Consider the following 230686-nt stretch of genomic DNA (forward strand, 5'->3'; position numbering starts at 1 on the left):
GCTGGAAGTTTAGAAGGTATCACTGCTTTGCAAATGGATATTAAGTTAGGTGGTATAGAGCAAAAGGTATTACAAGAAGCTTTATATCAAGCAAAAGAAGCAAGAGCTTATATTTTAAATTTAATGCAAGAAGCAAATTCTAAAATAATCATAAATGAAGCTATACTTCCAAAAATAGAAATTTTCAATATAGATTCAAATAAAATTCCAGACATTATAGGTCAAGGTGGAAAAACCATAAAAGAAATTATTGAAAAATTTGAAGTCAGCATTGATTTAGATAGGGATAAAGGTGAAGTAAAAATTTCTGGATCAAATAAAGAAATGATCGAGCAAAGCAAAGAATATATTTTAAATTTAATTCACTCAAAAAATACCAATAAAAAAAGGGATAAAAAAGAAATGCCTAAATTTGAAATCGGTGAAGAGTTTATAGGTGTGGTGCAAAAAGTAGTTGATTTTGGTGTTTTTGTAGGATTAAAAGATGGTGTAGATGGTTTATTGCACAATTCTAAGATCAAAGAAAAATTAGAGCTTGGTAATGAAGTAAAAGTGAAAGTTTTAGAGATTAAAAATGGCAAGGTCTCTTTAGATTTAGCTTAGTAAATTTAAGTTATAAAAGCTTTGTTTTTTGTCTATTTTCTTGACAAAAAACTTTTCTTTTGGCATAATTTCATTTTTTTTGCTGTCTCGTTAGCTCAGCCGGTAGAGCATCTCCCTTTTAAGGAGGGGGCCGTTGGTTCGAATCCAACACGGGACACCACTAATGTCTTTTTTGGTCGCTTAGCTCAGTTGGTAGAGCGCCACCCTTACAAGGTGGATGTCATAAGTTCGAGTCTTATAGTGACCACCATCCTTTTTTTTGGTTGCGGCGGTAGTTCAGCTGGTTAGAATATCGGCCTGTCACGCCGGAGGTCGCGGGTTCGAGCCCCGTCCGCCGCGCCATTGTCTCGTTAGCTCAGCCGGTAGAGCATCTCCCTTTTAAGGAGGGGGCCGTTGGTTCGAATCCAACACGGGACACCACTAATGTCTTTTTTGGTCGCTTAGCTCAGTTGGTAGAGCGCCACCCTTACAAGGTGGATGTCATAAGTTCGAGTCTTATAGTGACCACCATCCTTTTTTTGGTTGCGGCGGTAGTTCAGCTGGTTAGAATATCGGCCTGTCACGCCGGAGGTCGCGGGTTCGAGCCCCGTCCGCCGCGCCATTGTCTCGTTAGCTCAGCCGGTAGAGCATCTCCCTTTTAAGGAGGGGGCCGTTGGTTCGAATCCAACACGGGACACCACTGCTAAATGACCCTTTCGTCTAGCGGCTAAGGACATCACTCTCTCTGTGTGATAACAGAGGTTCAAATCCTCTAGGGGTCGCCATATAACTAGGAAACAATATTATTTAACTTTATACTCGGGTTTTATTTGGTATGTTTATACTACTATATCTGGGTTTATTTATTTTTTATAATATGTATTATATTAATAAATATTATTATATTATCAATTATAAATATAGAGTATAAAATACACAAGAGAATTTATATTTTACTCTATGGTATTAATCTGTGTGGCAATTTTGTTGATATATAGTTTAAAAATAAAAATTTTACAAGTAAAGTTGTATGTTTGAAAATGTATTTTATTTATTTTATTGCGAATCTATAAATGTTATAAAATAAACTTATTTAAAACACTAGATATAAAAATAAATATTTTAAAATTATCCAAATTAACAATAAAATTTTTGATATTGAAATAAAATTTAATGCAAAAGATATTGTCGATTGTTCATTTGATTTTTTGTATATTCTAAGATTATAAATTTATATAATAAAAAGTTTTAAAAGCCTTAATATGCTATATTAAATCCAAAAAATATAATTATATCTTTATTTAATTTAAAAAATGCTCTAAATTCATAGGCAGACTAGCCACGACTATAATCATGGAAGATGGTTTGTATATAGGACGAAAGGATAAATAATGAGCGGTAATAAAGATATTTACGAGATTTATACTTCTAATGGACTTATATTAGAAGTTGATAAAAATACAAATCAAATTATATTTGATAAAAGAAAAGATGGGCGTGAAGTAGGCAAATACACCCAAGAATATTCTAAAGCCCTTTTTTGAAGCACACAATATCAAACAAAACTCTCCCTACAAAGATTATCAACCTAGATATTTAGATCCTAATCTTTACACAGGGCAAAGTTCTACTTTACTTGAATTTAAAGATTGGCAAAGTATTTATTTAAAAGATCCTATTAAAGGAGCTATAGCTCCTTGGACTAAAGCAGAAAAAGCTTATTATAACTCACTAAAAACTAAAAAAGAAAGATATAAGTATTTAGTTATAAGAAGTGGTATAAGAAGTGTTGTTATAGATATACCTTATGAAGCTATAGGAGCTGTAGATGAAAAAGGAAATGTAGATCCTAAATATGAAAAATTATATAAAATAGTAGATGATAATAAACATAATCTAAGATCAAGTTTATTTCATAATGAATGGGGTATGGCAGCAGGAATATTAGGTGATTATAAATATCTAGCTAATGATATGTTTCAAAATGGTTTTAATGCAAGATTTATCCAAGCTACTATACTTTATATACAATTAAGTGGAGGAAGTAGTATATTAGATAAACCTAATTTATTAGGTGCTATTTATGGTTATGCAGATATTGCTGTAGGAAGTGGTTTAGTAGGAGTGCATAAAAATCCTTTAAGAGAACAAGAGATTAAAACCTTAGCTAAGACTTTAAAACCTGATGAATTTGGTATGCTTCCTTTTATAGATGAGATTATGGGAGTAGATTGGATTATTGATTTAACAGAATATGAATTTGCAGATGATGCTGATGGTAAAGCTATTAGATCTTTAGATAACGATGTTTTAAAAGGTAAATTAAAAGATTCAAGAGATATAGATTCTACTCCAGAGAGTAGGAAAGAGTTTAATCGCGAAATGTGGGCATATCGTAGAGGTTCTGTTGCATTTTACAATACAGATATTCCCAATGATTGGACTAAAGAAGAAGCAAAACTATATATGGATTCTCTTAGCTAGCAGCTCTCACTCCTCCTCAAGGTTATCCTAATACACCTTATTATTTTACTCCTGAAAATCTAGAATGGTATTATAAAAGACATAAGCTTGATAAACTCCTTGATCCAAGAATTCCTGCCATATATAGATATAATTTTCCGCAAGAACTTCGAGCTAAAATACTAGCTTATGCTAAAGAGCATAATATAAAAGAGTAAAAATAATGAATTTCATTAGCCACTACTATAATAATGGAAGATGGTTTATATGTAGGTTAATTAAAGAAAAAGGAAAAACAATGCAAAAAATACTTCAAATTGATTTAGAAAAAAGAAAAGCTTTAGAGAATTTAAAAAATTTAAGCTTATTGGGTTTTGGTGGAGTTATGTTATTTAATCTAAATAAAGATGATTTGATTAAAGATAATGATATTTTTTCTATGCATAATATTAATCATTTTTTACAACTTAGTTTAGATCAATTTTACATACCTAATGCTTTTTTAAATATTTTAGAATTTTTACATATTAAAAAACATATTGATATAAAAGAATCTTTTCATATCAATATCTTAATCAATAGTGATACACTTTATAAAAATCCTTTATTACAATATAATATTAATAGAAAAATTTCTAAAGATGATAATATCATTTATGCTTTAAAAAATACTTCTAGTATAAATCAAGCTTTTAAAAACTTAAAACAATTACAAGAAGTATTATTAAAAGAAAATATATTTTTAAATTTTATTGACTTAAATAGTAAAGAAAGCCTTTTAAGTTTTTATAATCAAATATTAAGTAATCATCATCTTAAAGATTATTTTTATATAAAAAATAATCAATTTTTTATTAAAGAAGATATAAAAAATAAAATTGTATTTAATAGTATAAATTCTTCTTCTATTGTAAGTAATTATCTTAGCTTATTAAATGATTTTAATACTTTAAGTAAAATAGAGCTTATAAATATATTAGAAAGTTTAAGTTTATACAATCTTTCAACTTTAATGCAAGATATACAAAAAAGATACTTAAAACTAGAATATAGCTTAAAAAGCTTTGATAAAGATAGTATCTTTTTATCTAATATGATTATGAATGTGAGATTGAAGTAAGTAAATGGTGGATTTAGCAGGACTCGAACCTGCGACCAACCGGTTATGAGCCGGTTGCTCTAACCAACTGAGCTATAAATCCGCCAGAAAGTTAAAAATGAAATCGTATTATATCTTTTTTTTCTTAATTTAAATTTAGAATTTTATTTTTACTGCTTTTTCAATGGCTAGATATCTAAAGGTAATTAAATTTTGCAAGATCCCAAAAAATATCATAAAGGTGGTAAAAGAACTTCCCCCGTGACTAAAAAATGGCATAGGAATCCCAACAACAGGCGCAAATCCAATAGTCATAGATATATTAACAGCAACATATAAAAATACAAATAATGCAATACAATTAGTAATCACTCTTGTAAAATAATCATCTTTAAGCTTGTAGTTTAAGCTAAGTAGGTGAAATATAAGCAAAATATAAAGAAGTATAATTACCACTGCACCTATAAAACCAAACCTTTCAACCGTATAAGCAAAGATAAAATCACTAGTTGAAATAGGCAAAAATTTAAAATGAGTTTGTGTAGCCTCATCAGCTTGTTTTCCGGTTAATCCGCCACTTCCTATGGCAATGATGGATTGTTTAACATGATAGCTTGGTTCTTCGGCTAAAAAATCATGAATTCTTTGTTTTTGATAAGGTTTTAAAAAGTCACTATAAATAATAGGGGAAGCCACAGCTATAGCTATAAAAATAGTAAGCCAAATTTTATAATTTACTCCTATGATAAAAAGCATTCCATAGCCTACTATCAGCAGTATCAAAGCAGTTCCAAGATCGGGTTCTCCTGCTATGAGTAAAAACGGAAGCAAGATATAAAAACTCAATTTTAAAAATTGTTTTAAACCATAACCATTTTGCGGTGGTGGATTTTGATAGATTATATAAGCTAGCATTAATATAAAAGAGGATTTAAAAATTTCAGAAGGTTGTATGGTAAAATCAGTAAAAGGCACATTAAGCCATCTTCTAGCCCCTAATTTTTCAACACCAAATATATCAACACTTAAAAGCAAAACTATATTAATCCAATAAATAACAGGTATAAGCCATGCTAATTTTCTAAGCGGGATAAAAAAGAAAAAAGCAAATCCAGCAAATCCGACTAAAGTATATACAAGTTGTTTTTCAGCTAAACGCACATCTGCTTCATATATCAAAAGAAAAGATATAGCAATAATAGGAAGAATAAGTATAGGCTGAACAAAATCAAAGTGAGTTAAAATTCTTCTATCAAGCTTTATCAAAATAATCCTTTGTGAAATGTTTTGTAATTATATGCTAAAATTGCAAATTTTATTCTAAGGAAATATCAAAGATGCTTAAATTTTCATCACTTTTTGAAGAAAGACTTGACATTTTATTATCCAAAGTGCTAAATCAAAGTCGCTCACAAATTTCAAAAATGATTAAAGATAATTTAGTAAGTATAAATAACAAAAAAATTGATAAAAACTCTTATAAAGTTAAATGTAAAGATGAAATTTATATCAATTTTCCTCAAATTAAAACAATACACCAACAATACATTCCTAAATTTGATATAGAAATTTTATATGAAGATGATGATGTGTTGATATTAAATAAAGGACCAAATATCGTAGTTCATGGCGCAAGTAGTGTGAAAGAAGCTACTTTGGTTGATTGGCTTTTATTAAGAGGATATGCGTTATCAAATTTAAATGGAGAGCATAGAGCAGGGCTTGTGCATAGATTAGATAAAGGCACAAGTGGTGCAATCATAATAGCTAAAAATAATCAAGCCCATCAATTTTTAGCTCAGCAGCTTTTAGACAAAAGCATGGGAAGAATTTATCTTGCTTTGTGTGATTTACCATTAAAAGAAGATAAAATGTGCAATGAAAAAGCTATCATTAGATGTCCTAATAATAGATTAAAAAAAATTACAACAAAAGATATTTTAAATTCTCACGCAAAAAGTGCAAAGACTGAATTTTTAAATTTATTAAATTCTAGCAAATGTGCTTTAATTGGAGCGAAGTTATATACAGGTAGAACCCATCAAATTAGAGTGCATTTGGCTGATTTTAATCGTTATATTTTAGGAGATGATTTATATGGATATAAAGGAAAAATAAAGTATAATAGAGTAATGCTTCATGCATATTTGATATATTTTATACATCCAAGAACAAAAGAGCTTTTGTTTGTAAATGCTCCGATGTTTGATGATTTTAAGCAGATATTGAAAGAAAATTTTACTCAAGGAGAGATTGATGAAAAAATTTCACTTAGTTATCTTAAGCGTAGCTTTGGCTTTTAGCGCTTGTAGCACCGTTAGTTCACCAAAAATAGCTCAAATTAACGAAGGTTTGCCAAAGATATCTAATATCAAAAGTATTTCAGATATTACCAGTATAGCCTTTGAATGGGAGCCTTTATATGATCAAAATATAGCAGGTTTTTATCTATATAGAGCAAGTTCAGTTGGTGCTCCAATGGAGCTTATAGCAAAAATAGATAATAAATTTCAAACCCATTATACAGATACTAATTTAGAGCCAAATACAAAATATTATTATTCCATGAAAACTTATAATGAACTTGGTCAAGTTTCACCAGATGGAATGAGTATAGAAGCTTATACAACTAGAGTAATTGATCCAGTTCCTTTTGCTCAAGCTATAGTGGGTTTGCCAAATCGTGTAAAGATAGTATGGAGACCACATCCTGATCTTAGGGTAAATTCATATATTGTTGAACGAGCCAATATGAAAGATATGAAATTTAAAGAACTTGCTAAGGTTAAAAATCGTCTAAGTGCCGAGTATATCGATGATTCTTTAAAATCAGATGAAAGCTTTCAATATAGAATCATAGCACTAACTTATGATGGTATAAAAAGTCCGCCAAGTAAAATAGTAGAATCTACCACAAAAGCTTTGCCTCCTATGGTTGCAAATTTAAAAGCTAGTAAAGATGCACCTAAAAAAATCATTTTAACTTGGGATAAAATTGATTATGCAGATTTTGCTTATTATAAAATTTATTCAGGTTCTAATACTTTATTGCCTTTAAGTGTTGTGGCAAAAACTGCTGAAAATACCTATGAAGATGTAATCAATGGTGTAAGCGAAAAAAGATATTATAAGGTAAGCATGGTAGATAAAGATGGTTTAGAAAGTCCATTGATGAGTGAACCTATTGAGGGCATTACTTTAGGTGCACCTTTAGCTCCAAATATAGTTTTGTGTGCTGTTGAGGATGATGGCATTAAAGTAGAATGGATAGATAATGATGATAGAGCGCGAGAATATATAGTAAAAAGAACAGGTGGTGGAAGTAGTGCAGTATTTAAGGAGATTAAATCTAAGCAATTAAAAGATATCACAGCTTTACCAGGAAAAGTTTATAGCTATGAGGTTATAGCAATTGATGCTAATGGTATAGAGTCAAAACCATCAAATAAATTTACAGCAGCTAAATAATGCCAAATTTTAAATGTAAAAGATTAAATGATATTCAACTCCCTTTTGAAAAAGATGGAGTTGAATTTTTATGGTCTGCTTATGGTGAAAATGTGCAATTAATCTTTACACGCATTGAGCAAGAAAAATTTTTTCTACAAATTAAACAAGATAAACAAAAAAAAGAGTGGCTAATTAAAGGTGAAAAACATACTAAGCCTTCTCAGATTGGGTATTTGCAAAAAGCTTTGATGGTATTTAAACAAAGTTTTACCCAAGATATTTTAAATGAAGCAATTGCCTTAAAACATACAAGGTTAGTGAAAAAAACTTCTTTAATTGCTAATTCTTTAAAAGAATTGCTTGAGCAAATTTACAATAAAGAAAAAATTTATATAGAAATAGGCTTTGGAAGTGGTAGGCATTTGCTTTATCAAGCTAAAAATAATCCTGATATTTTGGTAATTGGGGTTGAAATTTATACTCCAGCGCTTGAGCAAGTTGCAAAATTAGCTTTAAGTCAAAATATCACAAATATATTATTGATTCAAACTGATGCTAGATTATTATTAAGTGTTTTAAAGTCTAATTTAATAGATAAAATTTTTCTTCATTTTCCAGTTCCTTGGGATAAAAAGCCACACAGAAGAGTTGTAGGAGAAAATTTTGTCAATGAATGTGCTAGGGTTTTGAAAAAAGATGGAAAATTCGAGCTTAGAACAGATAGTTTTTTGTATTTTGATTTTACTTTAAATTCGTTTTTGCAATTGCCTTGTTTAAATGCTCTTGTTAAAAAGAATGAAAATTTAGAAATTTCAAGTAAATACGAAGATCGTTGGAAAAAACAAAATAAAGATATATATGATTTAATTATTAGTGGATTTGACGAAAGTAAAGAGCTAAGTTCTTTTGAAAAATTTGCCATAGAAGATATGAATTTTAATCAAGAAGAACTAATGCAAATTGAGCGCAAATTTAAAAATGAAGTATTTAAAGGGCAAGATTATTTTTTACATCTTGAAAATATTTATAAAACCAAAGATGGAAATATCATTAAAATCGCATTTGGAGCGTTTTATAAGCCTGAGCATATTTATATAAAATTAGATTTAAATGGAGTAGAATTTATATTTGGAAAACCATTTAAAACAAAAGAAAATTTAAGAGCCATGGAAAAATTAAGAGAAATTTTATGTTTTTATAAAAATTAAATATTTTGTTTATGAAAATTGTTTATTATTTGAAAAATTGATTTTTTAAGGAAAATATAGTGATGATAGAAGCTAAAAAGCTTTGTCTTGGTTATGATGAGCTTGTTATAGAAAATGCTAGTTTTTCGCTAAAAGATAATGATTTTGTTTTTATTACAGGTAAAAGCGGTAGTGGAAAATCAACCTTACTTAAGTCTTTTTATGGAGATTTAGAGCCAATTGGCGGGAGTTTAAAAGTGTGCGGTAGTGATTTGATAGATATTTCTAATGCACAGCTTTTGCAATTTAGACAAAAAATAGGGATTATTTTTCAAGATTATCGCTTGATTCAAGAATTTAGTGTAGAAAAAAATGTAATGCTACCTTTAATGATCAAAGGTTATAGTAAAAATATATGCAAAGAACAAGCTGCTAAACTTTTAAAACATGTAAATTTAACCTTTAAAGCAGATAAAAAACCAGCTCAACTTTCAGGAGGAGAACAACAACGAGTTGCTATGGCAAGAGCTTTAGCGCATAATCCAAAACTTCTTTTGTGTGATGAACCAACAGGAAACTTGGATGAATATTCTTCTGATATTATATGGACTTTGTTAAAATCAGCCAGAGAATTACTTGGAACTTGCGTAGTGGTGGTTACACATAGAATTCCTACAAATTTAAGACTTGATTATCGTCGCTTTAATATAGAAAATGGGAGGATGAATGAAATCGCTTAAAAATCATCTTTCTTTAATTTTTGCTTTAATGGTTATGATGTTTGCTTTTGAGTTTTTAATCATCACTAATAAAACTATAGAACATTATGAGAGCTTGTTAAATAAAGATTATAATATCATATTAGTTTCAAAGACATCTTTGGATCAAAAGTCCATACAAGGGCAAATTGAACATTTTAAATCTATAGAAATTTTAGACCCAAATTTAATGCTTGATAGGCTTAAAAATGATATTTCTTCAAAAAATTTAGAAGTTTTAAAATCAACTTTGCCTAAATTTTATACCTTAAAACTTAGTAAGTTACTATCTAATGATGAACTTGATTCTTTAAAAAATAAACTTTTACAAAATTCTAATATAGTCAAAGTAGAAACTTTTGCAAAAACTCATACAAAAATTTATAAATTACTTGTTTTGGTTAAATTTTTACTTTGGTTTTTCTTGTTTATTATTATTTTATTAAGCTTTGTGTTGTTGTTAAAACAAATGAAAATTTGGCTTTTTGAACATACTCAAAGAGTAGAGATTATGTGTTTATTTGGGGCTCCTTTTTGGTTTAGATCTTTTATGCTTTATAAGATAGTTTTGATTGATTGTTTTGTAGCATTTTTGCTTTTAGTTGTATTTTTTACTCAAGTGTATGATCTTGAGTCAATCAAGCTAGTTTTACAAGGAGTAGATATAAGTCTTCCTAAAATAAATATTTTTTCACACTTAGCTTTGATTTTTATAGCAATGCTTGCAGTGTGCTTTTTATGTGTTAATTTTGTGATGTTTAAGGTTAGAAAATGAAAAAATGCTTTTTGCTTTTTTGTATTTTTATTTCTTTAGGGTTTTCCAATGAGATTGCGCAAAAGCAAAAAGATATCAAAGAAAATGAAAGGATTGTCAAACAACTTTCAAAAAAACTTGAAGATTTAGCAAGTGAGATTTTAGATAATGAAAAAAATCTAAAAAAAATTGCATCAGAGATTAATACTTTGAGCAATAAAACTTCAAAATTAGAAAGTTCTGTAAAAATTCAAATTAAAGCTTTAGAGCAATTAAACAATCAAAACAAAGATTTATTAAAAAATAAAAATACCATTGAGAGTAAATTGATTGATTTAATAGCTAAAGATTTTGCTTATGATTTGGCTATTCCACAAAATTATATAGAAAGTGAAGATAGCATTATAGCTTTAGAAGTAGTGAGTAATTTAGATAAAATTTTTAATGAAGAATTTCGAAAAATTTCTAAAGATTATGAAGATGTGACTAAAAAAATAGAAGAAAAACAAAATCAAATTTCTACTATTAATACCAATTTAAAAGAGTATAAAAAACAAATTGACGAGCTTAAAAATTTAAGAAAAAAACAAGAAATGGAAATTGCAAAGCAAAAGACTGATAAAGAAATTTATACGCGAAAATTATCATCTTTGCAAGAACAACAACAAGAATTAAGAAAAACTTTAAGCCAATTAAAAATCATTAAAGAAAAAGAAGATGAGAAAAAAATAGCCCAAAAACAAGAAAAAAATAAACCTAAAGATACTTCTAAACAGCAAGCTGGCACGAGTTTTCAAACAAGTAGTGTTAAGCGTTATAGTGGTGAAAAAACCATTGCTCCTTTGGAATCATATAGTGTTAAGCAAAAATTTGGAAACTATGTTGATCCTATATACAATATAAAAATTTATAATGAAAATGTGGTATTAAAAAGCACTACTCCAGATGCAGCAGTGAAAAATGTTTTAGATGGTAAAGTAGTTTTTGCAAAATCTACACCGACTTTAAAAAAAGTTGTGATTGTAGAAAACAAAGATGGAATTCATACAATTTATGCGCATTTAGATAAAATTGCACCAGGAGTTAAAGTAGGAAGAAATATCAAAAAAGGGTATATCATTGGAAGGGTAGAGAGTGATTTAACTTTTGAAGTAACTCAAAAAAATTATCACATAAATCCTTTAGAGATGATTAGGTAAATTAGTTTTTTTTAATCCGATTTTTGATATAGTTTTGTGTTCAAAGGAGAGATTTTATGAGTCACAAGAAGAAAAGAGTTTTGGTTAAATTTTCTGGAGAAGCTTTGGCAGGTAAAAATGGATTTGGTATTGAAAATTCTATTTTAAAATATATAGCTTCTGAGATTAAAAGTTTAATAAATGAAGGTGTTGAAGTAGGTATAGTAATTGGTGGTGGAAATATTATTAGAGGAGTTTCTGCTGCAAGAGATGGACTTATAAAGCGAACTAGTGGAGATCATATGGGTATGCTTGCTACGGTGATTAATTCCATAGCTATGCAAGAAGCCTTAGAAAGTGCTGGTTTGGATGTAAGGGTGCAAAGTGCTATACAAATGGAAGCTTTTTGTGAAACATATATCATGAGAAGAGCTCATAGGCATTTAGAAAAAGGTCGCATAGTTATTTTTGCTTGTGGGACAGGAAATCCTTATTTTACAACCGATACAGCAGCGACTTTAAGAGCTGTTGAAATTCAAGCTGATGTGATTATTAAAGCTACTAAAGTAGATGGAATTTTTGATAAAGATCCAAATAAATTTAATGATGCTAAAATGTTAAATGAATTAAGCTATGAAAGAGCTTTGCATGATAATATAAAAGTTATGGATGATACTGCTATAGCTTTAGCAAAGGATAATGCTTTGCCTATTATAGTGTGTAATATGTTTAAAGAAGGAAATTTACTTAAAATTATTAGAGGCGATATGAGCTCATGCTCTATTGTTAAAAATTAATATAAAGGAAAAAAATGAGAGTAGAACAAATAGCTGCACAAGCACTTAAAAAAATGAAAGATGATAGATATAAATTAGCGTTAGTTGTAGCAAAAAGAGCTGAAGAGCTAGCTAATGGTGCAGAAGCTTTAGTAAATTTAGATAAAAATAAATACAAATATACAGATATTGCTTTATATGAAATAGCTGAAGATAAAATTGCTTTAGAGGGTTTTATTGAAACTAGTAAATGATGAGTTATTGCTAGATAAACTTGTTGAAGATATAAAAAATTGCAAAGATTTGCAAAAAGCTAAAGATATTTTATTTTTGGTTTTTCCAAAAACACAAGCTTTAAAGCAAGCTGTTGATTTTTGCATACAAAAACACGAAGGTCAATTTAGAAAAAGCGGAGAACCTTATGCGGTTCATCCTATATTAGTAGCTTCTTTGGTGGCTTTTTTGAGTCCTGTTGAATCTATGATTATTGCTGCTTTATTGCATGATGTGTTAGAAGATACTAAGTGTGATGAAAATGAATTAAGATCTTATTTTGGTGAAGAAGTTACTAAGTTAGTCCAAGGCCTAACAAAAATTGTTAGTATAAGAGAAGATCATCTTATACAATCAGGATCTAATGAAAAACTTGCAAAATCTGCTTTAACTTTTAGAAATATGCTTTTAGTTGGTGTTGAAGATGTAAGTGTTTTGGTGATTAAACTTTGCGATAGATTGCATAATATGCTTACACTCAATTATTTAAGAGAAGATAAGCAAAAAAGAATCAGCGAAGAAACCTTAGTGGTTTATGCCCCTATTGCTCATAGACTTGGAATTTCAAGTATAAAAAATTTACTTGAAGATTTAAGTTTTAAATTTTTATTACCAGAAGAATTTGCACAAATTGATAACTATATCAACTCAAAAGATCAGCAAATTCAACTAGGTTTTAATGAGTTTATTTCCAAAATTGAAATGTTATTTTTAGAAAATGGCTTTAGACAAGGTAGTTTTATAATCCACAAAAGAATTAAGCATAATTATTCTATTTATCTTAAAATGCAAAGAAAAGGCGTAGGGCTTGAAGAAGTACTAGATCTTTTAGGGGTGAGAATTTTAGTAGAAAAAGTGTATGATTGCTACTTAGCTTTGGGAATTTTACATACTCATTTTAATCCTTTAATTTCAAGATTTAAAGATTATATTGCTTTGCCAAAACAAAATGGATATCAGACTTTACACACCACACTTTTTGATGCAAAAAATATTATTGAAGCTCAAATTCGCACCTTTGATATGCACAAAACTGCTGAATTTGGTGTAGCAGCGCACTGGAAATATAAAGAAGGCAATATTGCCACTCCAAATTTAGATTGGCTTGCTGATATTTCTATGCATGGTAAAGAAAATGAAGATGTTCAAAATTTTGACGCTATAGAACTTTATGAATATGCTAAAGATAGTTTATATATAGAAGATATCGCAGTTTATTCTCCAAAGGGTGAAATTTTTACCCTTCCAAGAGGAGCAACCGCACTTGATTTTGCTTATGAAGTTCATACAAAAGTAGGACTTCATGCTAAAACTGCATTTGTAAATCGTATGAGAGTTCCGCTTTTAACAGTGCTTAAAAACGGGGATATTGTTAGTATTGAAACTTCAGAAGAGGAATTTTATCGATGTTCGTGGATTGATAGTGTTAAAACAGGTAAGGCAAGAGCTAGTATTAGAGATTTTTGCAAACAAAAGAAAAAAGAGCTCAATCATAAAATCGCTATTAATCTTCTTTCTACGGTTTTTGATGAAAAAGCAAATGTAATAGAAGAATGGCTTCAAAAGGAAAAATTTAGTAAAAAATTAAGACAAATTGCCTTGGATTTTAATTATTTTAAAGAAGTAATTGTGTGTCTTAGAAAATATGCAAATCATAATCAAGCTTATAAATTTGAACAAAAAGAGCAAAAATTTGAAAGCATTGTGATTGGATCTAATTATAAAATGACAACGATTGACTTTGATTATTGTTGTAGGCCAAAAAGAGGTGATGAAATCATTGCTTTCAGACAGGCTAATGGAGCTATAATCCATCATAAATTATGCGAACAAGCTATGAAAATGATTGAAGAAAATAAAGAAATGGTGTTTGCATTTTGGAGTGATAGTTCGATTAAAAGTTATAAGATTATTGTTTCTATTGAAAATAAAAAAGGTTCTTTAGCTGAATTTTTGACTACTTTGGCTAAAATGCAAGTTAATCTTTTAAATATTAACTCAGCTGACTCAGAACCTGTTTTGGCTAATTATTTTGAAATTCAGGTTGAATTTCCAAGTAATATTGATGTAGAAAGTGTAAAAGAAAGATTAAAAGCAAGATATAAAATTTTAGATTTTATATCTTTAAACGATGCATATAATAATCACTAAAAAAAAGGTTTTTTATGAATTTTGATGAAATTTTGCAAGAAGTTAAAAGAGGTGTGGCAGAAATTATTGATGAAGAAAAGCTTTCACAATTGATAAAAAATTACTATGAAAAAGGTGAAAATTTTTTCATTAAAGCAGGGTTTGATCCTACGGCTGCAGATTTGCATTTAGGTCATACTGTTGTATTAAGCAAGATGGCATTTTTGCAAAAGCATGGGGCAATTGTGCAGTTTTTAATAGGAGATTTTACAGCCCAAATAGGAGATCCTACAGGTAAAAGTGTAACAAGAAAAAAGCTTGATAAAGAAGAAGTTTTAAAAAACGCAAAAACCTATGAAGAGCAAGTTTTTAAAATTTTAGATCCAAATAAAACGCAAATTCATTTTAATTCTAAATGGCTAAATGAGCTTGGTGCTGCTGGTATAGTGGAGCTAACTTCAACTTTTAGTGTAGCTAGAATGCTCGAAAGAGATGATTTTACCAAGCGTTTTAAAGAACAAAGTCCGATTTCAATTTGTGAATTTTTATATCCTCTTTTGCAAGGATATGATAGTGTTGTTTTAAAAAGTGATATTGAAATGGGCGGAACGGATCAAAAATTTAATCTTTTAATGGGAAGACAATTGCAAAGAACTTATAACACTTCTAAAGAACAAGCCGTGATCATGATGCCTTTACTAGAAGGATTAGATGGTGTTAATAAAATGAGTAAAAGTTTGGGTAATTATATTGGTGTTACAGAAGAAGCTAAAGATATGTATGCTAAAATTTTAAGCATTAGCGATGAATTGATGTTTAGATATTATGAGCTTTTAAGTCAAAAAAGTTTAAGCGAGATTGAACAAATAAAAATAGACATTAACGAAGGAAGATTACATCCTAAAAAAGCTAAAGAAAATTTAGCTTTAGAAATTACTGCTCGTTTTCATAGCCAAAACGATGCTTTAAGTGCAAAAGAAGAATTTGATAAAATTCATAGTAACAAAGAACTGCCAAGTGACATACAAGAATTTACTTTGCAAGGTAAAATTTGGCTAGCAAAGGCAATAGTGGAATGTCAAATGGAAAATTCTACTTCTGCTGCTAGAAGATTGATTAATTCTAATGCAGTGAGTGTTAATGGACAAAAGATACAAGATGAACAGTATCATTTAGAACAAGGTGAATATATATTACAAGTTGGAAAAAGAAAATTTGCTAAGATAAAGGTGATATAATGAGTTTTAAAGCTCTAAAAATTGGAAAACATGAAATAAAATATCCTATTTTTCAAGGTGGAATGGGATTAGGAATAAGCTGGGATAGATTAGCTTCAGCAGTTTCTTTAAATGGTGGTTTAGGAATCATCTCTTCAGTTGGGACTGGGTATTATGAAAATAGAACACACATTAGTAAAGAATTAAATGCAAAACCTTATGGTAGTGATAATTTTTATTCTAAAGAAGGCTTAAAAGCTTTAATTGATAATGCTAGAAAAGTATGTGCAGATGCGCCTTTGGGGTGTAATATTTTATATGCGAGTAATAATTATGCTCAAATTGCTAGAAATGCTTGTGAGCTTGGCTTTAATGTGATAGTTTCTGGAGCAGGGCTTCCTACAAATTTACCTGAATTTACGCAAGATTATCCTGATGTGGCTTTAGTGCCTATAGTATCTTCAGCTAAAGCTTTAAAAATTATCTGTAAAAGATGGCAAAGTAGATATAATCGTTTGCCTGATGCTGTTGTGGTTGAGGGCCCAAAAAGTGGGGGCCATCAAGGTTTTACATATGAACAATGTTTAATGGAGGAATATCAATTAGAAAATGTTGTGCCTCAAGTTGCAGCCGAGATAAAAAATTGGGGTGATATTCCTTTGATCGCAGCAGGTGGAATTTGGGATAAAAAAGATATAGAAAAAATGATGTCTCTAGGGGCAAGTGGAGTTCAAATGGGAACTAGATTTTTAGGAACTTTTGAATGTGATGCAAGCGATGAATTTAAACAAGTTTTACTGGGTTGTAAAGAAGAAGATATAGAGCTTTTAAAATCTCCTGTGGGGTATCCTGCAAGAGGTGTGAGAACTAATCTTTTAAATTTAGTAGATAAAAGAATGGGGCCAAAAATTAATTGTATTAGCAATTGTGTTGCGCCTTGTGGTAGAGGAAAAGAGGCTACTAAAGTGGGTTATTGTATAGCAGATAGATTATATGATGCTTGGAGCGGTAAAAAAGAAACTGGATTATTTTTTACTGGTGCAAATGGTTATAAATTAGATAAATTAATCAGTGTTGAAGAATTGATGAAAAAATTAGTTTATGGTGAAGATGCTTAAGATATTTTTAGTTTTAATACTATTTTTTGTAAATGTATTTGCAAATGCAGAAGTTAAAAAATTTGATCAAGTTTTTTTAACTTCTAATCCTGAAGAGAAGTTGCAACTTCATCAGCAATTAAAGTCTTTATATATACAAAGTGTTATCAATGATAATGAAGAAGAAAAAAAAGAAATTTTAAAGCGTTTGATTATTAGTTCTAATTTTTTAGGATTTGATGATAAAGCTTATGTTCAAGAGTTAATAGATGGTGGTGTAAAAGAAGATGAAATTTTAAAATTAAAAAATGCATTGAGTGTTATTGAAGATCAAAAGATCAAAAAACAAGAAAATATCATCTCTCAACCAAAAACACAAGATAAAACACAAGATAAAACACAAGATAAAACACAAGATAAAACACAAGATAAAACACAAGATAAAACACAAGATAAAAAAGAAGATAAAAAAGAAGATAAAAAAGAAGATAAAAAAGAAGATAAAAAAGAAGATAAAAAAGAAGATAAAAAAGAAGATAAAAAAGAAGATAACTCGCCTCAAACAGAGCTTTTTATTTTAGATATGAAAAAACTAGATAATGGAGTTTTGTTAAATTTAAATAGAAAAATCAACCAAAAAGATATTAAAAATTTCACATTAAAAGGTGAAAATTTTCGCTATGTTGCTGATTTTAATGGTGTATTAAAAGGAGCTAAGCAAAATTTTAAATTTAAAGAATTTGATATTATAGTTTCTCAATTTAATCCTCAAGCGATGCGTTTGGTTTTAATATCTAAAAAAGAATTAAAGGTAAAAATAGAACTAAATGATAATACTCTTTTTATGGGGATTGATGAAGAAAAAAAAGAAAAAACACAAGCATTACCATCAAAAGATACCCCTAAAAAGGCAGTTGTAAAAGAAAAAGAAGATCCTTTATATGTTTTAAAATCAAGTAAAAATAAAAATGGTATCAATTTAAAATTAGATAATGATATAGATTTAGATGATATTAAAATAAATTCTTTCAAAGATGGCAAAGTATATCGATCTATTGTTAGTTTTGAAGCAATTTTAGAAGGTGATAGAAAAAAATTTGATATCAATAATAACCAATCCATCACTCTCGTTCAATATGATAAAAAAACCATACGGGTAGTGCTTACTTCATCTAAGGAATTTAAAACTAATTTAGATTTAGATGATGATGAATTGTTTATAGGATTTACAAAAAATACTACAGTTGCTAAAAAAAATTCTAATCCATCAACAAAAAAAACTATTAAAAAATCAGGAAAAGTCATAGTAATAGATGCAGGTCATGGTGGTAAAGATCCTGGAACCTTAGGTGATAAAGGTGTCAAGGAAAAAGATGTTGTTTTAAGCGTGGCTTTAAAACTTGGTAATGAGCTCAAAAAAAGAGGATATAAAATTTATTATACTAGAAGCACGGATAAATTTATCAATTTAAGAGATAGAACTTCTATGGCAAATGATAAAATGGCAGATTTATTTATCTCAATCCATGCTAATGCAGCTCCAAACAAACAAAGAGCTAAAACTTTACAGGGTATAGAAACTTTCTTTTTATCTCCTGCAAGAAGCGAAAGAAGTAAAAAAGCAGCAGAACTAGAAAATCAATCAGATTTTGAGGAAATGAATTATTTTTCAAAACAAACTTTTTTAAATTTTTTAAATCGTGAAAAAATTGTAGCTTCAAATAAACTTGCTATTGATGTTCAAAAAAGTATTTTAAGTAATGTTAGAAAAAAATACAAAGTTGTTGATGGTGGTGTTAGGGAAGCTCCTTTTTGGGTTTTAGTTGGAGCACAAATGCCAGCAATTTTGATAGAAATAGGCTATATAAGCCATCCAAGTGAAAGGGCAAGACTTGTAAATAGAAATTTCCAAGATCTTTTAGCTATTGGTATAGCTAATGGAATTGAGAGTTATTTTTATAAAAATCAATGAAACAAGCTAATATCATTATAAAAGAAAATTCTTCTTTTTCTTTGGATTTTCAAGATTATTATTTTAATTCTAATGATGGATTAAATGAGAGTAAATTTATTTATACTCAAGCTTTTGAATTTAATACAAATCAAACTATTATCGCAGAATTAGGATTTGGTATAGGTTTAAATTTTTTTCTCACCTTGCGTCGATTTTTAGAGCAAAAACAAACCAATCAAAAACTTTTTTATGTAAGTTTTGAAAATTTTTATATAGAAAAAGAAAAATTAAGACAAATTTATAAAAATTTAGGATTTTATGAAGAATTTAAAATTGAACTAGAGCAATTTTTAGCTTATTATCCACCTTGTAAAGATGGAATTTACAGGTTTTATTTTAACGGATGTTTTTTGGATTTAGTTTTTGGTCAAGCTAGTGAAAAATTAAAACAAATGAATTTTCAAGCTGATATTTGGTATCTAGATGGTTTTGCACCTTCTAAAAATCAAGATATGTTTGATGAAACTATTATGCAATATGTGGCAAAAAATTCTAAAATTGGAGCAAAAATTTTAACTTTTTCTGCTGCTAGTTTGCTAAAAAAATCTTTAGAAAAATATAATTTTATTGTTAAAAAAATCAAAGGATTTAAAAAAAGAGAGATGATTCAAGCTATTTTTGATGGCTATGAATTTGATGATACGCAAGCTTATTTTAACACTCCTTCTTTGGATAAAAAAGTAAAAAAAATTGCGATTATAGGTGCTGGTATAGCTGGAGCAAGTTTAGCTTATGAGTTGAGTTTAAGAAATTGCGAAGTAGATGTTTTTGAAAAAGAAGATGATATAGCAAAAGGAGCTTCTGGAAATATTAATGGTATTTTAAGCTCTTTAATTTTAAAACCAAATGTTTTATTAGGAGATTTTTCTCAATATGCTTTTATAGAAGCTAGTAGATTTTATCAGCAAATTTTAAAGTTAATGCCTAATGGGGTTTATGAATTTGCTCATAATGATTTAATGCAAGAAAGATTTGTTTCTCAAAAAGATAATGTTTTATTTTATATAGAAAATAATAAAGCATTTTTAAAAGATGGTATGTGTATTGAGCCTAAAGAAGTGGTAAAAAAGCTATTTGAAAAAAGCAATGCTAGAATTTTTTTAAATCATGAATTTGTTGATTATATTTATGAAAATGATCAATTTATCTTAAATTTTAAAAACACTCCAATTTACGCTCAATATGATGTGTTAATTTATGCTCAAGGAGCTGATGTTAAAGATTTTATTGATTATTCTCATCTTAATTTAAGCAAGGTAAGAGGACAATGCACTCATTTAAAACCTTTTTTAAATACACCTTATGCACTTTCATCAAAAGCTTATATTTGCCCTGTTAATACAAGGTTAGATATGCAGCTAATTGGTGCAAGTTATGATAGATTAAATCAAAATCCACAAAGTCAAATAGAAGATGATATGCAAAATTTAAACAATATCAAAGAATTTTTAAATTCTAAAGATGATTTAAAAATCATAGGATCTAAGGTAGGTTTTAGATCTTATTCAAGTGATAGATTTGCTATTGTGGGACAAGCTTATGATGAACAATTTTATAAAAAACATTACCAAGCTTTATTATGGCAAAAAAATAAAAAACAAATTCAACCTAATGCTTTTGTGCCATTATTTTTTTCCATAGCTCATGGTTCAAGAGCATTTGCGAGTTCAATCATTGCTTCTAGGGTGATTTGTTCTTTAATTTTTAATGAGCCTAGAATAGAAAAAGATTTTTTATATGCTTTACATCCTGCTAGATTTTTAATTAGAAAGCTAAAAAAGGGCTTAAGATAAAACAATATTAATTTTAAAATATTATATTATAAAAAATATTTCAATAATGGTGAAAAATGAAGAAAATATTAGCTTGTTGTGTAATGTTTGGTATATCTTTTGGCACAAATTTGGAAGATAGTTTAAATGTGGATGAAAATATAAGTTTAAAAAAAGAAAATAAAGAAGTTTCAAAACAAGTTTTTTTTCAAAAACCTAAAGAATATAAACAAGAAACAACAGATTTAAATACTTTTGCTTCAAAATCTTTAGGGAATGTTTTAAATTTAAGCTCTAATGACACAACTGAGTCTAATGTGGATTATAATGCTTTAAATATAAGCATTAAAAGTATTAATACTTTACTAGATTATGAAAATTCGACTTTATTATTAGAAAAACAAGCAAGATTTAGTCAAGATGAACATGCTTATTCTTTAGGACTTATTAATCGTTATGATTTTGATCAATTTAAATTAGGTTTTAATGTTTTTAATGATCAATATAGCGAAGCTAGTGCAAAGAAAAGTTTTGGAACAGAAGTGCAATTTAGTGATTTTTTCAAAGCTTATGCAAATCGTTATGATGTGCAAGAAAACAATAGTGATGATAGTACAGAACTTGGAGTTGTCATTGATGTGCCTTATTTTAAAATAGTAAATATCAATACAAATATAAAAGAAACTCAAAAACAATACAATATTACTTATTCCCCGTTTTCTTTGATAGATTTGTCTGTAAATTATCAAGATGAACAAATAGCAAAAGATCAAACTTCGATGTGGGTAAAGATCAAACTAAGTTATGAGCAAAATTTGATCAAACAGCTCTATCAAGGATGGTATCAAAAAAGTAATATTACCGATTTTAAAAGATATGGTTTTGCTACTAGAAGTTATTAATTATTCATAAAACGCATAATATCGTTATAGGTAACAAACACCATCAATGTTAAAAGTAAAGCCATTCCAAAATAACTAAGATATTCAAAGCATACTTTTGGAACTTCTTTTTTGAAAATTAACTCATAAAGATTAAAAAGTATATGTCCGCCATCTAAAGCTGGAATGGGTAATAAATTTAATACTCCAAGATTGATAGATATTAAAGCTGTAATTAAAAATAACACAACTAACCCACTATTAGCTGCTTTAGAAGTTACATCTACCATGGTGATAATTCCACCCATATTTTTAGCGTCTAATTCTCCACTAATAATCTTTGCCAAGCCTTTAAATATAAGCAAAGATGCTTCTAAGCTTTCATTAAAAGCATATGAAATACTAGAAATTCCTTGATGGTAAATGGTTGTAAATTCGTTTTTTGGTGCTATGCCTATTAGTGGCTTTTGGACTTTTTGATAAAACTCATTATATCCTTGAGCAATTTGTGGTATTAGTTTGATATTTATAAGTTCTTTATTTCTGTCTATGACTATTGATATTTCTTTTGTATGGACTAATTTAGATATTTGTTCAAAATTTGTAATTTTTACCCCATCAATAGAAATGATTTTATCTCCAACTTGTAAATTTGCTTTACTAGCTGCTGAATCTGGAGCAATATTTCCTATGATAGGAGCTAATTTTTGTACACCAAGAAAGGCTATAATGATGTATAGAAAAAAAGCTAAGATAAAATTAAAAAAAGGTCCTGCAAATAATATATATATTTTTTTTAAAGGACTAAGGATTGTATAGCTATTTTGTTCATAATTTTTTTGGCTTGGGTTTAAATCATCTTGACCTTTGAGTTTTACATATCCTCCAAAAGGAAGTGCTGATAAGCGATATTGTGTATTTTTATAAGTTTTAGAAAAAATAGCCTTACCAAAACCTATGCTAAAAATTTCTACATCAACTTTCATATGTTTAGCAGCTAAAAAATGTCCCAATTCGTGAAAAAAAATCAAAAAAGATATAATAAAAAGTGTGATTAAAAAATTAAAAGAATAAAATTTAAAACCAATTGCTAAAATAATAAATAAAAACAAATACGATTTCAAATTTTTTCCTTTTTTTGACTATGTTTATAATAGGCTAATATATATTCAAAACCAGAATAAAGCGTTAGTAAAAGCGCTATAAAAAGCAATATATTTGCAAATGGCCATTGCATGATTAAAAACATTATAGCTATGATTTGAAAAGCGGTTTTGACTTTACCAGCAAAAGAAGCACTTACATCAAATTGTTCGCTTATCATGATTACTCTAAAACCTGTGATAAAAAATTCTCTTACTAAAATAATATAAATCATCCAAGGATCGGCCCTTTGGGTTAATAATAATCCTAAAAAAGCAGCAAGCATTAACATTTTATCAGCAAGCGGATCTATGATAGAACCAAATTTAGTTGTTTGATTCCACATTCTTGCTATATATCCATCAAAAAAATCAGTCAAAGCTGCTATACTAAATATCACACAAGCAAAATAATTTATCCAAGTTTGATGGATATTTTCAAATTTTGTAATGAGTAAAAAAAATAAAAGCGGTGCAAGTAGTATTCTTACAATAGCTAGAATGTTAGGTAAATTCATTAATATTTACAACCTTTTTTAAAAGTCCTTTAGTAAAAAAAGGACTTATCATTTAAAAGTGGTACCACCATCGACTATCAAGGTATGACCTGTGATCCAATTTGCTTTATTAGAGCATAAAAATAAACATGCTCCTGCAAGATCTTGAGGTTCTCCGATACGATTTAATGGACTAAGATTGATTGTTGCATTTTTCACTTCTTCATAATTTGTAAAAGCTTTTAATGCATCTGTATCAATAGGTCCACCACTAACCACATTAACACGGATATTTTTAGCGCCAAGTTCAGTTGCAGCATATCTTGCCATAGCTTCTACTGCTGCTTTTGCGGTTCCATGACCTGCATAATTTTCTATATGAACTAAATTTCCAGTTGATGAGATAGAAAGAATGCTTCCACCGCCAACTTTTTCCATTCTTTTGGCTGCTTCTTGAGCTCCAACTACAAAAGCATTTACTGTAGCTGTAAAGATATTGTTAATTCCTCTAGGTTTTAATTTCATAAATTTAGTATATCCACCAACTACTGCACGACCTGAAATGATAGCATTTGAAATGAAAAAATCGATTCTATCAAAATCAACATCAATTTTTTCAAATAATTCTTTATAAGTTTCTGGTTCAAGTATATTAAATTCATAAGCTTTTGCTTTGATTTTGTAATTGTTTTCCAAATCTTGAACTATCTCTTGAGCTAAATTAGCATTTGAGTTATAAGTAAATGCTACATTTGCCCCAGCTTTGGCAAATTCATACACTATAGCCTTACCAATACCTCTTGTTCCACCGCTAATTACTAAAGTTTTGTTTTTAAAAAAATTATCCATTAAAATCCTTTTATATTGTAGTTTTTCATTATTGTTTCTATTTTTGCTAAATTGCAATCACTAGGCTTACAAAGTGGTAAGCGATACTCTAAAGTAGGAATTAAACCTGCTATATACATAGCTGCTTTAATAGGTATAGGATTGCTTTCGCAAAATAAAATTTTATTGATATTATACAACTCATCATTAATTTTTTTAGCTTCTGTAAATTTTTCATCTAAAGCTAAATGGGTAAGTTTTGAAATCATATCAGGAAGTAAATTTGAAGTTACTGAAATCACTCCTTTTCCGCCATTAGAAAGTATAGGATAGTTAATAGCATCTTCCCCGCTTAAAAGCATCATTTTTGGTTCATGCGCTAATAAATCAACACATTTATCGATGCTTCCACTAGCTTCTTTTACTCCATAGATATTTTCACAATCTCTAAATAATTTTATTATAGTTTCAGTTTGTAACTCACATCCAGTTCTACCTGGCACATTATACAAAAGAATAGGAATATCAACATTTTTAGCTATTTCTTTATAATGAAGATACAAGCCTTCTTGAGTTGGTTTATTATAATAAGGAGTTACACTTAAAATTCCATCTGCGCCGTTATCTCTTGCGAATTTGGCTAAATCTACTGCTTCGTGAGTAGCATTAGATCCAGCTCCTGCTAAAACCTTAACATTGCTTCCTTTGCAAGCATCTAAAGCTATTTCTATGCAAATTCTGTGTTCTTCATGAGTTAGTGTTGCGCTTTCTCCAGTTGTTCCAACAGGAACTACAGCATCAATTCCATTGTTTATTTGTCTTTTTATAAGCTTATGATAAGTTTGCTCATCTAATTTTCCATTTTTAAAGGGTGTAATCAACGCAGTCATTGCGCCTATAATGACATTTTTATCCATTTTCTTCCTTTTTTAAAATGATGGTTGTGGAGATATTTTCTATGAAATATTTTTTAGCACATTGAACTAAATCTTCTTTAGTGAGTAAATTAATATTTTTCTCATAATCAAGCAAAGGTTTTAAATCCCCTTTTGCAAGATAAGATCCATAGGTATTTGCCACTGAAGTAGCATTATTTAGTGAAAAAATAAAATCACTTTTAACATTATTTTTAATTTTTTCCATTACTCCATCATCAAATTTAGAATTTTTAACATCGTTTAAAATTCTCCAAAGTTCTTTTTCTACATCTATAGCTTTAATACCTTCATTACAAACGCAAATAAAAATAAATAAATTTTCATCAATATTTTCACTAGCATAAGCATAAAATTCATTGATCAAGCTTAATTTATCAATTAAAATTTCACTAATCAAAGAGCTTTTTCCGTTTCCTAAAAGCTCACTTAGCGCACAAAGTTTTGGCATATCTTTATGATTAAAAGGTGGAATTTTAAAAGCAAGAGCTAAAAGTTCTGCATCACTTTCTTTGTGTAAAATGATTCGTTTGGCTCCATTTTGCATAGGTTCTTTTTCAAAAACCAATGGAATATTTTTAGTATTTTTTATATGGGAAAAATATTTTTTTGCAAGTTTAAAAACTTCTTCTTCGTTAATATCTCCACTGACTAATAAAATAGCATTTTTAGGTTGGTAAAATTGCTGATGAAATTCTTTTATATCTTCTATAGTCCAATTTTGAATATCGCTAAAAAAACCTATAGGGGTCCAGTGATATGGATGATGTAAAAAAGCATGATTGTATAGATTAAAATATAAATATCCTAAAGGATTATTGTCTGTTCTCCATCTTCTTTCTTCTAAAACTACATCTCTTTCAGGTTGAAATTCTTCATCTTTTAAATTTAAATTTTCCATTAATTCGGCAAAAAGCCATAAAGATTTTTCTAAATTTTCATTAGAACATTTTATATAATAATGTGTATAATCAAAGCCCGTACTAGCATTGTCTATCCCACCAAAGCCTTTGATGATTTCATCGAATTCTCCAGCCTTTAAATTTTTAGTGCTTTTGAAATTTAAATGCTCAAGCATATGAGCTATACCGCTTTTTCCCATTTTTTCATTTCTTGAGCCAACTTTATAAAAAATATCTACACTAATTACCCCGCTTTTTTTATTGACAGGAAAAGCATAAATTTCTAATTGATTTTCAAGAGTAATTTTTTTATATTCTATCATTTAAAATTAACCCCTATAGCTTGAGAAATATGATGAAAACCATCTTGTTTTAAAAGTTCTGCTAAATTTTTATTGATTTCTTTTACTATCATTGGTCCTTTAAAAATTAAAGCTGTATAAATTTGGACTAAACTAGCTCCATTTTTAATACGCTCATAGGCAAGTTCAGCACTATCAATACCACCACAAGCTATTAAGATGGTATCTTTATAAATTTCTTTTGCCACTTCTTTAAAAAATGTAGCACTTTTTTGCGTGATTAATTTCCCGCTAATTCCGCCAAAATTACGCATATTATCAATCAAAGAATAATCAATACTAGTATTTGCCATTATGATAGCATCTGCTTTTGCAGCAATTGCGCTTTTGCAAAGTGATATAGCACTATCCATATCCATATCAGGAGCAATTTTTAATATAATAGGTTTAGCAGTAAGTTCTTTTGCTTGAGTAAAAAGAGTATTGATGAAATTTTCACTTTGTAAATCTCTTAAATTTTTAGTATTTGGCGATGATATATTAATGACAAACATATCACATAAGTCTTTAAAATCTTTTATCAAAATTAGATAATCATTGATAGCATCATCGTTTGAAGTGTGTTTATTTTTTCCTATATTTGCGATTAATGGAATATTAAAAGGATATACTTTTTTAACTTTTTGAGCAATATAATCTTTACCTTTATTATTAAAACCCATTGCATTTTGTATGCTTTCTTGTTCAATTAATCTAAAAAGCCTTGGTTTTTCATTGCCTTTTTGGGCTTTTGGTGTAAAGGTGCCATATTCTAAAAATCCAAATCCTAAAGCACTTAAAGGCCTAATCATCGTAGCGTTTTTATCAAAACCACCTGCTAAACCCACAGGGTTGTAAAAATTTAGATTAAAAATTTTTTGATGAAGTATCTCATTGTTGTAAATACAATCTTTTGCAAAAAAACTCATAGCCCCTGGAAAGATACAATCAATTCCACGCATACTAAATTCAACCACGCCATGGGCTGTTTCTGGATCAAGTTTATAAAGCAATGGTTTTATATTTTCATAACTTATCATTGTATCCTCGCAAATGTAATTAACATTATTTTACCTAAAATTTTATAATCTTTAGTTTTCTTTTGTGGAGTTTTTTTCATTCTTTTGGACTTTTTGTTTGAGTTTTTTATAAATTTCACAATTTTGCATTAAATAAGCATCATTACCAATTGCAGCAATTTTGCCTTTATCAAGCACAGCTATTTTATCAGCATTTTCTATGGTGCTTAGCCTATGAGCGATAATAAGTATTAAATGATTATGTTTTAATTCTTCAATGGTTTTTACTATAGCTTTTTCACTTTCATTATCTAAAGCTGAAGTAGCTTCATCAAAAATTAAAATTTGTGGGTTTTTATACAAAGCTCTTGCAATAGCTATGCGTTGTTTTTGTCCACCTGATAAATTTTTACCATGCTCTTGTAATAACATATGAATTCCTCCAAGATCTTGAACAAATTCATAAGCATTAGCTTGTTTTAATACTTCTATAATTCTTTCTTCGTTGTATTCTTTTGCATAAGCTATATTTTGAGCAATGGTATCGTTAAAAATATAAATATTTTGAGTCACTAAAGAAATATGCTCTCTTAAGCTTGTTATATCAAACTCACTTATGTCTTTTTGATTGATTAAAATTTCTCCGCTATTTTTTTCATAAAAATACATCAAAAGATTAATAATTGAAGATTTTCCTCCGCCACTTGATCCAACTAAAGCTAAAATTTCTCCTTTATCAAAAGAAAAATTAATATCTTTTAAAACTAATTTATCTTCATAATAGCTCAAAGAGACATTTTTAAAACTTATATTTTGAATGTTTTCATTGATGATATGATTGCCACCTTTGATTTTTGGTTCTAAATCTAGTAGATAAAAAGTTCTCTCACTTGCTGCAACTGCAATTTGCAACCTTGTAAATAAAGATGAGAGTCTTTTAATAGGGGTGTAAGCTAAAAATAGTGCAGTTAAAAAGCTAAAAAATGCACCAATGGTTAAATTGCCTTCTATGACTTCTTTTCCACCAACGATAATTACAATTGCAACTCCAATTGATCCCATAGTTTCCATAAAAGGACTACTAAGAGCTTCTATCCTAATTCCTCGTAGGGAAAATTTGCAAACTTCATCATTGCTTTTGCTAAATTTTTGCATTTCATTGTTGTTGGCATTAGAAGCTTTTATGAGTTCTATATTAGAAAAAATTTCACTAAGTCTAGCAATTAAATCTGAATTTTTTTCTTGAGTATTACGACCTATTTTTTTAATCTTTTTGGCAAAAATTGCAAGAGGTATGATGGCAAGTGGAAGCACAATTAAGGCAAAAAAAGCTAATTTTGGACTTTGATAAATTACTACACTTAAAAGTCCTATGGTTGAAATGCTTTCTCGTAAAATTTCTGGAATGATAGTAGAGACTATATTTTGCAAAGCACCAATATCTGAAGTACATCTGCTAATTAGCTCCCCACTTTTGTGTTTTTGAAAAAAATTCATATCTAAACGCAAAATATTATTTAAAACAAGTTCTCTTAATCTTCTTAATATATCCATACCAACATAGGAAATATAATAAGTTTGCATATAAGTTCCAAGATTTTTTAAAAAATAAATCACTATTACAAAAAGTGGCATATAATAAAGCAAATCAATATTTTTTTCTATGAAAATTTTATTTAAAATAGGCTCTATAATATAAGCACTAGCAGCAGTTCCTCCACTAGCTAAAAGCATTCCTAAAATAGCTAATGCGAAATAAAACCAATATTCTTTATAATAAGGCTTAAAACGACTCAAAACTTCTTTGAGCTTCATTTCTTTATAATTTTTATTCATTTTTTTCCCATACAACGCCATTTGGCGTATCCATTAATAAAATATTTTCTTTGGCTAAATCATCGCGGATTTGATCAGCTAAGGCATAGTTTTTTGCTTGTTTGGCTTCATTGCGCAAAATAATTTGTTTTTCTATTTTTTCACATTCTTCTTTGCTAATGCCAAATTGAAAATATTTTATAGTGTCTATTTTTCCTATGCCAAAAATAAAACCAAGCTCGTGCAAAATTTCGCTACTTAAATCCTTATATGTTTTATCTTTTGGATTTTTATCTAAATAATTATTGCATTCATTAATAAATTCATCCATAAGAGCTAAGGCTTTAGAGCTGTTTAAATCATCATTTAAAGATTCTATAATGCTTTTGGTGATTGGATTTTTAAATTTAGGTTTTAAATCATCAAAGGCATTTAAATTTAAGCGTTTTTTCAAACGATAAAATTTATCAAGTCTTTTTTTAGAACTTTTTAAATCTTCTAAAGAATAATTAAAATTAGCCCTATAATGAGAACTTAGTAGATAAAATCTAATTGCTTCTGCGCAAAATATTTTTAAAGAATCTTTTAAAAAAAAGCTATTACCCAAGCTTTTACTCATTTTTTCGCCATTAATTTGTACAAAACCATTATGAAGCCAAAAATTTGCTAATTCATAATTATTTTTACAACGACATTGACTTGCTTCATTTTCATGATGAGGAAAAAGAAGATCCATTCCGCCAGCATGGATGTCTAATTTATCTTTGTAAATACTTTCTATCATTACAACACATTCTGTGTGCCATCCAGGCCTACCAGTGCCAAAAATAGCAGGATAAAATTTTTCATCAAATTTCCATAATACAAAATCACTTGGATTTTTTTTAGTATTATTTTCCTCTAAACGAGACTTTGTATCTTCTAAATTTCTATTTGATATGCAAAAATATTTTTTATCTTTGCTTGTATCAAAATAAATTCCATCATCAAGTTTATATGCAAAATCTTTATCTAACAAATTTTGAATATAATCAATCATTTCTTTAATATAAGCTGTAGCTTTTGGTTTGTAGTTTGGCTCTAGGATGTTTAAAGCTTGCATATCATTTTCATAACTTTGGATATAAAAATTTGTAATTTCTTCTAAGCTTTTTTTACTTTCTTGCATTTTTTTTAAAATTTTATCATCAATATCTGTGTAATTTCTTGTAAAAATCACTTCATAATCATTAGCTATCAACACTCTTTGTAATAAATCAAAACAAACACTACTTCTAGCATGTCCTAAATGTGCATCATCATACACAGTAGGTCCGCATAAATAAATATATACTTTATTTTTTTCTTTAGGAACAAATTGGCATTTTTTCTTTTGGACACTATCAAACAAGATCATAAAAATAAACCTTTAAAAAAATGATAACAATAAATCAAAAATTTTATCAAAACACTTTTACTTTCATATAGCACAAAAGCAAAAAAACTTAAAAAGATAAAGCTTAACACCCAAAATTTAATCCTAAGTATAGCCAAAAGATTTTTAAAACCAAATTCTTTTATATTTGCAAAAAGTAGATAAAAAGCACTGATAGAAGATGCTAAGGCTATACCCAAACTTTTATATTCATCTTCTTTTATAAGTAAGATAATAACTATGCTAAAAAAAGCTGATATAAATAAAGTTTTAAAAGCAATAATAGCAGCTGTTTTTTGTTTAAATTTTGCATATAACCACAAAGAAAATAATTTTTGCAAACCAAATGGTAATAATCCTAAAAGATAAGCTTGTAACAACAATGCAGTAATGATAGTATCTTGTTCGTTAAAATTTCCTCGTTGGAATAAAAATTCAACAATTTCTTTGGCTAAAATTATTCCTACAATGGTGGCTAAGATCAGCAATATACTTAAATATTCTAAGGCTTTTTGCATAAATATCAAGGCTTTATTTTCTTCATTTGCTTTTAAGTGTTTTAAAATTTTAGGAAAGCTTACTTGGCTTAAAGCTATTGCAAATAAGGCCAAAGGAAGCTGAAAAACTCTATTGGAATAATACAAATACGAAATACTTCCTGCCATTAAAAAACTTGCAATAGTAGTATCAAGTAAGGAGCTAAGTTGATTTGCAGAAGAACCTAAAAGTCCATGCATAAAAGTAGAGTGAAATTTATCAAGTTTTGCTTTTGTTCTTTCAAATTTAATACTAAAAAACATACTTTTTAAAATTTTAGTATTTTTTAAAGCAATTATATGCCATATAAGTTGAGCAACTCCGCTTAAAACAGTTGCATAAGAAAAATAATACAAAGCTTTTAATGGCTCTTCTTTGCTGACAAAAAATCCAGCTATAACTACAAAAAGATTAAAAAAAGAAGCAGAAAAAGAAGTGATGAAAAACTTTTGCTTGTAATTTAACAAAGCACCCAAAAAAGTGACTAAAAATATAAAAAATAAATACCAAAAATTAATCGAAACCAAAGGAGCGGCTAATAATATAGTTTCTTGGTTAAATCCAAAAGCAAATATTTTTGTAAAAAAAGTAGAAAAAAAACTAACTAATACACAAAGTAAAAAAACAATGATGCTAAATTGAGCCAAGACATTAAGACAAAAAGCACCTTTTTTGCTAGCTTTTAAAAAACTTGGCAAGAATGCTTGCCCAAAAGCACCTTCTGCAAAAATTCTTCTAAAAAATGCCGGCATTTTAAGAGCTACAAAAAAAATATCACTATATACGCCAGCACCTAAGTATAAAGCTAAGATAATATCTCTTAAAACACCTAATACTCTTGAAAATAAAATTCCAAAAGAATTGATAATAAAATTTTTAAAAATAATATTTTTTTTCATTGATTTTTATTCTTTAAATGTTATCTTGTATATTGTAAAATTTTTATATAAATAATTTTAACGAAATTTTGATTTTATTTTAGCTACAATCAATTTTTTAATATATAAAAATTTATGAAAGTTTTGAATATATGAAAGAAAATGCGATTTTATATACCAAAGATCCTTATAAAGAACTTTTATCGTTTGCTCTTGCAAATAAAATTGATGCTAAAAATTTAGATTTTAAGCTTTTAAGTTTTAACACTTCTTATACTTTTGATAATCAAACTTGGCATAAAGTAAATGAGCAACAATTGCAAATTTTTGAAGAAGATGAAAATTTTTTAAATCCAAATTTAAATATAGAACAAGAATATAAAATTCAAATTGATACAAAAGCAAATATTGCAAGTTCTAAAATAAATGTAGAATTAAAAACCGATGAATTATGCACTTTTTTAAAAGCTATTGTAAAAGCTAATGAAAATATTTCATATCATGAAAAAATTGCCTTAGATGTTTTTGAAGCTGTTTATAAACAGATGATAAAAGAAGGATTTTTACTTGGATTTAGAATTTTTGATTTTAAAAAACAAATTATCAATTTTAATGCAAAAGTTAAAGAAAAAAAAGCATTTAATTTTGAGATAGAATTTGAAGTGAGTAAGGGTTTAAAACCACAAACTAGCATTGATGAAAAAATTATTTTTCATTATCTTGAAAAATTAAAAAATCTTGATGATATGATGAATAGAAACTATGTGGCTCCTGTGGGAAAAGATGAGCTTGCTATAGAAAGGATAAAACCCAAAGATGGAAAAGAGGGTAGGGATTTAAAATTTAAATTTTTAAAATCTTTACCACCTAAACTCAATGAAGAAAAAATAAGTGTTTCTAATAATTTTGAAATCAAAGAAGATGAAGAAAGTATAAAGTATATAGCAAAAAAAGATGGTTTTATTATAGTTAATAATTCTACATATGAAATAGAAAATCATTTAGAACTTAAAAAGGTAGATTTTAAAAGCACTGGTTCTATTTGGGCGGGATTAGATAAACAAGTGAGTATTGTTGTTAAAAATACTAATTTATTAGAAGAGGCTGTAGGACCTAGGATAACCCTAGAAGCTCAAGAACTTGAAGTAGTAGGAAATATAGCTCAAGAATCCACCTTAAGAGCTAAAAAGCTTTTGCTTAAAGGTAGTATGCATCAAAAAAGTAAAATTTATGGAGAAAATGTTGAGGTAGATATCTTAAAAGGATATTGTAAGGCAAATGAATTTAAAGCTGAAGGCTTAGAAAATGGAATTCTTAGAGCAAAAAAAGTTAATATCAAAAAAGCTATGGGTGGAGAGATTATCGCAGATGAAATTTATATAGAAGAACTTTTTAATAATTGTGTGTGTAGTGCAAAAAAACTTATACATATAGGTAAAGTTCAAGGAACTGGTAATAAACTAATTATAGAGCATGCTAAAATTTTTGAGCAAGATGGCAGTGGTGAAGTATTATTGCAAAATTTAGAAAATAATAAAATTGAGCAAGAAAAAACCAAAAATGAATTAGAAGAAATAAGACATACCATCCATGTAAGTAAAGATTCTGTAAAGCTTTTACAGCAAAAGGCAAAAGAATTTATGGCCGCTAAAAAACCTATACCACAAGCTTACAAAAGCACGATTAATGATTATAATCACAAAATAGAACTTTTTAATCATTTAAAAATCACACTAGAAAATTTGATAGAGCAAGAAAAAGATGGTATTGAAAAATTAAAAAAAGTTCAAGAAGAATTGTTAGAAGCAAAAATTATTAATAAAAATGGCGATTGGGCGGATTTAAATGAAATTAAATTTAAATTATTATATCCAAGTAAAGAATTAACTTTTTCTCCTCAAAAAGAAGAAAAAATTCAATGCCTGCAGTTAATAAAAATAGGTGAAGATGATACAAGTTATGAAATTCGCACACTTGCTACTTATAAGGAAGATCAATGATAGTTGCAATAGAAGGTCAAATAACCAAAAAAGATCCTACTTTTGTATTTTTAAAAACATCAAATGGAATAAGTTATGGAATTAATGTATCTTTATTTTGTTCTGCAAAATTTAATAAAAATGACAAAATAGAATTATTAATAACTCAAATTATCAAAGAAGACTCTCATAAACTTTATGGATTTTTAGATATAAATGAGCAAAAAATGTTTGAATTGTTGATTAAAATTAGCGGAATTGGAGCAACTACTGCTATGGCTGTTTGCTCAAGTTTGGATACAAATGCATTTTATACAGCATTGCAAAATGGCGACGAGAATGTGTTTAAAAAAGTTCCAGGCATAGGGTCAAAAAGCGCTAAAAGAATTATCGCAGAATTAAGCGATGCTAAAATAAATATTGAAAATTCAAATCCAGCACATTCTCAAGCTTTAGCAGCATTACTTTCTTTAGGATTTAAACAAGAAAATATTTTAAAAGCTTTAAGTGCTTGTCAAAATTTAGAAACTAGTGAGCTTATAAAAGAAGCTTTGAAAAAATTAGCATAAAAAGGATATTGATGGTATATGGGATTATTTTTGGTGCAAATTCATACGAGCATGAAATTAGCATAGTAAGTGCAGTGGTCTTAAAAAAAGTCTTAAAAGCTCAAAAAAAATTTATATTTTGTGATGATAAAAAAGAATTTTATCTTATTGATGAAGCCAAAATGAATGCAAAGACTTTTAGTAGTGGTGCATATAAAAAGGAAAAACAATTGATTTTAAAGCAGGGTGGTTTTTTTATCAAAAATTTACTTGGCGATAAAAAAGTTGAAGTAGATATGATGATTAATATCGTTCATGGTAAAGACGGAGAAGATGGTAAAATAGCTGCTTTATTGGATTTTTATGGTTTAAAATACATTGGTCCAAGATTAGAAGCTAGTGTTTTATCTTTTAATAAAATCTTTACAAAGCTTTATGCAAAAAGTGTTGGGGTTAAAACTCTTGATTATAAGGTTTTAAATTTACATCAAGATAAAAATGAAAATATTAATTTTCCTTGTATTTTAAAACCTGCAAGACTTGGTAGTAGTATTGGTATTAGTATAGTTAAAAATGAAGAAGATTTTAAATATGCAAAAGATATTGCTTATGAATTTGATGATGATATCGTGGTTGAAAATTTTATAAGCAATATAAAAGAATACAATCTTGCAGGATGTATGATCAATGATGAATTTTGTTTTTCTATGATAGAAGAACCTAAAAAAAATGAAATTTTAGATTTTGAGCAAAAATATTTAGGTTTTTCAGAGAGTAATAAAATTAGCGAAGCTGATATTAGCGAGGAATTAAAACAAAAATTAAAAGATAATTTTAGTAAAATTTATAATCCTTTATTTAAAGGTGCTTTAATTCGTTGTGATTTTTTTGTGATTGATGATGAGGTTTATTTAAATGAAATTAATCCAAATCCAGGTTCATTAGCTAATTATCTTTTTGAAGATTTTACTCAAATTATAAATACACTAGCAAAAAATATTAATCTTGAAAAACAAATTAAGATTGATTATAAATTTTTACATAATATTAATGGACAAAAAGGTAAATTATAATTATGACCACTTTTAGCAAAGATGAAATTTATACTGCAACTGAAGTGGTAAGAAATTTTAGCACCATACTTGAAAAAACTAAAAAAAGTGAAAATGGTAGGCTTGTTATAGTTAAAAATAATAAATTTGAAGCTGTTTTGCTTAGTTTTGAAGAATATGAGCGTTTGAGTGAAGCTGTAATGCTTTTAGAAAATATTTATAAGCAAAAGGCAAACGATGGCAAAGACTAGAGTGTATTCTAATGGCTATTTTTATAATCTAAGTTATGAAATTTTAAATTTACAATGCAAAAATACCATGCTTATCTTACATGGTTGGGGAGCTAATAAAGAGCTTATGAAACAAGCTTTTGGCCAATATTTAAAAGATTACAAACAAATTTATCTTGATTTGCCTGGTTTTGGTAATTCAAGCACCGATGTAGCTATGGATTCTTATGCTTATGCAAGAGTTGTAGAGGATTTTATAAAAACTCTTGAAATTAAGGTCGATTTTTTAATGGGTCATTCTTTTGGTGGAAAAGTTGCTACTTTGATGTGTAAGCAACATGCTTATAAGGGTTTGATTTTGCTTTCTAGTGCGGGTGTGGTTTTGCCAAAAAGTTTTAAGGTTAAATTTAAAATTGCACTTTTTAAAATTTTAAAACATTTTCCATATAGCGATAATATTAGAAAATTTTTCATCAGTAAAGATGCTCAAGGTATGAATGAGATTATGTATGAAACTTTTAAAAAAGTTGTCAATGAAAATTTAGAGCAAGAATTTCAAAGCTTATCTAATCCTATTTTGATTTTTTGGGGCAATGAAGATAAAGCCACGCCGTTAAAAAGTGGAGCTATAATACATTCTTTAGCAAAAAAAGGAAAATTTTATTCTTTAGAAGGCGATCATTTTTTCTTTTTAAAGCATGCTCAATTTATCAGTGAAACAATCGATAAGGAATTTGCAATTAATGCTTGAAATTATTTCTTTTTTGAGTTTAAATTTTATTATAGGTTTTTATTTGATTTTGGCTTTGCAATGGTATTCTTATAAATTTAGTAGGATTTTCTTGCATTTTGCTAAACCTTTGTGGCATGTATATTTTATCTTTATTCCATATGTATTTTTTATTTTTTCTTTATATATCAATAATTTTTTACCATATTTAATCGCGTTTGTATGTTGTTTGGCTTATGGTGTGTATTTATATAAAAATTTAGATAAAAAATTAGTTTTTACAGCTAGAATTAAACGATATTTTTTGTGTTTGTTTGTATTTAGTGTAGTTTTTGTAAATTTTCATTATTTAGGATTAGAAGCATTAATCTGTGCTTTTGTATGCAGTTTTTTAATAGAAAAAATCAACCAATTGTATTTTATACAAAAGGCTAAGAAAAAAATTTTTGCAAATGATGATTTAAAGATTATTTTAATTACCGCAAGTTTTGGTAAAACAAGTATAAAAAATTTTTTATATGAACTTTTAAAAGAGCAATATATTTGCTATAAAACCCCACGAAGCGTAAATACTTTTTTAGGAATTATCAAAGATATAAACGAAAATTTAAATCCAAATACTCAAATTTACATAGTTGAAGCAGGTGCTAGAAAACAAAATGATATTTTAGAAATCACTCAATTTTTAAATCCTCAATTTTGCATAGTAGGGGAGATAGGTTTGGCTCATCTTGAGTATTTTAAAACCCGAGAAAATATACGCAAGACTAAATTAGAAGCATTAAATTCAAAGCGTTTGGAAAAATATTTTCTTCACTCAAGTACTTTATATAAGGATGAATTTTATGATAATTTTTTAACTCAAGTGCAAGCTAGTTTAGATGGATTGCAATTTAAGATGAAACTTGATAATCAAGAATATAGTTTTTACACGCCATTACTTGGAGCTTTTAATGCTTATAATTTAAGTGCGTGTATAGCGATGAGTTATTATTTAAAAGTGGATATAAATGATATTGTTAAAAATGTGGCTAAATTAAAACCTGTAGAGCATAGATTGGAAATTATTTCAAAAGAGCCTAAATTTATCATTGATGATGGTTTTAATGGAAATTTTAAAGGTATGAGTCAAAGTTATGAGCTTTGTAAAACTTATCAAGGTCGTAGAGTGCTTGTCACACCTGGTATAGTTGAAGTTAATGAAGAAGAAAATATCAAGCTTTGTAAGATTATTAACGAGTGTTTTGATTTTGTGATTATCACTTCAGAAGTAAATAGTCAAATTTTAAACAAATACATCGAGCTTGAAAATATTGTTTTAAAAGATAAAACTAAATTGGTAGAAACTTTGGCTAATTTTACAAAAAATGGAGATTTGATTTTATTTTCAAATGATGCACCAAGTTTTATGTAAGAATGTTTGGCTTAAAAAGGCCAAACAGTTTCCATAAATTTTGTTCCCCAAGGTTTGCGGGTAGATTTGTCTATATCGCCTTCGGTTTTATAAAGAATTTTTGCATCAGCAATGTATTTACTATCTATCATATTATCTTGAGAAATATCATAAGGTCTTATAACGCCACTAAGTTGGATAATTTGTTTTTCACCATTTATCAAAAGCTCTCTACTTCCTTCTATGAAATAATTTCCATTAGATAATACTTTGATTACTCTTGCTGAAATGGTTGTTTGGAAATTTTCACTTCTAGTTTGAGTTCCTGTGCCTTGATATTGTGAAGTGCTAGCAGTTTTGTAGCCTACATTGGTATAATCATTTAAAAAATCCCTTGCTTTGCTAAGTCCAGCTCCTGTTGTGATTTGTCCACCGCCTAAATTGACATTGTTGTTTTTGCTAGTGGCTTTAGAGCCTTGTGAATTTTGTGTAGCAGTTTCTCTAATTACTACAGTTACTAAGTCATTTACATTCATAGCTTTTTTATCAGAAAATAATGGATTATCTCCTTTTCCAAAAAGCGAGCCAGGATTGGTTTGCGTGTTATGATTTTGCTTTGGTGCAAGTTCTTCTACATAAGCAGGTGGTTTCATGTTAATATGTGGATCTACCGTAGCGCTACAACCAATCATTACCAAAGGTAACATATATAAACTAACATTTTTAAATTTCATAAATTATAACCTTATCTTAGTATGATGAATTTTAAAATTATTATATTACAAAAAAACAATTAATTTGCTAAAAAGAAGGAAATGATGAATTCAGTTTTTATTTTAAATTATGATGAAAAATTAGTTCATTCTTGTATTGATAAAATCAATACCGATGTTGTTTTTTATTTTCCAGTTTTAAACAATTTCGTCAAAGAAAAAGTAGAAAAATTATGTCATGATAAACAAATTAATTTTAATTTTTCTTATACTTTTGATAATGAAAATTACAAAACAATTATGGTAAAAAATTCAAGCGATTTTTTTAAAAAAATCATAGAAGATTTTGAAAAAATTAAAGCAAATCATCATACAATAAGCTTTGGCGTGTATGATTTTGGATTAATGGGTGATTTAAATTTAAATATATCTTTGGCTAAAGAATTAAATACTCCTTTATACGCAAAAGAAAACAAAGATTATGAAATTTTACATTTTTTATTAGAGCAAAAATTAAAAAATTTTGTATTGTTAAAAAATGATGAAGATTTTTCTTTGATTGATTCTTATACTTATAAAACAAAGGCAAGATTTTCCTATGAGCTTTTTGAAAAAGCAAAGTCTAATAAAAAAACCATAGTTTTACCAGAAAGTTTTGATGAAAGAATTTTAAGAGCAAGTGAATTTTTAGTGCAAAATGATATTGTTGATTTGATTTTGCTCGGTGATAGTAATGAAATTTGTTCTAAAGCCAATGCTTTAAATATTAAAATTGATGGTGTGCGTATTATAAATCCAAAAAATTCACAATATAATGAAGAATTTGAAGAACTTTTATATGAAGCAAGGAAAAATAAAGGTATGAGCAAAGAAGAGGCAAAAAATCTCATCCAAGATAAAACATATTTTGGTACTATGTTGGTTCATACTAACAAAGCTCATGCTATGGTAAGTGGAGCAAGCACCACAACAGCACAAACTATACGCCCAGCTTTACAACTTATTAAAACTAAAAGCGATGTGAGTTCTGTTTCAGGTATGTTTTTTATGTCTTTAGAAGATCAAGTGTATGTCTTTGCAGATTGTGCGGTTATGCCAAATCCTACTTCTGAGCAGCTTGCAGAGCTTGCATATGTGAGTGCAAATAGCGCAAAAGCTTTTGGACTTGATCCAAAAGTAGCCTTGCTTTCATATTCTAGTGGTGATAGTGGTAGTGGAATAAGTGTAGATTTGGTAAAAAAAGCTGTAGAAATTGCAAAAGAAAAGTATCCACAATATTTAATTGATGGTCCTATACAATTTGATGCAGCAGTAGATATAATGACTGCAAAAAGCAAAATGCCAAATTCTAAAGTAGCAGGTCATGCTAATGTATTTATATTTCCAGATTTAAATGCTGCAAATATATGCTATAAAGCAGTTCAAAGAACAGCTAATTCTTTAGCCATAGGTCCAGTTTTACAAGGTCTTAAAAAGCCAGTAAATGATTTAAGCAGGGGTTGTTTGGTTGAAGATATTATTAATACTGTAGTTTTAAGTGCAATTCAAGCGCAAGAATAAGGAGAAAAATGAAAATTTTAGTTTTAAATTCAGGTTCTTCATCGATCAAATTTAAGCTTTTTGATAATGATGAAGCGATAGCTTCGGGTTTGGTTGAAAAAATAGGTGAGAAAATCTCAAACATAGAATTAAAAAATTTGAAAACTTCAGAAAAAATTCAAAGAGAATTAGCCATAAAAAATCACGAAGAGGGAATAAAACTTGTAAATGAGTTATTTGCTCAAAGTGGAATTTTAAGTGATTTAAGTGAGCTTGATGGTTGTGGGCATAGGGTTGTTCATGGAGGTTCAAATTTAACCAAACACTGCATTGTTAATGATGATGTTTTAAAAGAAATTGAAAGAATTTCTCATATGGCCCCACTACATAATCCTGCGCATTTAGTAGGCATTAAAACTATGATGAGTGCTGCTAAAAATGTTCCAAATGTAACAGTTTTTGATACAGCTTTTCATCAAAGTATGCCAGATTATGCTTATATGTATGCACTTCCTTATGAATACTATGAAAAACATCAAATAAGAAAATATGGATTTCACGGGACTTCGCACTCTTATGTGAGTAAGCAAGCTGCTAAGATGCTTGGTAAAGATATAAATGATTTTAATGCAATTAGTGCTCATTTGGGAAATGGCGCTAGTGTTTGTGCTATAGAAAATGGAAAATGTGTTGATACTTCTATGGGTTTAACTCCTTTAGAGGGATTAATCATGGGAACTAGATGTGGTGATATGGATCCAGCTGTATTACCTTTTTTATCTAAAGAATTAAATTTAAGCACCGATGAACTTGATGTTATTATGAATAAAAAAAGTGGTGTATATGGAATTTGTGGTTATAATGATTTTAGGGATATACATGCGCAAATTGAACAAAATGATGATAAAGCAAGACTTGCTTTAGATATGTTTTGTTACCGATTAGCTAAGTATATTGGTTCATATTATGCTATTTTACCTAGAGTAGATGCATTAATTTTTACTGCAGGTATAGGAGAAAATGACTCCAAAGTAAGAGAAAAAGTGTGTAAAAGATTAGAGCATTTAGGCTTTAAAATTGATACAACTAAAAATGCAAATTTAAGAAGTGGGCAAATTAGCCAAGAAAATTCTAATATAGATATATTGATAGTTCCTACTGAAGAAGAATTAGAAATTGCAAAAATTACAGCAAATCTTATAAATTGTAGATAAAATCTTGAGTAAAATTACTCAAGATTTGGTTTAAAATGCAGGTATTACTGAGCCATTGTATTTTTGATTGATATAATCTTTTACTTTTTGACTTTGCAAAGCTTGGCTTAAAGCTTTAATTTTCTCATCATTTTCATGACCTTCTTTTATAACAAGTATATTTACATAAGGGCTTTGACCATCTTCGATTAAGACACTATCTTTAGCTGGATTTAAATCCGCTGATAAAGCATAATTTGAATTAATAACCGCAAAATCTACATCTTCTAAAGATCTTGGAAGTTGAGCTGCTTTTAATTCTACAAATTTGATTTTTTTAGGATTATCAATGATATCAACAGGGGTTTTTAAAGCACTATCTTTAAATTTAACTAAACCCGCTTTTGCGATAATATCTAAAGCTCTACTTTCATTTGTTGGATCATTTGGCACAGCTATAGTCGCACCGTTTGGTAATTCATCAATACTTTTAAATTTTTTAGAATAAACAGCCATTGGTTCTATATGAACTGCTGCAACTTTTACTAGTTTGGTTCCTTTATTTTTGTTAAATTCTTCTAAATAAGGTATGTGTTGGAAAAAATTTGCATCAATTTCGCCACCATCAACCGCTAAATTAGGTAAAACATAATCAGTAAATTCTTTAATTTCTAGCTTGTATCCTTTTTGTTCTAAATCAGGTTTGATTTGTTCTAAAATTTCTGCATGAGGAACAGGAGTAGCAGCTACGGTGATGATTTCGCTAGCAAATAAACTTGCACCTAAAAGTGTATTTAAAGCAATAAATTTTAATAAATTCATGATTGCTCCTTTTGATAAATTTTGATATGCTTTAGATTATAATATAAAAATATTAATAAGATAATTTAGGTTTGTTTTACTTATTTTTGTGAATTTGAGACATTTTTTTTAATTGTTTAATGAAGATAAAATATCCTCCTTTACGCCAATTTTTTTGAGCGCGTATGAGTTTTTTACCTATTTTATAAGAATATGAGCGTTTATTTTGCAAGCCTTCGGTAGGATAATCTTCATAAGTTTTCAAAGGAGGCAATTTAAGATGAGGATTATTTTTAATATCTTCTTGGAATTTTTTAGCAATATTTTTATGTTGGTAATAAATTCTTAAAAGTGTATAAGGGAGTAAAAAAATCTTTTTTTTATTTTTTGCTGCATCTATGATGGCATATCCTAGTTTATATGAAAGATGGTATTTGATTCTTTGTTTAGCTTGTTTTTTATCTATTTGAATTTTTCCTTGATATTTACTTCCGCCAAGTTCTTGCCATTGCTCATAGTATTTTTGCCAACTTGGCCAAGTTTGATTGCATAATGAGCTATTCCAAAATCGACTATTGGTCCCACTTGCATGCACTAAAGAAGCATTTTGCATCATATTGGTAAGATAATGAGTGCTTCCTGTGTATTTATCTTTTAAATTTTTGACTTTAAAATTATTTTGCAAAAGCATTAATGAAAATACGCCCTGATCTTGAACATTGAATTTATTTTTTGATAAATAAGTGTAGATGAAATTATAGCATTTTAATGGATCTTCTATAAGATCAGTAAAAACCAAAATACCTGTTTGATAAACACATTTATTAGGATAATTATTTTCTAAAGGTAATGCGGTTTTAATCAAAGTTTTGCCTAATCTTGCTCCAAAATGATATTTTTTACTTCGCAAACGATAAAGTTCGCTAATATCTTTTAACAACAATACATCAAAATCAAGATAAATAATACACTCGCATTCATGTAAAAACTTAAATGCTTCAAATCTAGCAAAAGCCATATGAGTCCATCTTTTAATAAAAAACAAATCTGAAATTTTATCTTGGCTTTTGTCTTGATTTATAAGTTTAGTAAAATGTTCTTGGGTAAATAGTATAAATTTAATAGTTTTATTTTTGACAATTTTTTTCATTATGTCTTGATCTTGAGTGGAAAAACCATCATGGATGATATAAAATATATCTATTTTTTCACTCATTACATCCATAATGTTAATGAGTAAAGTTCCTATTGTAAAACTTGAATTTTTAGTTGCAGCCAGTAAAATTCCTAGTTTGTATTTCATAAATTATCTTTTTGTTATTTTATAGAGTAAATTTCCTATTAATTGTATGATTTGCACTAAAATGATTAAAATTATTACAGTTTGTATCATGATTTGGGTGTTAAATCTTTCATAACCATAGCGTATAGCCACATCTCCTAAACCTCCTCCTCCAACAGTTCCTGCCATAGCAGAAAAACCTACAACTACGATTAAAATCATGGTTGTACCATTAATGATACTTGGAAGTGCTTCATTAAGCATGACTTTAAAAATGATTTGAGTTTTACTTGCTCCATAAGATCTTGCAGCTTCTATAATGCCTTGATCAATTTCCTTAAAAGCACTTTCTATCATCTTAGCTAAATACGGAGCTATTCCTATAGTAAGAGGGACTATAGTTGCTGTTGTTCCAATGCTCATACCAACGATATATTTAGTAAATGGGCTTAAAACTACAATTAAAATCAAAAATGGAAAAGATCTTAATATGTTAATGATAAAATCAAGCACATTATAAATACTTTTATTTTCACATAATCCTCCTTTATCTGTAACGGTAAGCATTATAGCAGGGATTATAGCGATTAAAAAAGCCAAAAAAGTCGAAACAAAACTCATATATAAAGTTTCTAACAAAGCTGGATATAAAATATTTTCAAAATTGATTAAAATGGTTTCTAAATTCATACAAGCTCCCAAATCACGCCATTATTTTGTAAATAATTCAATACATTTTCTTGATCTTTAGGTGAAATATTGATAACTAAATTACCCAAAGCATTATTGTTTAATTTTTCAATTTTTCCCCATACTATATTAAAATCTATATTTAAGGTTCTAGCCATATGGGTAATAATGCTTTGATTTGCTTTTTCTTTGCAAAAATAAAGTCTAATATTTACTCCATTTTGAGGTAAAAATTCATTTTCTCCTAAAAATTCACGCATTTTTTGACTAGGTTTTAAAAATAATTCTTCAACTTTTCCTTTTCCTATGATTTGTCCATGTTCAAGTAAAACAGCTTTATGGGCTATTTGTTTTACTGCTTCCATTTCATGGGTTACCAAAATAACACTTATATTAAATTCTTTATTAATTTGTGCAATAAGCTCTAAGATATTATTTGTAGTATTAGGATCTAAAGCTGAAGTTGCTTCATCGCTTAATAAAATTTTAGGATTTAAGGCTAAAGCTCTTGCTATAGCCACTCTTTGTTTTTGTCCGCCACTTAATTGTGCTGGATAAGAATGGCTTTTATTGCTAAGTCCTACAAGCTCTAAAAGCTCTGTGACTCTTTTTTGTATATTTGTTTTGCTAAACCCATGAATTTCTAAAGGCATGGAGATATTTTCAAAAATATTTTTACGACTCATTAGAGCAAAATGTTGAAAAATCATACCTATATCTTTTCTAAATTCTCTAAGTTGTTTTTCTTTAAGGGTTTTAATTTCTTGATCAAAAACCTTAACGCTACCATCTTGATAACTTTCTAAACCATTAATGCATCGTAATAAAGTGGATTTTCCAGCTCCACTATGCCCAACAAGTGCATAAATTTCACCTTTTGAAACTTCTAGAGATACATCATTGATGACTAAGTCTTTTCCATAGTATTTTTTTAAATTTTGTATTTTTATCACTTATTTAACCTTGTAAATTAGAAATTTCTTCACAAATTTTATCTAATTGTGATTTTATAGTATCTAGTTGATTTTTATTTTGTTCTACAACTTGCGTTGGTGCATTTTTAATAAAATTTTCATTTTTCATCATTGCATCAAGCTTATTAAATTCTTTTTCGAGTTTTGTTTTTTGATTGTTCAAACGATTTAAAATTCCACTTAAATCTAAATCTTGTGTAGGAATGAAAACTTCTAATTTTTCACTTACATCTCTGATTGATTTTTCTATATTTTTATCAACCAATTCAATTTGTTCACATTTTGCAAGAGTAGTGATGAAATTAGTATAATTTTTAAGTTGCTCGCTCAAAGAAAAATCGTTTAATTTTATATAAGCTTTTTGAATTTTTGTATTAGCTAAATCTACTAAAGTTTTAGCACGACGCACAGAAACTATACTTTCAATGATAATATTAAATAAATCTTCTATTTGTTTATCTTGAGAAGTAAATTCAGGATATTTAGAAATCATAATAGATTCATGTGTATGGATGGAAGTTTTGCTAAGCTCATGATATAAATATTCACTAATAAATGGCATAAAAGGATTTAAAAGTTTTAGTGCTTCTTTAAAAATACTTCCAAGTTCTTTTATGCTTGATTTTTCAGCTTTGCTAAGTTCAATACCCCAATCGCAAAATTCATCCCATAAAAATCTATATAAAGTATTTGCTGCATCATTAAAACGATAATTATCTAAATTTTCTCTTACCTCTTTAACACAAAGATTAAAACGAGAAAGTATGTATTTTGCTAATGTTGATTGGATTTGATTTGGATTTAAATCTTCAAATTTTTCTTCATTTAAAAGTAAAAATTTGCTTGCATTGTAAAGCTTGTTTGTAAAATTTCTAACTTGCAAAAGCTTGTCATTACTTAACTTAATATCTCTTCCTTGGATTGCAAGCAAGGCTAGGGTAAAGCGCAAAATATCAGCACTATATTCTTCTACACTTTCAACTGGATCTATGACATTGCCTAAAGATTTGCTCATTTTTCTACCTTGCTCATCTTTTACAAGAGCATGTAAATAAATATCTTTAAAAGGAAGTTCATTTAAGGCATTGGTGCTTTGAAACATCATTCTAGCAACCCAAAAAAATAAAATATCAAAACCAGTGATCAATAAAGAATTAGGATAAAAATCTTTCAAATCGCTTTCATTCCAAAGGGTGTTTTTACCCCATTCTTTATTGCCCCATCCTAAAGTACTCATTGCCCAAAGTCCTGATGAAAACCAAGTATCTAATACATCTTGATCTTGTTTGAAATTACTACTTTGACATTTTGGACAAGAAGTAGGAGTTTCTTCGCTTGCCCATTCATGTGAGCATTGACAATAATACACAGGAATTTGATGACCCCACCAAAGCTGTCTTGAAATACACCAATCTTTCAGCTCTCTCATCCAAGCATTAAAACTATTAATCCAATGCGAAGGATAAAATTTGCTTCCACCTAGATTAACCTTTTCTATGCTTTCTTTAGCAATTTCATTTTTCACAAACCATTGTTTGGAAATATAGGGCTCAACAATATTTTTACAACGATAGCAATATCCAACTTGATTGGTATAATCTTCTATTTTTTCTACAAAACCTTTTTCTTCTAAGGTTTTAACTATTTCATCTCTAGCTTTTAATCTTTCTTTGCCTTTAAAATTTAAACAATGCTCGTTTAAAATTCCTTTTTCATCAAAGATAGTAATAAATTCAAGATTATGTCTTAATCCAACTTCATAATCATTTACATCATGAGCGGGGGTTACTTTTACAGCTCCTGTTCCAAATTCCATATCAACATGCTCATCAGCAATGATTTTGATCTTTTTATTGATTAAAGGTAAAATGGCATATTGTCCTATTAGATTTTTATATCTTTGATCATTTGGATTAACCATAATAGCACTATCGCCAAAATATGTTTCAGGCCTTGTTGTAGCAACTACTATATAAGAATTGCTATTTTCTAAAAAATATCTTAAATGGTATAATTTTCCTTTGTTTTCTTTGTGTTCTACTTCTATATCACTTAATGCACCATCGTGTGTGCACCAATTTACCATATAATTTCCACGAACAATAAGTTTTTTGTTATAAAGATCTACAAAGGCTTTTTTTACAGCATTAACTAAACCCTCATCCATAGTAAAACGCAAACGACTCCAAGCAGGAGTGATGCCTAAAATTCTCATTTGTTTTACTATGGTTCCACCGCTTTGTTCTTTCCATTCCCAAACTTTTTTTATAAATTCTTCTCTTCCTAATTCTTCTTTGGTTATACCTTGAGCTAAAAGCTGTTTTTCTACTACATTTTGAGTTGCAATACCTGCATGGTCAAGCCCTGGTTGATAAAGTGTTTTGTATCCATCCATTCTTTTATAGCGAGTTGTGATATCTTGCAATGTACAAGTTAGAGCATGCCCTATGTGTAAAACACCTGTTACATTTGGTGGAGGCATCATGATACAAAAATTTTTATCTTTTTTTTGAATTTTTTTATTACCATCTATTTCAAAATATCCACGCTCTTCGCAAATTTTATAATATTCTTTTTCTAGTGATTTATCATACATAATGTTTACCTTAAAGAAGAGATGTAAAATTGCTATATTAGCTTAAAAATATTAAAGAAGTTTTGAAATTGATGTAGAAATTAGTTATAAAAACTAATTTCTACTTTACGATTGTCTTGTCTTTGTTGATCAGATTTATCTTTTAGTGGGTATTGATCTTTACCTAAAGATTGAATTTGCACTACCTCTGTGAAAGTAAAGAAATGTTTTGCGACATTCATTGCTCTATTTAAGCCTATCATATAGTTTGCAAAAGAACTTCCTCTATCATCTGCATAACCTTGAATTTTCACTCTTTTGATGATATCTTCTCTTGCTAAACTTTGATTGATTTTTTCAAGTATGTCTTCATTGCTATAATCACTATAGCCATTTCTGTCAAATAAGAATTTAGAATCTTTTATATCCATATTAACATATTTGTATTTTTTCTTATTTTTATCAAAAATAATATCTTTATTATAAATACTTAAATTCATATTGTCATTTGGAAGCATTTGGATAAAAATAGTTAAATTATAATCTTTTGAATTTTCAGCAATAGGGCGAATCATTTCATTTAAAAGTCCAATTCTATAATCACTTAAAGTTTTGCCATTTAAAACATAAACTTTTACAAAATCACTGCTTAATCTACTTTCATATCTACTTGTTTTGCCTTTTTCGATGTATTCTTGCATAGTGCTTTTATATTGTGATTTTGAGCTAGTAGGTTTTTGTTTAAAAGAGCTAGTTTGTTCTTCTTTGGTAGAATTTTTTATTGGTTTGGATTCTTCTTGGGTAGGATTTGTTGGTTTTTCGTTATTTATAATTTCTTCTTTTTTGCTTGTATCATCTTTTAAATTATTATTTATATTTGCGGTGTTGTTTGAATTTTCTTGTACTTCTTGAATAGAAGGTGTTTGAGTTAGTTCATTTGTCTCATTAGTGTAAGAATTTAAATTTTGATTATAGGTATTATTGTTTTGAGTGTTATAGCTATAATCTTGATTTGTGCTTGAGTAATTTTTATATGAATTATTTTCTTTTGCATAATCATACACATAAGTTTTTTCATCATCAAAATACCACACATAAAAACCAATACTTGCACCAAGCAATATTATTAAAGCTACACCTAAAGCAATAATACTTTTCATTTTAAATCCTTAAATTGTTATTTATAGTTTTTGATAGAATTTTCTAAAATTTGACTTGCTTTTTCAATTCCAGCAAATTCTTTTACTTTAACCCATTTGTTAGGTTCTAAAATTTTATATGTTTCAAAGAAATTTTTGATTTTATCTAAAGTTGCTTTTGGCAAATCGTCTAAACTTTTAATACTGTCATATCTTGGATCTATTTTGCTTACAGGAACAGCAAGTAATTTTTCATCCATTCCGCTTTCATCTTCCATAAGCAATACACCAATCAAACGACAAGGAATTACAGCTCCAGCTTGTATAGGGTATTCATTTAATACTAAAACATCAATAGGATCTCCATCATCTGCTAAGGTATTTGGTATAAAACCATAATTTGCAGGATAAAACATCGCTGAATACATCACGCGATCAACCATTATAGCACCACTTTCTTTATCAAGTTCGTATTTGATGTTTGAGCCATATGGAATTTCTATTAGGGCATTTAATTTGTTTGGATTTTCTCCAATTTTAATTTTACTAATATCCATTTTGTATCCTTTATTTTAATAAACTTTGAATTAATTTTTTCATATCAGCTACTATAGCTTCTATGCTTCTTTCGCCATTAATGCTAAAATGTAAATTTTCTTTAGAATAAAAATTTATAATTTCTTTTAAAGGTTCTAAATAAACTTTCATTCTATTGTTAAACACTTCTTCGTTATCATCAGAGCCTCTAGCACGGCCTAAAACTCTTTCTCTAGCTACTTCTTCGCTTACTTGAACTTCAATTACACCTTTTAAAACAACTTCATTTTGTGTTTTTAAAACTTTATCAAATTCTAACATTTGCTCAAGACTTCTTGGGTAACCATCTATTAAAATAGTATTGGTTGGAGCATTTTTTAATGCTGTAATGATAGTATTTACAACTACATCTAAAGGCACTAAATTTCCTTTGGAAATAAAACTATCGATTAATTTTCCAAGTTCGCTACCACTTGCTACTTCTTCTCTTAATAAATCGCCAGTAGAATAATGAGTGATATTTACATCATCTTGAGCTATGATGCTTGCATCTGTTGTTTTTCCACTACCTGGTGCGCCGATGATTAAAAACAATTGTTTCATTTGATATTCTCCCTTAATTTAATCCCTAATTCTCTCATTTGTTCATTACTAACTTCGCTTGGAGCTTGAGTCATAAGACATTGTGCTCTTTGAGTTTTAGGAAAAGCAATAACTTCTCTAATGCTTGAAGATTTAGTCAAAAGCATGATTAATCTATCAAGGCCTATGGCTATTCCACCATGTGGAGGAGCACCAAAACTTAAAGCATCAAGTAAAAATCCAAATTTCTTTCTTTGCTCTTCTTCGTCAATATTTAAAAGCTTAAATACTTTTTGTTGAATAGGGCTTTTATGAATTCTTATACTTCCACCGCCTAATTCTACTCCATTTAAAACCACATCATGAGCAATAGAATTAATTTCTTCCAAATCTTGCTCATCTATATTTTTTGGCATTGTAAAAGGATGATGCATTGCTGAGTAACTTCCATCATCATTTTGTTCAAACATAGGAAAATCAACAACCCATAAGAATTCTAATTTTTCTTCATCGATGATATTCATTTCATTAGCTAAGAAAATTCTAAATCTACCCATATAATCTAAAACAGTTTTTTTAGCCCCAGCTCCAAAAAATACCACATCGCCAACTTCTAACTCACATCTTTTAAGTAGGGTATTTAAATCATCTTCGCTAAAGAATTTGCAAAGTGGTCCTTTTGGCCCATCTTCTTTCATTTGTATAAAAGCAAGCCCTCCTGCTCCAAATTTACGCACAAATTCTTCAAATCTTTGCATTTGTCTTTTTGAAAAAATTGTATCTCCCTTTGGAACTCTTAAAGCTTTGATGCGATTTTTCTTAGTGTCTTTGGCTATATTGGCAAAAATTTCGTTATTTGATTTCGCAAATATATCGATCACATCAATAAATTTCATATCAAATCTTAAATCAGGCTTGTCAGAACCATAATTTTCCATAGCTTCTTTATAACTCATTTGTCTAAAAGGTATAGTGATTTCTTTTCCACAGGCTTTAAATATATCTTTGAGTAAATTTTCAGCCATATTGATAATATCTTTTTGCTCACAAAAACTCATTTCAATATCAATTTGAGTAAATTCAGGCTGGCGATCTGCCCTTAAGTCTTCATCTCTAAAACATTTTGCTATTTGAAAATAGCGATCAAAACCTGAACACATTAAAAGCTGTTTAAAAAGCTGAGGGCTTTGAGGTAGGGCATAAAATTCGCCTTGATGCACGCGAGATGGCACTAAATAATCCCTAGCACCTTCTGGTGTTGCTTTGGTTAAAATAGGAGTTTCAACTTCTAAAAATCCCATATTAGCTAAAGAATTTCGAGCAGCGATACAAGCTTTTGATCTTAAAGCAAAATTATCATATAATTTTTTACTTCTTAAATCCAAAAATCTATATTTTAATCTTAGCTCTTCATTTACACTTTCATCGCCTATTGCAAAAGGTATGACTGAACTTTCATTTTCTATATTTAGCTCATTAATAACAACTTCAATCTCGCCTGTTTTTAATTTAGGATTAATTAATCCTTCTCCGCGAGGTCTGATTTTACCTTTTGCAATTAAAACATATTCATTTCTTACGCTAGAAGCTATATTATGTGCTTTTTGATTATCCGCAGGATCGCAAACTAATTGTATTAATCCTGTGCGATCTCTAAGATCGATAAAAATCACACCGCCATGATCGCGATAAGAATTTACCCAACCACATAATGTCACTTCTTCGCCGACATTTTTAATATCAAGATCTGTATTGTAATGAGTTCTCAAAATTTTTCCTTAAAAGCTGTGATTTTGTTTTAATAAATTGTAATTATATTATTTTATTCTTTATGCTTAGCTAAGTTTTGTTATAATTTTTTTATGAAAAAGCAAATTGATATAGAAAAAATTCAAAAAATTGGTTTATTTTGTCGTAAAGATACAAATTTAAACGAGCAAATTATAATTTTGCAAGATATTTTAAAAAAAAGAAATGTTTCTTTGTTTTTTTTAAATGATGAAGATATTACTGGAAAAAATTTACAAAATTTAGATTTTTTGATCTCTTTAGGGGGTGATGGCACACTTTTATCTTTATGTAGGCAAAGCTTTAAATTTAAAAAGGCTATTTTGGGTATAAATGCTGGAAAATTAGGATTTTTAACAGCTTGCTCTTTTGATGAAATAAAAGATTTTTTTGAAGATTTTTTTGAAGGAAAATTTAGAATAGAAACTGCAAAAATGTTGCAAATTTCTTTGCATAAAAATGGAAAAATTTACAAAAAATATGCTTTTAATGATGCAGTATTTTCAAGAGATAATGCTTTAATGGCTGAAGTAGGGGTATTTTTTAAGGATAAGCTTTTTAATTCTTATTATGGAGATGGTTTGATTATAGCAAGTTCTAGTGGCTCTACTGCTTATAACATCAGTGCAGGTGGGCCAATAGTGCATCCTTTAAGTGAAATTTTTGTTTTAACTCCTGTTTGTTCTCATTCTCTAACACAACGCCCCATAGTTTTGCCGCTTGGATTTGAGCTTGAATTAAAAGTAAAACAATGTTTGTTGTATTTAGATGGACAAGAAATCATCAATCCGCAAGAATATGAAAAAGTAACCATAGGTTTGAGCAAAAAAGAATTGAATTTTATACATAAAGAAAATAGAGATTATTTTCAAGTTTTAAAAGAAAAATTAAATTGGGGAGAATAATGATAGAAAGTATTTTGATTAAAGAAAATTTAGGTTTTAAATTAGCAAAATTAGATCTTAAACCTGGTCTTACTGTTTTTACCGGACTTAGTGGAGCTGGTAAATCAGTGCTTTTTAAAGCTATTTTATCTGCTTTTGCTTTGAGTGAGAGTGAAGCAAAAATGGTAGAAATTTTATTGGATGAAAAGCTAAATTTAGAAGACTTTGGGATAGAAAATGAAGATTTAAACGTATTTAAATATTTAAAAGATAAAAATACTCGTTATTTTATAAATAATCAACTTATTTCTAAAAAAAATCTACTTACCCTATCAAAAGAATTTATAAAATATCTTTCAGCTAAGGAAAATAATGAATTTTCAAATGAAAGATTTTTAAATTTACTTGATTGTATGCAAGAAAAAAAAGATGCTAAATTTAAAGTCTTAAAACAAGAATTTAAAGAAGTATTTAAACAATATATAGAAGATAAAAACAAATTAGAATGCATTAAAGAAGAAGAAAAAAAAGTTGAAGAGTTAAAAGAATTTACTAGCTTTGAAATAGAAAAAATTCAAAATATTAATCCAAAAATTGGTGAATTTGAAGAATTAATGAATCTAAAAAAAAGACTTTCAAAAAAAGATAAAATTGATGCAGCATGGAATAAGGCTAGTAAAATTTTTGAGCTAGAATCAGCTGTTATTGATGCGTTAAATATTAGTGATGTGGATAGTTCTTTTTTTTCTGAGTGTTTAAATGAATTAAGAGTTATTTGGGAAAATCAAAGTTTTGATGAATTTGAATTTAATATAGAAGAAGTGCTTGATCGTATAGAAAAACTATCTTCTTTAATATCAAAATATGGAAGTATAGAAGAAGCTTTAGAGGCTTTAAAAACCAAAAAGAAAGAATTAGCTTATTATGAAAATTTAAGTTTTGAAAAAAAAGAATTGGAGCAAAGAGTGTTAAAATTTAAAGAAATTTTAGAAGAAAAAAGCCAAAAAATTACCCTAGCACGTAAAAATCAACTTGGAGATTTAGAAAAATTGTTAAATTCTTATCTTTTAAAACTTTATATGAAAGATGTGAAATTGCAAATAAAAGAGTGTGAATTAGGAATTTTAGGAAAAGATGAGATTGCTTTAAGTATTGATGAAGCAAATGTAAAAAATCTTAGTTCAGGAGAGATTAATCGTTTAAGACTTTCATTTATTGCCACTGAGTGTAATATCACAAATAATGCTAAAGGCATTATATTTTTAGATGAAATTGATGCGAATTTAAGCGGTAAGGAGGCTATGAGTATAGCGAAAGTACTTAAAGAATTAGCTAATTTTTACCAAATTTTTGCAATATCTCACTTACCGCAACTTTCTTCAAAAGCAACAAATCACTTTTTAGTTGAAAAAGACAATAACGAAAGCAAAGTTAGAAAAATAGAAGATGAAGAAAGAATTAAAGAGTTAGCAAGAATGGTTAGCGGAGAAAGCATCACCCAAGAAGCATTAGAATTTGCAAAAACTTTACTTTAAAACAATAAAAAGTAAATTTCAATATGTTATAATAATGATTTTATTTTAAATATTTTACAAAAGAGAGATTGTCTATGGAAGAAAAAATTTTAATTATTGATGATAATAAAATGCTTACAAAGCTTTTAGCGAAAAAAGTTGAGAGCACTTTAGGATTAAAAGTAGATGTTGCTTTTGATATGAATGGGGCAAAAGAATTATTAAAAAATGATTATTTCATGGCTTTTGTTGATCTTTGTTTGCCTGATGCTCCTAATGGTGAAGTTGTGGATGTGGTTTTAGAAAAAAATATCCCTGCTATTGTTTTAACAGGAAGTAGTGATGGGCAAACTAGAAAGAAATTTATGGAAAAAGACATTATCCACTACATCCAAAAAGAAAGCGAAAGCTGTATTGATGAGATGTTAAGCTCTATTAGAATGCTTCAAAAAAACAATAAAACTAAAATTATATTAGCCATAGCAAATGTGACTTTACGCGCTGAAATGAAAAAGAATTTAAATAATCAACTTTTCAATGTCCTAGCGGCTGCGCACGGAGAAGAGGCTTTAAATTATTTAAGTGATAATCCTGATACGAAATTAGTAATTTGCGATGCAACTATGCCAGTGATTAATGGAGAAGATTTATTAGTCGAAATTCGCTCAAAATACTCTAAAATAGATCTTGGAGTTATTATGGTAGGCGATAAAGATGATGCCTTAGAAGCTAGAGCGTTTAGAAAAGGTGTAAATGATTATGTGATTAGACCTTTCCAAAAAGAATCTTTAAATTGTAGAGTTAATAATTGTCTTGATTATATGCAAAAATGTGTTTTATTAGATGAATATAGCTTAAATAAAGATTTACTTACAGGTTTTGATGATCATATTACTTTTGAGAAAAAATTTTATGATTATCTTGAAGATGTTCAAGATGGAGAAGATTTTGCTTTGGCGTTAATTGATATTGATAATTTAGCGACTATTAATTATGAGATTAGTTACGATTGTGGTGATGGAATCATCAAATATACTGCTAAAAAAATCAAAGATCAAATTCGTGGTATGGATTTAGCAACTAAAATTGAAGATGGTAAATTTTATGTGGTGTTAAAAAATACCGGAAATAAAGATGCATTAAAAACTTTTTCTAACATTAGAGTGAGTATTTCTAAAGAAAGTGCGTTGATTGCTTTAGATGAAGTTGATTATAGCGTGTCTATTGGGGTTGCATTCGGTCAAAAAGGAAGTAATGCTCAAGATTTATATAATAATGCTCAAAAAGCTTTAGACTTAGCAAAAGCTAATGGAAGAAATAGGGTAGAGGTATGTTTTTAGATTGTGATTTTGAAAATAAAATCATAGATACTCATTGTCATTTAGATAATCAAGCTTATTTTGGTTATTTAGATGAAATGCTTTGTAATGCTTTTGCAAATGGAGTGCACAAGATCATCATTCCAGGAGCTGATATTAAAGATTTACCAAGGGCAAGAGAGATTGCGTATCGTTATGAGGGTGTATATTTTGCATGTGGAGTACATCCTTATGATATAGATGAATTTGATATAGGAATTTTAAAAGAATTTATCACTGATGAAAAATGTATAGCCGTTGGAGAATGTGGGCTTGATTATTATCGTTTAAAAAGTGAAGATGTTAAGATAAAAGAAAAGCAAAAAGAAGTTTTCATTTCTCAAATCAATTTAGCATTAGAATATGATAAACCTTTAATCGTCCATGTAAGAGATGCAAATGAAGATAGTTATAATATTTTAAATTCATATGCAGATAGATTAAATGGTGGAGTATTGCACTGTTTTAATGCTAGTGAGCTTTTGTTAAATTTATCAAAAAAAGGATTTTATTTTGGTATAGGTGGAGTTTTAACATTTAAAAATGCTAAAAATTTACTTGAAATTTTACCCAAAATCCCAAAAGAAAAATTACTTTTAGAAACTGATGGACCATACCTAACTCCAGAGCCTCACAGGGGTAAAACAAATGATCCTATTTTAACTCATTTTGTAGCACAAAAAATAGCTCAAATTTTAAATATTACCAAAAATGAAGTAGCTAAAATTACTAATTTAAATGCAAACAAATTGTTTTTTCAAGGTATAAAATGATAAAAAACAAAATTCTTTGTTTAATAATTTTATTTTGCACGCATTTATATGCTTTACAAACTAGCCCAGAACACTATAGCCAGCAAGCACAAATTTTAAGAAATTTAGATATTGAACCAAATTATTTAAGCGATGTGATTTTTTTAGAATTTAAAGAATCTTCGATTGATATGCATTCTAAAACTTTAGTTGATACTATGAGAGAATTTTATAAAATCACTCCAATTATCCGTAAAATTTTAGAAAAAGAAAACATACCTCAAGAATTTTTATACTTAGCTATTGTAGAATCAGGCTTAAAAACTCATAGTGTTTCTAGGACTAAAGCAGTGGGTGTTTGGCAGTTTATGAAACCAACCGCACAAACTTTAGGTTTAAGAATTGATCCTTATGTGGATGAAAGAAAAGATTTAGTAAAATCAACTTATGCTGCAATTGCTTATTTAAGACAATTAAAAGAACAATTTGGAAAATGGTATTTAGCGATTTTAGCGTATAATTGTGGTGATGGAAAACTAAGACAAGCTATAAAAATGGCTAAAAGTGATGATTTAAAGGTTTTGCTTGATCCAGATAAGAAATTTTTACCTTTAGAAACTAGAGTTTTTATACGAAAAATTTTGACCATGGCTTTTTTAGCGAATAATAATGATTTTTTAATCTCTCAAGATAGTGCTTTGTTAAACTATGCTTTATCTAGAGAAGTAGAAAAAATTCCTGTTCCAGCTAGTGTTTCACTAAAAGAACTTGCAAAACTTGCTAAAATGCCTTATAAAGAATTTAAACGCTATAATCCGCATTTTAATTTTGATTTTACTCCACCTGATAAAAAAGATTATTATATATATGTGCCACTTGGGAAAAGTTCTGCATTTAAACAGGATTTAAAAGAAGTAAAACTAGCTAAAGTAGATACAACTATCCCTTATACTAAAATTTATGTTGTAAAAAAAGGAGATAGCCTGTATACCATAGCTAGAAAGCATAATATTAGTGTTGAAACCATAAAAGAATATAACAAAATCAAAGGAAATTTGATCAATATCAATCAAAAATTAGTTTTAAAAATCAAGGAGAAGAAAAATGAGAAAATTCAAACTGCTAAAAAAGCATCAAAAAACAATCATACAAAAGTCGTTAGTCGCTAGTTGTGCTGGAATTTTATTTAGTGCTTGTAGTATGGCACCTATAAGTGCTCCTACTGTGTATTATCCAGAAAGAGATTTTAAAAGTGTAAAGCATAATAATACTAATCTTAAAGGCACAATGAAACCTTATACTATCAATGGTAAAACTTATTATCCAACTGTTGTAGAAGTAGGGGAAACTGCTGATGGTATAGCTAGTTGGTATGGTCCAGGTTTTCATGGTAAAAAAACTTCTAATGGTGAAACTTATGATCAGCACGCTTATACAGCAGCGCATAAAACTTTACCTATGAATACTATTGTAAAAGTAACCAATTTAAAAAATCAACGCCAAACAACAGTTAGAATTAATGACAGGGGCCCTTTTGTAGCAGGAAGAATTATTGATTTATCAAATGTCGCAGCAAGAGATATTGATATGATTCAAGCTGGAACAGCTCCTGTTAGACTTGAAGTGATTGGCTTTGGTACAAGCGCAAATTCAGGTTCAGTTCATACTAATTCTAATCTAGGTAGCAACGGAGAAATCGCTGATAGTGGTCATATTTTCCAAGGTGGAAATTTTATGGTGCAAATTGGTGCTTTTAGAAATAAAAGTGGTGCAGATTTAATTGCTAGTAGATATAAAAATTATCAATCTTATACTTCTACTATCCAAACAAGTGTTAAAGATGGATTGCATAGAGTATTTTTAAAAGGCTTTAGAAGTGAACAAGAAGCAAGAGATTTTGTAGATAGTGGATCTTTTCCAGGTGCATTTATAGTAAGAGAATAACATGATAGAACTTATATTTTTAGATGTAGATGGTTGTTTAACAGATGGTAAAATCATCTACACGCAAAATTATGGCGAGATAAAAGAATTTAATGTAAAAGATGGAGCTGCGATAGAAGCGTGGCAAAAACTTGGAAAAAAAGTTGCAATCATTACAGGAAGAACTAGCGAGTGTGTGTATTTTAGAGCTAGAGATTTGAAAATTGATCTTGTTTATCAAGGAATTAGCGATAAACTAACTTGCGCAAAAGAAATTTTAGAAAAATTAAATTTAGATTTTTCTCAATGTGCTGCTATTGGGGATTATTATAATGATATGGCTTTATTGGAAGCTGTAGAATATAGTTTTAAACCAAAAGATGGACACAAAGCGTTAAAAACACATAAGGTTTTAAATAGAAAAGGTGGAAATGGTGCTGTAAGTGAGATGATAGAAATTTTAATCGAGTATAATAATATGCAAGCACAATGGGATAAACTTTGGCGATAAAAATTTTTGCTATTTTAATGAGCCTGTTTGTTTTTGTAATGGTGATTTTAAGCACACAAGATCCATATTTGTTTAATATCAAACCACAAAATATTCAAGTGGCTAATACTCAAGCTTTTGATGTAATTGATTATGAGTTAAATAGTACTAATGTCAAAGCAAGTTATGAAGCTACGCGTTGGGTAAAATATGAAGATAAAGATATTTTTGATGATTTAAAAGTTAAAGGTGTAGATTATAATTTAAGTTCAAATTTGCTTATAAGAGATGAGACAAAATCTGTTTTAGAAGGCAATGTGAGTTATTTTGATTTAAACAAAACTTCTATTTTTACCCAAAAAGCAATTTATGATATGGATAAAAAAATACTTTATTCTAATGATAAATTTAAAGCCTATGTGGGATTAAATGAAATTTTTGGAGATAATTTTTCATATCAAATTGAAGATAAGACATTAAAAATTCAAAGGATAAAAGCATGGTTTTTAGATTATTAATGAGTTTATGTCTAATTAGTGTTGTTTCTTTAGCTATGCAAAAAATAGAAGTGAGTGCGAAAGATTTTTACTTGGATGAAAAAAATGAAAAAAGTATTTTAAGTGGTGATGTAGAAGTAAAAAAAGGAAAAGATATATTAAAATCCCAAAAATTAACTATTTTTATGAAAAATAAACAGCCTATAAAATATATCGCCACTGATGATGCTAAATTTAAAATTCAAATGAAAGATAAAACTTATCACGGTAGTGGTGATGAATTTATCTATACTGTGAAAAATGACACTTATGAGATTATTGGGAATGCAAATATTGTTGAGCTTGAAACAAATAAGCAATTATTTGGAGATAAAATAATAGTAGATAGAAAAAATATGACTTATAGGGTTATTAGCAAAGATAACAAACCAGCTAAATTTATATTTGAAGTGAAAGAATGATACTTAATGCTAAATTTTTAGTTTCTGCATCAAAAATAGATAATGCTCCAGAGCCAATTTGTACTGAGATTGCATTTTTAGGTCGATCTAATGTTGGCAAGAGTTCATTGATTAATACCTTGTGTAAAAATAAAAATTTAGCAAAAAGCTCATCTACTCCAGGAAAAACTCAATTAATTAATTTTTTTGAACTAAATTGTAAAAGACAAGAGGAAAAATTTAAATTAATTTTTATTGATTTGCCAGGTTTTGGCTATGCTAAAGTTAGCAAAAAAACTAAAGAAATTTGGAATAAAAATTTAGACGAATTTTTAAAAGAAAGAACTTCTATAAAGCTTTTTATACATTTGGTTGATTCTAGACATGAAAAATTAGATATAGATTTAAATTTAGACGAGTATTTAAATTCATTTTTAAGAGCGGATCAAAAAAAAATCACAGTTTTTACAAAATGTGATAAATTAAATCAAAGCCAAAAGACAAAACTTTTAAATGCTAACAAAAATGCAATTTTAATTTCAAATTTAAAAAAACAAGGCATAGAAAAACTAGAACAAGTAATTATCAATGAAAGCTTAGGTTTAAATGAGAACTAAGATTAAAAATAAATTTGATTTGTCTTATCTATTTTTTTATTTTTCATTGATATTTTATCAGATTCTCTCATCGATATATTATTGGCTACCACCATTAATTGGGGTGTTTTTTTGCTATATGATTGTATTGTTAAAAGAAAGAGAAAGAACGCTTAATAAGCTTGATTTTAGATGGTATTTTTCTTTATTTTATATTTTATTGATTGATATTATCCATGGATTTTATATTTTTAGTTCTTGGATAGCTTTTTTTGTTTTTTATAATGTATTTGTGGATTGGTTTAAAAGTAAGCTAAAACTTGGGCCTTATTTGTTGGTTATTTTTACTTTTTGTGCTTATATTTTTATTTATATTTTTGATGTATTCTTAGCTTATTTAGATAATCAAAAAATTTTAAAATTTGGTATTGAATATTTGTGGTTTTTTGCCCTAGAAGCATTGATTTCTTTTGTAATTTTTAAAGGTAAAATTTAATGCGTTTGCGTTTAGTGATGATATTTATAGCTTTATTTTTTATACTTTTATTAGTAAGGGTGTATTATATTAGTATAAAATCTAATGTCTATTATGAAGAAATTGCAAAACAAAATTCTATTAAAGTTCAGCCCTTAGCATCTGATAGGGGTCAAATTTTAGATACAAAAGGCAGACCATTAGCGGTTAATAAACTTGGTTTTTCTATTTCTATTAAACCTTATTTATACATTAAAAAACAAAATAGAAATCTTTTAGATAAAGAATTGCAGGTGATTGTTGAAGCTTTTCCTGATTTAAACATCACTAAGCTTAAAAGAGCTTATATAAAAGCAGATTCATATTATAATCAAGATTATATAGAAGTGGTTCCATTTATTGAATATGATGCTATGAATAAACATTTTACAAAATTAAAACTACGCGAAAATATGCAAGTAAAATCTACAACACAAAGATTTTACCCTTATGATTCTTTGGCTAGTCATGTTATAGGATATGTAGGTAAAGCAAATTTAAATGATATGAATGAAAATGAGATAGCAAGACTTACAAGTTATGTGGGTCGTAGTGGTATAGAGCGTTATTATAATGATATTTTACAAGGTATAAAAGGAGAAAAAGTTAGCAAGGTCAATGCTTTAAACAAAGAAATAGAAGTTTTATCGCATAAAAAACCAACCTCAAGTAATATTATATTAACCATTGATCTTGATTTGCAAGAATACCTAACTGAAATTTTTGAAGGCTTAGCTGGTGCAGCTGTTATAATGGATCTTAAAACGGGTGCTATTTTGGCAGCTGGTAGCTTTCCAGAGTATAATTTAAATCCATTTGTAACAGGAATCACCCAAGAAGAGTGGGATCGTTTGTCTAATGATTTAAACCATCCTTTTACTAATAAACTGATTAATGGTTTATATCCTCCAGGTTCTGTTGTTAAAATGGGTACAGCTTTAGCTTTTTTAAATAGCCACAAAGTCAATGAACATCAAAAATTTTTATGCGATAGTAATTTTGAATTAGGTGGTAGAAAATTTAGATGTTGGAAAGCAATAGGTCATGGCTATGTTGATATGAATGATGCTATTAGAGAAAGTTGTGATGTGTATTTTTATAAAGGTGCATTAGAAGTTGGCATAGATTCTATTAGTTCTACTTTTGAAAAATTAGGTTTTGGTTCTAAAACAGGAGTGGATTTACCAAATGAATTTATAGGCACAGTTCCAAATAAAATTTGGAAAAAACAAAAATACAATCAACCATGGTATCAAGGAGAAACCTTAAATACTAGCATAGGACAAGGAAATTTTTTAGCCACTCCTATGCAAGTAGCTAAATTTACAGCTATGATTGCTACTTCAAAATCCATCACCCCGCATTTTCTAAAAAGCATTGATGATAATGCTACTAAAATAGATTTTGATAATAATGAAAGTGTTTTTAGCACTTTTGAATTAGCAAAATTGCCTTTTTTAAGGCGTGCTATGTATGAGGTAGCACACGAAGAAGGCGGAACTACTGCAAGATATTTAAAAAATTCTCCCGTTACTATAGCTGCTAAAACAGGAACAGCTCAAGTTGTTGGAATTTCACAAAGTGAGAAAAAGCGTATTAAGGAAGAAGATTTAGAATATTTTTTAAGATCTCATGCTTGGATTACTTCTTATGCGCCTTATGAAAATCCACAATATGTTGTCGTTGTTTTGATAGAACATGGTAAAAGTGGTAGCAATACAGGTGGTCCTATGCTTTTAAAAATTTATCAAAAATTAATTGATTTAGGCTATATAGATAAAAAATTTCTTAAAAGAAAAACTTAAATTATAAGCATACTATCACCATAAGAGTAAAAGCGATATTTATTTTTAATTGCTTGGGTGTAAATTTGCAAAGTTTTTTCTCTACCTATAAAGGCTGATACAAGCATTATGAGTGTAGATTTTGGCAAGTGAAAATTTGTCAAAAGATAGTTTAATCTTTGAGGTTTATTATGCGGATGTAAAAATAAATCACAAAATCCTTCTTTGATTTTATATCTTGAATAATACTCTACACATCTAGTTACTGTTGTACCTACACCTAATAATGCTTGATTAGAATCAATTATTTTGCAAGTTTCATCATTAATTTGAAAAAATTCTGAATGCATTTTATGATCTTTTATATTATCACATTCTACACTTTTAAAAGTTCCTGCTCCAACATGCAGTGTGATAGTATGTATATTATGATTTTTTTTTAATTGTTTGATCATATCTTCACTAAAATGTAAGCTCGCAGTTGGTGCAGCCACTGCTCCTTTTTTATCTGCAAAAATACTTTGATAATTAATACTATCACTATTTTCATCAGCTCTTTTTATATAAGGAGGCAAGGGTATGTGACCTATGTGATCTAATATGTCAAAAACCTCTTGATGGTTGAGCTTTTTTTGATGGGTAAAAAATTCTACAATTCTTGTGCCATCGTTGTTTAATTGTAGTATTTTAGCTTGTAAATTTTGCTCAAAATATAGAATTTGATCTTTTTTAACCTTGCCTCTAATTTGTACTAAAAAACTTTCATTTGCAAAAGGATTATTTATAAAAAGTTCTATTTTGCTACCTGTATCTTTATGGCCATAAATTCTTGCTTTGATTACTTTAGTGTCATTAAAAATGATATCACATTGGGGCAATATGGAATTTAAATCTTTAAAATATAGATGTGAAATTTGATCTTTTTTTCTTTCATACACTAAAAGTCTTGCATTTTCTTTGGGTAAAATAGGAAAATTAGCTATTAATTCATTAGGCAAACTATAATCATAATTTGAAAGTAAAAAATCTTCATTCATTGTTGTCTTTTTTGCTTGGATTTACTTTTTTTGCTATATAGATGGATAAACCATAAAGCCCACATAAAGGAAGTGCCATTAAAAATTGAGAGATAACATCAGGTGGAGTCATCATAGCAGCAAAGACAAATATAATTAAAACTGAAACTCTAAAATGCTTTTTTAAAAATTCATCATCTACAAGTCCAAGCTTTGCAAAGAAAAAAGTAATCACAGGCATTTCAAAAGCTAAACCAAATGCTATGATTAATTTTGTAAAAAATCCCACATAAAGTCCTATACTAATTAAAGGTTTAAAATCTTGAGTTTGCACACCAAAATCAACCAAAAATTTAAATGCTAAAGGTATGACTATATAGTAACAAAATAAAGCTCCAAGTGCAAACATAATACTTGCAAAACTCACAAAAGGAATGACGAGTTTTTTTTCATTATCATAGAGTCCTGGTGCTACAAATTTCCAAAATTGCCAAAAAATTACTGGTAAAGATATTAAAAATGCTGTAAAAAAAGAAACTTTCATAGCTGTGAATAAGGGCTCTTGTAATTCCACAAAGGTCATTTGCTTAGAAATTTCAGGCAAAACTGCTTCAACAGGAGCTTTTAATATATCAATAATGTATTCATTAAAAGCAAAACAAGCAAAAAACATTACCACAACACATGCTACGCTTATAAATAATCTTTTTCTAAGTTCGACTAAATGAGGTTTTAATTCTTCAAACATTTTTAGCTTTCTATTTTTTGAGTATTTTCTTTTGTGTTATTTTGAATTTGAGATAAATTTTGTATATTATCTTCTAAATTTTCTTTTTGTTCTTTTATTTCTTTAGTGTTATTTAATATATCTTCTTTAAGTTGATCAAATTCTTCAAAGCTTAATTTTTTACGGATATTTTCATTGGTTTGAGAAAATTCATCTTTGTATTTTTGAGCTTCATCTTTTAATTCTGCTATTTTTAATTCTTTATTGATACTTGCTTTTGCTTCGTCAATGTTACTTTTTAGAGCTTTTATGATTTTTGCTATTTCTACTATGGTTGAAGGTAATTTTTCTGGCCCAAGCACTAAAATAGCTATAACTAAAACAACTATAATTTCGCCAAAACTCATAGCTAATTCTTCTTTCAATTTAAAATCTTTATGCATTTTACATAAAATTACTTAAAAATTTTATTACTTGTATAATATTAATATATCAATATATATTGATATATTGATATATTTTTGATATTATTTTAAAAATACAAAGGAAGGCTAATATGATTGAAGAAAAAATTTTTATCATTTTTAAAGACTTTTTGGTTTTATTTATTGAAATTTCATTACTGTTTATATTAGTAAATATGCTCATTGGCTATTTAAATGAGCGTTATTCTAAATTTTTTAATGAGCATTTAAAAAAAGATTCTTTTATAACTTATATCAAAGCTATTATGTTAGGGGCTTTAACCCCATTTTGTTCGTGTTCGAGCATACCTCTTTTAAATGCATTTTTAAAAGCTAAAATTCCGCTTGGAGTATGTATAGCTTATCTTATCACTTCACCTTTGATAAATCCTATTATAATTGTGGTTTTTATAATTAGTTTTGGTTTGAAAATTTCTTTATTATATTTGGGATTTTTATTTAGCATTATTTTATTGCTTTCATTTTGTGTTTCTAAAATAAATACTCGTAAATTTTTTAATGATGATTTTTTAAAAAATAATTTAGAAGAAGATACTAAAAGTTGTTGTGCTATGAGTAATTTTTCTTCAAAATCACATCATAAAAAAGCTAGTGTGATTTTTGAAAAAAATATTAAAAATAATCCAAAAATATTAAATTTTAAAACTAAACCTAAAGAAAATAAAATCAAAAAATTATTTTCACAAAGTTTTGCAGAATATAAAAAAATTTTACCTTATATTGTTATAGGTATGGGTATTGGTGCTGTGATTCATGGATTTTTTCCTCAAGATTTTTTTCAAGATTATATGAAAGATTATGGAATTTTAGGAGTTTTTATAGCTGCTTTTATAGGAGTTTTGCTTTATATGAATTGCACAGCTATGATACCTGTTGCCTTAGCTTTAACTACAGCTGGCATTCCAACAGGTATAATGATGAGTTTTTTGATAGCTGGAGCAGGGTGTTCTTTACCTGAGCTTATTTTGTTAAAAAGGATATTTAAATTTAACTTTTTATTATTGTTTGCTAGCATGATAGTGTTTATAGCGATAAGTTTTGGAATTTTAATGTTTTTTATATAAGGATTTTGAATGCAAGAATTTTTAAAAATAACTGGTGCTATCAATGATGAAAGTAGAATTTTGATTTTGGCTTTTTTGCAAAAGTATGGAAAGCTTTGTGTGTGTGATTTGCAAAATTCTTTAAATATGAGCCAATCAAGATTATCAAGACATTTAAAAATTTTAAAAGATGCTGGATTTTTAGAGGTTGATAGGCAAGGCGTTTGGGCATATTATGGTATAAGAAAAGATTTAAATGATTTTTGCAAAGATATACTTAAAAATTTAGATACACTTGTTTTATTTTTACCTGATTTTAAAAGAATTTCATGCGAATGTAAACACTAAGTACTAATATACAATGCAAGTTCATCGCTTAAAAGGAAATTAGTATTATAAAAAAATCCATTTTTATATATTAATTTGCCTTTTTTACTAAGAAATAAGGCCTTTTCTTTTTCTGATGTTTTTAATCTTTTTTCATCTACCCCTATAATACTCCTAAGTCCTAAAAATAAATGTTCTAAATTTAAATCATTTTGGTTTAAATTTTCTATTTCTCTAAAAGTAGGATTTACTATATATTCTTTTAAATTTTTTTTAGTGTAAAATCTTTGGTTTTTTAAAAAACCCACTGCACTTAAACCACATCCTATATAGTCTTTTCCTTGCCAATAAGCAAGATTGTGCTTGCAAATTTGTCCAAAATTACTAATTTCGTATTGATCAAACCCTAAGTTTTTTATATTTTGTATAAAATATTTTGCAAGTTTTGGTGCATTTTTTTTATAATGAAATTTTTTAGCAAATTTAGTTTTTTCTTCTATTGTAAGATTATAAGCGCTTACATGGGTGATATTTAATAACGATAAATTGGCAATTTCATAATCTAACATTTTAGTATTATCTAATTTTGTATCATAAATTAAATCTATATTTATATTTATAAATCCAGCTTTTTTAGCATTTTCTATGCTAGTAAAAATGCTTTTTTTATCGTGATTTCTTCCTAAAAATTGTAATTTGTTTTCATTAAAACTTTGAACTCCAAAAGAAATGCGATTTATGTTTAAATTTCTCATTTCTTTAAGCCATGTAAAATTGCTTGAGCTTGGATTAGCTTCTATAGTAATTTCTGCATTTTCTTCTAAAAAATCATTTAATAAAATAAAAATTTTTTCATAAAATTTAGCATCCATAAGACTTGGTGTGCCACCGCCTATAAAAATGGTTTTTATGCTTTTTTTATTAATTTTAAAAAAAATAATTTTATCTTTAATATCTTCAATAAGGGCTTTAAGATATGCCATTTCAAAATCTTGTTTTTTTAAAGATGTAAAAGAACAATAAAAACACTTACTTTGACAAAATGGTATATGTATATATAAATGCATAAAAACTTCTTTAAAATAATAATAGATTTGGTATTTTTTGTTAGAATTATATTATATTTAAAGCCAAGGATAAGAAAACTATGGAAAAAGAAAAAAAATACAGACCTAATGTCGCTGCTGTGGTGCTGTCATCAGCTTATCCTTTTGAATGCAAAATTTTGCTTGCAAAACGCAATGATATGGAAGATGTTTGGCAATTTCCCCAAGGTGGAATTGATGAGGGAGAAAGTGCCAAATTTGCCTTAATGAGAGAGCTAAAAGAAGAGATAGGCACAGATGAGATTGAAATCTTGGCTGAATTTCCTGAATGGATAAATTATGATTTTCCTGCTAAAGTTGCACAAAAAATGTATCCTTATGATGGGCAAAGTCAAAAATATTTTCTAGTGAGATTAAAGGCAAATGCAAAAGTAAATTTAAACACCAAAGAACCTGAATTTGATGCATATAAATTTGTTTCTTTAGATGATGTGTTTAATATCACCAATCATTTTAAAAAACCTATTTATCTTAAGGTTTTAAAATACTTTAAAGAAGGAGGATATCTTTAATGTTGATTGTTCAAAAATACGGAGGCACGAGTGTTGGAACTCTTGAGCGCATTGATGAGGTTGCTAAAAGAGTTGCAAAAAGTAAAAAAACTTGTGATAAATTAGTAGTAGTAGTTTCTGCTATGAGTGGTGTTACAAATGAATTGATTGAATTTGCTCATCATTTTAGTAAAAATCCTTCAGGTCGTGAGATGGATATGCTTTTAAGTAGTGGTGAGCGTGTGACTTCATCATTACTAGCAATAGCACTAAATGAAATGGGTTTAAAAGCTGTAGCTTTTTCAGGGCGTAACGCTGGGATTATTACAGATGATGTTTATACTAAAGCAAGAATTGAGCATATTGATACGACAAATATAAACAAAGCATTGGAAGAAGATTATATAGTTGTAATAGCTGGTTTTCAAGGTATTGATAAAATGGGTAATGTTACTACTTTAGGTCGTGGTGGAAGTGATTTGAGTGCTGTTGCATTAGCAGGAGCTTTGGATGCAGATTTGTGCGAAATTTATACAGATGTTGATGGAGTATATACTACCGATCCTAGAATAGAGCCAAAGGCTAAAAAACTAGATAAAATTTCCTATGAAGAAATGCTAGAACTTGCAAGTTTAGGTGCTAAAGTTTTACAAAATCGTTCGGTTGAACTTGCGAAAAAATTAAATGTAAAATTAGTCACACGAAGCAGTTTTAATGAAAATGAAGGAACTATTATTACTAAGGAGGATAGTATGGAAAAAGCTTTGGTAAGCGGGATTGCATTAGATAAAAATCAAGCAAGAATTACTTTAAGAAATATTGATGATAAGCCAGGTATTGCTGCTGAAATTTTTGAAACTTTAGCAAATGAGAATATAAATGTTGATATGATTATACAAAATGCAGGAGTTGATGGATCTACGAATTTAAGCTTTACTGTGCCAGAAAATGAGCTTGATCTTGCAACTAGTGCAGTTAAAAAAGTTCTTGGACAAAATGCTTTTATAGAAACAGATAGTGCTGTGGTGAAAGTTTCAGTTGTTGGAGTTGGTATGAAATCTCACTCAGGAGTAGCTTCAGCGGCATTTAAAGCTTTAGCAAGTGAAAATATTAATATACAAATGATTTCTACTAGTGAAATTAAAATTTCAGTGATCGTGCATGAAAAATACGGCGAATTAGCTGTAAGGGTATTGCATGAAGTTTATAAATTAGATGTGTAAATGAGCAATAGTTTTTTAAAATTTACCCTAGAGCAAATTAGACAAAGTGGTGCCTATATGAGTTGGCTAGAAGAAAGGCGTTTGGAGTGGTCGCCTTTGATCGCTTCAAAACTTTCTTTATTGTTGCAAGGTTATACTTTTGTGATGATTACGGATGAGCAAAGAACTTGGTTTGAAGAATATTTTTTAAGTCAAATCAATGCTAACAATGTTAGACCTTATGTGCCTTTTGTATCTTTAAAAGGAATTTATCACAAAACATGCAAAAACCAAGAAGATATAGCCTTACTTAATGATCTTTTAAGTATATCCTTTCCTAATGGCTATGTATATTTTTATATAGGTAAAAATTCAGACTTTAAATCTCAAATTGCAAGATCTAAAGAAGATAGTTTGTTGTGGTTGTTTGATGAGCAATTGCAAAATAGTTTTTTTCTCTCATCAAATGATAAAGAGCTTGATTTTAAGCTCATATCTTTATATAAGATTTTTGATAAAAGTTTAGATGCTGCGATTTTTTCTAAGGTAGAAATTTGAATCTTAGAAATAAAATCATAATACATAATGATTTTGATTTTATACAAGAAAAACTTACTAGTGAATTTGGTATTAAAAATTTAAAATTTTTTATACCTAAAAACCCTGATGTAGAATTAAGATTAAATGATTTAACCTATGATAAAAATTCCCAAGCAACCGCAAAAGCTATCATGAAAGAAAGCTATATTGCTGAAGCAAATGCAAAAATTATAGTTATAATGGCAAAATCTTTTCGTGATGAAGCGCAAAATTTTTTACTAAAACTTTTTGAAGAGCCTCCAAAAAATGTTTATTTTATCATAGTAGCTCCTTCTAAAAATGTATTTTTACCAACGGTTTTATCAAGATTTATCATAGAAAAATATAAAATTCAAAAAGAAAGAATGATTTTAAATTTAAATTTGCAAAAAATGGATCTAGCTAGTATTTTAAATTTTTTAAAAAAATACGAAAATATAGATAAAAACGAATGTTTAGATTTGCTCGATGCTTTAAGTTATGAATGCTTTAAACAAGATATTAAATTAAAAGATGATGAGATTGAATTTTTTTATAAAGCTTATGAGCTTGTTAAGTTAAACGCTAAACCATCTATTTTACTAAGCACGATTGCATTAATGTTATATGAGAGAAAAAATGAAAATCTTTAAAATTAATCCAAATACAGATTTTAATGAAATTTGCAATATAATAAAGCCTCATAAAATGGGTCAAAAAATAATGAGTCAAAAAAGCAAAATTCATTTTTTTTTGATTAAAGATATTAAAGCTCCTGCGGCAAATATATTAAAACAAGATGCATTAAGAGTAGGTGCTGAGCTCATTACTCATAAAGAAGTAATACTTGCAAAAGAGTATTCTAATGCACTTTTAATGGCTACTCAAGAACAAATTGTAAAATTAATAGAAAAAGAAAAAATGCAAGATTTCAAGCTCAAAGAATTAGCAAATTTTTTAAAATTTAATTTTTCAAAACCTAAAAAAGCTAAGCTTATGGGGGTTATTAATATCAATGAAGATAGTTTTAATCCACAAAGTAGAGCAAAAGAAAGTGAAGTTTTACAAAAAATCACGCAATTTATCGAGCAAGGTGCTGATTATATCGATATAGGTGCGGTTTCTTCAAGGCCTAAAAGTGTCTATTGTGGAAAAGAAGAAGAATTTAAGCGTTTGAAAAATACTCTTGATATGATTTATCAAGAAAATCTTTACAATCAATGTATTTTTAGTTTAGATAGCTTTGATGAGTATTGTTTAGAATATGCTTTAGATAGAGGTTTTAAACTGATTAATGATATAAGTGGTTTAAAAAATGAAAATTTAGCTAAACTCGCGCTAAAATACAAAGCTACTTATATGCTAATGCATATGCAAAATACTCCGCAAAATATGCAAGATGACCCACACTATGAAGATGTATTAGCTGAACTTGATGAATTTTTTGCTCAAAAACTAGCTATTTTAGAACGATTTGGCGTTAAAGATGTGATTTTAGATGTCGGTATAGGTTTTGGTAAAAGTCCTTGGCATAATATGATGTTAATTAAGCATTTAGAGCATTTTTTGCATTTTGAAAAAGAACTTTTAATCGGTGCTAGTAGAAAAAGTGTGATTAATGCTTATTTTCCTAGTGATGTAGAAAATAGACTTGCTGGGAGTTTGTATTTGCATTTAGAAGCTTTTAAAAATGGAGCAAGTATTTTAAGAGTGCATGATATATACGACCACAAACAAATGTTTGAACTTGTAAAAGCTATGGATGAACTTTCTTTGGAGTGAAAATGACTTATGATGAGTATTTAAAAAAAGTAGATTTAGCAAAAGAGTGGATGAGGGCATATTATGAAGATGATGAACCATTAGCTAGCGATGAAGAATACGATAAGCTTATTAAAGAACTAAAAGAATTTGAAGCAAATCATCAAGAAAAAATCAGTCCAAACTCACCTACTCAAAAAGTAGCCCCCATTATACAAAGTGAATTTCGTAAAATCACTCATGAGAGTAGAATGTGGTCTATGGAAGATGTTTTTGATGAGACTGAACTTAGAGCTTGGGCAAAAAGAGCTAAATGTGAGTTTGATTTTTTTATAGAACCTAAATTTGATGGAGCTAGTTTAAATCTTACTTATGAAAATGGTAGATTAATTAGCGGTGCTACCAGAGGAGATGGCTTAGTGGGAGAAGACATTACTTTAAATGTAAAAGAAATTTCTAATATCCCACAAACTATACCCTATAAAGATAAAATAGAAATTCGCGGTGAAGTGGTGATTTTAAAAGAAGATTTTGAAAAGATTAATCAAAAAAGAGCTAGTGAAAATTTAAGTTTATTTGCTAATCCGCGTAACGCAGCAAGTGGTTCTTTAAGACAACTTGATACTAGCATTACCAAAGAAAGAAATTTGAAATTTTATCCCTGGGGTGTAGGTTTTAATACTCTTAATTTTTCAAAGCATTCTCAAATAATGCAATTTATAAGAAGCCTTGGTTTTTTAAAAGATGATTTTGTATTTTGCTGTAAAAATTTAGACGAAGTAATAGACAAATACAAACAATTACTAAATTTAAGAGATCAAAAACCTATGATGATGGATGGTATGGTTGTAAGAGTGGATGATTTAAATCATTGCAATATGCTTGGCTATACGGTTAAATTTCCAAAATTTATGGCTGCTTTTAAATTTCCTGCTTTGGAAAAAACCACTACCTTATTAGGAGTAAATTTACAAGTTGGAAGAAGTGGAGTGATTACTCCAGTGGCGGTTCTTGAGCCTGTAAATTTAGATGGGGTTATAGTTAAATCAGCCACTTTGCATAATTTTGATGAGATAGCAAGACTTGATTTAAAAATTGGAGATAGTGTTAATATTATAAGAAGTGGTGATGTGATACCAAAAATCACAAAAGTATTTACTCAAAGAAGGGATGGCTTAGAAAGTGATATTGCCAAACCAACTCTTTGCCCACAATGTTCAAGTGAGCTTTTAGATGAGGGTGCTTTTTTAAAATGTCAAAATTTAGACTGCAAGGCAAGGTTGGTAAATTCTATCATTTATTTTGTTTCTAAAAAATGTTTAAATATCGATGGCCTTGGGGAAAATATCGTAGAATTACTATTTAAAGAAGGAAAAATCACAAATATAGAAAGTATATTTTTCTTAAAATATAGTGATTTTGAAAATTTAGAAGGCTTTAAAGATAAAAAAATCACTAATCTTTTAAATGCCATAGAAAATGCTAAAAATTGTCCCCTATCAAGCTTTATTACTGCCTTAGGTATAGAGCATATTGGTGAAGTAGCGGCTAAAAAATTAGCACAATCTTTTGGATTTAAATGGTATGAGCAAAATTATGAAACTTATGAAAATTTAGAAGGTTTTGGCGAACAAATGGCTAAAAGTTTGCAAGAATTTACAAAAGTGAATCACAAACGCATCGAGCATTTTTATGAAATTTTAAATTTAAGTGATGAAAAAATCGATCTTTTACATAATGAAAGTATTTCAAGCAAAACCTTTGTTATCACAGGAACTTTAAGCAAGCCAAGGGAAGATTTTAAGCAATTATTAGAAAAATTTGGAGCTAAAGTAAGTTCGAGTGTGTCTAAAAAAACTGATTTTGTATTATATGGAGAAGAAGCTGGATCAAAGCTTCAAAAAGCTCAAAGTTTAGGTGTTAAATGTATTAATGAAGATGAGTTGAATGCTCTTTTGAAAGGCTTTGATGAGGTTTGATGTTTTTGTGAGCAAAAAATTAAATATTAGTCGCAACAAATCCTGTGAGCTAATAGAAAAAAATCAAATTTTATTAAATGGTGTTACAAAAAAAACTTCTTTTAATATAGAAAGTGAAAATCCTTTAGAAGATGAAAGGTTAAATTTAACACTTTTAGAAGAATTATTTGTCAGTAGGGCCGCATATAAATTAAAATATTTTTTACAAAATTTTCCCATAGAAATTGAAAATAAAATTTGTCTTGATATAGGGTCTTCCACGGGTGGTTTTGTACAAATTTTACATCAACAAAAGGCAAAAACTATTTACGCTTTGGATGTGGGGTCTAATCAGCTCCATCAAAGTTTGAAAGAATTTGAAAATATTATTTTATATGAAAATACAGATTTAAGAGCTTTTAAAAGTGATGTAAAATTTGATGTCATTACTTGTGATGTGAGTTTTATATCTTTACTTTATTTGCTAGATGATATTGATAAATTAGCTAAAGATTTTATCATCTTGCTTTTTAAACCGCAATTTGAAGTAGGCAAAAGCGCTAAACGCGATAAAAATGGCGTAGTTAAGGATGAAAAAGCCATTAAAAATGCAAGGGATAAATTTGAAAAAGAGTGTGCTAAGCTTGGTTGGATTTTAAAAAATACTCAAAAATCTTATCTAAAAGGAAAAGAAGGTAATGTGGAGTTTTTCTACGCCTATAAAAAAGTCTAATATCAAAAGTTTAGCTATAGGGCGTTTTGATGGTATGCATTTGGGGCATTTAGAGCTTTGTAAGCATTTGTGTAAAAATTCAGTGCTGCTGATTATTTTAAAAGATGAAAATGATTTTTTAACCCCGAATAATTTTAGAAATAAAATCATCCCTATACCTTTAGTTTTTATGAGTTTTACAAAGATTAAGCATTTAAACGCAAAAGATTTTTTAAATTTATTATTAAGCGAATTTAATCATTTAGAAAAAATTGTTGTAGGTTATGATTTTAAATTTGGTAAAGAAAGAAAATGGGAAGCTAAAGACATCTATAAACTTTGTGGTGTAAAAACTATTATAGTGGATGAATTTAAAAAAAATAACCAAAGCGTTCATACAAGTATGATTAAAACTATGCTTAAAAATGGCTTGGTATTTCAAGTAAGGGAATATCTTGGAAGATTTTATAGCATCTTTGCAAGTGTGATCAAAGGGCAGGGTATAGGCTCAAAAGAGCTATTTGCTACGATTAATTTAAAAGTAAAAAACTTTTTTTTGCCTAAAGATGGAGTGTATGCAAGTATAGTTAAATTTAACAATAAAACTTTTCATAGTGTTACTTTTATAGGTATTCGCTCTACTGATGAGCATTTTTCAATTGAAACACATATTTTAGAAGATGATTTTAATGAAAAAGTGCCTAAAGAAGTTGAGCTTGTGTTTATTGATTATATTAGAGAAAATCAAAAATTTAATGATTTAAGACTTTTAAAAGCACAAATTAGCAAGGATATTTTACAAGCAAAGCAAATTTTAGGAAAAATTGATGAAAGATGAAATTTTTAAACAACCTTTAGAAAAACAATTTGAATTTGATAAAAATGTCGCAAGTGTATTTGATGATATGGTGGCTAGATCTGTGCCTTTTTATACTCAAAATTTAAAACTTATAGTAGATGTAATAGATACTTTTGCACAAACTAACGCTAAGATTTGCGATCTTGGTTGTTCTACAGCTAGCTTACTACTTACTTTGTTTGAAAAAAGAAAAGATTTTTTATTAAGCGGGATAGATAGTGCTAAAGCTATGCTGGATATAGCTAAAAATAAAACCAATGCATTTGGTGCAAAGATTGATTTTTATGAGAAAAATTTAGATGAATTTAGCTTTTTTAAAAATGATATTTTTATAGCAACTTATACTATGCAATTTATCCGTCCGCCAAAAAGACAAGAAATCATCAATCAAATTTATGAACATTTAAACACACAAGGCATGTTTATAATGAGTGAAAAAATTCTTTATGAAGATGTAAAAATTGCAAAAAAAATGATAGAAATTTATGAAAACTACAAACAAGAACAAGGTTATAGTAAATTAGAAATTGCCACAAAAAGGGAAGCTTTAGAAAATATTTTGATACCTTATACACATGAAGAAAACATTTCAATGTTAAAAAATGCCGGTTTTGCTAGGGTAGAGAGTATTTTTAAATGGGTAAATTTTGAAACTTTTGTAGCTTTTAAATAAAATGTTTGATGTAAAATCAAACATTAAATCTAAAATGCATTACATCGCCATCTTGTACTATGTAATCTTTTCCTTCAAGGCGTAGTTTTCCTGCTTCTTTAGCGCCATTTTCACCCTTATGGGTGATAAAATCTTCATAAGAAATCACTTCAGCTTTTATAAAGCCTTTTTCAAAATCATTATGAATCACGCTTGCTGCTTTTGGAGCTTTCCAACCTCTTTGTATAGTCCATGATCTAACTTCTACTTGGCCTGCTGTAAAATAGCTGATTAAATTTAATTTTGAAAAAGCTGTGCGTATAACGACTTCAAGACCACTATTTTCAACTCCTAAAGATTTTAAAAATTCATAGTTTTCCTCATCGCTTAAAGCTATCATTTCTTCTTCTATTTTTGAGCAAAGTTTTATGACTTCATGACCTGATTTTGCAGCAAATTCTTTTAAATTTTTTACAAATTCATTATCTTCTAAAAGTGAGTTTTCATCTACATTTGCCCCATATATGACTTCTTTTGCAGATAATAATCTTAATTCTTTTATCAAAGCTTGATAAATTTCATTTTTATTAGCAAAAGAGCTTGCGCTATTATTTTGATTTAAATGTTCTAAAAGCTCATTAGCTAATGCTAAGGTTTCTTTTGCGCCTTTTTCATTGGCTTTTGCGCCTTTGGTGAGTTTTTCTATTTTTTTACTTAGTTGTTCAATATCTGCTAAGATTAATTCTGTTTCTATAATTTGCACATCACGCACAGGGTCGATGCTTCCTGCTACATGAGTGATGTTTTCATCATCAAAACAACGAACTATATGCAAAATCATTTCTGTTTCGCGTATATTTGAAAGAAATTTATTTCCCAAACCTTCGCCTTTACTAGCTCCAGCAACTAAACCAGCAATATCTACAAATTCTATATTTGAGCGTATGATTTTTTGAGGATTGACTATTTTTGCTAGTTCTTTTAAGCGATGATCAGGCACAGGAACTACTGCCTTATTAGGTTCTATGGTGCAAAATGGATAGTTTGCACTTTCTGCATTTTGTGCTCTTGTTAAGGCGTTAAAAGTGGTTGATTTTCCAACATTTGGAAGTCCAACTATACCAACTGATAAACTCATTTTTGTTTCCTTGAAAGATAAATTAGATAAGCAAGGCACATTCTAACTCCAGCTGAGCTTGCTCCAAAACTATAATAACCCCATGATTTTTCTAAATATGCAGGTCCAGCTATATCTAAGTGTAACCATTTATCTTTGTATTCTTCTCTTATGAAAGAATTTAAAAACAATCCCGCAGTAATAGCACCGCCATATCTACTTGAAGAAGTATTGCTTACATCGGCAATATTGGATTTTATAAGTTCTTTTAAATAAGGATTAAAATGTAAGATGGTTGTTAAATCTCCACTTTTTTTGCTTACTTGATAAAAATCATTTTGCAACTCTTCATTATTACCCATAATAGCGCTTGTATATTCTCCAAGACCTACTACACAAGCTCCTGTTAAAGTAGCAAGATCTATTAATAAATCAGGTTTTAAATCTTGAGCAAATGAAAGACAATCTGCTAAAACCAATCTTCCTTCAGCATCGGTATTTCTTACTTCTATACTAATGCCTTCTCTTGAGATGAGCACATCATCAGGTTTGTAGGCATTTCCACCTATCATATTTTCTGTAGCACCTATGATAGAGTGAATTTCTATATCAAGATTTAGCTCACTTGCTCCTTTGATGATAGCCATAGCAGCAGCTCCACCGCTTTTATCTGCTTTCATAGTAAGCATATAATCAGCTGGTTTTAAACTAAGACCACCACTATCATAAGTTAATCCTTTGCCGACAAAAACTACTTTCATCTTAGCATTTTGAGGTTTATATGAAAGATGGATCAATTTTGGAGGATGTATTGAAGCGCGATTAACTGCTAAAAATGCTTGCATTTTTTCTTTTTCTAAAAAATCACTTTCATAAATTTTACAAGTGATATTTGAATTATTTTTGCTTAAATTTAAAGCATCTTCGGCCATCTTTGATGGGGTATAAATTTGTGGAATTTCATTAACAATATCTTTTGCAAAATCACAAGCACTGGAAAAAATTTGCCCATAATTAATACCTATAAGAGCTTCTTCAAAATTATATGTTTTGTTGTTAAGTTCATCTTGAGAAATGAAAATATTTTCTATATTGATAGTTTTTTTATCTTTTTTGTATTTATCAAATTCATAAGCTCCAAAGGTAAAACCTTGAACTAAAGCATTAAAGCTATTAACTATGCATTTTCCTATCACACTTTTTGTTTTAATACTTTTAATTTCTAGTTTTTTTAAAGCTTTATAAGTATTAGCAAATGCAAGCCTTATGTCTTCGTACTCTAAACTTTTTAATTCACTATAAAGAATTTTATTTTGCATATCAAGACAAATACCCTCGCCTTTATAGTTTGAAATTTTAAAAAGTTCTTGACTTTGAGGATAATTTTGTGTGTTTTTGTTTTGTATTAAGATGATTTCAAAATCAGCTTGAATTTTATCAATATTTTCTTTTTCAAATTTAAAAATCACTTGTGAGTCCTTTTTCTAAGTATATTTTTTTCAATTTGTTTCATACCAAAAAATAAAGCCAACAAGAAAGAAACTATGATAGGTATAGCAAAATACCAATGTTCTCCAGCCCATTTAACACCTAGCCAAATTTCTTCTCCAAAAAACCAAGCTAGTAAAATAGTAATAGCAGCCCAAGCCCAAGCGCTAATGAGATTAATAAAGGCAAATTTTTTAGCACTATATCTTGTAAGCCCTATACTCATAGGTATGATAGTTCTAAATCCATACATATATCTTTGTATAAAGATTATCGGCCAACCAAAACGCTGTAATAACAAATGCGCAATAGCAAATTTACGCCTTTGTGTGCGTAATTTTTTCTGAATGTATTTTTTATTATATCTTCCTATGTAAAAATAAATCTGATCTCCAGCAAAACCACCAAGACCTGCTATAAAAATGATTAATCCTAAATTTACATGACCTTCATGGGCAAAAATTCCTGCTAAAATTAAAGCAAGTTCTCCTTCTAGCATACACCATAAAAAAACTATAATATAGGCCCAATTTTTATAATCATATAAAAGTTGTTTTAAAAATTCTTCCATGATTTACACCTCTAATACACTATAAACTGAAGTAAATTTTGATAATTCCTCGCTACCTTGAAGGTCTTTTAAATTAAGCAAAAAACAAGCTTCAAAACAATTTGCTTTTAATTTTTGTATAAGCTTAACTGCTGCTATGGCCGTCCCGCCTGTAGCTATTAAATCATCTATTAACAATACTTTGGCATTTTGGGTATTATTAAAAGCATCTATGTGGATTTCGATAGTATCTTGCCCATATTCTAAAGAATAAGACTCTTGTAAACATTTTGAAGGTAATTTTCCAGGTTTTCTAATAGGCACAAAAGGTAAATTTAACTTAGCACTTAAAGCAGCTCCAAAAATAAAACCGCGACTTTCAATACCGGCTATATAGTCAATATTTTTATCTTTGTATTTTTGTTCTAGATGATTCATTAAAAATGAAAAAGCTTCTTTATTGTTTAATAAAGTCGTAATATCTCTAAAGACAATTCCTTCTTTAGGAAAATCTTTAATAGCTCTTATACTATCTAATAAATATTTTTTATCTTGTTCATTTATCATAATAATGCCTCGATTTTTGCTTCTAGTTCTTTGATTCTTTGTCTTAATTTTTCATTTTCGATACGATATTGTGAATTTCTTGTTCTTAGTGAAGTAAGATCAGCTTTGCTTTTGTTAAGTTCTTCTGTTAATATATCTATATTTCCTAAGCTTCTTTGAAGTTGAACTTGTAATTTTCGTATAACTATTTCAGTATCATCAAGATTTTTTTTGATGTATTCTTTTGCTATTTTTTCTTTATCTAGTAAAGTTTTATAATATAATAGCATAATGGTCATATAAATACTAACACAAATTAATACGGTTAAAATAAGCCAGCTTAATATCATAGATTATCCTCTATTTTGCTAATTCTTCCACAATGTCTACCACCTTCAAAAGAAGTAGAGATAAAAATATTAATAATTTTAAAAGCCATATCTTCGCCTATTAGCCTAGCTCCTAAGGCTAAGATATTTGCATCGTTATGTTTTCTTGATAGTTCTGCGCTTAAAGGCTCATTGCATAAAGCACAGCGTATATTTTTATGCCTATTAGCAGCTATACTCATACCTATGCCAGATCCACATACTAAAACACCAAAGGTTTTTTCATCTATTTTTGAGCTTAGTAAATGTGCATAATCAGGATAATCACAACGATTATTATCACAAGGGCCAAGATCTTCAAAATCAATTTTTTGTTCTTTCAAAAATGAAATAATTTTTTCTTTAAGTTCAAAACCAGCATGATCGCTTGCGATATAAATTTTTTCTTTTATCATTAAATCACTTTTTTTAAATTTTTGAAGTATTAATTTTATCATATTTAATTAAAATTTTCCTTTCTTTCTTATAATTTAACTATCGTTTTAAATATCTTTTGATATAATTAACTTGTTAAATACTGGGGTAAACATGAAATTAATACTAATTGGTTCTTCAACAGGCGGCCCAAGTCAGCTTAAGTTTTTGCTTAATGATGTCGATTTAAAAGATTGTAGTGTGGTTATAGCTCAGCATATGAATCCATCTTTTATACCTTCTTTTGTTAATCAGTTTAACAAAGAAGCTGTAAGTGAAGTTGTTGTAGCTTGTGATAAAGATGTAGTTAAAAACAATAGAATTTACATCTGTCAAAGAAATATGGTTTTAAATGGAAACAACACTTTGGTTTTAAATTCTACAGATGAACCAAGTAGTTTTAATCCTGGTATAGATGTGTTATTTAATTCAGCACTTAAACTTCATAGGTATAATAAAATCTTAGCTATGATTTTAACAGGTATGGGAGATGATGGAGCTAAGTCTTTATTCGAGCTTTATAAAGTAGGAGTCAAATGCTTGTGTGAAAACGAGGCAGATTCTGTCGTGTATGGTATGCCTAAAAAAGCTAAAGAAATGAATCCATTTTTAAAGCCGATGAGTTTGGTTGAGTTGAAAAAAGAAATCACATATTTTGCAAATTCACAGGAAAAATAATGATAAAAATAAATGAAAATGAGTTGAATGATTTTATTAAAGTTGTAGAGCAAATTAGTGGAAATAATCTCACCGCAAAACGCGATATTTTACTCATTAAACTTCCTAAATTTTTAAAAGAATTAGGAATAAATAGTTTAAGTGAATTAAATGAAAAAGTGAGTTTTAATAGAAATTTAAAACAAGAAACAATGGATTTTATCACAGTTTGTGAGACTTATTTTTTTAGAGAATTAGAACAATTAAAAGATGTTATTTTTTATATAAAATCTCTTGATAGACCTGTAAATATTCTTTGTGCTCCATGTTCTAGTGGTGAAGAGGTTTATTCTTTGGCGATTTTAGCAAGTGAAAATTTCATTAAAGGCATGAATATCATTGGTATAGATATTAATAAAAAAATGATAGATCGTTGTAATGAAATGGTTTATTCAGAGCGTTCTGTGTCTAGATTAAATCTTAATCAAAAAAAGCGTTTTTTTGATGTAAAAAATGGTATGTATCACTTAAAGAAAGAAACTCTTGCTTGTAGATGTCGTTTTGAACTTTGTAATGTTTTTGATGATGCTTTATTTAGACTTGGAAAATTTGATCTTATATTTTCAAGAAATATGATGATTTATTTTGATCAAGATTTTAAAATCAAACTTATGGAGCGTTTCCATAGAATTTTAAACAAAGAAGGTAGAATTTATCCTGGAAAGTCTGATTTGGTTCCTGAAACTGCATATTTTGAAAAAAATTTTAGTGCTGGTGGAATTTATTATAATAGGGTGGATTAATTAAATTTTTTATTAAACCACCACCAATAAATTGCTGCAAAGATAAAGCATACCCCTAAAGCAAAAGTAAAATGACTTAATTGTATCTGATAAAATTCAAATAAATATCCAGTAGAAAAAACTATAATAGCACTAAAGGTTAAAAACACCATATCATTATAAGCTATAACTCTACCATAATATTTTTTATCGCATTCATTTTGTAAAAGTGTATAGGTATAACTCCATAAAGATGAAGTGCAAAATCCTGCTGCTATAAGCCCAATAAAGGCAAGATAAAAGTTAAATTGCAAACAAGACCAAAGTATTATACCTAAGCCTTGTGCAAAATATAAATAAGTTAAAGTGTTTTTATTAATATAAGGGCTTAAAATATAAGGACCAACAAGCAAAGATAATGCCCTTATAGCATTAGATAAGCCTATGGCTAGTGGTATAGATATAATATTTGCGTATTGATATTCAGCCAAAAGAGTGATTAAAACATCATAAGCAGTTATGCCAACAATACCATGGAGTAAAATCAAATGTATGATTTTTTTATTATTAAAAACATATACCAAGCCTTCTTTAAAAAGGATAAAAACATTGTTTTGTGTAGTATTTTTTTTATTTGGTAAAATGATGGTTTTTAAAATAAGCATAGCACAAAATAGCATTAAAGTATCTGCTATAAAGGCTAATTTTACACCAAAAAAATCTATAAATATTCCAGCAGCTGCCATCCCTAAAGCATAAGAAACAGCCCATATAATACTATGCAATTCATTACCTAGTTTTAATTCTTGTGGGGTTAAAATTTTTGGTAAAACAGACATTTCGGTTTGAAAATACATACTAGCAACTGCCATACGGACAAAGGTTAAAAGATATAAAAACCAAAGCATAGCTAAAGAATTTACAAAAATTAACATAAAAATAGAAAACATTTCTATAATAATCATACTCATAAGTAATTTTTTTGGTTTAAATTTATCTACGATGATTCCATTAATTGGTGCAAGTATAATTGAAGGTAAAAAGACAAAAATAGCAGAAAAGCTAATAATATCTGCAGGAGCATTAAGCTCTTTTGTCAAAAGAGTAAAAACTCCCACTTGAGAAAACCAAGCTCCAAAATAACTGATAAATTGTATGATGGCTAAAAGACGAAAAGTTTTGTTATTTTTTAATAAAGAACGATAAGTCATAATCATCCCAAAGTTTTATAATTAAAAGCTTTGATTATATCGTTTTTAAAATTATTTTACATTTAAATGATATAATTAAAGCTTTTATACAAAAGGTAAAAAATGAGTAGATTAGATAAAAAACAAGCCTTAAAATTATTAAAAGAAGCTCCATTATATGAGCTTGGAGAATTAGCTTATAAGAAAAAACTAGAAATTCATCCTGAAAAAATTACAACTTTTGTTGTAGATAGAAATATAAATTATACAAATATTTGCTGTATAGATTGTGATTTTTGTGTATTTTGTAGAAAAGAAAAAGATGATGATTCTTATATTTTAAAATATGAAGAAATTGGTCAAAAAATAGAAGAATTACAAGCAATTGGCGGCACTCAAATTTTGTTTCAAGGTGGAGTGCATCCTAAGTTAAAAATTCAATGGTATGAAGATTTGCTTTCTTATATAAAAACTAATTATCCAACTATAACAGTACATGGGTTTTCTGCTGTAGAAATAGCTTATATAGCTAAAGTGTCTAAAATTTCCATAGAAGAAGTGTTAAAAAGACTTCAAGCTAGCGGACTTTTTTCTATACCTGGAGCAGGAGCTGAAGTTTTAAGTGATAGGGTAAGAGATATCATAGCACCTCACAAATGCGATAGTGCTACTTGGCTTAAAGTGCATGAAAGTGCGCATAATATAGGTATGAAAAGCACTGCTACTATGATGTTTGGCACAGTAGAAACGGATGAAGAGTTAATAGAACATTTTGATCATTTAAGAAATTTACAAGATAAAACAAATGGCTTTCGAGCTTTTATTTTATGGTCATTTCAAAGTCAAAACACACCTTTAATCCAAAAACATCCTGAAATTATCAAACAAAGTTCTAATAAATATTTGAGATTATTAGCCTTAGCAAGATTGTATTTAGATAATTTTAAAAATTTACAAAGTTCTTGGGTAACTCAAGGTTCGTTAATAGGGCAATTAGCATTGCAATTTGGGGCTAATGATTTAGGTTCAACAATGATGGAAGAAAATGTTGTAGCCGCAGCTGGTGCAAAATATAGAATGAATCAAGAACAAATGATAGAGCTTATAAAAGATATTGGAGAAATTCCAGCAAAACGCGACACAGCTTATAATATCTTAGAAAGGTTTTGATGTTAAATTTAGATATTAATGATAAAAAAATTGACATTATTTATGAATATGAAAATGAACTACCCATAGTGTTTTTTAAAATGATTTTTAAAAATAGCGGAAAAATAGCAGAAAAGCATAATGCAGGCACAGCGAGTATGTTAGCTAGAATTTTAAATGAAGGTAGTGATGATAATTTTTTTAAAAATTTAGAACAAAAGGCTGTAGAATTATATGCTAAAGCTAGTTTTGAACATTTTCAAATTAGTATAAAATGCTTAAAAGAACATTTTGATTTTGCTATGGAAAAATTAGAAGAATTATTAAATAATGTTCGTTTTGAAGAAAAAATTTTACAAAGATTAAAAACTTTAGCTATTGGAGAGCTTATAAGCTTAAATAGTGATTATGATTACCAAGCTAAAAGGCTTTTAAATAAAAATGTCTTTAAAGATGAAATTTTCCAAACAGGACTTGATGGAAGCAAAGAAAATATAGAAAAAATTTCCATAGAAGAATTAAAAAATTTTATGAATGATAATTTTAATTTGAGTAATCTAACCTTTGTTTTTGGTGGTGATATAAAAGAAGATGAAGTTTTAAAAAAGACAAAAAAACTTTGCTCTTATTTTAAACAAAATAAAGAAAATCTTAATAAAAAATTTATTTTAAACAAAGACATAGTAGATGTTGTAGAATTTAAAAGCACTGAGCAAGCTTATATTTACTTTTGTTCTCCTTTTAACATTAGTGTAAATAGTCAAGATATGTATTTAGCAAAAATTGCTTTATTTGTGCTTGGTCAAGGTGGATTTGGATCAAGATTGATGGAAGAAATTCGCGTTAAAAGAGGTTTAGCATATTCAGCATATGCTATGCTTGATGTAAATTTAAACTATAGTAGAGTTTTTGGATACTTGCAGACTAAAAATGAAAGTGCAAAAACAGCAAAAAATATAGTTAAAGAAGTTTTTGATAATTTTATAAATCAAGGTGTCAATGAAAAAGAATTTGAGCTTGCTAAGAAATTTTTAGTTGGTTCTATGCCTTTGCGTTATGAAAATTTAAGCAAAAGATTAGAAATTATGCTAAATGAGTATTTATATGGTTTAAAAATAGGAAATTTAAAAGAAGATATACAAAAAATTAAAAATGCAAATTTGAAAGATTTAAATTTGTTTATTGATAAACATAGTGAGATTGCAAGACTTAGTTTTGCAAGTATAGAAAATGAAGGTTGAAGAAAAAGATTTAAAAACACTTCAAGCACTTGGAGTAAAAAATTGCATTGATCTTGCATTGATTTTACCTAAAAAAATAGATGATTATCGTGCGAGTAAATTTCCAAAAGAAGGATTTTGTGCTCAAAATATCAAGGTTTTAAACACTAAATTTCATTCTTTACAACTTTTTGTTCAATGTAAGTGCTTAGAATGGAATATCAAAGCAAATATCATCGTGTTTAATCCTAAAAAATGGCATTTTCATACCTTTAAAATTTCTAATCAAATAAATATTTATGCAAAAGTAAGTAATTTTAATGGTATATGGCAATTTGTTAATCCTAAGATCATCAAAAATACCAATGAAATCTTCCCAAGGTATCAAATTCATTCTATAAAAGATGAAATGATAAAAAATATCATTCATAAATATGTCAATGAAAAGAATCTTAAAGCATTAAATTTAGAACAAAAATACATCAATCTTCTTTTAAATTTACACACTTATGATCAAAAATCTATACTAATGTTTGAAAATTTACATACCATTTTAAAAGATTTAAAATATATAGAAATTTTTAATCATCTTAAGCGTTTAAGAGGGAAAAAAATCACTCAAAAAGCTTATAAAATAAAACTTTTTGATATAAAAAATTGGCTTGAAAATTTAGAATTTACTCCTACAAAAGATCAGTTTTGTGCTATAGAAGATATTAAAAAGGATTTGCAAAGTGATATAGCTAAAAGACGCGTTGTAATGGGGGATGTTGGGTGTGGTAAAACTTTAATTTTACTTGCGTCTAGTTTGCTTGTTTATCCTAAAAAATCTATACTAATGGCTCCAACAAGTATTTTAGCTGAGCAAATTTATCATGAAGCTAAAAGACTTTTGCCTAAATTTATGAATATAATTTTATTAAAAGGTGGAAAAAAAGATAAAGATTTAGATGAGCTAAAAAAACAAGCTCATCTTATCATAGGCACTCATGCTTTAATTTATCAAGAAGAATTTGATGCAGTTTTGGTAATGATAGATGAGCAACATCGTTTTGGTTCTAATCAAAGACAAAAAATTGCTACATTAAATCAAAAATCTGATTTAATCCCACATATCATACAATTTTCTGCTACACCTATCCCAAGAACTTTATCTATGATACAAAGTGAGTTGGTAAATTTTAGTTTTATTAAACAAATGCCATTTAAAAAAGATATTAAAACATTTTGCATACAAGATAAAGATTTTAAATTTTTACTTGAAAAAATTAATCAAGAACTTGCCAAAAATCATCAAATAATCATCATTTATCCTTTAGTAAGCGAAAGTCAAACTATGGAGTATTTATCTTTAGAAGAAGCAAAAGATTATTGGCTTAGTAAATATAAAAATGTTTATATTACTCATGGTAAAGATAAAAATAAAGATCAAATTTTGCAAGAATTTAAAGAAAAAGGAAGTATTTTACTTTCAACAACCGTGGTTGAAGTGGGAATTTCTTTACCAAGACTTAGCGTGATTGTAATAGTAGCTGCTGAAAGATTAGGGCTTGCTACCTTACATCAATTAAGAGGTAGAGTAGGTAGAGTAGGGCTTGAGAGTTTTTGTTATTTATATACAAAACAAAAAGAAATTCCAAAGCGTTTGCTTGAATTTTCTAAAACTTTAGATGGATTTGAAATAGCTCAACTAGATTTAAAAAATAGATTAAGCGGAGATTTACTCGATGGGACTATACAGCATGGAAATCAGTTTAAGTATTTTGATTATGCTTTAGATGAGGATATTCTTTTACAAGCTAAACAAGCTTTAAGATAATTGAAAGATAGATTATGGATAAACATTTTGAAATTTTAGCATCTTTAGGACAAAGAAAAAAATTTAAAAAAGACAATATTTTATTTTTTCAAGGAGAAAAAGCTAAAAATATTTTGATTTTATTAAATGGCAAAATAAGACTTTATAGGGTAAATTCTAAAGGGATTGAGCTGACTTTACATATTTTAACTCCGGTTAGTTTTATCGCTGAAATGCCTGTTTTTGAAGGTATTAATTACCCTGCAAACGCTATATGTGAAGAAGATTGTGAAATTTGTGTTATAGATTTTGAATATTTTAAAAAATTATGTGTAGAAAATGGAGAAATTAGTTTTTTACTTTTATCGTCTTTATTTAGTAAGATTAGAATTTTAGAAAATTTTATCAGACAAAAATCACTTGATTTAAAATCAAGATTGGTCCAATTTTTAATTGAAAATGAAGAAAAACTACAAACTTTAAAACAAAAAGAAATTGCCATGATGCTTAGTATTCCTCCTGAATCCTTATCAAGATTTTTAAAAGAATTTAAGCAAAATTCTTTAATTTGTACTAATAAAGGTAAAATTATGATTTTAGATAAAGAAAAAATGCAAAATTTAATTAAGTCTTTTTAAGTCTTATTTGTTAAAATGGTGCATTAAAAAATGGGATGGTTTTATGGATTTTGATTTTTTAATCAAATTTGCTCCGATGTTTTTACAAGCGACTTGGCTGACTTTAAAACTTGCAATTTATGGTGTATTTTTTGCATTTTTAGTGGGTTTATTTTGCGTAGTAATTTCTTTTTTTAAATTTAAATTAATAGATAAAATTTGCAAAATTTATATAGAATTTTCAAGAAACACCCCACTACTTATACAGCTTTTCTTTTTATATTATGCTTTGCCTGAATTTGGAATTCATCTTGATTCTTTTGCTTGTGCTATTATAGGGCTTAGTTTCCTTGGTGGATCTTATATGGCAGAGAGTTTAAGAGCAGGAATTGAAGCCATCAAAAAACAACAATACGAATCAGGTCTTTCTTTGGGATTAAATAAGTGGCAAAATTTTCGTTATGTTATTTTACCTCAAGCTTTAGGTATTGCTATGCCAAGTATTAGTGCAAATATTATTTTTTTACTAAAAGAAACTTCAGTTGTAAGCATCATAGCTTTGGCAGATTTAGTTTATGTTGCTAAAGATCTTATAGGTCTTTATTATAAAAGTAACGAAGCTTTATTTGCGCTTGTGGTTTGTTATTTGATTTTAATTTTACCTTTGTCTTTAATACTTAATCGCATAGAAAAAAGGTTAAGCTATGTTTGAAATTTTAAATCAAGATACTTTAACAAGAATATTTGAAGGATTAAAAGTTACTTTAGAGCTTTCTTTTATTAGTGTTTTGATTTCACTTGTGGGCGGGGTGTTTTTTGGGATATTAATGAATTCTAAAAATAAAATCATTTATAGTTTTTGTCGTTTTATGCTTGAATTTGTGCGTATTATGCCTTTGCTTGTTTGGCTTTTTATGGTGCATTTTGGATTAGCTAAATGGCTTGGATGGCATTTGGATGCTTTAACATCAAGTATTATAGTATTTAGCATTTGGGGTATATTTGAAATGATGGATTTAGTAAGAGCTTCATTAGCTAGTATACCTAAACATCAATATGAATCAGGATTTTCTTTAGGATTTAATAAATTACAGATTTATTTTTTTATCATCATTCCTTTATCTTTAAGAAGGCTTTTGCCTATGAGTATTAATTTATTTACTAGAATTATTAAAAGTACTTCTGTGATTTATTTAATAGGCGGAGTTGAGCTTATCAAAGTAGGCCAACAAGTAATAGAATTAAGTTTATTTAAAAATTCATATTCAGCTTTTATAATTTATGGGTTAATTTTAATGATTTATTTTATACTTTGTTATCCTTTGTCAGTGTATTCAAAGTTTTTAGAAAAAAAGTGGAGTTAAATTGTGATATTAAAAATACAAAATTTACAAAAATATTATGGTAATCATCATGTTTTAAAAGATATAAATTTAGAGATCAAACAAAAAGAAGTTGTAGTCATACTTGGACCAAGCGGATGTGGAAAATCTACACTTTTAAGATGTATAAATGGTTTAGAGGAAATGGCAGATGGAATTATTTATGTAGAAAATGAGAAAATTGATAAAAATTATAAAAAATGGACTCAAATTCGCCAAAAAATAGGTATGGTTTTTCAATCTTATGAACTTTTTGATCATTTAAATGTAGAACAAAATATACTTTTAGGACCTTTAAAAGTTCAAAAAAGAAATAAAGAAGAGGTGTTAAAAGAAGCAAAATATTGGCTTGAAAGAGTAGGACTTTTGCATAAATTAAAAGCTTATCCTAAAGAATTAAGCGGTGGACAAAAACAACGCATAGCTATTGTTAGAAGTCTTTGTATGAATCCTGATATTATGCTTTTTGATGAAGTTACAGCCGCGCTTGATCCTGAGATAGTGCGTGAGGTTTTAGATGTGATTTTAAATTTAGCAAAAGATGGTATGACGATGCTTATCGTAACACATGAAATGGGTTTTGCAAAAGCAGTTGCTGATAGGATAGTCTTTATGGATGATGGAAAAATCGTTGAAATTTCAAAGCCTGATGAATTTTTTCAAAATCCAAAAACAGATCGTGCAAAAAAATTTTTAAATTTATTTAATTTTCATCGTTAAAATACAAGTGCTTTAAAATTTATAAAGGAGAAACAATGAAAAAAATTCTTTTTATATCATTTTTAATGGCTCTTTTTTTCAGTGCTTGCTCAAATGATAAAGCAAGTGAAAATTCTATAGAAAGAATCAAACAACAAGGTGTTGTTCGTATAGGTGTTTTTGGAGATAAACCTCCATTTGGTTATCTTGATGCACAAGGTGTTAATCAAGGTTATGATGTATATTTTGCAAAACGCATTGCAAAAGAGCTTTTAGGTGATGAAAATAAAGTTCAATTTGTTTTAGTAGAGGCAGCAAATAGGGTTGAATTTTTACAATCTAACAAAGTTGATATCATTTTGGCAAATTTCACTAAAACTCCAGAAAGAGCTGAAGTGGTTGATTTTGCTTTGCCTTATATGAAGGTAGCTTTGGGTGTTGTAGCGCCAAAAGATTCTACTATTAAAAGTGTTGAAGATTTAAAAGATAAAACTTTGATTTTAAATAAAGGAACAACTGCAGATGCATATTTTACAAAAAATATGCCAGAAATTAAAACAATCAAATTTGATCAAAATACTGAAACTTTTGCAGCATTGCTAGGCAAAAGAGGAGATGCTTTAAGTCACGATAATGCATTGCTTTTTGCATGGGCTAAAGAAAATCCTGATTTTGAAGTGGCGATTAAAGAGCTTGGTAATCATGATGTTATCGCACCTGCTGTAAAAAAAGGTGATAAAGAGATGTTAAATTTTCTCAATGAACTTATAGTTAAATTAGGAAAAGAACAATTTTTTCACAAAGCTTATGATGAAACTTTAAAACCATTTTTTAGCGATGATATCAAAGCAGATGATGTTGTAATTGAAGAGGGAAAAATTTAATCTATGAATAAAGCACTAAAAAATACTATATATGCTTCTTTAGGAGGTATTTTAGAATTTTATGATTTTGTGCTTTTTGTTTTTTTTGCAAGTGTTTTTGCAAAGATTTTTTTTCCTCAAAATGATGATTTTTGGCCTTTGATAAATACCTATATAGCATTTGGTGCTGGGTATTTAGCAAGGCCTTTTGGAGCCATTATAATGGCTCATTTTGCAGATACTAAAGGGCGTAAAAATGTTTTTTACATTAGTATGCTTTTGATGGTTATCCCAAGTTTTATTTTAGCAATTTTGCCAGATTATGAAAGTATAGGGTTATTTGCAACCTTTGCACTTTTTGCTATAAGAATCACTCAAGGATTAGCAATTGGAGCTGAAGTAAGTGGAGCTTGGGTTTTTGTTAGTGAGTTTGTAAGCAAAAAAAGAATAGGTCTAGCCTTAGGATTTATTTCAGCTACTTTGACTTTGGGATTGTTGCTTGGAAATTTAGCTACTTTAGCTGTTTATGAATATTTTACAAAAGAAGAAGTGGAAAATTTTGCTTGGAGAATTCCTTTTATCGTAGGTGGATTTTTTGGAATTTTAAGCTTGTTTTTAAGAACAAAGCTCAATGAAACTCCACAATTTAAAATTCTTAAAACTAAAAATTCTATTTTAAATTTTCCTTTAAAAGAAGCTTTAAAAACTCATAAATTAAGTATGCTTGTGTGTGCTTTGCAGACCATAGTTTTAACTAGTGGTGTTGCTACTTTGATGATATTGCCTCAATATTTTGAAAGTTTGCTAGGAGTTAGTAAAACTACTGCTTTGTATTATCAAAATTTTGCCATTATAGCAGTGATTTTAGGAGCTTTGGTGCAAGGATTTTTAAGTGATATTTTTGGTGCTTTTAAAATTTGTATCATTTTTAGTTTATTTTTTGGAATTTTTGGAATTTTATTTGCATCATATGATGAAAAATTCTTGTATTTTTATTTGTTAGCTTGTTTTGCACAAGGAATTATTTGTTTTGCTCCAATTTTTATGACTCAAATATTTGATGCTGCATTTAGATCTAGTGGATTGTCTTTTGCGTATAATGTTTCTTATGCTATTTTAGGTTTTATTGCTCCTTTGATTGTGAATTTTTTATATAAAGAATATATGTTTATTTATATGGCTTTTATAATGCTAGTTAGTTTTTTAAGCGTGATTTTGGTAAGAAAAATTTTTTCTAAAAATATGAATGAAAGTTAATTTAGCTATAATTATATTTTCAATTTATAGAGGATTTAATGAGTAAAATTTTAGTTTTGGTTGATGGAATTTTTGCTAAAGAATTTATACAAAATTTATACAACAATAAAGCTTTTAAAGAAACATTAGACATAGTATATTATGATGATAATAGCATAGATTTAAATTTAAAAAATGACCAATTTATTTATCATAAATTTGATCCAACTAGTTTGGTCAAACTTGAGAGTTTATTTAAAGAAAAGTATCACCAAGCTATAGTTTATATGCAAAATAAAGAAGATATTTTAGCTTGTTATGAAAATTTAAGAAAAATTGATACAAGATTGAATGTAGTATTGATGGACTTTTGGGGTTTAAAGATAGATGATAGTTTTTGTGAAGTGATTAATATTTATAATACCTTAAATACTAGATTAACAGGATGTTTGGACAATATGCCTTCTATGGCTCAATTTATAGGGCTTGGAAAAGGTGAAATAATGGAAGTTAAAATTCCAGCTGGTTCAAGTTTTGCATATAGACATATAAGCTCTATTAGTCAAAAGCGTTTTAGAATTGTTATGGTGTATAGAAATAATGATTATATATTAGCCCGTCCTGGTTTGATTTTAATGCCAAATGATACGATTTTAATTGTTGGAGATCCCAAAGCATTACAAAGCGTATTTTCTAATGTCAAAACAAGCTTAGGTCGCTTTCCTTCGCCTTTTGGAGATAATATCTTATGTATTATAGATATGAAAAAAATGAGTGAATTTGCTATAGAAAAATTAATTTTTGCAAGTTTATTGTTTCATATAAGAATTAATAGCAAAAAGCTTTATTTTAAAGTCATTAATCCTACTTTAACTCCTATATATTATAAACTTAGTTCTTTGAATAAAAATAGCATAGAGGTAAATTTTGATTATGATAACACCAATGTTAAAAACATAAAAAGTTATGTAGAAAATACAAATATTGGTTTAATAGTAGTAGAAAATTATCTTTTTGAAAAAGAAAAAAATTTCTTTTTTAATTTAAAAATTCCTGTGTTAAAAGCAGGTCTTGGCGATTTTGCAGATTTAAAATCTTCTGTAGTACTTAGTTCAAATTTTGAAGATGTAGAAGGTATTGCTTCTATTATGCTTGATTTAAATAAACAAATTCAGCTTAGTTTGAGTTTGCATTATTATGCTATCAAGCTTAATAAAATGGAGCTTTTTGAATATACTCAGTATTTTGAAAGCCTTTCGAAACTTCATGATGAAAAACTTTTACAAATTGAAGAAAAAGAACACAATCCTATATCTAAATTTTCTTATAGGCAAAATGTTTTGCATTTTGTGCCATTTAATGAAAAAATTTTAGGAAATAATTTCAATAAATTTTTTAAAACCGATCTTAATACTTTATATTATAAAATGAATAAAAATTATCAATTATTTATACCATCTTTATGAGAATAATATGCAAGTAAAAGTAAATTTAGACAAAGATAAAAGCTATATAGTATATATCGACGAATTGAGTAAAATACATTTTGATACTAAAGTTGTTGTTTTAACTAATGAAACAATCGCGAAATTACATCTAAATAGTTTTTTGGAAAAAATTCAAGCTAAAGAAGTATTTGTTATTAGCATTAAAGATGGTGAAGAATATAAAAATTTACAAACCATAGAAGAGATTTTAAATCAAATGTTTACATATAAGCTAGATAGAAAAAGTTTGCTCATTAGCTTTGGAGGTGGTGTGATTTCTGATATGGGAGGATTTGTAGCAAGCATTTATCAAAGAGGTATTGAATTTATTAATGTTCCAACCACCTTTTTAGCTTGTGTTGATGCTAGTGTGGGTGGAAAAACTGGAGTAAATAATAAATTTGGTAAAAATCTCATAGGTAGTTTTCATCAGCCTAAGGCTGTGTATTGTCAAAGTGAGTATTTAAAAACTCTAAGTTCGCGTGAGCTTGCAGCTGGAATGGCTGAATTTATTAAAATGGCTGTGATTTTTGATGATAAAATTTTAGATTTTATCGAGCAAATTAATGAAAATGATTTTTTAAACGCAAATTTAGAAGATGAAAAATTAGCAAAAATTATCAAAGAAAGTATAACTTTAAAAGCTAAAATTGTTTCTCAAGATGAAAAAGAAAATGGCTTAAGAATGCTTTTAAATTATGGTCATACTTTTGCTCATGTGATAGAAAATCAAACTAATTATAAGCAGTATTTACATGGAGAAGCAGTTGCTATAGGAATGCATATGGCAAATACTTTAGCATTAAATTTAAAAATGCTAAGCAAACAAGAGTATCAAAGAATCAAGTCGATATTAAATAAATTTAACTTACCTACATTTTATAAAATTGCTAATATTCAAGAATTTTATGAAGCATTTTTTTTAGATAAAAAAACCCATCATCAAAAAATCAATTTTATTCTGCCTTGTGGCTTAGGGCAAGCTTGTATTAAAAACGATATTGACAAAAGCGATATTTTTGAAACTCTTAAGGCATTTTCATGAGAAAGATTATTTTATTTTTATGGGTTTTAACTTGCATTTTGTTTGCACAAGATGATATTGAGCATTTAGAACAAAAGCTTAATCAATTGCACAATAATCTATCTTACAATACTTGGGTTGTAAAATATAATAATTTTAAAATTTATAAAAACACACAAGATGAAATTCTTACTTTAGAAAAAGAAAGCCTTAAAGCAAATGAACGCAATAAAATCATCATAGAAAGACAAATTTTAATTTTAAAAGAAAGACTAGAGCTTTTAAATGAGTATAAAAGTTCTAATTTTTCTAAATTAATCTTAGCTCCTGAAGAAGTAGATAAACTTGATGAGATAACCAATCCTTTAGCCATCATTTCAGCTTATTCTCATATTAAAAAATTAAAAAGAGATAAAGAAGATTTTATCAATATTTTAAATAGTTTTAAACAAACTTTGGATGAGCTAAATAAAGAAAATGTCATCATTTCTGAACTTGTTAAATTAAAGCCTACCAAAGAATACCAAGAACATTTAAGAATTTCTAATCAAATGATAAGAGATTTTTCTCAAACCTTGCGTTTTGGAGAGATTTCGTATTCTGTTTATGAGAAAAAAATTCAAGAAGAAATCGATAAAACCACAGCTTCTATTAAAGTACAAGGACTTAGAGCTTTTAATATAGTTTTATCAATTATAATTGTCATAGCTGTGGCATTTTTGCTTAAATTTATAGTTCGAAAATATATAGAAGATAATGACAGATTTTACACAGCAAATAAAATTATCAATTTTATTAATATCAATGTCATAGTTTTGATTTTACTTTTTGGTTATATAGAAAATATCAGCTATTTAGTAACTGTGCTAGGTTTTGCTTCAGCGGGTTTAGCTATTGCTATGAAAGATATGTTTATGTCTATGCTTGGCTGGTGTGTGATAGTTTTTGGAGGAAGTTTTAGAGTAGGTGATAGGGTTAGAGTTTATCAAAATAATTCTCAATATATAGGAGATATCATAGATATTTCATTTTTAAGAATGACTTTATATGAAGATATCACACTTTTAACCTATACTGATAATAGAAGAAGTGGTAGAATAGTTTTTATACCAAATAATTTTATATTTACTAATTTGATTTCAAATTATACTCATCATGGTATGAAAACAGTTTGGGATGGATTAGATATAACTTTGACTTTTGATTCTAATCATCAAAAAGCTTTAGAAATCGTTCAAGAAATTGTCATTAAAGCTTCCAAAGGATACACTAAAATAGCAAAAGAATCCATGGAAAAGCTTAGAAATGAATACAGCATAAGAAATCCTAAAGTAGAGCCAAGATTTTTTACATTTTTTGAAAATTATGGGATGAGAATATCAGCTTGGTATATGACAAATTCGTATGCAGCTTTAGCTTTAAGAAGTAATATTAGCAAAGAAATTATTAATGAATTTAACAAACATGAAGATATTAAAATCGCATATCCAACGCAAAATCTTTATCTTGCAAAAAATAAATTTGTAGAACATAAGGAAGATATTTGAAAAAAAAAGTATTTTTTAAAACTTTTGGCTGTAGAACAAATATTTATGATACGCAATTACTAAAAACATATATAAAAGAACATGAAATCGTTCAAGATGAAACGCAAGCGGATGTAGTTGTGATTAATTCTTGCACAGTGACTAATGGAGCTGATAGCGGACTTAGAGCTTATATAAATAGCGTGAAAAAAAATGGAGTAAAAGTTATACTTACGGGTTGTGGGGCTGTGAGTAAAGGCAAAGACTTTTTTGATAAAAAAGAAATTTTTGGAGTTTTAGGCGCTTCAAATAAAAACAAAATCAATGAATTTATATCTTATGATAAAGAATTTTATGAACTAGGTAATTTAAATTTTATAGATACAAAAATAGTAAGCGATTATAAAAACCATACTAAAGCTTTTGTAAAAATTCAAGAAGGTTGTGATTTTGCTTGTAGTTATTGTATCATCCCTAGTGTAAGAGGAAAATCAAGAAGCGTTTTGCAAGATGAGATTGTTAAACAAATTAAAATTTTAGCTCAAAATGGCTATAGCGAGATAGTTTTAACAGGAACAAATATAGGAAGCTATGGTTTAAAAGAAAAAACTACTTTAGGAAGATTGCTTCAATTAATAGGTAAAATTGATGGTATAAAAAGAATTAGACTTGGAAGCTTAGAACCAGCTCAAATAGATGAAAGTTTTAAAGAAATTTTAAATGAAACTTGGCTTGAGAGGCATTTGCACATAGCTTTACAGCATACTCATGAGAAAATGTTGCGTATTATGCGAAGAAGATCGCATACTGAAAATGATTTAGCTTTGTTTAACGAATTAAGCCAAAAAGGCTTTGCTCTAGGAACAGATTTTATAGTGGCTCATCCAGGAGAGAGTGAGGAAATTTGGAAAAGTGCTTTAGAAAATTTTAAAAATTTTAATTTGACTCATATCCATGCTTTTATTTTTTCTCCACGAGATGGAACACATTCTGCTTCAATGAGTGAAAGAATTAATGGAGAAATTGCTAAAGAAAGATTAAATACTTTAAAAACTATAGTAGAAAAAAATAATTTTGAATTTAGAAAAAAACAAAAACAAAAATTAGAAATTTTAGTAGAAAGCAAAAAAGGAGAATTTTATGAAGGTTATGATCAATTTTTCAATAAGATAAAAATTCAAACTAAGCAAGATATTGCAAAACAATGGCTTGAGATTGAAAAATATGATATAAAATATGAATATAATTTTGTGAGTTTTTAATAATGAAAAATAAAAAAATCATTTTAATATCATTTTTACTACTTTGTGTGCTTTTTGTTGTTGTTTTGATAAAAAACCAACCAGAAAATATTAGCAAAGCTTATTATGAAGAACTTTTAGATAAAAATTTAATCCAAAAAGCAATTATTGACAATAACGAGATTTTATTAAAAAGTACAGAAGGTAATTATTTAATCGCAAAAGAGGTAGTAGATTTAAATACTTTATGGGACAAAATTCCTTTAGAATTTGCAAATGATTATCGTTTAAGTGATATTTTCATGATTTTAATCATGCTTGCATTTTTGATAGGGTTTTTATTGTTTTTAAATAAAAAAAATAAAGACAGACAAAATTTATTATCACTTGAAAAAAGCATTTTAGAAAAAAATGAGCAAAGCCATTCTATACAAGCTGTTGTAAGTGATGTGAAATTTGAAGATGTAGCAGGAGTGGATGAAGCTAAGGTTGAGCTTTTAGAAATTGTTGATTTTTTAAAAAATCCACAAAAATATAAAAATTTTGGTGTGAAAATGCCAAAGGGAATTTTATTAGTAGGCCCACCTGGTGTAGGAAAGACTTTGATTGCTAAAGCTGTTGCAGGAGAAGCAGGTGTGCCATTTTTTTATCAAAGCGGTGCAAGCTTTGTAGAAATTTATGTTGGAATGGGAGCAAAAAGAGTTAGAGAGCTTTTTTTAAAAGCAAAATCAAAAGCTCCTAGTATTATTTTTATAGATGAGATTGATGCTATAGGTAAAAGTAGGGGTGATTTTTCTAATGTTGAAAGAGATAGCACTCTTAATCAGCTTTTAACTCAAATGGATGGTTTTGAAGATAATAGTGGGGTGATTGTCATAGCAGCTACAAATAAAATTGAGCTTATGGATAGTGCGCTTTTACGATCTGGGCGTTTTGATAGAAGGGTTTTTATTTCTTTACCTGATTTTAAAGATAGGGTTAATATTTTAAAAAATTATATGAAAGAAAAAAAATCTAATGCAAATTTGGAAAAAATAGCCAAACTTAGTGTGGGTTTTAGTGGAGCAGCATTAGAAACTTTAGTCAATGAAGCTGCTATCAATGCTATTAGAAGAAAATCTATGCTTATAGAAGAAAATGATTTTTTTGCTGTGCTTAACAAAGTTTTAATGGGTAAAAAAAAGATTTTTTCTCTTAATGAAAAAGAAAGAAAAATTCAAGCTACTTATCAAGCTGCTAAGGCTTTATGTGCATTTTATTTTGATGTAAAATTTGAAAAAATTACTTTAATTGAAGATAGATTTAAAGAATTTGAAAATACTATTAAGGCTAAATCAGAACTTTTAAATAAAATTAAAGTTTATTTAGCAGGTAGTGTTGCAATGGAATTAATTTTTAATGAGACTTTTACCAATGTTCAAAGTGATTTTTTAAAAATTAAAGAACTTTTAGCTTTTATGGAAAATTTTGATATGTCTAATGAAAATTTATTATATGAGCAAAAACAAGAAGTGAGAGAATTTTTAGAATTAATGAAAGAAAAAATTGAAAAACTTGCAAATATTCTTTTAGATAATGAAAAAATCGAAAAAGAAGATGTATCAAAAATTATAATGGAGTAAAAATGGTTAAAATAGGAATTTTAGTTCTTTCAGATAGAGCAAGTAGTGGGATTTATGAAGATAAATCAGGAGTTGAGATTGAAAAAATTTTAAATGAGTATATAAAAAATGAAAAAACTTTTTATTATGAATTAATTCCTGATGAGTATGATTTGATTGTTGAAAAATTAACATTTTTATCTGATGAAAAAGAATGTGATCTCATCTTCACCACTGGCGGTACAGGACCTGCTTTGCGTGATGTAACCCCAGAAGCTACAGAACTTGTATGCGATAAAATGCTTCCAGGTTTTGGTGAGTTAATGAGAGCAAAAAGCTTAGAATATGTTCCAACAGCTATACTTTCTAGACAAAGTGCTGGTATAAGAAATAAATCATTAATTGTAAATTTACCAGGTAATCCAAAAGCGATTAAAGAATGTATAGAGCCTATTTTTCCTGCGATACCATATTGTGTTGATTTGATAGGCGGAGCTTATATAGAAAATAATGAAGATAAAATTTCAGTATTTAGACCTAAAAAGAAGTAAGTTAAAACTTACTTCTTGAAAATTAGTTTTTAATAGCTTCATATCCTTGAGATAAAAGAGCTACCATGCCTCCATCAAGATTGGTGCATTCTACCCCTAAAGCATCTTCTATCATCAAAGCTGTATGCTTACTTCTTGATCCTGTTGCACATATAAAAGCGATATTTTGGTTTTTATAATCAATTGTATTTTTAAATTCTTCTATAAAATTTTGATTTAATAAACCATTGTCATCACATAGCATGATAAGCTTTGCATTTTCTACAATACCATTTTTCCATTCACTAGGAGTTCTAACATCAATTATGTAATAATCTTTTAATATATCTTTTGATACGGCTATATTTTTCATTTACCCAAAGCCTTTGATACGATTTTACTTAAAGCATTGTTAAATTCATTAGGATTATCTATGCCTATACCCTCGCTTAATTTTGCCATATTTAAAAGTATATGAGCCATTTCGCTTGCCAAAGAATCATTTTCTTTTAAAGCTTTTAGTATTTCATGATTAGGATTGATTTCAAGTATAGGTTTAACTTGTTGTTCTTGTCCCATTTGTTTTAAAATTTGTTGCATAGCAAAATCAGGTTTGTTTTGATCATAAACTATACAGCTTGGGCTTTTTGATAGTCTTTGGCTTAGTTTTACTTCTTCAACTTCATCTTTTAAAGTTTCTTTGATTTTAATAAGTAATGGTGCAAATTCACTTTTTTGCTCTTCACTTACTTCTTCATTAGCTAGATGATTGATTGCGCTAAATTTTAAACCTTCAAATTCATTCATCATAGGCATTACTATAGTGTCAATTTCTTCATCAAGCAATAAAACATTGATATTTTTTTGTTTATAGCTTTCTAAAAGTGGAGAATTTCTTAAAATTTTCTCATTTTTACCAGTGATATAAAAAATTTCTTTTTGCCCTTCTTGTAAATTTTGTTTATATTCTTCAAGATCAATTAATTCTTCTTTGTTTGAATTTTTAAAATATAAAAGTTTTGCGATAGCGTCTTTATTTTCACCAAAGCCATATAAACCTTCTTTTAAAACTTTTCCAAAATTTTCATGGAATTTAAGATAATTTTCTTTATCTTTTTCCTTAAATTTTTTAAGCTCTGCTAAGATTTTTTTAACACTTGCTTCTTGAACACTTTTTAAAATTTTATTTTCTTGTAATATCTCACGACTTACATTTAGTGGCAAATCTTCTACATCGATAATTCCGCGTACAAATCGTAAATAAGTTGGCAATAATTCTTTATCATCATCGCTGATAAATACACGCTTAACATAAAGTTTTAAACCACTTTTATAATCAACCCTATATAAATCAAATGGAGCTTGAGAAGGTATGAAAAATAAAGAATTATACTCTATAGAACCTTCTGCTTTTGTGTGTATATAGAGCATAGGTTTATTAGAATCATGAAAATTTTGTTCATAAAATTTTTCATAATCATCTGCTTTTAAATTTGCTTTATTTTGTCTCCATAGAGCACTTGCTGTATTAACTTGAGTATTTTTTAATTCTTTTTTTGATTCTGTTTGACCTTCTTCTAAAGGTAAAATTTCTTCTTTTTCCATAAAAATAGGAAATTGTATATGATTAGAATATTTTTCAATTATGCTTTCTATGCGATATGAGTTTAAAAATTCTTCATCTTTAAGATGTAAAGTTATGGTGGTGCCTTGTTCAGCTTTTGTAGCATCTTCTATTTCATAACCACTTGCATCAGAAACCCAAAGATAAGCTTTGTCTTCTAAAGCTTTTTTACTTAAAACTTCGATTTTATCAGCTACCATAAAAGCTGAATAAAAACCAACACCAAATTGACCTATAAGTTGAGAATCTTTTTTAGCATCACCACTTAAATTTTCCAAAAAGCTTTTTGTGCCACTTTTGGCTATAGTTCCAAGGTGGTTGATTAAATCTTCTTTATTCATGCCTATACCATTATCACTAATGGTTAGTGTTTTTGCTTCTTGGTTAAAATTGATTTGAATTTTTGGTTCAAATTTTAAATTTTTATAAGCATCATTACTTACGCTTAGATAGCTTAATTTATCCAAAGCATCGCTAGCATTAGATATAAGCTCTCTTAAGAAAATTTCTTTGTTGGAATACAAAGAGTGTATCATAAGTTGTAAAAGTTGATTAACTTCAGTTTGAAATTGCATTTTATCTCCTTTAATGTTTAATTATATAAATTTAAAATATATTTAAATCAAAGTGAAAATAATTTCAACTTTGTAAAAATAGCAAATTTTCATAAGAAAAAGCTGAAAATATAGATATTTTTCATATATCAAAGTTCTTGTCTATAAAAATCAAGAATTTTTTGCATATCTTCTCGTGTTTGTTCTAGCCAATTTTCTTTGCTTGTATCAACAGGATCTAAAAAAATGATTTTTAAATTTCCACTTTTTGCGCTAAAGGTTTTTGTATTTAAAATTTTAGCTGAATCAACTATAACCACAGGTTGAACCTTTAGCTTTAATTTTTCTGTTAAAATTTTAGCTCCTACTTTAAATTTTAAAAGTTTTTGTGTGTTTGATCTTGTTCCTTCTGGAAAAATTGCTAAAATTCTATTTTCTTTTAATCTTTCTTTGGCTTCTTTTAAAAGTTTAACCAAGCTTTTAGGACTTCTATCTATGCAAATCATTTTGGATTTTTTAATAAGAATTTTAAAAACTGGAATTTCTCCAAGTTCTTTTTTAGCAATCCAAGATATATTTTTAGAACATAAATCTTCTAATGCAACTATATCAAGTAGGCTTTGATGATTGATTAAAAGTAAATTAGTTTGTGGATGAAGCTCTCCTGTGAGTTGAATTTTATAATTAATCGCATATTTTTGAAATTTAGCCCAATATTTTCTTAGTATCCAAATTTTATCTTGAGATTTTATAATTAAAAACAAAATACATAAAATAAGAGTGGTTATAATAAATTCAATCCAAAAAAACAAAGCCTTAATTCTTTGCCAAATCTTCATCTTTCACCCATCCTATTTTGCCATTATTTAGTAAAATTTTTTTATAATTTTCTCTTACACCAAGTACTTCAACTTCTTGTTCATGCTCTCCAGAAGAAAAAGAAGTGGAATTTTTTGTTGGTAAAATTTGAATTTGACTTTGTGCTTTTAAAGAAGCTTTGTAAATATTATTTTGTGATAAAAAGCTTGCAATTAAAGTTAAAATCGCCAAGCCTAAAGCAACATAACTTTTTTTGATTAAATACCATAGTGCAAAAATACCACATAAAATCCAAAATGCAATTTGTTTGTAAAAATTAAAATCATTAGTTTTTGGATTAAGATCACTTTGTGTGCTTATGCTATCTTCTTTGAGTTCAACTTTTAAAGAAAATTCTTTTAATTCTTTTTTAGTGGTATTAAAATATGAAAAATCAAACCTAGTTTTGCTTTTATCAAGTATAGCGTAGTAAAAAGCACTTTGTTTTTTAAAGTCTCCTTTAATGGCTTCAACACCTTGTTTTTCAATATTTTTAAGATGAAAACCACCAAGATTTGTATCTTCACCAATTAATTCTATAAATAAAATCATATTTTCACTATCAAAGTGATTGGCTTTAACTTGTTTTACTTCTAAATTTGAAGCTACTATATGAGAGTATTTGTTAGATGGTGCATCTATTTTTTCTAAAATAATAGGTTTAATGATCAAAGAAGAGCTTTGTATGATTTGATCGTTTCTGCTTAAAAAAACGATGATTTTGCTTAAATTTGCATTAAGACTTTTAGCTTGAAACCATAAAGTAGTATGATAAGAATTGGCTTTTTGTTGCCAAGTTGGATTTTGATTGATCCAAATCATATCATCACTTTTTTCAAAACTAATATTTAAGTCAAAATTTGTATTTGTTGTAGTAATAACCTCAAGATCTATAGAAAAAATTTCATCTACATATGCTTTTTGTGTGTATTCTTTTGCGTTTAATACTAAAGAAGTTTTAGGCAAATCTTCTTTTTCTAATTTTACATCGTATTCATTTTCATCACTTGGAGAAATGGTATTGTAAATTTGTTTTGCTTGATCATCAAGAGAGTTAAAATTTTTTTCTAAAGCATTATAATCATCAAAAACACCATTTTCTCGCGCATAGATATTTAACGCCAAAAATAAAATAAAAAGAAATCTTAAAAAATTTAGCAATTTATAAATCCTTTGAGTAAATCTAATCCTATAGTCGAACCAAGCAATTCATCGCACGCTCTTTCAGGATGAGGCATGAGTCCAAAAATTTTTTTATTTTCATCACAAATTCCTGCGATATTATTTAAAGAGCCGTTAGGATTGTCAAGATATTTTAGTAAAATTAAATCTTTATCTTCAAGTTTTTTTAAACCATCTAAAGTGTTGAAATAATTTCCTTCCCCATGTGCTATAGGCAGCTCTATAATATCATCTTTGTTAAAATTTTTTAACAATGCATTGTCACTAGATATTACTTGTAGTTTTTGCATTTTAGAAATAAAATTTAAATTATCATTGTATTTCATAGCCCCACTTAATAAGCCTAATTCCAAAAGAATTTGAAAACCATTGCAAATACCTAAGATATAGCCACCTTTTTTAGCATGTTCTTTTAAGGTTTTTATAGCTGGTGCAAATTTAGCAATAGCTGCGCATCTTAAATAATCTCCATAGGAAAATCCCCCTGGAAGTACTATTAAATCAGCGTTAAAATCTTCTCTTTCATGCCAAATGATTTCGCTTTTAATGTTTAATTTTTCAAAAGCATATGCTGTATCGTATTCACAATTAGTTCCAGGAAATTGGATAATTGCTATTTTCATAGTATTATCTCATAATCTTCTATGATAGTATTTGCAAGCAATTGTTTGCACATGGTATGAATTTGCTCTAAAGCTTTGTTTTTATCATTTGTGTTAATTTCAAAAACAATTTGTTTTGAAACTTTTACATTTGAAATATTATTAAATTCTAAAGAATGTAAAGCTTTTTCTATAGCTTTGCCTTGTGGATCTAAAATGCCATTTTTTAAAGTAATATTTACAGTAGCTTTCATTAAACAACCTAGCTTAAAATTCGTTTTAATACTTCTTCATAAGCCATTTTAACATTACCAAGATCTTGTCTAAATCTATCTTTGTCTAATTTTTCATTTGTTTTGCTATCCCAAAATCTGCAGCTATCTGGGCTTATCTCGTCTGCTAAAATCATATTTCCATCACTATCGATACCAAATTCTAGTTTAAAATCTATCAATCTAAGATTTTTAGAAGAGAAAAATTTAACTAGTATAGAATTGATTTGTCTAGCAATTTGTTTGATAAATTCTAATTCTTTTTCACTCTTAACTAAATTTAAAATCAAACAATGCTCATCATTGATGATAGGATCACCTAAGCTATCATTTTTATAGCAAAATTCAACCACAGAAAAAGGTAAAATGGTTCCTTCTTTAATTCCAAGTCTTTTTGTTAAAGAGCCTGTTGCAACATTTCTAACTACAACTTCTATAGGTATGATTTGGCATTTTTTTACTAATTGCTCTTTGTCGCTAATAGTTTCAACCAAATGAGTTTTTATACCTTCTTTTTCTAAAAGATAAAAAATTTCAGTGCTGATTTTACAATTTAATTCACCTTTACCAGCTTCACTACCTTTTTTTTCAGCATTAAATGCGGTTAAATCATCTTTAAATTCTGTGATGAGAAGATTTTCATCATCAGTTTTAAACATTTTTTTACCTTTGCCTTCATATAAAAGTTCTAGTTTTTGCGGCATTTATTCTCCTTTGGTGATGTTTAAAATTTTAATAGCATCGATAGCTGTTTTAAGTTGAATGTCATTATTGATTTGCTCTTTGGTGATGATATTTTTATCTTCTTTCTTATCTTCTTTTTTATCATTATGTCCAATTTTATCAAGTTCAGCTTGTAAATGTTTTTTAAGATCTGCTTCTTTGATTTCAAAACCATTGTTTTCATCTTTACTAACTTTTCCTGGGAAAACTTCTATATCAGGAGTGACACCAACTGCTTGTATGGTTCTACCACTTGGAAGATAGTATTTTGCTATGGTAAGTCTTAAACCTTCTTTACCTTTTTCATCCATAGGTAATATAAGTTGAACGCTACCTTTGCCAAAGGTTTTTCCTCCTACTATAATAGCTCGTTTAAAATCTTGTAAAGCACCACTTACTATTTCACTTGCGCTTGCACTACCTCCATTTACAAGCACTACTAAAGGTGCATTAGATATTTTTTTGCTAGGATTTGCTTTAAATTCAACATTTTCATTTTCGATTTTTCCTTTTTGAGAGACAATAACACCATTATCTACAAAAAGATTTACCAAGCCTACTGCTTGATTTAATACTCCGCCTGGATTTGTTCTAAGATCTAGTATAATTCCTTTAACTTTAGGATGCTTTTTAATGGCCTTGCTAGCTTCATCGACAACATTTTTATCAAAATTAGTTACGCGGATATAAAGTAAATTTTCATCTTCTATTGTTTTAGCATAGACACTATCTACTTTTATAATATCTCTTCTTAAATTTACATCAAAAGGTTTGTTTTCACCTTTCCTATAAATAGTCAAACTAACTTTGGTTTTAGGTTCTCCTCTCATTTTTGAAACAGCTTCGTTGAGTGTCATACCTAAGGTTGATTCATTATTGATTCTTAAGATGATATCATCTGTTTTTATACCAGCTTTATCAGCAGGGCTTCCTTCGATAGGAGCTACCACGGTAATTGCCCCATCTTTTTGAGTGATGGTAAAACCTAAGCCACCAAATTCTCCATTGGTTTGTTCTTTTAATTCTTTAAATCCTTTTTCATCTAAAAAAGAAGAATGAGCGTCTAAATTTGTTAATAATCCTGCAATCGATTTATCAACTAAATCCGTATAATTTACATCATCAACATAATATTGCTCTATGATAGACATAGTTTTTGTTAATTTTGATAAGGCTTCGATTTTTTTTTCAGCTTCACTAGAAGGGGTGTTTTTAGCTTGTAAATGTGTAAAAATAAATGAAGCGGTTAATAAACTACATAAACTGGCCATAATGATAAGATTTCTTTTTGTTTTCAAAGGAAGACTCCAAAAAATTAATTAAAAATAAATATATAATTTTAGCGCTTTTTGCTTAAAAATTCGTAAATAATATAAAATATTTTTTCACATCTATAATTAATATGATATAAAGATTTTTTAATAAAAATAACTAAATAAACTTGACATTAATAGACTAAAGTTATATAATGCAATTTATATAAACTAAATTAAGGAGTTTGATATGGCAAATATACAAGAATTTTTAACTGATACTATGATTTCAAATATAGAAAGTGCTGTATCTTTAGCAATTCATAGTAAAAATAGCGAGATAAAACCACTTCATTTGTTATGGGCTTTGAGTGTGGATAGCTCTAGTTTGTTAAATCAAGTATTTAATAAATTAAATATTTCAAAAGAAGCTTTTGAGCTTGAAATAAAAAGTAAAATTTCATCTTTACCTGCTAGTTCTAATGTAAGTAAAGAAAATATCAAATTTTCAAATGAATTTATCAATTCTTTAGAGAGTGCTAAGGGTTTGGCATTAAAAAATGGTGATCATTATTTAGCAGTTGATATGTGGCTAATTTCAGAAAGTAATAATCAACCGATAAAAGAAATACTGTCTAAATTTTTAGATATAAATGAATTTAAAAAAGAATTAGAGCTAATAAGAGGAAATAATAAAATAGATAGTAAAACAAGTGATGAAACCTTAGATTCTTTATCTAAATTTGGTATAGATTTAACATTAAAAGCTTTAAATAACGAACTTGATCCAGTTATAGGAAGAGAAGAAGAAATTCAAAGATTAATGCAAATTTTAATAAGAAAAACAAAAAATAATCCCATATTATTAGGTGAGCCAGGTGTTGGAAAAACAGCTGTTGTAGAGGCTTTAGTACAAAGAATAGCTAAAAAAGATGTTCCAACTTCTTTGCAAAATAAAAAAGTTATAGCTTTAGATATGAGTGCTTTAATAGCAGGAGCTAAGTATAGAGGTGAATTTGAAGATAGATTAAAAGCTGTTGTAAATGAGGTTATAAAGCATAAAAACATTATTTTGTTTATAGATGAAATTCACACTATAGTGGGAGCTGGAGCTAGCGAAGGAAGTATGGATGCAGCAAATATATTAAAACCTGCTTTAGCAAGAGGAGAGCTTCATACTATAGGAGCTACTACTTTGAAAGAATATAGAAAATATTTTGAAAAAGATGCAGCTTTACAAAGAAGATTTCAGCCTATAAATGTAGGAGAACCTAGTATAAATGAAGCTTTGGCAATGCTTAGAGGTATAAAAGAAAAATTAGAAATTCATCATAATGTAAGCATAAATGATAGTGCTTTGGTAGCTGCATCTAGATTATCTAAGCGTTATATTGCCGATAGATTTTTGCCTGATAAAGCTATAGATTTGATAGATGAAGCAGCGGCTGAACTTAAAATGCAAATAGAAAGTGAGCCAAATTCATTAAGAAAAGTTAGAAAACAAATAGAAAGTTTGGAAGTTGAAAATGAAGCTTTAAAAATGGAAAAAAATGAAGTAAATGAAAAAAGAATAGATGAAATAAAAAAAGAATTAGCAAATTTAAAAGAGGAACAAGGTAAGTTAAATTCTCAATTTGAAAATGAAAAAAATGTATTTAATTCTATAAGTTTAAAGAAAAAAGAAATAGATAATTTAAAAAGTGAAGCTATTTTTGCTAAAAATAAAGGAGATTTTCAAAAAGCAGCTGAAATAGAATATGGAAAAATTCTAGAATGTGAAAAAGAAGTAATAGAACTTGAAGAAAAATGGAAAAAAATGAGTGAAAATGGAGTATTGCTTAAAAATCAAGTAGATGAGGATTTGGTAGCTGGAATTTTAAGCAAATGGACAGGAATTAGCGTGCAAAAAATGCTAACTTCTGAAAAAGAGAAATTTTTACATATACAAGAGCATTTACAAGAAAGTGTAGTAGGGCAAGATGAAGCTTTAAAAGCTTTAGCAAGAGCTATAAAGCGTAATAAAGCAGGACTTAATCAAAGCTCTAAGCCTATAGGAAGTTTTTTATTTTTAGGGCCGACTGGAGTTGGTAAAACAGAAAGCGCAAAGGCTTTGGCTAAATTTTTATTTGATGATGAAAAAGCTATGATACGCTTTGATATGAGTGAATTTATGGAAAAACATAGCGTATCAAGACTTTTGGGAGCTCCTCCTGGTTATATAGGTCATGAAGAAGGTGGAGAATTAACAGAAGCTGTTAGAAGAAAGCCTTATAGTGTTATATTATTTGATGAGGTTGAAAAAGCACATAAGGATGTATTTAATATACTTTTGGGAATTTTAGATGATGCAAAGGCAACCGATAGCAAAGGTGTTAGTGTAGATTTTTCAAATACTATAATAATACTAACATCAAATATAGGTGCAAATTTTATAATGAATTTAAAAGGCGAAGAAAGAACTAAGGCTATAAAAGAGGCTTTGAAAGAATTTTTTAGACCTGAATTTTTAAATCGCTTAGATGATATTATAACTTTTAATCCTTTGGGTAATGATGAAGCTATTAAGATAGTAAAATTAATATTTAAGAATTTACAAAAAAATCTTGAAAACAAAGGTATAAAAGCTACGCTTAGTGATAAAGCAGCTGAGTTTATAGCTAAGGTTGGTTTTGATGTTGATTTTGGTGCTAGACCTTTAAAAAGAGCTATGTATGATATGGTAGAAGATAAGTTAAGTGATATGATATTAGCAGATAAGCTTAATACAAACGATGAAATAATAATAGATGCAGATGATGAGGATATAATCATAAATAAAAAATAAGCAAGTTTATACTTGCTTATTTGAGATTAAAATTCTCCTATTATCATTAAATTGTAAATATAAAGTATATTTTGCAAAAATTTTTTTATTTTTTATAAATTCTTAACAATTATTATTCTAAAATCTATTCTGATATTTTTTATTTTTAAGGAAAAACAAATGAGTGATTTAGATGTTTTTAATCGCCGTTTAGACGAGTTAGAAAAACTTCCTCTTTTGAAAAATGGAATTTCTATATCCAAAGCTTTAGAGCAGTCAGGTTTTTCAAGAAGAGATTTTATGAAGTGGGCTGGAGCTATGACAGCTTTTTTAGCATTACCTGCTAGTTTTACTCCAGTTGTTGCAAGAGCAGCTGAGCTTAGTGATAGACTTCCTGTTATATGGCTTCATATGGCTGAATGTACAGGCTGTTCTGAAAGTTTATTAAGAAGTGATGCTCCGAGTATAGATAGCTTGATTTTTGATCATATTTCTTTAGAGTATCATGAAACTATTATGGGTGCAGCAGGGTGGCAAGCAGAGCATAATCTTGAAGCAGCTATGGAAAAATATAAAGGTAGATATATCCTAATGGTTGAGGGTGGAATTCCTACTGGAAACACAGAGCATTTTTTAACTATAGGACCACATGGTAAAACAGGTAAGCAAATTGCACAAGAAGCCTGTGATAATGCTTTGGCTATTTTTGCTATAGGAACCTGTTCAGCTTTTGGGGGTATCCAAGCTGCTAGACCAAATCCTAGTAATGCAGTAAGTTTAAGCAAAGTAACAAATAAAGCAGTTATTAATGTACCAGGCTGTCCTCCAAGTGAGAAAAATATAGTAGGAAATGTGATTCATTATATACTTTATCAAACATTGCCTGCACTTGATGCGTATAATAGACCAAAATGGGCATACGGACTTAGAATTCATGATTTATGTGAAAGAAGAGGTCGTTTTGATGCGGGTGAATTTGTACAAGAATTTGGCGATGAAGGTGCTAAAAAAGGATATTGTTTATATAAAGTAGGTTGTAAAGGACCTTATACTTTTAACAATTGCTCAAGAGAAAGATTTAACCAACATACTTCTTGGCCTATTCAAGCTGGACATGGTTGTATAGGCTGTTCAGAACCTGATTTTTGGGATACTATGGGACCTTTTGAAGAAGTTATGGCAGGAAGATTATTTGATACAGTTTATGGGCTTGGTGCTGATAATGTTTCGGATAAAATCGGTATAGGAGTGCTTTGTGTAACTGGAGTTGCAGTTGCTGCTCATGCTGTTATTGCTTCATTAGAAAAAAATAAGGATTAAAAATGTCAAAAAGAATTATTATAGATCCACTCACTAGAATAGAAGGACATTTAAGAATTGAAGTAGTGGTTGATGAAAATAATGTCATTAAAGAAGCTTACTCAGGATCAACATTATGGAGAGGCTTAGAAACTATTGTAAAAGGGCGTGATCCTAGAGATGCTGGTTTTTTAACTCAAAGAATTTGTGGTGTTTGTACTTTTTCTCATTATAGAGCTGGTATTATAGCTGTAGAAAATGCTTTAGGTATTACTCCGCCTTTAAATGCGGTATTGACTAGAACTTTAATGAACGCAGCTTTATATATGCATGATCATGTGGTACATTTTTATCAACTTCATGGTCTTGATTTTGTTGATGTTGTAAGTGCTTTAAGTGCTGATGTTAAAAAAGCAAGTGATGAAGCATTTAAATATACAGATATGCCTTATGCAACAGGTGCAGATAAACTTTTAGAAGTACAACAAAGAATAAAAACTTTTGTTGATAAAGGAAATCTTGGGCCATTTGCTAATGCATATTATGGGCATCCAACTTATCGTTTTACTCCAGAGCAAAATCTAATAGCACTTTCGCATTACTTAGAGTGTTTAAGAATTCAAAGAACAATAGCTCAAGCTATGGCTATTTTTGGAGCTAAAAATCCACATCCACAAAGCTTAACAGTTGGTGGTGTAACTTGTGTTATGGATCTTTTAAATCCTTCTAGAATGGCTGAATATATGACTAAATTCCAAGAAGTAGCTGATTTTATTAATCGTGCTTATTACCCTGATTTAATTATGGCAGCTAAAGCTTATTCTAAAGAAGCAAGTGTATTAAATGATGTTGGGGTTAATAACTTCTATACTGAAAAAGAATTCCAAGTTTCTAAAGATGAGTGGTTGTTTGAAGGTGGCATTATTAGAAATGGTGATTTAAGTAAAGTTGAAGAAGTAGATGAAGCAAAAATCACTGAAGAAGCTACAAGATCTTGGTATGCAGACAATGAAGCTTTACACCCATATGATGGTAAAACAAATCCAAATTACACAGGCTTAGTTGATGGTGAAAGCATTGATGATAAAGGAAATATGGTTCATAGTAAAGTTTTTGATATTAAGGGTAAATATAGCTGGATTAAGGCGCCAAGATATGAAAATTTACCAATGCAAGTTGGACCATTAGCAAATATTGTAGTGAATTATGCTAAAGGAAATCAAATTGTTGTTAAAGAAACTGATGCTTTCTTAAAAGCTACTGGTTTACCTTTAGAAGCTCTAATGAGTACTTTAGGAAGAACAGGTGCTAGAGCAATTGAGGCTAAGATTATTGCTGATCATGGTTTAAAAGCTTTTAATTCTTTAGTAGAAAATTTAAAATCTGATGAAAGCACTTGTGCTACTTATGTAATCGATAAAAATAAAGAATATAAAGGTAGATTTATAGGTAGTGCACCTCGTGGAGCATTAAGCCATTGGTGTAGAATTAAAAATGGTGTGATTGAAAATTGGCAAGCTGTGGTTCCTTCTACTTGGAATGCAAGTCCAAAAGATGCAAATGGTGTAGGTGGAAGTTATGAACAATGTCTTATAGGTACAAAACTAGCTGATGTTAAACAGCCTTTAGAAATTATAAGAGCTATACATTCTTATGATCCTTGTATTGCATGTGCAGTGCATGTTATGGATACTAAAGGCAATAATCTTAGCGAGTATAAAGTAAATGTAAATTTATAAGGAAAGGACTTTAGTATTATGGATTCTAAACATTCCTTAAAATCAGATAGAAAAGCTCAATATGAATTTAGTATTGGGCTTCGTTTTACGCATTGGTTAAGAGCTGTTGCTATTGTGATTTTGGTAGGAACTGGATATTATATTTCATATGTATTTCAGTCTCCTTCTATATCTTCAGAGCCGAATTTATTTATGCAAGCAAAATATCGTATGGTTCATCAAATTTTTGGTTTTATATTGATTGCTTGTGTTATTTTTAAAACTTATCTATTCTTTTTTGATAGAAAAAGTGATGGTGAGAGAAAAAGTATCAAAGATATTTTTAATGTAAAATTATGGATAGAGCAAATTAAATTTTACATTTTTTTAGGAAAACATCCTCATTTACAAGGTGTATATAATCCTTTGCAATTTGTTACTTATCTATTCTTTTATTTTGTAATGTTTGGATTGATTTTAACAGGATTGATTCTTTACATGCATGTTTATCATGAAGGTTTAGGTGGATTTTTATATGACATTTTAAGACCTATTGAAGTGATGCTTGGTGGTTTGGCTGATGTTAGAACCTATCATAGAATTTTAATGTGGGTTGTGTTGATTTTTGTTCCAGTTCATATTTACATGGCTGTGTTTAACTCAGTCAAAGGTAAAGATGGTGCTTTAGATGCTATTTTTAGTGGTTATAAATTCGTAAGAGAAAATCATTGAAATTATTAATTTTAGGCATTGGAAATATTATGTTTGCAGATGAGGGCTTAGGCGTTCATCTATGCAAACTTTTAGAAAAAAACTACAAATTTTATCATGAGAGTGATAGTGTTGATTTTGTTGATGGTGGAACTTTAGCTTTGCAACTTAGTTATATTATTGCTAATTATGATGAAATGATTGTTATTGATTGTATAGCTGCTGATGATGCAAAGATAGGGGATATTTTCTTTTTTCCTTATGATGCTATGCCAAAAAAAATCAATTGGAGTGGTAGCGCTCATGAAGTTGAAATGCTTCAGACTTTACAATATATGGAATTAATGGGTGATTTACCAAAAACTCATATTCTTGCATGTGTACCAAAACGCATTGAGCCTTTGAGTTTTGAAATTTCAAAAGAAGTTTTAAAGTCTTTAGAGAAGATGGAAAAAATTGTATTGGATTTTTTAATACAAAAAGGCTTTACATATGAAAAAATAGCAAATTATCAAATTCAAGAATTAGCTTTAAATTCATATAAAAATTAAATCTCAAGCTAACTAGCTTGAGATTAGATTAATCATCTATTTTTTGTCCTAACAAATTACCATTTGTATCAGTGTAGATTTCCATCATATTGTTAAGTTTGATTTTGTATCCTTGAATTTCTTTCTCTACTTTAACAATATTTGCATTTGGATGCATTTTTTTAATAGTAGTGATAGCATTAGGATTTAAAAAAGATGTATCCATAGGTCTATATTTAGCATCAATTTCTTTCCATTCCCCATTGGTTGTAAATTCAAGTTCAGTTCCATCATCTAAATACACATCAAAACTATCTATATCTTGTTTAACTAAAGATATTTTTGCATTAGAAAAATATTTTTGGATGAAAGATTGTGAATTTTGAGGTAGATCTTTTGCTTGTATTACTACATCTTTTGCAAAAGTAAGACTTGCTAAAGTCAAAGCAGCTAAAGCTAATTTTAATTTCATTTTGAATCCTTTTGATTGTTTTTGCATTAAAATCATACTTAATGTGAGTGAATTTTTTGTGAACTTAAATAATAAGTAATGATTTAATTGTATAATTTCAAAAAATACAACAAAGGAATATTGAATGTATAGGTTTGCACCTTCTCCTACAGGAGATATGCATATTGGAAATTTAAGAGCTGCATTGATTAATTACATTAAAGCTAAGCAAGAAAATACTGATTTTATTTTGCGTATAGAAGATACTGATAATGCTAGAAATATAGCCGGAAAAGAAGAAGAGATAAAAGATATTTTAAATAAATTTAAGATTACTTGGCAGCATTATTATATTCAAAGTGAAAATTTAAAATTCCATCGTCAAATGGCTTTAAAACTAGTAAGTGAAAAAAAAGCTTTTGCGTGTTTTTGCACTGAAGAGCAATTAGCGAAAAAAAAAGAAGAAGCAAAAAATAAAAACCAAGCTTATAGATATGATGGAACTTGTGAGAATTTAGCTGATATTGATGTTTTAAATAGTGAAAAACCATTTGTTATAAGACTTAAAAAACCAAACAAAGAGATGAAATTTACTGATTTTATTAAAGGAGAGATTGCTTTTGATCCAGCTGATATTGATAGTTTTGTTATCATGAGAGCAGATAAAACTCCAACTTATAATTTTGCTTGTGCAGTAGATGATATGTTAGAAGGCGTTACTTGTATTATAAGGGGTGAAGATCATGTTTCAAACACTCCTAAACAAGAGCATATTAGAGCAAGTTTAGGATATGATAAAAGTATGACTTATGCACATTTGCCTATTATTTTAAACGAAGAAGGTGTTAAAATGAGCAAAAGAGAAGCTCATTCTAGCGTAAAATGGATGCTTGATAATGGATATTTAGCTAGTGCTATTGCAAATTATTTATTGCTTTTGGGTAATAAAACTCCTAAAGAAATTTTTACCTTAGAAGAAGCCATAGAATGGTTTGATTTAAAAAATCTTTCAAAGTCTCCTGCTAGATTTGATACTAAGCGTTTAATGCAAATAAATCGTGAGCATATCAAAATGCTTGATGAAAGTGCTTTAAATGAAATGTTAAATTTAGATAAAGATGTGGCAAAATTAGCCAAATTTTATACCCAAGAAGCTAGCACTTTAAATGAAATCAAAGAAAAAATACAAAATATCTTCGCACCTAAGAATTTTGAAGAATTTGAAAATGAATGCAATATGATTAAAAATATTTTACAAAATTTAGAATTAGCTCAAGACTATGAAACATTTAAAAAAGATCTTATGGCTAAAACTAATTTAAAAGGTAAAAATTTCTTTATGCCATTGCGTTTAGTTTTAACAGGTGTAAAACATGGTCCTGAGCTTAGTGATTTGTATGTTTTAATTAAACCTTTTATAAAAGAAATCATAAAGGATTAAAATGGGTATTGGTTCAAGTTTGATAATTTCTGTAGTTCAAATTTTTTCTTTGATTATTGATATTTATGTTTGGGTTGTAATCATAGCAGCTTTAATCTCATGGGTAAGACCTGATCCATATAATCCAATTGTGCAAATTTTATATCGTTTAACGCAGCCAGCTTATAATTTGGTTAGAAGATTTATCCCTACGATGATAGGTAGTATAGATTTAGCACCTTTGATTATTATTTTAGCGCTTAAATTTATACAAATATTTTTAACAAATTTAATTTTAGGAAGTTTATAAGTGTTAAAAAAAAGTTTAGTAATTTTATGTTTGAGTATTGTTTATGCAAATTGTGCTGTTTATTCTTATGAAGAATTAGAGAAAAAACCTAATTCTTTAGCTAAGGATTATTATTTATATCGTTTATTAGAAGCTAATAAGATTGAAAAAAAAGATGCTGAGGGTTTAAAAGAGCATATTTATCGTTATGCAGGTAAAATAAAAACAGCAATTGAAGCTATCATTCCACCTTTAGGATATAATAAAGAATACGAGCTTTGCTATAAATTTAATACTCAAAATATTTTAGATGCTAATTTATCATGCCAATTAGTAAGATTAAATAGTTTAACTTTCATACAAGATCTAAATTCAAGCACTCGTGATGAGATTAAAAAAAATATACCTAAAGAGAATGTAAAACTTATTAAGCTTTTAGATGCTTTTGATTCTAAAGATCCTTTAAACTATGTGGTGTTAAATTATGATAGTTCAAATTTTTATAAAATTTATGATTTTTATAAGAATAAAAAAGATTTCTTTTTAGAAGCTGAATTTGTTAATGAGCTTGCTAAAGAAAAAGAATTTACAAATTTTGTAAGAGAGCTTGTAATTAAGAAAAAAAGCCCTTTGATAAGAAAATCTTTAGTCAATGTGGATGCAAATTTAACCCATCAAGATAATGCTTTTTATTTAGGAGTTAATGCCATTTTAGAAGATAACGATGAAAAAGCATTTGAATTTTTTAAAGTTGCTAAAGAAACATTTCAAAGCAAAGCTTTAGTCGATAATGCTACTTTTTGGCTTTATCAAATCAGCAAAGATGATAAATATTTAGAAGAATTATCTCAAAGCAGTTCTTTAAATATTTATAGTCTTTATGCAAGAGAATTAAAGCAAAAACCTATCCATAAAATAGAAATTTTAGATCCAAAAAAAGAAAAAAATGATTTTAATATGAAAGATCCTTTTGCTTGGCAAGCTCTTTCTCAAAAAATCAACAAAACCCCTAAAAAAGAATTAGCTAAATTAGCTAAAGAATTTTATACTAAAGAAAATATTGCTATTTATGCATATATCCAAGAAAGAGCAGAAGGTTTTGAAAAAAATTATTTTATTATGCCGTATTTTGAACTTTTAAAAGATTATAGCACACAAAGAAAGGCTATGATTTTGGCTCTAGCAAGACAAGAAAGCCGTTTTATTCCAACAGCGATTTCAACTTCTTATGCTTTGGGTATAATGCAATTTATACCATTTTTAGCAAATCATATAGGCAATAAAGAACTTCAAATTCCAAATTTTGATCAAGATATGCTTTTTGATCCAAAAATTGCTTATACCTTTGCAAACCATCATTTAGATTATCTTGAGTCAAAGCTTAATTCTCCTATTTTCGTTGCTTATGCTTATAATGGCGGCATAGGATTTACAACAAGAATGCTCAAAAGAGAAGATTTATTTAAACAAGGAAAATATGAACCATTTTTATCTATGGAATTGGTTCCTTATGCTGAAAGTAGAAATTATGCTAAAAAAGTTTTAGCTAATTATGTGGTTTATTTGCATCTTCTGAACGATAATACACCGATTTCGAAATTTTTTGAAAATTTGACTCAAAACACTGATTCTCAAAACAAGAATTTAGCCTTAAAATAGTTTTATCTATTAGCTTGTCAAGAGTGATTTTGTAGTATGCTGCATAATCACTTTTGATGATATATTTAAATAACTCATTATTTTCATTTAAATTTGTAATTTTTGTTTTTTCTCCATCGATAAGCACTGAAATTTGATTAATATTTATTTTTGTATCAGGTATGAAGCTTAGTATAAAAATTTCTTTATCACTTTTTTCATCTAATACTGGATTTAAATAGCTAAGCACAGCCACGGTTCTTGAATTTTTATAGTCAAAATTAATTTTTTGCGCATACATTAAAGTTTGACTTTTTAAATTGATAATGCTTTGTTCTTGAGTTTTATTTGAGCAAGCATTTAAAAAAAATAACAAAAATATCATCATAAAGAGTTTTTTCATTTTTATCCCTAAATTTTTTCATAATTATAAGCTTTTAATTTTAAAAAGATATAATTATGCTCATTTTCTTTATAAAGTAGAGTAGATAATGAAAAGATTAGCTATGGCTTTTAGTGGTCCTTCAAATTCAGGAAAAACTACACTTATTACAAAGATTGCGCGTTATTTTATGGATAAAAATTTTAAAGTGTGTATTATAAAACACGATCCAGCTGATAAAGCTTGTTTTGATATAGCAAAAAAAGATAGTTTTAAATTTTTTCAAAGTGGTGCGGATGTGATGGTGCTAAGCCCTACAAGAACTACTTTATTTATGCATTCATCTAGTGATTTAGATGAAGCTATTGCTAAGCTTGGAGAATTTGATTTTTTATTTATCGAAGGATTAAAAACCTTAGATATGCCTAGAATTAGTGTTTTTTGCAAAGAAATTGATGAAGAGTATTTTGAGTATTCTCATGCTATTGCAAGTTATAAAAAAATTACACATGATAAACTTACTTGGCTTGATTTAAATGATTTAGAAAGTATTTGCGAATTTATATTAAAAAATTCAAAAAAAGTTTAAGGAAAAAGAATGCAAAATATCATCGAAAATATACAAAAAGCAGTGATTAAAATTTCACAGGAATTAAGATACTTAGAAGATTTTGACTATACTTCTTCACAAAATGCCACAGGTGATACACAGCTAAAGCTTGATGTTAAAAGTGATGAGATTATCACCAAAATTTTAAAAGATACAAAAGAAGTAAAAAGTTTAATCAGCGAAGAAAAGCAAGATCAACTAATCATCGATGAAAATCAAAAATACATCATAGCTTATGATCCTTTAGATGGTTCATCTTTAGTAGATGTAAATTTTGCCATAGGTTCTATTTTTGCTATTTATGAAAATGATTTAAAGGCAAAGAATTTAAAAGCAGCAATTTATGCTATTTATGGTGTGAGATTAGAACTTGTAATATGCATCGATACTCCTAAACTTTATAGATTAAACAAAAATAATGAATTTGTTTTTGTAAAAGATTTAATACTTGGCGAAAAAGGAAAACTAAACGCAACAGGTGGAACGCAAAAAAATTGGTCAAGTGTCCATAAAGAATTTATAAAATCATTATTTGATGAAGGATATCGCTTGAGATATTCTGGAGCTATGGTTAGTGATTTACATCAAATTTTATTAAAGGGTGGAGGGTTGTTTTCATATCCTGCGACAAATGATGCTCCAAATGGTAAATTAAGAGCATATTTTGAAGTTTTCCCTTTTGCTTTTATATTTGAAAAAGCTAAAGGTTTATCAAGTGATGGAAAAAATGATTCTTTATTAATATTAGAATTTGAAAAAATTCACTCTAGCACACCTTGCTTTTTAGGTTCAAAATATGAAATGGAAAAATTAAAGCAAGCATATAAAGGTCTTTAATGGCTGAAATAAAAGATGAATACGAACAAGCATTAGAATTAAAAAAAGAAGAATTAATTGCTTGTCAAAATCAAAAAAAATTAAAATCTTGCCTTCCTTGCTCTTTGGTTTTTGAGTGTTCTTTAAGAAAAGAATATGTAGAAACGGTCTATAAAAGTATGTCTAAGGGCAAAGAAGGTGGTTTTGATTTTTAATTAAAGGGTTTAAATGCGTTATATTACTACTCCGATATATTATGTTAATGATGTTGCACATATAGGTCATGCTTATACGACTATCATAGCTGATACTTTTGCAAGATTTTATCGTTTAAAAGGACATGAGACTTATTTTTTAACAGGTACTGATGAGCATGGTCAAAAAATAGAACAAGCAGCAAATTTAAAAAATTTTACTCCTAAAGAATATGCAGATGAGATTAGTGCTAAATTTAAAAAACTTTGGGATGAGTTTGAAATTTCTTATGATAAATTTATAAGAACCACAGATGAAAGTCATAAATTAAGTGTGCAAAAAGCTTTTAGTAAAATGTTTGAAAAAGGCGATATCTACAAAGGAGTTTATGAAGGATTTTATTGTGTTTCTTGCGAGAGTTATTTTACACAAACTCAGCTTGTTAATGAGTGTCATTGTCCAGATTGTGGTAAAAAAACAGAGCTTTTAAAAGAAGAGAGTTATTTTTTTAAGCTATCTAAATATCAAGATCAAATTTTAAAATGGTATAAAGAACAAGAACCTATCATCCCAAAAAATAAAGCTAATGAATTGATTAATTTTGTTGAGGGAGGTTTAAAAGATCTTTCTATTACTAGAACTAGTTTTGAATGGGGAGTAAAACTACCAAAAGAATTAAACGATGATAAGCATGTAGTTTATGTTTGGCTTGATGCTTTGATGAATTATATTAGTGCTTTAGGATGGGGTAATGATGAGCAAAATATGAAATTTTGGCCAGCTCATATTCATTTTGTAGGAAAGGATATTTTGCGTTTTCATGCTGTGTATTGGCCAGCTTTTTTAATGAGTTTAGAACTTCCTTTGCCAAAATTTATTGCTGCTCATGGCTGGTGGACTAAAGATGGTGAAAAAATGAGCAAATCAAAAGGTAATGTCATCTCTCCAAAAGAAGTTGCAGATATGTTTGGTTTGGAAAGTTTTAGGTATTTTTTATTAAGAGAAGTTCCTTTTGGCAATGATGGTGATTATTCTCAAAAAGCATTAATCACAAGAATCAATGCAGAATTAAGCAATGAATTAGGAAATTTATTAAATAGAATTATAGGTATGAGTGCAAAATACTCTCAAAATATTATAGAGTCAAAAAATGTGCAAGAATTTTTCAATGAAGAATTAAAAGAATGCCAAGGATATTTGCAAAATGCGATTAATTCTTTAGAAAATATCCAGCCAAATCGTTACTTAGAAGAACTTTTTAAAGCTCTTGCTTTAGCAAATTTAAGCATTAGTAAATATGAACCTTGGAATTTAATCAAAAACAATGAAAACACCAAAGCTAATGCTTTAGTCGCATTATGTGCTAATATTTTAGCAAAAGTGAGTATTTTGCTTTTTGCTGCTATGCCAAAAACTTCTTTAAAAATTGCAAAAGCTTTGGGCTTTGAAATTTCTACTCTAAACTATCAAAAAATCATTGAACAAAATGAATTATTAAATTTTAAAACGCAAATTTGTGAGGTTTTATTTCCTAAAATTGAACCAAAAGAAGAAACTAAACAAGAATTCAAACAAGAGCACCAAACAGCAAATTTAGCTCAAATTAAAATCGATGATTTTAAAAAAATAAAAATTCAAGTTGCCTTAGTAAAAGAATGTGAAAACATAGAAGGTAGTGAAAAACTTTTAAAATTTAAACTTGAACTTGAAAATGGCGAAACAAGACAAGTCCTTTCAGGTATAGCTAAATTTTATAAAGCAAGTGAGCTTATAGGAAAGCAAGTTTGTGTTATCACTAATCTTAAAAAAGCTAAAATTTTTGGACATGAAAGTCAAGGAATGATTTTAAGTGCTGAAAAAAATGGAAAATTAACTTTAATTAGCCCAGAGTCTTTTATAGAAAATGGCGCCTTAATAGGATAGTATGAATATTTCAAATTTTTGCGAGTTAATCAATGCTAAAATTTTAAATTATGGAGCAACTTCAAGTGTTTATGATTTTAGTATTGATTTAAATCATATTAAGCCCGCAAGTGTTTTTTTTGCAAGAAATATTGAACAAATTGATTATGCTATAAAGCTTGGAGCTTATGTTATAGTAAGTAAAGAAAATACTAATATAAATGACAAAGAAGTATTTTATCTTCAAGTAGATGATTTAGAAGAAGCGATTTTTAGATTTTTTAGATTTTTAATCCAAGAAAAATCGTGTAAATTTTTATTTTGCTCTAGTGTAGAGTTAAAATTTGCTCCAGCTTTTGGGTTTAAGGTTTTACAAGGAGATATTTTTTTAGATTTTTATACTTTAAAAAATTCCAAAGAAAATATTTTATTTTGTTTAGATGATGAGAATTATATTTTAAAATTAAGTCCTAATTATCTTTCTTTGCAAAAAAATCCTTATGAAGTATTGGGTAAAAAATCCTTATTTTATACTAGTTTGCTTTGTAAAAATTTGTATTTTAAAGATTTAAAATTTGCCTTTTTTTATGCTGATATTTTTGCGAGTTATATTCGTTTTATAGAAGATCATCAGTTTCATTTTTCTTTTAATGATAAAAAATTAGAGCTTTTTGATGCGTATTTTTTAGACAATAAAAATCAAATTTGTGCTTTTGGAACAAGTTCTAGAGTGATTTTACTCGTAGAAGATGAAAAACATTTTTCTTTTATAGCTGATAAAATTCAAGATTTGAAAGAATTTAAAATAGCGTTAAAAAATTCTTTATTTTGTGATTTTTCATATGCAAATTTAGAAGATTTGAAAAAAAATATGAATTTTAAATATTGCCTTATCAATGAAAATAAAGAAGAATTTTTAAATGTATTTTTACCAAAAGATAAAGATTATTCTTTGTTTGATTAAAATTATTTAATGATAACTTTTATTAACTTTAAAAATATATATTAACGCCTTACATTTTAATGATAAAGGAAAAATATGAAAAAAATATTATTTTTAAGTCTTTTTGCGGCTGCAGCTTTAAATGCTGAAATTTTAGTTTATGGTCCAGGCGGTCCTGCTCCAGTTTTAAAAGAATTGGCCAAAAATTTTGAAGAAAAAACTGGAGAAAAAGTTGTAGTTACAGCTGGTCCAACTTCTAAATGGATGAAAAAAGCTAAAAAAGATGCTGATATTATTTTTTCAGGTAATACTTCAATGATGGATGGTTTTATCAAAGCTATGCCTGAGCAAATTAAAATTGATGATGTACAAGTTTTAAATGCTAGAGGTTCAGGGATGATAGTAAGAGCTGATAATCCTAAAAACATCAAAAAATTTGAAGATCTTTTAAAAGATGGTGTTAATGTTATGGTTGTTGATGGAGCAGGGCAAGTTGGTCTTTATGAAGATATGGCTTTAAAAACTGGTAAAGTAGAAAATTTAGAAAAGCTTAGAAAAAACATTAAAGTATATGCTAAAAATTCAAAAGCAGCAGTAGATGAGTGGAAAAATAATAAAAATATAGACGCTTTGATTATTTGGACTCATTGGATTAAAGCAGTAGGTGAAAAAGAAAACAAATTCATCAAAGCAGATAAAAATGCTATTATTTATAGAGCAGCTGAGATAGTTCCAACAGCAAAAGGGTTAAAAAATGAAAAAGTTGCTGAATTTATCAAATTTACACAAAGCAAAGAAGCTCAAAAAATATGGAAACAAGAAGGATGGATAGCTAAGTAATTATTTTACAAGCGTTTTTAACGCTTGTAAAAATTATTTTTCGCTCATTTGAGTATCAATATTAATAGTGATTTCATCACCAAGTTTTAAAGTAGAAGTCTCAGATGCAAATTTAAAATCACTTCTTTTGATCTCTCCTTTAAGTGAAAAACCAACTTTTTCTTTTCCATTATCCATTTTAGCAACGCCACCAAATTCAGTATCTAAAACTATATCTTTTGAAACTCCAGCTATATTTAAAGTTCCATACATTTTACCTTTTTCATTAGAAATTTTCTCATATTTACTCATAGTAAAAGTCATTTCAGGATATTTTTTTGTTTTGAAAAAATCATCACCTTGTAAATGAGTATCTCTAGTTTGATTATCTGTGTCAATAGAAGAGATTTTTACATTAGCTTGAAGTTTGTTGAATTCAAAAGTATCGCTATTAAAATCTATATTTGCATCATAGTCTTTGAAGCTTCCGCTGATATTGCTAATTTGCAAGTGTTTGATTTTAAATCCAACACTAGAATGAGCCTTGTCGATACTAAAATCTTTAGCTATTGCATTTACACCTAATAAAGAAACAGCTAATATTGAGCTTAATAATATTTTTTTCATATTTTTCCTTTAATTTAAAATTTTAAGTAATAAATTTTATTATGAAATTGTAAATAGTTAATGTCTTATTCATATTCAATTTCATCTTTAATGCCAATTTCATTAAAACCTTTTAATCTTAATAAGCAACTATCGCATTTTCCACAAGCTTTATCTTCTTTTTCATAGCATGACCAAGTGTATTTTAGTGCGACATTTTCTTGTATAGCTAATGCTACAATTTGTGCTTTACTTAGCTTGATTAATGGAGTTTTGATTTGAGTTTTGAAATTTTTACTTGTTCCACTATTGATAAATTTATTTGCATCTTGTATAAAATTTTGAGAACAATCAGGATAACCACTGCTATCTTCTTGCACAACTCCTATAAAAATACTCTCGCAATTTTCTTTTTCAGCAATTGCTCCAGCTATGGATAAAAATATACCATTTCTAAAAGGCACATAGGTATTTGGAAGTTCATTTTTGTGAAGTTCATTTTTAGGAATAGTAAGATTAAAATCGGTTAAAGAATTATTTCCAATATCTGCGATAAATGAAACATCTAATATATATTTATTTTTAACATCTAATTCTTTACAAATTTTTTCAAAGCATTCTCTTTCTTTACGCATAGTTCGTTGATTGTAATCAAAATGCAAGGCAATAATGTCATATTTTTCTTTTTTAGCTAGATACGCACAAAGAGTACTATCCATCCCACCGCTTATTATACATAAAGCTTTTTTCATATTTTTCCTTAGTAAAATTTGATATAATTTGAAATTATAAAAACAAAAGGATAATAATGATTTTGTGCGAAGAAGAAATTGATATTTCTTTTCTTGAAAAAATTGCTTCAAAGATCAGTAATGCTGATGTAGAGCTTGTATTTGTTGATAAAATAACTATGCATAAAATCAATTTAAAACAAAGAGGTATTGATAAAAGTACAGATGTACTTTCTTTTCCTTTAGAGCCAAATTTTAATAATTTATTAGGTTCTATTGTGATTAATTTGGATGAAGTTAAAACCAAGGCTTTGGAATTTAATCACACTCAAGATGAAGAAATTGCATTATTATTTATACATGCTATGCTTCATTTATTAGGCTATGATCATGAAGTAGATCAAGGTCAAATGAGAGAAAAGGAAAAAGAGTTGATTGGATTTTTCAAACTTCCACCAAGTTTGATAATAAGGACACAAAAAGGAGAGTAGGGTAATGAAAAAAGTATTTTTAGGTTTTATTTTATGCGCTAGTAGTATTTTTGCATATGAAGAAAATGTATTTAATGTACAAATACTTCAATCAAAACAATTGTATATATCTTTATATGAATCACAAAAAAGCAATACAAGCTATGGTTTTATTGAAGATAAAAATAGTAGTTATAGTTTTTGGGGTAGTGCGAAAAATGCAAAATATATTATAGAAGCATCTAATTTTGGAAGTTGTGCGATTGAAAACACTTCAAAGGAAGATTTTCAAGCCTTATGCAAAATAAATGAAAAAAACGAAAATTTTGTTTTTAAAAAAGATGATATAAAGGCAAAAATTTATCAACTTACTTTAAAAGATAAAATGACTTCTAAAGAAAATAAAGATATAGAATTTGAATTTGTTGATTCTTTGGTGTTTATTGACACTAAAAATCAAAAATTACAAAAAATCATAGATGATTTTAATGAAAATTTAGACAAAAAATCTCTTAAAGAAAAACTTGCTCAAGCAAATGAAAAATGGCGTAATGAAGCTATAAGTTCTAATGAAAATTTAAATCAAAGTTATATATTTTACTATGATGAAAAAATTATTTCATTGGGTAAAAGTATTTATGAATACAAAGGCGGAGCTCACGGAATAACAAAAATTCAAAGAAAAACTTATGATATTGATAGTATGAAATTAATCCACCTAAAAAATGAATTAAAAATCGAAAATGATGAATTTATTAATTTAATCAAATCAAAGCTTTTAAAAGAGCATGATAAAAATGAGTTTTTTAATATAGATGAATTTAAAATGAGTGAAATTTTTGAAGTTAGACAAAATGGTTTGATATTTATTTGGGAACCTTATGAGATAGCACCTTATTCTAGTGGTGTTATAGAACTTTTTATTTCTTATGAAGAATTAAAACCTTTTTGGAGAGCTAATTCTAAACTAGCCTATTTGAGCTTATAAAATAAGCTCAATCATCGTATTTTTGTCTTAAAATAATTCCATTATCATCAATATATAATTTTATTTCATTATTGAGTTTTATTTTATAATGAGAAATTTTTCTTTCAACTTCAATAACAGAAGCATTAGGGTGAGTATTTTTGATGGTATTTTGTACAGGTATAGGTAAAATACTAATGTTTAAGGCTCTGTGATTTTCAGCTTCTTTAAGTTTGCTATTTAGAAAAAATTCAAGCTCGCTACCATCGCTTAAATATATTTCATAAGAATGACTATCTTGCTCGACCAATCCTATTGTCGCACCAGGAAAATGTTCTTGTATAAATTTTTTAATATCCACAGGAAGAGAATCAGGAGATATTACTATGCCAGCATTTAAAAGATTAAAGCTTAAAAAAAATATCAAAATTAGTTTTTTCATTTTTTAACCTTATTTTAGTTTTTGCCGATATTATATTAATTAAATGTGAATTTTGTGTGTAAATTATTTTAAAAAGCTTATAAAAGGTAGCTTTGGTTATGGTCGTTTATTTTTTAATAGCGCTAAATTTTATGATATTTGTATATGCAAATTATCTTAGTTCTTTTAATATAGATCTTCTTTTAGGTTTGAATTTATTCTTTTTTGATTCTTTTTATTGGCAAGTTTTAAGCTCGATGTTTATGCATGGTAATTGGACACATTTGATATTAAATATGATAGTTTTGTATCAATTTGGACTTTTATTAGAAAATTATTTAGGTTGGTTGAAATTTACACTCTTGTATTTGGTGGGTGGGGTGTTTTGCTCTTTATTGAGTGTTTTTTATTTGTATTTAACCTATAATGGGACTTTGGTAAATTTAGTTGGAGCTAGTGGTGCAATCTTTGTTTTAATGGGTTTTTATGCATTTTTAGATAAAAGTGCTACAAAAGGATTGATTATAGCAGGATTACTTATGAGCTTTGTGCCTATTTTCATGGGTGTTAATGTTGCTTGGTATTCACATATTTTTGGTTTTATATGCGGATATATATTTGCTAAATTTAAGATTATCAAATGAAATATATTTATCTTATAAGACACGCAAAAGCCCAAAAAGATCCCAAAACAGAAGATTTACAAAGAGATTTAAGCTCTAGCGGTAAAGAAGATTTAAAAACCATGTGCTCTAGGCTTAAAACATTGAATTTTCAAGCTGAATGTATCTTTTCATCTCCAGCTAAAAGGTGTATAAAAACCGCACAAAAACTTTGTAAAACTTTTGATATAAAAGAAAAAGATATTTTCATAGAACAAAGCTTTTATCAACACAATATAACTGAAATTTTAAATTTTATAAGCTCACTGCAAAAGAGTAGGGTGGTGTTTATAATGCATAATCCTATACTTATACAATTATGTGAGTATCTTGCTTTGATTGATATAGATAATTTTCCAACTTCATCGATCATGTGTTTGAAATTTGATGTTTGTTCTTTTAAAGATATAAAAGAGCAAAGCGGAGAGCTTGTTTTTTTTGATTATCCAAAGAGTAAAAATGATTAATTTATAAAATAAAAATTTACTTAAACTTGTATATATTTATAAACTCACATAAATATTTGTAAAACTTGCAAAAATATTTTTCAAAGAATTATCATTATTTTTTTGTGGATAAGTTGTTTTAATACAAAAGTTAAAATGCTTTAAATACCTATATATTAGTATTTTTATAAGATGGTATATTTATAAGAATATAGTAAAATATAAAAGTTTGAAAATTATAGTTTTCAATATAAAATATATAAAATTTCAAGATTTTACCATTAGTCATATAATTTTATGTATATATTAAGTTTTATTTAAAATATTTTTTTATTAGATAAATTGCTTAAAATTTAAAGTTTTTATGCATTTGGATATAAAATATTAATTTGAGTAATTATTTGGATTTTATGATTAATCTTGAAAGTTGTTTTGCTAAAAGCATGGCACTATTTTCATCTTGAGAAAGTTTTTTCATATTGTTTTTAAATTCATAAAGTCTTTTTTCTTGTGCAAAATCAGTTTTAGTAATGCTATTTTGTTTTAAAGTGTTATTTTGTTTAGTTTGTGGAGTTTTTTTCTTAAAAAACATAATTATGCCCTATTTTGTTTTTTAACATTATAGCTAGATAATTTTAAGTAAGATTTATTTATAATTTTTTAAGCTGTTTTGAAAGTTTTGGAGATTGAAAATGAAATATCCACTAGATTGTGAAGAAAGTTTTGAAAAATCATTTTTATTTTGGCTTGGTAGATATGTCAAATTTAAACTTAATTCTTTGTCTAATAAAGAATTAAAAGACCCTCAAGCTTTAGCTTTGATTAACTTATCTTTAAGCAAAGGCGTTAAAAACATACAAGAGCTTGACGCTTATGTAAAAAAAGCTAGAAATGCAGGACTTAATGGTGTAAGTACTTATTTTAATCCTTTAAAAAAGCTTTTTGAATATTTGATGTTTTATAAACTTTATTCACTAAAACAAATAGATGAAGAACTTTTGGTGGAAATTTTAGCAAGTATTAGCGCTTCATTGTCTGATGCTAGTAAGAAAAACTATCGTATTGCAGTGATTAACTTTTTTGCATTTTTAGATAAACAAAATGAAGAAGAAAATAAAGCTCATATTTTTGATATAAATCTTAAAAATTGGAGTGGTATAAGCGGACTTAAGGGTGTGAAGTTGCCTGAATATATGAGCGAAGAAGAGGTGGGTAAATTTTTAGATGCTATTGATGAGATTGATTTTAAAAATAATACCATTCGTAATCGCTTGATTATAAAAATTATCATTTTTACAGGAATTCGAGTTAGTGAGGCTATTAATATAAAATTAAAAGATATTAATGAAGAAAATGATCTTTATATCATACGCATTAGAGCTAAAGGGAATAAATACCGCGTTGTGATGATAAAAAAAGAGCTTATAGAACACCTTTTAAAAGATGTAAAAGTAAATTATCTTTCACAAGATGGACTTTTATTTGTAAATCGCAATGGCAAAGCTTTAACCCAAGCTTATGTTTCTCGTATAGTAGAGCAAATTTTATTTAAAGCAGGTATTCGCAAGCAAAAAAATGGAGCTCATATGCTAAGACATACTTTTGCCACCCTACTCTATAAAAAACAAAAAGATTTGATTTTAGTTCAAGAAGCATTAGGTCATGCTAGTTTAAATACTTCAAGAATTTATACTCATTTTGATAATGAAAAATTAAAACTAGCCGCAGAAGTGGCTAAAAAACTTCACGATAAAACTTAAATTTTTAAAATTTATTCCGATTTTTACGGAAAATTTTTAAGGAAAATTATGAAAATAAATAGTAATACTTATAATATCAATCCTTCATATATTAAATAACTCTCAAAAAGATGAAAATAAAAATTCAACGCAAGATAAAAATTTCATAAATTTTAAACTTCCAAAAGGCATACAAGAACTACAAAAAAGCGTAAAAAATGATAAAAAAGATAAAAATGGTCAAGATGAATTAAGCAAATTATATGATGAGCTTGCCAAAATTCAAGCTAAAATCACAGAATTAAGTGCTAAATTACAAGAAAGTCAAGAACCACAAAAAGCTCAAGTGATTAATGCTCAAATTCAAAGTTTAAATTCGCAAATGCAAAGTATTTATGCAAGAATCATGCAAATGCTTTCTCAAGCCATGCAAGCAGCAAAATAATTTTTTACTATAAAAAGTTATAATATACTTACATTTTGTAAAATTGTAAGGATATTTAGGTATGACTTATTTAGAGATTGATGGGGTAGAAAAATTAAGTGGTGAAGTCATTATAAGTGGTGCTAAAAATGCTGCATTGCCTTTGATAGCTTCGAGTATTTTAGCTAAAAATGAAGTTCAAATTTCAAATTTACCAAATGTAGCAGATATTTGCACCCTACTTTCTTTACTTGAAAATTTAGGCGCAAATTATACTTTTAATAATAATCAAGCATTAATCAATACTACAAATTTAAATAAAACCATAGCAAAATATGACATAGTCCGGAAAATGCGCGCTTCTATACTTACTTTAGGTCCTTTGCTAGCTAGGTTTGGAAATTGTGAAGTATCCTTACCTGGAGGATGTGCTATAGGACAAAGACCTATTGATTTACACCTTTTGGCCTTGGAAAAAATGGGAGCTAATATAGAAATCAAACAAGGCTATGTAGTGGCTAATGGACAGCTTAAAGGTGCTGATGTGGTTTTTGATAAAATCACCGTTACAGGTAGTGAAAATATCATTATGGCAGCAGCCCTAGCTCATGGTAAAACAAGACTTTTAAATGTCGCAAAAGAGCCTGAGGTAGTTCAGCTTTGTGAAGTTTTAGCTAAGGCTGGGCTTGATATACAAGGCATAGGAAATTCAGAACTTGAAATTTATGGAACTAGCGGAGAGCTTTTAGAATTTAAACCTTTTGAGATCATTCCTGATCGTATTGAAGCTGGGACTTATTTGTGTGCAGGGGCTATTACAAATTCAAAGATTACATTAAAAAAAGTCGATACTACTCATCTTAGTGCGGTTTTGGCAAAATTAGAACAAATGGGATTTAGCTTTGATATTGCTAAAGATAGCATTAGTATAAATCCAGCTAAGCAAATTAAGCCTGTTGAAATTTTAACTAGTGAGTATCCAGGTTTTCCAACTGATATGCAAGCACAATTTATGGCACTAGCGCTTAAAGCAGATGGAACAAGCATTATAGATGAGAGATTGTTTGAAAATCGTTTTATGCATGTAAGCGAGCTTTTGAGAATGGGTGCTGATATAAGATTAAATGGGCATATTGCTACTATAAATGGCACGAAAGAGCTTTTTGGAGCTGATGTTATGGCTACTGATTTGCGTGCGTCTTCGGCTTTGATTTTAGCAGCTTTAGCGGCTAAAGGCACAAGTAAAATTCATAGAATTTATCATCTTGATAGGGGTTATGAAAAATTGGAAGAAAAATTTAAAAAATTAGGAGCTAGTATAAGAAGGCTTGAAGAATGAAAGATATTTTTGCCACTTTGGAATTTTTAAAAGAATACATTCAACCAAAAGCTAAATTTGAAAAAGTAAATTTAACTAAGGCTTTAGGAAGAATTTTATATGAAGATATTTTTGTTTTAAAAAATTTACCTTCTTTTGATAATTCAGCTTTAGATGGTTATGCATTAAATTATGCTGATAAAAATTCTTTGCTTACTATAAAAGGAAACATCCTAGCAGGTGATAAACATTCTTATGTATTAAATAAAAATGAATGTTATAAAATTATGACAGGAGCAAAAATTCCACAAAATGCAAATACCATTTTAATGTTTGAAGAAGCTTTGTTTGAAAATGAAAAATTAAATGCTATAAATGCCAAAGAAAACAATGCCATTCGTTTAAAAGGCGAAGAAGCTAAAGTCGGTGAGCTTTTGTTTAAAAAGGGGCAAAAAATCACTCCAGCTATGATAGCTATGTTTGCTGCACAAGGAATTTATGAAATAAATGTTGTAAAAAAAGCTCGTATTGGAATTTTTTCAGGTGGAGATGAGCTAGTAGAACCTTGGGATAATGCAGATGAAAATAGCATATACAATGCTAATGCTTTTGGAATTTATGCTATTTTGCAAGATTATGCAGATGTGGAGTATTTAGGGCTTGTAAAAGATGATTTAAGTGCGTATAAAAAGCTTTTAGATAATAAAGAATTTGATATGCTCATTAGTAGTGGCGGAGCTAGTATGGGTGAGGCTGATTTTATAAAACAAGCTTTGTTTGAGTGTGGGTTTGAGCCTATTTTTGAAAAAGTTAATGCCAAACTTTGCAAACATGTAAAACTTTTTAATAAAAATGGCGTGCTTTTTTTAGCTTTACCAGGAAATCCTTTAGCTTCTTTAATCTCAACACATATTTTTGCTAGAAATATTTTAAATTTATTCTATGGACTAAATTTATTACCATTTTTAAAAGTAAAATTGGCAAAAGATTTGAAATTTAAAGGCAAAAGAAATGATTTTGCATTTGGAAAATTATCACAAGGAAATTTTACACCAAATCAAAACAAATTTGGCTCAGGTATGATAAAACCATTATGTGAAAATTCATATATATTTATAAGCAAAGAAGATGAATTAGAATATAAAAAAGATCAAGAAGTTAAAATTTTACAAATTGGGGATTAATTCTTCTTTGTATTTTTCATTTTATCTTCTGCAAGTTTTATTTTGCTTTAAAAGATAATCAAAAGGTAAATCATACAAAGAAGATTTTTTATTTTGTCCTTTGTTGCTATTGGAAAATAATTCTTTAAAATTGTTAGAAAAATTTACATTCTTGCATTATCTAAAGTTTTAAAAAGATTATTTATAACATTTTCTTGATTTTTTTCATATTTACTTTGACGGAATTTTTCCCAAGCATATACGCTAAAATCTTTAGAAACATCTTTGATGTTTAAATCAGTATTGTTGAAATTTTCATTTTTTTCTTTTTTGTATTCTTTTTCTTCTTTGTTTTTTAAAGCGTTTAAAGTAGCTTGAAATTCATCTGAAGAGGTATTTTTTTCTTTAATTTTTCTCATATTGTTTAAAGCTAAAGTGTTTTGTTTGTCATTTACTAACATGAAATCTCCTTTTTTTGATTTAAAATTTTATAAGCAAAAAATATTCCTTAATTTTTATACACTTGACTTTAATACAAACTTTTGTTAAAATCACGCCCTACTTTAAAATAAGCGGGAATAGCTCAGGGGTAGAGCACAACCTTGCCAAGGTTGGGGTCGCGAGTTCGAATCTCGTTTCCCGCTCCATTTCTTTTATACAATTAATTTAAATTTTAATATCTATAATTTTGGTATAGTGTTTTTATTAAATCTTTCTATATTATCATCACTAAATTTCATACCAAAAAGAATTTCTAATTCTTCGCTTGTGCTGAATTCATTTTTTAAAAGCTTTTTTATAAGTTCGTTTTTTGCATTATCATCTTTATAAGTTTCTTTGTTTTTACTTTCACCTTGTATAGCTTTGAAAGATTTTTCTTTGTCTTTTTCTAAAGTTTCTTGATGTTCAAAGTATTTTTCTTTATGTTAAATTTATTTTTATATTAAAAATAGAATTGATTTTATAAATAATTTGTTATTCATACACCAATGCTCGTAAAAATTGAAAACGATCCACGCTTTCCCCATTTTGTAGTAATTATTAATTATAAAGGGGGTTATTTACAAGTATTTGATCCAAGTTATGGAGAATATATAAGCTCTAAAAGTCAGTTTTTTAGTGTGTGGGATAGATATAATAAAGGTGGATATGCTTTAATTGTAGCACCAAAAAAAGAATTAAAGAAATTTAAATTAAATATACCAAAACATTTATTTTTTGAAATAAATCATTTTGGTATAAATTAAAAGATTACGCCCTAGTTTGATTTAAAATATTATTTAATTTATCCATTACAGAATTTACATAAGAATTTATACTTTCATTGCTAGGAGACCAGCCACTAGCTTTAGCTTGATTAAACTGATTATCAAACCAAGCTCCGCCATAACCTATGCTTGAATTTTGCCAAGCAATATTATTTTCTTTGGCATAAATTTTAGAATCAAGCCAGCCATCTTGAGCGTGTGCTTTTAAAATTTGTGCAAAATCGACTTTACCTGTCATAATATCATTTAAAGAGGCTAAAGAACCATCAAAACTTTCTTTTGCCATAGCGTCTTTAAATGCTTGAATTTGAGGATTGACTTTGGTGCTTCCACCTTCTAAAACCTCTCCACCACTAGACTTTAAAAAACTCATAAATAAAGCTTCTTTAGTATAACTCCCATCTTCATTTTTTGGATAAACAGACATATCAGGATTAAAAGTATCTTTTGCTATATCGCTATCTAAATTTTGAGTTTCCATACTTTCAGGTGAAAAATCTAATTTTTTCAATCCTGTATTGATAGAATTTTGCATTCCTATGTTATCTATAGCATTGTATTGCTCTTGTGTATCATAAAAATTTGTTATAGTTTGTTTGTCTAGATTTTCTAAAGAAGCAAAATTGTTATTTGTATTATAAACGCTATAACCTTTTGGTAAAGAATTTAAATCTTCTATGCTAAAACTAGTCTTATTAGAATTTTCAAAACTATGATTTATGATTTGATCAAATTTAGAATAATATTGTCTTATGGTATCAGCTATATCTATATTTGTGTAATAACTACCAGTTACACCCAATGAATTTTTACTTGATGTACTAAAATAATTTTCCTCATTATATCTATATATTTCATCTAAAGTAGATTTATGTATCTTAAAATCTTCAGGTAATCCTGCAGCTTTATTAAAATCACTTCCCATATACCCTTTAGCATCTACACTATAACCATAAGCCATAGAAACAGGGTTATTAGTTTGTTTATATTTTAAAGTATAAATAGAATTTTTAAAATCACTTGATATATGATAATTAGGGGAGTCATTTTTTATATTATTTTTATTTGACATTGCTTCAACAGATGCTAAAGTGTTGGAATTATTACTTTGAATTTCAACTAATTTACTAGCATTTTGCTTCATAAATGCATTGGCAAAACTTACTTTTGAATTTTCTTTATTTTCCTTATTAGCTTTTGTTTGTGAAAAAATAGAACCATAAGATGAACTATCATTTATACTAAATATACTCATTAGGCATTCCTTAAAGTTTAGATTTTTCTGCCTTCAATTCTTCAATCTTATGTTTTTATAAGCAAATTTTATTCCAAATTTTAATAATGTTTATCATAAATTAATTTTTAAATTTTAGTATTTTCAACTAAAATCAAACTTTTTTTAAGTATGATATGTGCCAAATTTTTAGCTTAGAGGTTTGAGTTGTTTATAAAAAATATTGTTTTACTTTTATTTTTTTGCACTTTAAATTTTGCTTCAAATTTTGATGAAGTTAAACTAGCTTTGATTAAAGAATTTAAAACAAATTATCCACAAATTGAAATCATCTCTTTAGAGCTTAATACTCAATCAAGTTTGCCAGAAGATTTTAATCAATATGTTTTTTTAAAACTAGGAAATCATAATTTTGAAAAAGCAGATGGTTTTATCAAAGCTGAATTTAAAACTCCTGAGCAATTTAAAAAAAACATATTTTTTAAATATTTTTTAAAAGCTAAATTAGAAGTTTTACAAAGCACTCGCCTTATTTCGCGTAATGAAAATTTAAGCCCTGCTAGTTTTAAGATAGTAAAAATTCCTTTTGACAAAGTCCCATCAGGTATTTTAAAAAAAGATGAAATAGCAAATTTAATCGCTAAAAGTAATATCAGAGAAAATATGATTTTAAAATACAATATGTTTAAGACAAAAACTTTAATCCAAAGAAATGACTCAGTTTATGGGGTGATGAAAGATGGGGATTTAAGTATGATTATAGAATTAAAAGCTATGCAAAGTGGGAATTTAAATCAAAGAATTCGTCTTAAAAATAAAGAAGGTAAAGTCGTCCATGGTAAAGTGATTAGTAAAAATTATGTGGAGATTAAATGAGAAAAATTCTCGTAAATATAAGTGGAGCTAGTGCTTGTGAGTTGGGATTTTTGCTTCTAAAATATCTTAAAAATAAGGGTGAAATTTTTGCTATCGTTTCTAAAAATGCTCAAATTAGTTTTAAAAAAGAAAACTTGAATTTTATTAGTGATGATTTTATAAAAGATATTAGCGATGAATTTGATTTAGAGCATGTGAAATTTTTAGATAATGAAAATATAAGTGAGTGTGTTGCTAGTGGGTCTTTTGGTATAGATACGACTTTTATTACTCCTTGTTCGGTTAATACTTTGGCTAAGATTGCTTGCGGGATTAGCGATAATCTTATCACAAGAAGTGCAGCAGTGGCTTTAAAAGAAAGAAAAAAATTAATACTAGGTGTTAGAGAAATGCCCTATTCTAGTATATCTTTAGAACAAATGATGAAACTATCTTATCAAGGTGTCATCATAGCTGCACCCATCATAGCAAGCTATGCTAAGAGTGAAAATTTAGACGATATGAAAAAATTCATTATAGGTAAATGGCTTGATCTTGCCAATATAGAGCATAATTTATATAAAAGATGGGAAGGATAATTAATGGCTTGTTTGTATCCTGGGACTTTTGATCCTATTACTAATGGGCATCTTGATGTGATTTTAAGAGCTAGTAAAATTTTTGATGAAGTTGTTGTGGCTATAGCAAGAAATGATAGTAAAAATCCTATGTTTGATTTAGATCATAGAAAGAAAATGGTTCAACTTGCAACAAGCCATATAAAAAATGTAAAAATAGCAACTTTTGATAATTTGCTTGTAGATTTTGCAAAAGATTTAAATATTAATATCATCATAAGAGGTTTAAGAGCGGTGAGTGATTTTGAGTATGAGTTGCAAATTGGGTATGCAAATCATATGCTTTGGGAAGATTTTGAAACTATATATCTTATGCCAAATTTGAAAAATTCATTTATATCAAGTTCTATTGTAAGATCAATTTGTGCTCATAATGGCGATGTAAGCAAACTAGTGCCACAAGAAATCATACCTTTATTAAAGGAGAAAAATTGTATATAGCATTTGAAGGGGTTGATTGTGTAGGTAAAAGCACTCAAATAGAGCTTTTAAAAAAATGTTTTAAAGACGCAGTTTTTACTAAAGAACCTGGCGCAACAGAGCTTGGGAAAAAAATAAGAGCAATTTTACTTGAGAGTAAGATCGAATTTTCTAAAAAGGCTGAGTTGTTGCTTTTTTTAGCAGATAGAGCTAATCATGCAGATTTACTTTTAGCACAAAATAAAAACAAATTAATCATCTCAGATAGAAGTTTCATTTCAGGTATGGCTTATGCAAAAAACGAATTTGATAAACAAATGCTTTTTGAGCTAAATTTTTTTGCCACAGGAGGTATTTTTCCTACTAAAGTGGTATTTTTACATGCAAGTAAAGAGCTTATAGAGCAAAGATTATCTTATAAAAATTTAGATAGTATAGAAAAAAGGGGCATAGAGTATTTTATACAAATTCAAGATGAGTTAGAAAAAACTTTAGAATTTTTAAAAACTAAGATTGATTTTAAAGTATTAAAGCTTGATGCTAGTTTGAGTATAGAAAATTTACACGAGAAAATTAAGGAATTTATCAATGATTAACGCATTAAAAGGTATGAAAGATTTACAAGATGAACAGGCTTTGTTATATGAAAAAGTTATTAAAACTTGTGAAGAAGTAGCAAAAAATTATGGATTTAGTTTTATTAATTTTCCACATTTAGAATTAAGTAAGCTTTTTAAACGCAGCGTCGGTGAAAGCTCTGATATAGTAGGTAAAGAAATGTATGAATTTATCGACAAAGCAGGTAATGAAGTATGTTTAAGACCTGAGGGAACTGCTGGGGTTGTAAGATCTTACATAGAAGCTAAAATGGATAAAAATCAAAGCATAAAAAGATGGTTTTATCATGGTTCTATGTTTCGCTATGAAAGACCACAAAAAGGAAGATTACGCGAATTTCATCAATTTGGCGTGGAAAGTTTTGGTATAGCAAGTGTATATGAGGATGCAAGTATTATTTTAATGCTAAATGAAATTTTTAAAAGATTAAATATCCGCACTCAATTAAAAATCAATTCTTTAGGATGTAAAACTTGTATGAATGAATATAAACAAAAATTGATTTCTTTTTTAAATTCTAAAGAAAATTTTTGTGAAGATTGCATAAGAAGAAAAGAGTTAAATCCTATTAGAGTGCTTGATTGTAAAAATGAGCATTGTCAAAATTTACTTACTAATGTGCCAAAATTGAGCGAAAATTTATGCGAGTGTTGCAAGAAAGATTATGAAAAATTACAAAAACTTTTAAAAGATAATGAAATGGCTTATGAGTGTGATGAAAAATTAGTGCGAGGGCTTGATTATTACTCTAAAACTGCTTTTGAATTTATCAGTGATGAAATAGGTGCAAAAGCTGCTGTCGCAGGTGGTGGTCGTTATGATAGATTGATAGAATATTTAGATGGTAAAAGTGGTTATGGCATAGGCTTTGCTATGGGTATTGAAAGGATTATGGCTATTTTAGAACAAAATCAAACCAAGCAAGCAAGAGATGGAATTTATTTATGTGCTTTAGATGAAAAATACATAGATGAAATTTTTAAATTAGGAACTATTTTAAGAAAAAATCATAAAGTTTTAATAAGCTATGAGATTAAAAAACTTGCAAAACATCTTAACCAAGCTGATATTTCCAATGCAAAGATATTTTTGTGTGTGGGTGAAGAAGAAGCTTTAAAAGAAGAAATTTTTTATAAAAATTTAGAAAGTAAAGAAAATAAAAATATAAAATTAGCAAATTTGGAGAATGAGATATGATTGATTATGGTATTAATATTTGGGGAGCAAATAATTTTATCATCGAAAATGGCAAAGTTTGTGTAAATCATGGTAAAAAACCAGCCATTATAGATATAGTAAATACTTTGCGTGATGATGGCTATAAGGGGCCTTTGTTGCTTCGTTTTCCTCATTTAATCCATAAACAAATTGAGCAAATTTATGAAAAATTTGCTAAAGCTAAAAAAGAATTCAATTATAAAGGTTCTTTTAATGCTGTATATCCACTAAAGGTTAATCAATACCCAGGGTTTGTAAAAAATTTAGTCAAACTTGGTAAAACTTATAACTATGGCTTAGAAGCAGGAAGTAAGGCTGAGCTTTTATTAGCTATGGCTTATAATAACGAAGGGGCACCTATAACGGTAAATGGTTTTAAAGATAAAGAGCTTATTAATATGGGTTTTATAGCTTGTGAAATGGGGCATAATATTACTTTAACTATGGAAGGACTTAATGAGCTTGAAGCTATGATAGAAATAGCTAAAAATCGTTTCAAACCAAAGCCAAATATAGGCTTAAGAGTTCGTTTGCATTCAGCAGGAGTTGGAATTTGGGCAAAAAGTGGTGGTATAAATTCAAAATTTGGTCTTACTTCTACTGAATTAATAGAAGCTGTGAATTTGTTAAAAGCTAATAAACTTTTAGATCAATTTACCATGATACATTTTCATCTTGGCTCGCAAATTACTGAAATTCATCCTTTAAAAAAAGCTTTAAATGAAGCAGGAAATATCTATACTGAACTTAGAAAAATGGGGGCAAAAAATTTAAAAGCTATTAATCTTGGCGGAGGCTTGGCTGTGGAGTATTCTCAGTTTAAAGATGAAACAAGTAGAAATTACACTTTAAGTGAGTATGCAAATGATGTGGTATTTATACTAAAAAGCATTGCTGAGCAAAAAAAAGATCTTGAGCCTGATATTTTTATAGAAAGTGGGCGTTTTGTAGCGGCTAATCATGCTGTGTTAGTAGCCCCAGTTTTAGAACTTTTTTCACAAGAATACACTGAAAGTAAGCTTTTGTTAAAAGAAAATAATCCTAAATTAATCGACGAGCTTTATGATTTATATAAAAGCATTAAAGCTTCTAATGCATTAGAGTATTTACATGATAGTATTGATCATATGGAAAGTATTTTGACTTTGTTTGATTTGGGATATGTTGATTTACAAGATAGATCAAATAGTGAAATTTTGGTGCATTTAATTATGCGAAAGGCTATTTCTTTGGTGGGTGATCAAGCTGATTTATCAAGCTTGCAAAATGAAGTACAAGAAAAATACTTAGTGAATTTTTCTTTGTTTCAATCTTTACCTGATTTTTGGGGTTTAGAGCAAAATTTTCCTATCATGCCTTTAGATAGACTCAATAAAAAACCAACTAGAAGTGCAAGCATATGGGATATAACTTGTGATAGTGATGGAGAAATTTCATACTCTAAAAATAATCCTTTATTTTTACATGATATTGATGTGGAAGCTGAAAATTATTTTCTAGGATTTTTCTTAGTTGGAGCTTATCAAGAAGTATTGGGTATGAAACATAATCTTTTTACTCACCCAACTGAAGCAAGCATTAGCATCAATGAAAAGGGTTTTGAGATAGAAAGTGTGCTAGAAGCTCAGTCTATTTTGGATACTTTAGAAGATCTTGACTATGATATACACGCTATTATGGATAGTATCAATGAAAAAATTCACACTTCAAAGCTTGTCAATGAAAATCAAAAAAAGCATATTTTAGGTGAAATTTATTTATTTTTAAATGATAATGGATATTTAAAAAGTATAGGCCCTAAATGAGTATTTTTTCTTTAATCAAAGAAGATTTTTCTATGCCAAAACAAAAAGATCCTGCGTATAGATCTTGGGTGGAATTAATTTTTAATTATCCTGGTGTTTGGGCTGTGGTAAATTATCGTTTTGCGCATTTTTTTTATATAAAAAACTACAAACGCATAGCAAGAGTAATTAGTGGAATTTCGCAGTTTTTAACAGGGGTTGATTTACACCCTGGAGCTAAGCTAGGTAGGAGAATTTTTATAGATCATGCTATAGGTGTAGTAGTAGGTGAAACAGCTATAATTGGTAATGATGTGATTATTTATCAAGGGGTGACCTTAGGTGGTACAAGTTTAGATAAAAATGCTAAAAGACATCCTACTATAGAAGATGGTGTTATTATAGGATCTGGGGCTAAAATTTTAGGCAATATCACCATAGGGAAAAATGCTAAAATAGGAGCGAATGCTGTAGTTTTAAAAGATGTTGGTGAAAATTTAACTGCAGTTGGAATTCCTGCTTATATTAAAGAATTTCAAATAAATCAAAAAGAAAGAATTCAAAAATTAGAAGAAAGAATTAAATTTTTAGAAGAAAAAATTCAAAAAGAGGTAAAATGATAGCAATTACTGGTGGAGGCACAGGGGGGCACTTAGCTATAGCAAGATGTTTAATGCAAAGTGCAAAAGAACAAGGCATAGAATGTATTTACATAGGAAGTGAGAATGGCCAAGATAAGCTTTGGTTTGAGCAAGAATTAGCTTTTAAGCAAAGGTATTTTCTAAGTAGCTCAGGCGTGGTTAATAAAAAGGGTTTGTCTAAGATTAGCTCATTTGTGCATATTATAAAATTAGCATTAAATGTAAAAAAAATTCTTAAAGAGCATGAAATAAAAGCTGTTTTTAGTGTGGGCGGTTATAGTAGTGCTCCAGCTTCTTTTGCTGCTTTAATATCAAATATCCCACTTTTCATCCATGAGCAAAATTCAAAAATGGGGAGTTTGAATTCTTTATTGAAACCTTTTTCTAAAGCTTTTTTTACTGCTTTTAAAGATCAAATTAAAAGTTCTAATACTTTTTTTTGTCCTTATCCTGTCAATGAGCTTTTTATCCAAAAAGCTAGAACTAGAAAGGAATTAAAAACTATAATTTTTCTTGGTGGTTCTCAGGGTGCTAAATTTATCAATGATTTGGCATTAAAATATGCTTTGTATTTTCAAAAAGAACATATCAACATCATCCATCAATGCGGCAAGAATGATTATTTAAGATGTAAAAAAGCTTATGAAGATATGAAAATTAAAGTAGATTTGTTTGATTTTGATAAAAATTTGATTGAAAAAATCACAAAGGCTGATTTAGCTGTGTCAAGATCAGGAGCTAGTTCTTTGTTTGAACTTAGTGCTAACAAGCTTCCTTGTGTGTTTATACCCTACCCTTATGCAGCTAAAAATCATCAATACCATAATGCGATATATCTAAAAGAGCAAAATTTATGTGAAATTTTTAGCCAAGATTGTGATGAAGATTTTATAGATATTATTAAAAAGCTTTCGTTAGAGCAAATTTCTTTAAATCTTGGTAAATTAGAGCAAGAAAATGGAGCTGATTTTATGCTTTATAAGGCTAAAGAATTAGGAATTATTTAAATAAAATACTTCCTAATCTAACCATATTTGAACCACATTTTATAGCTAATTCAAAATCACCACTCATACCCATAGAGCAAATTGTCGCTTTATATTTTTGTAATTTTTCATATATAGCATAAGTTTTTTCAAAACTTTCTTGAAGCTTATATTCTTGCATAGCACCTATGCACATTACCCCTATTAAATTTAAATTAGGACATTCTTCTTTTATTTGTAGGTATTCTTCTATAGCTTTGGTGCTATCTATACCATTTTTAGAATTTTCATCTGCTGTATTTATTTCAAGCAAGGTATCAAGTTTATAATCAAGTCTTTTATCTACTGCTTTAGCGATTTTAATGCCATTGCAAGATTGCCAAAGTATAGGTTTTTGTTTGATTAAAAGATTGATTTTATTACTTTGAAGATTGCCTATAAAATGCCATTTGATTTGTTTTAAATCTTGGAGTTTTTCTTTTTTTAAAGCTAAAGCTTGAACTTGATTTTCACCAAATTCTACGACATTTTTATAAAACAAATTTCTTATTTGCACATCATCTACATATTTACTAGCCGCTACTAATCTAACATTTTGCTTGATAGTTTTTTCAAAAATTTCTTCTAAATTCATTTATATCCTATATGAGTTCATAAAGTTTTTTTCTCTCGCTAGAGCTACCTATGCCAAGTTGCATACGATATTTTGTGATAGTTCTTCTTCCAAGCTGAACACTTGGAAATTCTTTTTGGGTTAATTCTAAAATTTTTAAATCACTTAAAGGTTTTTTTGGATTTTCTTTTTTAATGAGATTACTTAGAAAATCTTTGATCGTAGCATTAGAAGTTTCTCCATCATCTACTGCTGTGGTAAAAAATGATTTTAAAGGTATTAAGCCTCTATCGCAACTTAAATATTTATTAGAAATAGCTCTTGATATAGTTGAAGCATTTCTTTCTAAGTCTTGAGCTAAGTCTTTAAGCTGCATAGGTTTGATATCTCCACCCATAAAAAAATCATATTGATATTCTATGATCATAAGTCCAAGCTTATAAAGTGTAGCTTTTCTCATAGCTAAAGCATCGATTAAATTTTTTGCATCTTTTAAGTAAGAGCTTAAAAATTCATGATCTAACCCATCAGTTTCAAAAGCAATTTCAGGGTAATAATCATCATTGATTTTTATTTTAATTTCACCATTTTCTTGATAGATATAAATATCAGGGATGATAGCCATACTTTCTTCAAAATACTCTAAAAATGGCGGTAAGGAAATCTTTTTGATGATGCCAATGGCTTGTTTGTAAAGTGGATCTTTAATGAAATCTTTTGCATTTTCTAAATTTAAAATAAGCATCTTGCAAAATTCATACAAATTAGCATCTAAATCAAAATGTTCAAGAGCAAAAATATAAGCTTCTTGATTGTCTTTTGCACCTACTCCTATTGGGTCAAGGTATTTAAATCTTTGTCTTATATTTTCTACTTTTATAGGATCAAATTCAGCTAAAATTTCTTCATCATATTCAAAATATCCTTCATGATTGAGACATTCTATGATTTTTTCAGCTATGAGCTGGGAATTTTTTGTTGGAAATAAAGGTGGTATTATTTGTTCGCTTAAAAGCTCATAGACATTTTTGTTTTCTAAGCTTTTAGAATCAATCATCGCTGCAGTTGTATTTTTACTAAAATATTCTTGGTAATATTTGTTTTGATTATTAGTGATACTTGAATTTTCTTTGATTTCTATAAAAGGATTTTCTTTTGCAAATTCATCTAAACTTTCTTTTAAATCCTCAATATTAGCTTGTAAAATGGGAAGCCAAGATCTTAAAGTTTGTGAAAGTTTGGTTTTTTGGGTTAAGGATGTTTTTTGTCTAAGCATTATTCAAGTCTAAACTCACTTCCAAGATAATATTTTTTAACATCTTCATTATTAGCTATCTCATTTGCATTACCACTAGCTAGCAATTTACCACTTCTAATAACATAAGCTCTATCGCATATTGCTAAAGTTTCTCGTACATTATGATCGGTGATTAAAACACCAATATTCATAGCTTTTAAGTCATTAATCAAACTTTGAATTTCACTTACAGCTATAGGATCAACACCGGCAAATGGCTCATCTAGGAGTAAAAATTTAGGATTACACATTAAAGATCTTGCTATTTCACAACGCCTTCTTTCACCACCACTTAAGCTTAAGCCTTTTCTATGTCTAATCGATTCTATGCTTAGTAATTCTAGCATTTGTTCTACTTTTTTTTCTAATAAATTTTGATCTTTATAGAGCATTTGTGCAGCTAAAAGTAAATTATCTTCTACACTTAAATCTTTAAAAATACTACTTTCTTGAGGTAAATACCCTATTCCAAGCTTAGCTCTTTTGTTAAGCGGTTCTTTTGTGATGTCTTTAGAGTCTAAAAAAACCTTGCCATTAGTAGGTAGTATAAGTCCGCATATCATATAAAAACTTGTCGTTTTTCCTGCTCCGTTTGGACCGAGTAATCCAACCACTTCCCCGCTTTGTACCTCTAAGGATATGTCGTGTATGATTTTTGTTTTTTTGATAATTTTTTCTAAATTCTTTGCTTCAAGCTTACTCATAAATTATATACTTTCTTTTATCTTCATAAGGAATGATTTTTAAAATTATATTAAAAATTTCGTATTTATCTAAATATTTTTTTAATTTTTCATCACCCCATTCTACTAAATGAATTCCATCTTCAAAAAAATTTTCAATCAAACCATTTTTTAAAAGCCCTTCAAAGCCTTCTTGATAAATATCATAATGATAAAACATACCTTTTTTTAAAGGATAACTTTGCATGATAGAAAAAGTAGGAGAATTTATTTCTTTGGAAATGTTTAAAAATTTACCTAAATATTGAGCTAAGGTTGTTTTGCCACTAGCTAAATCTCCTTGTAGTAAAATAACTCCATTATTAGGAAGATATTTAAAAAGCTCACTTAATTCATTTTTATCTAAAATAAATTCTTTCATTTTATCTTTACAACATATTTTTCTTGCATATTTTTTGGAATGCTTTTAGTATTTGGAATGTCTAATACTTTATAAACATCTGTATGTTCTATAAATTTAATACTAATTTCATCGCCAATTTTTACATCTTTACTAGCTTTTGCGACTTGATTGTTAATGCTTACAACGCCACTTTTACACATATCTTCTGAAATAGCACGACGCTTGGTGATATTGACTATATTTAAAAACTTATCTACTCTCATAAAAATATTTTATCAAAATTAGATAAAAAATTGCAAAATACATAAATTTTACATTATATTAAGCTAAATTCGTTAAATTTAAGTTCATTTTTTACAAATAGGAAACACTGATGAAAAAAGACATTAAAAAAGTTGTATTGGCGTATTCTGGCGGACTTGACACTAGTATTATTTTAAAATGGTTACAAGATGAGTATGATTGTGAAGTTGTAACTTTTACAGCAGATATTGGTCAAGGTGAAGAGCTTGAGCCTGCTAGAAAAAAAGCATTATCTTTAGGTGTTAAAGAAGAAAATATTTTTATCAAAGATTTAAAAGATGAATTTGTAAAAGATTATGTTTTTCCTATGTTTAGAGCAAATGCAATCTACGAAGGAGAATATCTACTTGGAACAAGTATAGCAAGACCTTTGATAACAAAGGCTTTAGTAGAAATTGCAAATTTAACTAAAGCAGATGCTATAAGTCATGGAGCTACAGGTAAGGGAAATGATCAAGTGCGTTTTGAGTTAGGTGCTTTGGCATTAAATCCAAATTTAAAAATTATTGCTCCTTGGAGAGAATGGGATTTAAATAGTCGTGAAAAATTACTTGCTTATGCACAAAAACATGGTATAGATATTAGCAAAAAAAGTGGAAAATCTCCTTATTCTATGGATGCAAATTTATTGCACATTTCTTATGAAGGTTTGATTTTAGAAGATCCTGCGGCTAAACCTGAAGATGATATGTGGCGTTGGGTGAGTGATTTAAAAAATACTCCAAATGAAAGTGAAACGATAGAGCTTGAATTTAACAAAGGAGATTTAAGTGCTATTAATGGTGAAAAATCATCTCCTGCACAGCTTTTAGCTAAGCTAAATGAACTTGGTGCAAAACATGGCATAGGTCGTCTTGATATAGTAGAAAATCGTTATGTGGGTATGAAAAGTAGAGGTTGTTATGAAACACCTGGTGGAAGCATACTCTTAAAAGCTCATCGTGCTATTGAAAGCATCACTCTTGATAGAGAGGCTGCGCATTTAAAAGATGAATTAATGCCAAAATATGCAAGTTTAATTTATAATGGATATTGGTTCTCGCCTGAAAGATTAATGCTTCAAGCATTAATAGATGAGTCTCAAAAATATGTAAATGGTAAAGTAAAATTAGAGCTGTTTAAAGGTAATGTTATGGTTATAGGTAGAGAAAGTGCAAATGATAGCTTATTTAGCGAAGCATATTGCACTTTTGAAGAAGATGAAGTGTATAATCAAAAAGATGCAGCAGGTTTTATAAGATTAAATGCTTTAAGATTTATTATTGCAGGAAAAAATGGTAGAAAATTTTAAGGAAGAAAAATGAAAGTATTATTAATTAAAGATGTAAAAAGCTTAGGAAAAGCTGGGGAAATAAAAGAAGTAAAAGATGGTTATGGGCAAAATTTTTTAATTGCAAAGGGTTTTGCTAAGGCAGCTACAAATGAAGTTTTAAAGCAATTTGAAGCAGAACAAAAGAAAAAAGCAGAAAATTTAAGACTTGAACTTGCTAATTTGGAAAAATTAAAAGAAGAATTAAGCAAAATAACCATCAGTATTAATAAAGCTGTAGGAGCTAATGGACATTTATTTGGCGGGGTAACAAAAGATGAGATCACACACGCTTTAAAAGAGCAAAAAAATATTGATATTGATAAAAAAAGTTTAGAATGCGATACCATAAAAGAGCTTGGAGTGCATGAAATTTCTATAAAATTAGGTCATGCGATCCATGCTAAATTTAAGTTGGAAGTTAAAGGGGAATAATGTTTCACGCAACTACTATTTTAGCTTATAAAGGCAAAAATAAATCAGTTATTGGCGGTGATGGTCAAGTAAGCTTTGGAAATACCGTGCTTAAAAATAATGCAGTAAAAATTAGAAAATTAAACAATGGAAAAGTTTTAGCAGGTTTTGCTGGGAGTACTGCAGATGCTTTTAATCTTTTTGATATGTTTGAAAAACTCCTTTCAAGCTCTAAAGGCGATTTATTAAAAGCTGCTATAGATTTTTCAAAAGAATGGCGTAAGGATAAGTATTTAAGAAAATTAGAAGCAATGATGCTTGTGCTTGATAGAAACCATATTTTCTTACTTTCTGGAACTGGAGATGTGGTTGAGCCTGAAGATGGAGCTATAGCTGCTATTGGAAGCGGAGGCAATTACGCACTTTCTGCTGCTAGAGCTTTAGCTAAGCATTCTGATTTAGATGAAGAAAATTTAGTAAAAGAAAGCTTGCAAATAGCTGGTGAAATTTGCATTTATACAAATACAAATATTAAAACTTATGTGATTGAGGATGATAAATGAATTTAACTCCAAAAGAAATTGTAAATTTTTTAGATGATTATGTAATCGGTCAAAAAAATGCTAAAAAAATCATTGCTATAGCTTTGAGAAATCGTTATAGAAGAATGCAGCTTAGCCCTGAGCTTCAAGATGATATCATGCCTAAAAATATTTTAATGATAGGTTCAACCGGTGTAGGAAAAACAGAAATTGCAAGACGCCTTGCTAAGATGATGGGGCTTCCTTTTGTTAAAGTTGAGGCAAGTAAATATACTGAAGTTGGGTTTGTAGGCCGTGATGTTGAGAGTATGGTTAGGGATTTAGCTAATGCTGCTATAAATTTAGTAAAACAAGAAGAAAAAGAAAAAAATCAAGACAAAATTAAAGAATATATAGAAAATAAAATATTAGAAAAACTTTTACCACCTTTGCCAAAAGGTATTAGTGAAGAAAAAGAGCAAGAATATAAAAATTCTTTAGAAAAAATGCGTTCTAAACTCCAAGCAGGAGATTTGGACGATAGTGTAATCGAAGTAGAAATTTCACAAAATGTATTTGATACAAATCCAAATTTACCACCTGAAATGGGTGCTATGCAAGATATAGTGAAAGTGATTGGGGTTGGTAGCAAAAAAGTTAAAAAAGAAATGAAAGTTAAAGATGCAAAAAATGCTCTAGCCCAAGAAGCAAGTGAAAAAATTCTTGATATGGAAAGCATTAAAAGTGAGGCTTTAAGAAGAGCTCAAAATGAAGGTATTATTTTTATAGATGAGATTGATAAAGTTGCCGTTTCAAGCTCTAATTCTAATCGTCAAGATCCTAGTAAAGAAGGGGTGCAAAGGGATTTACTTCCTATTGTAGAAGGTAGTACTATACAAACTAAATTTGGTCCTTTAAAAACCGATCATATTTTATTTATCGCAGCGGGTGCTTTTCATCTAAGCAAGCCAAGTGATTTAATCCCTGAGCTTCAAGGGCGTTTTCCATTAAGAGTAGAGCTTGATAGTCTTGATGAAGATGCTTTATATGCTATTTTAACAAGACCTAAAAATTCTTTACTTACTCAATATATTGAACTTTTAAAAACTGAAAAAGTTGAACTTGTATTTGAAGATGATGCGATTAGAGAGATTGCAAAAATTGCAAGCAAGGCAAATGAAGAAATGCAAGATATAGGAGCTAGACGCTTACATACTGTGGTTGAAAAGCTTTTAGAAGATATTAGCTTTGAGGCTGATGAATATGCTGGAAAAGTTTATAAAATAGATGATTTTAAAGTTCAAGTAAAACTTGGAGATATTGTAGAAAATAAAGACCTTGCTAGGTATATTTTGTGAAAAGTGGCTTTATAAGCATTGTGGGTAGAACTAACGCGGGAAAAAGTTCTATCCTAAATTCTTTATTAGAAGAAAAAATTGCTATGGTTTCTCATAAGCAAAATGCAACAAGAAGAAAAATCAATGCTATCATAATGCACAATGACGATCAATTAATATTTATCGATACTCCTGGTTTGCACGCAAGCTCTAAGAGTATGAATCAACTTATGATAGATCTAGCGATTAAAAGTATCGCAGATTGTGATGTGATATTGTTTGTTGCTAGTGTTTATGATGATATTATTGATTATGAAAATTTTTTAAAATTAAACCCAAAAGTTCCCCATATTGTTTTAATCAATAAAGTAGATTTGGTAGATAAAGAAACTTTGCTTAAAAAACTAAGCCAATATAATCAATTTAGTTCTAATTTTAGCGCTATCATCCCCTATTCTGCTAAGGTTAAATTTTATAAAAAAATTTTACTTGATGAGCTTGTTAAGTATTTGCCTGAACATCCTTATTATTACGATAGTGAATTTATAACTACTACAAATGAAAAAGATATTTATAGAGATTTTATACTTGAGTCTATTTATGAAAATTTAAGCGATGAAATTCCATATACTACTGAAGTTAAAATCGATAGAGTTAAAGAGCTAAATTCTATCTGCTATATCAATGCAACTATCATTAGTTCTAGTAATTCTCATAAAGCTATGATACTAGGTAAAGATGGTGCGACGATTAAACGCATAGGTAAAGATGCGCGTAAAAAGATAGAAAAACTAGCTCAAAGAAAAATCATGCTGAAATTATTTGTTCATCTTGAAAAAAATTGGCATAAAAATGAGCAAATTCTCAAAAAAATTTTATACGATGAATAGTCAAAAAACTTTCTTGCCCTATGAAAAGCTTTTGTATATAAAATTTCATACCATACTTAAAGAAGATGAAATTTTATTAAAAAGCTTTGAAGAATTAGGCATTAAAGATGATTTTTCACACAAAATCATTTATTTTTATGAAGATCAAGCTACTCATGTATTTTTAGCTAAATATGAAGATATCCCAAAAGATTATGCTTTCATTATCCCAGAACCATTACTTTTCATAGCTTATTTGCAAAAATACAAACTTCATGGTAAGACTTTATTTTTAGTTTATAAAGAAAAATATGCAGTTTTCATTGAATATTTAGAAGATAAATTACAATCTTGTCACACCTTGCCTTTGTCAAAAATGGACTATATACAAAATACAAAAGAAAGTTATACTAATGTTGTAAAAATTGATGGGGTAAAATTTTCTAATTTTCAAGATGAAAATCTTTATAAAAATTTATTAGATATAGATGTAGATTTCAAACTTAATTTTTCATCTTATAAAAAATTTAATCTTAGCGAGTGTTTGAGTTTTAAATTTTTGCTTGCTTTTGTGCTTGGAGTTTTGATCGCTTTGATTGTTTTGGGTTTTTTAATGATTAAAAACCATAATATCCAGCAAGATATTTTAAATTTAAAATCTTCATTAAAAGATCAAGATAGTGCTTTTAAACTCTTAAAAGAAAAACAACAACAAAACGATAAACTTTCGCAAGAATATGCTAAAACCACAGAAAGAATTGAAATTTTAAATCAATTTTATTCTAATGTGATGTGTTATAAATCATTTTATGAATTTATTAAAATTTTAAATTCAAACCAAGCAAACATAGAGTCTTTAAAAATCCATGATAAAAAATTTATTATAGAAATTTCACAAGACTTTGATTTTTACGATGAGTATAAAAATCAAGGATTTATTTTAAAAAATAAAGAAGTCCATAATGGTAAAATCAATTTATATTTTGAAAAAAATATATGAAAATTTAGAAAATTTATTTGCTAGATTATCAAGTAGAGAATTTAAGTTATTATTGATTTTGGGTTTTATTTTTGGATTTTTTCTAATATACATAGTATTTTTTGAAAAAATTCAAGATAAGAATTTGCAATTGCAACATCATTTGCAAGATTTACAAGTAAAATATAATGACAATGAAGCTTTGTTAAATGAAAACAAAGAAACAAAATACGATTTTAGTTTGCAAGAAAAACTTACTTATTTTTCACAAGATTATCAAAATAAAATAAAACAAATCGAGCAAAATCTTTACACAATCAAAGCAAAAAATTTAAAATTTCAAACTCTTCATCAAAAAGATGATTTTTTCACTTTTTATGAAATAAGACTTGAATTTATTAGCGATTTTGCTTCTATGATAAAATTTATTAATGGACTTGAAAATGATGTAAAAATTAAAAATTTAGAGCTTAAAAAAGAAAAAGAAAATATAAAAGTTTCTATAAATTTAATTTTTGCACTAGTGTAAATAAAAATTTTTTGATAAAATTCACTCAAACATGGCAAGCGATCGCTTCAAAAAATGAAGAGGAAAGTCCGAGCTGCTATAAGACAAAGATTCCATCTAATGGATGGCTAGGGTGACCTAAGGGAAAGTGCAACAGAAAGAAAACTACCATATTTTATATGGAAAAGGTGAAACGGCAGGGTAAGAGCCTACCAGTAGCTTTGGTAACAAAGCTAGCTATGTAAACCCAATCTGCAGCAAGAAGGGGTGGTTTTAGTCTTATGATTTAACCCTTCGCTTGACTTTGTTTGCAAAAACAAAGCTAGATAAATGATCGCTCTTGACAGAACTCGGCTTATAGCCATGTTTTATTTTGTATATGCAGACGCTTTTTTTAATTTTTGTAAATTCAATGCTACAACATCTTGTTTTTTCTTTACAAGGGCTAAAGCTTCATTGGTTAAAGCTAAAGCCTCATTAGGACAATCTGTAAAATCAGGCTTATCTAAAAGCTTATTGATTTTTTCTATATCTTCAGTATAGACAGCTAGTTTAAATTCATCTATCCATTTTTTTTGGCTCATTTTTGATGCACTTCTCTCCAAGCTTCAAGCAGACCTTTTACCACATTGATAACTTCATCTACTCTTGCTTGGTTATTTTCTATATTTGCTAAAGAAAGTAGTTGTAATTGTCTAGTATATAAACCACTTAGATAATGAGCTACTTCGCCACCTTTATCATAATCAAGACAATTAATTAACTCGATAAAAATGGCACTAGCTCTTTTTACATAATACACTCTTTCTTCTATATTTTCATTTTGTATAGCTAGTTTAATTCTACTCGCAAAGCGTAAAATACCACCATATAGCATTTCTATAAGTTTTTCTTGGGATTCTACGCCAGTTTGATTTTGCGAATATGCATTATAAGCTGCACTATTTATCATTTTTGTTTATCCTTTTAAGAATTTTGACTATTGTTAGCTTGGTTAATCATATTTGCAATTACACTTGCTTGATTGTTTAATCTTGAGATGATACTATCATATGCTGCCCATCTTGACCACATAGTATCGTATTTACTTTCTATAAATTCTTTTGTGGTTTTTGTGGTTTCTTCAAGATTTTTTGCTTCTTTGGTTAAAGATGCTTTATAACCTCCAAAAGATCCATCAGAACTCATCATTTCTTTCATAGTGTTTTTTAATACACCAAAAGTTCCTGTTTCTTCTTTGTATTCTGAATATATAGTTTGAGGATGTAAGCCAAATTTTTTAAGAAAATCTTTATCTCCACCTATTTCTAAATCGCTTCCTGTGGTTCCTTTGATGTTAAATTGGATTTTTTGACCCTCTTGGCCTTCATTTACGATTTGAAAACTAGCTTCTAATCCTTCTAGACCAAAACTATTGATATGATTGACCAAATTCTGAGCCATTTCCACATCATCTTTTCCTGTTAAGGTAAAAGGATCTCCATTTTTGGTTTTAGATAAATCTATAGTTTGATCATTATAAGTAATGGTAAATTTACCATCTTCAAATACCATTCCATCAGGCTTACTTTCATCATATAAACCACTAACTTTTTCACTAGCTAAATTTATATCTTCAAATCCATTATGACCTACAAAAAATCTTTCAGCTAAATCTGGATCTTCATTAAATTTAGCTTCAAATTTAGATGAGTCAAAAGTTAAAAGTCCATCGGTTAAGGTCAAACCATAATCAGCTAAAGACAAGCTTACTTTAGAAGATACTTGCATACCTTCAGAAGTATCGCTATCTCCTACTGTGATGGTTCCATCTACTGTGATGGTTCTAAGTAAAATTTCATTTACTTGAGCTTTGATATTATATATTTCACTAACTCCTACGAAATTTCCTTTTACTCCTGCTTCAGCATCGTATTTAGTAGCAGCTGTGATATTTGTCATTAAGTCATTATAAGCTGTTACTAGGTTGTTTAAAGATTCTGATATAGCTGAAGTATCTTGACTTACATTAAAGCTGATTTCACCTTTTTGTTTTAGCTCTAAGGTTATGCCTGGTCCTATATCTGTAATGGTGTTAGTTGGTCTAGTCATTTTTACACCATCTACACTAAATACTGCATCCATACCTTTTTGTATATGGTTTTCATTTTTAGCATCTACATTATAACCCTGTGGAGTGCTTTCATCTAAAGTAATACCAAATTTTTCACTAAGTAATTTTTTAGCATTAGGATCTCGTGTATAGTTGTTATAATCTATATTTCCTTCTGCATCGGTAGCATAACCACCATCAAGCATGCTTAATTCACCGCCATTGGTAGCTCTAAAGGTTCCTTTTGTAGGATCAAACTCTATTTTACCATTGCTTTTTTCTCTTAAATCTTTAGCTAAACTTTCATAAGTAGTATTTTCATCTATATCTACAGTATATCTATCGTAATTATCTCCATTTTTAATTACAAAAGTAAAGGAAGTCTTTTTATCTCCAGAACTTAATATTTTACCATTTAAATTAGTATTTCCAATAATTTTATCAGGTTCATTATTATCTCCACTTGGTCTAAAACCAAACAAACCTCCAGCACTTATACTATTTTTATCAATACCCCAACCCATTTTATCTAAAAGATCTTCATCTCCTGAAAAAGAGATATTATTTTGCGTGCCTGTTTCAGTACTTTGTATAACTAAACGATAAGGATTTTGTTTATCTCCAGTATCTACTACTTTAGCTTCTATCTTACCACCTGTAGCAGCATTGATTTTTTCACTAAGTTCAGTTAAAGTTGTGCTTTTATCTAGTTCGATTTTATAAGACTTACCATCTTGAGTTATGGTAAAAGAAGCTTTACCATCTTTACCTTCTATACCTAAACTTTGCATAACAGAAGCAGTTTTGTCTTTAAAACCATTGCTTTGGTACACATCTTTTTGAGCAAGCTGCTCAACGATGACTTTCATATTTTTTAAATCTGATAAAGAATCCACCTTCAAATCAGCCGCAGCACTATCGCCACTTACACTAGGAGAAACTTTTTTGGTATTAAATTGCGAAGCATCACCAAGACTATTTACTGCAGTTTGAAAAGCTAGAAGTTTTGCTTCTAATTCTGCTAAGTCTTTTTGTCTTGTAGAATTTGTTTCAATTTGTGAATTGTATAGTTTTAATTGAGCGTTTAACTCTGCTTCTTTAAGTTTGTTTAATGTTTCGCTTGTTAAAACACCTGAACCTATACCTAAACTACCTAAACTACCTACAGCCATTTTTAGCTCTCCTTATCAAATATAGTTCCTATCACACCTTTGAAGTGCTCTATGAGTTTCATCACTTCTTCGCTAGGAATCTTGCGTATTAATTTTCCACTATCGCGTTCTGTAACATCGACATACATGGAATTTATTTTATCATTGTAACCAAATCGTATATTGGTTTCTAATGTTCCCATTTGTTTGTTCAGCTTTTCTATAGCATCTTTTAATTTTTCATTTAAATTCTCATCTTGATTATTTAAATCTACTTGTTCTTTGTTTTCTTTAGAGACTTTTTCTATGCTTTTAGTATTGGTGCTAAAATGCGCTGAGCCATCTCTTTGAATGCCACTAATGTCCATTTAAACTCCTTTTTAAAAGACTTTAGAGCCATAATCGACTAAAATAAAAAAAACTTAATATTTAAATACAAAATTTTATAAGCAAAAAGTGTTCTCAAAAAATTCAAAATTAAAAAATTTCAAATTTTTTGAATAATTTTTCATCATCTTCTAGTAATTTTTTAGAGATTAATCTGTCTATGACTTCTTTAGAGCAATTTGTCATCAAAGGCCATTCTTTATGATAATCTTCAAGTTTTCCTTTAGCACTAGCATCAATACCAACGCAATCTTTTTTTATAAAAATATCTCTTTGAGCATCGATATTATTTACTACACGCCAAAGAAGCATATAAGGGTTAGTTAAATTTGCATCGATATCAAGAAAAACTAAAATTCTAAAATGCTTTTTATGAATTTGTAATTTTTCAAAGATATGTGAAATTTTTTCTTTTTTATCTATGGCTATTACGCAGATTGGAGCGTAGGTGTCTAAGTAGTATTGTTTTAAATTTACAATGGTTTTTTCTGTATTTTTAAAAAGATCAAGTAAATTTTCATCTGAAATTTTTTCAATATTTTTTACTTTTATATCTGTGCAAGCATCAAGTCCTGCTTTACCACCAAAACAATATGTGTTTGAGGCATGATCGAGTTGATCACAAATTCCTTCGCTAATTAGCAAATTAGACTCATCAAAACGATTTAATATATAAGGGATTAAATTTTCATAATCTTTTAAATCAGGAGCATCTTCGCCTACAAAAATCGCATGTTTGACAAAGCTCATTTGCCCTACTCCCCAAAAAGTATGCATGAGCTGTTTTGCATGGGCTGGGTATTTGGCTTCTATCTTTGCTAAGATAAGATTGTGAAATACTCCATTTTCAGGCATATTATAATCAATCAAATCAGGAGCACTAGTTTGCAATAATGGTAAAAATACTCTTTCAGTTCCAAGCCCCATGTATTTATCTTCTAAAGGAGGTTTTCCAACCACTGTGGCTTGATAAATGGCATTTTTCTTTGCAAAAATCTTTTCTATTTTTAAAACTGGACATGGCTCTATGGGTGTATAAAAACCTGTATGATCTCCAAAAGGACCTTCTGGTAAAAATTTATTTGGATCAACAAAGCCTTCTATGACAAAATCACTATCATAAGGCACATACAAATCATTGCTTTTACATTTTGATAAAATAGCGGGCTTTTTTTTGATGAAACCATAAAGTAAAAGTTCAAAAATACCTTTAGGCAAAGGAGCTTGACCGCACCATATATATAAAGGATCTCCTCCTATGGCTATGCTTACTGGCATTTTTTGATTATTTTTTTTGTATTCATGGAAGAAATGACTAGCATCTTTGTGAATTTGCCAATGCATTAGCAAGGTTTTTTCATCTATTACTTGCAAACGATACATACCAAGATTATTTTGCTTTCCATCAATGCTTTGAGTATAAACTTGCCCCATAGTTATAAAAGGAGCTGCATCTTTTTCCCATGTTTTTAAAATAGGAATATCATATAAAGAATTTAAACTTTTATAGGTAAATTCTCCATCTTTTTTAATTCTTTTTGGTGGTATGTTTTTAAGTCCTATTAAGGTTTTAAAAAAATCAAGCTTAGCGCCAAAACTTTGTGGAATATGCATTTTTAATAAAGAAGAAATTTCTTTAGCTACTTCTTCATAAGGTCTTGTAAAGGCTAAATTTAGAGCTTTTTCATTGCAAAAAGTGTTTAAAAGCACAGGATAATCATATTTTTTACCATTTTTTACCGCATTAGTAAAAAGCAAAGCTTTAGAGTCTTCTTTTTTCACTTCTATATAAGCTAGATGTGCCATTTCAAGTTCTACATCTACTGGCTCATCAATGATTTTTAATAAATTATTTTCTTTTAAAATATTGATAAATTTTTGCATTTATATCATACTTTCTGCTTCTTTTAAAATTTCTTTTGCACCTTTAGCAATCATCTCTTTTGCCAAAAGTTCTCCTGCATTTAGGTAGTCTTGTTTTTTGATAATTTTTTTTTCTTTGAGAATTTTACTTGCATCAGGTAAACCTACTATGGCTTGAATTTGTATATCATCGCCGCTAAGTTTAGCGTTAATACCTATTGGGACTTGGCATCCACCTTCTAAAGTTTTTATAAAATCTCTTTCAATATGTGTTTCTATAAAAGCATTTTCATCATTTAGGCATTTTAATAAACTTAAAATTTGTTCATCATCAATGCTTTCTATACCCAAAGCTCCTTGTGAAGCAGCTGGTATCATCTCATCAAGTTCAAATTTTTTTACAAATTTGATTTGTTTTTCCAAGCCTAAACGCTTAATCCCTGCAAATGCTAAAATAATAGCATCAAATTCTTTTGCTTTTAATTTTTCAAGACGAGAATTGATATTACCTCTTAAAGAAATGATGTTTAAATCAGGTCTTAAAGCTAAAAGTTGCATTCTTCTTCTAAGGCTTGTTGTACCTACTTTGGCTCCTTTGGGAAGATCTTGTAAGTGAGTGTAATATTGGCTTAAAAATGCATCATTGACTTCTTCTCTTTTTGAAATAGCAGCTAAAACTAAACCTTGCGGAAAAAAACTAGGAACATCTTTTAAACTATGCACAGCTAAATGCGCTTCTTTTCTTAGCATACTTTCTTCTAATTCTTTGGTAAAAAGTCCTTTTCCTCCTATCTTAGCTAAAGGAGAATCAAGCAAAACATCTCCTTTAGTTTTAAAGCCTTCCAAAACAATCTCTAAATGAGGATGAGCTTTTAACAAGCATTCTTTTATATATTCGCTTTGCCATAAAGCAAGTTGGCTTTTTCTTGTAGCTATTGTTAGTTTCATTTTTTGTTATCTCCAATTATTTCTACATCTATAATTTCATCTTCGTTGTTTTTTGAATAGGATGTTTTTTCTTTTTGATTGATAAATAATTTTAAAATTATGATAAAAAATAAAAGCAAAATGCCTAAAAAAGTGCTTAAAATTCCTGGTATTAAAAGTAAAATTCCAACAATAGTTAGAGAAAAAAGCTTTATCATACCAAAAAAATTAGTATTTGTATTTTGCATAGTGATGAGATTGGTCCAAGTTTTAGCTAAAAAAATAGCTCCTAAAAACATACTAGCAAAAACTATCATAAAAAAATTCAAAAAACCAAAACTAGCTATAAATATAATACTTGTGATTAATTCTAAAATCAAAAATACACTTAAATTTGCTTTTAACATCATAAAATTTTCTCTAAATATGAAATTACTTCATTAGTTTTTAAAATTTGTTTTTCTAAATTTGCTCTATTGATGATTTCAACTTCATCTTTTTCCAAACCTTTTCCAATGATCAAAGCATATGGAAAGCCCATAAGCTCAAAGTCGTTAATTTTTACTCCAAAGCGTTCATTTCTATCATCAAGCAAAATTTCTTTGTCTTTAAAATGCTGATAAATTTTATCTGCAAATTCGTTTGCTTTTTCATCTTTTATATTAGAAATAATAATATCAAGCACAAAAGGTGCTAAGGTTTTATTCCAAATACAACCTTTTTCATCATGACTTGCTTCAATCGCAACAGCAACCAAGCGACTAACACCCATACCATAACAACCCATGGTGAAAAATTGCGCTTTTCCATTTTCATCTAAATAATTTGCGTTCATAGCTTGAGAATATTTTTTACCAAGTTTAAAAATATGACCTACTTCTATACCTTTGCTTTGCTTAAGTTTATGCTGACATTTTGGACAAAGATCGCCCTCTTTAACCGCGCATAAATCTTTAAAGCGTTCTTTGTTTAAATTGACTACATTAATTCCTATTAGATGGTAATCTTTTTTATTAGCGCCAATAATCATATCTGTTTCATTTTCTAATTCTTTATCAAGATAAAAATCAACACCTTGTAAATTTACAAAGCCTATAAAGCCAGATACTAAATTTGCTTTTTGTAAATCATCTTCATTTGCATCAACTAATTCTAAAGCATTAGCTGCATTTAAGGCTTTGGTTTCTTGTAATTCATCATCACCTCTTATGAAAAAAACGACAATTTTTTCTTCATTTTCATAAATAGCTTTTTTCACTACTGCTTTAATGGTATAGTAAGGATTGATTTTGAAAAAAATTGCTAAATCTTCTATGGTTTTAATATTTGGAGTATGAAATTGCGTAGCAAAATCTGCTTGTGGTCTTTCATCTTTACAAGTTCTTTTGGTTCTTTTTGCTGCTTCTATGTTGGCTGCATAATCACAATATTCGCATAATAAAATATCATCTTCACCATTTTTGGCTAATACCATAAATTCTTTAGAGCCACTTCCCCCAATAGCCCCACTATCTGCTTCAACTGCTCTAAAATCAAGCCCTAATCTTGTTAAAATCTTGCTATAAGTTTCATACATTAGATTAAATTCTCTATCTAAGTCTTCATCATTTGCATGAAAACTATAGCCATCTTTCATCAAAAATTCTCTACATCTTAAAAGTCCAAATCTTGGTCTAGCTTCATCTCTAAATTTAAGCCCTATTTGATATAAATGTAAAGGAAGTTGTTTATAAGATGTGATTTTATTTCTAATTAAAGCTACCATAGCTTCTTCGTGCGTTGGTCCTAAGACAAAATCATTTTCTTTTCTATCTTTAAATCTTAAAAGTTCTTTTCCAAAGACATTAAACCTTCCACTTTCTTTCCAAAGACTAGCTGGAGTATTAAAACTTAAGCTTACTTCTAAAGCCCCTGCTTTATCCATCTCTTCTTTAATGATGTCTTTGATTTTATCTAGCACCCTTTTACCTAGTGGTAAAAAATTATACAAACCGCTACCAATTTGCTCTACAAAAGAACCTCTAACTAAGAAAATATGACTTGGCAAACTTGCATCTTTTGGATTTTCTTTTGAGCTAACAGCATAAAATTTACTAAATTTCATCGTGATTCTCCAAACTAAATTCACATTTATAAGAATTTAAACCTTCTAAATTTTCATTTTTTAAATCAAACACATAACGCATAGAATTAATCACTACATCATTTTGCATAGTCCCGCTTAATTTTTTTAAATTCACGCTAGGGTTATGTAAAAATGCGTTTAAAACTTGATTGATAAGCTTTTTTGCTTCTTCATGATTTGAATTTTTTAAATAGCCTTTTTTGATAGCTTTTTGTAATTGTATTTGTGCTATTTGATTAGCTTGTAAGCGTAGTTGTTTGACTAAAGGTAAGGTTGCAAGTTTGCTTAAGTGTTTAAAAAATTCATTCGTCATATTTCCAACTATAGAATAAGCAATTTGGGCTTGATGCTCTCTAAGGGTTAAATTTTTTCTTACCACTTCTTCAAGATCATCTACAGCATAAACTATGGTTTTATCATTAGATTTGATATCTATATCCCTTGGAACAGCTATATCAAAAAAATATCTTGTGTATTCTTTTTCTTCTAATAATTCATCAATAATAATAGCATGTGGAGCATTTGTAGCCGAAAAAAAGACTTCATATGAATTTAATACTTCTTTTAAATTAGCTATACTTTCAAATTTAGCATTTTCTCCTAATTCTTCACAAAGTTTTTTTACTTTTTCTAAATCTCTATTTAAAATCAATACTTTAGCTTTAGCATTTAGCAAATGCTTACAGGCTAGCTCACTCATCTCACCGGCACCAATTACAACAGCGGTTTTACCTTCTAAATTGATTAATTCTTTTGCTTTTGAAACAGCTACTGAAGCTACTGAAATAGGATTTTTTGAAATTTCTGTTTGATTTCTTACATTTGCTGCACACTTAAAAGCATAATGGACAGCTCTAGTGATATTTACGCCACATCTTTGCTCTTGTAAGCTAAATTTATAAGCATCTTTTAATTGCCCTGCGATTTGAGTTTCTCCTATAACTAAACTATCTAAAGAACTAGCTACAGAAAAAAGATGATGGATAGCTCCGCTATCTTCGTAAAAATCAGCTTTTGAGCTTAAATCGTCTTTATTGACATTACACAATAAACAAAGTGCATTTAAAATATACTCATTAATACCTTCACTATCTCCTAAAAAAAGAAAAATTTCCACTCTATTACAGGTGCTTAAAACTAAACTTTCTAAAATTTTATTATTAGAATGAATTAGCCTTAAAAATTCTCTTTTTTTATCTTCATTTGAAAAAGAAAGCTTTTCTCTTGTTGAAATATCGGTATTTTTGTGTGTAAAACTTATACAATAATACATCAAAAATCCCTTTCGATCATACTAGTGATAATTTCTTCTAAATCTTTCATTTTATATTTTTCTATAGCTTTTAAGGCGTTGTTTGCGTAGTTTTTTAATTCTATATTGACTAAATTTAGAATTTGATATTCTTGCATTTTATGTTTAATCCAAGAGATTTCTTTTTGATCTAATTCTTTTTTATAATAAGACTTTAATATTTCTTTTTCATCATTGTTTAACTTTTCATATAAATACATATAAGCAAGAGTGGTTTTACCTTCTTTAAAATCACTCATAGCAGGTTTTCCTAGAGTTTTTTCATCTCCAATAATATCTAATATATCATCAACAATTTGAAAAGCCAATCCTAAATTTTTTCCATATTGTGCAAAATCATCTTCGTTTAAATTTGCTAAAATCGCACCACATCTTGCACTAGTTTCGATTAAAACTGCTGTTTTGTTATAAATCATTTGCAAATAAGCTTGCTGATTGGTGTTAAAATTTTGTGATAAATTTACATCCATTAGCTCACCAATTGAAAGTTTAACTACCGCATTAGAAATAATTTGTGCTAATTTAGAATCAATTAAGGAAAGTTCATAAAATGCTTTAGAATATAAAATATCTCCAAGCATAATGGCATTTTTTGCTCCAAATTGAGCATTAATCGATTTTACCCCTCTTCTTAAATTTGCTTCATCAATAACATCATCATGTAATAAACTAGCATTATGGATTAATTCAATAATGGCACAAATTTTATAGCTTACTTGGTTTTCTCCAGATATTTTTAAAAGAAGTTTTGATCTAAGTTTTTTTCCGCCCTTTAGTCCACTAGTCATATCCATAATAGGCTCATAAGACAATTCAGATAAAAAATTATGCATATAAAGATCTATTTCTTGCACTATGCTTTCCTTGTTTTATTTGTTGTATTTTATTAAATTATGCTTTATTTTTAGTTAAGCGGAGGTTTTCTTGGATCTAAAAATTTAACCTCTAGCTTTTTATCCTTATCTTCTATATAAACAGTAAAAACAGCTTCTTTTTTTTTGTAACTTGTAAATTCTAAAATCAACCTTGCTCTATCAATGTGTGGATTAGTATAATCAGGAACCAAGGTTTGATCTACCCAATTTAAATTTCTTCTTAAAGACATCACAAATTGCCTAGGGTATTTTTTGTATTTTGAATGCACTATGATATTGGTTAAATCAAATAAAGTCCAAGAAAATTCAAAAATATACTCTTCATCAGGATAATCAACTTCTTTAATCCAAACTCTAGCTTTTTCATCTTTTTTTAAAGTAAATTTATAAGTATAATCAAAAAAAACTTCCGCTTTTAAAAAACAAAAAATCATACATAAAATCAAAAATATACGCAAAATTTTTAACCTTCATGTCCTAAAATTTGAGCACTAATGCCTATATAAAAATCATTTTTTCTCTCATCTATCAATAAAGCATTTTCCATTTGAAAAGAAGCAACATCGTTTTCATTGAGATTGTTTTTTTCTAAAAGTTCAATCATAGCTATATGATCTGCTAATAATTGATCTAAAACCTTTTCCAATGCTCCAGTATTAGCGTGTTTAATAGTTTCTATAAATTTTTCTTTAGGAGTTTTTGCAAACATCTCATCAAAAATATCCATTTTTAACCTTTCATGATTTGTTCAATTTTAGCAATTAAGGATTTTTCATCATTTGCTTCATCTTCTTGTGAAATTTTTTGCTGCCAAGAAATATGAATATAATCTACATTAGCGTTTTTAGCGCACAATCTATCTTTTAAACTATCTCCTATAAAAACGCTTTTTTTGTATTTTGCTTCATCTATGATTAATTTTAACATCATAGGGTCAGGTTTGGCTTCTATACCAAAACTAACACCTAAAATTTTATCAAAATATGAAAGGATATTGTGTTTTTTTAAAATAGGAACTAAACTTTCTTGAGGTGCATTGGTAGCTATAGCCAAATAACAATCATTTTTTTTACAAAAATCAAGCACTTTAAGCACTCCATCAAAAAGAACTACACTTTTATCATAATGTTTTAAAAAATATTTTTCATAACCTTCTTTAAAGCTCGTATGGGAATATTTATCTAGCCCATATAATATCTTTGCGTAGTTTTGATTAGGAGTGTTGATAGTTTGAAGTATAAAATTTCTATCTAATGGGCTTAAATTTAAATCTGATCTGATTTCATTTACAGCACACACTATGGCATTAGCACTATCAATCAAAGTTCCATCCATATCAAAAATCACATTTATCATATTTCATCCTTAAAGTTGTTTTTGTGTTTGTCTTTTTTATAACTTTGTTTGTTTTTTAACTTATACAAAGCATTAGCTTTATTTAACAAATCTTTCCTATCAAGACTATGATTTAAACAATCATTTACAAATATTTCTAAAGCCTTAGTATAAGTAGAATCCAAAAACACCGCTTCAATTTTAGCAAAGACTTTGGAATTTTTTTCCATTCTTTCTCTAAATAATGATTCTTGAAAATCTTCTCTTTTAAGAGCACTGATGGCTGAATTGGAAAATTTTTCTAAAGCTCTGACATATTTTACCCTTAAAGCTTTTTCTTCGTTTTTCATTCAGCTGTGCTTGTATTGATTCTACATTGTAATGCTTCTTGGACTAAATTTCTAGCTAATGAAGCTTCTTGATTGATAATGTGTAAATTCTTATCAGTATGAGGAAATACTATACTAGATCCACTACCACTTGTTTTTAAAACAGTTTGTATAGGTTTTTTTAAGTTAGAAAGCACTTGATAGAGCATATCAAGCTTTGCTTCATTGCTTATAGTGATGATTGCAACTGAGCATTCTTCTATATTTGCAATTTCTAATGTTTGTATTTGAGCAACATTAGCAAAATAAACATTTTCATTTCTACTGCGCCCAAGCTCGACTAAATTTAAATCACTTTCTAAAACCAAATAAGGAATTCCTGTCTTTTTAACTCTTTGGACTACTTCTTGTCCTAATCTTGCATAACCAAAAATGATAAAATGACCTTTCATTTTTTTATCGCATAAATAAAAATTTGCCATTTCATCTTGCTCACCTTCTGCAACATTGGCTATTTTTCTAATATTATTTAAGATAAAAGGTGTTGCAATCATAGTAATAATAGAAACTATAATGAAAATTTGAGCGGTTTTTGCTTCTATTAAAGAATTTACTTGCATAAGTGAAAAAACTGCTAGAGCAAATTCTCCTATTTGAGATATACTCAATGCTGTTTTAAGAGCCACTCTTTTTCTTGTGTAAAGATTTAATAAGCCATAAATAACTACAAATTTAATAAGCAATACCAAAACTACAAAAGAACAAATTAAAAACCAATTTTCAAAAACTACACGAAAATCAATTTGCAAGCCAACACTCACAAAGAAAAAGCCTAAAAGCAAATCTCTAAAAGGGATTAAATCTGCTTCTATTTTATGTTTATATTTAGTTTCTGCTATCAAAGCTCCTGCTATAAAAGCCCCAAGAGAATAAGAAAAACCAAAAGAATGAGCTAAAAAACTTGCACCAATAACAGTAAAAAGTATAGTTGCTATAAAAATTTCATTTGCATTGGTTTTTATAATGAATTTTAAAATATAAGTAAAAAGATATTTGCCTATAAAATACAACAAAACAAGAAGTATAATGGCACTAACTAAGGTTGTAAGTAATAGTTTTGAAATATCTGCATTTTGAGAACTAAAAATATCTATCATTAAAAGCAAAGGAATCACTGCTATATCTTGAAAAAGAAATATTCCTAATGCTTTTCTTCCATATTCTTGATTGATATCTCCATTATCATTTAATATTTTTAAAACAATAGCAGTGGAAGATAAGGCCAGAGCAAATCCCGCTATCATAGCTATATGACTTGTTACTCCCAAAATATAAGTAACTAATAAAGTACATACCAAGCCACAAGTTAGCATTTGCAAACTTCCATTTAAAAACACTTCTTTTTTCATAGCTAAAAGATGTTTAAATGAAAATTCAAGTCCTATAGTAAACATTAAAAACACTATGCCAAATTCAGCCACATGGATGATAATTTCATTAGTACTAAACCCATAAAATTCACGCACAAATAAACCAGTAGCTATATATCCTATGATAGTAGGAATACCAAATTTTTTAAGAATCACATTTAAAACAACAGCTACGGCTACAGCAGTTAAAAATAAAGTTAAAAATTCGTCCACTCACCACCCTTAATTATTTAATTTTTTCTAAAAATATCAAATCAAAATTACTTCTATGTTTTACCACTGCTCTTGATTTTGAAGGATTATTTTTTTTATCAAGCTCTAATCTTAGCTCTTCAATTGTATTTTCAAATTCATCAATTTTAGTTTTTAATTTTAAAATCACATCAACACCAGCTAAATTCACACCAAGATCTCTAGTAAGGCGTAAAATCATTTTAATCCTATCGATATCTTTTTGAGAATATAATCTCATTTTCCCATCTGTTCTACTTGGCTCAACTAAACCTTCTTTTTCATATTGTCTTAAAGTTTGCGGATGTATGCTTAAAACCTTAGCCACTACGCTGATTAAATAAACTGGCTCATCATAACTATGCTGCATATTTACTCCTTATGGTAATTTTTCTTCTAAAATTTTTAAAAATTCAGCATCTAGGGTGTTAGTATCTGGCAATTTTACATTTAAAATCAAATACATATCCCCATAAATATCTGTTTTTCTATTTTGCACTCCATAGCCTTTGAGTCTAATTTTTTGATTATTTTTAGAATTTGGCGGTATGGTGATTTTTACTTCTTTTCTTGGAGTTTTTACACTCACTTTTCCACCAAAAAGAGCAGTTTTTAAGCTAATTTCTATATTTTTATATAAATCATCATCTTCTCTTTCGTATTCATGGCTTTTTTCAAGTTCGACTTTTAAAATTAAATCCCCTCTTTGTCCATTTAAGATTTTTCCTTTATTGCGTATGCGTAATTTCTCTCCATCTTTGATACCATGTGGAATTTTGATTTTTACTTGTTCTTTGTTAATCATTACAGAATGCTCACCGCCTAAAATTCCTTTTTCAAAAGGAATTTTTATACTAGCTTGCAAGTCTAAATCTTCTTCAAAACCGCCAAAACCTCCAAAGCCACCACCAAAATGATTATTGGAGCTAAAACCTCCGCCAAAACCGCCAAAGCTACCACCAAAAATATTTTTTAAAATATCATTGATATCTGCTCCGCCAGTACTTCTTGAAAAATCTTGAAAACTTTGACCTCCAAACATAGAATCGCCATATCTATCATACTGAGCTTTCTTTTTTTCATCGCTTAGTATTTCATAAGCAGCATTAATTTCTTTAAATTTTTCTTCTGCTCCTGGCTCTTTATTAATATCAGGATGGTATTGTCTAGCTAAGCGTCTATATGCTTTTTTTATATCATCTGCACTTGCATTTTTTGAAACGCCTAAAGTATCATATAAACTATTACTCATTTATAATTTCCTCTTCTAAATTTTTAAGAAAAAATTATACCAAAAACTTTAGTCTAAGTCAATCAACTTTTATAAGTTTTAAAACTAAAGGTTTTGTTTACAATTATGTAAAAATAAAATTTTATACTTTTGAAAAAATGATTTTTACAATAAGGAAAAATATGAAGAAGACTATAATCCTTTCTTTGATTGTTTCAACAAGTTTATTTAGTGCTAATATTAATTTTAAACAAGCAGAAGAAAATTTACAAAGAACTTTACCAAGCAATAATCCAAATGCAATACTTTCTTATCATGATTCTATTCAAAAGGTTAAAAATTCTGTTGTAAATATTTCTACAAGCAAAACAGTGCAAACTAATATGGCAAATATGGATGATTTTTTTAATGATCCTTATTTTAGACAATTTTTTGGTTTTGATTTTCCAACTCCTAAAAATAGAAAAAATAAAGAAGTAGTAAGTTCTCTTGGATCTGGTGTGATTATATCAAGTGATGGTTATATCATCACTAATAATCATGTTATAGAAGATGCTGAAAAAATTACAGTAAATTTGCCAGATTCTAGCACAGAATATAAAGCAAAATTAATAGGAGCTGATCCAAAGACGGATTTAGCAGTGATTAAAATAGAAGCTAAAGATCTTCCAGCAGTTACTTTTGCAAATTCAGATCAGTTATTAGAAGGTGATGTTGTATTTGCTCTAGGCAATCCTTTTGGTGTTGGAAGTAGTGTTACAAGTGGTATTATATCAGCTTTAAATAAAAACAATATAGGCTTAAATCAATATGAAAATTTCATCCAAACAGATGCTTCAATCAATCCTGGAAATTCAGGTGGAGCTTTAGTAGATAGTAGAGGAGCTTTAGTTGGTATAAATTCAGCAATTCTTTCAAGAAGCGGTGGAAACAATGGTATAGGCTTTGCAATACCATCAAATATGGCTAAAACTATAGCTCAAAAACTAATTGAAAATGGCAAAATAGAAAGAGGATATCTAGGAGTAGTCATAGGAGCTTTAACCCAAGATCTTAAAAAAGCTTATACAAACAAAGAAGGAGCTTTAGTCACTGATGTGCAAAAAGATTCAGCAGCTTTTAATGCGGGGTTAAAAAGAGGAGATTTAATTGTAAAAGTTGATAATACTACTATAAAAAGCCCTATGGATTTAAAAAATTACATAGGTAGTATTGATCCTAAACAGCAAATAGAGCTTAGTTATGAAAGAGATAATGAGATTAAAACGGTAAAATTTATGCTAAAAACGGATGAAAAATCATTACAATATGAGAAAGGTTATATTGATGGTTTAAAGCTAGTTGAGCTTGATTCTAAAAATAAACAACAATATCGCATTCCTGAAAATATCAATGGAATTTTAATCACCGAAGTTAGTCCAAAATCAAAAGCAGAACAAGCTGGGTTTGAAGCAGGAGATATAATTGTCGGTGTTAATCAGTATGAAATTTCAAATTTTAAAGAATTATCAAAAGCGCTTGATTTAAATAAAGACAAAGAATATGTTAAAATTTGGATTAATAGAGGCGGATACATCAGAGCTTTGTTATTTTAATTTTTTAAGGAGAAAAAATGACTAATATTTTAATGATAGAAGATGATTTAGAATTAGCTGAAATCATAGCAGAATATTTAGAACAATTTGACATGAAAGTTGATATTGCTCATGAACCTTATATAGGACTTTCAAGACTTGCTTTAAATCCTTATGATTTAATCATTTTAGATTTAAGCTTACCTGGACTTGATGGACTTGAAGTCTGTGAAGAAATTCGTAAAAAATACGATACGCCTATTATTATATCTAGTGCTAGACATGATATTAGCGATAAAGTTGCAGCACTTGATTTAGGTGCTGATGATTATTTGCCAAAACCTTATAATCCTCAAGAACTACAAGCAAGAATCAAAAGCCATTTAAGAAGAATTTCAAACACTAAAACTGCTCAAACTCAAGTAAAAAAAGATTTAGTTTATGATAAATTTAAGCATACTATAACCATGAAAGATCAAGAAATTAACTTTACTAATGCTGAATTTGATATTTTAAGTTATCTAATTAAAAAAGAAGGTGGTGTAGTAAGTAGAGAAGAGCTTGTGTATAATTGTAGTTCTATTAGCGAAGATTCTAGCAATAAAAGCATAGATGTAATCATAAGCAGAATAAGACAAAAAATCGGTGATGATCCAAAAACTCCAAAATATATCCATTCTATAAGAGGTATAGGATATAAACTAACTCAATGAATAAATCATCAATTTTTTATACTATAACTTTTGTTTTCGTTTTAGCAAGTGCAAGTGTGGTTTTAGCATTTTTATGGCTTATAAAATATGATCAACAAAACTACACTAACGAACTTAATGCTAAGTATTCTTTTGTAGCTAATACAAGATTATTGTATTTTAACAACATGATTAGTGAAAAAGAATTTCAAGAACAAACTAAAAACTATAAAATAGTAGAAATAGTCAATCCAAAATTTATCAAAAATGTCATCTATAAAGCTGAAACCATAGCTAGAGCTCAAACTAGTACAGCTATAGTAGAAATCATTACCCTAGAAGACAATGTATATTTAAAGATTATTTATGATGGAAAACTTTTTTTATATAAAGACTTAGACTATCAAGGTTATAGATATTTTGTAATTAAATTAATTGCTGTGATAGTTGTGATGGTTTTAATAGTTTTATATCTTTTTATCATAAGAAAATTAAAACCTTTAAGAGCTTTAAAAAGACAAATTGATAAATTTGGAGAAAATAAACTAGATGAAATTCAAAATGTCAGCAAAGGAGAAGATGAAATTTCCCAAGTTGCAACCGCCTTTTATGAGTCTATTTTAAGAATTCAAAAACTTAACACCTCTAGGCAATTTTTCCTAAGAAATATCATGCATGAGTTAAAAACACCAATCACCAAAGGACTCATCACCCTTGAAATGATAGAAGATAGCAAATATAAAGAAAGATTAATAGGAGCTTTTAATCGTCTTGAAATACTTATAAACGAATTTGCAGCTATTGAACAAATCACTTCAGGAGCGCAATTTATAAATTTAAAAAAATACAATATTTTAGATTTATTAGATGAAGCTAAAGATATAGCTATGAATGATGATGATAAAATTAAAATTAGCATCAAAGAAAGCTTTAGTGTGAATGTTGATTTTAAATTATTTACCACTGCCATGAAAAATATGATAGATAATGCTATAAAATATTCTGATGAAAATAAGGTAACCATAGAAATTACTAAAGAATATCTTTGTTTTAAAAATATAGGAAAACCTTTAGATAAAGATTTAAAATACTATACTCAAGCTTTTACCCAAGGTAAGAAAAACAAAGATAGCTTTGGACTTGGACTTTATATAGTTAAAACCATACTTGATTCTCATAAACTAGTACTTTCTTATGAATATAAAGATCAATGTAATTATTTTTATTTTAAAAATTTAGAAAATATCATTGTAGCTTAGGAAAAATATGCCTTTATCTTGTTTAAATGAAGAACAATACAAAGCTGCTTGTACTCCTTTTGGTCACAATCTCATCATAGCTAGTGCAGGAACGGGTAAAACTTCAACTATAGTTGCAAGAATAGCCTATCTTTTACAAAATGGCACAAAACCAGAAAAAATCATGCTTTTAACCTTTACCAACAAAGCAAGTAAGGAAATGATACAAAGACTTGGAAGATACTTTGACAAAAAAATTACTTCAAAAATAACAGCAGGGACTTTTCACAGCACTGCTTATACACTTTTAAAAGAGTTAAATCATAATATCATTTTAAAACAATCAAGCGAATTAAAAGTGCTTTTAAGATCTATCTTTGAAAAAAGAACTTTCCATCATTTAAGCGATATAAAACCTTATATGCCTAGTTATTTATATGATGTGTATTCTTTATTTCAAAATACCAATACAAATTTAGATAATTTTTATGAATGGTTTTGTCAAAACTATAACGATCAAGCCGTTTATGCTGAAATTTATGAAGATATTTTAAAAGAATACGAAGAAGAAAAAAATAGATTTAATTATGTAGATTTTAATGATTTACTAATCAAGCTAAAACAAACATTGAAAACACATCATTTTGATTTTGATGAAATTTTAGTTGATGAATATCAAGATACTAATACCTTGCAAGGTTCGTTAATTGATGCTTTTAAAAGTAAAAGTTTATTTTGCGTGGGTGATTATGATCAAAGTATTTATGCTTTTAATGGAGCAGATATTTCTATCATAGGGGGATTTAAAGATAGATTTTTAGATGCTAAAATTTTTACATTGAATAAAAACTATCGTTCTAGTAAAAACATTCTAGCTTTAGCTAATAAAGTCATTACAAACAATGAAAGATTATACCCTAAAGAATTAATAGTGACTAGAAATGGTGATTTTAAAGCACCAAGTTTATTAACCTTTAATGAACTTTTTGATCAGTATTCTACCATTGCTAAAATCATTTTACAAAGCGGAGTTGATTTAAATGAAATAGCAGTGATTTTTAGAAATAATTCTAGTGCTGATGGAATTGAAGTAGCACTTAGAGAACTTGGTATAGCAAGTAAAAGAAAAGGTGGTGGAAGTTTTTTTGAGAGCTTAGAAGTAAAAACTTTTTGTTCTATGCTAGCAATTATTTTAAACCCAAAAGACATTATGGCTTTTATACATTTACTTGAATTTACTAAAGGTGTAGGTGGGGTTTTAGCTAAAGATATTTTTGATGGACTTTTAAAACTTGGAAATTCTAATCTCATAAAAGGTATTTTAGATCCTGATATTAATGTAAATTTAAAAAAATACAAAAAACAAAGCTATCAGCTTGGTCTTTTTGATGATATCGAAGAATTATCTTCTCCTTCAAGGTTTAATTTAAAAAGCGAATTTAACACTCATCCTATTTTAAGTCTTCCAAAGATTAATGAAAATTGTGCTAAAACTTTAGAAAAACTTTATTATTTTATAAAACAAGCAAGTGAATGTAAAATTTCAACCCAACTTGTAAATTTAATTTTAGAAAATGATTATTTTAAAGAAATTTGTGATATTTTAGCTACCAAAAGAGCAACCAATAAAAACTCCAATGTAGATCTAAATAAAAAAAATGAAATTTTAGAAAAAATCAATGCAAAAATGATGGTCTTAAAAGAGCTTTCGAAAAATTATAGTGATAATTATAAATACTACAATTTTCTAACTCTTGGAGCAAGTGAAATGAGTAGTGGAAACGGGGTTAATCTTTTAAGTATACATGCTAGCAAGGGTCTTGAATTTGAACTTGTATTTGTAATAGATCTTGCACAAGGTAGGTTTCCAAACCAAAAGCTTATGAGTATGGGTGGTAGTTTAGAAGAAGAAAGAAGGTTATTTTATGTTGCAGTTACTAGAGCTAAGGATATTTTGTATTTAAGTTATGCAAAATATGACAAAATTAAAAAAAGCAATTATCAGCCATCTTGTTTTTTAATAGAAGCAGGTATGTGTAAAGAGGAAAATAAGACTTGATTAATCTTATTATATTATGATAAAATCAAATTTTACACTTTAGAAGGAGAAATTATGAGTAGTGTATTATTTAAAGGTAATGAGGTAAAATTAAAAGGTAATAATCTTGAAGTTGGTGATAAAGCACCAAACATCACTTTAAAAGCTAAAGATCTTTCAGGAGTTGAAATCGCTCCTAAAGGAAAAACACAAATTATCATTAGTGTTCCAAGCTTAGACACTCCAGTTTGTGCAACTGAAGCTAGAGAATTTAATAAAAAAGCAGCATCAGGCGGTGCTGAAGTGATTGTTGTAAGTATGGATTTACCTTTTGCTATGGGTCGTTTTTGTTCAACCGAAGGTATAGATAATTTAATAGTAGCAAGTGATTTTGTTTCTAAAGAATTTGGTGAAAAATATGGCGTTTTAATGGCTGATGGTCCACTTGAAGGAATTTTAGCAAGAGCTGTATTTGTAGTAAAAGATGGCGTGATTGTTTATAAAGAATTAGTAAAAGAAGTAACTGAACTTCCAAATATGCAAGCTTTAGAAGACTTTTTTAATCAAAGTTGTGGTTGTGGTGGTTGTGGCTGCCATTAATTAATTTTCCAAAAGCTTTTTAGCTTTTGGAAAGCTCTTTATCGTATAAATTAATTTTTTGAACTTTTGGTGCTATGATAAATTGACAATAAGTTTGATTTGGATTTTTAGTAAAATATTTTTGATGATAATCCTCAGCCTTGTAAAATTTTTCTAGCTTTAAAACCTGTGTGAGAATAGTTTTGGTGTAATTTTTTTGAGCATTTTGTAAAAATTGAGTAATAATTTTAAAATCTTCATCATCTTGATAAAAAATGGCTGATCTATATTGAATACCCTCATCAGCTCCTTGTTTATCTTTACTTGTTGGATCATGGATATTAAAAAATATAATTAAAATTTTCTCTAAAGAAATTTGATTTTTATCATAAACAATCTTAACTACTTCTATATTTTGATCACCATTACAAACGCTTTCATATGTAGGATTATCAGCTCCACCACTATACCCTACTTCAGTGTTTATCACGCCTTTGATTCTTTCAAAAACAGCTTCAATACACCAAAAACATCCACCACCTAATATAATTTCTCTATAATCCATGATTTATTCTTCTTTTAATACAAGCTGCATTAAATAAAGCTCTTCCCCATCTATAATTTTTAAATTTTTATCTTCACATTTTGGACACCAAAAGATGTTATTTTCCAATATCCCTTTAAAATAACATTTTTCACACTCAACAATGATTTCTTGTAAATGGGTAATAAATTTAGCATTTTTACACAATAAACTATTTTCTTTAAAAGTTTCAAAGCTACGCTCTAACAAAGAAACTTCTACTCCACTTAACCTACCTATCTTTACATGAATTTCTTCTACGATTTTTCCTTGAGCATATTCTTCGCAAAGTTCTAGTAAAGATTCTGTAATGCTTAATTCATGCATTAACAAATCCTTGGTAAAAGCTCACCTTTAGGGGCTTCCAAAAAGCGTTTTGCTCCATAAGCATTTTCTAAAATAACCTTAGCATTATTGTTAGAATTTATTTTTCCTATAATGCTTGCATTTTTGTTAAATTTTTGCAAAATTTCTAAAGCTTTCATCTCATCTTCTTTTTCTACACAAAGTATGAAAGTCCCTTCATTTGCAAGTTCGTATGGTTCATAACCAAAAAGCTCACACACCCCTAAAACTTCATCGCAAATTGGAATTTTTTCTTCATATATTAAAATTTCTTTTTGACTTAGTATCGCCCATTCATTAAGTACAGCACTAAGCCCACCTCGAGTAGCATCACGCATAGCTTTGATCTTGATATTTGCATTTAAAAGTGCTAAAACTTCATCTTTTAAATTTTTACAATCACTTTGTATATTTGCTTCTAAATTATTTCTTTCTACTAATACCGCACATCCATGAGCACCAATATCCCTTGAAACTAAGATACTCAAATTTTCTTTAATATCTTTTGTTGATATTTTTTTAATCATTTTGCCAACACAAGAAGTATTAATATAAATTCCATCACCCTTGTTTTTAGGTACTACTTTAGTATCCCCACAAACTAATTTTACATCCGCTTTTATACACTCGTCTTTGATAGAATTTAAAATAGTTTTTAATTTATCGATTTCAAAACCCTCTTCTAAAATCAAAGCTAAAGAAAGATACAAAGGTTTAGCTCCCACCATCAAAACATCATTAACACTTCCACAAACTGCTAATTTTCCTATATTAGTATCTTTTAAAAAAATAGGATTTAAAACAAAAGAATCTGTACTAAAAGCAATATCTTCTAAAATAGCTGCATCATTAGCTTGTTTTAAAATATCATCATCAAAGATAGAAAAAATTTCACCGATTAAAGCGTTCATTTCTTCTCCACCACCACCATGAGCTAAAGTAATTTTATCCATTTGTTTTCCTTAGTTTTGATGATATTTATAATATGCAGCACATGCTCCTTCGCTAGAAACCATGCAACTTCCGATAGGATTTTTTGGTGTGCAAGCTTTTGCAAATACTTTACAATCATAAGGCTTAGCCAAGCCTCTTAAAATTTGACCACATATACAGGCTTTACTTTCATCTTTACTTTGCACTTTACAATCAAATACTTTACTTGCATCTAAATTAGAAAATTCATCTTTTAAACAAAGACCACCATCTTTAATCACCCCAAGGCCTCTAAATTCAAAATCACAAGGCTGAAAATAAGTCTGCATTAATGATTTGGCTTTTAAATTTCCTTCTTTACTTACTACTCTATGATATTCATTATAAACCTCATAGGTATTTGCATTCATTTGCTCTACTATATTTAACACACTAAGCATTATATCTACAGGCTCAAAACCACTCACCGCTATAGGAGTTTTGTATTTTTTAGCAATTGGTTCATAAATATTTGATCCTGTTATAACACTAACATGTGAAGGCCCTAAAAAAGCATCGATTTTGACTTTTTCATCCTGCATGATAGCTTCTACAGCTGGTGGGACTAATACATGATTGATATGAAAAAATAAATTTTCAAGTTGAAGCTCTATCCTTTTTTGTATGATTGATGCACTCATAGGAGTGGTAGTTTCAAAACCTATGGCAAAAAATATAATAGTTTTATCTTTATTTTCTAAAGCAATATCAATAACCTCCAAAGGAGTATAAAGTGCTCTTACATCAGCTCCTTTGGCTCTAAGATCGATTAAGCTCTCATAGCTTCCTGGTACTCTTAGCATATCACCTAAAACACAAAAAATGGTATTTGGCATACTAGCAAGTTTTAAAGCTGTATCAATGCGTTCTCTTGGCATTACACACACAGGACAACCTGGACCATGAACAAAATTTATTTCTTTTGGAAGCAAACTTGGCAAGCCAAATTTCATTATGCTATGTGTATGACCACCACAAATTTCCATTATATTGATAGGTTTTGAAATTTTTGATTGTATGATTTTTTGTATAGTTAAAATTCTATCTTTATCTCTAAAATCATTAATTAAATCCATCTTTTAATCCCATATCCCCTTCGTATTCATCTATTTGTCCATTTTGCATTTTTTCAGCTATATCTGTATAAATTTTTAAGCTCTCTTGGGCTGCATGGGTATCTATTTTTTCCATCGCAAAACCAACATGGATTAATACATAATCACCCACTTTTAAAGGCTCGCTAATTAAATCCAAACTCACTCTTCTTTTTACTCCTAAAGTTTCTACTATAGCTGAATTTAACTCATCAATTTCTAAAATTTTAGAAGGTATAGAAAGACACATTAGTTTAATTCCTTTTTCATTTTTAAATAATCAATCCAAAGATTAAAACCTGTTTTTGTTTTGCTATCTAAAATCATAATATCTACTTTAGGATTTAATCTTTTAGCTGCTAAAGATGCTACTTTAAAATCAAAATCAAAATATTGGGCTAAATCAGCTTTTGTAATCACCAATAAATCAGCTTTTCTAAACATTACAGGATATTTTTCAACTTTATCATGACCTTCTGTTACTGAAAGCAAAACCACATTTAAATGTTCACCCAAATCATAACTAGCAGGACACACTAAATTTCCCACATTTTCTATAAAAACAATATCAAGCTCATCTAATTTAAAATGATGCAATGCTTCATGCACCATAAAAGCATCCAAATGGCAAGTTTGACCTGTGGTGATTTGATGAGCTAATCCCCCTGCATTGTTAATACGATTTGCATCATTATTAGTTTCTAAATCCCCTTCTACCACAGCTATTTTAAGCTTGTCTTTTAAAGTTTTTATCGTTTCTTCTAGTAAAGTTGTCTTGCCACTTCCTGGAGAACTCATTAAATTAATACAAAGAGTATTATGCTCGTTAAAATGTTCTCTATTGTGCGAAGCTTGATGATCATTTTTTGATAAAATTTTACTAATTACACTAATGGTGTTTTCATCTTTTAAGGCTGGGTTTTCATGATGGTGTTCATGATGATGGTTATTGTTTATAGAGCAACCGCAATCTTTACACATATTTTTTCCTTAAATTTTTATTTTATTTTATCTTTAAAAGTATTAAAAAATTATGAGTTTTGATAAGTTTTTAACGCCAAATAATGCACAAGTTGTCCTAGTGCAATAGAACTATCATTGCAAGGAAAATCATAAGAAGTTTTATAAGAAAAATTTTTACTATTTAAAATTTCAAGCAAAGTTTTATTTTGAAACACCCCTCCGCTTAAAATCACCTCTTCTTTATATAAATGAGAAAATTCTATAATAAAATTTGCAATAGCATTTAACAAACCTGTGCTAATTTTAACCTCGTTAGAATCTTTTAAAGCTTGTAAAAAAGCATCTTTTATGCAAATTTCATCATTTTGCATGACAAATTTATAAGTATAATTTAAATTTTTATCATAATATTTTTCTAATAAAAGTCCAATTTGAGCTTCATAATCAAGCTTTTCTATATCAAAAGCAATAGCGCCAAAAGCATCAATTATCCTTCCTAATGAGCTTGTGTATAAAGTACTTTGAGTGTGAATTTTTTTAAGATTTGATAATTTTATAGAATTAATTTTATTTAAAAAAACTTTAGCTTCATTTTGTAAATTTAAATCAAAAATCAAAGCTAAAGCTAAATTATAAATATTTTTAATATCAGCATTAATAAGCTTAAATTCTTTAAAATGAGCTATTCTTTGATAATTTTTTAAATTGGCTTTAAAAATCTCTCCACCCCAAATTTTCCCATCATCTCCATAGCCTGTACCATCAAAAACAAAAGCTAACACATCTTTATTAAAAATTCTATGCTCAAACAAACAAGCACAAGCATGAGCATAATGATGTGAAATGGTATAATTTTTATAATTTTTAAATTCTTTAACATAGGTAAAATGAGGATGTTTATCGCTTAAAATTTGATCAAATTCAACATCGTATGATTTTTTAAAAAAATGCAAAATTTTAAAAAATCTTTCTTGTATGTCTAAATCTTTCATATCTCCAATATAAGGTGAAATAAAAATTTGATTTTGAAAAAAACATGCAAATTCGTTTTTTAACTCACTACCTAAGGCAAGTATATTTTGATCAAAATTAAAAAAATCTTTAGTGTTGATATAGCATGGATTAACACCTCTAGAAGTTCTTAAAAACATAGTTTTTTTACCTACTATTTGAGCAATGCTATCATCGCTTGAATTGACAATATCTCTATCATAATCCATGTAAAAATCAAAAACATTTCCAAGTTTTTCTAAAAGTTTTGTTTCTTCATAGATAATGCTTTGTGAGCTAAGGTTTGCACTAGTTGCTATGATAGGTTTATCAAAATATTCAAATAGCAACAAATGCGATCCCATATAAGCTAACATAATTCCTATTTTATCAGTATCTGGAGCTAAATTTTCTAAAATATTTTTACTTTTTAAAATCACAATGGGTTTTAAATTAGATTGTAAAAGTTTTGCTTCATCTTCATTGATATGAGCTAAAGTTTTTGCCATTTGTAAATTTTTCACCATAATAGCAAAGGGTTTTTTTGCCCTATTTTTGCGTAATCTTAACTCAGATATAGCATTTTCATTAGTACTATCACAAATTAAATGAAAACCACCCATTCCTTTAAAAGCTATGATTTTACCTTCTTTTAGCATTTTAGTAAGCTCTATAAAAGCTTGTTCGTCTTTTGCAAGAATATTTTTGTTTTTATCCTTTAAAAAAAATGTGATTTTGCAATTTGGACAAGAAAGTGGTTGAGCATGAAAGCGTCTATTACAAGGATCTTCGTATTCACTTTGACAAAAAGCACACATTTTAAATTTATCCATACTTGTATTGATTCTATCATAGGGTAATTTTTTAATGATTGAAAATCTAGGACCACAATTTACACAAGTGATAAAAGGATATTTATAGCGAGGATTTGTTTTATCGTAAAATTCTTTCATACAATCTTCACAAAGCGCAAAATCGCTTAAAATAGGACTAAATTTTTTAGTATTTAAAGACTGAGTGATATTAAAATTTTTATATTTTTGCTCTAAAGTTATTTTAGAAATTTGCAAATCATCTATTCTTGCTAATTTTGGAAGATTTTTTAAAAGTTTATCTTTAAATTTATCTACCAATATCTCATCACAATCAAGCTTTATAACAACTCCTAAGCTATTGTTAAAAACTTCTCCATTTAAATTTAAACTTTTAGCTAGATTATAAACAAAGGGTCTAAAACCAACCCCTTGAACTAAGCCTTTAATGCAAATTTCATATCCAAAGTGGGACATCACTTATCTTAAAAAATGGTATATGTTTGAAAATATTTTTGCTCAAGCTCTTATGCTCAAACAAACTTCCACTAAGCACAACACAATCAGCTTGCTCTTTAGCTTTTAAATCATCAAACAAATCTCTTAAAAAATATACTAAAGATTCTACTACTCCTAAAGCAATGATTTGCTCTTCAACCCCAGCTAGCTTAAAACTCATCACACTCCTTAAAGTTTTAGTATAATCAAATTCTTTTTCTTCATTAAATTTAAAATCTATCCTAACCCCTTTTGCCATTTTGCTCTCATCAGCCAAATGCAAAAGTTTTAACCCAGCTTGAGTTAAATCATTATCAAGATCTAAAATAACACCTACCATACAAAAAATTCCAAAAAAATTATGGTTTAAATTTAAATTCATTTTAGGAAGTGTAAATTCTTTTTGATAATTTTCTAACAATCTTTTAGCTGTATCATCTTTACTAGCTAGTTCATAAAATTCATCAAAACTTTTTGGTAAATTTAGTTTTAAAAGATTGATTTCTTTATCGAGTAAAATAATATCATCATATTTTTTGCTAAGCTCTAAAAGCAAAGGTTTTTTGTCTTTAAAATCAGACAATATACAAGAAATTCTTGCATAGTTTTTATCTTCTTTTTGAAAAATTAAATTTTTAAATTCAGGTAAAATATAATCAAATCCTCTAAGCACAAACATATTTTTTTCTATCAAAACTACTTCAAAATCATCTTCAAAACATTCTAACTTTTTAAAATTTAAAAATTTAATCCCTTCTTTTTCAAGCTCATAACACAAAGCGAAAATAAAAAGATTATCATAAAATTTTACTTTAAAATAATCTTCTTTTAAATCATGATTTTGTCTAAAAATAGCATTAAATTTTAATTTCATTAAAGGTTTTTCAACACCAGCTAAAATTTTAAATTGCTCATTATTGCAAGAAAAAAATGCATTAATATGTTTTGGATCGCTTGGCATTAAAAAATCATCTAATTTTTCATTAAAAATTTCAAATGCATAAATTCCTTTATGGTTTTTAAACTCTATATGCTCTTTATTTTTTAATTTTTCTAAAGCTTTTTGTAATAAAATTTGAAAGTTTTCTTTAGTGATTTTAACAAATTCATTTTCTATTTTAAATTCTTCTTCTACAAAAATTCCCCATTCATTTTCTATAAGCTCACCTTGGGTATAGGCATTTGCATTGATTCTTGTTAAAAATGCTCTTTTGGTAAAATCTTTTTTAGCTTTATCAATAAATTCAAATTCTTCTTCTATAACTTTTAAATCAAATTTATCTAAAAAAACACTATGGCTAATTTTTTCCAAATTTTCACAAAAAGCTTGCAATTGTTCTTTTTCACCTTTAACTTTAATCACAATTTTCTCATCTTTTTGCTCAAAATTAAAAGTAAAATTTTTAGCATAATAATACAAAAGATACTCAAAAATATCATTTTTAGATCTATAATTAAAAGTAAGTTCTAAAATCAAAACAAAAACCTTAAAAATTAAATATTAAAATATAAATATAACAATTTTAATTCTAAGAAAAGCTTAAAACATATTAAGAAATTGTTTTTAAATATATTTCTCTTGCTTTATAATCGGGCATTAAATTGTACAAAAAAGCATAAAATTCTTTTTGATGATGTGGGTAAATTAAATGCGTAAGTTCGTGTAAAATCACATATTCTATGGATTTTATAGGTTTTTGCATGAGTTTTAAATTTAAATTAATATAAGCTTTTTTATGATTGCACGAACCCCATCTTGAAACCATTTCTTTAATACTGATTTTTTGAACTTTTTTATCAAACGCAAACTGCCATTTATCGATAAAAAAATTAAAAATTATTTTAGCGCTTTGTTTTTGAAAATTTTTATATTCTTGTTGATTTTTTGTAAAAATTTTATCTTTTTTGATGCAAGTTTTTTGGTAATTTTCATCAAAAACTAAATAATATTTTTTACCCAAAAAATATACTTCATTATCATTTAGCAATGTTTTTTTAGAAAGTATTTCTTTTTGTTTATTTTTAATCCAAATTTCATTTTTTTCTAAAAAAATTAAAACATCTTTATCTTTATAATGCAATGGTATAGTAAGTTTAAAATTTAAAGTTCTGTCTATTTTTAATCTTAAATATTTTACTTTTTTTCTCTCAAAATCTATATTTAAATTTTTAAAATTAAATTTTCCCTTTAAACTAATACCTTGCTTTGCCATTTTTTGCTTTTCCATCTATAAGAATTAACTATACCTCTTAAAAATTCATCAGCACAAAAACCTATCCAAATTCCTAAAATTCCTAATCCCATATGAAAGCAAAGCACATAGCCAACTGGCAAAGAAACCCCAAGCATAAAAACCACACCGCTTAAAAAAGGAAATCTAGCATCGCCAGTAGCTCTTAATGAATTTACCATTACTATATTAAAAGTTCTTGAAATTTCTAAAAATATCGAAAGAGTAAAAAGTGGTATCATTAATTGTTTTAAATCTTCTTCAAGATCTACTATTTGCATTGTAAAATCTTGTAAAATATAATTTAGCAAAGCCACAAAAGCACTTGCTATAACGCTAAAATATAAAGCTACCCAAGTATGTTTATATGCGATATTTAAGTGCTTTGAACCCACAAGTTTTCCTATGATAATTTCATTTGCTACGCTAATTGCTTGTCCTACTAGCATAATTAGTAATGAAATTTGAAAATAAATTGTTTGTACACTTAAATTTGCTTCACCCAAACGCGCTACAAAAGAAAAAGCTATGGTGTATTGTATAAACCATACTAAATGCTCTCCTGCAGCATAACCACCTATGCTAAAAATCTTTTTAAAAACTTCTTTTTCAGGTCTTAAAAGCTCTTTTAGTTTTAGATGAATTTTTAATTTAAAAGTAAAAATTATAGCAAGCATAATAAATGCTACAACACGACCCATAATATTACTAAGCCCTACCCCAAAAAGCTCTAGTTTTGTAAAATGTAAAACATAATAATTACCTATAAAAATCACTATATTCATCATCAAAGTAGTTAGCATAACCCAATAAGCTAGATTATAAACTCTTACAATGGCTGCTAAAACTATACTAATAGCATCAAAAAATAAGCAAATTGCAAGCATTTGTAGATAAATTTGACTATCTTTTAAAAGTTCTTGTGGAATTTGCAAAAGGTATAGCAAAACTTCCCCATGCCAAAAGATTAAGCTTCCACATACTAAACCCACTAAAGCATTTAAAAATAAACTTTGATGGATAGCTTTTCTAGCTAAATCATAATTTTTAGCCCCCAAAGCTTGAGCAATAACCACACTACAACCTACACTTAAAAAACTAAAGATTATTATAAATAAATCAGCTATATGATTACCAGCGCCCAAAGCTCCAACTAAAAAATTAGAATATTGAGATACCATTGTAGTATTAATAATCAAAGAAAAATATCTTAAAAACATTTCAAGCAATATAGGCATACTAAGATGCTTTAAAGAAAGTTGTTTGTTAGTCATTACGAACGCTCTTTTGTGTGTTTAATCAAAGAATGGTATTTTAAATAAAAAACACTTTTTTTAAGATAAATTTCTTTTATTTTAAAAGTAAAAGTTTATTTTGTATGATAAAATGATGAAATATTTTTTATAATCAAAAAAAGGAAATTCATGCAAGTAACTTTTGAAGATATCCAAAGAATGTTTAACAACATAGGTAGAAATGATGTTAATGAAGCAAGTTGTGATTTAGTTGATGAAGATATTATTGATAGTATGGATATGATGAAACTTATACTAGAAATCGAAACGTTTTTAGGAAAAAATTTAGATGCAAAATACATCATACCAGATAATTTTAAAGATTTTTCTTCTATTAAAACTATGCTTGAAAGTATTGAATAATTTCAAGCATAGTTTGATTTAATTAATAAAATACTGAGTAAATTTTTCTTGATATTTTTCTTCTAATTTATCATATAAGTTTTGAATTTCATTAAGAAATTTCTCGTTTTTATATGCTTTCATAGTCATAGAATTTATTTCTTGGAATGCAAAAAAATCAAATTTTTCTTCGTGTGTTAATTCTTCAAGATAAATTACTTTGCCATAATGATTATAAGTATATTCTTTAAGAGTGTTTTCGATAATTTCTAAAGCTTTAAAAACAAAGATCATAATAGGTTCTTTTCTTAAAATTTGAGTATTTTCTTCAAATTCTTTCATAAACTCATCATTTTTTCTGTGTGTGATGGTGCAGTAATGCTTTTGCGCATCTTTATAAAAAATATCAAACAAAGCACATGGTTTTACCCCTAAAAAATTTCCATCAAAATCAACTTGAGGATAATATGGATAAAGTTTGCATATCAAAGGTCTTAAGCTATGTGGATTGCAAAGTCCATTTAAATCACATTTTGCAAAGTAAATATTGATATTTTTTCCATTTTTTAAAGTAAGCGTGTTAGCTTTTCCATTTTCTAAATATGTATTACCTGCTTGTTTTAAAGAAAGATATTCTATCTCTAGCATTGGTAAAATAACTGCACTTGATTTGTTAAATTTAAAATATTGTGCATGTATATTATGACAACAACCTCCATTACAAGTTTTATAACATTGCGGCGCAAAAATAAATTCTTTATCATGCAACATATCAAAAAAATTTTCCATATTTATCCTTCAATTTTAGCTTTTTTGTATATCTAATAGTATTGTATTATCTTCTTCCTTAAAAGTATAAATCAAATCATCACATTTATATGAAATTTCTTTTTTACAAGATTTATCTTGTAAAGGTTCTTTTAAAATTTCATTTAGATGTTTTTTTATGAGTAACTTCATAGGTATACCACAACCATGTTGTAAATTTTTAATAAATTTTCCATCTATTTCTTTTTCACTTGTTATTTTAGTAAAATCAATTTCAAATCCTAAATCTTTTAAGATGTTAAAATATTCTTCTCTTTCTTCTAAAGGAACATATTGATCAAATTTAGAATGATAAGCAATGTATTTTGGTTTTGGATATAGGCTTTGAGTTTTTAAATGTTTTTTGTTTAATGGCTCTCTTATTATTTTTCTAGCATTGGAGAAATAATAAGGAGATTGTTTGTTTGTAGTCCAAAGGGTTTTTTCGCAAACACAAAGTCTAATATTATTAAAAAAAAGAAAAGTACCAAAACAAAAATATTTTGTAAAATCAACTTCTTTGCCAAATCCTATATATCTCCACGCATCACCATCTAAAGTTACATGTGAAGCATTATCTAAAATAACATCCACATTCCAAGGAGCTATTTTGGCACATAAAAGTGCCATATAAGCTCCATGAGAAACTCCTACTAAAATAGTTTTCAATCCTTCTTTAGCTGTGTTAAATGGAGGATTGGCTTTGATATAAAGTAAAACATTAATTACATCCATAGTTTGCATAATACCATAGTTTTGATATTCATCTTTAGTTGGTTGCAAACTCGCACTTAAATCCAAATAATAACTCCTATCAAGTTCCCAGTTATTTTTCATATCCCCAATTTTTTCATTAAGATATTCCATAGCAGGATGAAATTCTTCAAAAGTATTTAATTTTTGTATATCATAAGGAATTTTGATCTTTAAAGCTTTTAAACTAACTTCAAATATAAGCTTATCTATATTATCTAAATAAAATTTAGCTCCAATTTGAGGACGATTTCCTATACAATGATAGTCTATACTTAAAACAGCTACATTATATTTAGAAGCAAAATATTGCATATTAAATTCTAACACAGGATCGCTCATATCAGCACCAAGACCTTGTATAATACAAACTAAAGCTTCTATTTCTTTACTATCATCATAAATGAGTTTAAACTCAACCTTAGATTCTCTTTTTATATTTAATTCTACATCATCACAAGAATTGATTTCATAGGTTTTATTGATTATCATTGTTAGTCTTTATTTTAAATTATTTCCAAAACAAATTTATCATCTTTATCCTTAAAAGTAAAAACTTTGTTTTTACAAGGATAACTTATACTATCTTCTTTCATGCTAAAGGTTTTATCTTTTAGTTTTTCAAGCATTTTTGGTAATTCTTTGTTAAATAAAGCTTTATCAGGAATTCCACAACCATGAGTTAAATCTTTAATATATTTACCATCTATATCTTTTTCATCAATTAAATGAAAAGTGATGTCATAATTTAAAGCTTTTAAAATTTCACACATTTGGATTTTATACTCAGCAGGGGTTAAATCATCTTTAACACTATGATAACTTATATAAACTATATCTTTATTTTTTTGAGCTTGTAAAATTAAATGAGTTTGATTAGATAAAGCTCTTATTAGATAATTTTCATCAGCAAAATAATAAGGTGAACTTGGGTTTTTACGATTCCAATAAGTTTCTGTATAACAATAAGTTATACTATTTGGCTCATCTTCGCTCATAATAGCATCTCCCAAATTTAAATCCCTACCTATTATATATCTAAGTGGTGGCAACCCTGCTCCTGAATTATCTATCACCCCATCTACATACCAAGGAGCTATCTTAGCACACATTAAAGCTAAATAACCTCCATAAGACCCTCCCCCGTAAATCTTAGGTAAAGATTTAAATTGAGGATAGTTTTTCATAATATCTTTTAAGGCATTGATATGATCAATTGCAGCCATTATACCAAAATTTTGATATTCATTATTGGGCGGAACGAAAGTGCAAGAAAAATTTACTTTATAGTTTTTATCTAATAGATTTTGCTCTTTTAGTTGCACCATTTTTTCTTCTAGTAATTTATAATATTTTTCTAATTTTTCAGTGCTATCTAAAGTATCCACTTTTATATCAAATTCATCAAAAGCTTTTTGAAACATTCTTAAATCATCTAGTAAAAATGTCATTTCAGCACTATATCTATCCACATCAGAAACTCTTTGACAAAAACAATGATATAAAACATTAACAGCTATTACATCAAATTTTTTAGCTATAAATTTTCTATAACTTTCTAAAAAATGCATATTAACATTTGAGCCATATCCTGGCATTACAAACACTATAGCTTTCATTTCTTTACTATCATCATAAGTGATTCTATATTCAAGTTTAGATTCTCTTTTTATATTTAATTCTACATCATCACAAGAGTCTATAAAATATGTTTTATTAATGAGCATTTTAAGCCTTTTGAAATTTTAACAATATTATATCGTCAAAATTTCTTTAAAATTATAAATTATCCAAAGGCTCCGTTTAAATAAGCTTTAGTTTTTTCTTCTTTTGGATTTTCAAAAAATTCTTTACTTTCTCCAAATTCTACAAGCTCTCCTAGATGAAAAAACGCAGTATAATCAGCCACACGCTTACCTTGTTGCATATTATGTGTTACCATTATCATAGATAAATTATGACTTAATTCTTTAATAAGTTCTTCTATAACACCTGAAGATATAGGATCAAGTGCTGAAGTTGGTTCATCTAAAAGTAATAGTTTTGGTTTTATAGCTAAAGCTCTTGCTATACAAAGTCTTTGTTGCTGTCCGCCAGAAAGCGCTAAAGCACTTTGATGAAGCTTATCTTTTACTTCGCTTAAAAGCCCTACTTTTTCCAAACAATCAAGCACAAGCTCTTCTTCTTGAATTTTATCTTTGATCATACCATGAAGTCTTGGAGCATAGGCTATATTTTCATATATACTTTTTACAAAAACATTAGGTTGTTGAAAAACCATACCTACATTTTTTCTAAGAACAACTACATCTTGATTTTTAACATCTTTTTTATTAACTTCTACAAGACCATCTATCTTTGCAATCTTGTCATTCATACGATTAAAACATCTTAAAAATGTGGATTTTCCACATCCTGAAGCACCTATTAAAGCAGTAATTTTATTTTCTTGTATTTGCATATTTATATCAAACAAAGCTTGTTTTTTTCCATAAAATAAATTTAAATCAACCGTTTTTGCGATAATCATGAATTTTTTCCTTGAAAATATTTTCTAAGCAATATTGCACTTAAATTTAATATAACTAAAAGTCCTAATAATACCAAAATTCCAGCTGCAGTTCTTTCTAAAAATGCACGCTCAGGCATAGCTGACCATGAAAAAATTTGAGCTGGTAAAACGCTAGTTGGTGAAAATATGCTAGTTGCAACATCAGGTATAAAAGCTATCATACCAATAATCATTAGCGGTGCAGTTTCACCTATAGCTTGAGCTAAAGTTAAAATAGAACCTGTAAGTATCATAGGCATAGCTAAAGGTAGCATTATGCCTTTTATCATTTGATACTTAGTCATACCTAGAGCATATGCTGCATTTTTCATATTAATATCCACGCTTTTTAAAGCTGCTTTTGTAGAAACTATTATAATAGGTAAACTCATAATGGCTAAAGTAAGCCCACCTGCAAGAGCTGAAGATCTTGGCATGCCAAATAAATTGATAAATACACCAAGCCCTAAAAGCCCAAATAATATACTAGGAATACTTGCAAGATTGTTTATACAAACTTCTATAAAATGAGTAAATAAATTTTGCGGTGCAAATTCTTCTAAGTAAATAGCAGCTCCTACTCCTATAGGTATGCTCACTACCATACAAACTACCATCACAAGCAAGGTTCCAACAACCGAAGAAAATATCCCTGAATTTTCAGGTGATTTAGAATCTCCGTTTAAGAAAAAATTGGTATTAAATTTTAATTGTATTTGATCTTTTTGCATCAACTCATTTACAAGCTGTATTTGAGACTCGTTTAATTTATGATAATTATTTTTAACATACTGATCTACTTCAGCATTAGCTAAAAACCAGCCTTCTCCTTGGACTTGATTAGCTCTAATTTGTCTTTGCTCGCTACGAGATAATAATTCATAAGCTACGCTATTTCTATCTGCTTTAGTATAAATATATGTTTGTTTAAACGCACCCAAACCAAGATAAAAAATGCTCGATAAAAATATCCCAAGAAAAATAAGATTAATATAAAGTCCCATTTTGCAAAATCTTTTAAAATTTTTTGAGTCTTTTTTTCTTTTTCTAAATAATTTTTTCACAAATTCTTCCTTTTATGAAAGCGATTGATCAAATAAACGCTAAAAATATTAATAATTAAAGTAATGATAAATAAAACAAGTCCTAATGAAAACGCACTTAAAGCTAAAGAACTATCAAAAGCTTGATCTCCACTTAAAGCTTCTACAATTTTAACCGTAACTGTAGTCATATCTTCTAAGAAATTCATGCTTAAATTTGGTCTTAAACTCGCTGCCATTACTACTATCATAGTCTCACCTAATGCCCTTGAAAGTCCTAGTAAGCATGCTGCTACTATACCAGGTAAGGCTTCGGGTAAAATAACAGCAAACACAACTTCTTTTTTTGTCATACCTAAAGCATAAGCACCATTGATTCTTTTTTGACTCACAGTTTCTATACAATCTTGAGATAAAGAAGCAACAATAGGCACTATCATAATACCCATGATAAACCCAGCCCCCAAAGCACTTTGAAAACTAGCATTTATTCCAAAAAGACCAAAAAACCATACTATAAAAGGAGCTACAACAATAGCTGCAAAAAATCCAAAAACTACCGTTGGAATTCCAGCGATAATTTCCAAAATAGGTTTTAAATAATTTTTAGATTTTTTACCTGCAAATACACCCAAATAAAGAGCACACATTATACCTAAAGGTAATGCTGTTAGCATAGCGATTAAAGAGATGTAAAAAGTTCCCCAAAATAAAGACAAAGCACCAAAAACACCTTGTTTACTTGTCCCATCAGCTCCTACAAAAGCTGCATCTGCTGCCCACTCGCTTGAGAATAAAAAAGTAAATACGCTTTCTTTTTGAAAAAATTTCAACGCTTCAACTAAAATAGTTAGCATAATGGCAAAACTTACCACTACACTAACAAAAGCACAAAGAAAGAGTATAGATTTTGCTATATTTTCTTTTAACAATGCTTATCCTTGTATTAAAAAACTTTTCCAGCTTTTACAAGTTCTGTATTTAATAAAGTTTTATTTTCTAAATGTTTTTGAGTTTGTTTTAACAACTCATCATCCAAAGGAACAAGACCTAATTTTTCTAACTCAGCACCTCTTTTAGCTAAATCATCGCTCATATAAATTTTTGCAAATTCTATAGCTTGTGGTTTTTTAGCATTGATGTATATAAATAAAGAACGCGCTAATTTATAAGTTCCATTAGAAATATTTTCATTATTTGCTTGTATGTCATCTATACTAACAGCATTGATTTTATCTTCATTACTTGTTAAAAATCCATATCCAAAAAGCCCAAAAGCTTCTTTATCTACGCTAAGCTTAGACACGATTAAATTATCATTTTCTCCACTTGGTATAAAGGCTCCATCTTGTCTTATGGTTTTATATTTGTCTTTATATTCAGGAAATTTTTTAGAATTTTCTACCATGATTAATTCTTCGATAGTATCTCTAGTGCCTGAACTTGAAGGTGGTCCGTAAATAGTGATTTTTCTATTTGGTAAATTTGGATTGATTTGATTCCAATTTTGATAAGGATTTGGAACTAATTTTCCATTTTGAGGTACTTCTTTAGCTAAAGCTAAAAATAATTCTTGCATAGTGATATTCAATGGAGCATTGATTTTATTTTGTGCTAATACAATTCCATCATAACCTATCATCACACCGATAATATCTGTAACACCTGATTTTTGACATACTTCAAATTCACTTGGTTTTATAGATCTTGAAGCATTTGAAATATCAGTAATACCCTCGCAAAAAACCTTAAAACCTCCACCAGTTCCTAAGCTTTCTACTATAGGTGTTTTAGTTTTTTTAATCAAAGAATATTCTTCAGCAACAAAAGAAGTAAATGGATACACAGTTGAAGATCCAGCTATTTTAAATTCAGCCCCACTTACTATACTAGCAAAAGCAGCTAAAGCTAATATTTTTTTCATTTTTTCTCCTTAAAAATTAAAAAATGTAATGTAAATTTAAAAAATAATGGATACATTTTGGATACATACAAATTTGCTATAATTACAAAATGTTAAATTTAGTTTTGATAGAAGATGATAAAGATTTGAATGAACTCATAAGTTTTAGACTAAAACAAGAAAATATCAATGTTTTTAGTTTTTTTGATTTTTTTGATTTGGAAAATTTTTTAGATGAAAATGATATTGATTTAATCATTATGGATAGAAATTTACCAAGCGGAGATAGTGTAGAATTAATCAAGCAAATTCGAAAAAAAGGCTATGATGAAAGCGTGATTTTTCTTAGTGCAAAAACCTTACAAAGTGATATTTTAGATGGCTTTGAGCAAGGCTGTGATGATTATATTTGCAAGCCTTTTGATTTTAATGAGCTATTGTTTAGAATCAAAGCGGTTACAAAAAGAAATAAAATTCAAAAAGAAGAGATAGTTTGTGGTGATTTTATTTTGCATTTTGAAGAACGAAAACTAAACTATAAAAATCAAATCATACAAAATTTAAGTACTCTTGATATAGAGCTTTTAAAATGTTTTTTTACTTATAAAAATCAACTTCTAAGCAGACAATTTTTAAGCGAGCAAGTTTGGAAAAATGACACCACAAGCGATAAAACCATAAACACGGCCATAGTAAGATTAAAACAAAAAATTCCTCAAATCAAAGAAAAAATCATAGCAGTTCGCTCTGTAGGATATAAATTTTGTTAAAAATTAAAACTTTTTTGTTTATTTTATTTTGCTTTTTTTGTGCATTTTTTATGATTTTATTTTATATTTTTAATGAAGAATATATAGAAAACATCACTCAAAGCACTTACGAGCAAAAGCTAAAAACACTAAATGACACTTTAAATTTTGGCTTAATCACAAATTTAAACACAACAAATATCAAAGAATTTGCCCTAAAAACCAGAGCTGATTTTATCATCAAAGATGAAAATAATTTTATATCTTCTTTAAAAGATTTTTCTTTTTTTATAGATAAATTTGAAAATAATTTTACAAATACTCATTTTAATGGTAAAAATATATATTACAAAGCCTATACATATGAAAATTTAAAATACATCATCATTGTTTATCCTAAAGATGTCAAAATGGAATTTTGGATACAAAATGCCTTTATTTTCTTTGTATTTTTGATAATCTTAAGCACCATTTTCTTTTTTACCTATAAAATTTTTAAAGAATATTTTCAAGAATTATTACAATTTATCAAAACCATTCGCACTTGTACTCATTTTAGTTTTAAAAATACTTTTTTTAAAGATTTAAATTTATTAAACGCTTATTTGTTAAAAATCAAAGAACACATACACAAACAAGATCTTAAAAACAAAAAACAAGCTAAAAAAATCAAAACCAAAAATTCCCAACTTTCAAATCTAATAAGCGTCATCTCGCATGAGCTTAAAAATCCAATTAGTGTTATAAATTTAAGCTTGCAATCTCTAAAAACTTCTAACGATCAAGCAACTCAAAATTTTTTAATGGAAAAAATTCATAAACAAAGCTTTAAAATCAACCAACTCACTCATAAGCTCAATTTTGCTTTTAATCTTAATTCTATTAATCAAGAAAAATTTGATTTATACACACTTAGTGAAGAAATTATCCATTCTTATAATGAAAAAAGAATTCATCTTCAAGGAGAAAAAAGCATAGTTTATGCGGATAAATTTTTAATCGAACATGTGATTATAAATTTAATCAACAATGCCTTAAAATACAGCCTAAAAGACATTTACATCGATATAAAAAATCAAAATTTTAGTATCAAAGATGAAGGTATAGGCATAGAAGAAAAACACCTAAAACTCATCACAAAAAAATTTTATAAAATAAACCCCAAACAAAGCAATTCTTTTGGACTTGGACTATTTTTGGTAAAAAAAATACTTTCTTTGCACAATAGCAACCTAAACATTCATTCTATCCCAAACCAAGGTAGTAAATTTTCTTTTACTCTAAATAATTAATTTGCAATTTTAACAAAACTATACTATAGTAACAACTCATAACTTTTCAAGGAGAAAATATGCTTTCAAAAGAAGTAGTAGCTTTGTTAAATGAGCAAATCAACAAAGAAATGTATGCAGCAAATTTGTATTTGAGTATGAGTTCTTGGTGCTATGAGCATAGTTTTGATGGAGCAGGAGCGTTTTTGTTTGAACATGCTAGAGAAGAAAGCGATCATGCAAGAAAACTTATCACTTATTTAAATGAAACTGATTCTAAAGTAGAATTAAAAGAAGTAAAAAAACCAGATAGTGATTTCAAATCTTTACTAGATGTTTTTGAAAAAACTTTTGAACACGAACAAAGCATTACAGCTTCTATAAACAATCTTGTTGATTTTATGCTTTCAAGTAAAGATTATTCAACTTTTAATTTTTTACAATGGTATGTAAGCGAACAGCACGAAGAGGAAGCACTTTTTAGAGGCATAGTGGATAAGATTAAACTTATTAGCGATAATGGAAATGGCTTATATATGGTTGATCAATACATAAAAACTTTAATTAAAAAATAATTTCTCAAAGATATCTTTTATTTTAAAAGATATCTTGCAAAATAAAAGTATTTTTGTTACAATTTTGTTATTTGTAAGGATATTATATGCAAATGACTCAAATTGTAGATAAGATAAAATTTTTACTGCAAAAAAATGGTTTAAACAACGCCAAAGATTCAGATGTAGCTAAAGCTTTAAAGATTAATCCTGATACTTTTTATAGTATGAAATTTAGAAATTCTATTCCCTATAAACAAATACTTCAATTTTTACACGAAAAAAATATTAATATCAATGCCTTTTTTTATGATGATTTGATTGAAAATCCTACTAATTATAAAATTTTAAAATATTATGATGTAAATGCTTCCATGGGTGGTGGTGCTTTAAACGATAATGTCAGTTTTAGTGAAGTCATTATAGATGAAAAATTGAGTGATTATTTTGGCTCAAATGAATGTGATATCATCCCTTGTATAGGCGATAGTATGGAGCCTGAAATAAAAGATGAATCTTTATGTTTAATAGATAAAAACAAAAGCTTTAAAGATGGAGGCGTTTTTGCAGTTAATACAAGAGATGGCTTATTAATAAAACAAATTTTTAAAAGCAATAAAGGTGTTTATCTGCATTCTTTTAATTTAAGCTATGCTGATGTGCATTATCAAAATGGAGATTTTTTAATAGTGGGTAAAGTAGTAGGAACTATAAGTAGAATTTAAGTTTTATAGTTTATTTTTTCAAATAATAAATTTTATTAACTAAGTAAATAAAAAATTAACAAAATTAAATATTTAAGTTTATTTTTATACAAAAAAAGCCACAATTATACTTTAAAAGTTAACAGAAATAAAATAAGAGTGTTTTTATCTGTTAATAAAAAGTATGAAAGGGAAGTTATGAAACATAAACTAGCCAAATTTGCTACTTATACTTTTTTGGCCTTAAGTATAAGTTTTAGCACTCAAGTTTTTGCATCTTCAGAGCCTAGAACTCTTGATGGCTATATAGAGCAAGAAGATCCTTTTATGGAGTATTTAAAGAAAAATCATCCTATTTTTAAATATGAAAAAGAAGGTCGTTTGGTGGGAAAATTCACCCCTAGTGATCGTACGCACAATTGGGACGAAGCTCAAGGTGGCCCAAATTTTGCTAAAAACTACGATTTAAACAAAACAGCAGTTACTTACCGCTTACCATACGAATCTTTTTTAGATTTTCCAAATAAATTTGTAGGTCCTAAAAAATGTGGTGAGTGCCATCCAGCTCAATATGCTTCTTGGGAAAGATCTCGTCATGCAAAAACAGTGCGTTTTCCATACGAAATGGAAGAAGTTGGTGGTGCAGATGGTTTGAAAAAACCTATGTATAATTCCTTAGCTACTATACTACCTGATGGAATTTATCCTGATGATGTTTATGCATTAATTGGTACCCCTAGAACAAAATACGGCTTTATAGACAAATGGCTAGTGCGTGGAACTTACCATGTAGAAGATGGAAATTTAAGTGATCTTAGTGGTAAATTAACAGCTGGTGGAAACCAATTTTCAAGACTTTGGAGTGAAAATTTAACTCCTGATATGGCTAAGAAAATCGCTGAATTTGCTCCTGGTTTCCCGACAAAAATGGAGGATTTTGGAGGCAATGGTTCTCAAGTTTGGGGAACAAATTCTTATGCAGCAAGTTATAAAGAAAAGGCTATTTTTCAACCTGCAACAGCATATTGCGAAACCTGTCATACTTTTAAATTTGATTTTAAAACTAAAGATGAATTTTATAAAGCCTTAGGAAATCCTAAAGAACTTCAAAAACATACTATTTCAAAAGGTATAACTTGTGAAGAATGCCATGGGGCTGGTGCTCACCTTTATGGTGCAAGAGGTGCAGGTATGCCATCAAATTGCGAAAGATGTCATCAAAGATTTTCATACAATGAAACAGATGCTAAATTAAACCCTAGAAAACCTTTTAATGCTTATTTTAAATCAAGCTGTCCATCTTGTGGAAGCGAAGGTGCTCAAATGTACTCATCTGCTCATTATGATAAAGGAATGAGATGTAATACTTGTCATGATCCACATGAAGTAACCTTTAATGATTGGAAAAGCGGTTACACTAAAACAAAACTCAAAAAAACTTGTAAAGATTGCCATGAAACACAAGCAAGCTTTTTCAAAAAAGGTGGAATTCACGCAAAAGATAATTGTACAGCATGTCATATGCCAAATATGATGAGTTGTGAAAATTTTGCTGCAGTTCAAAATCCTGATAAAGGTGGATTTGATAATGTTAGAGCTTCTCACATATGGAATATAAAAGTAGATAAAACTACAAAAACACTCAATCCACCTGAAGGTAAAGAAAGATCTCCAAAAGTTAGTGGATGGACCATAGCAAGAGATGATGAAGGTAAATTTTTCCTTGATTTGATGTGGAGTTGTGGTAGAACTAGTTTTAGTGATATCAATTTAATGGGACCTGGTGCTAGTGGTTGTCATAGTGCTGTTCAATCAACCTTACCTGAAAAACTTCATTTTACAAATCAAGAAATGATTTATGAAAAAGTTATGCAGTGGCAAAATCCTGTAAAAGAAGGGTATGAAAAAATTAGACAAGGTATTGCAAATATAGATAAAACTTTTGCTGAAAAAACAAAACTTTCAGTAGAACAAAAATCAAAAATTTTAAATCTTACTAATCAAGCTCAAGCTATAGCTGATAGATTAGAAAAAGATGGATCTTGGGGTGTTCATGGACCTGCTTATTCTAAGAAAATCGTAGAAGAAGCTTTAATTTATATCCAAGAAGCACAAAACATCCTCAACAAATAAAAATAAGGAAGATTTTTCTTCCTTATAATTAAGGAGTACCCTTGAAAAAAATAATCTCTAAAATTTTAATTATCTTTTTTACTATCTTCACACCTTTAGAATTTGCATTTGCAGAAGCTAATGGAGAAATTGGCTCTATAGAAGGTGTAAAAACAATCAGTTTAGCACAAGCTCAAAAAATGCTTGATCAAAACAATACTTATTTTTTTGACATCAATTCAGAACAAGATAGACAAAACAATGGATATTTACCCAATTCCATATCTACTTATGTAGAAAATTGGGAAAGTTTGCTACCTGATGATAAAAATGCTAATTTGGTTTTTTATGGATTAAATCGTTTTAGATTTGAAGCATCTCAAGCTGCTGCTGTTGCAATGGAATTAGGCTATAAAAATTCTTTTGTAATGCTTGATGGTATAGAAGCTTGGGTTACTTCTGGCAGAAAGGTTGAAAAAATTGATACTATCAAATGGGAACAAGCTAAAGATATCATAGAATTTAAAGATACCATACATTCAAGATTTAATTTTAGCAAAACCCCATCTTGTCGTGATTGTCATGCCCAACAAGGAAAAGGTATAAGAGTTGATATCGCAGCAAGTAAGAATTTAATCAATCAACAATGTGCAACTTGTCACACAAAAGCAGACCAAGCCTTACAAAAAAGTGCCCATGGAATAGAACATTTTACTCCTATTCAAAACAATGAAAAGAAAAAAGAAAAACCATCATGTGCAACTTGTCATTCTATACATGTTACACCAAAACATTCTGGAATTTTTTCTCAAAAACAACTAGTAGATCAAAAATGCTCAGAGTGTCATAAGCAAAAAACACATAGTTTTTATATGACTTTTCATGGAAAAGGTATGTTTTTAAGTACTCCAGGTCAAACTCCAAGTGTTGCTACTTGCTCTGATTGTCATGGAAAGCATAATATTTTAAAATCCACAGATAGAAACTCCACTCTTTCACCTATCAATCGTATAGACACATGTAAATCATGCCACCCAAATGCAAACGAAAATTTTGTAAATTGGATGGCACATGCTGATCATACTGATTCTAAAAACTATCCAGGATTACATGGAGCTTATATCTTTATGACTATTTTGGTAATTAGTGTGTTTGTATTCTTTGGAGCTCACAGCATACTTTGGTGCATAAGACTTATAGCTATGAGAATTAAATATCCTAAAGAATGGAAAGCAGCTCAAAAAGCAGCTCATGAAGATAAAGTCAAAATAAGAAGATTTAGCACTTTACATAAAATTCAACACTTTTTCATGGCTTCAAGCTTTTTAGGTCTTGCATTTTCAGGATTACCACAAAAATTTTATGATGCACCATGGGCAAAACCTATGATTGATCTAATGGGTGGAGATATAGTTGATGCAGCTACAATTCATCATATATCAGCCATTGTGATGTTTGCGGTATTTTTCTCACATATTGGAGAAATTATCATAGTAAATTGGAAACGCCGTGATCTTGCAAGAGATCCAAAAACTGGAAAAATTAGCTTTAAAAATGTTTTAAAAGCGACTTTTGGACCTGATTCTTTAATGCCAAATTTACAAGATTTAAAAGATATGAAAGCTCATTTTAAATGGTTCTTTGGTATGGGTCCAAGACCTCAATTTGATCGCTGGACATATTGGGAAAAATTTGACTATTTAGCAGTATTTTGGGGTATGTTCATCATAGGAATTTCAGGACTTATTTTGTGGTTCCCTACATTCTTTGGCAAATTCTTACCAGGCGAAGCTATCAATCTAGCTACCCTACTTCACTCTGATGAAGCTTTACTTGCTACAGGATTTATATTTGCTATACACTTTTTCAACACTCACTTTAGAGCAGATAGATTCCCTATGGATATGGTAATTTTCTCAGGTAGTATCAGTGAAGAAGAAATAAAACAAGAAAGAAATGCATGGTATCAACGCTTAAAAGAAAGTGGAAAACTAAGCAAATTATATGAAACAAAAAGTTCTTTTGGGTTATACAAATGGCTTGCTAAATTTGTTGGTTTTGCTATGCTAATTACAGGTTTAGTTTTCTTATTTTTGATGCTTTATACTTTCTTTGATACTATATTATAATCTTTAATAACCTTATTTGTTATAATGACAAATAAGGTTAATTTACAATTTTAAAGGTTTAAAATGTTTAAAAAATTTTTAAATTTAAGCATTATTAGTGCATTTTTTATAGCTTGCTCGGATAATAAAATTGATTCTAATTTAATTTCTAATGGCACAAATTATTCTCAAGATAGTATTAAAAAAGCAAACAATTTAGACAAAAAATCTTACGAAGAAATAGCTCATTTATTCAAAGACAATACAGATATTAAAAGCGATAAAAAAAATATTTTACTTATATTTAGTGCAAACAACTGCATTTATTGTGATAAATTAAAAGAAGAAATTTTAAAAGATAAAAACTTACAAAAGCAAATTAAAGATGATTATTCTTCTTATTATATTAATATAAGTTATAAAAAAATTCACACCTTTACTAAAAATCATACAAGCGATTTAAGCACTTCAGAATTAGCAAATTTATACAATATCAATGCAACGCCTACCATAGTAATTTTAAATCAAAAAAGCCAAACTTTATTAAATTATCCTGGATTTATCAGTGCTAAAAGATTAGCTGCTACAATGGATTTTCTAAACAAAGCTGAAAATCAAAATTTAAACGAAGCAGAGCTTGGAAAAAAATTACTGCATTTTTACAAAGATAATAAAATTTAAGGACATCATTTTGCAGCGTATTGTTAAGTATTTTTTTTCTTTTCAAACTAGCTTTATTTTAATGTCTATATATGCATTACTTTGTGCAATTGCAACATTTATAGAAAATGATTTTGGAACACCTGCTGCAAAAGCTATTGTGTATAATAATATTTATTTTAATGTCTTGCATTTACTCTTAGGTTTAAATTTAATCGGAGTAATAATTTATGCAAAATTGATACAAAAGAAAAAATATGCTGCTTTGATTTTACACTTTTCTTTTATAATTATTTTAATTGGAGCTGCTCTTACTAGGTATTTTGGTATAGAAGGTGGTATGCACATTCGAGAAGGTGAGAGCTCAAATATCATAGTTACAAGAGAAGAATTTATAAAAATCACGCATTTAGATACAAATACAAGTTTTGAATTTATGATTAATTTTACCCCTTTAACGACAAATCATTTTACAAAATCAAGCACTTTAAATGACAACACACTTGCTATAAATTCTAAATCATACACGCCTGCTAATGAATTTAATCTTGCAAATTTAAAATTAGAAATATCTTATAAAAATGAAAACAAAACTATCACTCTAGAGCCAAATTTTACCAACAAAGAAATTCATACTTTTGAAATAGCTAATGAGAAATTTAACATCAATTGGGGACCTAAAGAAATACAACTTCCTTTTAAAATTATATTAGAAGATTTTATATTAGAGCGATATTTAGGCTCTATGAGTCCTTCTTCTTACCTTTCTAAAATAAAAATCATAGATCCTATGAACAATACTGAGTTTTCTTATGATATTTTTATGAATAATGTTCTTGATTATGGTGGATATAGATTTTTTCAAAGTTCATATGATCAAGATGAGCAAGGCACTATACTTTCTGTAAATAAAGACATAGGAAAAATTCCAACTTACATAGGATATGCTTTACTTATAGTAGGATTTATATGGATTTTATTTGATAAAAATTCTAGGTTTTACAAGCTCACTCAATACCTAAAAAAAGAACACTCCCTAGCTTTACTTTTTCTGTTATTACTAAATTTACAAACCCCATCTTTTGCACAAGAGAATGAAAACGATATTTTAAATTTAATCTCAAAATTACAACAAAATACTCATGAACATTCTTTACAATTTGGCTCTCTTTTAGTGCAAGATTTTAACGGAAGAATCAAACCAATAGATACTTTAGCTATGGAATTTATACACAAAATCACTCAAAAAGATAACTTTTTAAATTTAAATCATAATCAACTTTTTTTAGCAATGATGATTTATCCTAAAGAATTTAGACAAATTAAAATGTTTCCTATAAAAACTAAAGAGCTAAAAAAAATTATCGGAGTAAATATCGATGAAAAACACATCGCTTTTGATGATATTTTTGATAATAATACTTACAAATTAACCAATTATGTTCAAGAAGCTAGCAGAAAAAAACCTTCACTAAGAAATCAGCTTGATAAAGATATTCTAGCACTTGATGAAAAAATCAATCATGCTTATTATATTTACACAGGTCAGGCTTTGACTATATTTCCTGATATGTATGAGCAAAGTTTAAAATGGTTTTCTCCTGCACAAATTTTACCTTTTGCAAAAGAAGATATTAATCGTATCCAAATGCTTTTGGTAAATTATTTTTTAGCTACAAAAGAAGCTATTGAAACTAATGAGTGGCTTAGTGCAAATGAAAATTTACAAGCTATAAAAGATTTTCAAATTCATTATGGAAGCAAAGTTTTGCCTGAAAAAAATCGTATAAAATTTGAAATTTTACTCAATCATTATAATATTTTTGACAATCTTACTTATGTCTATCTAGGATTTTCTCTTATTTTATTTATCATTAGTTTTTATACTATGTTAAAAAATACTCGTTTGAAAACTTTTATATATAATTTATTTTATTTTACACTCATAGCTTTTGCTATTGTGCATTCTATCGCTCTTTTAATGCGTTGGTATATAGGAGATCATGCTCCATGGAGCAATGCATATGAGAGCATGATTTATATAGCTTGGGCTTGTGTTGTAAGCGCTATTGTATTTTTTAAAAATTCACCATTTGCACTAAGTGCTGCTAGTTTTTTAGCAGGAATTACGCTTTTTGTAGCTCATCTTGGTTTTATGGATCCACAAATTGGAAATTTAATACCTGTTTTAAAATCATATTGGCTTAATATTCATGTATCTATCATCACTGCTAGTTATGCTTTTTTAGCTTTATGTTTTATGCTTGGATTGTTAAATCTTGTGCTTTTTACATTAAGATCTAAAAATTTAAACATAGATTTAAACATTATCAAACTACATTGTATTAATGAAATAGCTATGATTTTAGGCTTAGCTATGCTAACTATTGGTAATTTTTTGGGTGGAGTTTGGGCAAATGAAAGCTGGGGAAGATACTGGGGATGGGATTCAAAAGAAACTTGGGCTTTAATTTGCATTATTATTTATGCTATGGTGATTCATTTAAGATTTTTATTTAAGAAAAATTTCATTTATATATTTTCATGTGCTAGTGTGATTGCTTTTTATTCTATATTGATGACTTATTTTGGGGTGAATTTTTATCTTTCTGGGTTGCATTCTTATGCTAATGGAGATCCTGTGGATATACCTGTATTTTTATATATTTTAGTTGGCATAAATATTATTTTGATAATAAGTGCAAGTTTTAAAAGAAATTTAAATCTGCCTAGCTTTTAAAAAAGCTAAGCTTTAGTTTTTTCTATTTCTTGTAAAGCTAAAATTAATTCTTTTAAATTTTCATAAGGGATATGAACTTTCCAATCTACCCCACTTTCTTTTTTTAGAGCAATTGCTATACTCAAAACATCTTCACTACCTACTCCATAAGGATTAGAAAGATTACAAATACTTATTTCTCCACTTTTACTCCCATGTAGTTCGATAGTTTTTAATACTTTCTTACTCATGTTTATCCTTAAAAGTTGTGATAATTTTTGCTTGGAATTTTAGCCAATCTTTTTGAAGCATGATAGGAAAACCACCATACACTCTAGCACCTTCTAAATTTTTAGTAACACCACCTCTTGCTGCAATAGTTGCAAAATCTCCAATTTGTAAATGCCCACTAGTAGCACTTTGACCACCCATGGTAACATTTTTACCTAAAACACTAGAACCTGAAATTCCACTTTGAGCCACGATAAGACAATTTTCTCCAATTTCACAATTGTGCCCTACTTGAACTAAATTATCTATCTTAGTTCCTTGTTTTATAATAGTGCTTTCAAAAACAGCTCTATCAATCGTAGCGCAAGCTCCAATTTCCACAAAATCTTCTAAAATCACATTTCCATTATGATATATTTTATAATGCTCTCCATTTTTAGTATGTGCATAACCAAAACCATCACTTCCTATAACACAATTTGCAAGCAAATGACATTTTTTACCTATCTTAGTGTCGTTATAAATTACCACATTAGGATGGATGATAGTGCATTCATCTATACTGACATTATCTCCTATATAAGCTCCAGCCATAATGATAACATTTTCTCCAATTTGGACATTATCCCCTATATAAACATTAGGCATGATTTTTGCACTTTTTGCTATTTTTGATTTTTTTTCTACATTTGAAGAAATTAAAGATTTTGCAAAAAGTTTGCTTAATAACGCAAAAGATAAATGTGGATTATCCACTACAAGCTTAATGCTATCTTTTGGAACTAAATTTTCAAATTCTTTAGAAACCAGCACTGCACCTGCATCAGTATTTGAAATTTTTTTTGAATTTTTTTCTCCATCACAATAACTAAGCTCAGTAAAACTTGCATTATTTAAAGAATTTAAAGCAGTTATTTCTATATCTTCTCCGCTATATTCTATACCCAAAAATTTTGCTATTTCGCTAATTTTCATCTTACCTCCATTAAAATAGAACCACTTCTTACTATATTGATTGGATTATATTTTTTCATTGTTTTTATAAAATTATCTATCCTTAATGCATCATCAGTAGCTACAGCTATAATGCTTTCACTATCGCTATATACAACTTTACCATTATAAGCTTTTAAAATTGCATCAAGTCCTGCAAAATTTTCATTTAATGCAATTTTTACCAAAGCCGTTTCTTTTTCTATAAAATCACTAGAATCAATTACTTTATAAGTTGGTATTAGCTTATGAAGCTGTTTGATAATTTGCTCAAACACTCTCTCATCCCCTAAAGTAACTATATTTATTCTAGAAAATTCTTTATCTTCCAATGGCGCTACGGTTAAAGATTCTATATTATAACCTCTACCAGAAAACAATCCAACAACACGAGATAAAACCCCATGTTCGTTTAAAACAATAACAGATATAACCCTTCTTTTCATTTTTTATCCTTGTTTTTATAACTAGGTAATATCATATTATATATAGCTCCACCTGCTGGCACCATAGGTAAAACATCTTCATATCTATCGATTGCAACATTTAATATAGAAGTTTTTGAAGAATTTAAAGCACTAACAAAAGCATTTTTAAATTCATCTTTTGTTGATACATTATAAGCTTCGCAATCAAATCCTTTAGCTATGCTAATAAAATCAGGTTGTTTGCTTAAATTTGTATTAGAAAATCTTTCTTCATAAAACATACTTTGCCATTGTCTAACCATACCCAAAAAAGAATTATTTAAAATAATATTAATCACTTTGATACCATATGAACTTGCTGTCATTAATTCTTGGATATTCATTAAAAATGAACCATCTCCAACAAAATTAATAACCAATTCATCTTTAACAGCCAATTTTGCTCCTAAAGCAGCAGGTAAAGAATACCCCATAGTTCCTTGACCGCCACTAGTAGCTAATTGCCTTGGGTAATTAAAAGGGTAAAATTGCGCAACCCACATTTGGTGCTGACCAACATCAGTGATGATTCTAGCATCAGGAGCTAATTTTGCACATTCTTGTATAACCCATTGAGGTTTTAAAATTTCATCACTATCTTCATAGATTAAAGGGTAAAGTTGCTGATAATTTTTTAAAGTCTTGAACCACTCTTGGTATTTTGCATAATCAATATTTTCTTGTTTTAATTCTTCTAAAATATCTTGCACTACGCTCTTTACATCACCTACTATAGGAAAATGCGCTTGGATAATTTTAGAAATAGAACTTGGATCTATATCAATATGAACTATTTTTGCGTGTTTAGCAAATTCACTAGTTTTTCCTGTGATTCTATCGTCAAATCTTGCACCAATTGCTATTAATAAATCACATTCACTTAAAGCTATATTTGCACAATAACTTCCATGCATACCTGCCATTTTTAAATTAAGCTCATCATCACTTCTTAAAGTCCCTAAAGCCATTAAAGTTTCTACAGCTGGAATTTTGCTTAATTTTACTAAAGCTCTTATTTCTTCACTAGCATTGGACGCTATACATCCACCACCAAGATAAAACAAAGGCTTGCTTGCTTCTTTTAAAAGTTGTATTAATTTTTTAATTTGTCTAATATTTCCTTTATAAGTTGGCTTATAAGTTTTTATAGAAATTTCTTTTGGATACTCCCACATACCAAAACTTGCAGTAACATCCTTAGGTATATCTATATGCACAGGCCCTTGTCTGCCTGTTTTTGCTATATAAAATGCTTCTTTTAAAATTTTTGGTAATTCTTCTATATTTTTTACTAAGTAATTATGCTTTACACATGGTCTTGAAGTACCTATGGCATCAATTTCTTGAAATGCATCGGTGCCAATTAATGAATTTGCAACTTGAGCTGAAATCAATACAAGTGGAATCGAATCACTATAAGCAGTAGCTAATCCCGTAACCGTATTAGTAAAACCTGGACCACTAGTTACTATCGCTACTCCAACTTCCCCACTCATTCTAGCATAAGCATCTGCGCTATGCAATGCAGCTTGTTCGTGTCTTACTAATATATGTTTAAAATAAGTTTGCTTATAAATTTCATCATAAATATTTAAAGCAGCTCCTCCAGGATAGCCAAATACTACTTTAATATTTTCTTCTTTTAATGCTTCGCAAATCATTTGCGAGCCACTTAGCTCTCTCATTTTTTACCCTTAATCAAAATAAGAATATTATAACGATAATTTTATAAATAAGAAGTTAGGAGCAAATTCTTAAATTTAAGAATTTGCTTGAGCTTTACTTGCGTATTGTATACCTAAATCAAAAGCTTTTGAATTAGCGTCTTTAGTTTTAGCTGGTACCATTTCTAGCATAATATTTTTTAAAGCTTGAGTGTCAATGCATTTACTCATATAAGCAGCAATAGCTAAAGCAACAACTGATTGAGTAGCAACATTTCCTACCTCTTCTTTAGCTATAGTAATGATAGGAATTTCAAAAATTTGCCATTTATCATAATCTTCTTTACTTGGATGAACTAAATTTGGCTCTATTACCATAATGCCATTTTTTTCCACCCCATCTTTAAAACCTTGGTATCCTTTATCAGCAGTTGAAAGCATAAAACCAACTTCACCTTCTACTGCATAAGGAAAGAAAATTTCATTTTCATCGATGATGATATCTACCTTAGTTGGCCCTCCTCTTACTTGAGAAGTATAAGTAGAAGCCTTAAAGGCATTGCGACCTTCTTTTATAGCAGCCTTAGCTAAAATTTCACCAGCGGTAATTACTCCTTGACCGCCTTCTCCGCAAAATCTTAATTGAAATTTCATTTTAGCACTCCTAGGTCGATCATTCTTTTTTCTTTCAAAGCCTTTCTTACCTCTTCATAAGCATCACAATATTCTGTTTTATTTTCATCTTGATGTAAAATTCCTGTAGGAAATTTATCGTGTTTTTGACTTTCATCAAGTTGTTCAAATTTATTCTTTTCTACACAGCGATCTTTTATCCAATCAAGCATTGTTACAGCTTCACCCATTTTATTTTTTCTACCTAAATTTATATGACAATTTGAAAAAACATCTACAAAACTATATCCTTTATGCGCTAAAGCTTTATAAATAATATTTTCTAATTTATTTGCCTCTATCACATTTGTTCTTGCTACAAAAGAAGCCCCAGCAGCTTTTGTCAGCTCACATGCATCAAAATTTGGATCTATATTTCCAGCTTGAGCAGTTACTGTGTAAAAACCTTGCGGTGTTGTAGGTGAAGTTTGAGAATTTGTAAGACCATAGATAAAATTATTGATTAAAATATGAGTTAAATCTATATTTCTTCTACAACCATGAATGGTATGATTTCCACCAATTGCTAAAGTATCGCCATCTCCACTCACTACTATAACATGTTTTTTAGGATTTGCCAATTTTATACCAGTTGCATAAGCTATAGCTCTACCATGAGTTGTATGAACTGTATTGCAATTTACATAAGAACTCATTCTACCACTACAGCCTATACCAGAAACCAAACAAACATCATCCATATTCCATTCTAATTTCTGTATAGCTCTAATAATAGCTTTTAAAACAACTCCATCACCACAGCCCCAGCACCATTGAGTAGGAAGCTTATCTACTCTTAAATACTCATCATAATTAAAAGCCATTACATATTCTCCTTTACTTTAGCAATAATTTCACTAGGTGTTATAGGGCGTCCATTTGCACGATGCAAGCTTATAAAATCATCTCTTTTACTTGCTCTTTGAATTTCTTCTAAATATTGACCCATATTAAGCTCACTAACCATAACTTTGTTAAATTTAGAAACAACTTGAGCTATTTTTTTCTCAGCCACAGGATATAAAGTAATAGGTCTAAAAAGTCCTACTTTAAAACCTTCTTCTCTAAGTCTTAATATAGCTTCTTTAGCTGATCTTGTAACACTACCATAAGCTATGATTAAAAACTGTGCATCATCAAGCATAAATTCTTCCCATTTGCATATATCATCGACATTATTTTTAATCTTGCCTATGAGTCTTTTTATATTTTTATCTACTATAGCTCCATCTTCAGTAGGAAAGCCTATATCGCCATGATGAAGCCCTGTTATATGGTAACGATATCCTTGAAAAAATGGATTTAAAACAGCAGCTTCATTTTCACCTGCTGCATAAGGCTTATAATCTTTTTTATCACCTTCAAATTTTTTACGATTAATAATTTCTAATTCATTTAATTCAGGCAAAAGTGCTTTACCATTCATATGTCCTACCGTTTCATCTAAAAGCAAAAATACAGGAGTCATATATTTTTCAGCTAAATTAAAAGCCCTGATTGTCTCAGTATAAGCTTCTTCTAAAGAAGCTGGAGCTAAAGCTATACTTGCATAATCACCATGCGTTGGAGCTTTTGCTTGAAACAAGTCTCCTTGTGCAACCCTAGTTGGAAGTCCAGTTGAAGGGCCACCTCTCATAACATTTACTATAACAAGTGGAATTTCAGCTATAAATCCCAAGCCAATTTGCTCAGCTTTTAAAGAAATTCCAGGTCCACTACTTGCTGTCATTGATTTAACCCCACTCATAGAAGCACCAAGAGCTACACTAATACCTGAAATTTCATCTTCCATTTGTATAAATGTGCCATCGTTTTTTGGTAGCATATGGCTTAATTCATGTGCTATTTCAGAGCTTGGAGTGATAGGATAACCACCAAAAAATTTACACCCGCAATCAATAGCTGCTTTTGCTACTAAATTATTACCTGTTGATATTATCTCTCTCATCATTTTTCCTAAGCATTTAGTTTTTTGTATTTATTTTCTTTTACCGCTTTTGCTCGTTCTTTAGCCTCTGGAGTTAATTTAGCAAATTTAAATTCATCTCTTTTAGCCACAAAAATCGCAAAATCAGGACAATGACTTTCACATTCACTACAACCAATACAAGATTGAGGATGTACTACTTCTATCATCTGTCCTAAAACAGAAGTGATTTCATCTCTCATAGCTAAAACACCAGCAGGACAATAACTCACACAAATATTACAGGCTTTGCATCTTGCTTCATCTACCCAAACTGGCGTATCTTTTGGAGCAACCATTTATTTTCCTTTCGATATAAAACTTAATGTATTTATGAAATTTATTAAAAATCATTTTCTAATTAAACTTTTTATTATACCTAAATTGGACACTGATAAAATAATATTTAAAACATAAAGAAAAAGTAGAGATCTTTTATAACATAAAGTAACATTTGTTAATTTTTTTCAAAAAGTTACATATATTTGTGTTTTTCTAAAGAATTTTGTAATTCTTTTTCTTCTTTAGAATTAAGTTTTAAATTTAAAATTTCAACTACTCCATTTAAACTAAGTCTTGCTAATATCCCAAAAGCTTTATCATAAACTCCATATTCCCCATTTAAAATCACACTCATAGGTAAAAACTCACCGCTTTTGAGAGATTCTATCATTCTTATACATGCACTAGCAGGAGCTAAATAAGCAGAAGTTTTAAGATGTTTAATTACTTTAGCTCCACCCTTTTTTACTTCATTTTCTATATAAGCTAAATCATCTTCAGGTAAAATTTCATTGATGTTTTGATTATTTATTTTTGATTGAGAATAAAGCAAAACCATATCATCATTATGAAAACCCATTAATTTTGTATCAACATAAAAACTTTTGATGTTTGATTTTTTCGCAACTTCATATTTAAATCTTGCATTATCTAAAACTCCAGCCATTGCAACAATTTTTTGAGAAGAAAAAATTTTTTGTTCATACAAAGCATTTAATAAAAAATCTACAGGGTTACTAACTATGATAAATAAAGGATCTTGAGTAAATTCTTTTATTTTTTTAGCACAATTTAATAAAATATTAGAATTTATAGCCAAAAGCTCTTCTCTACTTTGCCCTTCTTTTCTAGCAATTCCTGCGCTAAAAATAACAATATCACAATTTTTAGTATATACATAATCACTTGAACATTTAATATCGATATTAAAGTTAAAAGCTGCTATACTTTGGCTTAATTCTAATTCTTTAGCAAAAAGCAAATCTTCATTAATATCTATTAAAACAATCTCATCTACTAATTCTCTTAAGATTAAACCATAAGCTATGCTAGATCCAACATTTCCCGCTCCAATGATAGTTATTTTCATTTTCTATCCTTTTTTTGTAGTAGTTTATTTAACTAAATTCGTTGGTAATTCAAAAATATTTTTGATTAAATGATAAGGCAAGCCAAAACCTTGTGATAATAGTTGTGTTTTAAATTCAGGATTATCCACTGTTCCTTCAAGTTTTATAAGAGTGCTAATTTGCCTATCTTTACCCAAGACAATTTGATTGATAATTGGAACTACAGAAATAACCGAAGTAGCAGATTTTAAAGTCCTTAATTCCATTAATCCATCAATTTGTAAATTTCTTAAATTAATCTTAACTTGTCCTAAAATATCTGCACTATCGCCATTAAAATTTAATGCTTCGATATCAAACAAATCTTTTTGTCTGTGAAAACTCACACCAGCATTTTCGACACTAAAACCTTTTTCGTTAAAACTTGGAGCTTTAAAGAGTAATAAACTAGGAATGCTATCTATAAAGCTTAAAAGTTGCTGATGAAATTTCAAATCTTTCAAATAAGTATTTTTAAATAAAAATTTCCCTTTAAAAAAATCTGTACTATTGCCATCGATATAAAGATTAAATTCTCCATTTTCAAAAATATTTTTTCTCATAAAAATATTTAAAAAATCATCATCCATTTTTAAAGCTTGAACTTCAAAATTATCTTTATCTAGTAAAAGATCAAAACTAGCTTTGCTTTTATTTGCATCTATTTTTAAATAATCCTTTTTAACCTTTGCTTTAAAATTATCAAAAGTTAAAGTTTTATTATAATCTTTTAAAAGAATATCTATATTTTTAGCATATATATTATATTCATCATTATCTTGTAAAGCACTTTGAGTATTGTATTGAGAAATTAATAAATCCACATTATTTAAAGTAATATTTGCATCATGCTTTTTACCTTGAGCAAAGATTACTCCACTTTTGCTGGTTAGATTAAAATCATCTCCTTTGATATCCACATAAAAACTATCATACTCATATGGATTGCGATTTTTATACACTAAAAAAGAATCAAAGGTTGTATTATTTAAATCCACTTGATAGTTTAAAAAATCATTTGTATTGATATTTAATTCACCATCGTAAATATTATTTTCTTGCATTAATTTAGAATAAGATCTTAGTTTAGATAATTTTGCGATATAAAGTCTTAAACCTTGATCTAAATTAACCAAAATACCAAATTCTTTATTAATTAAAGTAGTGTTTTGATCAAATTTTAACTCTAATTTTAAATTTTTATCTGTCATTTTTAAGCTTTGACTAGGCAAATCAATAAAAAAAGAGTATATATCAATATCTCCTTTTTTTTGTTTTAAATTCAAACTAGCATTTAAATCACTATTAGTGTATTTACTTTCTATATTTGCTTCTTTGATTTCAACCTTGTCTTTTTTTAAATCAACATTTGCTTTAGTTATCTTAAAATCTTGTATATTAATATTAGAATTTACTATATCAAAACGCCCTTCATAAAAAATTTTTTCAGGGTGTTCAAAAGGAAATTTAAGTACCAAATGAGTTTTTGTTTTACCATTATTTTGCAAAAAAGGCATGTGTATATCATATAAACGCAAAATTTTATTTACTCTATAATCTAATCTAGCATCATCGCTTTTAATTTTAATGTAAATTCCCGCCTTTTGATTTAGCATATCATAAATATAAATTTCACTTTGAGATAAATTATAATTATTAAATTTCAACTCATCAAATTTAAAATCAAGCCTTTGTTTATCAAATTCAAGCTCGACAAAAGGGCTAGTGATTGGATCTATATTAGTATCTAAAACTACACGAAGATTTTTCACATATCCTTTAGCTTTAATCTCATCAAGATAATACCTATGTTTTCCAAAATCGATAAACCCATTTAAATTTTCTATATAATACTCACTTGCCTTAACCTTACCACCTACCCAAACATCTAAATTTTCAGGTAAAACTATGTTATTTTCTTTTAATACATTAAAAACTTTTGATACATCATCTGAGTGAATTTGACTTAATTCATAAGAAAATTCTTCTCTTTTGGCTGATAAATTTACATTGCTTTGTAAAAAATCACTATCAAGTTTGCCTTTAAAATTATAAAATTTAGTTTTAGGATTAATTAGTAAAACACCATTAAGACTTGCATTATAATCTTTTAATAAAAATTCATTCAAATTTGCCTGTATGTTTTTATCGCTAATTTTAAGATTAATTTTAATCCGCAAACTTTTTCCATCCACGAAAAATAAATTATCTTTATATAAAAATTTTACAGGATAGTTATTAGCATAAAATTCTGCTATATCTATTTCTTCAAAAAACCAATAAACATATTTTATTTTTTTAATTAAATTTACTGCTTTAGTAAGACTTTTTTCTTCATCAGAATTTTGATTTTGAGAATTTATAATCACTTTTTTAGCATTTAAAATAAGTTTTTTATCTAATTTAATATATAATTTTTCTAAATTAAAAGAAGAAAATTCTAATTTTTCTATATAAATTCCATTTTTAAGGTAGATAAGCAAAACGATGAAAAGTATGACAGGTAAAGCTAAAAATTTAAGAATCTTTTTGATTAGTTGTGATTTGATTTTGATTTTTCTTTTTTCCATTTTTTATTATCTACTTTTACCTATTAAAACAAATTCTGTAGTTTTTATACCACCAGGATCTGTTGATAAAATTATAACGCAATTAAGTAAAAATAACTACAAAATGAGTGTTATTGACAAATATACCTTATATTTTCTTGGACACCCTCAATCTGGCTGGATAGATATTGGTTTAAAACCGCTAAATAAAGCTGAATTTTTACATAAATTAACCATAGCTAAAGCAGCTCTTGAAAGCATTACTTTAATACCTGGTGAAACAACTGAAATTTTCTTTGAACAATTAGCCGCTAAATTAAACCTTAATCCAAAAATTTTAATGCAAGAATTTTTAAAACAAAGTCCTTTTAAAGAAGGTATGCTTTTTCCGGAAACTTATAAAATTCCAAAAGGTATCACAGAAGAACTTTTAATCAATTATCTATTAAGATACTCCACTAATGAATTTAAAAAAATCTCTTATAAAATTTTTAGAGAATACAATGAAAAAAAATGGCATGAGTTTATTATTATTGCTTCAATCATCCAAAAAGAAGCAGCAAATAATGAAGAAATGCCTATAGTTTCATCTGTTATTAGAAATCGCCTAAAAAAAGGAATGAAATTACAAATGGATGGAACGCTAAATTATGGAAAATATTCTCATGAAAAAATAACCCCACAAAGAATCAGACAAGACAATAGCTCTTACAATACTTATAAATTTAATGGAATTCCAAAAGAAGCTGTGTGTAATGTTTCTCTTGATGCTATTAAAGCTGCTATTTTTCCTGCAAAAACAGATTATTTATATTTTGTAAGAGATAAAAAAACCAACAAACATATCTTTTCTACAAATCTTAACGATCACAACAAGGCAATAAGAAATTAATTACAAAATTTCTCTTTGCCCTTTGGCATCAGGTTCGCTCAAAACTCCCATTTGGGTTAATTGCTCTATGATATTTGCTGCACGGTTATAGCCAATTTTCAAGCGTCTTTGTATATAAGAAATACTTGTTTTTCTATCTTCTAAAACTATAGCTTTAGCTTCTTCATACAACTCATCTAAATCACCATCATCAAAATCATTTTTTCTAAAATTTAAATCAGAATTATCATCTTTTAAAAAGCTCTCATCGTATTCTACAACCTGTTGTGCTTTTAAAAATTCCACTATATTTTCTATTTCATTTTCACTTGCAAATGGAGCATGTAAACGTACTAATGAACTCATACCAGGAGGAGTAAATAAACAATCTCCTCTTCCTAATAAACTCTCAGCCCCCATAGCATCTAAAATCACTTTAGAATCAATTTTTTGCCCTACTTTGTAAGAAATCCTACTTGGCAAATTCGCTTTTACAACCCCTGTTACAACATCCACAGATGGTCTTTGTGTAGCGACAATTAAATGTATCCCACTTGCTCTTGCCATTTGAGCTAAGCGACCTATATAAAATTCCACATCTTTTCCGGCAGTCATCATCAAATCAGCCAATTCATCGATAATCACAACTATAAAAGGTAAAATTTCTCCACCTTGTTCTTTGATTTTTTCATTATAATTTTCTATATTTTTAGTTTTTGCTTCGGCCATCAAGCGATATCTTCTTTCCATTTCTGCTACCATATTTGATAAAGCATTTACAGCCTTTTTAGGATCAGTAATAACTGGAGTTAGTAAATGAGGTATATCATTATATATACTAAATTCAAGCATTTTTGGGTCTATCATCATTAATCTTAGTGTTTTTGGTGAATTTCTATAAAGCAAAGATAAAAGCATAGAATTTATACCCACACTTTTACCACTTCCTGTGGTTCCTGCTATTAAAAGATGAGGAAGTTTTTTAAGATCGGTTACAAAAGGATCACCAACTATATCCTTACCTAAAGCTATGGTTAATGGCGAACTTGAATTTTTAAACACCTCACTTTCTAAAATTTCTCTTAGATAAATTGTGTCGATTTTTTCATTTGGAACTTCTATACCTACTACATCTTTTCCAGGAATTGGAGCTTGAATTCTTATAGTTTGAGCTTTTAAAGCCATAGCTAAATCATCTTGTAAAGATAAAATCTTACTTACCTTTACATCAGCTGCTGGTCTAAATTCAAATGTAGTTACCACAGGCCCTGTATAGGTTCTAACTACATCTCCACCAATTTTAAAGCGTCTTAATTTTTCCAATAAATCATATATTTTTCTATCAATTTCTTCTTCGTTGATTTCATTTTTACCTTCTTTTGGCATAGATAAAAAATCCAATGGTGGCAAAACAAAGTCTTTTGGTTTTTCAAAATCACCAAATTCAAGCTCTTTAAGCAAGGCTTTATTTTCACTAATTTCATCTGTGATAGAATGATGGTATTGATTTTCTTGTGGTGTTTGAGTGATTTCTTCGATGATAAATTCTTTTTGCTCAAATATTTTTTCTTCTACCATAAAAGAAGTATCTTCATTTTTTTTAGCTCTTAGCTCATTAATACTTACAGGTTTTACAAAAGCTTCTTCATTAAAATCAAGTTCTTTAACTTCATCTTGTGGTAAAAAATCCTCATCTTTTAATTCTTTTGCTAAATTCGCCCCTAAAAAGCTAGTTTTATCTTGAAATTTTTTAAATTCAGCTTCTTTTTGAGCTTCGATAGCATTTAATTCTTCGATTTTTTTAAAATCTTCGTTTAACTCTTCTAAAATTTTTTCTTTTTGTAAAGCCTTATACTCTTCAAGTAACCTAGCCTTTTTAAGCATTTCTTCTCTTTGTTTTAATTCTTTAGCAAAAAAAGAATCTTCTTGAATTTCTTTATCATCATCTACATCTATATTGCGTCTTTTATAACTTGGTTCATCTAAATTTTTGCTTTTTAAAGTTTGAGTGTATATATCTTCGCTGTTATTTTTGTATTTTGATAAATATTCTTCAGGCGTCACTTCATCTTCCTTTGTATTTATTTTACTCGCTTTTTGTGCAAAATTTGCAACTGGTTCTGAAAGTTCATGGATAAAACTAGCTCCTAGTTTTTTCTCATCTTCATTGATGATTATTTCTTCTAAATTTTGATTTTTTAGCTCTTCTAAAGTAAATTTTTTCTCTTCAACTAATTCTTCTTTTTCTTCTTTAATTTCTTCTTGGTGTTTATTTTCTTTTATCAAAAGCTCTTGTTTGAGCTTTTCTTGTTCTTCTTTGGTTTCACTTTGATATTTATCTCCACCAAAAAAACCAAAAATTTTATTTTTAATCAAAGTTTCAAGTTTGATGTAAAAATCAAAATCTATTTCTATTTTAAAAAATTCTTTCATAAAATTTGGAAAAGTGATGCTAAAAGCAAAAGCTATAAGCAATATAATTAAAATAGAGCTCCCAACTTGCCCAAAAAGTCCATTTAATATCAAAAACATTGCAGAAGCTATATAGCCTTTATCTTCTAAAAACATTGCGCTAAAAATCAATGCTGATAAAACACAACAAACAAGTGCTACTATGTATCTTCTTTCTACAAAATCAAATTTATAATCATTCTTATATAATAAATAATTAAACCAAAAAAATGCAAAAGGATAAACTTTTGTTAAAGATCCAAATAAAGCATAACTTAGCTCAGCCAAAGAATACCCTATAATGCTCACTAAAGAACGCTCAGGAATCAAAGCACTAAGACAAAAATAAAAAATTATGAGATTAAAAATGACAAAAATAGCTTCTTTTTTTATAATATATCCTTTATAAAGAAAAAAGCTATTATATCAAAAATTACATGTAGTTTAACAAACTCATTTGAGAAATTTTAGAAGTTGCTGAAAGCATTGCTTGATATGAAACCATAGTTTGCATAAATTGCATATAAGTTTGCCCATAATCAGCATCTGTAACAGTGCTTTTAATACTAGAAACATTTAAATTTAAAAATGTCATTCTTTTGTTAGTTTCTTCTATAGAATTAGTATAAGCACCTATTGTAGTTTGAAGTTTTCTTACATGATCTTGCAAATGATCAATTCTTTCTAAGGCACCTTGCAAGCCTGTATTTCTAGGATCACTTCCTTCAGAATCAGCTCTCATATTTCCACTTAATACTGCATCTATCATTTGATCTAAATCTTTGATTAAATCCACATTTGGTTCATCTATAGTCAAAGAATTATTTGCACTAAATACAAAATTTGATCCCGTTGTAACCTCTCCTGGTCTTGGAAAACCTGCATTTGAATTAGCATCTTTTATAGTTAAACCGATATTTGTATTGGTAGAGAATTTATCAGTGATACTAATACGACCTTTATAGTCCATATTTACTTCTACAGAATCTTTAGAATTAGAAATATTTTGTTGTATAGTTTGAAAATCGTCATTATTAATAGTTCCATTAGCATTCGGATTTATATCAGCAGTAGGAACATTACCACTAGCAAACATACCTATAATATCATTTAATTGACCATAGGTAATATCCTCAGGCCTTGTTTGCACCCCACTTGCGGTTCCAGTTGCTTCATTGTATTGAGAATGAGTTATAGGGAAATCTATAGTTTGACCAGGATTGTTTGGATCTGGATAACTCACCATAGAATTTTCTAAATCAATAGTCACATTATAAGTTTGACCATTTTTAGAAGTAATTTCCATTTGCAGACTTTGTCCTGCCATACTTCCATTTGAATTTGCTATTACTTCACTAAGTTTAGTGCTTTCTGTAGCATACTCACTAGTGCCTTTTATCATTTGTGAAACATTTCCAGTTACAGTATTACCATCTTTTTCAAAAGCTACATCATAATCAGCACCATTGGTTTTATTACCATTGATATTACTTTTAATGAAATCTGTCTTATAAATATCTACTGTAAAATCTTGTCCATTTACTTGTATAGTTACAGGACTTCTAGTATTATTTAAATTTCCATTATGAGCTGCTTCCATGATACGATTAGTTACCTCATTCATATCAATGCCTTCTTCTTTTGCTGCAGCAGCTATTTCCTTGATTTGTTCTTCGTCTCTCATTTGTGGAGTCATAGCAACAGCATGAAAATCCAAAGAACTATTACCATCTTTTAAATTTTTTATTTCAATCTGCCCACTATCATTCATAGTAACTTCTACTACTTTATTACCCTCAGTATTACCATATAATTTACCTATATTTTCTAATACATCTCCTATTTTATCATCAGGGCCAACATTTAGGGTTGCTTTAAAACTCGTTCCATCTGGTCTTACACCTTGGATATACATCGCAGTTGATGGAAAAGGAAGTTTATCGTCATAACCATCGTCAAAATTTTTATTCGGATCAAGTTTGCCATTTTGAACATAGTTTTGCCCTATAAGATGTGAAAATTTAGATTCTTCTGTTAAAGGTTTTCTTAATTCTGGGTTATTTTTAGGATCATAACGATTATCCACAAAAGAAACATTGGTAGATATAACCTTATTTTCATTAGTATCAGGTTTAAAAAACAAATCCCAGCCAGGCACATTATAAGGTATTTGAGTTCCTGAACCACTCACAACAAAGATGTTGTCTTTATTTCCTGTATAATTGCCATATTTATCAAAAGGTTTTACCCCTGTGTTTGAACCTGCAAATAGATATTGTCCATTTATACTAGTATTAGCGATATTTACTATAGATTCTTTTATGAGTTTTAATTCTTTAGCTATAGCTTCTCTTGATGTTTGAGAATTTCCATCACTAGCTGCCTTTGTCAAAAGAACTTTAAATTTTTCCAAAAGCTCGGTGATATTTTTTAAAGCTGTATCAGTATTTTTAGCCATTTCTTGTGCAGATTGTGTTCCTTGCATGATTTGATTAATATTTGCTATTTCATACTCTAATCTTGAACCATTTATATAAATGTTTGCATTTTCAAAAGAATGCTGTATAAGTTGCCTAGTTTGCAATTGAAGATTATATTTATTTAGTAGAGACTGCCCATCCGTGTAGCTTTGTATAGAAGTGTAAAAGGTGTATTGATTACTAATTCTCATTTCTTGCTCCGCAAATAATTTTTAAATTTTATAAGCAAAAAAAGTTCCAAAATAAAATTTTTCTTAATAATTACAAAGATAAAATTTAATATTTATGTTATTTTAAAAAATATATATTATAATACATTTTTTCAAAAGCCCAAGTGGTGAAACTGGTAGACGCGCCAGACTCAAAATCTGGTAAGGGCAACCTTGTGTCGGTTCGAGTCCGACCTTGGGCACCATTTGTTTTTTACTCTCACATAATATTTTCTGATATGTTATCTCAAAAGGACTACAAATAAGTGCTTATATAAGCATTCTTTTTTATTCTAATTTATTATTTTTTGTGTTAAAATATTGCAAAAAAAGTGGGTTACTTTTAAAAAAGTGGGTTACTAAATGGGTTACTTTTTATAATAATATAAAGAATAAAAATGACAAAAATTAATAAACTTACAGATAGTTTCTTAAAAAGCGTAAAATGCGATAATGGTAAAAAATTTATAAAGTTTAGCGATCCTAGCGTAAAAGGATTATATGTTTTTGTTTACCCTAGTGGCAAAAAGTTATTTAAAATAAGACAAGCCAATGATACTTATATAACACTTGGAGAGTATCCTTTACTTTCCTTAGCAGAACTTAGAGAAATGGCTATAAATTCACATAAACTAAAAGCAAAGGGTCAAAGCATAAGTAACGCAAAAAGATTAAAATTTGGCGTATTATATGATGAAGTGTTAGAAAATGCAAGAAAGAGTAATTTAGCAGTAAAAACGATCCAAAGAGGATTAAGCTATAAAGAAGGTATTTTTAAATCTTTAGAATATAAAAATATTAATGATATAAAAAGAGTAGATATTGTTAATATTCTAAAGACTATAGAGCATAAAAGTGCTACACTTCAAAAAGCAAAGATATGGATAAATAAAGTATTTGAATATGCTTTGCAACTTGAGATCATAGAAAACAATCCCGTAGCTTCCATCAAGAATAATATTGTTTTTAAAAAACCAAATCAGGTTATACATCAACCTACCCTATTAGATGAATCTGATATTAAAGAATATATAAATATCCTAATTCACTCAGATATCAAACAAAGTCATAAAAATTTAATGCTTTTTGTGTTATTAACAGCCCAAAGACCTGGCAATGTTATAAAAGCTACTTGGGATGAGATAGACTTTAAAAATGAAATTTGGACTATATCAGCTCAAAAAATGAAAATGCGTAAAGAGCATAATATAGCATTAAGCAAACAAGCCATAAGTATATTAAAAAATCAATATGCAATTAAAGTTAATGATTATATTTTTGCTGGCACTTCTAAAAAAGGATGTAATAGTGAAAACATCACATGCAATACCAACAAACGCTTAGGATATAAAGGAATTCAAAGCGCACATGGATTTCGTGCTATGTTTAGAAGCATTGCAAATGAAAAGCAATTAGAACATGGAGTAAGTATGGATATAGCAGAGCAATGCTTGGCTCATGAGCAAAAAAATGCAATATTAAAAGCCTATAACAGAAGTAAAAATATAGAATTAAAAAGAAGATTAATGCAGTGGTGGGGAGATTATATAGAAAAACTTGCAGGAAAGCTTAGCTAACCTTGCAAGATTTTATCCAATCATCAATTTCTTTCTTTTCATACATTAAAACCTTTCCTACTTTAACGCCTTTTGGAAAGTTATAAATGGCTTGATTTTTTCTCATTCTCATTTTTCTCACTCTATCAACTTTAAAACCTAAATATTCGGCAACCTCTTTAGTGCTTAGCAATTTCATATTAATCTCTTTCAATATTTGTTTCTAAATTTAATGATTTTATAATAGCTCTTTGTTCTTCATAACTTAAAGAATGAGATATTAAAACTTTAATATTTTCAAATTCAAAGTGATTATAAGAAACCCTTGTATCTATAATCTTTATGCATATTTTTTTAAGCTCTATATCAAGCCAAGCTTCTATCTTCCAATAATATTCTATTTCTTTTTCTAAAGAGTTGTTTCCATAAGAAAAAGATAAATCGTTTCGTATAGAAAGAAACTCTTTAAGCATTATCATTAATTGATTTTTTGTTTCTTCTAAATGTTCTTCTATCAATTTTCTTTGTTTTAAAAATTCTTTCATCATTTGTAGCATTTTGTCTCCTTTATATTTAATCTTTTATTGAATTTATCTCTTAAAATCTGATAATTATAATTTATCAAACCATCAAGTCTTCGTTTTGTTTCACCTATAATATTTTGTTATTTTCTAATCATGCAAATAAACTTCTTTCTATTTGTTTAAACATGATTTCATTAGCACTTTTAAAAAAATCTTTTTTAATTTCAAATCCATAAGCCTTGCGGTTAAGATTTGTAGCAGCAACCAATGTGCTTCCACTACCAGCACACGGATCTATAACAACATCACCAGTATCAGTAAAAATGCTAATTAATCTTTCTAAAAGTTTTATAGGCTTTTGAGTAGGATGTATTTTGTTAATATCCTTATCTTTTGTCCATTCAAAGCAATTCATAATCATTTTTCCATCATTATTAAATTTTGGAAGTTTTTCCCTATAAAAAAGTAATGCGTATTCACAATTGCCTACTATTTTCATATTTGCCTTTAAAACTTGAGAAGAGCTTTGTTTTCTAAAAACTAAATTTATATAATGTTTAAATCCATACTTTTTTGCTACATTTATTAACATAAATTGTTGCTCAAAAGAACAAAAAACTATCATACAAGGTGCTTTACCGCATTCTTTTGGTTCTTTTATTAACAAGTGGCTACAAAAATGCATAAATTCATTAACATTAAAATTATGATCTGTATCGAAAAAAGATTTATTTGCTTTTTTACTCTCTCCATTTTTATTATCACCATCTATATACCACTCAGGACTGCTTGCATAAGCATTATTTCCAAGATTATATGGAATATCAGCTATAACAAGTTGTGCTTTTGGTATGTTGTATCTTTTATAGTTTTGAAAGTGGTCGTTAAACAATTTAGGTGTATACATTTCATCTCTCTTTACTTTCTTGATTAAAAAGATTAGGTTCTTTCATTTGCTCAAGCTCTCTTATAGCTGTTTTTAAATTTTCCTTATATTCTTTAATAGTTGAATTTAAAGAACTTCTTTCATGCTCTGCATGTTCTATAGCTTTATATAAAGATATAATCTTTATAGATAAATCCATTAGTGCATTATTATCTGAATTTTCCATCTTTGCTCCTTTTTATAATAGCTTCTAGCATATCCAATCCCCTTTGAAGTGTTTGTATTTGTTCTGTAGTTCTTGATTTAAGTTCTTTGGTGTTTTTAGAGCAAATATCATAAAACACAAAATCAATTCGTTTGTAAAACTCAATTTTTTTCTTATATTCACATCTTAAGTCATTTTTGATGCTTTCTTTGTTTTTTTCAAATAGATCTATGGCAAATGGATTATCAAAATAAAAACATAATTGCCTATCTTTTCCAGTATTTATTATTCTTGCTTCTTTTAAGCTATATTTTAAATCACTTTTTAAACAAATACGAGCTAATTCATTTGCTTGGATTATATGTGTAACAATACTCATGCGACATCCTTTAATACATATGGCTTTAAATCGCTTACCCATCTTGGATTTATTAGATATTTTGTTTGTTTGACAAGTAGCATTTCTTTTGTAAAATTGTCAGTTTTATCAAGCAATTGTATAAAGTCATATATAAAATCTAAAGCATCGTGAATATGTTTATGTTGTATGTATTTTAAAAATTTATCATTTAATTTAAAAGTTAATTCTAATCTCTTCCATCCTTTGAATTCTTCTTTAATTTTTTCTTTGTGATAGCTAGTCTGCTTTTCGTATTTATCATAAATCAAAATTCTATCAAGATTAAAAAACTTACTATGCACCCTATTTATATAAAGAGATTTTTTATAAAAGATCATTTCGCCATTAAATTCTTTTTCGGATGATATTTTGTATAAAATACTCTCATATTTTCTTACAGAAGTATTTTCATCGCAAAAATCACAAGCTATATCGAAACTATAAGCTTTAAATCTTTTAACCATTTTGCTTAAAATTTTATATACATCACCCACAACACTTTTACTAGGTTGAAAAAGTCCATTAAATTGCACTTCCACATAAAAATCTTTTTTCTTTTTATTTTTTCTAGCAACCTCGTGTGTGTCTTTTGAATTTTCTATTACTATTATGGTATTTGAAAGACTTTTATTTCGTGGTTTTATATTTATATATCTAACTTTGAATTCATAATACTTATCTTTAGTTTTTATACTTTTGAATTTTTCTTTTGTAAATTTTTCTATAACCTTATTGCGATTTGTTTTTCTAAGTTTTGTATATAAGTCATATTTTTTAAGAAATTTATAAAATGCAAATTTTGGGATTACAAATTTGATACTATCATAGCCTATGTTTTGCATTTTATTCCTTTCTTTTTTTGTTATTTTGCTACCTTATCAAAACCTTTTTTCATAACTAAAGATTTTGAATTTGCCTTTGTAAGTTTAAATCCTTTTGAGCTAAGCTCGCTTATTAAACTTTCTATTTCTCTTGCTTTTTTAAATACATCATTTTCTTTTTGTATGGGCTTAAAATTCATTGTTACTCACTTTTTGTATTTTTATAAAAGAATAAATAGCCAAACCGTAAATTTTGACTATTGTTGGTATAATTGAATTACCTAATGCTTTAACTCTGTCCATCGTTTCGGATATCCCATCATATCCTCGTATATCAATGCTATTAATCTCATAATTTTTTTTGGGCATTTCTCTATACATGCTACATAAGGAAATAATCTTTTTTGATGGTTTTTGTGTGTTTTCATTTGCGTAGAAATACTGAAATTTTTCATTGAAAAACTGTCCGATGCTATTGGAGTTGGCAGAAGTTTTCCAACATAACACATAAGCTCTTTCTCTTTTATGCGGGTATCCAAAGGACTTAGCACATAATAGTTGCCACCACAAATCATAGCCGATTGATTGAAGTTCTTTGATAAACACTTGTCTATTACTATCTCTCCGAATAAGTTCGGAACTATTCTCAAACAATATAAATTTTGGTTTTGTGAATTTGATAATTCGAATAACTTCATAAAATAATCCACTCCTTTGCCCTTGTAATCCTATTCTGTTTCCTGCTATGCTTAGATCTTGACATGGGAAGCCTGCTGTAATTAAGTCGATTTTGTCTTTAAAATCATTTTCGTTTATTTTTTCCACATTGTTAAAAATATGTTTTTTGTTAAAATTTTGCTTTAAAATTTTTTGACAATAAGGTTCAATCTCACAAAAAGCCAAAGTATTAAAAGCTCTCTCATCTGCCATTTTTAATCCCAAAGCAAAACCACCTATACCACTAAACAAATCTAGATGATTTATTTGCATTCTCAACCTTTCAATAATTCTTTTGCTTTTATCAAGAGTTTTTTTAAATCATCTAGGTTAGATCTTAATTCATCTTCATCACACTCTTCCATGTAGTCAATCAACTCTAAGCATTCTTTGTTAATTAAAGCCAAAGCTCTTGCGTGTTCTATGGCAGTATTTAGTTTTTCTTTAAAAGACATTTTCTTCCTTTTTATAGTGTTTAAATGGAAGTTAAAAACCACCATAAAGGTGGTTACTCAAAATAAAGAAAGCTAACTAGCTTTAAGGGAGCTTAACTCCCATTTAAACACTACTTATGTCAAAACATAGAGCCTGCATTCAAAGTTATTTAAACTTTTGGTATTTTGACTATTTAACAAAGCTTTTTATAAAAAGCTCACTTTCCCACCCGTCGCCGTGGAGTGTGATAAATAAAGAACATGCTAGCTAGCTTGGTGATCAAGCTAGCTATAAGGAAATTCACTTAAAACCTAGTTTCAAGCTTTAAAAACCTTTTAAGCACACTTAAAAAAATGTGCTTAATGAGGTTTTTATGCTACCTCATCAATTTCTTTTAAAATCTCTGATATCTCTTGTATAGTTTTTGTTTTTTCTTCTACCAAAGCTGTAAATTTTTTATGCTTTAGTTTTAAATCTTCTAATCTCTTAGATAATCTTAAATCCTCATTCAAAAAACCAAGTCTTAAAAGTGCTTTTTCTACTTTAGAATTTGTTACACTTTTATCACTAAGCCAAACTTTTAAAGTTTGATTTTTCAAATTGAGTTTTCTTTCTATTTCATCAAAAGTTTTTAATCCTAATTTTTCTTTAATTTTGTCATTAATACACATTTATTTACCCTCATAATGAACTATGATGGTTTCAAATAAACCATCGCTAATAGCTTCAAGTTTTACAAATGCATGTTCATGCAATAAATTTAAAGCCTCATTAAATTCGCTTTCTTTTATATTCATTCGTTTAAAAAGTGCGTCTTTTTTTATAGATTTTTCATTTTTAACTATACTCAAAATAGTATTTGCGTATGCACTTATCATTTTGTTTCCTTTATCTTTATAACTACAAGCATAATTGATAATATAGTTATAATCACGCCAGCTATAATCCAATCTTCCATCTTGTATCCTTTTTTATACTTAAGCAAAAAGTTGGTATTCTTTTTGCTAAAAAAATAATTATTTTTTTTAACTTTGATAATTATAAATCATTTTGACTTATTTGTCAAGTCAAAATATAAAAATATTTTAAAATCAATTCTTTTTGATTTGTAATATTAAATTATTTTTTTAAAGGATATAGCTGTGGATTATGAAGAAGTTATTAGAATACTAAAGAAAATTGCCAATGCTGATACTATAAAAGATTTAAGTGAAATACTTAATGTAAATTATACTACATTTAATACTTGGGCGGTTAGAGGGGAAATCCCCCTAAAAAGAATTAAAGAATTTTCAGAGAAACTAGGTGTTAATATTGATATGATTATCAGCGGGGATATTAATTCTAAAGGGAATAAAAATATCATATTGCAAGGCAAAAACAACTCTATTAATTTTCCAACTAATAACAATCACAATGATAAATTACAAAAGTTTTTATCTTTGCATGAAAAATATGGAAATGAAGCTTTATTGGATCAATTTATCAACAAACTAGAAATTTTAAAAAAAGCTACTGAGGAATAAAAATGGAATTTATAAATACTTTAAATGATTATAAATGGCTTATTTTTGCATTATTGCTAGGTGCTATTTTATTTGTTTATTCGGTTAAAGAGGAAGCAAAAAGAAAAAGACAAGAATGGGAAGCTATAAGATGTGAAGAAGTTTCTAGGATAAGCGATGGTGTTTCAAGCGGTATAATAAGAATATTTAATGATGAAAATTTTATACAAGCTTTAAAAAACGGTGTTTGTATAAAAATTACAATAAATGTTGATGGTAGTCAAAATATTGTCATTGCTGGCGATAACAATCAAATACAAAGAATATAAATGCTTGTTTGGGGTGCTATAGCAATTTGGCTTTTAATTTTATTTTATTATTGTTTTGATGATTTTGTTAAAGCTTTTTTAATATCCTCATTCATTTTATTTTGTCTTTGGTTGTTAATGGTATTTGTTAATACTTTCAAACATAAACCACAAAAACAAAAAAATCAAGAAGACAATCACATATCAAAAGATAATCTTTATAACACTACGCTTAATTTTACTCAAACACCTTTTAATCAAAAAACAAATGCTTATAAAAAATCCTTCAACCATAGTAGCAATATTAATCAAAATTTCCAAGAAAGAATTTTACCAAGATCAAGAAACAAGATAGAATACAAACCAAACAAATATGATGAAATGTATCCTTATAACTATTCTGAATTAAATCCATCTTACCTTCAAACAAATCCAAAAGAGTATTTCATAAAAGATGGCTTAAAACTTAATGTTATAATAATAGACACCGAGACAACAGGTTTGAGAGAATGGGAAGATGAGATACTTCAACTTTCAATCATAGATGAAACAGGATATTTAATCTTTGATAAATATTTCAAACCTAAATATAAATCTACTTGGATAGAGGCTCAAAAAATTCATGGTATAAAACCTGCTTTTGTTCAAAATAAAGCTCCTATAGATAACTATAAAATTCAACTAGAAAAAATTTTTAATGATGCTGATGTAATAATAGGTTACAACATAGATTTTGATTTAAAGTTTATAAAACGCGTAATAGATTTTAAAAAACCTATGTTTTACATTGATGTAATGAAACTTTTTACAAGTTACTATCATGAGAAAAGTTCTATACTTCCAAATATCGATTGTGGTTATAAATATAAAAAACTTACTTTTGCAGCATGGCATTTTAAAAATCCTAATGCATTAGATCCTTTAAATTTTTATGGGGCACACGGAGCACTTGAAGACGCTAGAGCTACTTTATATGTATTAACAAAACTAGAACAAACCCTATCTTCTACACCTAGTTATAAAAATTTTAAAGAAAGATTGGGTTTTAATAGAATAATTGATTTATTTTATCAAGATTTTCTAAAAAAAGAAGAGGAGGAATTAAACAAACAAAAACTTAAATCAGATATAAAAGATAATGTTGATAAATTATATAATGAGATGATCACAACTTTAGGCAGTGATGTAAAAATTTCAAAAATCATTCATAATTCCTATGCGACTTTTTATATAAAAAATCAAAAAAAATGGATTATGAAAGTTTATTTTAATGAAAAAGCAAAAGCAGAAAAAGCTCTTTTAAATCTTCCAAATTCAAAATTTAGAAAAGTTGATGAAAAGTTTTTTATAAGACAAAATAAAAAATTAAACGAGATTATAAATTCATTTATTATCGAATAAAATTTTATTTTATAAAAACATAATAATTTCACAACCCAAGAATGCAATTAAAAAATAATAATTTTAAAGTATATAAATAATATCTTTTTAAAAATGGCTATAATATAATTACTAAAATTTTATTTGATAATTATATTAAGGGGTAAAATATGGATTTTGAAAATTCTATAAATTCTATAGCAGAAACAATAGCAGAAAGAAAAAATTTAGTAAATACTGAAGAATCAACCAAAATGACTTTTATCATGCCATTTTTAAAAGCATTGGGGTATGATGTGTTTGATCCAAGCGTAGTAGTCCCTGAATATATAGCTGATATCGGAACAAAAAAAGGTGAAAAAGTAGATTACGCTATTTTCAAAGATGGAAAACCTTTTATATACATAGAAGCTAAAAATCACACTGAAAATTTAAGCAATCATAATAACCAACTAACTAGATATTTTAACACATCACCTAGTGTTAAATTTGCTATTTTAACAAATGGGATAGAATATAGATTTTTCACAGATCTTGATCAAATAAATATAATGGATCAAATTCCTTTTTTAACAATTAATCTTGAAAAATTAAAAGCTAGAGACATTAAAGATTTAAAAAAATTTATATGTTCAGATTTAAATCTAGATGAGATACTAAACACAGCAAAAGAGAAAAAATATTATCAAAGTATACAAGATATCTTCAAAAAAGAGATAGAAAATCCAAGTGATGATTTTGTTGTTCTTTTTGCAAAACAACTCACAGACAAAAGAATGACCGCCTCAACTATTGAGGAATTTAGAGCTTATATAAAAAAATCTTTTAAAGAACTTATAAATGATATAGCATATGATAAAATCACTAGTATAAAAAATAATCTTCAAGAAATTAACAACGATGAAAAAGATGAAGAAAGCTACGATGATGAAAAAGAAATTTTAACAACAGAAGAAGAACTTCAAGGCTTTTACATAGTAAAATCCATTCTTGCTGGTGCGGGTGCTAACTTGCAGGATATATCCTACAAAGATACTTTAAGCTATTTTGCAATCTTGTATCAAAATAGAGTAACAAAATGGATATGTAGGTTAAATTTTACAAAAACAAAAAAATGGGTAAGTTTCCCAGATGACACATACGAACAAATAGAAAAACTAGAAGATTTGTATAAATTGCAAGATAAGATCATCAAGTCATATAATGATAGAAAGTAATTTCTATCATTAGATAAAATATAATGTATATTGTTATCATATAAGGTAATGAAGAATCTTATTAGCCCTACTTCTCACTCATTCAACTCCTTAATTTTATCTATATTGATCTCACATTGCTTATAGTGGTAAAAAAGCTCACTATAAGCTTTTAATATATCTTTTTCATCTTGCACTATAGGTTTATGCGCTCTATCAAATTCTAAAAGCTCATTTGGTATTTGCACTTTTTGAATTTGTATTTTGGTTAATACTTGTGTTTTGCTCCCACAGCCTATCAAGCATAGCATTAAAAAGCTTAGTGGTATTAGTTTCATTGCTTTTGGATATATAGTTTTTAACATCATCAACCCTCGTTTTGATTTGATTTTTTTGAGTATTTGCATGAAAGAGTGCTTTTAGCTCTTGCTCGTGTCTTATTTTAAGCTCCTGAGTAATCCTTGTGAGTTCATTGTTTACACTCAAAGCTAAATTTAAATCACTTTGACTTTTTTCTAATTTTGCACTTGTGCTATCTAGTTTCAAATATAAAAATACATTAAGCATAAGCATTAATGCTAAAGCAATATAAAGCTTTGTATTTTTAAATAAAAGATTTATCATTTCTTATTTTAGAAGTTTAAGTAAGATTTGAGTATAATTTCAAAGGGTGGAACACCAAAGGTGGCCGCCTTTGGTGTTAATCAACATCCAGTTAGGTGGTGATTAAATTGAACCATAAAATTCTAGTAATAATTATACTACTTTGTATAATTATAGTCAAGGCTTACTAATACTTGATTTCCCCTTTAAAAAGGGGAGCTAGAATACCACCTTTGACCTACTTAAACTTTTATCTCCTTTCTTAGTTATAAGTCCATCGTGCTTTTTTACCACGAGTATCAATATGCACAAAACCCGCATAAGGATTATCAAAATTATGCTTTATAGCTATCCCACAAAGCCTATCTTCGTATTTTTTTAAAACATACTCATGCACCTCTTGAGTCTTTACATCCTTTATTATAAAATCTACTGCACTTCCTATGGTATGTTGGCTTTTAGTAGCACCACCTACTTTTGCATTGTGTTTAGGACATCTATATCCGCTATTTATAATTAAAGGTGAGTTAAAATGCTCTCTAATTTCACAAAGCATATCTATAAGCTCATCACTTGGAACATTAGAAGGTAATTCACACTTACCACATTTGCATTTAAATTCACTCTCTTTAAAATATTTATTTTCTTTCATTCATTCTCCTTTTGGTGTAATTAAAAATAAATTGGCAAACTGACCATAATTACTAAATAAATTATTTTGCTCATCATTGCTATGAGTATTACTTTGATAATAAGCTTTATAATAATCATCAAAGATATATCCAGCATGGTTTTGGCTCTCTTTAGCAGTTCCAAAAGGTGGTAAAACTTGAACTTCATAAGGGATAATCTCTTTAATCACATCAGCTTTTGCGATAATCTTTTCTACGCTTAAACTATGTATATAAACTTGTCCATAATACCCAGTGCCTCTTGCAAAAAATTTATTAGGAACTTCTTCATTAAAAAGTATGATTTGCACCTCATACTCTCCATTTGAATTCCATAAACAGCAAGTTGTCCAATCAGCCCCTACTGCACTAGTATTGTCAAAATTAAAATAACGCATTAAAGATTGATGGATATTATGAGTAGATCTATAAATACCATTTGTTTTAATTTTTCCTAAAACTTCATCTTTAGCTAATACTTGAGAAAGACAATCTATTCTTTGTGGTTGTGCGGCATTAGAAGTTCCACCTAAACCACTTTTTTGTATAATAAAATTACCTTCATCATAATTTGTGCTTAAACTCTCATCAAGCTTTACAGTATGAGCAAAGCCGTTAGAAAAAGCAAACAATACATCACTCAAACAGCCACCATATTGCCCTGATAAGGTTCGGACTTTAAATTTTATTTTTGTATATTCTTCATTAGCTAACTTTTTCTTGGAAAACAAATCAAGCCATACTGAACCTTTTCCTTGATTTCTTATACATAAATAAATAGTAGAAGCTTCCTCATTAACATAATTTATTAGTGTTCCAACTTCAGCTTTTATATCAGGGTTTGGCAACTCATAAGAAGTGATAAAACCTGCATCTTTTTGTGGTAGATTACTTACAATTTCTTCCACTATAGGTTGTAATTCTTCTTTAGAAACACCTTCACCTTTTAAAGAAGCTAAAAATTCATCTTCGCTTTTTCCTGCATTAGCTTCTTTACTAAGCCAAAGCTCATAAGCACTTTGTCCATCTTCTCCTTTGGCTCCAGTGTCTCCTTTTTCGCCTTTATAATTGCCATTTTCTAAAATTTCTAATATATTTTTTTTAACTTGCTCATCATCTAGTTTTAGTCCATTTTTATAAAGATCTTTTAAAATATTCAAACTTTCATCAAATTCTTTATTTAATTCTTTTGCATTTTTACTAATTTCTTCTAGTATAGACTTCATTTAAACTCCTTTTAAAAAACATTTAACCATATGAAAACCATTACATGCATGGTAAAAAACAAAAGTTTTAAATTTTGAACATCCCAACTCTTGCATAGCTTCATAAAGGGCTAAATCTGCTAATTTATAATCATTTTTTGTATTAGCTTTTTCGCATAAATAATCATGCACAACAACTGCGCTTAAATATTCGGGTGAGTTTGGTGGAAAAATACTCCAAAAAATTCTAGGAATATTTGCTCCATTGCTTGTAAAATTAGCAGGGATTTTTCCTTTAAAACTTTTTAAATTAAACTCATAATCTTGCACAAGTATAAATCTATCTTTGCTAAAAGGCTTTACACAGACTCTTTTTAACATACTAATCCTTTTTTGTATGCTTATCTTCTTTAATGTAAGTATTGCTTTCAATAATTTTTGAAGCAAACTTCTTCATTTTTTCGACAAAGACATTGTAAATATCCACTTCTTCTATTTTTTTTCTTGTTCTAATAGCTTGTATATTGATAATAATTGCTAAAATTTCACCTAAAATTAAAAAACTAAAACTATAATCTACAAAATAATATAAAGCATTGATTTGCTTTGCACCCAAAGCCAATATAAAAGGCACACCAAGTAATAAAGTCTTAGCTAACAAATCTCCAAGCATATAAACTCTTAAAGAATCACTAAAAGCTAAAGTTTTAAAAAACCCAACAATAGCACTAAATATAAATATAGCTAGTAAGGTTATAACTTGGGCGGTATTAATACCTAAAAATGCTAAAGATTGATAGAAAAAAGCCATTATAACACTACCACTAAAAAGCAAAGTGTTAGCTATAGCTTCTTGACTTGGATTTACATCTCCCATTTTATACCCTCCAACTCTTCTTTGGAATTTGCTTGTTGTATTTTTTCTTTAATCATATTTGCTTTAAAAGTAATTTCTTGGGTATGGTAAGCTACAGCTGAAGCAAATTTTAAAAAATCTTGTGGAGTAAAAGTTACTTTTTCATCATTTATATCAATCCAAGTGATTTCAGAAATTGAGTTAGTTCCACTTTGTATATCAAGCATTAAATTAGTTACCGCTCCATTAATATTGAGTTTATCTTTTTGGCTTGTTTGGAAAGTATGTTCATTATAAACAATTCCACTTTCTAAAGCTTCATCTTTCTTAGCTCTTATTTCATCAAGTTTGATTTCTTTAAGAGCATTCAAGCTTTTTTCTAACACTTTGTATCTTATATGAAAGATATTGCTTGATTCATCAAGCTCTTCTTCTCTTATAAGCTCTTGTGTTTTTTCATCAAAACTTGGTAATTCTTGCTCACTCACTCTAGCAAAACCAAGAATTTTGAGCTCATCATCATCTAATTTATCTAAAAAATAAGTATCTTCTCCTTCTAAGCCTTCTAAATCAACTTTTTTTATATATACATTTTGGTTAAAAAAAACTTCTTCATCTATCTTATAAAACACTTGCTCTCCTTTAATTATAATAAAATGTTAAATTTCCTCTACATTGCAAACTACAATCGCTAGTATTCCATCCACTTTGAGCATTATGACTACCAGTTTGATATGAAGAAAATCTAATCTTATTTGAGTTTATAGCTGTAAATTTTATTTTTAATTTTATGGGTATTTTTCTATTAGCTTCATACCACCTTGATGCACCATGTAAAGTATGTGAATTGGAATAATTATTCCAAGTTAAGGCTATGGAATTGGCTGAAGTTTTATTATTCATATTATTAGCACTCCACACTTCTCCTACAACTAAAACTTCTTTATTAGCTAAATTAGCAGGCACCATATATTCATTAGGTCTTACTAGATTATTTAAGCTAAACATATAGTTATAATTAGCCACGCCTCCGCCAAGCTCTGGAGGCAAATTAACTTGAAATATTGAATTTGCAAGCATTAGAGCATTCATGTTAAGACCTTACTAATCTGATGTTATTTGCTGCTATACAAAAATAAGCAAAGGTCTCAGTTCCACTAAAACCACTTTGAGGTATTCTAAAATTAAATGGTGCTTTAAAAGCTGTAACATTTTGGCAATTGTGTATGGTTATAGTCCCACTTTTACCAGCCCCGCCCCAGTTAGCTACTCCTATTTGAGTTCCAGCGTTAGCAGTTAGTATAAAATGCTGAGCCTCTCTTAAATCTATATTTGTTGAACCTACTGTTCCTAAATTTTTTATCCCACCACCATAATCTACATACCATTTTCTAGCTAAATGAGCATCAGCTGTTGGATTAACTTCACAATTTGGAATAAGCTTAAAAGTAGTATTTCCATTTAAAGTAGTAGTTTCATTTGCGGTTAAAGCACCACTTAAAGTTATATTTCCGTTTATTGTCTTATCTCCATTTACTGAAACTTTTGTTTTTAAAAGCTCATCTAGCATTTTTTTATTTACAAGTCTTTTTTCTTCTAATATAACTTCTAGCTCTTCTTTTTTACTATTTAACTCTTCTTGAATTTGATTAATCTCTTCTTCGAGTTTTGCTTTTTCTTCTTCTAAAGAAGAAACATCACCTGGTGGAACTTTATTAAGTTCTTCTT

At 28.2% G+C, this 230686-nt stretch carries 238 protein-coding genes, 11 tRNA genes, 1 other RNA gene and 4 pseudogenes (1 of these 254 running past the window's edge); 134 read left to right on the forward strand and 120 right to left on the reverse strand.

What is annotated here, in order from left to right:
- The 11 genes and pseudogenes from CVOLT_RS03015 to CVOLT_RS03070 form a co-directional block, all read left to right on the forward strand.
- A protein-coding gene (locus CVOLT_RS03015; RefSeq protein ID WP_039665379.1) for a polyribonucleotide nucleotidyltransferase crosses the window boundary here: on the forward strand, nucleotides 1-603 show its final stretch. 1506 nt of this gene lie to the left of the window's left edge; only the last 603 of its 2109 coding nucleotides appear in the window; the start codon falls outside the window, past its left edge; the stop codon is at nucleotides 601-603.
- An 84-nt stretch (nucleotides 604-687) separates the two neighbouring features.
- Nucleotides 688-763 (forward strand) — tRNA-Lys (locus CVOLT_RS03020).
- A gap of 14 nt (nucleotides 764-777) precedes the next feature.
- A tRNA-Val gene (locus CVOLT_RS03025) sits at nucleotides 778-853 on the forward strand.
- 15 nt (nucleotides 854-868) lie between these two features.
- Nucleotides 869-945, forward strand: a tRNA-Asp gene (locus CVOLT_RS03030).
- 2 nt (nucleotides 946-947) lie between these two features.
- A tRNA-Lys gene (locus CVOLT_RS03035) sits at nucleotides 948-1023 on the forward strand.
- Between the two features lie 14 nt (nucleotides 1024-1037).
- Nucleotides 1038-1113 (forward strand) — tRNA-Val (locus CVOLT_RS03040).
- 14 nt (nucleotides 1114-1127) lie between these two features.
- A tRNA-Asp gene (locus CVOLT_RS03045) sits at nucleotides 1128-1204 on the forward strand.
- A 2-nt stretch (nucleotides 1205-1206) separates the two neighbouring features.
- A tRNA-Lys gene (locus tag CVOLT_RS03050) sits at nucleotides 1207-1282 on the forward strand.
- A gap of 9 nt (nucleotides 1283-1291) precedes the next feature.
- Nucleotides 1292-1367: transfer RNA gene (locus tag CVOLT_RS03055), tRNA-Glu, on the forward strand.
- Nucleotides 1368-1973: 606 nt separating this feature from the next.
- Nucleotides 1974-3263: pseudogene (locus CVOLT_RS08035) on the forward strand (hypothetical protein).
- An 80-nt stretch (nucleotides 3264-3343) separates the two neighbouring features.
- Nucleotides 3344-4165 (forward strand): hypothetical protein, encoded by an 822-nt coding sequence (locus CVOLT_RS03070; protein ID WP_039665380.1) that lies wholly within the window; start codon nucleotides 3344-3346, stop codon nucleotides 4163-4165.
- A 5-nt stretch (nucleotides 4166-4170) separates the two neighbouring features.
- Here CVOLT_RS03070 and CVOLT_RS03075 read toward each other — a convergent pair.
- Together CVOLT_RS03075 and CVOLT_RS03080 are read right to left on the reverse strand one after the other, a co-directional pair.
- Nucleotides 4171-4247: transfer RNA gene (locus CVOLT_RS03075), tRNA-Ile, on the reverse strand.
- A 53-nt stretch (nucleotides 4248-4300) separates the two neighbouring features.
- The gene (locus CVOLT_RS03080; RefSeq protein ID WP_039665381.1) at nucleotides 4301-5410 is read right to left on the reverse strand and encodes an FtsW/RodA/SpoVE family cell cycle protein; all 1110 of its coding nucleotides are present in this window, start codon (nucleotides 5408-5410) and stop codon (nucleotides 4301-4303) included.
- A gap of 71 nt (nucleotides 5411-5481) precedes the next feature.
- Between CVOLT_RS03080 and CVOLT_RS03085 the strand changes: the two genes are divergently transcribed.
- The 14 genes from CVOLT_RS03085 to CVOLT_RS03150 all read left to right on the forward strand — a co-directional run bounded on the left by CVOLT_RS03085 (nucleotide 5482) and on the right by CVOLT_RS03150 (nucleotide 21652).
- On the forward strand, nucleotides 5482-6447 hold the full coding sequence (locus tag CVOLT_RS03085; RefSeq protein ID WP_039665382.1) for an RluA family pseudouridine synthase: 966 nt from the start codon (nucleotides 5482-5484) through the stop codon (nucleotides 6445-6447).
- Complete coding sequence (locus tag CVOLT_RS03090) at nucleotides 6401-7612, forward strand: fibronectin type III domain-containing protein (protein ID WP_039665383.1); 1212 nt, start codon at nucleotides 6401-6403, stop codon at nucleotides 7610-7612. Before CVOLT_RS03085 ends, CVOLT_RS03090 begins: the two co-directional genes overlap by 47 nt.
- The gene (trmB, locus tag CVOLT_RS03095) at nucleotides 7612-8802 is read left to right on the forward strand and encodes a tRNA (guanosine(46)-N7)-methyltransferase TrmB (protein ID WP_039665384.1); all 1191 of its coding nucleotides are present in this window, start codon (nucleotides 7612-7614) and stop codon (nucleotides 8800-8802) included. The genes CVOLT_RS03090 and trmB overlap by 1 nt, the downstream gene beginning before the upstream one ends.
- Before the next feature lie 62 nt (nucleotides 8803-8864).
- Nucleotides 8865-9521 (forward strand): cell division ATP-binding protein FtsE, encoded by a 657-nt coding sequence (locus tag CVOLT_RS03100; protein ID WP_039666255.1) that lies wholly within the window; start codon nucleotides 8865-8867, stop codon nucleotides 9519-9521.
- The gene (locus CVOLT_RS03105) at nucleotides 9508-10314 is read left to right on the forward strand and encodes an ABC transporter permease (protein ID WP_039665385.1); all 807 of its coding nucleotides are present in this window, start codon (nucleotides 9508-9510) and stop codon (nucleotides 10312-10314) included. Before CVOLT_RS03100 ends, CVOLT_RS03105 begins: the two co-directional genes overlap by 14 nt.
- Nucleotides 10311-11492, forward strand: a complete 1182-nt coding sequence (locus CVOLT_RS03110; protein WP_039665386.1) for a murein hydrolase activator EnvC family protein — start codon at nucleotides 10311-10313, stop codon at nucleotides 11490-11492. The genes CVOLT_RS03105 and CVOLT_RS03110 overlap by 4 nt, the downstream gene beginning before the upstream one ends.
- Nucleotides 11493-11548: 56 nt before the next feature.
- Complete coding sequence (gene pyrH / locus CVOLT_RS03115) at nucleotides 11549-12268, forward strand: UMP kinase (RefSeq protein WP_039665387.1); 720 nt, start codon at nucleotides 11549-11551, stop codon at nucleotides 12266-12268.
- 14 nt (nucleotides 12269-12282) lie between these two features.
- Nucleotides 12283-12501 carry a DNA-directed RNA polymerase subunit omega gene (locus tag CVOLT_RS03120; RefSeq protein WP_039665388.1) on the forward strand — a complete coding sequence of 73 codons (219 nt, stop codon included), beginning with the start codon at nucleotides 12283-12285 and terminating at the stop codon, nucleotides 12499-12501.
- A complete protein-coding gene (locus tag CVOLT_RS03125) occupies nucleotides 12485-14671 on the forward strand; it encodes a RelA/SpoT family protein (protein WP_039665389.1) in 2187 nt (728 codons plus the stop codon). The genes CVOLT_RS03120 and CVOLT_RS03125 overlap by 17 nt, the downstream gene beginning before the upstream one ends.
- A gap of 14 nt (nucleotides 14672-14685) precedes the next feature.
- Nucleotides 14686-15888: a tyrosine--tRNA ligase gene (gene tyrS / locus CVOLT_RS03130; RefSeq protein WP_039665390.1), complete on the forward strand. Its 1203-nt coding sequence runs from the start codon at nucleotides 14686-14688 to the stop codon at nucleotides 15886-15888.
- Entirely contained in the window at nucleotides 15888-16985 is a 1098-nt protein-coding gene (locus CVOLT_RS03135) for a nitronate monooxygenase (protein ID WP_039665391.1), read from the forward strand. The genes tyrS and CVOLT_RS03135 overlap by 1 nt, the downstream gene beginning before the upstream one ends.
- On the forward strand, nucleotides 16978-18936 hold the full coding sequence (locus CVOLT_RS03140) for an N-acetylmuramoyl-L-alanine amidase family protein (protein ID WP_039665392.1): 1959 nt from the start codon (nucleotides 16978-16980) through the stop codon (nucleotides 18934-18936). Before CVOLT_RS03135 ends, CVOLT_RS03140 begins: the two co-directional genes overlap by 8 nt.
- Nucleotides 18933-20771, forward strand: a complete 1839-nt coding sequence (gene mnmC, locus CVOLT_RS03145) for a bifunctional tRNA (5-methylaminomethyl-2-thiouridine)(34)-methyltransferase MnmC2/FAD-dependent 5-carboxymethylaminomethyl-2-thiouridine(34) oxidoreductase MnmC1 (RefSeq protein WP_039665393.1) — start codon at nucleotides 18933-18935, stop codon at nucleotides 20769-20771. The genes CVOLT_RS03140 and mnmC overlap by 4 nt, the downstream gene beginning before the upstream one ends.
- Nucleotides 20772-20827: 56 nt before the next feature.
- Nucleotides 20828-21652 (forward strand): inverse autotransporter beta-barrel domain-containing protein, encoded by an 825-nt coding sequence (locus CVOLT_RS03150; protein ID WP_039665394.1) that lies wholly within the window; start codon nucleotides 20828-20830, stop codon nucleotides 21650-21652.
- Here the strand turns inward: CVOLT_RS03150 and rseP are convergent.
- The 9 genes from rseP to murJ are packed head-to-tail and all read right to left on the reverse strand — an operon-like array spanning nucleotide 21649 to nucleotide 31960.
- Nucleotides 21649-22755 (reverse strand): RIP metalloprotease RseP, encoded by a 1107-nt coding sequence (rseP, locus tag CVOLT_RS03155; RefSeq protein WP_039665395.1) that lies wholly within the window; start codon nucleotides 22753-22755, stop codon nucleotides 21649-21651. The two genes, CVOLT_RS03150 and rseP, sit on opposite strands and share 4 nt — an antisense overlap.
- Complete coding sequence (gene pgsA / locus CVOLT_RS03160; RefSeq protein WP_039665396.1) at nucleotides 22752-23291, reverse strand: CDP-diacylglycerol--glycerol-3-phosphate 3-phosphatidyltransferase; 540 nt, start codon at nucleotides 23289-23291, stop codon at nucleotides 22752-22754. Before pgsA ends, rseP begins: the two co-directional genes overlap by 4 nt.
- Nucleotides 23292-23339: 48 nt before the next feature.
- Nucleotides 23340-24119: an enoyl-ACP reductase gene (locus CVOLT_RS03165; RefSeq protein WP_039665397.1), complete on the reverse strand. Its 780-nt coding sequence runs from the start codon at nucleotides 24117-24119 to the stop codon at nucleotides 23340-23342.
- A complete protein-coding gene (dapA, locus tag CVOLT_RS03170; RefSeq protein ID WP_039665398.1) occupies nucleotides 24119-25015 on the reverse strand; it encodes a 4-hydroxy-tetrahydrodipicolinate synthase in 897 nt (298 codons plus the stop codon). The genes CVOLT_RS03165 and dapA overlap by 1 nt, the downstream gene beginning before the upstream one ends.
- Nucleotides 25008-26258: a M16 family metallopeptidase gene (locus CVOLT_RS03175; protein WP_039665399.1), complete on the reverse strand. Its 1251-nt coding sequence runs from the start codon at nucleotides 26256-26258 to the stop codon at nucleotides 25008-25010. Before CVOLT_RS03175 ends, dapA begins: the two co-directional genes overlap by 8 nt.
- Entirely contained in the window at nucleotides 26255-27313 is a 1059-nt protein-coding gene (locus CVOLT_RS03180; protein ID WP_039666256.1) for a quinone-dependent dihydroorotate dehydrogenase, read from the reverse strand. The genes CVOLT_RS03175 and CVOLT_RS03180 overlap by 4 nt, the downstream gene beginning before the upstream one ends.
- 54 nt (nucleotides 27314-27367) lie before the next feature.
- Nucleotides 27368-29131, reverse strand: coding sequence for an ABC transporter ATP-binding protein (locus CVOLT_RS03185; protein ID WP_039665400.1), 1764 nt, complete (start codon nucleotides 29129-29131; stop codon nucleotides 27368-27370).
- Nucleotides 29124-30506 (reverse strand): cysteine--tRNA ligase, encoded by a 1383-nt coding sequence (gene cysS, locus CVOLT_RS03190; protein WP_039665401.1) that lies wholly within the window; start codon nucleotides 30504-30506, stop codon nucleotides 29124-29126. The genes CVOLT_RS03185 and cysS overlap by 8 nt, the downstream gene beginning before the upstream one ends.
- A complete protein-coding gene (gene murJ / locus CVOLT_RS03195; RefSeq protein WP_039665402.1) occupies nucleotides 30503-31960 on the reverse strand; it encodes a murein biosynthesis integral membrane protein MurJ in 1458 nt (485 codons plus the stop codon). Before murJ ends, cysS begins: the two co-directional genes overlap by 4 nt.
- A gap of 131 nt (nucleotides 31961-32091) precedes the next feature.
- On the opposite strand from murJ, the gene CVOLT_RS03200 reads away from it, so the two are divergent.
- Genes CVOLT_RS03200 through CVOLT_RS03225 form a run of 6 tightly spaced genes read left to right on the forward strand, consistent with a single transcriptional unit; the run spans nucleotide 32092 to nucleotide 37892 of the window.
- Nucleotides 32092-33939 (forward strand): flagellar assembly protein A, encoded by a 1848-nt coding sequence (locus CVOLT_RS03200; protein ID WP_039665403.1) that lies wholly within the window; start codon nucleotides 32092-32094, stop codon nucleotides 33937-33939.
- Nucleotides 33936-34487, forward strand: a complete 552-nt coding sequence (gene ruvA, locus CVOLT_RS03205) for a Holliday junction branch migration protein RuvA (RefSeq protein WP_039665404.1) — start codon at nucleotides 33936-33938, stop codon at nucleotides 34485-34487. The genes CVOLT_RS03200 and ruvA overlap by 4 nt, the downstream gene beginning before the upstream one ends.
- An 11-nt stretch (nucleotides 34488-34498) precedes the next feature.
- Complete coding sequence (locus CVOLT_RS03210) at nucleotides 34499-35539, forward strand: D-alanine--D-alanine ligase (RefSeq protein ID WP_039665405.1); 1041 nt, start codon at nucleotides 34499-34501, stop codon at nucleotides 35537-35539.
- A gap of 2 nt (nucleotides 35540-35541) precedes the next feature.
- Nucleotides 35542-35769: a type II toxin-antitoxin system Phd/YefM family antitoxin gene (locus tag CVOLT_RS03215; protein ID WP_039665406.1), complete on the forward strand. Its 228-nt coding sequence runs from the start codon at nucleotides 35542-35544 to the stop codon at nucleotides 35767-35769.
- A complete protein-coding gene (gene estV / locus CVOLT_RS03220) occupies nucleotides 35756-36499 on the forward strand; it encodes an EstV family lipase (RefSeq protein ID WP_039665407.1) in 744 nt (247 codons plus the stop codon). The genes CVOLT_RS03215 and estV overlap by 14 nt, the downstream gene beginning before the upstream one ends.
- Complete coding sequence (locus tag CVOLT_RS03225; protein WP_039665408.1) at nucleotides 36492-37892, forward strand: Mur ligase family protein; 1401 nt, start codon at nucleotides 36492-36494, stop codon at nucleotides 37890-37892. The genes estV and CVOLT_RS03225 overlap by 8 nt, the downstream gene beginning before the upstream one ends.
- 11 nt (nucleotides 37893-37903) lie before the next feature.
- On the opposite strand, the gene flgH is transcribed toward CVOLT_RS03225, so the two are convergent.
- A complete protein-coding gene (flgH, locus tag CVOLT_RS03230; RefSeq protein ID WP_039665409.1) occupies nucleotides 37904-38605 on the reverse strand; it encodes a flagellar basal body L-ring protein FlgH in 702 nt (233 codons plus the stop codon).
- 84 nt (nucleotides 38606-38689) lie between these two features.
- On the opposite strand from flgH, the gene pta reads away from it, so the two are divergent.
- On the forward strand, nucleotides 38690-40144 hold the full coding sequence (gene pta / locus CVOLT_RS03235; protein ID WP_039665410.1) for a phosphate acetyltransferase: 1455 nt from the start codon (nucleotides 38690-38692) through the stop codon (nucleotides 40142-40144).
- An 8-nt stretch (nucleotides 40145-40152) separates the two neighbouring features.
- A complete protein-coding gene (locus tag CVOLT_RS03240; RefSeq protein WP_039665411.1) occupies nucleotides 40153-41337 on the forward strand; it encodes an acetate kinase in 1185 nt (394 codons plus the stop codon).
- Nucleotides 41338-41367: 30 nt separating this feature from the next.
- Here CVOLT_RS03240 and CVOLT_RS03245 read toward each other — a convergent pair whose 3' ends face one another.
- The 9 genes and pseudogenes from CVOLT_RS03245 to aspS all read right to left on the reverse strand — a co-directional run bounded on the left by CVOLT_RS03245 (nucleotide 41368) and on the right by aspS (nucleotide 51665).
- Nucleotides 41368-42138 (reverse strand): MetQ/NlpA family ABC transporter substrate-binding protein, encoded by a 771-nt coding sequence (locus tag CVOLT_RS03245; RefSeq protein ID WP_039665412.1) that lies wholly within the window; start codon nucleotides 42136-42138, stop codon nucleotides 41368-41370.
- Between the two features lie 76 nt (nucleotides 42139-42214).
- Nucleotides 42215-43420, reverse strand: coding sequence for a DUF8374 domain-containing protein (locus CVOLT_RS03250; protein ID WP_052243162.1), 1206 nt, complete (start codon nucleotides 43418-43420; stop codon nucleotides 42215-42217).
- Between the two features lie 9 nt (nucleotides 43421-43429).
- Nucleotides 43430-44065, reverse strand: a pseudogene (locus tag CVOLT_RS03255) (methionine ABC transporter permease); the annotation flags it as partial.
- A 20-nt stretch (nucleotides 44066-44085) separates the two neighbouring features.
- Entirely contained in the window at nucleotides 44086-45042 is a 957-nt protein-coding gene (locus CVOLT_RS03260; RefSeq protein WP_039665413.1) for a methionine ABC transporter ATP-binding protein, read from the reverse strand.
- Between the two features lie 4 nt (nucleotides 45043-45046).
- Nucleotides 45047-47659 carry a valine--tRNA ligase gene (locus CVOLT_RS03265; RefSeq protein WP_039665414.1) on the reverse strand — a complete coding sequence of 871 codons (2613 nt, stop codon included), beginning with the start codon at nucleotides 47657-47659 and terminating at the stop codon, nucleotides 45047-45049.
- A gap of 80 nt (nucleotides 47660-47739) precedes the next feature.
- Nucleotides 47740-48798, reverse strand: coding sequence for an OmpA family protein (locus CVOLT_RS03270; RefSeq protein ID WP_052243164.1), 1059 nt, complete (start codon nucleotides 48796-48798; stop codon nucleotides 47740-47742).
- A gap of 17 nt (nucleotides 48799-48815) precedes the next feature.
- Nucleotides 48816-49334 (reverse strand): inorganic diphosphatase, encoded by a 519-nt coding sequence (gene ppa, locus CVOLT_RS03275; protein WP_039665415.1) that lies wholly within the window; start codon nucleotides 49332-49334, stop codon nucleotides 48816-48818.
- 10 nt (nucleotides 49335-49344) lie between these two features.
- On the reverse strand, nucleotides 49345-49917 hold the full coding sequence (locus CVOLT_RS03280) for an adenylate kinase (protein WP_039665416.1): 573 nt from the start codon (nucleotides 49915-49917) through the stop codon (nucleotides 49345-49347).
- Nucleotides 49914-51665, reverse strand: a complete 1752-nt coding sequence (gene aspS / locus CVOLT_RS03285) for an aspartate--tRNA ligase (protein ID WP_039665417.1) — start codon at nucleotides 51663-51665, stop codon at nucleotides 49914-49916. Before aspS ends, CVOLT_RS03280 begins: the two co-directional genes overlap by 4 nt.
- 93 nt (nucleotides 51666-51758) lie before the next feature.
- Between aspS and CVOLT_RS03290 the strand changes: the two genes are divergently transcribed.
- From CVOLT_RS03290 to mrdA, 12 genes are all read left to right on the forward strand, one after another.
- The gene (locus CVOLT_RS03290; protein WP_039665418.1) at nucleotides 51759-52589 is read left to right on the forward strand and encodes an NAD(+)/NADH kinase; all 831 of its coding nucleotides are present in this window, start codon (nucleotides 51759-51761) and stop codon (nucleotides 52587-52589) included.
- Nucleotides 52589-54103 (forward strand): DNA repair protein RecN, encoded by a 1515-nt coding sequence (locus CVOLT_RS03295; protein WP_039665419.1) that lies wholly within the window; start codon nucleotides 52589-52591, stop codon nucleotides 54101-54103. Before CVOLT_RS03290 ends, CVOLT_RS03295 begins: the two co-directional genes overlap by 1 nt.
- 74 nt (nucleotides 54104-54177) lie before the next feature.
- Nucleotides 54178-55422, forward strand: coding sequence for a bile resistance response regulator CbrR (cbrR, locus tag CVOLT_RS03300; protein WP_039665420.1), 1245 nt, complete (start codon nucleotides 54178-54180; stop codon nucleotides 55420-55422).
- On the forward strand, nucleotides 55413-56213 hold the full coding sequence (locus tag CVOLT_RS03305; RefSeq protein ID WP_039665421.1) for a TatD family hydrolase: 801 nt from the start codon (nucleotides 55413-55415) through the stop codon (nucleotides 56211-56213). Before cbrR ends, CVOLT_RS03305 begins: the two co-directional genes overlap by 10 nt.
- Nucleotides 56213-57361, forward strand: coding sequence for a membrane-bound lytic murein transglycosylase D (locus CVOLT_RS03310; protein WP_052243209.1), 1149 nt, complete (start codon nucleotides 56213-56215; stop codon nucleotides 57359-57361). Before CVOLT_RS03305 ends, CVOLT_RS03310 begins: the two co-directional genes overlap by 1 nt.
- The gene (locus CVOLT_RS03315) at nucleotides 57297-58136 is read left to right on the forward strand and encodes a septal ring lytic transglycosylase RlpA family protein (RefSeq protein ID WP_039665423.1); all 840 of its coding nucleotides are present in this window, start codon (nucleotides 57297-57299) and stop codon (nucleotides 58134-58136) included. The genes CVOLT_RS03310 and CVOLT_RS03315 overlap by 65 nt, the downstream gene beginning before the upstream one ends.
- A 1-nt stretch (nucleotide 58137) precedes the next feature.
- Nucleotides 58138-58626 (forward strand): 3-deoxy-D-manno-octulosonate 8-phosphate phosphatase, YrbI family, encoded by a 489-nt coding sequence (locus CVOLT_RS03320; RefSeq protein ID WP_039665424.1) that lies wholly within the window; start codon nucleotides 58138-58140, stop codon nucleotides 58624-58626.
- Complete coding sequence (locus tag CVOLT_RS03325; protein WP_039665425.1) at nucleotides 58617-59123, forward strand: hypothetical protein; 507 nt, start codon at nucleotides 58617-58619, stop codon at nucleotides 59121-59123. The genes CVOLT_RS03320 and CVOLT_RS03325 overlap by 10 nt, the downstream gene beginning before the upstream one ends.
- On the forward strand, nucleotides 59105-59563 hold the full coding sequence (locus tag CVOLT_RS03330) for an LptA/OstA family protein (RefSeq protein WP_039665426.1): 459 nt from the start codon (nucleotides 59105-59107) through the stop codon (nucleotides 59561-59563). Before CVOLT_RS03325 ends, CVOLT_RS03330 begins: the two co-directional genes overlap by 19 nt.
- On the forward strand, nucleotides 59560-60159 hold the full coding sequence (yihA, locus tag CVOLT_RS03335; protein WP_039665427.1) for a ribosome biogenesis GTP-binding protein YihA/YsxC: 600 nt from the start codon (nucleotides 59560-59562) through the stop codon (nucleotides 60157-60159). The genes CVOLT_RS03330 and yihA overlap by 4 nt, the downstream gene beginning before the upstream one ends.
- Before the next feature lie 118 nt (nucleotides 60160-60277).
- A complete protein-coding gene (locus CVOLT_RS03340) occupies nucleotides 60278-60634 on the forward strand; it encodes a hypothetical protein (RefSeq protein ID WP_229239562.1) in 357 nt (118 codons plus the stop codon).
- Complete coding sequence (gene mrdA, locus CVOLT_RS03345; protein ID WP_039665429.1) at nucleotides 60634-62457, forward strand: penicillin-binding protein 2; 1824 nt, start codon at nucleotides 60634-60636, stop codon at nucleotides 62455-62457. The genes CVOLT_RS03340 and mrdA overlap by 1 nt, the downstream gene beginning before the upstream one ends.
- On the opposite strand, the gene queA is transcribed toward mrdA, so the two are convergent.
- The 3 genes from queA to tatB are packed head-to-tail and all read right to left on the reverse strand — an operon-like array spanning nucleotide 62454 to nucleotide 64586.
- Entirely contained in the window at nucleotides 62454-63473 is a 1020-nt protein-coding gene (gene queA, locus CVOLT_RS03350; protein ID WP_039665430.1) for a tRNA preQ1(34) S-adenosylmethionine ribosyltransferase-isomerase QueA, read from the reverse strand. The genes mrdA and queA overlap by 4 nt on opposite strands.
- Nucleotides 63466-64200: a twin-arginine translocase subunit TatC gene (gene tatC / locus CVOLT_RS03355; RefSeq protein WP_039665431.1), complete on the reverse strand. Its 735-nt coding sequence runs from the start codon at nucleotides 64198-64200 to the stop codon at nucleotides 63466-63468. The genes queA and tatC overlap by 8 nt, the downstream gene beginning before the upstream one ends.
- 2 nt (nucleotides 64201-64202) lie before the next feature.
- Complete coding sequence (gene tatB, locus CVOLT_RS03360) at nucleotides 64203-64586, reverse strand: Sec-independent protein translocase protein TatB (RefSeq protein WP_039666260.1); 384 nt, start codon at nucleotides 64584-64586, stop codon at nucleotides 64203-64205.
- Nucleotides 64587-64735: 149 nt separating this feature from the next.
- Between tatB and CVOLT_RS03365 the strand changes: the two genes are divergently transcribed.
- Together CVOLT_RS03365 and CVOLT_RS03370 are read left to right on the forward strand one after the other, a co-directional pair.
- Nucleotides 64736-65728 carry an arsenic resistance permease gene (locus CVOLT_RS03365; RefSeq protein ID WP_039665432.1) on the forward strand — a complete coding sequence of 331 codons (993 nt, stop codon included), beginning with the start codon at nucleotides 64736-64738 and terminating at the stop codon, nucleotides 65726-65728.
- Nucleotides 65729-65737: 9 nt separating this feature from the next.
- Nucleotides 65738-66055, forward strand: coding sequence for an ArsR/SmtB family transcription factor (locus tag CVOLT_RS03370; protein ID WP_039665433.1), 318 nt, complete (start codon nucleotides 65738-65740; stop codon nucleotides 66053-66055).
- Here CVOLT_RS03370 and hemW read toward each other — a convergent pair.
- Nucleotides 66052-67101 (reverse strand): radical SAM family heme chaperone HemW, encoded by a 1050-nt coding sequence (gene hemW, locus CVOLT_RS03375; RefSeq protein ID WP_039665434.1) that lies wholly within the window; start codon nucleotides 67099-67101, stop codon nucleotides 66052-66054. The two genes, CVOLT_RS03370 and hemW, sit on opposite strands and share 4 nt — an antisense overlap.
- Before the next feature lie 80 nt (nucleotides 67102-67181).
- Between hemW and CVOLT_RS03380 the strand changes: the two genes are divergently transcribed.
- The 9 genes from CVOLT_RS03380 to cmoA are packed head-to-tail and all read left to right on the forward strand — an operon-like array spanning nucleotide 67182 to nucleotide 75354.
- Nucleotides 67182-67652 carry an RNA pyrophosphohydrolase gene (locus tag CVOLT_RS03380; protein WP_039665435.1) on the forward strand — a complete coding sequence of 157 codons (471 nt, stop codon included), beginning with the start codon at nucleotides 67182-67184 and terminating at the stop codon, nucleotides 67650-67652.
- On the forward strand, nucleotides 67652-68854 hold the full coding sequence (locus CVOLT_RS03385; RefSeq protein WP_039665436.1) for an aspartate kinase: 1203 nt from the start codon (nucleotides 67652-67654) through the stop codon (nucleotides 68852-68854). Before CVOLT_RS03380 ends, CVOLT_RS03385 begins: the two co-directional genes overlap by 1 nt.
- Nucleotides 68855-69391, forward strand: a complete 537-nt coding sequence (locus CVOLT_RS03390) for a HobA family DNA replication regulator (RefSeq protein WP_039665437.1) — start codon at nucleotides 68855-68857, stop codon at nucleotides 69389-69391.
- Nucleotides 69388-70044 carry a DNA polymerase III subunit delta' gene (locus tag CVOLT_RS03395; RefSeq protein ID WP_039665438.1) on the forward strand — a complete coding sequence of 219 codons (657 nt, stop codon included), beginning with the start codon at nucleotides 69388-69390 and terminating at the stop codon, nucleotides 70042-70044. Before CVOLT_RS03390 ends, CVOLT_RS03395 begins: the two co-directional genes overlap by 4 nt.
- Nucleotides 70031-71173: a dihydropteroate synthase gene (folP, locus tag CVOLT_RS03400; protein ID WP_039665439.1), complete on the forward strand. Its 1143-nt coding sequence runs from the start codon at nucleotides 70031-70033 to the stop codon at nucleotides 71171-71173. The genes CVOLT_RS03395 and folP overlap by 14 nt, the downstream gene beginning before the upstream one ends.
- Nucleotides 71174-71175: 2 nt before the next feature.
- A complete protein-coding gene (ligA, locus tag CVOLT_RS03405; protein ID WP_039665440.1) occupies nucleotides 71176-73131 on the forward strand; it encodes an NAD-dependent DNA ligase LigA in 1956 nt (651 codons plus the stop codon).
- Nucleotides 73121-73843, forward strand: a complete 723-nt coding sequence (gene tlyA, locus CVOLT_RS03410; RefSeq protein WP_039665441.1) for a 23S rRNA (cytidine-2'-O)-methyltransferase TlyA — start codon at nucleotides 73121-73123, stop codon at nucleotides 73841-73843. Before ligA ends, tlyA begins: the two co-directional genes overlap by 11 nt.
- Nucleotides 73809-74660, forward strand: coding sequence for a bifunctional riboflavin kinase/FAD synthetase (locus tag CVOLT_RS03415; RefSeq protein ID WP_039665442.1), 852 nt, complete (start codon nucleotides 73809-73811; stop codon nucleotides 74658-74660). Before tlyA ends, CVOLT_RS03415 begins: the two co-directional genes overlap by 35 nt.
- Nucleotides 74650-75354, forward strand: coding sequence for a carboxy-S-adenosyl-L-methionine synthase CmoA (gene cmoA, locus CVOLT_RS03420; RefSeq protein WP_039665443.1), 705 nt, complete (start codon nucleotides 74650-74652; stop codon nucleotides 75352-75354). Before CVOLT_RS03415 ends, cmoA begins: the two co-directional genes overlap by 11 nt.
- 16 nt (nucleotides 75355-75370) lie before the next feature.
- Here the strand turns inward: cmoA and ychF are convergent, their stop codons facing one another.
- Genes ychF through rpiB form a run of 6 tightly spaced genes read right to left on the reverse strand, consistent with a single transcriptional unit; the run spans nucleotide 75371 to nucleotide 79818 of the window.
- A complete protein-coding gene (ychF, locus tag CVOLT_RS03425; protein WP_039665444.1) occupies nucleotides 75371-76471 on the reverse strand; it encodes a redox-regulated ATPase YchF in 1101 nt (366 codons plus the stop codon).
- Complete coding sequence (locus CVOLT_RS03430; RefSeq protein ID WP_039665445.1) at nucleotides 76468-77919, reverse strand: leucyl aminopeptidase; 1452 nt, start codon at nucleotides 77917-77919, stop codon at nucleotides 76468-76470. Before CVOLT_RS03430 ends, ychF begins: the two co-directional genes overlap by 4 nt.
- Complete coding sequence (locus CVOLT_RS03435) at nucleotides 77916-78509, reverse strand: DedA family protein (RefSeq protein WP_039665446.1); 594 nt, start codon at nucleotides 78507-78509, stop codon at nucleotides 77916-77918. The genes CVOLT_RS03430 and CVOLT_RS03435 overlap by 4 nt, the downstream gene beginning before the upstream one ends.
- Before the next feature lie 3 nt (nucleotides 78510-78512).
- A complete protein-coding gene (apt, locus tag CVOLT_RS03440) occupies nucleotides 78513-79055 on the reverse strand; it encodes an adenine phosphoribosyltransferase (protein WP_039665447.1) in 543 nt (180 codons plus the stop codon).
- Entirely contained in the window at nucleotides 79052-79384 is a 333-nt protein-coding gene (locus CVOLT_RS03445; protein WP_039665448.1) for a hypothetical protein, read from the reverse strand. The genes apt and CVOLT_RS03445 overlap by 4 nt, the downstream gene beginning before the upstream one ends.
- The gene (gene rpiB / locus CVOLT_RS03450) at nucleotides 79381-79818 is read right to left on the reverse strand and encodes a ribose 5-phosphate isomerase B (RefSeq protein WP_039666261.1); all 438 of its coding nucleotides are present in this window, start codon (nucleotides 79816-79818) and stop codon (nucleotides 79381-79383) included. Before rpiB ends, CVOLT_RS03445 begins: the two co-directional genes overlap by 4 nt.
- A gap of 133 nt (nucleotides 79819-79951) precedes the next feature.
- Between rpiB and CVOLT_RS03455 the strand changes: the two genes are divergently transcribed.
- Nucleotides 79952-80515 carry an MCP protein-glutamate methylesterase gene (locus CVOLT_RS03455; protein ID WP_039665449.1) on the forward strand — a complete coding sequence of 188 codons (564 nt, stop codon included), beginning with the start codon at nucleotides 79952-79954 and terminating at the stop codon, nucleotides 80513-80515.
- Nucleotides 80515-81297, forward strand: a complete 783-nt coding sequence (locus CVOLT_RS03460; RefSeq protein ID WP_039665450.1) for an MCP protein methyltransferase — start codon at nucleotides 80515-80517, stop codon at nucleotides 81295-81297. Before CVOLT_RS03455 ends, CVOLT_RS03460 begins: the two co-directional genes overlap by 1 nt.
- Here the strand turns inward: CVOLT_RS03460 and CVOLT_RS03465 are convergent.
- Nucleotides 81294-82487: an MFS transporter gene (locus CVOLT_RS03465; RefSeq protein ID WP_039665451.1), complete on the reverse strand. Its 1194-nt coding sequence runs from the start codon at nucleotides 82485-82487 to the stop codon at nucleotides 81294-81296. The two genes, CVOLT_RS03460 and CVOLT_RS03465, sit on opposite strands and share 4 nt — an antisense overlap.
- A gap of 102 nt (nucleotides 82488-82589) precedes the next feature.
- Between CVOLT_RS03465 and CVOLT_RS03470 the strand changes: the two genes are divergently transcribed.
- Genes CVOLT_RS03470 through mog form a run of 15 tightly spaced genes read left to right on the forward strand, consistent with a single transcriptional unit; the run spans nucleotide 82590 to nucleotide 98860 of the window.
- Nucleotides 82590-83636, forward strand: coding sequence for a dehypoxanthine futalosine cyclase (locus CVOLT_RS03470; protein WP_039665452.1), 1047 nt, complete (start codon nucleotides 82590-82592; stop codon nucleotides 83634-83636).
- The gene (locus CVOLT_RS03475; protein ID WP_039665453.1) at nucleotides 83636-84856 is read left to right on the forward strand and encodes a M16 family metallopeptidase; all 1221 of its coding nucleotides are present in this window, start codon (nucleotides 83636-83638) and stop codon (nucleotides 84854-84856) included. The genes CVOLT_RS03470 and CVOLT_RS03475 overlap by 1 nt, the downstream gene beginning before the upstream one ends.
- Nucleotides 84846-86654, forward strand: a complete 1809-nt coding sequence (recG, locus tag CVOLT_RS03480; RefSeq protein ID WP_039665454.1) for an ATP-dependent DNA helicase RecG — start codon at nucleotides 84846-84848, stop codon at nucleotides 86652-86654. The genes CVOLT_RS03475 and recG overlap by 11 nt, the downstream gene beginning before the upstream one ends.
- 14 nt (nucleotides 86655-86668) lie before the next feature.
- Nucleotides 86669-87271, forward strand: coding sequence for a nitrosative stress-response regulator, Crp/Fnr family (locus tag CVOLT_RS03485; protein WP_039665455.1), 603 nt, complete (start codon nucleotides 86669-86671; stop codon nucleotides 87269-87271).
- A gap of 43 nt (nucleotides 87272-87314) precedes the next feature.
- Nucleotides 87315-87962: an amino acid ABC transporter permease gene (locus CVOLT_RS03490; protein WP_039665456.1), complete on the forward strand. Its 648-nt coding sequence runs from the start codon at nucleotides 87315-87317 to the stop codon at nucleotides 87960-87962.
- Nucleotides 87955-88614: an amino acid ABC transporter permease gene (locus CVOLT_RS03495; RefSeq protein ID WP_039665457.1), complete on the forward strand. Its 660-nt coding sequence runs from the start codon at nucleotides 87955-87957 to the stop codon at nucleotides 88612-88614. The genes CVOLT_RS03490 and CVOLT_RS03495 overlap by 8 nt, the downstream gene beginning before the upstream one ends.
- Nucleotides 88615-89352: a pathogenesis-associated glutamine ABC transporter, ATP-binding protein gene (locus CVOLT_RS03500; protein WP_039665458.1), complete on the forward strand. Its 738-nt coding sequence runs from the start codon at nucleotides 88615-88617 to the stop codon at nucleotides 89350-89352.
- A 35-nt stretch (nucleotides 89353-89387) separates the two neighbouring features.
- Nucleotides 89388-90215 carry a cysteine ABC transporter substrate-binding protein gene (locus CVOLT_RS03505; protein WP_039665459.1) on the forward strand — a complete coding sequence of 276 codons (828 nt, stop codon included), beginning with the start codon at nucleotides 89388-89390 and terminating at the stop codon, nucleotides 90213-90215.
- A gap of 3 nt (nucleotides 90216-90218) precedes the next feature.
- Entirely contained in the window at nucleotides 90219-91451 is a 1233-nt protein-coding gene (locus CVOLT_RS03510; RefSeq protein ID WP_039665460.1) for an MFS transporter, read from the forward strand.
- Between the two features lie 38 nt (nucleotides 91452-91489).
- The gene (locus CVOLT_RS03515; RefSeq protein ID WP_039665461.1) at nucleotides 91490-92896 is read left to right on the forward strand and encodes a COG3400 family protein; all 1407 of its coding nucleotides are present in this window, start codon (nucleotides 91490-91492) and stop codon (nucleotides 92894-92896) included.
- 7 nt (nucleotides 92897-92903) lie between these two features.
- Nucleotides 92904-93962 (forward strand): 3-dehydroquinate synthase, encoded by a 1059-nt coding sequence (aroB, locus tag CVOLT_RS03520; RefSeq protein WP_039665462.1) that lies wholly within the window; start codon nucleotides 92904-92906, stop codon nucleotides 93960-93962.
- Nucleotides 93959-95488 carry a mechanosensitive ion channel family protein gene (locus CVOLT_RS03525; protein ID WP_039665463.1) on the forward strand — a complete coding sequence of 510 codons (1530 nt, stop codon included), beginning with the start codon at nucleotides 93959-93961 and terminating at the stop codon, nucleotides 95486-95488. Before aroB ends, CVOLT_RS03525 begins: the two co-directional genes overlap by 4 nt.
- Complete coding sequence (gene mtaB / locus CVOLT_RS03530) at nucleotides 95485-96729, forward strand: tRNA (N(6)-L-threonylcarbamoyladenosine(37)-C(2))-methylthiotransferase MtaB (RefSeq protein WP_039665464.1); 1245 nt, start codon at nucleotides 95485-95487, stop codon at nucleotides 96727-96729. The genes CVOLT_RS03525 and mtaB overlap by 4 nt, the downstream gene beginning before the upstream one ends.
- Nucleotides 96730-96731: 2 nt before the next feature.
- Complete coding sequence (locus tag CVOLT_RS03535) at nucleotides 96732-98330, forward strand: integral membrane ATP-dependent zinc metallopeptidase (RefSeq protein ID WP_039665465.1); 1599 nt, start codon at nucleotides 96732-96734, stop codon at nucleotides 98328-98330.
- Between the two features lie 2 nt (nucleotides 98331-98332).
- Nucleotides 98333-98860, forward strand: a complete 528-nt coding sequence (mog, locus tag CVOLT_RS03540) for a molybdopterin adenylyltransferase (protein ID WP_039665466.1) — start codon at nucleotides 98333-98335, stop codon at nucleotides 98858-98860.
- Between the two features lie 22 nt (nucleotides 98861-98882).
- Here mog and CVOLT_RS03545 read toward each other — a convergent pair whose 3' ends face one another.
- From CVOLT_RS03545 to CVOLT_RS03580, 8 genes are all read right to left on the reverse strand, one after another.
- Nucleotides 98883-99212, reverse strand: coding sequence for a rhodanese-like domain-containing protein (locus tag CVOLT_RS03545; protein WP_039665467.1), 330 nt, complete (start codon nucleotides 99210-99212; stop codon nucleotides 98883-98885).
- Nucleotides 99209-101038, reverse strand: coding sequence for a molecular chaperone HtpG (htpG, locus tag CVOLT_RS03550; protein WP_039665468.1), 1830 nt, complete (start codon nucleotides 101036-101038; stop codon nucleotides 99209-99211). The genes CVOLT_RS03545 and htpG overlap by 4 nt, the downstream gene beginning before the upstream one ends.
- 128 nt (nucleotides 101039-101166) lie before the next feature.
- A complete protein-coding gene (locus tag CVOLT_RS03555) occupies nucleotides 101167-101856 on the reverse strand; it encodes a lysophospholipid acyltransferase family protein (RefSeq protein ID WP_039665469.1) in 690 nt (229 codons plus the stop codon).
- Nucleotides 101834-103036, reverse strand: coding sequence for an SH3 domain-containing protein (locus tag CVOLT_RS03560; RefSeq protein ID WP_039665470.1), 1203 nt, complete (start codon nucleotides 103034-103036; stop codon nucleotides 101834-101836). Before CVOLT_RS03560 ends, CVOLT_RS03555 begins: the two co-directional genes overlap by 23 nt.
- A complete protein-coding gene (gene purQ / locus CVOLT_RS03565; protein ID WP_039665471.1) occupies nucleotides 103030-103680 on the reverse strand; it encodes a phosphoribosylformylglycinamidine synthase subunit PurQ in 651 nt (216 codons plus the stop codon). The genes CVOLT_RS03560 and purQ overlap by 7 nt, the downstream gene beginning before the upstream one ends.
- Complete coding sequence (gene purS, locus CVOLT_RS03570; RefSeq protein WP_039665472.1) at nucleotides 103677-103913, reverse strand: phosphoribosylformylglycinamidine synthase subunit PurS; 237 nt, start codon at nucleotides 103911-103913, stop codon at nucleotides 103677-103679. The genes purQ and purS overlap by 4 nt, the downstream gene beginning before the upstream one ends.
- A gap of 8 nt (nucleotides 103914-103921) precedes the next feature.
- Nucleotides 103922-104635 carry a phosphoribosylaminoimidazolesuccinocarboxamide synthase gene (gene purC, locus CVOLT_RS03575; RefSeq protein ID WP_039665473.1) on the reverse strand — a complete coding sequence of 238 codons (714 nt, stop codon included), beginning with the start codon at nucleotides 104633-104635 and terminating at the stop codon, nucleotides 103922-103924.
- On the reverse strand, nucleotides 104636-105952 hold the full coding sequence (locus tag CVOLT_RS03580; RefSeq protein ID WP_039665474.1) for a S41 family peptidase: 1317 nt from the start codon (nucleotides 105950-105952) through the stop codon (nucleotides 104636-104638). It abuts the gene before it with no gap.
- Nucleotides 105953-106157: 205 nt separating this feature from the next.
- Here CVOLT_RS03580 and CVOLT_RS03585 point away from each other — a divergent pair, with 205 nt between their 5' ends.
- The 5 genes from CVOLT_RS03585 to CVOLT_RS03605 all read left to right on the forward strand — a co-directional run bounded on the left by CVOLT_RS03585 (nucleotide 106158) and on the right by CVOLT_RS03605 (nucleotide 112989).
- On the forward strand, nucleotides 106158-108731 hold the full coding sequence (locus tag CVOLT_RS03585) for an ATP-dependent Clp protease ATP-binding subunit (protein WP_039665475.1): 2574 nt from the start codon (nucleotides 106158-106160) through the stop codon (nucleotides 108729-108731).
- A gap of 159 nt (nucleotides 108732-108890) precedes the next feature.
- Nucleotides 108891-110030: a [NiFe] hydrogenase, small subunit gene (locus CVOLT_RS03590; RefSeq protein ID WP_039665476.1), complete on the forward strand. Its 1140-nt coding sequence runs from the start codon at nucleotides 108891-108893 to the stop codon at nucleotides 110028-110030.
- Between the two features lie 2 nt (nucleotides 110031-110032).
- Nucleotides 110033-111748, forward strand: coding sequence for a nickel-dependent hydrogenase large subunit (locus tag CVOLT_RS03595; RefSeq protein ID WP_039665477.1), 1716 nt, complete (start codon nucleotides 110033-110035; stop codon nucleotides 111746-111748).
- 18 nt (nucleotides 111749-111766) lie between these two features.
- Nucleotides 111767-112459, forward strand: coding sequence for a Ni/Fe-hydrogenase, b-type cytochrome subunit (gene cybH / locus CVOLT_RS03600; RefSeq protein WP_039665478.1), 693 nt, complete (start codon nucleotides 111767-111769; stop codon nucleotides 112457-112459).
- On the forward strand, nucleotides 112456-112989 hold the full coding sequence (locus CVOLT_RS03605) for a HyaD/HybD family hydrogenase maturation endopeptidase (protein WP_039665479.1): 534 nt from the start codon (nucleotides 112456-112458) through the stop codon (nucleotides 112987-112989). The genes cybH and CVOLT_RS03605 overlap by 4 nt, the downstream gene beginning before the upstream one ends.
- A gap of 28 nt (nucleotides 112990-113017) precedes the next feature.
- On the opposite strand, the gene CVOLT_RS03610 is transcribed toward CVOLT_RS03605, so the two are convergent.
- Entirely contained in the window at nucleotides 113018-113440 is a 423-nt protein-coding gene (locus tag CVOLT_RS03610; protein WP_039665480.1) for a PepSY-like domain-containing protein, read from the reverse strand.
- Nucleotides 113441-113564: 124 nt separating this feature from the next.
- Here CVOLT_RS03610 and gltX point away from each other — a divergent pair, with 124 nt between their 5' ends.
- The 3 genes from gltX to CVOLT_RS03625 are packed head-to-tail and all read left to right on the forward strand — an operon-like array spanning nucleotide 113565 to nucleotide 116787.
- On the forward strand, nucleotides 113565-114860 hold the full coding sequence (gene gltX, locus CVOLT_RS03615; protein WP_039665481.1) for a glutamate--tRNA ligase: 1296 nt from the start codon (nucleotides 113565-113567) through the stop codon (nucleotides 114858-114860).
- 1 nt (nucleotide 114861) lies between these two features.
- On the forward strand, nucleotides 114862-115149 hold the full coding sequence (locus tag CVOLT_RS03620; RefSeq protein WP_039665482.1) for a YggT family protein: 288 nt from the start codon (nucleotides 114862-114864) through the stop codon (nucleotides 115147-115149).
- Nucleotides 115150-116787, forward strand: a complete 1638-nt coding sequence (locus tag CVOLT_RS03625; RefSeq protein ID WP_039665483.1) for a soluble lytic murein transglycosylase — start codon at nucleotides 115150-115152, stop codon at nucleotides 116785-116787.
- Here CVOLT_RS03625 and CVOLT_RS03630 read toward each other — a convergent pair.
- Nucleotides 116675-117169 (reverse strand): hypothetical protein, encoded by a 495-nt coding sequence (locus tag CVOLT_RS03630; protein WP_039665484.1) that lies wholly within the window; start codon nucleotides 117167-117169, stop codon nucleotides 116675-116677. The genes CVOLT_RS03625 and CVOLT_RS03630 overlap by 113 nt on opposite strands.
- Before the next feature lie 88 nt (nucleotides 117170-117257).
- Here CVOLT_RS03630 and mobB point away from each other — a divergent pair, with 88 nt between their 5' ends.
- The 6 genes from mobB to CVOLT_RS03660 all read left to right on the forward strand — a co-directional run bounded on the left by mobB (nucleotide 117258) and on the right by CVOLT_RS03660 (nucleotide 122454).
- Nucleotides 117258-117737 (forward strand): molybdopterin-guanine dinucleotide biosynthesis protein B, encoded by a 480-nt coding sequence (mobB, locus tag CVOLT_RS03635; protein ID WP_039665485.1) that lies wholly within the window; start codon nucleotides 117258-117260, stop codon nucleotides 117735-117737.
- Nucleotides 117738-117746: 9 nt separating this feature from the next.
- A complete protein-coding gene (locus CVOLT_RS03640; protein ID WP_039665486.1) occupies nucleotides 117747-118595 on the forward strand; it encodes a class 1 fructose-bisphosphatase in 849 nt (282 codons plus the stop codon).
- Entirely contained in the window at nucleotides 118595-118789 is a 195-nt protein-coding gene (locus CVOLT_RS03645; RefSeq protein WP_039665487.1) for a hypothetical protein, read from the forward strand. Before CVOLT_RS03640 ends, CVOLT_RS03645 begins: the two co-directional genes overlap by 1 nt.
- Before the next feature lie 13 nt (nucleotides 118790-118802).
- Entirely contained in the window at nucleotides 118803-120692 is a 1890-nt protein-coding gene (gene metG / locus CVOLT_RS03650) for a methionine--tRNA ligase (RefSeq protein ID WP_039665488.1), read from the forward strand.
- Between the two features lies 1 nt (nucleotide 120693).
- A complete protein-coding gene (locus CVOLT_RS03655; RefSeq protein WP_039665489.1) occupies nucleotides 120694-121635 on the forward strand; it encodes a hypothetical protein in 942 nt (313 codons plus the stop codon).
- Nucleotides 121636-121710: 75 nt separating this feature from the next.
- Entirely contained in the window at nucleotides 121711-122454 is a 744-nt protein-coding gene (locus CVOLT_RS03660; RefSeq protein ID WP_039665490.1) for a major antigenic peptide PEB2, read from the forward strand.
- A 33-nt stretch (nucleotides 122455-122487) separates the two neighbouring features.
- Here CVOLT_RS03660 and CVOLT_RS03665 read toward each other — a convergent pair whose 3' ends face one another.
- Together CVOLT_RS03665 and queC are read right to left on the reverse strand one after the other, a co-directional pair.
- The gene (locus CVOLT_RS03665) at nucleotides 122488-123060 is read right to left on the reverse strand and encodes a YceI family protein (protein WP_039665491.1); all 573 of its coding nucleotides are present in this window, start codon (nucleotides 123058-123060) and stop codon (nucleotides 122488-122490) included.
- Between the two features lie 65 nt (nucleotides 123061-123125).
- Entirely contained in the window at nucleotides 123126-123791 is a 666-nt protein-coding gene (gene queC / locus CVOLT_RS03670) for a 7-cyano-7-deazaguanine synthase QueC (protein ID WP_039665492.1), read from the reverse strand.
- A 56-nt stretch (nucleotides 123792-123847) separates the two neighbouring features.
- On the opposite strand from queC, the gene ybeY reads away from it, so the two are divergent.
- Together ybeY and CVOLT_RS03680 are read left to right on the forward strand one after the other, a co-directional pair.
- Nucleotides 123848-124261: an rRNA maturation RNase YbeY gene (gene ybeY / locus CVOLT_RS03675; protein WP_039665493.1), complete on the forward strand. Its 414-nt coding sequence runs from the start codon at nucleotides 123848-123850 to the stop codon at nucleotides 124259-124261.
- A gap of 4 nt (nucleotides 124262-124265) precedes the next feature.
- Complete coding sequence (locus CVOLT_RS03680; RefSeq protein ID WP_052243165.1) at nucleotides 124266-125228, forward strand: DUF3298 and DUF4163 domain-containing protein; 963 nt, start codon at nucleotides 124266-124268, stop codon at nucleotides 125226-125228.
- 7 nt (nucleotides 125229-125235) lie between these two features.
- On the opposite strand, the gene CVOLT_RS03685 is transcribed toward CVOLT_RS03680, so the two are convergent.
- A complete protein-coding gene (locus tag CVOLT_RS03685) occupies nucleotides 125236-125649 on the reverse strand; it encodes a PepSY-like domain-containing protein (RefSeq protein ID WP_039665494.1) in 414 nt (137 codons plus the stop codon).
- A gap of 98 nt (nucleotides 125650-125747) precedes the next feature.
- On the opposite strand from CVOLT_RS03685, the gene CVOLT_RS03690 reads away from it, so the two are divergent.
- On the forward strand, nucleotides 125748-126272 hold the full coding sequence (locus tag CVOLT_RS03690) for a rhomboid family intramembrane serine protease (RefSeq protein WP_039665495.1): 525 nt from the start codon (nucleotides 125748-125750) through the stop codon (nucleotides 126270-126272).
- A complete protein-coding gene (locus CVOLT_RS03695; protein WP_039665496.1) occupies nucleotides 126269-126757 on the forward strand; it encodes a phosphohistidine phosphatase in 489 nt (162 codons plus the stop codon). The genes CVOLT_RS03690 and CVOLT_RS03695 overlap by 4 nt, the downstream gene beginning before the upstream one ends.
- Nucleotides 126758-127133: 376 nt before the next feature.
- Here the strand turns inward: CVOLT_RS03695 and CVOLT_RS03700 are convergent, their stop codons facing one another.
- Nucleotides 127134-127328, reverse strand: coding sequence for a hypothetical protein (locus CVOLT_RS03700; RefSeq protein ID WP_039665497.1), 195 nt, complete (start codon nucleotides 127326-127328; stop codon nucleotides 127134-127136).
- Nucleotides 127329-127428: 100 nt separating this feature from the next.
- Here CVOLT_RS03700 and CVOLT_RS03705 point away from each other — a divergent pair, with 100 nt between their 5' ends.
- The 4 genes from CVOLT_RS03705 (at nucleotide 127429) to CVOLT_RS03715 (ending at nucleotide 131401) form a co-directional block, all read left to right on the forward strand.
- Nucleotides 127429-128496, forward strand: coding sequence for an integrase/recombinase (locus CVOLT_RS03705; RefSeq protein WP_039665498.1), 1068 nt, complete (start codon nucleotides 127429-127431; stop codon nucleotides 128494-128496).
- Between the two features lie 88 nt (nucleotides 128497-128584).
- Nucleotides 128585-128920, forward strand: a complete 336-nt coding sequence (locus tag CVOLT_RS08315) for a hypothetical protein (RefSeq protein ID WP_496109367.1) — start codon at nucleotides 128585-128587, stop codon at nucleotides 128918-128920.
- A 61-nt stretch (nucleotides 128921-128981) separates the two neighbouring features.
- Nucleotides 128982-130238 (forward strand): UDP-N-acetylglucosamine 1-carboxyvinyltransferase, encoded by a 1257-nt coding sequence (gene murA, locus CVOLT_RS03710; protein WP_039665499.1) that lies wholly within the window; start codon nucleotides 128982-128984, stop codon nucleotides 130236-130238.
- Entirely contained in the window at nucleotides 130235-131401 is a 1167-nt protein-coding gene (locus CVOLT_RS03715; protein WP_039665500.1) for a molybdopterin molybdotransferase MoeA, read from the forward strand. Before murA ends, CVOLT_RS03715 begins: the two co-directional genes overlap by 4 nt.
- A gap of 143 nt (nucleotides 131402-131544) precedes the next feature.
- Here the strand turns inward: CVOLT_RS03715 and CVOLT_RS03720 are convergent, their stop codons facing one another.
- Nucleotides 131545-131841 (reverse strand): invasion antigen C, encoded by a 297-nt coding sequence (locus tag CVOLT_RS03720; protein ID WP_039665501.1) that lies wholly within the window; start codon nucleotides 131839-131841, stop codon nucleotides 131545-131547.
- Between the two features lie 111 nt (nucleotides 131842-131952).
- Between CVOLT_RS03720 and CVOLT_RS03725 the strand changes: the two genes are divergently transcribed.
- Nucleotides 131953-132027: transfer RNA gene (locus CVOLT_RS03725), tRNA-Gly, on the forward strand.
- A 33-nt stretch (nucleotides 132028-132060) separates the two neighbouring features.
- Here CVOLT_RS03725 and CVOLT_RS03730 read toward each other — a convergent pair.
- A pseudogene (locus CVOLT_RS03730) lies at nucleotides 132061-132279 on the reverse strand (hypothetical protein); the annotation flags it as partial.
- A gap of 75 nt (nucleotides 132280-132354) precedes the next feature.
- On the opposite strand from CVOLT_RS03730, the pseudogene CVOLT_RS03735 reads away from it, so the two are divergent.
- Nucleotides 132355-132627, forward strand: a pseudogene (locus CVOLT_RS03735) (cysteine peptidase family C39 domain-containing protein); the annotation flags it as partial.
- Between the two features lie 4 nt (nucleotides 132628-132631).
- Here CVOLT_RS03735 and CVOLT_RS03740 read toward each other — a convergent pair.
- On the reverse strand, nucleotides 132632-133903 hold the full coding sequence (locus CVOLT_RS03740; RefSeq protein WP_039665502.1) for a Cj0814 family flagellar-dependent secreted protein: 1272 nt from the start codon (nucleotides 133901-133903) through the stop codon (nucleotides 132632-132634).
- Nucleotides 133904-134089: 186 nt separating this feature from the next.
- Between CVOLT_RS03740 and flgA the strand changes: the two genes are divergently transcribed.
- Genes flgA through murG form a run of 8 tightly spaced genes read left to right on the forward strand, consistent with a single transcriptional unit; the run spans nucleotide 134090 to nucleotide 141063 of the window.
- Entirely contained in the window at nucleotides 134090-134758 is a 669-nt protein-coding gene (gene flgA, locus CVOLT_RS03745) for a flagellar basal body P-ring formation chaperone FlgA (RefSeq protein ID WP_052243166.1), read from the forward strand.
- Nucleotides 134755-135336, forward strand: a complete 582-nt coding sequence (locus CVOLT_RS03750; protein WP_039665503.1) for a UbiX family flavin prenyltransferase — start codon at nucleotides 134755-134757, stop codon at nucleotides 135334-135336. The genes flgA and CVOLT_RS03750 overlap by 4 nt, the downstream gene beginning before the upstream one ends.
- Before the next feature lie 3 nt (nucleotides 135337-135339).
- Nucleotides 135340-135816 carry a pantetheine-phosphate adenylyltransferase gene (coaD, locus tag CVOLT_RS03755; RefSeq protein WP_039665504.1) on the forward strand — a complete coding sequence of 159 codons (477 nt, stop codon included), beginning with the start codon at nucleotides 135340-135342 and terminating at the stop codon, nucleotides 135814-135816.
- Nucleotides 135807-136391: a dTMP kinase gene (tmk, locus tag CVOLT_RS03760; RefSeq protein ID WP_039665505.1), complete on the forward strand. Its 585-nt coding sequence runs from the start codon at nucleotides 135807-135809 to the stop codon at nucleotides 136389-136391. Before coaD ends, tmk begins: the two co-directional genes overlap by 10 nt.
- Nucleotides 136384-137610, forward strand: a complete 1227-nt coding sequence (gene hisS / locus CVOLT_RS03765; RefSeq protein ID WP_039665506.1) for a histidine--tRNA ligase — start codon at nucleotides 136384-136386, stop codon at nucleotides 137608-137610. The genes tmk and hisS overlap by 8 nt, the downstream gene beginning before the upstream one ends.
- Complete coding sequence (speA, locus tag CVOLT_RS03770; protein ID WP_039665507.1) at nucleotides 137607-139436, forward strand: biosynthetic arginine decarboxylase; 1830 nt, start codon at nucleotides 137607-137609, stop codon at nucleotides 139434-139436. Before hisS ends, speA begins: the two co-directional genes overlap by 4 nt.
- Entirely contained in the window at nucleotides 139433-140035 is a 603-nt protein-coding gene (cysE, locus tag CVOLT_RS03775) for a serine O-acetyltransferase (RefSeq protein WP_039665508.1), read from the forward strand. The genes speA and cysE overlap by 4 nt, the downstream gene beginning before the upstream one ends.
- The gene (gene murG, locus CVOLT_RS03780) at nucleotides 140032-141063 is read left to right on the forward strand and encodes an undecaprenyldiphospho-muramoylpentapeptide beta-N-acetylglucosaminyltransferase (RefSeq protein ID WP_039665509.1); all 1032 of its coding nucleotides are present in this window, start codon (nucleotides 140032-140034) and stop codon (nucleotides 141061-141063) included. The genes cysE and murG overlap by 4 nt, the downstream gene beginning before the upstream one ends.
- On the opposite strand, the gene CVOLT_RS03785 is transcribed toward murG, so the two are convergent.
- From CVOLT_RS03785 to CVOLT_RS03805, 5 genes are read right to left on the reverse strand one after another with little or no spacing between them, the layout of a single operon-like run.
- Entirely contained in the window at nucleotides 141056-141676 is a 621-nt protein-coding gene (locus tag CVOLT_RS03785; protein ID WP_039665510.1) for a YggS family pyridoxal phosphate-dependent enzyme, read from the reverse strand. The genes murG and CVOLT_RS03785 overlap by 8 nt on opposite strands.
- A 7-nt stretch (nucleotides 141677-141683) precedes the next feature.
- Nucleotides 141684-142931, reverse strand: a complete 1248-nt coding sequence (locus CVOLT_RS03790; RefSeq protein ID WP_039665511.1) for an RNA polymerase factor sigma-54 — start codon at nucleotides 142929-142931, stop codon at nucleotides 141684-141686.
- Nucleotides 142931-143656, reverse strand: coding sequence for an LPS export ABC transporter ATP-binding protein (gene lptB, locus CVOLT_RS03795; protein ID WP_039665512.1), 726 nt, complete (start codon nucleotides 143654-143656; stop codon nucleotides 142931-142933). Before lptB ends, CVOLT_RS03790 begins: the two co-directional genes overlap by 1 nt.
- Nucleotides 143649-144056, reverse strand: a complete 408-nt coding sequence (gene tsaE / locus CVOLT_RS03800; RefSeq protein ID WP_039665513.1) for a tRNA (adenosine(37)-N6)-threonylcarbamoyltransferase complex ATPase subunit type 1 TsaE — start codon at nucleotides 144054-144056, stop codon at nucleotides 143649-143651. Before tsaE ends, lptB begins: the two co-directional genes overlap by 8 nt.
- Nucleotides 144053-144301, reverse strand: a complete 249-nt coding sequence (locus tag CVOLT_RS03805; protein ID WP_039665514.1) for an RNA-binding S4 domain-containing protein — start codon at nucleotides 144299-144301, stop codon at nucleotides 144053-144055. The genes tsaE and CVOLT_RS03805 overlap by 4 nt, the downstream gene beginning before the upstream one ends.
- Before the next feature lie 110 nt (nucleotides 144302-144411).
- Between CVOLT_RS03805 and CVOLT_RS03810 the strand changes: the two genes are divergently transcribed.
- The 8 genes from CVOLT_RS03810 (at nucleotide 144412) to rnpB (ending at nucleotide 150652) form a co-directional block, all read left to right on the forward strand.
- Nucleotides 144412-145632 carry an argininosuccinate synthase gene (locus tag CVOLT_RS03810; protein WP_039665515.1) on the forward strand — a complete coding sequence of 407 codons (1221 nt, stop codon included), beginning with the start codon at nucleotides 144412-144414 and terminating at the stop codon, nucleotides 145630-145632.
- Nucleotides 145633-145641: 9 nt separating this feature from the next.
- Complete coding sequence (gene rplI / locus CVOLT_RS03815) at nucleotides 145642-146085, forward strand: 50S ribosomal protein L9 (RefSeq protein ID WP_039665516.1); 444 nt, start codon at nucleotides 145642-145644, stop codon at nucleotides 146083-146085.
- Entirely contained in the window at nucleotides 146085-146627 is a 543-nt protein-coding gene (hslV, locus tag CVOLT_RS03820) for an ATP-dependent protease subunit HslV (protein ID WP_039665517.1), read from the forward strand. Before rplI ends, hslV begins: the two co-directional genes overlap by 1 nt.
- Nucleotides 146624-147943: an ATP-dependent protease ATPase subunit HslU gene (gene hslU, locus CVOLT_RS03825; protein WP_039665518.1), complete on the forward strand. Its 1320-nt coding sequence runs from the start codon at nucleotides 146624-146626 to the stop codon at nucleotides 147941-147943. Before hslV ends, hslU begins: the two co-directional genes overlap by 4 nt.
- Nucleotides 147940-148812 (forward strand): GTPase Era, encoded by an 873-nt coding sequence (era, locus tag CVOLT_RS03830; protein ID WP_039665519.1) that lies wholly within the window; start codon nucleotides 147940-147942, stop codon nucleotides 148810-148812. Before hslU ends, era begins: the two co-directional genes overlap by 4 nt.
- Entirely contained in the window at nucleotides 148805-149791 is a 987-nt protein-coding gene (locus CVOLT_RS03835) for a hypothetical protein (RefSeq protein ID WP_132038020.1), read from the forward strand. Before era ends, CVOLT_RS03835 begins: the two co-directional genes overlap by 8 nt.
- Nucleotides 149754-150299, forward strand: coding sequence for a hypothetical protein (locus CVOLT_RS03840; protein WP_039665521.1), 546 nt, complete (start codon nucleotides 149754-149756; stop codon nucleotides 150297-150299). The genes CVOLT_RS03835 and CVOLT_RS03840 overlap by 38 nt, the downstream gene beginning before the upstream one ends.
- 26 nt (nucleotides 150300-150325) lie before the next feature.
- An RNA gene (gene rnpB, locus CVOLT_RS03845) (RNase P RNA component class A) lies at nucleotides 150326-150652 on the forward strand.
- On the opposite strand, the gene CVOLT_RS03850 is transcribed toward rnpB, so the two are convergent.
- The 17 genes from CVOLT_RS03850 to CVOLT_RS03930 all read right to left on the reverse strand — a co-directional run bounded on the left by CVOLT_RS03850 (nucleotide 150647) and on the right by CVOLT_RS03930 (nucleotide 165587).
- Nucleotides 150647-150862 (reverse strand): hypothetical protein, encoded by a 216-nt coding sequence (locus CVOLT_RS03850; protein WP_039665522.1) that lies wholly within the window; start codon nucleotides 150860-150862, stop codon nucleotides 150647-150649. The two genes, rnpB and CVOLT_RS03850, sit on opposite strands and share 6 nt — an antisense overlap.
- Complete coding sequence (gene fliS, locus CVOLT_RS03855) at nucleotides 150859-151230, reverse strand: flagellar export chaperone FliS (protein WP_039665523.1); 372 nt, start codon at nucleotides 151228-151230, stop codon at nucleotides 150859-150861. Before fliS ends, CVOLT_RS03850 begins: the two co-directional genes overlap by 4 nt.
- Nucleotides 151231-151244: 14 nt before the next feature.
- Nucleotides 151245-153542: a flagellar filament capping protein FliD gene (gene fliD / locus CVOLT_RS03860; protein ID WP_052243167.1), complete on the reverse strand. Its 2298-nt coding sequence runs from the start codon at nucleotides 153540-153542 to the stop codon at nucleotides 151245-151247.
- Between the two features lie 2 nt (nucleotides 153543-153544).
- Nucleotides 153545-153889, reverse strand: a complete 345-nt coding sequence (flaG, locus tag CVOLT_RS03865; RefSeq protein ID WP_039665524.1) for a flagella length regulator FlaG — start codon at nucleotides 153887-153889, stop codon at nucleotides 153545-153547.
- A 109-nt stretch (nucleotides 153890-153998) separates the two neighbouring features.
- The gene (locus CVOLT_RS03870; RefSeq protein ID WP_039665525.1) at nucleotides 153999-155792 is read right to left on the reverse strand and encodes a menaquinone biosynthesis decarboxylase; all 1794 of its coding nucleotides are present in this window, start codon (nucleotides 155790-155792) and stop codon (nucleotides 153999-154001) included.
- Nucleotides 155793-156719, reverse strand: coding sequence for a hydroxymethylbilane synthase (hemC, locus tag CVOLT_RS03875; RefSeq protein WP_039665526.1), 927 nt, complete (start codon nucleotides 156717-156719; stop codon nucleotides 155793-155795).
- Nucleotides 156716-157108: an FxsA family protein gene (locus CVOLT_RS03880; RefSeq protein ID WP_039665527.1), complete on the reverse strand. Its 393-nt coding sequence runs from the start codon at nucleotides 157106-157108 to the stop codon at nucleotides 156716-156718. Before CVOLT_RS03880 ends, hemC begins: the two co-directional genes overlap by 4 nt.
- Nucleotides 157105-158802 carry a proline--tRNA ligase gene (locus CVOLT_RS03885; RefSeq protein ID WP_039665528.1) on the reverse strand — a complete coding sequence of 566 codons (1698 nt, stop codon included), beginning with the start codon at nucleotides 158800-158802 and terminating at the stop codon, nucleotides 157105-157107. Before CVOLT_RS03885 ends, CVOLT_RS03880 begins: the two co-directional genes overlap by 4 nt.
- Entirely contained in the window at nucleotides 158792-160096 is a 1305-nt protein-coding gene (gene hemA, locus CVOLT_RS03890; RefSeq protein WP_039665529.1) for a glutamyl-tRNA reductase, read from the reverse strand. The genes CVOLT_RS03885 and hemA overlap by 11 nt, the downstream gene beginning before the upstream one ends.
- Entirely contained in the window at nucleotides 160096-160989 is an 894-nt protein-coding gene (locus CVOLT_RS03895) for a polyprenyl synthetase family protein (protein ID WP_039665530.1), read from the reverse strand. The genes hemA and CVOLT_RS03895 overlap by 1 nt, the downstream gene beginning before the upstream one ends.
- Before the next feature lie 50 nt (nucleotides 160990-161039).
- The gene (locus CVOLT_RS03900; RefSeq protein WP_039666267.1) at nucleotides 161040-161444 is read right to left on the reverse strand and encodes a hypothetical protein; all 405 of its coding nucleotides are present in this window, start codon (nucleotides 161442-161444) and stop codon (nucleotides 161040-161042) included.
- A gap of 29 nt (nucleotides 161445-161473) precedes the next feature.
- On the reverse strand, nucleotides 161474-161737 hold the full coding sequence (locus CVOLT_RS03905) for a DUF2018 family protein (protein ID WP_039665531.1): 264 nt from the start codon (nucleotides 161735-161737) through the stop codon (nucleotides 161474-161476).
- Between the two features lie 2 nt (nucleotides 161738-161739).
- Nucleotides 161740-162366 (reverse strand): HAD family hydrolase, encoded by a 627-nt coding sequence (locus CVOLT_RS03910; protein ID WP_039665532.1) that lies wholly within the window; start codon nucleotides 162364-162366, stop codon nucleotides 161740-161742.
- Complete coding sequence (locus tag CVOLT_RS03915) at nucleotides 162363-162695, reverse strand: hypothetical protein (RefSeq protein WP_039665533.1); 333 nt, start codon at nucleotides 162693-162695, stop codon at nucleotides 162363-162365. Before CVOLT_RS03915 ends, CVOLT_RS03910 begins: the two co-directional genes overlap by 4 nt.
- Nucleotides 162692-164317 carry a cation:proton antiporter domain-containing protein gene (locus CVOLT_RS03920; RefSeq protein ID WP_132038015.1) on the reverse strand — a complete coding sequence of 542 codons (1626 nt, stop codon included), beginning with the start codon at nucleotides 164315-164317 and terminating at the stop codon, nucleotides 162692-162694. The genes CVOLT_RS03915 and CVOLT_RS03920 overlap by 4 nt, the downstream gene beginning before the upstream one ends.
- A 13-nt stretch (nucleotides 164318-164330) precedes the next feature.
- Nucleotides 164331-164705 (reverse strand): heat shock protein transcriptional repressor HspR, encoded by a 375-nt coding sequence (locus CVOLT_RS03925; protein ID WP_039665535.1) that lies wholly within the window; start codon nucleotides 164703-164705, stop codon nucleotides 164331-164333.
- Nucleotides 164706-164714: 9 nt separating this feature from the next.
- Nucleotides 164715-165587: a co-chaperone-curved DNA binding protein A gene (locus CVOLT_RS03930; RefSeq protein ID WP_039665536.1), complete on the reverse strand. Its 873-nt coding sequence runs from the start codon at nucleotides 165585-165587 to the stop codon at nucleotides 164715-164717.
- A 161-nt stretch (nucleotides 165588-165748) separates the two neighbouring features.
- Here CVOLT_RS03930 and CVOLT_RS03935 point away from each other — a divergent pair, with 161 nt between their 5' ends.
- Genes CVOLT_RS03935 through tpx form a run of 5 tightly spaced genes read left to right on the forward strand, consistent with a single transcriptional unit; the run spans nucleotide 165749 to nucleotide 171708 of the window.
- Entirely contained in the window at nucleotides 165749-167161 is a 1413-nt protein-coding gene (locus CVOLT_RS03935) for a DegQ family serine endoprotease (protein WP_039665537.1), read from the forward strand.
- Between the two features lie 17 nt (nucleotides 167162-167178).
- A complete protein-coding gene (locus CVOLT_RS03940; protein WP_039665538.1) occupies nucleotides 167179-167853 on the forward strand; it encodes a response regulator transcription factor in 675 nt (224 codons plus the stop codon).
- A complete protein-coding gene (locus CVOLT_RS03945) occupies nucleotides 167850-169091 on the forward strand; it encodes an ArsS family sensor histidine kinase (protein ID WP_039665539.1) in 1242 nt (413 codons plus the stop codon). The genes CVOLT_RS03940 and CVOLT_RS03945 overlap by 4 nt, the downstream gene beginning before the upstream one ends.
- A 7-nt stretch (nucleotides 169092-169098) precedes the next feature.
- The gene (locus tag CVOLT_RS03950; protein ID WP_039665540.1) at nucleotides 169099-171129 is read left to right on the forward strand and encodes an ATP-dependent helicase; all 2031 of its coding nucleotides are present in this window, start codon (nucleotides 169099-169101) and stop codon (nucleotides 171127-171129) included.
- 54 nt (nucleotides 171130-171183) lie between these two features.
- The gene (gene tpx, locus CVOLT_RS03955) at nucleotides 171184-171708 is read left to right on the forward strand and encodes a thiol peroxidase (RefSeq protein WP_039665541.1); all 525 of its coding nucleotides are present in this window, start codon (nucleotides 171184-171186) and stop codon (nucleotides 171706-171708) included.
- 19 nt (nucleotides 171709-171727) lie between these two features.
- On the opposite strand, the gene msrA is transcribed toward tpx, so the two are convergent.
- The 10 genes from msrA to CVOLT_RS04005 all read right to left on the reverse strand — a co-directional run bounded on the left by msrA (nucleotide 171728) and on the right by CVOLT_RS04005 (nucleotide 181449).
- Nucleotides 171728-172252, reverse strand: coding sequence for a peptide-methionine (S)-S-oxide reductase MsrA (gene msrA / locus CVOLT_RS03960; protein ID WP_039665542.1), 525 nt, complete (start codon nucleotides 172250-172252; stop codon nucleotides 171728-171730).
- A 3-nt stretch (nucleotides 172253-172255) separates the two neighbouring features.
- Nucleotides 172256-172597 (reverse strand): hydrogenase maturation nickel metallochaperone HypA/HybF, encoded by a 342-nt coding sequence (locus tag CVOLT_RS03965; RefSeq protein WP_039665543.1) that lies wholly within the window; start codon nucleotides 172595-172597, stop codon nucleotides 172256-172258.
- On the reverse strand, nucleotides 172597-173568 hold the full coding sequence (gene hypE / locus CVOLT_RS03970) for a hydrogenase expression/formation protein HypE (RefSeq protein ID WP_039665544.1): 972 nt from the start codon (nucleotides 173566-173568) through the stop codon (nucleotides 172597-172599). The genes CVOLT_RS03965 and hypE overlap by 1 nt, the downstream gene beginning before the upstream one ends.
- A 9-nt stretch (nucleotides 173569-173577) precedes the next feature.
- Nucleotides 173578-174663: a hydrogenase formation protein HypD gene (hypD, locus tag CVOLT_RS03975; protein WP_039665545.1), complete on the reverse strand. Its 1086-nt coding sequence runs from the start codon at nucleotides 174661-174663 to the stop codon at nucleotides 173578-173580.
- Nucleotides 174650-174931: a HypC/HybG/HupF family hydrogenase formation chaperone gene (locus CVOLT_RS03980; RefSeq protein WP_039665546.1), complete on the reverse strand. Its 282-nt coding sequence runs from the start codon at nucleotides 174929-174931 to the stop codon at nucleotides 174650-174652. Before CVOLT_RS03980 ends, hypD begins: the two co-directional genes overlap by 14 nt.
- On the reverse strand, nucleotides 174931-175662 hold the full coding sequence (gene hypB, locus CVOLT_RS03985) for a hydrogenase nickel incorporation protein HypB (protein ID WP_039665547.1): 732 nt from the start codon (nucleotides 175660-175662) through the stop codon (nucleotides 174931-174933). Before hypB ends, CVOLT_RS03980 begins: the two co-directional genes overlap by 1 nt.
- A 50-nt stretch (nucleotides 175663-175712) precedes the next feature.
- Entirely contained in the window at nucleotides 175713-177923 is a 2211-nt protein-coding gene (gene hypF / locus CVOLT_RS03990; RefSeq protein WP_039665548.1) for a carbamoyltransferase HypF, read from the reverse strand.
- On the reverse strand, nucleotides 177904-179421 hold the full coding sequence (locus CVOLT_RS03995) for a hypothetical protein (RefSeq protein WP_039665549.1): 1518 nt from the start codon (nucleotides 179419-179421) through the stop codon (nucleotides 177904-177906). Before CVOLT_RS03995 ends, hypF begins: the two co-directional genes overlap by 20 nt.
- Before the next feature lie 73 nt (nucleotides 179422-179494).
- Complete coding sequence (locus tag CVOLT_RS04000) at nucleotides 179495-180157, reverse strand: M48 family metallopeptidase (RefSeq protein ID WP_039666268.1); 663 nt, start codon at nucleotides 180155-180157, stop codon at nucleotides 179495-179497.
- Nucleotides 180133-181449 carry an MATE family efflux transporter gene (locus CVOLT_RS04005; protein WP_039665550.1) on the reverse strand — a complete coding sequence of 439 codons (1317 nt, stop codon included), beginning with the start codon at nucleotides 181447-181449 and terminating at the stop codon, nucleotides 180133-180135. Before CVOLT_RS04005 ends, CVOLT_RS04000 begins: the two co-directional genes overlap by 25 nt.
- 150 nt (nucleotides 181450-181599) lie before the next feature.
- On the opposite strand from CVOLT_RS04005, the gene CVOLT_RS04010 reads away from it, so the two are divergent.
- Entirely contained in the window at nucleotides 181600-181833 is a 234-nt protein-coding gene (locus CVOLT_RS04010; protein ID WP_039665551.1) for a hypothetical protein, read from the forward strand.
- An 18-nt stretch (nucleotides 181834-181851) separates the two neighbouring features.
- Here CVOLT_RS04010 and CVOLT_RS04015 read toward each other — a convergent pair whose 3' ends face one another.
- Genes CVOLT_RS04015 through CVOLT_RS04045 form a run of 7 tightly spaced genes read right to left on the reverse strand, consistent with a single transcriptional unit; the run spans nucleotide 181852 to nucleotide 188890 of the window.
- Nucleotides 181852-182601 carry a hypothetical protein gene (locus CVOLT_RS04015; protein WP_039665552.1) on the reverse strand — a complete coding sequence of 250 codons (750 nt, stop codon included), beginning with the start codon at nucleotides 182599-182601 and terminating at the stop codon, nucleotides 181852-181854.
- Nucleotides 182602-182616: 15 nt separating this feature from the next.
- Nucleotides 182617-183864 (reverse strand): DUF2920 family protein, encoded by a 1248-nt coding sequence (locus CVOLT_RS04020; protein WP_039665553.1) that lies wholly within the window; start codon nucleotides 183862-183864, stop codon nucleotides 182617-182619.
- A 14-nt stretch (nucleotides 183865-183878) separates the two neighbouring features.
- Nucleotides 183879-185099 (reverse strand): DUF2920 family protein, encoded by a 1221-nt coding sequence (locus CVOLT_RS04025; protein WP_039665554.1) that lies wholly within the window; start codon nucleotides 185097-185099, stop codon nucleotides 183879-183881.
- Nucleotides 185100-185158: 59 nt separating this feature from the next.
- A complete protein-coding gene (gene pstB, locus CVOLT_RS04030) occupies nucleotides 185159-185899 on the reverse strand; it encodes a phosphate ABC transporter ATP-binding protein PstB (RefSeq protein ID WP_084059232.1) in 741 nt (246 codons plus the stop codon).
- Nucleotides 185899-186987 carry a phosphate ABC transporter permease PstA gene (gene pstA / locus CVOLT_RS04035; protein ID WP_039665556.1) on the reverse strand — a complete coding sequence of 363 codons (1089 nt, stop codon included), beginning with the start codon at nucleotides 186985-186987 and terminating at the stop codon, nucleotides 185899-185901. The genes pstB and pstA overlap by 1 nt, the downstream gene beginning before the upstream one ends.
- Nucleotides 186984-187898 carry a phosphate ABC transporter permease subunit PstC gene (gene pstC / locus CVOLT_RS04040; protein WP_039665557.1) on the reverse strand — a complete coding sequence of 305 codons (915 nt, stop codon included), beginning with the start codon at nucleotides 187896-187898 and terminating at the stop codon, nucleotides 186984-186986. Before pstC ends, pstA begins: the two co-directional genes overlap by 4 nt.
- A 14-nt stretch (nucleotides 187899-187912) precedes the next feature.
- Entirely contained in the window at nucleotides 187913-188890 is a 978-nt protein-coding gene (locus CVOLT_RS04045) for a substrate-binding domain-containing protein (protein ID WP_039665558.1), read from the reverse strand.
- A gap of 89 nt (nucleotides 188891-188979) precedes the next feature.
- On the opposite strand from CVOLT_RS04045, the gene CVOLT_RS04050 reads away from it, so the two are divergent.
- The 8 genes from CVOLT_RS04050 to CVOLT_RS04085 all read left to right on the forward strand — a co-directional run bounded on the left by CVOLT_RS04050 (nucleotide 188980) and on the right by CVOLT_RS04085 (nucleotide 199767).
- A complete protein-coding gene (locus tag CVOLT_RS04050; RefSeq protein WP_039665559.1) occupies nucleotides 188980-189639 on the forward strand; it encodes a response regulator transcription factor in 660 nt (219 codons plus the stop codon).
- Nucleotides 189633-190910 (forward strand): sensor histidine kinase, encoded by a 1278-nt coding sequence (locus CVOLT_RS04055; protein ID WP_084059207.1) that lies wholly within the window; start codon nucleotides 189633-189635, stop codon nucleotides 190908-190910. The genes CVOLT_RS04050 and CVOLT_RS04055 overlap by 7 nt, the downstream gene beginning before the upstream one ends.
- Before the next feature lie 59 nt (nucleotides 190911-190969).
- Complete coding sequence (gene ftnA / locus CVOLT_RS04060; protein WP_039665560.1) at nucleotides 190970-191464, forward strand: non-heme ferritin; 495 nt, start codon at nucleotides 190970-190972, stop codon at nucleotides 191462-191464.
- An 86-nt stretch (nucleotides 191465-191550) separates the two neighbouring features.
- Nucleotides 191551-192168 carry a S24 family peptidase gene (locus CVOLT_RS04065; RefSeq protein ID WP_039665561.1) on the forward strand — a complete coding sequence of 206 codons (618 nt, stop codon included), beginning with the start codon at nucleotides 191551-191553 and terminating at the stop codon, nucleotides 192166-192168.
- Nucleotides 192169-192474: 306 nt separating this feature from the next.
- Nucleotides 192475-194280, forward strand: coding sequence for a cytochrome c3 family protein (locus CVOLT_RS04070; protein WP_390621655.1), 1806 nt, complete (start codon nucleotides 192475-192477; stop codon nucleotides 194278-194280).
- A gap of 50 nt (nucleotides 194281-194330) precedes the next feature.
- Nucleotides 194331-196388, forward strand: coding sequence for a cytochrome c family protein (locus tag CVOLT_RS04075; RefSeq protein ID WP_052243212.1), 2058 nt, complete (start codon nucleotides 194331-194333; stop codon nucleotides 196386-196388).
- Nucleotides 196389-196451: 63 nt separating this feature from the next.
- Nucleotides 196452-197048, forward strand: a complete 597-nt coding sequence (locus CVOLT_RS04080) for a SoxW family protein (protein WP_039665563.1) — start codon at nucleotides 196452-196454, stop codon at nucleotides 197046-197048.
- A gap of 61 nt (nucleotides 197049-197109) precedes the next feature.
- Nucleotides 197110-199767: a cytochrome c biogenesis protein CcsA gene (locus tag CVOLT_RS04085; protein WP_084059233.1), complete on the forward strand. Its 2658-nt coding sequence runs from the start codon at nucleotides 197110-197112 to the stop codon at nucleotides 199765-199767.
- Nucleotides 199768-199772: 5 nt separating this feature from the next.
- Here the strand turns inward: CVOLT_RS04085 and CVOLT_RS04090 are convergent, their stop codons facing one another.
- The 10 genes from CVOLT_RS04090 to CVOLT_RS04135 form a co-directional block, all read right to left on the reverse strand.
- On the reverse strand, nucleotides 199773-199997 hold the full coding sequence (locus CVOLT_RS04090; protein WP_039665564.1) for a hypothetical protein: 225 nt from the start codon (nucleotides 199995-199997) through the stop codon (nucleotides 199773-199775).
- The gene (lpxD, locus tag CVOLT_RS04095) at nucleotides 199990-200952 is read right to left on the reverse strand and encodes a UDP-3-O-(3-hydroxymyristoyl)glucosamine N-acyltransferase (RefSeq protein WP_039665565.1); all 963 of its coding nucleotides are present in this window, start codon (nucleotides 200950-200952) and stop codon (nucleotides 199990-199992) included. Before lpxD ends, CVOLT_RS04090 begins: the two co-directional genes overlap by 8 nt.
- The gene (gene ilvN, locus CVOLT_RS04100; RefSeq protein ID WP_039665566.1) at nucleotides 200949-201416 is read right to left on the reverse strand and encodes an acetolactate synthase small subunit; all 468 of its coding nucleotides are present in this window, start codon (nucleotides 201414-201416) and stop codon (nucleotides 200949-200951) included. The genes lpxD and ilvN overlap by 4 nt, the downstream gene beginning before the upstream one ends.
- Nucleotides 201413-203122 carry an acetolactate synthase III, valine-sensitive, catalytic subunit gene (locus CVOLT_RS04105; RefSeq protein WP_039665567.1) on the reverse strand — a complete coding sequence of 570 codons (1710 nt, stop codon included), beginning with the start codon at nucleotides 203120-203122 and terminating at the stop codon, nucleotides 201413-201415. Before CVOLT_RS04105 ends, ilvN begins: the two co-directional genes overlap by 4 nt.
- A 75-nt stretch (nucleotides 203123-203197) precedes the next feature.
- The gene (locus tag CVOLT_RS04110) at nucleotides 203198-203755 is read right to left on the reverse strand and encodes a 2-oxoglutarate:acceptor oxidoreductase, gamma subunit (protein ID WP_039665568.1); all 558 of its coding nucleotides are present in this window, start codon (nucleotides 203753-203755) and stop codon (nucleotides 203198-203200) included.
- On the reverse strand, nucleotides 203752-204597 hold the full coding sequence (locus CVOLT_RS04115; protein WP_039665569.1) for a 2-oxoglutarate ferredoxin oxidoreductase subunit beta: 846 nt from the start codon (nucleotides 204595-204597) through the stop codon (nucleotides 203752-203754). Before CVOLT_RS04115 ends, CVOLT_RS04110 begins: the two co-directional genes overlap by 4 nt.
- A complete protein-coding gene (locus tag CVOLT_RS04120; RefSeq protein ID WP_039665570.1) occupies nucleotides 204597-205721 on the reverse strand; it encodes a 2-oxoglutarate synthase subunit alpha in 1125 nt (374 codons plus the stop codon). Before CVOLT_RS04120 ends, CVOLT_RS04115 begins: the two co-directional genes overlap by 1 nt.
- Before the next feature lie 8 nt (nucleotides 205722-205729).
- Complete coding sequence (locus CVOLT_RS04125) at nucleotides 205730-206038, reverse strand: 2-oxoglutarate:acceptor oxidoreductase, delta subunit (RefSeq protein ID WP_039665571.1); 309 nt, start codon at nucleotides 206036-206038, stop codon at nucleotides 205730-205732.
- 176 nt (nucleotides 206039-206214) lie between these two features.
- Nucleotides 206215-207111 carry a malate dehydrogenase gene (locus CVOLT_RS04130; RefSeq protein WP_039665572.1) on the reverse strand — a complete coding sequence of 299 codons (897 nt, stop codon included), beginning with the start codon at nucleotides 207109-207111 and terminating at the stop codon, nucleotides 206215-206217.
- 24 nt (nucleotides 207112-207135) lie between these two features.
- On the reverse strand, nucleotides 207136-209700 hold the full coding sequence (locus CVOLT_RS04135) for a YhdP family protein (RefSeq protein WP_039665573.1): 2565 nt from the start codon (nucleotides 209698-209700) through the stop codon (nucleotides 207136-207138).
- Here CVOLT_RS04135 and mltG point away from each other — a divergent pair.
- Nucleotides 209681-210571 (forward strand): endolytic transglycosylase MltG, encoded by an 891-nt coding sequence (gene mltG, locus CVOLT_RS04140; protein ID WP_039666272.1) that lies wholly within the window; start codon nucleotides 209681-209683, stop codon nucleotides 210569-210571. The two genes, CVOLT_RS04135 and mltG, sit on opposite strands and share 20 nt — an antisense overlap.
- Here the strand turns inward: mltG and CVOLT_RS04145 are convergent, their stop codons facing one another.
- Entirely contained in the window at nucleotides 210572-213118 is a 2547-nt protein-coding gene (locus tag CVOLT_RS04145; protein WP_407923357.1) for a DNA translocase FtsK, read from the reverse strand.
- A gap of 316 nt (nucleotides 213119-213434) precedes the next feature.
- Nucleotides 213435-215672: a flagellar hook-associated protein FlgL gene (flgL, locus tag CVOLT_RS04150; RefSeq protein WP_039665574.1), complete on the reverse strand. Its 2238-nt coding sequence runs from the start codon at nucleotides 215670-215672 to the stop codon at nucleotides 213435-213437.
- Nucleotides 215673-215809: 137 nt separating this feature from the next.
- Between flgL and CVOLT_RS04155 the strand changes: the two genes are divergently transcribed.
- Nucleotides 215810-215896: transfer RNA gene (locus CVOLT_RS04155), tRNA-Leu, on the forward strand.
- A gap of 192 nt (nucleotides 215897-216088) precedes the next feature.
- Complete coding sequence (locus CVOLT_RS04160) at nucleotides 216089-217267, forward strand: tyrosine-type recombinase/integrase (protein ID WP_039665575.1); 1179 nt, start codon at nucleotides 216089-216091, stop codon at nucleotides 217265-217267.
- On the opposite strand, the gene CVOLT_RS04165 is transcribed toward CVOLT_RS04160, so the two are convergent.
- The 11 genes from CVOLT_RS04165 to CVOLT_RS04210 all read right to left on the reverse strand — a co-directional run bounded on the left by CVOLT_RS04165 (nucleotide 217260) and on the right by CVOLT_RS04210 (nucleotide 222112).
- The gene (locus CVOLT_RS04165) at nucleotides 217260-217445 is read right to left on the reverse strand and encodes a helix-turn-helix transcriptional regulator (protein ID WP_039665576.1); all 186 of its coding nucleotides are present in this window, start codon (nucleotides 217443-217445) and stop codon (nucleotides 217260-217262) included. The genes CVOLT_RS04160 and CVOLT_RS04165 overlap by 8 nt on opposite strands.
- A gap of 1 nt (nucleotide 217446) precedes the next feature.
- Nucleotides 217447-217803, reverse strand: coding sequence for a hypothetical protein (locus CVOLT_RS04170; protein ID WP_039665577.1), 357 nt, complete (start codon nucleotides 217801-217803; stop codon nucleotides 217447-217449).
- A 118-nt stretch (nucleotides 217804-217921) separates the two neighbouring features.
- Entirely contained in the window at nucleotides 217922-218677 is a 756-nt protein-coding gene (locus tag CVOLT_RS04175; protein ID WP_039665578.1) for an N-4 DNA methyltransferase, read from the reverse strand.
- A 1-nt stretch (nucleotide 218678) separates the two neighbouring features.
- Nucleotides 218679-218882, reverse strand: a complete 204-nt coding sequence (locus CVOLT_RS04180; protein WP_039665579.1) for a hypothetical protein — start codon at nucleotides 218880-218882, stop codon at nucleotides 218679-218681.
- On the reverse strand, nucleotides 218866-219240 hold the full coding sequence (locus CVOLT_RS04185) for a hypothetical protein (protein ID WP_039665580.1): 375 nt from the start codon (nucleotides 219238-219240) through the stop codon (nucleotides 218866-218868). Before CVOLT_RS04185 ends, CVOLT_RS04180 begins: the two co-directional genes overlap by 17 nt.
- Nucleotides 219237-220103: a hypothetical protein gene (locus tag CVOLT_RS04190; RefSeq protein ID WP_084059209.1), complete on the reverse strand. Its 867-nt coding sequence runs from the start codon at nucleotides 220101-220103 to the stop codon at nucleotides 219237-219239. The genes CVOLT_RS04185 and CVOLT_RS04190 overlap by 4 nt, the downstream gene beginning before the upstream one ends.
- A gap of 20 nt (nucleotides 220104-220123) precedes the next feature.
- On the reverse strand, nucleotides 220124-220282 hold the full coding sequence (locus CVOLT_RS07910; protein ID WP_158336545.1) for a hypothetical protein: 159 nt from the start codon (nucleotides 220280-220282) through the stop codon (nucleotides 220124-220126).
- The gene (locus CVOLT_RS04195) at nucleotides 220272-221072 is read right to left on the reverse strand and encodes a DNA cytosine methyltransferase (protein WP_052243169.1); all 801 of its coding nucleotides are present in this window, start codon (nucleotides 221070-221072) and stop codon (nucleotides 220272-220274) included. The genes CVOLT_RS07910 and CVOLT_RS04195 overlap by 11 nt, the downstream gene beginning before the upstream one ends.
- Nucleotides 221073-221074: 2 nt before the next feature.
- The gene (locus tag CVOLT_RS04200; RefSeq protein WP_039665581.1) at nucleotides 221075-221254 is read right to left on the reverse strand and encodes a hypothetical protein; all 180 of its coding nucleotides are present in this window, start codon (nucleotides 221252-221254) and stop codon (nucleotides 221075-221077) included.
- Between the two features lie 351 nt (nucleotides 221255-221605).
- On the reverse strand, nucleotides 221606-221905 hold the full coding sequence (locus CVOLT_RS04205) for a hypothetical protein (RefSeq protein WP_039665582.1): 300 nt from the start codon (nucleotides 221903-221905) through the stop codon (nucleotides 221606-221608).
- Nucleotides 221906-222112, reverse strand: a complete 207-nt coding sequence (locus CVOLT_RS04210; RefSeq protein WP_039665583.1) for a hypothetical protein — start codon at nucleotides 222110-222112, stop codon at nucleotides 221906-221908.
- Nucleotides 222113-222376: 264 nt separating this feature from the next.
- Between CVOLT_RS04210 and CVOLT_RS04215 the strand changes: the two genes are divergently transcribed.
- The 4 genes from CVOLT_RS04215 to CVOLT_RS04230 all read left to right on the forward strand — a co-directional run bounded on the left by CVOLT_RS04215 (nucleotide 222377) and on the right by CVOLT_RS04230 (nucleotide 225644).
- Nucleotides 222377-222760 (forward strand): helix-turn-helix domain-containing protein, encoded by a 384-nt coding sequence (locus CVOLT_RS04215; protein WP_039665584.1) that lies wholly within the window; start codon nucleotides 222377-222379, stop codon nucleotides 222758-222760.
- Nucleotides 222761-222762: 2 nt separating this feature from the next.
- Entirely contained in the window at nucleotides 222763-223068 is a 306-nt protein-coding gene (locus CVOLT_RS04220; protein ID WP_039665585.1) for a hypothetical protein, read from the forward strand.
- Nucleotides 223069-224448, forward strand: coding sequence for a 3'-5' exonuclease (locus CVOLT_RS04225; protein WP_052243170.1), 1380 nt, complete (start codon nucleotides 223069-223071; stop codon nucleotides 224446-224448).
- A gap of 149 nt (nucleotides 224449-224597) precedes the next feature.
- Nucleotides 224598-225644, forward strand: coding sequence for a type I restriction endonuclease (locus CVOLT_RS04230; RefSeq protein ID WP_039665586.1), 1047 nt, complete (start codon nucleotides 224598-224600; stop codon nucleotides 225642-225644).
- Between the two features lie 74 nt (nucleotides 225645-225718).
- Here CVOLT_RS04230 and CVOLT_RS04235 read toward each other — a convergent pair whose 3' ends face one another.
- The 9 genes from CVOLT_RS04235 to CVOLT_RS07915 all read right to left on the reverse strand — a co-directional run bounded on the left by CVOLT_RS04235 (nucleotide 225719) and on the right by CVOLT_RS07915 (nucleotide 230528).
- Nucleotides 225719-225871, reverse strand: coding sequence for a hypothetical protein (locus CVOLT_RS04235; protein ID WP_235362394.1), 153 nt, complete (start codon nucleotides 225869-225871; stop codon nucleotides 225719-225721).
- On the reverse strand, nucleotides 225855-226247 hold the full coding sequence (locus tag CVOLT_RS04240) for a hypothetical protein (RefSeq protein ID WP_039665588.1): 393 nt from the start codon (nucleotides 226245-226247) through the stop codon (nucleotides 225855-225857). Before CVOLT_RS04240 ends, CVOLT_RS04235 begins: the two co-directional genes overlap by 17 nt.
- A gap of 241 nt (nucleotides 226248-226488) precedes the next feature.
- Nucleotides 226489-226878, reverse strand: coding sequence for a peptidase, M15 family (locus CVOLT_RS04245; protein WP_039665589.1), 390 nt, complete (start codon nucleotides 226876-226878; stop codon nucleotides 226489-226491).
- Entirely contained in the window at nucleotides 226879-228123 is a 1245-nt protein-coding gene (locus tag CVOLT_RS04250; RefSeq protein ID WP_039665590.1) for a hypothetical protein, read from the reverse strand.
- Nucleotides 228124-228483 (reverse strand): DUF1353 domain-containing protein, encoded by a 360-nt coding sequence (locus CVOLT_RS04255; protein ID WP_039665591.1) that lies wholly within the window; start codon nucleotides 228481-228483, stop codon nucleotides 228124-228126.
- Nucleotide 228484: 1 nt separating this feature from the next.
- On the reverse strand, nucleotides 228485-228979 hold the full coding sequence (locus CVOLT_RS04260) for a hypothetical protein (protein WP_052243171.1): 495 nt from the start codon (nucleotides 228977-228979) through the stop codon (nucleotides 228485-228487).
- Nucleotides 228967-229590 (reverse strand): DUF4376 domain-containing protein, encoded by a 624-nt coding sequence (locus CVOLT_RS04265; protein WP_069106939.1) that lies wholly within the window; start codon nucleotides 229588-229590, stop codon nucleotides 228967-228969. Before CVOLT_RS04265 ends, CVOLT_RS04260 begins: the two co-directional genes overlap by 13 nt.
- 10 nt (nucleotides 229591-229600) lie before the next feature.
- Nucleotides 229601-230050 carry a hypothetical protein gene (locus tag CVOLT_RS04270; protein WP_039665592.1) on the reverse strand — a complete coding sequence of 150 codons (450 nt, stop codon included), beginning with the start codon at nucleotides 230048-230050 and terminating at the stop codon, nucleotides 229601-229603.
- 1 nt (nucleotide 230051) lies between these two features.
- Nucleotides 230052-230528 (reverse strand): hypothetical protein, encoded by a 477-nt coding sequence (locus CVOLT_RS07915; protein ID WP_170227656.1) that lies wholly within the window; start codon nucleotides 230526-230528, stop codon nucleotides 230052-230054.
- Nucleotides 230529-230686 lie beyond the last annotated feature (158 nt).

The sequence above is a fragment of the Campylobacter volucris genome (genome assembly GCF_008245045.1).
GTDB lineage: Bacteria > Campylobacterota > Campylobacteria > Campylobacterales > Campylobacteraceae > Campylobacter_D > Campylobacter_D volucris.

Bases quoted from the DNA above. Each gene is read 5' to 3' on its own strand.
- hypE (WP_039665544.1), bottom strand. From the start codon at position 173,568: ATGGATAAAATTACTTTAGCTCATGGTGGTGGTGGAGAAGAAATGAAC.
- CVOLT_RS03680 (WP_052243165.1), top strand. From the start codon at position 124,266: ATGAAAAAAGTATTTTTAGGTTTTATTTTATGCGCTAGTAGTATTTTT.
- CVOLT_RS03805 (WP_039665514.1), bottom strand. From the start codon at position 144,301: ATGAGAGTAGATAAGTTTTTAAATATAGTCAATATCACCAAGCGTCGT.
- CVOLT_RS03465 (WP_039665451.1), bottom strand. From the start codon at position 82,487: ATGACTTATCGTTCTTTATTAAAAAATAACAAAACTTTTCGTCTTTTA.
- yihA (WP_039665427.1), top strand. From the start codon at position 59,560: ATGATACTTAATGCTAAATTTTTAGTTTCTGCATCAAAAATAGATAAT.
- CVOLT_RS03705 (WP_039665498.1), top strand. From the start codon at position 127,429: ATGAAATATCCACTAGATTGTGAAGAAAGTTTTGAAAAATCATTTTTA.
- hslU (WP_039665518.1), top strand. From the start codon at position 146,624: ATGAATTTAACTCCAAAAGAAATTGTAAATTTTTTAGATGATTATGTA.
- CVOLT_RS03785 (WP_039665510.1), bottom strand. From the start codon at position 141,676: ATGAATTTAGAAGAAATTTTTGAAAAAACTATCAAGCAAAATGTTAGA.
- CVOLT_RS03245 (WP_039665412.1), bottom strand. From the start codon at position 42,138: ATGAATTTATTAAAATTTATTGCTTTAAATACACTTTTAGGTGCAAGT.
- purS (WP_039665472.1), bottom strand. From the start codon at position 103,913: ATGAAAGCTACTGTAAATATTACTTTAAAAAATGGCATTTTAGATCCA.
- rplI (WP_039665516.1), top strand. From the start codon at position 145,642: ATGAAAGTATTATTAATTAAAGATGTAAAAAGCTTAGGAAAAGCTGGG.
- CVOLT_RS03280 (WP_039665416.1), bottom strand. From the start codon at position 49,917: ATGAAACAATTGTTTTTAATCATCGGCGCACCAGGTAGTGGAAAAACA.
- CVOLT_RS03555 (WP_039665469.1), bottom strand. From the start codon at position 101,856: ATGAAGATTTGGCAAAGAATTAAGGCTTTGTTTTTTTGGATTGAATTT.
- folP (WP_039665439.1), top strand. From the start codon at position 70,031: ATGAAAATCTTTAAAATTAATCCAAATACAGATTTTAATGAAATTTGC.
- murJ (WP_039665402.1), bottom strand. From the start codon at position 31,960: ATGAAAAAAAATATTATTTTTAAAAATTTTATTATCAATTCTTTTGGA.
- CVOLT_RS03200 (WP_039665403.1), top strand. From the start codon at position 32,092: ATGAAAGAAAATGCGATTTTATATACCAAAGATCCTTATAAAGAACTT.
- CVOLT_RS03620 (WP_039665482.1), top strand. From the start codon at position 114,862: ATGGGTATTGGTTCAAGTTTGATAATTTCTGTAGTTCAAATTTTTTCT.
- ilvN (WP_039665566.1), bottom strand. From the start codon at position 201,416: ATGAAAAGAAGGGTTATATCTGTTATTGTTTTAAACGAACATGGGGTT.
- CVOLT_RS03980 (WP_039665546.1), bottom strand. From the start codon at position 174,931: ATGTGTCTTTCTATACCTTCTAAAATTTTAGAAATTGATGAGTTAAAT.
- CVOLT_RS04205 (WP_039665582.1), bottom strand. From the start codon at position 221,905: ATGTGTATTAATGACAAAATTAAAGAAAAATTAGGATTAAAAACTTTT.
- CVOLT_RS03695 (WP_039665496.1), top strand. From the start codon at position 126,269: ATGAAATATATTTATCTTATAAGACACGCAAAAGCCCAAAAAGATCCC.
- CVOLT_RS04160 (WP_039665575.1), top strand. From the start codon at position 216,089: ATGACAAAAATTAATAAACTTACAGATAGTTTCTTAAAAAGCGTAAAA.
- CVOLT_RS04195 (WP_052243169.1), bottom strand. From the start codon at position 221,072: ATGCAAATAAATCATCTAGATTTGTTTAGTGGTATAGGTGGTTTTGCT.
- tyrS (WP_039665390.1), top strand. From the start codon at position 14,686: ATGAATTTTGATGAAATTTTGCAAGAAGTTAAAAGAGGTGTGGCAGAA.
- CVOLT_RS03475 (WP_039665453.1), top strand. From the start codon at position 83,636: ATGTTAAATTTAGATATTAATGATAAAAAAATTGACATTATTTATGAA.
- CVOLT_RS03380 (WP_039665435.1), top strand. From the start codon at position 67,182: ATGGAAAAAGAAAAAAAATACAGACCTAATGTCGCTGCTGTGGTGCTG.
- rpiB (WP_039666261.1), bottom strand. From the start codon at position 79,818: ATGATAAAAGAAAAAATTTATATCGCAAGCGATCATGCTGGTTTTGAA.
- tlyA (WP_039665441.1), top strand. From the start codon at position 73,121: ATGAGGTTTGATGTTTTTGTGAGCAAAAAATTAAATATTAGTCGCAAC.
- CVOLT_RS03515 (WP_039665461.1), top strand. From the start codon at position 91,490: ATGAGTAAAATTTTAGTTTTGGTTGATGGAATTTTTGCTAAAGAATTT.
- CVOLT_RS04230 (WP_039665586.1), top strand. From the start codon at position 224,598: ATGGATTTTGAAAATTCTATAAATTCTATAGCAGAAACAATAGCAGAA.
- flgL (WP_039665574.1), bottom strand. From the start codon at position 215,672: ATGAGAATTAGTAATCAATACACCTTTTACACTTCTATACAAAGCTAC.
- ychF (WP_039665444.1), bottom strand. From the start codon at position 76,471: ATGAGTTTATCAGTTGGTATAGTTGGACTTCCAAATGTTGGAAAATCA.
- CVOLT_RS03225 (WP_039665408.1), top strand. From the start codon at position 36,492: ATGCTTGAAATTATTTCTTTTTTGAGTTTAAATTTTATTATAGGTTTT.
- queA (WP_039665430.1), bottom strand. From the start codon at position 63,473: ATGAATGAAGATTTTTTACTTTCAAATTATGATTATAGTTTGCCTAAT.
- CVOLT_RS03950 (WP_039665540.1), top strand. From the start codon at position 169,099: ATGCCTTTATCTTGTTTAAATGAAGAACAATACAAAGCTGCTTGTACT.
- CVOLT_RS03240 (WP_039665411.1), top strand. From the start codon at position 40,153: ATGAAAATTTTAGTTTTAAATTCAGGTTCTTCATCGATCAAATTTAAG.
- htpG (WP_039665468.1), bottom strand. From the start codon at position 101,038: ATGCAATTTCAAACTGAAGTTAATCAACTTTTACAACTTATGATACAC.
- CVOLT_RS04105 (WP_039665567.1), bottom strand. From the start codon at position 203,122: ATGAGAGAGCTAAGTGGCTCGCAAATGATTTGCGAAGCATTAAAAGAA.
- mog (WP_039665466.1), top strand. From the start codon at position 98,333: ATGGTTAAAATAGGAATTTTAGTTCTTTCAGATAGAGCAAGTAGTGGG.
- CVOLT_RS03290 (WP_039665418.1), top strand. From the start codon at position 51,759: ATGAAAAAGCAAATTGATATAGAAAAAATTCAAAAAATTGGTTTATTT.
- CVOLT_RS03175 (WP_039665399.1), bottom strand. From the start codon at position 26,258: ATGATAGAATATAAAAAAATTACTCTTGAAAATCAATTAGAAATTTAT.
- CVOLT_RS03485 (WP_039665455.1), top strand. From the start codon at position 86,669: ATGGATAAACATTTTGAAATTTTAGCATCTTTAGGACAAAGAAAAAAA.
- mrdA (WP_039665429.1), top strand. From the start codon at position 60,634: ATGCGTTTGCGTTTAGTGATGATATTTATAGCTTTATTTTTTATACTT.
- CVOLT_RS03390 (WP_039665437.1), top strand. From the start codon at position 68,855: ATGAGCAATAGTTTTTTAAAATTTACCCTAGAGCAAATTAGACAAAGT.
- CVOLT_RS03790 (WP_039665511.1), bottom strand. From the start codon at position 142,931: ATGCTTAGACAAAAAACATCCTTAACCCAAAAAACCAAACTTTCACAA.
- CVOLT_RS04085 (WP_084059233.1), top strand. From the start codon at position 197,110: ATGTCTATATATGCATTACTTTGTGCAATTGCAACATTTATAGAAAAT.
- CVOLT_RS04240 (WP_039665588.1), bottom strand. From the start codon at position 226,247: ATGATAAATCTTTTATTTAAAAATACAAAGCTTTATATTGCTTTAGCA.
- CVOLT_RS04025 (WP_039665554.1), bottom strand. From the start codon at position 185,099: ATGCTCATTAATAAAACATATTTTATAGACTCTTGTGATGATGTAGAA.
- CVOLT_RS03925 (WP_039665535.1), bottom strand. From the start codon at position 164,705: ATGCAGCATAGTTATGATGAGCCAGTTTATTTAATCAGCGTAGTGGCT.
- CVOLT_RS03365 (WP_039665432.1), top strand. From the start codon at position 64,736: ATGATTGAAGAAAAAATTTTTATCATTTTTAAAGACTTTTTGGTTTTA.
- CVOLT_RS03270 (WP_052243164.1), bottom strand. From the start codon at position 48,798: ATGAAAAGTATTATTGCTTTAGGTGTAGCTTTAATAATATTGCTTGGT.
- CVOLT_RS04250 (WP_039665590.1), bottom strand. From the start codon at position 228,123: ATGAAGTCTATACTAGAAGAAATTAGTAAAAATGCAAAAGAATTAAAT.
- CVOLT_RS03185 (WP_039665400.1), bottom strand. From the start codon at position 29,131: ATGAATAAAAATTATAAAGAAATGAAGCTCAAAGAAGTTTTGAGTCGT.
- CVOLT_RS03590 (WP_039665476.1), top strand. From the start codon at position 108,891: ATGAGTGATTTAGATGTTTTTAATCGCCGTTTAGACGAGTTAGAAAAA.
- CVOLT_RS04255 (WP_039665591.1), bottom strand. From the start codon at position 228,483: ATGTTAAAAAGAGTCTGTGTAAAGCCTTTTAGCAAAGATAGATTTATA.
- CVOLT_RS04015 (WP_039665552.1), bottom strand. From the start codon at position 182,601: ATGGAAAATTTTTTTGATATGTTGCATGATAAAGAATTTATTTTTGCG.
- hemW (WP_039665434.1), bottom strand. From the start codon at position 67,101: ATGCATTTATATATACATATACCATTTTGTCAAAGTAAGTGTTTTTAT.
- CVOLT_RS03110 (WP_039665386.1), top strand. From the start codon at position 10,311: ATGAAAAAATGCTTTTTGCTTTTTTGTATTTTTATTTCTTTAGGGTTT.
- pyrH (WP_039665387.1), top strand. From the start codon at position 11,549: ATGAGTCACAAGAAGAAAAGAGTTTTGGTTAAATTTTCTGGAGAAGCT.
- CVOLT_RS03585 (WP_039665475.1), top strand. From the start codon at position 106,158: ATGGCAAATATACAAGAATTTTTAACTGATACTATGATTTCAAATATA.
- ruvA (WP_039665404.1), top strand. From the start codon at position 33,936: ATGATAGTTGCAATAGAAGGTCAAATAACCAAAAAAGATCCTACTTTT.
- purC (WP_039665473.1), bottom strand. From the start codon at position 104,635: ATGCCGCAAAAACTAGAACTTTTATATGAAGGCAAAGGTAAAAAAATG.
- cmoA (WP_039665443.1), top strand. From the start codon at position 74,650: ATGAAAGATGAAATTTTTAAACAACCTTTAGAAAAACAATTTGAATTT.
- CVOLT_RS03945 (WP_039665539.1), top strand. From the start codon at position 167,850: ATGAATAAATCATCAATTTTTTATACTATAACTTTTGTTTTCGTTTTA.
- CVOLT_RS03370 (WP_039665433.1), top strand. From the start codon at position 65,738: ATGCAAGAATTTTTAAAAATAACTGGTGCTATCAATGATGAAAGTAGA.
- CVOLT_RS03595 (WP_039665477.1), top strand. From the start codon at position 110,033: ATGTCAAAAAGAATTATTATAGATCCACTCACTAGAATAGAAGGACAT.
- CVOLT_RS04180 (WP_039665579.1), bottom strand. From the start codon at position 218,882: ATGGAAAATTCAGATAATAATGCACTAATGGATTTATCTATAAAGATT.
- pgsA (WP_039665396.1), bottom strand. From the start codon at position 23,291: ATGAATTTACCTAACATTCTAGCTATTGTAAGAATACTACTTGCACCG.
- recG (WP_039665454.1), top strand. From the start codon at position 84,846: ATGAAGGTTGAAGAAAAAGATTTAAAAACACTTCAAGCACTTGGAGTA.
- CVOLT_RS03835 (WP_132038020.1), top strand. From the start codon at position 148,805: ATGAATAGTCAAAAAACTTTCTTGCCCTATGAAAAGCTTTTGTATATA.
- CVOLT_RS03215 (WP_039665406.1), top strand. From the start codon at position 35,542: ATGACCACTTTTAGCAAAGATGAAATTTATACTGCAACTGAAGTGGTA.
- CVOLT_RS03385 (WP_039665436.1), top strand. From the start codon at position 67,652: ATGTTGATTGTTCAAAAATACGGAGGCACGAGTGTTGGAACTCTTGAG.
- CVOLT_RS03305 (WP_039665421.1), top strand. From the start codon at position 55,413: ATGTTTTTAGATTGTGATTTTGAAAATAAAATCATAGATACTCATTGT.
- CVOLT_RS03885 (WP_039665528.1), bottom strand. From the start codon at position 158,802: ATGAAATTTAGTAAATTTTATGCTGTTAGCTCAAAAGAAAATCCAAAA.
- CVOLT_RS03640 (WP_039665486.1), top strand. From the start codon at position 117,747: ATGCAAAATATCATCGAAAATATACAAAAAGCAGTGATTAAAATTTCA.
- hypB (WP_039665547.1), bottom strand. From the start codon at position 175,662: ATGTGTAAAGATTGCGGTTGCTCTATAAACAATAACCATCATCATGAA.
- CVOLT_RS04175 (WP_039665578.1), bottom strand. From the start codon at position 218,677: ATGTATACACCTAAATTGTTTAACGACCACTTTCAAAACTATAAAAGA.
- CVOLT_RS03320 (WP_039665424.1), top strand. From the start codon at position 58,138: ATGATAGAACTTATATTTTTAGATGTAGATGGTTGTTTAACAGATGGT.
- msrA (WP_039665542.1), bottom strand. From the start codon at position 172,252: ATGGATTATAGAGAAATTATATTAGGTGGTGGATGTTTTTGGTGTATT.
- CVOLT_RS03135 (WP_039665391.1), top strand. From the start codon at position 15,888: ATGAGTTTTAAAGCTCTAAAAATTGGAAAACATGAAATAAAATATCCT.
- CVOLT_RS04165 (WP_039665576.1), bottom strand. From the start codon at position 217,445: ATGAAATTGCTAAGCACTAAAGAGGTTGCCGAATATTTAGGTTTTAAA.
- CVOLT_RS03445 (WP_039665448.1), bottom strand. From the start codon at position 79,384: ATGATATTAAGCTGGCTTATTTTAACCGTATTAATTTGTGTTAGTATT.
- CVOLT_RS03455 (WP_039665449.1), top strand. From the start codon at position 79,952: ATGAAATTAATACTAATTGGTTCTTCAACAGGCGGCCCAAGTCAGCTT.
- CVOLT_RS03265 (WP_039665414.1), bottom strand. From the start codon at position 47,659: ATGTATGATAAATCACTAGAAAAAGAATATTATAAAATTTGCGAAGAG.
- CVOLT_RS03090 (WP_039665383.1), top strand. From the start codon at position 6,401: ATGAAAAAATTTCACTTAGTTATCTTAAGCGTAGCTTTGGCTTTTAGC.
- apt (WP_039665447.1), bottom strand. From the start codon at position 79,055: ATGATAAATGAACAAGATAAAAAATATTTATTAGATAGTATAAGAGCT.
- CVOLT_RS03470 (WP_039665452.1), top strand. From the start codon at position 82,590: ATGAGTAGATTAGATAAAAAACAAGCCTTAAAATTATTAAAAGAAGCT.
- CVOLT_RS03100 (WP_039666255.1), top strand. From the start codon at position 8,865: ATGATAGAAGCTAAAAAGCTTTGTCTTGGTTATGATGAGCTTGTTATA.
- hslV (WP_039665517.1), top strand. From the start codon at position 146,085: ATGTTTCACGCAACTACTATTTTAGCTTATAAAGGCAAAAATAAATCA.
- pta (WP_039665410.1), top strand. From the start codon at position 38,690: ATGAATTCAGTTTTTATTTTAAATTATGATGAAAAATTAGTTCATTCT.
- CVOLT_RS04080 (WP_039665563.1), top strand. From the start codon at position 196,452: ATGTTTAAAAAATTTTTAAATTTAAGCATTATTAGTGCATTTTTTATA.
- purQ (WP_039665471.1), bottom strand. From the start codon at position 103,680: ATGAAAATAGCAATTATCCAATTTCCTGGAACTAATTGTGAATACGAT.
- CVOLT_RS03720 (WP_039665501.1), bottom strand. From the start codon at position 131,841: ATGTTAGTAAATGACAAACAAAACACTTTAGCTTTAAACAATATGAGA.
- murG (WP_039665509.1), top strand. From the start codon at position 140,032: ATGATAGCAATTACTGGTGGAGGCACAGGGGGGCACTTAGCTATAGCA.
- ppa (WP_039665415.1), bottom strand. From the start codon at position 49,334: ATGGATATTAGTAAAATTAAAATTGGAGAAAATCCAAACAAATTAAAT.
- CVOLT_RS03935 (WP_039665537.1), top strand. From the start codon at position 165,749: ATGAAGAAGACTATAATCCTTTCTTTGATTGTTTCAACAAGTTTATTT.
- CVOLT_RS03660 (WP_039665490.1), top strand. From the start codon at position 121,711: ATGAAAAAAATATTATTTTTAAGTCTTTTTGCGGCTGCAGCTTTAAAT.
- CVOLT_RS03940 (WP_039665538.1), top strand. From the start codon at position 167,179: ATGACTAATATTTTAATGATAGAAGATGATTTAGAATTAGCTGAAATC.
- CVOLT_RS03630 (WP_039665484.1), bottom strand. From the start codon at position 117,169: ATGAAAAAACTCTTTATGATGATATTTTTGTTATTTTTTTTAAATGCT.
- CVOLT_RS03070 (WP_039665380.1), top strand. From the start codon at position 3,344: ATGCAAAAAATACTTCAAATTGATTTAGAAAAAAGAAAAGCTTTAGAG.
- CVOLT_RS03910 (WP_039665532.1), bottom strand. From the start codon at position 162,366: ATGATAAATGTGATTTTTGATATGGATGGAACTTTGATTGATAGTGCT.
- CVOLT_RS03690 (WP_039665495.1), top strand. From the start codon at position 125,748: ATGGTCGTTTATTTTTTAATAGCGCTAAATTTTATGATATTTGTATAT.
- CVOLT_RS03150 (WP_039665394.1), top strand. From the start codon at position 20,828: ATGAAGAAAATATTAGCTTGTTGTGTAATGTTTGGTATATCTTTTGGC.
- CVOLT_RS04260 (WP_052243171.1), bottom strand. From the start codon at position 228,979: ATGGGAGATGTAAATCCAAGTCAAGAAGCTATAGCTAACACTTTGCTT.
- CVOLT_RS03525 (WP_039665463.1), top strand. From the start codon at position 93,959: ATGAGAAAGATTATTTTATTTTTATGGGTTTTAACTTGCATTTTGTTT.
- CVOLT_RS04045 (WP_039665558.1), bottom strand. From the start codon at position 188,890: ATGAAAAAAATATTAGCTTTAGCTGCTTTTGCTAGTATAGTAAGTGGG.
- CVOLT_RS03490 (WP_039665456.1), top strand. From the start codon at position 87,315: ATGGATTTTGATTTTTTAATCAAATTTGCTCCGATGTTTTTACAAGCG.
- CVOLT_RS04135 (WP_039665573.1), bottom strand. From the start codon at position 209,700: ATGGAAAAAAGAAAAATCAAAATCAAATCACAACTAATCAAAAAGATT.
- CVOLT_RS03415 (WP_039665442.1), top strand. From the start codon at position 73,809: ATGTGGAGTTTTTCTACGCCTATAAAAAAGTCTAATATCAAAAGTTTA.
- CVOLT_RS03085 (WP_039665382.1), top strand. From the start codon at position 5,482: ATGCTTAAATTTTCATCACTTTTTGAAGAAAGACTTGACATTTTATTA.
- ligA (WP_039665440.1), top strand. From the start codon at position 71,176: ATGACTTATGATGAGTATTTAAAAAAAGTAGATTTAGCAAAAGAGTGG.
- CVOLT_RS03715 (WP_039665500.1), top strand. From the start codon at position 130,235: ATGAAAGATATTTTTGCCACTTTGGAATTTTTAAAAGAATACATTCAA.
- CVOLT_RS03105 (WP_039665385.1), top strand. From the start codon at position 9,508: ATGAAATCGCTTAAAAATCATCTTTCTTTAATTTTTGCTTTAATGGTT.
- CVOLT_RS03905 (WP_039665531.1), bottom strand. From the start codon at position 161,737: ATGGATATTTTTGATGAGATGTTTGCAAAAACTCCTAAAGAAAAATTT.
- CVOLT_RS03435 (WP_039665446.1), bottom strand. From the start codon at position 78,509: ATGGAAGAATTTTTAAAACAACTTTTATATGATTATAAAAATTGGGCC.
- CVOLT_RS04145 (WP_407923357.1), bottom strand. From the start codon at position 213,118: ATGTTTTTAGAAGATAAAGGCTATATAGCTTCTGCAATGTTTTTGATA.
- CVOLT_RS03655 (WP_039665489.1), top strand. From the start codon at position 120,694: ATGAATATTTCAAATTTTTGCGAGTTAATCAATGCTAAAATTTTAAAT.
- CVOLT_RS03880 (WP_039665527.1), bottom strand. From the start codon at position 157,108: ATGATGTTAAAAGCAAATTTAAGTGTATTTTTGATTTTAGAATTAATC.
- metG (WP_039665488.1), top strand. From the start codon at position 118,803: ATGCGTTATATTACTACTCCGATATATTATGTTAATGATGTTGCACAT.
- cysE (WP_039665508.1), top strand. From the start codon at position 139,433: ATGAGTATTTTTTCTTTAATCAAAGAAGATTTTTCTATGCCAAAACAA.
- CVOLT_RS03740 (WP_039665502.1), bottom strand. From the start codon at position 133,903: ATGAGTATATTTAGTATAAATGATAGTTCATCTTATGGTTCTATTTTT.
- hemA (WP_039665529.1), bottom strand. From the start codon at position 160,096: ATGTATTATTGTATAAGTTTTACACACAAAAATACCGATATTTCAACA.
- tatC (WP_039665431.1), bottom strand. From the start codon at position 64,200: ATGTTTGAAGAATTAAAACCTCATTTAGTCGAACTTAGAAAAAGATTA.
- trmB (WP_039665384.1), top strand. From the start codon at position 7,612: ATGCCAAATTTTAAATGTAAAAGATTAAATGATATTCAACTCCCTTTT.
- CVOLT_RS03510 (WP_039665460.1), top strand. From the start codon at position 90,219: ATGAATAAAGCACTAAAAAATACTATATATGCTTCTTTAGGAGGTATT.
- flaG (WP_039665524.1), bottom strand. From the start codon at position 153,889: ATGGACATTAGTGGCATTCAAAGAGATGGCTCAGCGCATTTTAGCACC.
- CVOLT_RS03840 (WP_039665521.1), top strand. From the start codon at position 149,754: ATGGTAAAATCAATTTATATTTTGAAAAAAATATATGAAAATTTAGAA.
- CVOLT_RS04115 (WP_039665569.1), bottom strand. From the start codon at position 204,597: ATGGCTTTTAATTATGATGAGTATTTAAGAGTAGATAAGCTTCCTACT.
- CVOLT_RS04020 (WP_039665553.1), bottom strand. From the start codon at position 183,864: ATGATAATCAATAAAACCTATGAAATCAATTCTTGTGATGATGTAGAA.
- murA (WP_039665499.1), top strand. From the start codon at position 128,982: ATGACTTATTTAGAGATTGATGGGGTAGAAAAATTAAGTGGTGAAGTC.
- estV (WP_039665407.1), top strand. From the start codon at position 35,756: ATGGCAAAGACTAGAGTGTATTCTAATGGCTATTTTTATAATCTAAGT.
- mnmC (WP_039665393.1), top strand. From the start codon at position 18,933: ATGAAACAAGCTAATATCATTATAAAAGAAAATTCTTCTTTTTCTTTG.
- CVOLT_RS07910 (WP_158336545.1), bottom strand. From the start codon at position 220,282: ATGAATTTTAAGCCCATACAAAAAGAAAATGATGTATTTAAAAAAGCA.
- CVOLT_RS04225 (WP_052243170.1), top strand. From the start codon at position 223,069: ATGCTTGTTTGGGGTGCTATAGCAATTTGGCTTTTAATTTTATTTTAT.
- lptB (WP_039665512.1), bottom strand. From the start codon at position 143,656: ATGAGTAAGCTTGAAGCAAAGAATTTAGAAAAAATTATCAAAAAAACA.
- hypD (WP_039665545.1), bottom strand. From the start codon at position 174,663: ATGGATTTAATTAATGATTTTAGAGATAAAGATAGAATTTTAACTATA.
- CVOLT_RS03315 (WP_039665423.1), top strand. From the start codon at position 57,297: ATGAGAAAATTCAAACTGCTAAAAAAGCATCAAAAAACAATCATACAA.
- CVOLT_RS03685 (WP_039665494.1), bottom strand. From the start codon at position 125,649: ATGAAAAAACTAATTTTGATATTTTTTTTAAGCTTTAATCTTTTAAAT.
- CVOLT_RS03140 (WP_039665392.1), top strand. From the start codon at position 16,978: ATGCTTAAGATATTTTTAGTTTTAATACTATTTTTTGTAAATGTATTT.
- CVOLT_RS03210 (WP_039665405.1), top strand. From the start codon at position 34,499: ATGGTATATGGGATTATTTTTGGTGCAAATTCATACGAGCATGAAATT.
- mobB (WP_039665485.1), top strand. From the start codon at position 117,258: ATGAAAAGATTAGCTATGGCTTTTAGTGGTCCTTCAAATTCAGGAAAA.
- dapA (WP_039665398.1), bottom strand. From the start codon at position 25,015: ATGGATAAAAATGTCATTATAGGCGCAATGACTGCGTTGATTACACCC.
- aroB (WP_039665462.1), top strand. From the start codon at position 92,904: ATGCAAGTAAAAGTAAATTTAGACAAAGATAAAAGCTATATAGTATAT.
- CVOLT_RS04005 (WP_039665550.1), bottom strand. From the start codon at position 181,449: ATGACTAACAAACAACTTTCTTTAAAGCATCTTAGTATGCCTATATTG.
- CVOLT_RS04245 (WP_039665589.1), bottom strand. From the start codon at position 226,878: ATGAAAGAAAATAAATATTTTAAAGAGAGTGAATTTAAATGCAAATGT.
- CVOLT_RS03535 (WP_039665465.1), top strand. From the start codon at position 96,732: ATGAAAAATAAAAAAATCATTTTAATATCATTTTTACTACTTTGTGTG.
- fliD (WP_052243167.1), bottom strand. From the start codon at position 153,542: ATGGCTGTAGGTAGTTTAGGTAGTTTAGGTATAGGTTCAGGTGTTTTA.
- CVOLT_RS04130 (WP_039665572.1), bottom strand. From the start codon at position 207,111: ATGAAAATAACTATCATTGGAGCGGGAAATGTTGGATCTAGCATAGCT.
- CVOLT_RS03460 (WP_039665450.1), top strand. From the start codon at position 80,515: ATGATAAAAATAAATGAAAATGAGTTGAATGATTTTATTAAAGTTGTA.
- flgH (WP_039665409.1), bottom strand. From the start codon at position 38,605: ATGAAATTTAAAAATGTTAGTTTATATATGTTACCTTTGGTAATGATT.
- CVOLT_RS04010 (WP_039665551.1), top strand. From the start codon at position 181,600: ATGCAAGTAACTTTTGAAGATATCCAAAGAATGTTTAACAACATAGGT.
- CVOLT_RS04065 (WP_039665561.1), top strand. From the start codon at position 191,551: ATGCAAATGACTCAAATTGTAGATAAGATAAAATTTTTACTGCAAAAA.
- CVOLT_RS03645 (WP_039665487.1), top strand. From the start codon at position 118,595: ATGGCTGAAATAAAAGATGAATACGAACAAGCATTAGAATTAAAAAAA.
- CVOLT_RS03610 (WP_039665480.1), bottom strand. From the start codon at position 113,440: ATGAAATTAAAATTAGCTTTAGCTGCTTTGACTTTAGCAAGTCTTACT.
- gltX (WP_039665481.1), top strand. From the start codon at position 113,565: ATGTATAGGTTTGCACCTTCTCCTACAGGAGATATGCATATTGGAAAT.
- fliS (WP_039665523.1), bottom strand. From the start codon at position 151,230: ATGATAAATAGTGCAGCTTATAATGCATATTCGCAAAATCAAACTGGC.
- CVOLT_RS04110 (WP_039665568.1), bottom strand. From the start codon at position 203,755: ATGAAATTTCAATTAAGATTTTGCGGAGAAGGCGGTCAAGGAGTAATT.
- speA (WP_039665507.1), top strand. From the start codon at position 137,607: ATGATTGATTATGGTATTAATATTTGGGGAGCAAATAATTTTATCATC.
- CVOLT_RS03165 (WP_039665397.1), bottom strand. From the start codon at position 24,119: ATGGATAATTTTTTTAAAAACAAAACTTTAGTAATTAGCGGTGGAACA.
- CVOLT_RS04120 (WP_039665570.1), bottom strand. From the start codon at position 205,721: ATGAGAGAGATAATATCAACAGGTAATAATTTAGTAGCAAAAGCAGCT.
- CVOLT_RS04050 (WP_039665559.1), top strand. From the start codon at position 188,980: ATGTTAAATTTAGTTTTGATAGAAGATGATAAAGATTTGAATGAACTC.
- CVOLT_RS03250 (WP_052243162.1), bottom strand. From the start codon at position 43,420: ATGAAATACAAACTAGGAATTTTACTGGCTGCAACTAAAAATTCAAGT.
- CVOLT_RS03810 (WP_039665515.1), top strand. From the start codon at position 144,412: ATGAAAAAAGACATTAAAAAAGTTGTATTGGCGTATTCTGGCGGACTT.
- CVOLT_RS03495 (WP_039665457.1), top strand. From the start codon at position 87,955: ATGTTTGAAATTTTAAATCAAGATACTTTAACAAGAATATTTGAAGGA.
- CVOLT_RS04190 (WP_084059209.1), bottom strand. From the start codon at position 220,103: ATGCAAAACATAGGCTATGATAGTATCAAATTTGTAATCCCAAAATTT.
- CVOLT_RS04210 (WP_039665583.1), bottom strand. From the start codon at position 222,112: ATGATAAGTGCATACGCAAATACTATTTTGAGTATAGTTAAAAATGAA.
- CVOLT_RS03665 (WP_039665491.1), bottom strand. From the start codon at position 123,060: ATGAAAAAAATATTATTAAGCTCAATATTAGCTGTTTCTTTATTAGGT.
- CVOLT_RS03850 (WP_039665522.1), bottom strand. From the start codon at position 150,862: ATGAGCCAAAAAAAATGGATAGATGAATTTAAACTAGCTGTCTATACT.
- CVOLT_RS03900 (WP_039666267.1), bottom strand. From the start codon at position 161,444: ATGATTTTTTGTTTTTTAAAAGCGGAAGTTTTTTTTGATTATACTTAT.
- CVOLT_RS03120 (WP_039665388.1), top strand. From the start codon at position 12,283: ATGAGAGTAGAACAAATAGCTGCACAAGCACTTAAAAAAATGAAAGAT.
- CVOLT_RS04170 (WP_039665577.1), bottom strand. From the start codon at position 217,803: ATGCTACAAATGATGAAAGAATTTTTAAAACAAAGAAAATTGATAGAA.
- hypF (WP_039665548.1), bottom strand. From the start codon at position 177,923: ATGTCCCACTTTGGATATGAAATTTGCATTAAAGGCTTAGTTCAAGGG.
- CVOLT_RS07915 (WP_170227656.1), bottom strand. From the start codon at position 230,528: ATGCTAGATGAGCTTTTAAAAACAAAAGTTTCAGTAAATGGAGATAAG.
- CVOLT_RS04090 (WP_039665564.1), bottom strand. From the start codon at position 199,997: ATGAGTAAGAAAGTATTAAAAACTATCGAACTACATGGGAGTAAAAGT.
- CVOLT_RS03700 (WP_039665497.1), bottom strand. From the start codon at position 127,328: ATGTTTTTTAAGAAAAAAACTCCACAAACTAAACAAAATAACACTTTA.
- cysS (WP_039665401.1), bottom strand. From the start codon at position 30,506: ATGATCTTGTTTGATAGTGTCCAAAAGAAAAAATGCCAATTTGTTCCT.
- CVOLT_RS03330 (WP_039665426.1), top strand. From the start codon at position 59,105: ATGGTTTTTAGATTATTAATGAGTTTATGTCTAATTAGTGTTGTTTCT.
- CVOLT_RS03915 (WP_039665533.1), bottom strand. From the start codon at position 162,695: ATGAAAAACGAAGAAAAAGCTTTAAGGGTAAAATATGTCAGAGCTTTA.
- CVOLT_RS03505 (WP_039665459.1), top strand. From the start codon at position 89,388: ATGAAAAAAATTCTTTTTATATCATTTTTAATGGCTCTTTTTTTCAGT.
- hemC (WP_039665526.1), bottom strand. From the start codon at position 156,719: ATGAAACTAACAATAGCTACAAGAAAAAGCCAACTTGCTTTATGGCAA.
- CVOLT_RS04270 (WP_039665592.1), bottom strand. From the start codon at position 230,050: ATGAATGCTCTAATGCTTGCAAATTCAATATTTCAAGTTAATTTGCCT.
- CVOLT_RS04070 (WP_390621655.1), top strand. From the start codon at position 192,475: ATGGAGTATTTAAAGAAAAATCATCCTATTTTTAAATATGAAAAAGAA.
- ftnA (WP_039665560.1), top strand. From the start codon at position 190,970: ATGCTTTCAAAAGAAGTAGTAGCTTTGTTAAATGAGCAAATCAACAAA.
- CVOLT_RS04185 (WP_039665580.1), bottom strand. From the start codon at position 219,240: ATGAGTATTGTTACACATATAATCCAAGCAAATGAATTAGCTCGTATT.
- CVOLT_RS03965 (WP_039665543.1), bottom strand. From the start codon at position 172,597: ATGCATGAATTAAGCATTACAGAATCTTTACTAGAACTTTGCGAAGAA.
- CVOLT_RS03930 (WP_039665536.1), bottom strand. From the start codon at position 165,587: ATGAGTAATAGTTTATATGATACTTTAGGCGTTTCAAAAAATGCAAGT.
- tsaE (WP_039665513.1), bottom strand. From the start codon at position 144,056: ATGAAAGAATTTATTTTAGATAAAAATGAATTAAGTGAGCTTTTTAAA.
- lpxD (WP_039665565.1), bottom strand. From the start codon at position 200,952: ATGAAAATTAGCGAAATAGCAAAATTTTTGGGTATAGAATATAGCGGA.
- CVOLT_RS03295 (WP_039665419.1), top strand. From the start codon at position 52,589: ATGATAGAAAGTATTTTGATTAAAGAAAATTTAGGTTTTAAATTAGCA.
- CVOLT_RS04200 (WP_039665581.1), bottom strand. From the start codon at position 221,254: ATGTCTTTTAAAGAAAAACTAAATACTGCCATAGAACACGCAAGAGCT.
- tatB (WP_039666260.1), bottom strand. From the start codon at position 64,586: ATGAGTTTTGGCGAAATTATAGTTGTTTTAGTTATAGCTATTTTAGTG.
- ybeY (WP_039665493.1), top strand. From the start codon at position 123,848: ATGATTTTGTGCGAAGAAGAAATTGATATTTCTTTTCTTGAAAAAATT.
- queC (WP_039665492.1), bottom strand. From the start codon at position 123,791: ATGAAAAAAGCTTTATGTATAATAAGCGGTGGGATGGATAGTACTCTT.
- cybH (WP_039665478.1), top strand. From the start codon at position 111,767: ATGGATTCTAAACATTCCTTAAAATCAGATAGAAAAGCTCAATATGAA.
- coaD (WP_039665504.1), top strand. From the start codon at position 135,340: ATGGCTTGTTTGTATCCTGGGACTTTTGATCCTATTACTAATGGGCAT.
- CVOLT_RS03340 (WP_229239562.1), top strand. From the start codon at position 60,278: ATGATTGTATTGTTAAAAGAAAGAGAAAGAACGCTTAATAAGCTTGAT.
- cbrR (WP_039665420.1), top strand. From the start codon at position 54,178: ATGGAAGAAAAAATTTTAATTATTGATGATAATAAAATGCTTACAAAG.
- CVOLT_RS03750 (WP_039665503.1), top strand. From the start codon at position 134,755: ATGAGAAAAATTCTCGTAAATATAAGTGGAGCTAGTGCTTGTGAGTTG.
- CVOLT_RS04220 (WP_039665585.1), top strand. From the start codon at position 222,763: ATGGAATTTATAAATACTTTAAATGATTATAAATGGCTTATTTTTGCA.
- CVOLT_RS04125 (WP_039665571.1), bottom strand. From the start codon at position 206,038: ATGGTTGCTCCAAAAGATACGCCAGTTTGGGTAGATGAAGCAAGATGC.
- hisS (WP_039665506.1), top strand. From the start codon at position 136,384: ATGATTAACGCATTAAAAGGTATGAAAGATTTACAAGATGAACAGGCT.
- CVOLT_RS03870 (WP_039665525.1), bottom strand. From the start codon at position 155,792: ATGCAAAAATTTATCAATATTTTAAAAGAAAATAATTTATTAAAAATC.
- tpx (WP_039665541.1), top strand. From the start codon at position 171,184: ATGAGTAGTGTATTATTTAAAGGTAATGAGGTAAAATTAAAAGGTAAT.
- CVOLT_RS03545 (WP_039665467.1), bottom strand. From the start codon at position 99,212: ATGAAAAATATAGCCGTATCAAAAGATATATTAAAAGATTATTACATA.
- CVOLT_RS04000 (WP_039666268.1), bottom strand. From the start codon at position 180,157: ATGGCAAAGCAAGGTATTAGTTTAAAGGGAAAATTTAATTTTAAAAAT.